Raw genomic sequence first — 182,280 nt, 5'->3', positions numbered from 1 at the left:
AAGAGTGTCTTTTCGCATGTTCGAGGCAAAGTCAGGGAGCCTACCAGCGCGGCAGCCTGCTCATTCGGCTGCAAGGGAATTTATGCAACAACGCCCCAGACGGCATGAAATCCAGCCCTTCACGCCGCCGCCCCGCTGAACCCTGACCCAATGGCTTCAATGCGCTGCCGTGCAAAACACGTCGCCAGGTTCAACCTTGCCAACGATACGGCTCTGGAGGCCAGGCGCGCTGCGCAAATTCGCAATGCGTGCCATCGCGATGACGTGCGGCGTTTTACCCACCGACGGACGGCAGACCCGCTTGCCTGAAAACCTGGAAATACTATATTTTTAATAGCTGCCAGCGCTTGCATTTATTGCGCCAGAGCCTGCTTTGACTGATTATTTTTATGCAAAGCGGCTGGCGATGAAAGCGTGTTCATCGTCGCCAGGCGCAGACCCGGAATTTCTTTACGCTGTGAAAAGACGCTGAAAAATCAGCCGCCGCTTGCGAAACGCCAGCGAATGAAAAGAGATGCGATGACGGGCTCACTGCGCAAGAACTGCAGCGCGATCACCCGCCAAGGTCACATCCATTCAATGCCCGCTGCCAGCTTTACCTTGGCGCGACTGCGACTGGTTGCTGCCGCCAATATGCGCCTCGCGGTCGCTGCGGCTTTCAGGCGTGCGCTGGCCCTGATTCAGCTGCGTGGCCTCTTTGTCGCCCATTTTGTTGGTGTCGTTTTCGACCTTGCCAGCGTGGGCTTCTTGTTTGTCGCGCGGGTTTTGCTTGTTCGTCATGATGGTTTCCTTTTTGCATGTTGATCAATCGCTCGAAGCGCTGTCCCAGCGCAACGCTGGCGCCGGGCACGGTTTCATTCTTCACCTCTTGCGGCGAAAGCTGTGTCGGACAAGGCCTTTTTCGCTGGTATGAGCCGAACGCCGCGTCTTTGCTGGAAGCTAGGAAAAGCTAGCTTGATAGGTCACCGGATCCAGTCTGCAGTGCTGATCAAGCGCGCCGGGCAGCGCGAAAAAGCGTGGGGACTTTCTAAACTCGAACAAACGGTAAAGATGAAATTGATCTCTTGCGCCTTGAGACAGCGCCAACTCACCGCGCGACACAAAAAATGGCGTGTCACGCCCGAAGGTTGTCGTTTTGACTTCAATCAGGCGTTCCTTGCCATCGGATTCGAAGGAAAGAACGTCATAGCCCAGACCATCGCCTCTCGAGACGGAAACATGCTCAACCTGGTCGGCAAGTCGCTGTTTTCCCATCTGGGCAAGACGCCAATGCTCGAACTGAACCACAAATGCCTCGCCAGCCAAACCCAGTGATCGGTTTTGCGCTTCGCGTTCAAGGTAGTCGCGTTTGACGGCCCTGAAATACAAAGGATTCATCGCCTCTTTCACCTGATGCTGTCGTTTGGGGGCATCGGACTTTACATTGCTGAAATCGGTCTGGGTGGGCGCAATGGCGGGCTGCTGCACTGCGGCAAGCGCCGCGTGATCGAGTGTTTCTTTGCTGCTCACTTGCTCTTGGGCAACTTTTACCAAGAGCGCCTGATAGTTGGATCTGGGTTGATAACCTCGGATATAGGGGAAGCCGAGATGAAGCATGACGGCGCTGATATTGCAATGCTTGAACTCGATAGAAGCGTTTGAGCGGCCGCTCAGTTTGACCTGCAGCCGCTGGCGATGCTGGGTCTTGTTGAAACTTTGGCCGGCAAGCTCCAGCGTCAGCATTTGCAGATAGTCGGCAACAATCGCTTCGACTTCTTCTCGTGACCACTCCATCGATGCCCTGAAAAAATTTTGATTGCAAAAACAGCCATCTTAGGACGTGAGACATGACTGGGCAAAAATCAAACCCTTTACAGAAAGAAACTCAATGGGTCAGGAAGATCGTGACTGGTGGCGGGAAGCCCAAAAAGAGCGAGCTAGAAAAGAAAGCAATTCGACGCTATGGACGCCCGCAAGACCGGGCAAAGCAGCCCTGCGGTCTAGCCGCTTGAATTGGGGGTCGGTGGGCATTGCTCTTTTCTGGCTGGCAGTCATCGGGGTGCTGTATGCAGGCATGACGCGCTACCTGCAACCTGCTCCAGTTATTGTCTCCGCCACGGGCGATCTGGTGATTCCCCGGGCAAGAGATGGGCACTTTTATGCAGCTGGCAAGGTCAATGGAAAACCGGTCAATTTCATGGTCGATACCGGTGCCTCCTTGGTGACCGTCAGCGAAAAATTTGCGCGCGAAGCCCAAATTGCAAAGGGCGTTCCCACCGTTTTCAAAACCGCCAATGGCGACTTGCCGGGGCGAATTGTGACCGGAGTTCCCGTCACCCTGGGGCCTGTTAGTGTGTCAGGCGTTCGTGTCGGTGTTGGACTGGTGGGCGACAACGCCAGCGACGCGCTGCTGGGCCAAAGCTTTCTGTCAAAGTTTGAAGTGGTTCTTTCAAAAGAACACATGATCTTGCGCCACAAGTAGCGGCGCAGCGCAGTCAATAGCGAGTTCTTCAATTTACCCGTGCAACCCCATTGCCGCGAATAGCTAGCCGTTGGGGAGCGCGGGGCTATGCCTTGCGCCGCGCCCGCACTGCCGCCGCCAGCGCTTGCAGCACCGGCACCGTCTGCGCAAAGCTGATGCAGGCATCGGTGACCGACACGCCGTGCCTGAGCGGCTGGCCGGCGACGATGTCTTGCCGGCCTTCGTTCAGGTGGCTTTCAATCATCAGGCCCATGATGCGGTGGTCGCCGGCTGCGACTTGCGCGGCCACGTCGGCGGCCACGTCGATCTGGCGGGCATGCTGCTTGCTGCTGTTGGCATGCGAAACGTCGATCATCACCTGCTCGCGCAGGCCGGCCGCCTGGAGCTGCGCGCAGGTGGCGTCCACGTCGGCTTTTGCGTAGTTGGTCTGCTTGCCGCCGCGCAAAATGACGTGGCAGTCGTCGTTGCCACGGGTTTCAAAAATCGCGGCCTGGCCCATCTTGGTCATGCCCATGAAGGCGTGCGGCGCTTGTGCGGCCTGGATGGCGTCTGCCGCCACTTTCACGCCGCCATCGGTGCCGTTCTTGAAACCGACCGGGCACGACAGGCCGCTGACCAGCTGGCGATGGCTCTGGCTTTCGGTGGTGCGCGCGCCAATCGCGCCCCAGCTCACCAGATCGCTGATGAACTGCGGGCTGAGCAGGTCGAGAAACTCGGTGCCGACCGGCATGCCCAGCGCCAGCACGTCGAGCAGCAACTGGCGCGCCATTTCCAGCCCTTCGTTGATGGCAAAGCTGCCGTCCAGATGCGGGTCGTTGATGTAGCCCTTCCAGCCGACGGTGGTGCGCGGTTTTTCAAAATACACGCGCATCACGATGAGCAAATCGTCCTGCAACGCATCGGCCTGCGCCAAAAGCTGGCGGGCGTAGTCCATGGCCTGCGCATGGTCGTGGATGGAACACGGCCCGACCACCACCACCAGCCGGTCGTCAGCGCCGTGCAGGACGCGCGAAATGGCGGCGCGGCTGGCCGCTACCAGCGCCTGTGCGCTGTCGGGCGTGGGCAGCCATTCCTGCAGCAGCGCGGGCGTGATCAGCGGACGCACTGCGCCGATGCGCAGGTCGTCGATGCGGGTGGTGTCGTGGGTCGAAAGCGGCGTAGCAGGGCGGACTCGGTTGTTCATAAGCTCGATTTAGGGTGTTTATGGGCTGTGGCGCATGCTGGATGCGCGCTGGCAGCTATGCAATTAATAGCAAATACAGGATTCAAAATTTCGCGTGTCTGGCCATGAAGCTGCCAACCGCTGCTTTGGTGCAGCGCTGCAAGGCCATCAGCAGGGCGTTGTCGGGCTGCGCGACGCCGTGGCGAGTGCGCAGGTCATGCTGGATCTGGCCCAGCAGGCCGGCGGCCATTTCGGCATCGGCCAGTGCCCGGTGCGCCTGGCCGGTGCGCGGCAAGCGGTGGTAATCAATCAGCGAGCCGAGTTTGTGATTGGGCGCCTGTGGATAGAGCCGGCGGGACAGCAGCAGCGTGCAGATAAAGGGTTGCGGCGCGTCCAGCCCGGCGCGTTCCAGTTCGGCCTGCCAGAACTTGCGGTCAAACGCGGCGTTGTGCGCCACCAGCGGCACCGCGCCGACAAAGCGGCTGGCGTCGCGCATGACCTGCGCCGCATCGGGCGCGCTGGCAACCATGGCGTTGGTGATGCCGGTCAGCTGCGTGATGAAGGACGGAATACGGACGCCGGCATTCATCAGGCTCTGGAAACGGTCAACCACCTGGCCGCTTTCGAGCAACACAATGGCGACTTCGGTGGCGCGGTCGCCGCAGCCGGGCGAAATGCCGGTGGTTTCAAAGTCAATAACGGCGGTAAGGGTCATGGCAAACAGGTCATAAAACGCGGGGCGTCAAGAATGATTAGCGGCTTTTTGCCGCAGGCTCCAGAAAACCTGAAGAATGGCCAGGCCCGGCGGCGTGAACGGCGAAAAGGTCAATTCGCTGTTCAACTGGCTCCACTGCGCGGTCGAGAGCGCCAGCAGCTCGGACGGGTTGGCCATGGCCGAACCCATCGACCAGTCGCTGAAGGTGCGCTTTGGAACGCCGTGGTTCATGAACTCCACCACATCGGTGTGCATGCGGCTGCCCAAGATGCGCTGGTAGACGCGCTGCACCGCGTCCTCCGGCCCTTCAAAGCACTGCATGAAATGGCTGCCACTGTGGAGCAACACGCCCGTCACGGCATGCTGGTGATTGAAATTTCGGGCATCTGCCAGCAGCGCATCCAGGTCATCGGGGGTGATGGGCAGCACAGCACTGCTGGTGTAGACGATGGAATGAAGGGATGGCATGACGGGAAGTGGCGGGTGGGCGTTCAGGGGCGTGCGTCTGTTTTTAAGCCGAATTGGGTATTTTCGCTTCAATGCGTCCGGGTTGGGTCAAGCAGAACGGGTTGAGGCGGCTGCCGACGCTTTTTTCCGGAAATCAAGCTACATCAGGGCCAAGGGTTGCGGATCACCCGGCTTGGCTGGCAGCTCATTAGCCTCGCCGGATGCCGGGCTGTCGAAGCGATAGCTGCTGGCCGCGTGCACCTCCCATGCACCCTGGCCCGTCAGCTGCAGCACATGGGTGTGGTGGCGCAGCACGGCGGCGCGGTGGGCAATGCTGATCAAGGTGGTGCCACTTGCGCGCAGGCGTTCATACAGCGAGTTTTCATTGCTGCTGTCGAGCGCGCTGGTGGCCTCGTCGAGAATGACCATGCGGGGCTGGCGTACCAGCACACGCCCGAAAGCCAGCCGCTGCTGCTCGCCCACGGACAACAGTTTGGCCCAGTCATGCACGGCGTCCATCCCGCCCACGCGGTCGGCCAGCGCGGCCAGGTGGACTTCTTCAAGGATTTGCAGCAGCCGCTCGTCAGCCAGGCTTGACTTGATGCTGGGGTAGATGAGTTGGCTGCGCAGGGTGCCGTACTGCATATACGGCTGCTGCGGCAAAAAGAAAATATCGTCCAGCGGCGGATGATGAATCACGCCGGTGCCGGTGCGCCACAAACCCGCAATGGCGCGTAAAAGGGAGCTTTTGCCACAGCCGCTGTCGCCGGTAATGAGCAGCGCGTCGCCCGGCTTCAGGCTCAAAGTCAGCTCCTTGATGAGCATCCGTTCGTACTGCGGCGTGTAGAGCGTGAGGGCGTCCAGCGCGAGGCGATCGCCCGTCTGGCTCTGAATTTTCGGGTGCTTGGTGTCAGCAACGGGCTTTTCTGCCGGGTCGTCCAGCACCAAGGCAGACAGCGCTTGCAGACGGTCGATGCCGGCCACGAACCGGCTCAGGCTCTCAAAGTTATCCACAATCAGCGCCACCGCGCCCAGCACGGCGGCAAATGCCCCGGCGGCCTGCACAGCGCGGCCCACTTCGAGCTGTCCAGACAACACGCCATCGGCCAGAATCACGCTGGGCAACACCAGCGTGAGCTGATTGAAGCCGCGCTGAAACAAATTGAGCGAGCGCTGCTTTCTGATCAGCCTTGAAAAGTTGGTGTACACCTTGCCAAACTTGCTGTCGATTTGCGCGCGCTCCTGGGCTTCGCCGCGATAAAAAGCAATCGATTCGGCGTTTTCGCGCAGGCGCATCAAACCAAAGCGAAAGTCAGCTTCGCGCCGGAGTTGCCAGAAGTTCAGCTGGATCAGCGGCGCCCCGAAAACGTACAGCGCAACGACGGTGCCGACCAGCGCATACACCGCCAGCACAGCCACCAGCAGATGCGAAATCGACCAAAGCACCGCGCTGAAAGCCACCAGTTGCATGATGGAGCCAATAAAAATCAGCAGGAAATGGATAGACCGGCCGGTAAAGGTATTGATGTCTTCGCTGATGCGCTGGTCGGGGTTGTCAATTTCTCCGCCCGCGCCCAATTCGTAGTATTTGCGGTCATGCAAATAGCCATCCAGAAAGCGCGCCGTGAGCCAGCGCCGCCACTTGTTGGCAAAAGCATCGCGCATGTAGTAATAAAAGGCATAAATCGGCACTGCAAATGCCAGGATACCCAGACACGCACGCACCGAAGTCCAAAAACGGTCGGTATCCCTGCCCGCAAGGGCCGAGGTCATTTCACCGCTCTGGTTGTTCAGCATCACCGCAAACTGGGTTTCAGCCAGCATCAGGACAATCAGCAGGGCCAGAAAAGTCCAGGCCCATTTCCTCTGGTCGCCCAGCCAATAAGGCTTGGCGACCCGGACGAATCGGTTCCACGCAGCCAGAGAAAATGGGGAAGGGCGACGCCGTGATTTGGAGGCAGTCGGCGCGGCATCAGTAAAAGACATGGAATCGTTTTCGGGTAGGTCAAGGTGCTGCCGCAAAGTTATCTTGTCAGCACCCTTCAAGCTATCAGACGAAGCCGAATGCCATTGCCGTACTTTCCCGCGTCATGCGGCTTATGCGCGCAGTGGCATGAATTCTCTGCGCGCATGAACGGGACACTTTGCGGCTACAACGCCTGACGCGCTGAGGAGAGTTGCCGTTGACCGACACATTTTTGCGGGTGCCTGCACCGCCTCAAGTATCGATATTTCCGGCGCGCAGCGCATTTTTCTCAATAAATTCGCGGCGCGGCTCAACCTCGTCGCCCATCAGCATGGTGAACACGCGGTCGGCTTCGATGGCGTCATCAATTTGCACCTTGAGCAGACGGCGTACTGTCGGGTCAAGTGTGGTTTCCCAGAGCTGCGCGGGGTTCATTTCGCCCAGTCCTTTGTAACGCTGGCGCGACGTGCCATTTTCAGCCTGGCCAATCAGCCAGCGCATGGCCTGGCGGAAGTCAGTGATCTTTTCCTCCTTGCGCCGATCACCTTCACCGCGCATGACCTTGGCACCGCTGCCGATCAGGCCCAGGAACGAAGAAGCCGCTTCAGCCAAGGTGGCGTAGTCAGAACCGATCACGAAATCTTGCGTCAGCACGCTGCTTTTGACATTGCCGTGGTGACGGCGGCTGATGCGCAAAATCGGCTTGTCGCTGCGTTCATCAAACTCGCCGGCCACATCGGCGGGCGCGCCGGTGGTGTTGAGTTCACGCAGTTTGGCTTGCAGTGCAACAGCGGACGCTTCAGCCTCAAGCAAGGTGTCGAGGTTGATCGACACGCCGTCGGCAATCGCGCGCAGCGCTTCGGCATCCATGAAACCACTCAGGCGGTTGATGACCGACTCGGCACGCTGGTGTTTGCGCGCCAGTTCGGCCAGCGCTTCGCCGGTCAACACGGCGGTTTCGTCGGCGCTGGTCTGCACATAGGCGTCCCTGAGCGCAATGCGCAGCAGGAAACCGTCGAGGGCGGCAGTGTCTTTGAGGTATTGCTCTTCCTTGCCGGCCTTGACCTTGTACAGCGGCGGCTGGGCAATGTAGATGTGGCCGCGCTCGATCAGCTCGGGCATCTGGCGGTAGAAAAACGTCAGCAGCAGCGTGCGGATGTGCGCGCCGTCCACGTCAGCATCGGTCATGATGATGATGCGGTGGTAACGCAGCTTGGCGACGTTGAAGTCGTCAGCGCCGGGCGTTCCGCCGACGCCGCCACCCTTGCCAATGCCGGTGCCCAAAGCGGTGATCAAGATCAGGATTTCGTTGCTGGTCAGCAGCTTTTCATAGCGCGCTTTTTCAACATTCAGGATCTTGCCCTTGAGCGGCAAAATCGCCTGGAACTTGCGGTCACGGCCCTGCTTGGCCGAACCGCCGGCGGAGTCGCCCTCGACCAGGTAGATTTCGCACAGCGCCGGGTCTTTTTCCTGGCAGTCGGCCAGCTTGCCGGGCAGGCCCATGCCGTCAAGCACGCCCTTGCGGCGCGTCATGTCGCGCGCCTTGCGGGCGGCTTCACGGGCACGGGCCGCTTCAATGATCTTGCCGACGATAATCTTGGCGTCGTTCGGGCGCTCCTGCAGGTAATCGTGCAGCAGGCGGCTGACGATGTCTTCGACCGGGCCGCGCACTTCGCTGGACACCAGCTTGTCCTTGGTCTGGCTGGAGAATTTTGGCTCAGGCACCTTCACGCTGAGCACGCAACACAGGCCTTCGCGCATGTCGTCGCCGGTCACCTCGACCTTGGCTTTTTTCGCCAGCTCGCTGTCGTCAATGTATTTATTGATGACGCGCGTCATCGCGGCGCGCAGGCCGGTCAGGTGGGTGCCGCCGTCACGCTGCGGAATATTGTTGGTAAAGCACAGCACCTGCTCGCTGTAGCCGCTGTTCCACTGCATCGCCACTTCAACGCCAATATTGGTGCCTTGGTCGCTCTGGCGGTCGCCCATGGCGGCAAAGACGTTCGGGTGCAGAACGGTTTTTCCCTTGTTGATGAAGGCGACAAAACCCTTGACGCCGCCGGTGCCAGAGAAATCGTCTTCTTTGCCGGTGCGTTCGTCTTTCAGGCGAATGCGCACGCCGTTGTTCAAAAAGCTCAGTTCACGCAGACGCTTGCTCAGGATTTCGTAATGGAAATCGCTGTTTTCCTTGAAGATGTCGGTGTCGGGCAAGAAGTGGACTTCGGTGCCGCGCTTGTCGGTCGGGCCCACCACCTTCATCGGGGAAACTTCAACGCCATTGACGGATTCAATGAGGCGGTTTTGCACAAAGCCTCTGGAAAATTCCATGACATGCACCTTGCCGTCCCGGCGAATCGTCAGCCGCAGCATTTTTGACAGCGCATTGACGCAACTCACCCCCACGCCGTGCAGGCCACCAGAGACCTTGTAGCTGTTCTGGTTGAACTTGCCGCCGGCATGCAGCTCGGTCAGGGAAATTTCGGCCGCAGAACGCTTGGGTTCGTGCTTGTCGTCCATCTTGATGCCGGTTGGAATGCCCCGGCCGTTGTCCACCACGCTGACCGAGTTGTCGGTGTGGATCGTGACCAGAATGTCATCGCAATGGCCGGCCAGTGACTCGTCAATGGAGTTGTCCACCACCTCGAACACCAAGTGATGCAGTCCGGTACCGTCGGACGTGTCGCCGATGTACATGCCGGGCCGCTTTCGCACGGCTTCCAGGCCTTCGAGGATCTGGATCGAGCCTTCGCCGTAGGCTTCTGAAGCGCCGGCTTGGTTGATATCGATCTTGGGCTGGAAATTGGAGCTTCCTTCGCCCGCCAGTCCCTCAGAGACGTGGACTTGATCAGCTTCGTTCGGTTTGTTTTCTTCAGTCATAACCAGCAGTTCCCAATTTCTTCAATCTCTTGAATGACCAAACCCGCGAGGTTTCGCGGGTCTGTCTGTCGCTTAAGCCGTAGTGCGCTCCAATCGGCCTTAAATCCGCATCGGCATCACCACGTATTTGAACGTGGCGTTGTCGGGAATGGTCAGCAAGGCCGAGCTGTTGGAGTCTGCCAGCTCGATTTTGACCATGTCCTGATTCATGTTGGACAGGGCGTCAATGAGGTACGTGACGTTAAAGCCTATTTCAATTGAATCGCCGCCGTAGTCGATGTCGAGTTCATCGACAGCTTCTTCTTGTTCGGCATTGTTCGAGGCTACACGCAACGTGCCGGGCTCGATGTTCAGCCGCACGCCCTTGAACTTTTCGCTGGTCAAAATCGCGGTGCGTTGCAGGCTGGCCAGCAGCGGCGCACGGCCCAGCGTGATGATGTTCTTGTGGTTCTTCGGAATCACGCGGTTGTAATCGGGAAACTTGCCTTCGACCAGCTTGGTAACGAACTCCATGCCTTCAAAACTGAACTTGGCCTGGTTACCCGCAAACTGCATCTCTATCGCGCCTTCCTTGTCGTTGAGCAGGCGCTGCATTTCCAGCACTGTCTTGCGCGGCAAGATCACTTCTTGTTTGGGCACTTCAACATCGAGCGTCGCCGACGTAAAAGCCAGCCGGTGCCCGTCAGTCGCCACCAGGCTCAACTGCTTGTCTTCGGCGACAAACAAGATGCCGTTGAGGTAGTAGCGAATGTCATGCACCGCCATCGCAAACGACACCTGGTTCAGCAGTTCCTTGAGCACCTTTTGCGGAACCGAAAACACCGGGCCAAAGCTGGCCGCTTCCTGCACCAGCGGAAAGTCTTCTGCGGGCAAGGTCTGCAGCGTGAAGCGGCTTTTTCCGCCTTTGAGAATCAGCTTGTTCTGGCTTGATTCGAGCGATACGGTCTGGTCGCTGGGCATGGAGCGCAGCACATCGATCAGCTTGCGGGCACCCACAGTGGTAGTGAAGTCGCCTTCATCCCCGCCAAGCTCGGCAGTCGTACGAATCTGGATTTCCAGATCACTGGTGGTGAGTTGCAACAGCGGCCCCGTCTTGCGGATGAGCACATTGGCCAGAATGGGCAATGTGTGCCTGCGTTCCACAATGCCGGCGACTGATTGCAGTACGCCTAAAAACTTGTCTTGGGTGGCTTTCAGAACAATCATGTTTTCCTTGTTATCTTTATCTTTAATTCTTAAATATAAGATAGTAGTAGTAGTAGAGAGAGTATCTTTTTGTGGATAACCATCTTTTTATCTTATTAGTCAATCACTTGAGACATTACAAACCCTGTGCATAAGTAGGCTGGAAGCTGTGCATGAAATATGAACAACTTTTCAAATTTCCTTGTGCCTGTGGATAAGTGCTAAGTTGTTAGAGAGTTATCCACAGCTTTTCAGGCGCTATTTTAGCCAGCTTAAAAATGAAAAATCCCCTTGTTTTCAGCCCTTGAGTGTTTGCTCCAGCACATGGAGCTGCTGGTTGAGTTCGGTCATCAACTGGCGTTCTGCCGCCATCTTTCGCACTGCATGCAGCACGGTGGTATGGTCACGTCCACCGAACAGTTCGCCGATTTCTGGCAGGCTCTTTTGGGTCAGCTCCTTGGCGAGATACATGGCAATCTGGCGTGGCCGGGCGATGCTGGCGGGCCGCTTCTTGGAATACATGTCGGCGATCTTGATTTTGTAGTAGTCGGCCACTGTTTTCTGAATGTTTTCCACTGAAATCTGCCGGTTCTGGATTGACAGCAAGTCCCGCAGTGCTTCCCGGGCCAGCTGGATCGAGATTTCCTTGTGGTTGAAGCGTGAATAGGCCAGGATTTTACGCAGCGCACCTTCGAGTTCGCGCACATTGGAGCGAATGTTCTTGGCAACAAAAAACGCCACTTCCTCAGGAAGCGCAGAGCCTTCGACATTCGCTTTACGAATCAGGATGGCGACGCGCATTTCCAGCTCGGGCGGCTCGATCGCCACGGTCAGGCCGGAGTCAAAGCGTGACACCAGGCGCTCGTGGATGTCGCTCAGTCCTTTTGGGTAGGTGTCGCTGGTCATCACAATGTGTGACTTTTTTGTCAGCAGTGCCTCGAAAGCATTGAAGAACTCTTCTTGGGTACGGTCTTTATTGGCCAGAAACTGCACGTCGTCGATCAGCAGCAGATCAAGCGAGTGGTAACGCTCTTTGAAGTCGTCAAATGTCTTGCGCTGGTAAGCCTTGACCACATCCGAGACAAACTGTTCAGCATGGATATACAGCACCTTGGCGGCCGGGTTGTCAACCATCAGTTTGTTGCCAATCGCATGCATCAGGTGGGTTTTCCCCAAACCGACACCGCCGTAGATAAACAAGGGGTTATAAAGCTGCCCAAGACTGCTGGCCACATGCAGCGCTGCCGCACGACCCATGCGGTTGGCTGTACCTTCGATCAGAGTGTCGAATGTCAGCGCGGAATTGAGCCGGTTTTTAAATACTACTCCAGCCGCCTCTTCATGAACGGCGGCAGTCACTGAAAGTTCCGAAACGCCCGAAGCGCCTTCGAGCTTGCGAATCAGGGGTTCTGATTTGGAAGGTGCTTCTCGGGGTGCGAGTACCAACTCAATCGGAATTCGCTGACCTGCTGCTTTTTCAAGCAATGCAGCAATACGGGCTGCGTACTGGGCCCGAACCCAGTCCAGCTTGAAGCGATTACCCACCTGAACCGTCGCTTTGGACAAGTCTGCAGCAACGACAACAACCAGGGGACGAATCCAGGTGTTGAACTGTTGTTCTGGCAATTCCTGAGCCAGATGGTCAATACAGATTTGCCACAAATCGTTGTTCTGACCAGACAAAGAGACGCAGACAGAAACTTCGCTCATGACAATTTTTGCCCGGAATGCGAATGAAAAGCAGCGCCCTGCTGCTTGTAGATAGTGGTATTTTTGAGCACCCGCAATTGTAGTCGTGGGCATAAGTTATCCACAAATTCAGTGACTCTGCGGAGTTTTACAGACCCTGCTAAGGCGGCAGCCTTTATTGCCAGTGGCTTTCTCCCGATGCAAAAAAACTCAAGTTTTAAAAACCCGAGACTCCGGGGAGGCTTGATTTGTCATGCGCATCAACCAAACCAAACACTACCGGCCACACCTTGTGGGTAACTTTTTAACAACTGAAAGTTATCCACAGGTTGAGATGAAAGTTGTTGATGTTTGAGATGTGACTTCCAGCACTTTAAACACAGGGTTAAAAAAACGCCAAGCCGTTGATTAAAAAAACAGCTTAATTTACAGAAAAATACTGCCCTTGCTGTTGCTGATCACTTAATCACGGCAGTAAGAATTTGTGGCTGCGGGATATTTTTTGAACAGCAGCTGGGGTAAAAAATCAGTTTCTGAGTCAGTAATTCGGCCCACCGAAACCAGAACAAATGCTTGCTTTTTTGCCAGCCGTTGGAAATCTGTGATAATCATGGGTTTCCCCGATTCGTAGCGGCTTGAGGCTCCCTGCACGGCTTTGCTTGTGATTTCTTGACGAATTCATGTGGCCAGACCCTGCAGGCGTTTTACTGGTCCTTGAGACTTGCCAGATTGGCTGTAAATTTTTTGCAGCCGCCAAGATCATTCGAATCGCCACATGAAGCTTTACAGCTAACAGCCCAGTAACAGGCCCGCTAGGGCCACCAGGATTTATCATGAAACGCACATACCAACCTTCCAAAGTCAAGCGCGCACGCACCCACGGTTTCCTGACGCGTATGAAGACGCGTGGCGGCCGCGCAGTGATTGCTGCCCGTCGCGCCAAAGGCCGCAAACGCCTGGCTGTCTAAGCTGGCTTTCTGCAGGTAGGCCGGTCATTTTCTGCTGATGTTGGGCGCTAGTGCAGCGGCTTAAAACCCGACCTCAGTTCCAGGCTGTATTGGCCGGAACTATCGTTGCAAAAACACCGCACTTCGTTTTGCATCGCAATGCGCTTGCCGCCAAAGCTGTAACCAGTCACTCCGGAAAACAGGTTGATGCACCGGTATTGTTTCGCGAACAGGACATGTGGGTAGGCGCGATGGTTCCCAAACGCTGGGCTAAAAGTGCTGTGACACGCAACGCCATCAAGAGGCAAATTTACACCGTGAGTGCTGAGTTTTCTCATCTGTATCCGCAAGCTGCTTTTGTTGTTCGCTTGCGCAGCAGCTTTTCCCGAACCGAATTTGTCAGCGCTGTCTCTGATTTGCTCAAGCAGGCAGTCCGGACTGAAGTTCAGGCGCTGATGCAGGCAGGAGTGCTTGCGCCATGATTTCACCCGTTGCCGCTCTAGTACGTTTCCCGCGAATAGTCTTGATCGGCGTAGTGAAAGCTTATCGCCTGTTCATCAGTCCCTGGCTCGGCTCGAATTGCCGGTTTGAGCCCAGTTGCTCTACTTACTCACTGCAAGCTTTGAGTCAGCACGGCGCAACTTTGGGCAGTTACCTCACGCTGCGCCGCCTGGTACGGTGCCAGCCTTGGTGTGAGGGCGGGCATGATCCGGTACCGCCTCCAAACCCTGCTTCTTTTTTCAGCCGCTTGCTTTCGTCGGCGGCCTCCATCCCTTCTAAAAAGACGCCGTCATGAACGACATCCGCCGCACTATCTTGTGGGTGATTTTTGGTTTCTCCATGGTTTTGCTGTGGGACCAGTGGCAGGCCTTCAATGGCCACAAAGCTACCTTCTTCCCTTCCAGTACGCAGACCGAAAAAGCTCCCGTAGCCGGTTCTGCGCCAAGCAGTTCGGTTGCTGCAGTGCCGAATCCCGGGACGATGCCGGGTTCGCCTGCGGCTGTACCCGCAGGTGCGCCATCCACCACATCTTTGGCCGCCAAAGAGCGCGTGGTGGTCGACACCGACGTACTTTCGCTGACTTTTGACAGTGAAGGTGGAACCCTGGTTCACACGGCCTTTAAAAAATACAAGGACATGACGGACAAGGAAAAGGGCTTTGTTCTGCTGGATGAAAGCACCAACCGTGTCTATGTAGCGCAATCCGGCCTGGTTGCTGGCGGCACAGGTGGCGCTTTCCCGACCCACAAAACGCTGATGACCCTGTTGCCTGGCGCGCGCGCGCTGACCGATGGTCAGAACGAGTTACAGGTCAAATTTGAATCGGCTGATATCGGCGGCGTCAAACTGGTAAAAACCTACACGGTCAAGCGCGGCGCTTACGACATGACCGTCCAGCACGAGATCATCAATACCGGCAGTACGCCTGTGTCACCACAGCTTTACCTGCAATTGGTGCGTGACGGGAACAAGCCGCCCGGAGAGTCGTCGTTTTATTCCACTTTTACCGGCCCGGCGATTTACACCGAAGCCAAGAAGTACCAAAAAGTCGAATTCAAGACCATTGAAAGCAACAAGGTCGATGTTGAAAAAGAGGCTACCAACGGCTATGTGGCGATGGTTCAGCATTACTTTGCCTCGGCCTGGATATTGCCCGATGGCCTGAAACGCGACCTGTTTTTGCGCAAGGTCGATACCAACCTGTATGCAGTCGGCATGATCACGCCGCTGGCTCCGATTGCCCCTGGCGCGACCAAAACCATCGATGCGAAGTTTTTCGTCGGCCCGCAAGAAGAAAAAGTGCTCGAAGCCCTTTCCCCTGGTCTGGAACTGGTGAAAGACTACGGCTGGCTCACCATTTTGGCCAAGCCGCTGTACTGGCTGCTCGACAAACTCCACAGTTTTATCCAGAACTGGGGCTGGTCCATCATGGCTTTGGTGCTGCTGCTGAAAATCACGTTCTACTGGCTCAACGCCAAGGCTTACGCCAGCATGGCCAAGATGAAGGCGATCAACCCCAAGATCACCGAAATGCGTGCGCGTTTGAAGGACAAGCCGCAGGAAATGCAGCAAGCGATGATGAAGATCTACCGCGAGGAAAAGGTCAATCCGATGGGCGGCTGCTTTCCGATCATGATCCAGATTCCGGTGTTTATTGCCCTGTACTGGGTGCTGCTGTCGAGTGTCGAAATGCGCGGCGCGCCGTGGATTTTGTGGATCAGGGATCTGTCGTCACCCGATCCTTATTTCATCTTGCCGGTCGTGATGGCGATGACCACCATGCTGCAGACGGCGCTCAACCCCGCACCGCCTGATCCGATGCAGGCCAAGCTGATGTGGTTCATGCCGCTGATCTTCAGTGTGATGTTCTTCTTCTTCCCGGCCGGTCTGGTGCTGTACTGGATCACCAACAACATCTTGTCGATTACCCAGCAATGGGTCATCAATACCCGGATGGGTGTACCGCCGCAGTTCAACCTGCCGAAGTTCAAGTAATCAAAAAGGGCCGCTCAGCGGCCCTTTACCATTGAGGCTTCATGCTGTCTCGTCATCACCATCCCATCGTTGCCATCGCCACAGCACCCGGTCGTGGCGCCGTCGGTATCGTTCGTATTTCAGGGCAGCAGCTGGCGCCGGTCATTGATGCTATTTGCGGCCGTCCGCTGTCACCGCGTCAGGCCACTTATCTGCCTTTTCAGGATGCGCAGGGCCAGGTGATTGATCAGGGACTGGCGATTTTTTTCCCCGCACCGCATTCCTATACGGGCGAAGACGTGCTGGAGTTGCAGGCGCATGGCGGCCCGGTGGTGCTCCAGCTGCTGCTGGCGCGTTGTCTGGAAGCGGGCAGCGAGAAGGATCCCGCCAATGGCCAACCCCGCCTGCCGCAGATACGGGTAGCGCAGCCCGGAGAGTTCACCGAACGGGCCTTTCTGAATGACAAGATCGACCTGGCGCAGGCTGAAGCCATTGCCGACCTGATTGATGCCAGCACCGAAACTGCGGCACGCTCGGCAGCACGTTCGATGTCGGGTGAGTTTTCACAGGCCATCAACACGCTGTTGGCGCAACTGATTCATTTGCGCATGCTGGTCGAGGCAACGCTGGATTTTCCCGAAGAAGACATTGATTTTTTGCAACAAGCCGATGCCCAAGGCCAACTGCAACGCCTGCAGGCGACGCTGGCCAGCGTGATGCAGCGGGCGACCCAGGGCTCGATTTTGCGCGAAGGCATCAAAGTGGTGATTGCCGGTCAGCCCAATGTGGGCAAGAGTTCGCTGCTCAATGCGCTGGCCGGGGCAGAACTGGCCATCGTGACGCCCATCGCCGGCACCACGCGCGACAAGGTGTCGCAGCTGATCCAGATCGAAGGCGTACCGCTGCATGTGGTGGATACGGCGGGTTTGCGCGATGCACTGGATGAAGTTGAAAAAATTGGTGTTGCGCGCGCCTGGACTGAAATAGAAAGCGCCGATGCGGTTCTTTTTCTGCATGATCTGGTTCGCCAAGACCAAACTGAAGCGACACAGGATGCTATTGATTACATAGCTGGTGACGCCCGTCTGGAAAGCGCATTGGCGCTAAAACTCTTAAAAAACACCCCCATTATCAATGTCTGGAACAAATCCGACATGGCCACCCCTGAAGTGTTGAGTCAAGTCAATGGCGGCGTACTGATTTCTGCCAAAACCGGGGCCGGTTTGCAGCTCCTGCGAGAGCAGTTGCTCCAGGTCGTCGGCTGGCAGGCGGCCCCGGAAGGGGTTTTCATGGCGCGTGAGCGTCATGTGCGGGCGCTGCACAGCGTACAAGACCAACTCGTCACGGCGCAGAATCAGTTGAACGCCGCCCAGCCCGCACTCGATTTGCTGGCTGAAGATTTGCGCCAGGCCCAGTTGCATCTGAGTGCCATTACGGGTGCTTTTAGCGCAGATGATTTGCTGGGAGAAATTTTTTCCCGTTTCTGCATAGGAAAGTAGATTTTTCCAGAGAAGAAAACGACTTTTTTTGGAGTGCTGAATTTTTCAGTACCGAAAAAAATCACTTGTCGTTCAAGTTCCGCCATATCGGCTATCACTTGAAGTGTGGCCTCTGCCAAAGCACACGCCCCTTTTTTCTAAATGAGGGGCAGCCGTGCTCAGGTGCTCAATAACTTTTGCTCGGCCATTGAAAGCGCTTCCGGTTTTCCAGACAGCACGAGCGTGTCACTGTCTTCCAGCCGGGTCTCGTCCAGCGCCTTGAGGGTTTTACCATTGCCACGGCGCAGGCTGACAAGGCGTACGCCTAATGCAGGCAGCGCCAGGTCACCCAGCGTCTGACCGACGGAGCTGAGACCGGGGACCAGCGTCACCGTGGACAGTCGTTCTTGTTCCAGCTCATCCGTTGTATCGTCATCAGCACCCCGAAAATAGCCGCGCAACAAGTTGTAGCGTGCATCGCGCTGATCCTGCACCACACGGATCACGCGGCGCATCGGCACGCCGACCAGTGCCAATGCGTGGCTGGCCAGCATGAGGCTGCCTTCAATTGCCTCTGGAACGACTTCTGTCGCGCCTCCTGCCTTGAGCTTTTCCAGATCCCGGTCATCTACCGTGCGCACAATGACCGGCACTGTGGGGGCGTGGGTGTGTGTGTTGGCAAGCACTTTTAGCGCGCTTGCGGTATCCAGATACGTGACTACGACCGCACTGGCCCGCGCCAGACCGGCCGCGATCAGTGCCTGCAGACGCACTGCGTCGCCAAAAACCACTGAATTACCCGCCGCTGCTGCCTGACGCACCCGATCCGGATCCAGGTCCAGCGCGATATAGGGAATACCTTCGTGTTCCAGCAGGCGGGCCAGGTTCTGTCCGCAGCGGCCATAACCGCAAATGATGACGTGTTTATTGACATTCATGGATTTGCTGGCAATCGTCGTCATCTGCAGGGATTGAAGCAGCCATTCGTTCGATACCAGCTTCATGACGATGCGGTTGCTGTACATGATGATGAAGGGCGTGGCCAGCATGGACAACACCATGCTGGCCAGTATCGGATTCATCAGTGTGGGTGGCACCAGCTTGTTGCCTTGTGCGAGCGCCAGCAGCACAAAGCCAAATTCGCCTGCCTGCGCCAGATAAAGACCGGTGCGCAAAGAGACACCCGCTGTCGCTCCCAGCAGGCGTGCCAGTGCGGTGACCATCACCAGCTTGAACAGCACGGGCAGTATCATTAGCAAAAGCACCAGTGCCCAGTGATCTACCACTTCGTGCCAGTCGAGCAGCATGCCGACACTGATGAAAAAAAGCCCCAGCAGTACATCATGAAAAGGCCGGATATCGGTCTCTACCTGATGCTTGTACTGGGTCTCTGAAATCAGCATGCCTGCAATGAAAGCGCCCAGTGCCAGGCTCAAGCCCGCCAGTTCGGTCAGCCAGGCCAACGCCAGCGTGACCAGCAGCAAATTAAGCACAAACAGCTCTTCACTCTTGCGTCTGGCCACAATCGTCAGCCACCAGCGCATGACGCGTTGCCCGCCCGTGAGCAGCAGGCCGAGAAGCACAACGGCTTTCAGCCCGGCAATGCCCAGCGCCATAAAAAGCTTGTCCGGGGAAGAGCCCAAGGCAGGAATCAATACCAGTAGCGGCACCACCGCCAGATCCTGAAACAGCAACACGCCCATCACGCGCTTGCCGTGCTCGGATGCCAGCTCCAGTCGTTCGGACAGGAGCTTGACTACGATGGCTGTGCTGCTCATGGCCATGGCACCCGACAGCGCCAGCGCGGTTTGCCATTCCATTTTCCATAGCGCAGGGGCCATGCTGGCCAGAAAAAGCGAACCCAGGGTCACGAGAATCATGGTGAGCGCCACCTGAAGCAAGCCCAGCCCGAACACATGGCGACGCATGGAGCGCAGCTTGGGTAGGTTGAATTCCAGCCCGATGACGAACATTAAAAAAACCACGCCAAACTCGCCCAGATGGCGCACGCCGTCGGAGTTTTTGGCAACTGCCAGCGCATGCGGGCCAATGATCACGCCAACGGCCAGGTAACCCAGCATGGGTGGCAATTTGAAGGAGCGGCAAACCACCACGCCCAACACTGCCGCCAGCAGGTATAAAAGGGTTAGTTCAAGCGCACTCATGGGTGGATGGTAGCGTATGGATTTTCAGATTCCGGCTGGTTTGGGCTGCGTACGTAGCATGGCGGTAGGCATCGCCTCGATAGAATGCAGGCATGAATTTTGATGCCGCGAAAATTAATGCAGAACAGGTCTTGAGCCTTGCCAGGAAGACTTTTGAAATTGAGGCAGCCGCTGTTCTTGATCTGGCAACCCGCATCGGAGACGAGTTCGTCCAGGCCGTCGGATTGATGATGGCCTGCCCCGGTCGGGTGGTCGTGATGGGTATCGGCAAGAGCGGCCATATTGGTCACAAGATTGCCGCCACACTGGCGTCAACCGGCACCCCCGCCATGTTTGTGCATCCGGCTGAAGCCAGCCACGGCGATTTGGGCATGATCCGGGCCGTTGATGTGGTGCTGGCCATTTCCAACAGCGGCGAAAGCCAGGAACTGATTGCGATTCTTCCGGTGCTAAGCCGCTTGGGGGTGGCGCTCATTGCCATCACGGGCGGCATGCAATCTACTTTGGCCAAACACGCATCCGTCACGCTGGACAGCAGTGTCGCCAGGGAAGCCTGTCCGCTCAACCTTGCGCCGACGGCCAGTACGACGGCGCAGCTTGCCTTGGGCGATGCGTTGGCCGTCGCCTTGCTGGATGCCCGTGGCTTCAAAGAAGAAGATTTTGCCCGTTCGCACCCCGGCGGCGCACTGGGCCGCAAGCTGCTGACTCACGTGAGCGACGTAATGCGCAGCGGCGACGCAGTCCCGCAAGTGCTGCCAGAGTCTTCTTTCACCGATCTCATGCGCGAAATGAGTGCCAAGGGTCTGGGTGCCTCTGCGGTGGTGGATGCGGCTCAGCGGGTTCTGGGTATTTTTACCGATGGCGATTTGCGCCGTCTGGTCGAAAAAGGAGCCGATTTGCGTCATTTGACTGCCGCTGATGTGATGCATGCAGACCCGCGCACTCTGAGCGCCGACGCGCTTGCCGTTGAAGCCGTGGCGCTGATGGAGCAGTACCGTATCAACAGCGTGTTGGTGGTTGACAAGGGCGGAATGCTGTGCGGTGCGCTCAACACAAACGACCTGATGCGTGCCAAAGTCATCTGATATGTCCTTTTTATCTTCGCCGCTTCAAGGCCCTGCGCTTGATTTCTCGCCAGAACTCTTGCTGCGCGCGCAAGGCATCAAGGTCGCTTTTTTTGATGTGGATGGCGTGTTGACCGATGGCGGACTGTATTTTTCAGAATATCCGGACGGTGATGAGCGCGCTGAGACGCTAGGCGGCTTTCGAGCCTCGGGCGAGATCATCAAGCGGTTCAATACGCTTGATGGTCACGGATTGAAACTGCTGCAGAAGGTCGGTATTACCCCTGTCGTCATCACCGGCCGTGACAGCTCGGTACTGCGCGCACGGCTGAAGGCGCTGGGCGTTACGCATTCACACTTTGGCACCGAAGATAAACGTCCTGCTGCAGAACTGACACTGCACGCCTTGGGTCTGGACTGGAATGCCGCTGCCGCGATGGGTGATGACTGGCCTGATTTGCCCGTCATGAGCCGATCGGCGTTGAGTTGTGCGCCTGCCAATGCACACCCGGAAGTCAGGGCCCGAGCCCACCATGTCACGCAAGCAAGCGGAGGTCATGGCGCCGCACGTGAATTTTGTGATTTGTTGCTGATTGCCAGCGGGCGCTACGCCGGGTTGCTGCGCGAGTACACACAATGACGGGAATTCTGCCTGATCAAAGTACAGGCTCAGCCCGCATGTTGCCTCAGCAGAAAAATCAGCCAAGCATGTGGCGAAAATTGTTGCTCCTGTGGGATCGAACCGCAATCTACATGCCGCTCCTGATGATGGGTGCCCTGGCTTTGGGGACTTACTGGATGGTGCGCAATACGCCGATTTTCAGCACCCCCAAGGCGGCCAAAGAAGTCGGCCATGAGGTGGATTACTTTATGCAAAATTTCACCATCAAGACATTCGATGAGAGCGGCAAGCTCAAAAGTGAAATTTCAGGCACAGAAGCACGGCATTTTTCCGATACCGAGATTCTGGAAATCGACCAGGCAAGAATTCGCAGCATTAACATCGAAGGCAAACTCACGACGGCCACCGCCAACCGGGCCTATTCCAATGCAGATGGCTCGGAAGTACAACTGGTCGGAAATGCGGTGGTGATACGTGAAGCCAGCCTGGACGCGAAGGGTAATGTGGCGCAAAAGCTCGAATTTCGCGGCGAATTTCTGCATGCATTTTTGAACGAAGAGCGCGTGCAGTCGCACAAACCGGTGGTCTTGATTCGCGGTGCAGATCAGTTCACCGGAGATGTCTTTTCTTACAACAATCTGGATCAGGTGGCCTTGCTGACGGGGCGTGTCCGAGGTGTGTTGATGCCCAAATCATCGATTCGTCCAGCGGTCTCATCCGGTCGCCCATAGGCCGATTAGCGACTGGGTATAAAAAGTTGTTTTTGTCTCTGCTGAATAGCGAACACATGTCAAAAAGGCTTCAAAACCGAAGTCTTGAAGCCTTTTTAAGCTATCTCAATCCAGGACTGAGAATGCTGTTTTTTGCGGGCCATTGGCCTGCAGTGAAATAGCAGGGCTTAGTAGCCGCCGCGTCCACCGCCACCGCCGCCACCGGAGCGTCCGCCGCCAGCGCCGCCGCCGCCGTACGGGCTACGAAAACCACCGTCGCTGCCGCCGCCGGAAGAGCGTCCACCACCGCCGCCGTATCCGCCACCACCGCCGCCGCCTGCGCCGCCGCCGTATCCACCGCCGCCGCCTGAGCCACCACCGTAGCCGCCACCGCCGCCACCGAAGCCGCCGGTACGTGGAGGACGTGCTTCCATCGGACGGGCTTCATTGACAACGACGCTACGGCCGCCCAAAGGCTGACCGTTCATGCCGTTGATGGCAGCTTGTGCTTCTGCGTCGCTAGCCATTTCAACAAAGCCGAAGCCTTTTGAACGACCGGTATCGCGTTCCATCATGACTTTAGCGCTGGTGACACCGCCAAATTGACCAAAAGATTGTTGCAGATCTTCGTCACGCACCGAGTAAGGCAGGTTGCCGACGTATAGTTTGTTGCCCATTAAGGGACTCCTCTAAAACACATAAATAAAAGCGATGGGGTCTCGAAAGCACAACAAATCTTGAACGTATCGCTGTGGCGCGCGAAACTGACCTATCACCTAACAAGTGCGAGTTTTCAACTCGCACTCGCATATTATGCGCCACCCATTAAAAACGCAAGCAGGCGATTTTTTTGTCCATGACCTCGTTTCTGAAAAGCGTATTCCTTGCTGATGGGTTCAATTCAGACAAGGAAAACGGAAATAAAAAGACATCAAGAGCGCGCTGAATACTCGAATTTAAACAAGAGCTAATCCCTCTGGCGCACAACGGCCAAAGCATCACGGGGGTGGCGCGTGCCTTGGGGCTGGTCGACCCAATGCCGTCCAATCCGGTCAAAGTACATCAGCAATCAAAACTCCAGAGCGGCAATAGCAAGCGCATCGGCATTGGTTCTGCGACTTCGCTGGCCTCTGCGACAAAACCAAGGCGGATCATGCGTTTGCCTTAATGTCTACTCATGGTTTATTCAGTTCCTTGATCTTGCGGTAAAGCGAGCGCTCGCTGATACCCGGCTTGCGTTAAGCGGCTACGCGCTGCAGCGAAGCTCGGTTCGAGCCAGGTTATTGAAGAAAACGCTCTCCAGTTGATTGGATTTTTCAGCCTTCATTCGTGACCGCCATAGCGCCTGACGATCCGGTTTTGCAGTGGCATGGTCAAGAAAGCAATTGATGCAAATAGTAAATGAGCTCTGCAATACAGGCGCAAGCTTCAAAAAACCACGCTTGGAACGCCGTACTCTGTCAGGCAGCCTCCATTTTTGGTAATTTAGCCCATTTTTATATCAAAAAGACCTGTTGTGCATATCCGGCGTGCGTAAGCAGCTATGAATTAAATAGCAAATTTCAGTGAGATTTATGCCCGTCAAAAAATCAGTTGCAGACCCTGCTTTGACCCTTCTTGAATAAGCGAGCCAACATGATGCAAGTCCCGACCATTCAATCGTTTTTTGACCCTGACACGTCCACTGTCACCCACGTCGTGTCCGGCCCGGCGACGGAGCGCGCGGCCATCATCGACAGTGTGCTGGACTACGACCCCAACTCGGGCCGCACTTCGCACACCAGTGCCGACAAGGTAATGGCCTATATCCAGCAAGCCGGACTGACGGTCGACTGGCTGCTGGAAACCCACGCGTGGTTCCGGCCCCTGCGCAAATCATGGCCTGGGACGGTGAGGGGTTGCTTGACCAACGCAGCGGCTATCGGGGGTTGGCTCACCTCACGCCATACTCAACCCGACTTAACGCAACCTTGGAGAACCTATGAAAGCATTTCAGGACTATTACCCCGAAAATCTGGCGCATTGCTACGGCTGCGGCCGGCTGAACGCGCAGGGCCACCAGATCAAGACTTACTGGGACGGCGACGAGACGGTCACGCGGTTTACGCCGGAGGCTTGGCACACCGCCGTTCCGGGTTTTACCTACGGCGGGCTGATTGCTTCGCTGATCGACTGCCACAGCACCGGTACGGCTGCTGCCGCCATGTACCGTGCGCAAGGGCGCGACATGGACACGCTGCCGGCTTTTCGCTTTGTCACCGGCTCGCTCAAGGTGGACTTTCTGAAGCCCACGCCGATTGCAAGTGCGATGGAAATTCGCGGCCGCGTGAAGGAAATCAAGGGCCGCAAAGTCATCGTTGAAACCACCGTGTGGGTCGATGGCGTCGCTACCGCGCGCGGGGACGTGGTAGCGGTGCAAATGCCGGAGAACTTTGGCACATAACGCATTTAAAACGCCGCTTGCTGTATCGGCATCCTGGCGCAAACAGGGCAGCGGCTGCGGGCCGCGTGCGATCAGCTCGCCTGCGCGTGGAATGCCTTGTTGGCGATTTTCCAGCCTTGCGCGGTCTTGAGCAGCAAGAAGTAATCGATAAAAGTGACCGCGCCATGCACCAGCGTAATCTTTGCGCTGGCAGCGGTGCCGCCAATGTCGATGGCGTCAATCGTGCGGCGGCGCGTGGCTTCGTCGGCGGCAGGCGTGCCCTTGAAGCGCAGGCAGTATTCCTCCATCGACCAGGAAGTCAGCGGGCCTTCGCGCACGCTTTCTATGTGGGCCGAAGCCATGAACGCCTGGCGCATGTGGGCGGCGTCATCGGTCGCGTGGCCCAGCATATAGTGTTCGAGCGGCACGCGCACGGCGGCTTCTTCGGGGTGGTGGGTCAAGCAGTGGGGGGCGGTTGTTGTGGTCATGGGTATCCTGGGGTTTGAATGTGGGCCAGTGGCTGCCAGGGTGAATGACAGCCACGGCTGGCGGCGGCTAAATCTGTTGTTTTGCAGATTCTTTTGCAAGCCATGAAATGCGGGTTTATGACGCCAGGCAGGTTGCCGGCATGTGCCTTGAGAGCAGCAGCAAGGTCAGATACCCACCTGCTGAACAATCGCCATGGCGAATTTTCCGCCCCCGACGGACCAGTCGGAGTAGTCGTTTTCGTGCATGAAAATGAACACGTCGCTGGGCGCTATGCCGGCATTTTTTTCCAGATTTTGCGCAACGCTGGCATAAAGCGCGCGCTTCATGGCGTCGCTGCGGCCACGGCGCAGGGTGATGTCAATCACCACCACGCCGTCAGAGCGGGCCACGCCATTAAACGTACGGCTGTAAAAAAACTGCTGCGCATCGTAGTCAGTCACGAGGTTGAACAACTCGTCGGCGGGCATGCCGATGCTGTCCACCAGCGCTTGGTGAATACCGTCGACGATGCTTTGTCGCTGGGCGGCAGGCGTGTCCTTGTGAACACAGGTACGGATGAATGGCATGACTACTTCTTCAGATTGATGTTGAAAAATCGGCCGACACTGGCGCGGTCAGCGAGCCGCCTGTGAGGGCGGCTCCACTGTGCAAATTGCGGCCAGGCCACCGATTCAGTAATGCTTACTTCAGCATTTCAAGCAGCGTGCGCGCAACCACCTTGGTGGCGCGGCGCAGGTCTTCGAGCACCAGATGCTCGTCGGCGCGCTTGGCATTGCTTTCAAACACGGTGCGCGGGCCAGCGCCATAGATGGCCGACGGCACGCCCGCCGCGCCGAACAGGCGCACGTCGGTGTACAGCGGCGTGCCGGAGGTAGGGATCGGCTCGCCCATCACCTGTTCGCCATGCTTTTGCAGCGCTTGCACCAGTTCGGCATTGCGTGCATCAGGCTTCCACGCCTCGGCCATCAACAGGCGCTTGATCTCGACCGTGATGCCGGGCCGGGTGGCGGCGGCCTCGGCGATGACGCGGCGCACGGTGGCTTCGACCTCGACCGGGTTTTCCTCGGGAATCATGCGGCGATCCAGCTTGAACACAACCTTGCCGGGCACCACGTTGGTGTTCGTGCCACCTTCGATGCGGCCGACATTGAGGTAAGGGTGCTCGATGCCGTCGAAGCTGGAGGTGACCGACTGGTACAGCTCGTTTTGCTGATACAGCGCGTTCAGGATGGCGGTCGCGCCCTGCAGCGCGTCAATGCCGGTGTGGGGAATGGCGGCGTGCGCCATCTTGCCGTGGACGGTGACTTCCATTTGCAGGCAGCCGTTGTGGGCCGTGATGACTTCGTAGGAAAAGCCGGCCGCAATCAGGAAATCGGGCTGTGTCAGCTTGTTGCGCAGCAACCAGCCGGGGCCAAGTTCGCCGCCAAATTCCTCGTCATACGTGAACAGCAGCTCGACGCCGCCCTTGAGCGGCACGCTAAGGGCTTCCAAGGCACGAACGGCAAAGGTGTAGCTGGCAAAGTCGCACTTGCTGACTGCCGAGGCGCGGCCATAAAGCTTGCCATCGACGATTTCAGCGCCATACGGGTCGTGCGTCCAGCCGTCGCCGGGCGGCACCACGTCGCCGTGTGCATTCAGGGCGATGGTGCGGCCTTCGCCATACTTTCGCCGAACGACCAGGTTGGTGATCGACTCCATGCCGTAGTCTTTGACTTCCTGGGCCGGCACTGCGTGCTTTTCCACTTCAAAGCCGAAGTCCTGGAGCAGTTCGGCAGTGCGCTCGGCGTGCGGCGCATTGTTGCCGGGTGGCGTGTCGGTGGGCACGCGCACCAGTTGCTGCAGGAACTGCACTTCTTCGTCAAAGTGCGCGTCGATCCAGGCGTCAAGCGCGGTGTTGTGGGTGTTGTCAGTGGCGTTCATGGTTGTTCCGTGGCAAGTTGTTCAAGCAGATTCTGGAAGGCGCGCACACACAGGTCGGTGTCGTCGTTGGTGATGGATTCGAGCGGGTTGTGGCTGATGCCGGCGTTCAGGCCGCGCAAAAACAGCATCGCCTGCGGCATGATTTCGTGCAGCTTCATGGCGTCGTGACCCGCGCCGCTGGGCATGCGAAACACGGGCAGGCCCAGTGTCTCGACAGCGCGTTCCCAGCGGTGCTGCCATTCGGGCGCGCTCGGCGCGGCGGCGGCGCGCATGGTTTCTTCGAGCTTGTAATGCACGCCGCGCCGCTCGCAAAGGGCTTTCAGCGCGTTGCGAATGTCGGCGGCGCAGGCATCGCGCACTTCATTGGTGGTAGCGCGAATGTCCAGGCTGAACTTGCAGCGGCCCGGCACGACGTTGATCGAGCCGTTGGGCACTTCCAGCATGCCGACTGTGCAAACCAGATGCGGCACGCTGGCGCCGCGCTGCTCGACATACAGCGCCAGCTCGGCGGCGGCGGTGGCCGCGTCGCGGCGGCGGTCCATCGGCGTGGTGCCGGCGTGGCTGGCCATGCCGATGATCTCGCCCACGTAGCGCACGCTGCCGTTGATCGAGGTCACGATGCCCAGCGGCAGGTCGACTTCGTTCAGCACCGGGCCTTGCTCTATGTGTACTTCGACAAAGCCAAGGTAGTTGGCGGGGTCGCGCTGTAGTTTGGGAATATCGTCAATGCACAGGCCGGCATGGTTGATGGCCTCGCGCATGGTGATGCCGTTGGCATCTTTCTGGTCTAGCCAGGTCATGTCAAAGTGGCCGGTCAATGCGCCCGAGCCCAGAAACACGGCCTTGTAGCGCTGGCCTTCTTCTTCGGCAAAACCGACGACTTCAAAGCCGAACGGCAGCCGGCGTCCCTGGCGGTGCAACTCGCGCACGCAGGCCATCGGTACAAAAATCCCCAGGCGGCCGTCGTACTTGCCGCCATTGCGCACGGTGTCAAAGTGCGAGCCGGTCAGCAGGCGCTTAGCCTTGGGGTCGGTGCCGTGGTAGACGCCGACCACGTTGCCGACCGCGTCAATCGACACTTCGTCAAAGCCGCAGTCCTCGCGCATCCAGTGCGACAGGCGCTGGGCGCAGGCACGGTGTGCATCGGTCAGGTAAGTCACCGTCAGCTCGCCGCGCTCGGCGTAGCCGGGGTCGCTGTGGGTGCTGAGCCGCTCATGCCAGTCCCACACCAGGTTGCCCAGGTCAGGCGAGTGGCCGAACTTGTCGTTCAGGCGAATTTCGGCAATGCGGTGGATGTTGCGCAGGCACTCGGCCAGCTCAAAATCAGGGTGGTTGTCCAGCCGGCGCGCAAAGGTCGCGATGATCTCGGCCTTGGGCAGGCCCAGGCCGCGCGGACCGCGCACCGCCAGGATGAAGGGAAAGCCAAACCGCGCGTTGTAGTCGGCATTGAGCTGCTGGATTTGCGCAAATTCTTCAGGCGTGCAGTCGGTCAGGCCGGCCTTGCCTTGCTCGTTGGTCGACTCGGCGGTCAGCGTCTTGCTGACCATCGCCTTGCCGGCCAATTCAGGGTGGGCGCGAACCAGCGCCAGCTGGGGTTCCCGTCCGGCATCGCGCACCACTTGAACCAACGCCAGCTTGAGCTGGTCCAAGCCAAGGAAAGGGCGTTGGGCCCAGGCTTGCTCTGCAATCCAGGGCGAATGTTCATAAGTGCCGTCCAGCAACTGGACGAATTCGGCCTGCGAGGCGGCATTGAGTTGAATCAAGGTGATCATTGGGCGGGCCAGATGAAGGCGGTGTCAGGGTTGAAGGGATGCGCCGCTTTCCAGTGGCGCGCAATGTCGATGCGCCGCGTCACCCAGACGCGGTCGTGTTGCTCGATGTGGTCCAAAAAGCGCTGCAGCGCGCGCATCCGGCCCGGGCGGCCCAGGATGCGGCAATGCATGCCGATGCTCAGCATGGCCGGCCGCTCGTCGCCCTCGGCATACAGCACGTCAAAGCTGTCGCGCAGGTAGGTGAAAAAATCATCGCCCTGCGAAAACCCCTGCGGCAGCGCAAAGCGCATGTCGTTGGTGTCCAGCGTGTAGGGCACCACCAGCTGCGGTGCCAGCGCGCCGTCGGTTTTTTCAACCTGCAGCCAGAACGGCAGGTCGTCGCCGTAGTAGTCGCTGTCGTATTCAAAGCCGCCGAAGTCTGCGACCAGGCGGCGCGTGCGCGGGCTGTCGCGCCCGGTGTACCAGCCCAGCGGCCTTTCGCCGGTGATGCGCTCGATGGCGGCCATGCCTTGCGCCATGTGCTCGCGCTCAGTCGCTTCGTCAATGCCCTGGTAGTTGATCCAGCGCCAGCCGTGGCAGGCGATCTCGTGGCCGAGTTCCTGAAAAGCCGCCGTCACTTCGGGGCAGCGCTCCAGCGCCATTCCAACACCGAATACCGTCAGCGGCAAACCGCGCCTTTCAAACTCGCGCAGCAAGCGCCACACGCCGGCGCGCGCGCCGTATTCGTAGATGCCTTCCATGCTCAGGTGGCGCTCGGGGTAGGCCGGCGGGCTGGCCATTTCGGACAAAAACTGCTCGCTGCCGGCGTCGCCATGCAGCACCGAGTTCTCGCCGCCTTCTTCATAGTTCAATACGAACTGCACCGCAATGCGGGCGCGGCCCGGCCAGTTGGCCTGCGGCGGGTTGCGGCCGTAGCCGGCCAGGTCACGCGGGTAAGCGCGAAGAAGGGGGGTGTCAACATTCATGCAAAGGTCAATCAAAGAGGCCGAAGTGCATCGGCAAGGTCTGTGGAATTGGGGTTGAGCCGCAGGTTGCGCTCGACGTTGGCAATGTGGTGCTCCATCAGCCGAACCGCCGTACGCGCATCGTGCTTTTCGAGCGCGTCCACGATGTGCAGGTGCTCGTCCTGGGAATGCACCGCCGAATGGGCGGACTGGTACATCAGCGAAATCAGCGACGAGCGGCTGAGCAGGTCGGCCAGCAACTGGGCCAATACCTCATTGCCCAGCAGGCGCGCCAGCAGCACGTGAAAGTCGGCCAGCAACCGTGTGCGGCCCGACACATCGGTGCGCCTGACGGCTTCCTGCTCGTTACGCAGGTGGGCGCGCAGTTGCGCAATTTGTCCATCGGTGATTTGTGCGCAGAGCTGGCGCACCATCGCTGATTCGATCATGGCGCGCACTTCAAACACCTGGCGGGCTTCCTCGATGCTGGGCATGGCGACGGACGCGCCCCGTGCCGGCTCCAGAACCACCAGATGCTCGCGGCTGAGCTGATTCAATGCCTGGCGCACGATGGTGCGCGAGACGTCAAAAATGTCAGCGATTTTTTGCTCGGTGAGCTTGGTGCCCGGCATCAACCGGCGCTCAACGATGGCGGCCGTGATGGACTCCACGATGCGTTGCGTCGAGCCGGGCCGCGCCGCCTGTTCCTTGGCCCCGACGACCTGAAGATGGTGAAGACGTTTCATAAATGTGTGTGCTTGGCTGTTCGTTGGTGTTTTCAAAGTGTATACAATTTATTTCAGTGAAACAAGTTTTTATCACTTCCACGGCCCTGATGTTCGGGAAGCGTGTCAGTTTCGTTGTGTTTTAAAAAAAGGAGAATTTTTATGGGCCATCTCAGTACCCATGTGCTTGACACCATGAACGGTTGCCCTGCTGCCGGCATGCAGGTGACACTGCAGCGCGTCAAAGGCGAAAGCTTCGAGACCCTCAAAACCCTCACCCTGAATGCCGATGGCCGCAACGCGGGCGGGCCGCTGCTGGACGCCAGCGTCATGGCTGTCGGGCGTTACCGCCTGCAGTTCGAGGTGGCGGCGTACTTTCGCGCCCGTGGCGTCGTGCTGCCAGAGCCGGCCTTTGTCGATGTCGTGCCAATTGATTTCGGCATCTCCGACGCGCAGGGCCATTACCACGTGCCCTTGCTGGTGACGCCCTGGACTTACTCGACGTACCGGGGTTCCTGAGCGTCGGCAGGTGGGCCGGGTTGTTGTTTGTTGTGCGACATGGCAATGTTTTTTACACCACACCGGGAAAACCCTATGAATCTGCGGATTAAAAAGTGTATACATTAATTCCACGTCGCCGCGGAGCCCGAGTCGGTCAGTCTTTTTAAGACTGGTTAACCCGGTTGCGATGTCCACTCCTTAGAGAGCCCGCAGTGGTAAGGAGAAAGCGCAGTGCATGGCGGCTGCGCACTCCTCGACTGTGAGCGTGAAAATGGATACTACCTACCTTCTCGACTGGGCCAACCTGCTGCTGCGCTGGGTCCACGTCATCACGGCGATTGCCTGGATTGGCTCGTCGTTCTACTTTGTCTTTCTGGACAGCAGCCTGACCAAACCCGAAGACCCTGACCTGGTCAAAAAAGGTGTTGACGGCGAACTGTGGGCAGTTCACGGCGGTGGCTTTTACCACCCACAAAAATACCTGGTCGCGCCCAAGCAGATGCCGCAGAACCTGCACTGGTTCTACTGGGAAAGTTATTCCACCTGGCTGACCGGCTTTGCGCTGTTCACGGTGCTCTACCTGTTCAACGCCGCCACTTTTCTGGTCGACAAGAGCGTGTATGACTGGTCTGCCGGCGCGGCCATCGGCGCGGCGCTGGGCTTTCTGGTGGCGGGCTGGGTGGTGTATGACACCATCTGCCGCACCTTTGGCCGGCGCAAGAACGGTGACTTGATCGTTGGCGCCGGGCTGCTGATCTTTGTGATGTTCGCGGCCTGGCTGGCCTGCCACCTGTTTGCAGGCCGTGCGGCCTTCTTGCTGGTCGGCGCCATGCTGGCCACCACCATGAGTGCCAACGTCTTTGTCTGGATCATTCCCGGCCAGCGCAAGGTCGTGGCCCAGCTGAAAGCCGGCCTGCCGGTTGACCCGGTCTATGGCTGGCGCGCCAAGCAGCGCAGCGTACACAACACCTATTTCACGCTGCCAGTGCTGATTGCCATGCTGTCCAACCATTACGGCTGGCTGTATTCGGCCAAGGGCAACTGGCTGGTGCTGGTGGCTTTGATGCTGGCGGGCGCGTTGATTCGCCACAGCTTCGTGGCCCGGCACAAGGCCGGCGTGCAGGGCAAGCGTGCCCCTTGGGAATATGCAGCGCTGGGCGTAGCCATGCTGGTCGGACTGATCGTGTGGATGGCGCCTGCGCCTCCGTCGGCTGCTGCCGTTGCTGCTGCAGGCAAGCCGGTCAGTTTTGCTGAAGTCAAGTCCGTCATCGACCAGCGCTGCGTGTTGTGCCACAACGCACAGCTGCAAAGCAAGGGCGTGGCTCTGCATACCCCCGAGCTGATCAAGCAGCATGCCCAGGCGCTGTACCAGCAGGCGGTCGTGCTCAAGATCATGCCCATGAACAACGCTACGCAGATCACCGACGACGAGCGCGCCGTGCTCAAACGCTGGTTTGAAGCCGGCGCGTCAACCAACTGAGTTCATCCGGTCGTCCGGCGACTCGGCACGCAGCCCTTTGCAGGCTGTGCGCCGGCGGCCCTCTGCATTTCCCGTGCCTGACAAAAATATGAAAAAGGAGACAAACATGAACCCCAATACCGTCCATCCGGTGGACGAAATACTGCCCACCCCACGCCTTGCGGCGCTCGGTCTGCAACATGTGATGGTGATGTATGCAGGCGCCGTCGCGGTGCCGCTGATCGTCGGTCGCGCGCTGAAGCTCTCGCCCGAGCAGGTCACGATGCTGATCTCGGCCGATCTTTTTTGCTGTGGCCTGGTCACGCTGATCCAGTCGTTTGGCCTGACTCGCTGGTTCGGCATCAAGCTGCCGGTGATGATGGGCGTGACCTTCGCCGCCGTCGGGCCAATGGTGGCGATTGCCAATGCCGTGCCCGGCATAGAGGGCGCGCGGGCCATCTTTGGCGCGGGTATCGGCTCGGGGGTTCTTGCGATCTTGATTGCGCCGCTCATGAGCCGGCTGTTGCGCTTTTTTCCGCCTGTGGTCACGGGTGCCATCATTGCCATCATCGGCATCAGCCTGATGCGCGTGGGCGTGGGCTGGGCGTTGGGCGGGCCGGCCAATCTGGCGCAAAGCGTTGACGTTCCCCAACTGGTCGCGATGGTTGACAGTGCCAAGGCCACCGCCGCCGCTGCGGCCAGCGCGCTGCCCGCCGGCGCTGCCACCCCGATGCTCAAACTGGGCCCGATTCCGATGATCGACAGCCTGACCTACGGTGCGCTGGACAATCTGGCGATTGCCGCGTTCGTGATGGTGGTGGTGCTGCTGCTGGTGAAATTCACGCGCGGCTTTATCTCCAACATCTCGGTGCTGCTTGGCATGGCGTCCGGTTGCGCCGTCGCCATTGCCATGGGCAAGATGAATTTCGACAAGGTCGGCAAGGCGCAGTGGTTTGACGTGGTCACGCCCTTCGCCTTTGGCTTTCCGACCTTTGACATCGTCATGATTCTCACCTTCACGGTCGTGATGATCGTGGTGATGATCGAGTCCACCGGCATGTTTTTGGCGCTGTCCGACATGACCGACAAGCCCATCAACCAGGACCAGCTCGCTGCCGGACTGCGCACTGACGGCTTAGGCACGGTGATTGGCGGTATTTTCAATACGTTCCCGCACACCAGCTTCTCGCAGAACGTTGGACTGGTCGCCGTGACCGGCGTGAAGAGCCGCTGGGTTTGTGTGGCCGGCGGCCTGATCATGGTCGTGCTGGGCATGCTGCCAAAAATGGCCGCGTTCGTCGAAGCCATTCCGCTGTTCGTGCTGGGCGGCGCTGGCCTGGTGATGTTCGGCATGGTGGCTGCCACCGGCATCCGCATCCTGTCGACGGTGGACTACAAAACCAATCGCTTCAACCTCTATATCGTGGCGTTGTCCATCGGCTTTGGCCTGGTGCCGCTGGTGGCACCGCGCTGGAGCCAGCAGATGGCGCACAGCCTGCATCCGCTGCTGGAGTCGGGCATCTTGCTGACCGCCATTTCGGCCGTGTTGCTCAATGTGTTTTTCAACGGCAAGGGCGAAGAGTCCGACGGCATGGTGGCGCACTGAGTGCCGGCCATCGCTGCTTCCTGATCATTCAAAAAATTAACCTGAAAACAAAGAGACTCATCATGAAAAATATTTATCGCACTGGCGTAGCCGCCTTGCTCGCCGTTACCGCTTTGGGCGCGCAGGCCCAAAGCTCAGTCACCCTGTTCGGCCTGGTCGACATGAGTGTTGGCTCGAACAAAGCACCAGGCGGCCTGCGCCAGACCGGTGTGGACAACGGCAAGATGACTACCAGTTACTTCGGCATGCGTGGCTCTGAAGACCTGGGCGGCGGTTTGTCTGCCGTGTTCCGTCTTGAAGGTTTCTTGCAGGCCGATACCGGCGCTTCGGGCCGCTTTGCGGGCGACACACTGTTTTCGCGCACTGCCTCGGTGGGCTTGTCGAGTAAAAGCTGGGGCACGTTGACGCTGGGGCGCAACACCACGCCGTTGTTCATCTCCACCGTGTCGTTCAACCCGTTTGGCGACTCTTACGGCTACGCCCCCAGCACCCGTCACTACTTCACCAGCGGCACCGTCACTGGCGACTCGGCCTGGAACAACTCGGCGCTTTACACCAGCCCCGAGTTTGGCGGCTTCAGGTTCGGCGTGATCGGCGCTGCTGCGGCGACCAAGAGCACGGGCGCGGGTTCGAGCAACGGCTCGAACTGGGGCGCGAACGTCGGTTATGCCGGCGGCCCGTTGTCTGCTGCGCTGGTCTACCAGTCGGTCAAGAAAGACGAAACACGGCCCGTGCCTGCAGCAGTGCAGAACGACACGCGCACCTGGCAGCTCAATGGTGCTTATGACTTCACGGTTGCCAAGGCGTTTGCCCAATACGGCGAAGTCAAGAACACGACGACTGACAACAGGTACCGCATTTCCGAACTGGGCGCGCGCGTGCCGGTCGGTGCGGGCGCCGTACTGGCTGCGTGGGGCCGTGTAGCGCCAAAAACCGGCCCTGACCGCAATACGGTTTCCCTGGGCTACGACTACAACCTGTCCAGGCGCACCGATATTTACGCCGTGGCCATGCGCGACAAGCTTGACAACCTTTCTGCGGGCAGCAGCTATTCGGTGGGCGTGCGCCACCGCTTCTGAACCCCCCTAACCGCTGGCCCAAAAAGTGTTGCGTTTGCCTTCAGACCGCGCCCCGCGCACCGAGCAACAGGTGCGCATTGACCTGGCGGCCGCTTACCGGCTGGCCGCGCTGGCAGGTTGGGACGATACCGTCTACACCCATCTCTCGGCCACTGTGCCGGGCGAGCCGGGCGTCTACCTGATCAACGAATTCGGACTGGGTTTTGACGAGATCACCGCTTCCAGTCTGGTCAAGGTCAACCTGCGCGGCGAAGTGGTTGACGGCTCAGGCCGGGCCATCAACCCGACCGGCTTCACCATTCATGGCGCGGTGCATGCGGCCCGGCCAGACGTTGAATGCGTGATTCATCTGCACGCGCCCTGGGGTGTGGCGCTGGCGATGCTGCCCGAGGGCTTGCGGCCCACCTCGCAATGGGCAATGCGGCTGCATGGCCGGCTCGGTCGCCACGCCTATGAAGGGCTGGCGCTGGGCGCTGAAGAACAGCAACGCCTTGTGCTCAATCTGGGCCAGCTTGACGGCTTGATCCTCGAAAACCACGGCACGCTCACCGTAGGCCGCAGCGTGGCCGAAGCCTTCATGCTGATGCATGTGCTTGAGCGGGCAGCGCAGGCGCAATTGCAGGCCATGGCGGCCACCGGCGGGCATATATCAGTGGCCAGCGACGAACTTGCAAACCGCACCTACCGCCAATGGGTGGGCGATGGCAGCGAGTGGGATGGCGACGTGGAATGGCCCGCGCTGCTGCGCCGCACCGACCGCTTGTCGCCGGGCTACCGTGACTGAACCGGGTTTTTGCGCCCCGGGTGGTTTGACCCTGCCCGATTGGCTGGCAATCACCGGACGCAAAAAAGCAATATTTTGCTATTTAATTAATAGCTGATTGCACATATGCAGCGTGCACAACAGACCGTTTTGATATAAAAACTTCGTTTTTTGGGCAGGTTGACCTCGCTCTGATGCGGCAGGGGCTGGTTTTGCGCTGAGCGGGTAATGGGTGTCCGGGCAGCTGTCCGGATTGTGTAATGGGGCGCAAGTTCTGCGCAGGGTTCAACATTCCAGCGAGTAAATCATGAAATCAGCCTTGATCGCCTTCCTCCTGTCCAGCTTCGGTGCCTGCGCTGTGGCGCAATCCGCCAGCGACATTCTCATCGGCGTCAGTTTGCCTTTGTCCGGCCCTGGCGCGGCAGCCGGCAAAGAAGGGCAGACCGTCATGCAGGCTTACATCGACTCAGTCAACAAGGCCGGCGGCATTCAGGGCAAGCGCATCGCGCTGCGGGTGCTGGACGACGAATTCAACCCGAAAAAAGCGGCCGACAACGCACGCCAGCTGGCCAGCGAGAAGGTGGTGGCCTTGTTCAATTGCTGGGGCTCGGCCAGTTGCAACGCGATGCTGGCTGTGGCCAACGAAAAAAGTGTGCCGCTGATTGCGGGCATCGCCGGTTCGGGCTTGATGCGTACCCAGCCGGGTCGTTTTGTGTTCAACGTGCGGCCCACCACGGGCGCAGAAGTTGCGCGCATGGTCGACCAGATGGTCGTGGGCGGCCAGACGCGCATTGCTGTGGTTTACCAAAAGGATGATTTCGGCCAGAGCGCCCTGGCTGCAGCCCAGGAGGTGATGGCCAAGGCCGGCATCAAGCCGACCGTCGAGGTGGCGTTGGCGGCTGACGCATCCGACGTGCCTGCCGTGCTGGGCGCGCTGAAAAAGGCCGCGCCCAATGGCGTCGTGCTGCTGGCCTCGTCCAGCTCCACCGTGGCACTGATTACGCAGGCACGCCGCAGCGGGTTGAGCGTGCCGATCTACAACCTCGCCGCGCAGGCCAACCAGCGGGTCGCGACCGATCTGGGCGAGTACACGGGCAATGTGATTTTCACCACCGTCGTGCCCAGCCCGGTACGCGTCGCCTTGCCGGTGGTTAACGAATACCGCAAGCTCTATGGGGCGGTCAGCGGCAGCAGCGACTTCTCTTACCTCGGACTGGAGGTCTTCATCAACACCAAGATACTGGTCGAAGGGCTGCGAAATGCCGGGCGTGACCCCAGTCGCGAAAGCCTGGTCAGCGGGCTTGAAAGCATGGGCACAAAAACCTTTGGCGATGCCGTCTCGGTCAAATATGCCCCCAACCGCCGGGAAGGCTCGGGCTTCGTGGGGTTGACCATCGTTGACCGGCAAGGACACTTCCGGGAATAGCCCGCGTACAGGCATCGTCTGAAGCGCACGCTTTTTTCGCCATTACAGCGCGCCCGCCGTTCACTATTCCGCCGGATAGTCCGATGAATTTTGCTGCACTGCCTCGCCTGTGCGAGGCGCCTGACGCCACCAGTCGCCCGCCAGCGACTGCTGCAAAAAGGTGCTGAAGCTGGTCACCTTCAGCGGCACCAGCTTGGGCGACGGAAACACGGCATGCACTTCCTGCTCGGGCAGCCCGTGGTCGGCCAGCACGGGCACGACAGCGCCGTCGGCCAGCGACTTGCGCGCCACGTACCAGGGCAGCACGGCCAGGCCCATGCCGGCGCGCGCCGCTGCCAGCACGGCGGATAGATTGTTCGAGCGCATCGGGCCTTTGACGGGCACCGACAGCTTCTGGCCCGCTGGCGTGCGCAGGCTCCAGCGGTCGTCGCCCTGTACGCTGCTGTAGACCACGCAGTCGTGCGCCGCCAGGTCGGCTGCGCTGGCCGGCGTGCCGCGCGCTGCCAAATAAGGCGGCGCTGCCACCATCAGCCAAGGATTGGTGCCCAGGTAACGCGCGCCCAGGGTTGAGTCGGCCATCGGCCCCATGCGGATGGCCAGGTCCACGCCTTGCTCAACCAGATTCACGTAATGGTCATCAAAGGTCAGGTCCAGCGTGATGTCGGGGTGTTGCTGCATGTAGCGCAGCACCAGCGGCACCACCACGCGCCGCCCGAACGCCACCGAAGTGCTGACGCGCAGGTGGCCGCCAACCTTGCTTTGCAGCAGCGTGGCCAGGTTGTCGGCTTCCTCGATCTCGCGGGCGATCAGCTTGCATTTTTCGTAATACAGCGCGCCCACCTCGGTCAGCGTCACGCCGCGTGTCGAACGGTGCAGCAGCCGCGCGCCCAGGCGCTGCTCCATCGCAGCGACGGCCTTGGTGGCTGTGGGCTGGGTGATGCCGGTCTCGATGGCCGCCTTGCTGAAGCTGCCGGTCTCGACGACGCGAATAAAAAGGGCAATGCCGGTGACGCGATCCATGGCCTTGACTGTAAACCCGTTTGGCTTGTCTATTCCACCAGGGAATAGGTCTTATCGACGCAATGGGATTCACAAGTACACCTGCCAAAGGAATGATGGAGCCATCTAAACAAGGAGCAAGCAATGGCAAAAATGAAGGCCGCAATGGCCGCCGTACTGGTGATGGAAAAAGAAGGCGTGACACAGGCTTTTGGCGTGCCCGGCGCAGCCATCAATCCGCTGTATGCAGCGATGCGCGACCACCCGGCAATTGCGCACATTCTGGCGCGCCACGTCGAGGGTGCCTCACACATGGCCGAAGGCTACACCCGCGCCAAAGCGGGCAATATCGGCGTGTGCATCGGCACCTCCGGCCCGGCTGGCACCGACATGATCACCGGCCTGTATTCGGCCCAGGCCGACAGCATTCCTATTTTGTGCATCACCGGCCAGGCACCGCGTGCACGCATGCACAAGGAAGACTTCCAGGCGGTGGACATTGAGTCCATCTCCAAGCCGGTCACCAAGTGGTCGACCCGCGTGATGGAGCCGGCCCAGGTGCCGCGCGCCTTCCAGCAGGCTTTTCATCTGATGCGCTCAGGCCGCCCCGGCCCGGTGCTGATCGACCTGCCGTTTGACGTGCAGATGGCCGAGATCGAATTCGACATCGACACCTACGAGCCGCTGGCCGTTTACAAGCCGACAGCGAGCCGCAAGCAGATCGAAAAAGCGCTTGAAATGCTGATGACCGCCGAGCGCCCGCTGATCGTTTCTGGCGGCGGCGTCATCAACGCCGATGCGTCGGACTTGCTGGTCGAGTTTGCTGAACTGACCGGCGTGCCAGTCATTCCCACGCTGATGGGCTGGGGCACGATTCCCGATGACCATCCGCTGATGGCCGGCATGGTGGGTCTGCAAACCAGCCACCGCTACGGCAACGCCACCATGCTCGCCAGCGATTTTGTGCTGGGCATCGGCAACCGCTGGGCGAACCGCCACACCGGCTCGCCCGAGGTGTATTGCAAGGGCCGAAAGTTCATCCACATCGACATCGAGCCGACACAGATTGGCCGCGTGTTCGCGCCTGACTACGGCATTGTGTCGGACGCCAAAGTTGCGTTGCAGTTGCTTGTTGAAGTTGCCCGCGAGTGGAAGCAGGCCGGCAAGCTGAGCAACTGGTCGGGTTGGGCGAAAGAATGCCTGGCCCGCAAGTCGTCGGTCGACTACCTGCGCAAAACCAATTTCGACACCGTGCCGATGAAGCCGCAGCGCGTCTACCAATGCATGATCAATGCGTTTGGCAAGGATGTCTGCTACATCTCGACCATCGGTTTGTCGCAGATTGCCGGCGCGCAATTCCTGCATGTTTACAAGCCGCGCCACTGGATCAACTGCGGCCAGGCCGGCCCGCTGGGCTGGACGCTGCCCGCCGCGCTGGGTGTGCGCGCCGCCGACCCGACACGCAAGATTGTGGCGCTTTCGGGCGACTACGACTTCCAGTTCATGATCGAAGAGCTGGCCGTCGGTGCGCAGTTCAAGCTGCCCTACATCCACATGGTGGTGAACAACAGCTACCTGGGCCTGATTCGCCAGTCGCAGCGCGGCTTCACGATGGACTACTGCGTGCAGCTGGGCTTTGAGAACATCAATTCGCCCAACCTCGAAAATTACGGCGTCGACCACATGAAGGTCGTCGAAGGCCTGGGCTGCAAGGGCATCCGCGTGTACCGCCAAGAGGAACTGGCGCCCGCCATCAAGCAGGCCGAAGCCTGGATGGCCGAGTTCCAGGTGCCGGTCGTGATCGAGGTCATGCTTGAGCGTGTCACCAACATCTCGATGGGCACCGAAATCGACAACATCAACGAGTTTGAAGAACTCGCCACGGATCGGGTCGATGCGCCCACCGCTGTTTCGATGCTCGACTGAAGGAGATCTTGATGCCCAAGTTTGCCGCCAACCTCACGATGCTTTTCACCGAGCATCCTTTTCTTGACCGTTTCGAGTACGCTGCCAAGGCAGGCTTCAAAGCCGTGGAATTTTTGTTCCCATATGCCTGGCCGGCTGAAGAAATCCGCCAGCGCCTGGATGCCAATAACCTGACCTTGGTGTTGCACAACCTGCCTGCCGGTGACTGGGATGCAGGCGAGCGCGGCATTGCCTGCCTGCCGGAGCGGGTGGCTGAATTCCGCGAAGGCGTGGCCAAGGCCATCGTTTATGCCAAGGCACTGGGCGTGAAGCAGCTCAACTGCCTGGCTGGTAAAGCGCCCGAAGGCGTTGCCGATGATGTGCTGCGCCAGACGTTTGTCGAGAACCTGCGCTTTGCCGCCGCCGAGCTGAAGAAGGCCGGTCTGCGCTTGTTGATCGAGCCGATCAACACCTTCGACATTCCGGGCTTTTACCTCAATCGCACCACCCAGGCGGTGTCGATTCTGGTCGAAGTCGGCGCTGACAACGCCTTCGTGCAGTACGACATCTACCATGCCCAGCGCATGGAAGGCGAGCTGGCCGCGACGATGCAGAAGTACTTGCCGCGCATCGGCCACATCCAGCTGGCCGACAACCCCGGGCGCAACGAGCCGGGCACCGGCGAAATCAACTACGCCTTTCTGTTCGCACACCTGGAACGCATCGGCTACGACGGCTGGATCGGCTGCGAATACAAGCCCGCCACCACGACCGAGGCCGGACTCGGCTGGCGCGATCAGTTTGCCGGTTAATCAATCACCACAAAAAGGAGAACACATCATGACTTCACAACCCCTCAAAATCGGTTTCGTCGGCCTCGGCATCATGGGCGCGCCCATGGCCAGCCACCTGATCCAGGCCGGTCACCAGCTGTTTGTCTACACGCTGGGCAAGATGCCTGAAGCGATTGCCAGCAGCAGCGCGACCCAATGCACCAGCGCACGCGGCGTGGCCGAGCGCGCCGACATCATCATCGTGATGGTGCCCGACACCCCTGACGTAGAGGCAGCGCTGTTCTCGGAAAAAGGCATTGCCGCCGGGCTGACCGCCGGCAAGGTGGTGGTGGACATGAGTTCGATCTCGCCGATTTCAACCAAGACGTTTGCGCAAAAAATTAACGCACTGGGCTGCGATTACCTGGACGCACCCGTGTCCGGCGGCGAAGTCGGTGCCAAGAACGCGACGCTGTCGATCATGGTCGGCGGCCCGGAGGCGACGTTCGAGCGCATCAAGCCTTTGTTCGAGCTGATGGGCAAGAACATCACGCTGGTCGGCGGCAACGGTGACGGCCAGACCGCCAAGGTCGCCAACCAGATCATCGTCGCGCTGAACATTGAAGCAGTAGCCGAAGCGCTGCTGTTTGCAGCTCGTGCCGGTGCCGATCCGGCCCGCGTGCGCCAGGCGCTGATGGGCGGATTCGCTTCCTCCAAAATTCTGGAGGTGCATGGCGACCGCATGGTCAAGCGCACGTTTGATCCGGGCTTTCGCATCGAGCTGCACCAGAAGGACTTGAACCTGGCGCTGTCCAGCGCCCGCGCGCTGGGTGTGGCCCTGCCCAACACCGCGATGGCGCAAGAGTTGTTCAACTCCTGCGTCGCCTATGGCGGCAAGGCCTGGGACCATTCGGCGATGGTCAAGGCGCTGGAGAAGATGTCGAACTTCGAGATTGGCCAGAAGGCTGAATAAAAAAGTGACGAACTGACCGAACCCGCGCCACCATGAAAACCCCCGACGTGTCTTTTGCCAAACAACAGGCGTTGCTGCGCCGCATGTTCGACGCCGCCATTGCCTCGGCCCAGCCGGCGCTTTGCATTCCTGCCCATCTGCCGGATCCGCAAAGCCTTGGGAAAGGCCGATTAATCGTGATTGGCGCCGGCAAAGCGTCGGCGGCGATGGCCCGGGCCGTCGAAGATAATTGGCCGGCTCCGCTGTCTGGTCTGGTGGTGACGCGCTACGGTTATGGCGTGCCGTGCGAACGCATCGAAATCGTCGAAGCCGCTCATCCGGTGCCCGACGCCGCCGGTGAGGTCGCCGCCCAGCGCATGCTGCAACTGGTGCAGGGACTGACGGCTGACGACCTGGTGCTGTGCCTGATTTCCGGCGGCGGCTCCTCGCTGCTGCCGCTGCCGTTGCCCGGCTTGAGCCTGCAACACAAGCAGGACATCAGCCGCGCGCTGCTGAAGTCCGGCGCAACCATCAGCGAGATGAACTGCGTACGCCGCCATCTCTCGGCCATCAAGGGCGGGCGACTGGCTGCGGCCTGCCATCCGGCCAAGGTGCTGACGCTGCTGATTTCCGACGTGCCCGGCGATGACCCGATGGACATTGCCTCGGGCCCGACCGTGGCCGACCCGACCACCTGTGAAGATGCGCTGGCCGTGATTCGCCGCTACAACATTGACGTGCCAGCCAAAGTCATGGCTGTCTTGCAAAGCGGCCGGGGCGAATCCATCAAGCCGGGCGACCCACGCCTGGCGGGCACCGAAGTGCGCATGATTGCTACGCCCCAAATGGCGCTGGAAGCGGCTGCAACCGTCGCTGCCAATGCGGGTTACACCGCCTATATCCTGGGCGATGCACTCGAAGGCGAAGCGCGGGATGTGGGCAAGGTGCTGGCCGGCATGGCGCTGCAGGTGGCCAGTCGCAGCCAGCCGTTTGAAGCGCCTTGTGTGCTGCTGTCGGGCGGCGAGACCACCGTCACCGTGCGCGGCAACGGCCGGGGCGGGCGCAATGTCGAGTGGCTGCTGGCGGCCGGCATCACCCTGAACGGCCATCCGCGCATTCATGCGATGGCGGGCGACACCGACGGCGTTGACGGACAGGAAGAAATCGCTGGCGCTTGCCTGGCACCCGATTCGCTGGATCGCGCCTGGGCGCTGGGCCTGCGGCCCAAAGACAGCCTGGCCAACAACGATGGCCACGGCTTTTTCCAGGCGCTGGGAGACTCGGTCATCACCGGCCCCACGCTGACCAATGTGAATGACTTTCGCGCCCTCCTTATCGACGCACCAACAGAGAACTAAAAAATGCGCAGAACCCGAAATGCCAAAATTGTGGCGACCCTTGGCCCCGCCAGCTCCGACAAAGACATCGTTCGCGGGCTGTTCATGGCCGGCGTCGATGTGTTCCGGCTGAACTTCAGCCACGGCAGCGCCGACGACCACCGCGCCCGCTTTGCGGTGCTGCGCGAACTGGAGCAGGAAACCGGCCGCCCCATCGGCATCCTGGCCGACCTGCAAGGCCCCAAGCTGCGCGTAGGCGTTTTTGCTGACGGCCCGGTCATGCTGGTTGAAGGTCAGCCTTTCCGCCTTGACCTGAATGAAGCGCCAGGCAACGGCCAGCGCGCTCGTTTGCCGCATCCCGAGATTTTTGCCGCCCTCGTGCCTGGCGCCGAGCTGCTGCTTGACGACGGCAAGCTGCGTCTGGAAGTCGTGAGCTGCGGCCCTGACTTTGCCGAAACCCGCGTGATGGTCGGCGGCAAGCTGTCCGAGCGCAAGGGCGTAAACGTTCCTGGCGTGGTGCTGCCCATCACCGCCCTGACCGAAAAAGACCGCCGCGACCTGGCGCTGGCACTGGAGCTGGGTGCTGACTGGATTGCCCTGTCTTTCGTGCAGCGTCCCGAGGACGTGTCCGAGGCGCGTGCGCTGATCGGGGACCGCGCTTCCATCGTCTCCAAGCTGGAAAAGCCATCGGCCATCGAGCGCCTGGACGAAATCGTCGCGCTGTCGGATGCCGTGATGGTGGCGCGCGGCGACCTGGGGGTTGAACTGCCCGCCGAACGCGTGCCGGCTATCCAGAAACGCATCATTCGCAGCGCCCGGCGCTTTGGCAAGCCCGTCATCGTGGCCACGCAGATGCTCGAATCCATGATTGACAGCCCGGTGCCCACCCGCGCCGAAGCGTCTGACGTGGCAACGGCCATTTACGACGGTGCCGACGCCGTCATGCTGTCCGCCGAATCGGCCTCGGGCAAGTTCCCGATTGAGGCGGTCAAGATGATGAACCGCATCATCGAGCAGGTCGAGGGCGACCCGCAATACCGCCAGTTGATTGACGCGTCGCACACCTCGGCCCGTCCGGGCGGCGATGTGGCAGAAGCCGTGTGCTGCGCCATGCGCCGCGCCGTCACCTTGCTGCAAGCGGCGGCCATCGTTTGCTACACCAGCTCGGGCCACACCAGCCTGCGCGCTGCGCGCGAGCGGCCCGAGTCGCCTATCCTGAGCCTGACGCCCGACATCGGCGTGGCGCGCCGCCTGGCGCTGGCCTGGGGCGTGCATTCGGTGCACATCGGCAATGTGTCCGATGTAGACCAGATGACCGAAACCGCCTGTGAAGTGGCGCGCAGCGAGAAGTTTGCTGCGGCTGGCCAGACCATCGTGGCGATTGCCGGCATGCCGTTTGGTACTCCTGGCACCACCAACCTGATCCGCATCGCCACGGTTTAAGCCGATTACCCACTGGAGCCTTTCCCCATGAGCCAGATCATCGGCCTTCGCGGCCTGGAAATCCTCGATTCGCGCGGCAACCCCACGGTTGCCGCTCAAGTCACCCTTGCCTGTGGTGCCACCGGTTATGCCGCAGCCCCGTCGGGCGCGTCCACCGGTTCGCGTGAAGCCATCGAACTGCGCGACGGCGATGCCGCGCGTTACGGCGGCAAAGGCGTTCGCACCGCCGTCAGCCATGTGAATGGCGAGCTTCGCGCCGCACTGCTGGGCCAGGACGCCAGCGACCAGGCCGCGCTGGATGCGCGCCTGATCCAGCTCGATGGCACACCGGGCAAATCCCGCCTGGGCGCCAACGCGCTGCTGGCGGTATCGCTTGCCACGGCGCGGGCTGCCGCTGCCAGCCAGGGTGTGCCGCTGTACCGCTATCTCGGGCGGCAGGACGCCTTCACCTTGCCGGTGCCGATGATGAACATCATCAATGGCGGCGCGCACGCCGACAACAACGTGGACATTCAGGAGTTCATGATCTTGCCCGTGGCCGCGCCCAGTTTTGCCGAAGGACTGCGCTGGGGCGTCGAGGTGTTTCATGCGCTCAAGTCCCAGCTCAAGGCGGCCGGCATGGCGACCTCGGTGGGCGACGAAGGCGGCTTTGCGCCCAACCTGCCGTCCAACACGGCGGCGCTGGACGTGATCTTGCAAGCGATTGAAAGCGCAGGCTTTCGGCCCGGGCGCGATATCTGGCTGGGTCTGGACGCTGCCAGCACCGAGTTTTTCCATGATGGCCAGTACGTTCTGGCGTCGGAAAACAAACGCTTTGACTCCGGCCAGTTTGTTGACTGGCTGGCCGGACTGGTGCGCCAGTACCCCATCGTGTCGATTGAAGACGGCATGGCCGAAGACGACTGGGCGGGCTGGAAGCTGTTGACCGACAAGGTCGGCCAGCAGGTTCAGCTGGTGGGCGACGATTTGTTTGTCACCGACACCGCCACCCTGAGCAAGGGCATTGCAGCCGGCGTGGCGAATGCCATCCTGGTCAAGCCGAACCAGATTGGCACGCTCAGCGAAACGCTGGCGGCGATTGAGCTGGCCACCCGCAGCGGTTACGCCGCCGTGGTGTCGCACCGCTCAGGCGAAACCGAAGACACGACCATTGCCGACATTGCCGTGGGCACGACAGCCACACAAATCAAGACCGGTTCGCTGTGCCGCTCCGACCGCGTCGCCAAGTACAACCGCCTGCTGGTGATTGAAGACGAACTGGGCAGCGCCGCTTCTTATGCCGGACTTGCGGCATTCGAGCGCTTCATCATTCCGGCTTAAATTCAAGTCAACGGTTTGAAGTCACCCTGCGCTGCATGTCGGCGCAGGGTTTTTTTTCGTAGCGGGAGTCATGGCATGTTGTTGGGACTGGTTCTGTTTTATGTGGGGGCGGTGCTCATCCTCAACGGCCTGTGGATGCTGGAGCTCATCAGCGACCGGGAAATCTGGGTCATCAACCTGTTTGTGGGCGTCCTCAGTTTGCTGGCCGCTTTCCGGCAGGCCTTCGGCGCGGATGCGGATGCCACCTCCATCAAGGCGGCTGCGCTGTCGCTGCTGTTTTCCCTGACCTATTTGTGGCTGGCCGCCAATCGCTTTAGCGGTGCTGACGGTCGCGGGCTGGGCTGGTTCAGCCTGTTCGTCGCCATCACCGCAGTGCCTGTGGCCGCCGACACGCTTCTCAATGCACAAAACACCGGGGATGTCTGGCTCGGGTTGTCGTGGGCGGCGTGGGCGGTCTTGTGGCTGCTGTTCTTTTTGCAACTGGTGCTGCGCAAGCCGGTCACGCGTATCGCGGCCTGGCTGGCGATTGGCGAAGGCGTGTTGACGGGCTGGCTGCCGGGTTATTTGCTGTTGACGGGGGTGATTGGGTAACTTTGCCAGCAACGGCAGGGCGCGCCATGCGCCAGCCGCCGATACAATGCCCGCTGTCATTGGGGAGTAGCCGCCCTTCTTTATTGAGAGGGGTTTGCGTCAACAGACTTGTGGGGCCTTGCAACAAGGCCCCGCATGGCGCAAACAGCTTTTTAGCTTGGCGAGACCTTTGACTGCACAGCCTCCAGAACTTTTTTAAAAGCTTCGGGCCGGGGATGTCGTGCAGTCATTGGTTTTTGTTCCGGCCCGAGCTGTTTTTTGTATGGAAGCTTTCCTCGTCTCGACCGGTATCGTCGGCCTCGCTGAAATGGGCGACAAAACCCAGCTTCTTGCGCTGGTGCTGGCGGCAAAATTCCGAAAACCCTGGCCCATTGTTCTGGGCATTTTGGTGGCCACAATCGCCAACCATGCGATGGCGGGCGCACTCGGCGCGTGGGTGACCACCTTCATCGGGCCGCAAACCCTGCGCTGGATACTGGGCGTTTCCTTTCTTGCGATGGCGGCGTGGATGCTGATTCCTGACCAGCTCGATGAAGACGACAGCGCCAGCAAGCCGTTGCGGTTCGGGGTGTTCGGCACCACGGTGTTCGTGTTTTTCCTGGCTGAAATGGGCGACAAGACGCAGATTGCCACCGTCATGCTGGCCGCCCGCTATGACGCCTATGTCTGGGTCGTGGCCGGCACCACGCTGGGCATGATGCTGGCCAACGCGCCGGTGGTCTGGTTGGGCAGTAAATTCATGCATCTGATTCCGCTGCGCGTGGTGCATGTCGTGTCAGCACTGGTTTTTGCCACGCTGGGCGCGCTGGCGCTGCTGGTGCCAGCATAAGCACCCGTCGGATGGCCGGATTGCTATACTGGCAACGCGCCGATTTGCTCAGCTTGCGGGCGCGTAAAAAGTACGGCTAAAGACGATTCTCCCCATTAACCCGGACTCGCCTTGGCGATGCCGGGTTTTGTTTTTTCAGCCGTGCCCCGCTGTTTTTTCTGTCCTGATCTTGAGTCTGTTTTACCGTGGATCCAACAACAGTGCCTATTTCCCCTCTCCTTGTCGCCACGCCCGAGTCGATGCATTTTGCCGACGCCTTGCTGCTGCGCAGCGGTGCCTCGATTCGTGCCTACGACCTGAGTTATGAAACCTACGGCCAGCTCAATGCCGACAAGTCCAACGCCGTGCTGGTCTGCCATGCGCTGAACGCGTCGCACCATGTGGCGGGCGTTTACCTCGACGAAGCCGGGCAGGTCAAGGACAAATCCGAAGGCTGGTGGGACACCATGATCGGGCCGGGCAAGCCGCTCGACACCAACCGGTTTTTTGTCATTGGCGTGAACAACCTGGGCTCGTGCTTTGGCTCCACCGGGCCGAAGCAAATCAACCCCGACACGGGCGAAGTGTATGGCGCTGATTTCCCGGTGGTCACGGTGCAGGACTGGGTGGAAGCACAGGCCAGGCTGCTGGACGCGCTCGGCATCCGGACGCTGGCCGCCGTCATGGGTGGCAGCTTGGGCGGCATGCAGGCACTGGCCTGGACGCTGCAATACCCGGCGCGCGTGCGCCATGCGGTGGTGGTGGCCAGCGCGCCCAACCTGACGGCTGAAAACATTGCCTTCAACGAAGTCGCACGCCGCGCCATCGTCACCGACCCCGACTTTCATGGTGGCCACTTTTACCGCTACGGCGTGCTGCCCAAACGCGGCCTGCGCATCGCCCGCATGATCGGCCACATCACCTACCTGAGCGACGACGTGATGAACGCCAAGTTTGGCCGACAGCTCAGGCGTGCGGTGACCGAGGACGGCCTGGCCGGCGTTTACAACTACAGCACGCAAGACGTTGAATTTGAAATCGAAAGCTACCTGCGCTACCAAGGCGACAAGTTCGCCGAATACTTTGACGCCAACACCTATTTGCTGATCACCCGGGCACTCGACTATTTCGACCCGGGGGCTGAATTCGGCGGCGACCTGAGCCGCGCGCTGGCGCAGGCCCGCGCCAAATTTTTAATCGTGAGCTTCACCACCGACTGGCGCTTTTCCCCGGCGCGCAGCCGCGAAATCGTCAAGGCCCTGCTCGACAACCAGATCGATGTGAGTTATGCCGAGATCGACGCGCCGCACGGGCATGATGCCTTTTTGCTCGATGACGCTCGCTACATGGGCGTCGTACGCTCTTATTTCGAGAGCAAGGTGACGGTATGAACGGAACGACGCAAATCAATCTGCCGCCGTCGCCGGACCAGTTGTCGATTGCCCGGCTGGTGCCTAAGGGTTCGCGCGTGCTCGACTTGGGGTGTGGCAACGGCGCCTTGCTCGACTACCTGATCCGGGAGCGCGGCTGCTCGGGCTACGGCGTCGAGATTGATGACGCCAACGTGCAGGCCTGCGTGGCGCGTGGCGTCAACGTGATCCAGTTCAACCTTGAAGACGGGCTGGCGCTGTTTGGCGACGCGTCGTTTGATGTGGTGCTGCAAATTGACACGCTGCAGCATTTGCGCAATGCCGAAGTCATGCTGCGCGAAACCGCGCGCGTGGGCCGTATCGGCGTCGTGGCGTTTCCCAATTTTGCCCACTGGCCGAACCGGCTGGCGGTGCTGCGCGGGCGCATGCCGGTGACCAAGGTGCTGCCTTACCAGTGGTACGACACGCCCAATATTCGCGTCGGCACGCTGCGCGACTTTGCCGCGCTGGCCCGGCAAAACCAGCTGGAAGTGCTCGATACGTTTGGGTTGCAGGACGGCCAGGAAATCCGTTTCTGGCCGAATGCGCGCGCCAGCCGGGCGGTGTTCAAGCTGCAACGCGCCTGACACTGCGGCAGACGAAATACGACGCCACAGGGCATTGATATTTCGTTTTCAGCGCCCAGCGCGCCGGCCCGCGTTTCCTTGCGCGAGGCCTTGAAATTCTGGCCGCTGCCCGGCTTCATCAGCTTTGGCGGGCTGTGGTCGGAGTGATGGCCAATATTGCTCTGTTTTTCATAGCTGCCAGCGCACGTCCAGCAAGCACAAGACGGGGTTTTGATGCAAAAAACGACATCGCGGCGCTCACGGGGAGGCATGCTGGCGGCGCTGGCCTTGTGCCAGTTCCCGTGAAGCGTCATTTCGGTGATGGCCGCTTTAGCCTTGGCCGGCCTTGCGCTGTGTTGACGCGCTGCGGCTGACCGCATCCCTGCAAACGCCGGGCCTGCCGCGTGCCGCCGACGCGCTCCGCCGGCGGTATGCTCAGGCGCATGCACGTCTCCCCTGAAAGTCCCCGCGCTGCTTCGGCGCGCCGCCTCGCAGGCCGCCTGCTTGAGCGGCTGTTCGGCCCCTGGGTTCACTGGGTCACACCGGCCACGCTGCGGATTGACGCGATGGCCGGCCTGCTGGGCGCGGTGCTGGTGCTGCCGCAAGGCATTGCCTTTGCCACGCTGGCCGGGTTACCGCCCGAATATGGCCTTTACACGGCGGTGGTGCCATGCATCATTGCCGCGCTGTTCGGCTCCAGCTGGCATGTCATGTCGGGGCCGACCAATGCCAATTCACTGGCGCTGTTTGCCATGCTGTCGCCGCTGGCCCTGGCCTTCAGCCCGGCCTACATTCAACTGGCGCTGGCCGTGACCGTGATGGTGGGCGTGCTGCAGTGGCTGATTGGCGCGCTGCGGCTGGGCATGCTGGCCAATTTCATTTCGCCGTCCGTGCTGTTCGGTTTCACCTCCGGGGCGGCGCTGCTGATTGCCGTGCATGCCTTGCCCGATTTTCTGGGCATTGCCGCCTCGCCCGAACACGGCGCGGGCGCGGTGCTGGCGCATGTGTTCACGCAACTGCCGTCGGCGCAACCTGCCGCGTTGGCTGTGGCCGCCATCACGCTGGCCATCGCGCTGGGGCTGCGCCGCTATCGCCGCAACTGGCCCTACATGCTGATCGGGCTGGTGGTGGCAACGACGCTGGCCTGGGTGTGGACGCGCTTTCTGGGTGGCGGCGCAACACCGGCTTCGTCACTGCGCTTGATCGGGCAAATCGCCACGCCTTGGCCGCGTTTCGAGCTGCCGCGCATCAGCTGGGCGCAGGCGTCAGACCTGGTGGGCCTGGCGTTTGCGCTGACCATCGTGGCGCTGGGCCAGGCGATTTCGATTGCCAAGACCGTGGCCATGCACTCGGGCCAGCGCATTGATGCCAACCGTGAATTTCGGGGGCAGGGGCTGTCGAACATCATCGGCGGGTTTTTTTCCAGCTACGTGTCTTGCGGCTCGATGAACCGTTCCATGCCGAATCTGCAAGCCGGTGCCCGAACGCCGCTGGCGTCGGTGTTCTCGGCGCTGCTGCTGCTGGCGCTGGTGGCGGTCAGCTCGCAGTTGCTGGCGCAGATTCCCATGGCCGCGCTGTCGGCGCTGCTGCTGCTGGTGGCGCTGAGCCTGCTGGACTTTGCGCGCTGGCGTCAGTTGTTCAACCTGAGCCGCACCGATTTTGGCGTGGCGCTGGCCACGATGGTGGCGACGGTCACGATCCGGCTGGAAATGGCCATTTTGCTCGGCATGCTGCTGTCGCTGATGTCGTTTTTGTACCGTACCTCGCGGCCCGCGATGCGCAGCATGGGTTTTGACAGCCGCGCGAAGGATCGGCAGTTTGTGGTCATCGACACGCCCGACGACGCCGATGCGCCGCCGCATCCGGTCTTGCCGGAATGTCCGCAACTCAAGTTGCTGCGCATGGAAGGCGAGGTGTATTTCGGCGCGACCCAGCATGTGGCCGACATCCTGCACGCCTTGCGTAGCCAGCCGAATCCGCAAAAGCACCTGCTGGTGATGGCCAAGAGCATGAACTTCATTGATCTGGCGGGGGCCGAACTGTGGGAAGCCGAACTCGCCGCGCGCCGCGCGATGGGTGGCAACCTCTACTTTCACCGGCCACGCCCGGAGGTCATCCGCATGTGGCGCAAGACCGGATTTACCGACGTGCTGGGGCCGGAACACCAGTTTTCCGACAAATTCACCGCCATTGCCACCATTTTCACCAAGCTCGACCCGGAGATTTGCCGGCATTGCAGTGCCCGGATTTTCCGGGAGTGTGCTTCTGTTCCACCACCACCCGATGCTGCAGCTGCAGTTGAGCCAAAAGGCTGAACCCGTCATGAAAGCCAGATCCGGCATACCCGCGCCGCTGCGCCTTCACTTTGACCTGACCACGGTGCGCCTTTTCATCGCCACGGCCGACACCGGCAGCATTACCCGGGCTGCCGAGCGCATTTGCCTGGCGCCTGCGGCAGCTTCTCGCCGGATGAAAGAACTCGAAGCGCAATTCGGTGTCGAGCTGTTCCAGCGACGGCCGCATGGCATGGCGCTGACGGATGCCGGAAGGGCGTTGCTGGCCCATGCGCGCGGCATGGCGCATGCGGTCGCTCGCATGCATGACGATGCCCAGGCGTTTCGGCGCGGCGACAAGGGTGTGGTGCGCATTGCCGCTTGCACGTCGGTGGTGCTGCAGTTTTTGCCGCTGGATCTGCGGCGCTGCCAGATGGATTTTCCGGGCATCAACATTGATTTGCAGGAACTCAATAGCGGCGGTGTGATTCAGGCCGTCAGCCGTGGTGTGGCTGACATTGGTCTGTACGAAAGCACTTTGGGTGCCGTTGCCTTGCCGTCGCTGCCTTATCACGAAGACCGGCTGGTGCTGGTGACGCACCGAGACCATCCACTGGCTGATCGACGGCGCGTACGGCTCGAAGATTTCCTGCCGTATGAAGTGATTGGCCTGGGCGAAGACTCTGCGATTTCCGCCACCCTGGCGCGCGTTGCGGCTGAGGTCAACTGTTCGCTGCACATGCCGATCCGGGTCAGAAGTTTTGAAAGCATGACGGCCATGATTTCCGAGGGCATCGGCATTGGTGTCATGCCCAAGAAGGTGGCCCGAGCTTTTGCGGCAGGCAAGCGGTTTTGCCGTCTTGATATTGAAGGCGACTGGGCCGCGCGGCGCTTTGTGCTGTGCCACCAGCCGGTGCAATCCATGTCTTCTGCGGCGCTCACCGTGGTGCAGGCACTGGCCGGTGTGAATTCGCCAATGGCGAATCCTGCCTGAGCAAATGAATGATGGCGCCTGGTGCGCCGGGCCCCTACAGTGCACAAGGATCGGTGTGGCACTTTGCCCCGCTGCTTCCCACGACAACGGAGACACCTGCCATGACATTCACACGGATGCGCCCTGTCGCTTTCGCCTTTACCCTTGCCGCTGTCACGCTGACGGCTTCATTTTCCAGCCATGCCCAGGCGGTCTTTCCCAGTAAACCGATCCGCATCAACGTAGGCGCGTCAGCCGGTGGTGGCACCGACATCATTGCCCGGCTGTTTGCCGAAAAAATGAGCGGGCCACTGGGTCAGCCCATCCTGGTGGACAACCGGCCGGGCGCTGCCAATACCATCGCCGCCGACCTGACGGCAAAATCACCACCGGATGGCCATACCCTGCTGATGGCCACCAACTCGCCGCAAGTGATTGCGCCCCATCTGATCAAGCTCAATTTTGACCCGCTCAAGCAGCTGACACCGGTCGGCATGGTGGTGGTGGTGCCGCATGTGTTGCTGGTCAGAAGCGACTACGCGGCAAAAAATTTCAAGGAATTGCTGGCCACGATCAAGAGCCAGCCTGACAGCGTTCGCTATGCCTCGTCAGGCATGGGCAGCGTGCAACACATCGCCGGCGAACTCTTCATGGCGGCTACCGACACCCGGATGACCCATATTCCCTACAAAGGCAGTTCCCAGGCGCACCAGGACATCCTGGCCGGTCAGGTTGAGCTGATGCTGGACACCACGTCGTCGGCCATGAACCTGATCAAGTCCGGAAAATTCCGGGCACTTGCCGTGACAACGCCCAAACGCGCCGCCGAGTTGCCCGATGTGCCGACATTGGCTGAGCTCGGTGTCAAGGGCGCTGAGATGAGCACTTGGTACGCCATGTACGCGCCGACCGAGACGCCGCCCGCCGTACTCGACCGTCTGGGTCTTGAGTTCAACAAGGCCTTGCGCCTGCCGGAAGTGCAGACCAAGCTCAAGGGCCTGGGCGGTGAACCCTCGACGTTGACGCGCGAGCAATTTGTGCAGTTGCAGTCCACTGACAACGCACGTTTTGCCGCCCTGATCAAAGAACGCAACATCAAACTGGACTGAATTTCATGCTTCCCCATATTGCATTGACCATTGGCGACCCTGCGGGCATAGGCCCTGAAATCGTCGCCCGCCTGCTGGCCGATCCGGCCACCGCAACCAAAGCCCATATTCACTTGATCGCCAGCCAGGAAGCGCTGCAAGCCGGTGCACGTGCCGCTGGTGTGCCGATGCCGGTGGCAGGACCGAACCTGGAGCTGGTCGATTGGGCTGGCCGCGATGCACGCTTCACCCCGTCGCATGCGGGCGAAGCCAACGGACGCTTCATTCTGGACAGCCTGACGCTGGGCACGCAGATGGTGACCCGCGGGCAGGCCGACGCGCTGTGCTTTGCGCCACTCAACAAAGGCGCGATGCGTCTGGGCGGCATGCACGAAGAAGACGAAATGCGCTGGTTCGCCAAGTTGCTCGACTACAGCGGGCCCTGCGGCGAATTCAATGTACTGGGGCCGATGTGGACGGCGCGCGTGACCTCGCATGTGGCATTGAAGGAAGTTTCGGGCCTGCTCACGCCCGAAGGCGTTGCTGGCGCCATCCGTATGCTGACCGACGCCCTGCGCGCGGCCGGCGTGGCACAACCGCGCGTCGGCGTCTGCGGTCTCAATCCGCACAACGGCGACAACGGCAACTACGGCACGGAAGAAACCGACATCATCGAACCGGGCATCCGGCTGGCTGACGCTCAGGGCTTCCCGGCGCTGGGCCCCTATCCGGCCGACACTATTTTTCTGCGTGCACGCCGGGGTGACCTGGACGGTATCGTCACCATGTACCACGACCAGGGCCAGATCGCCACCAAGCTGCTGGGCTTTGACATCGGTGTCACGGTCGAGGGCGGCTTGCCCATCCCGGTGACTACGCCGGCGCACGGCACCGCCTACGACATCGTCGGTCAGGGCACGGCGCAGGCCACCGCCATGACCAGCGCCTTTGATCTGGCCTGCCGCATGGGCATCAGCCACCGCGCCCGTCGTGATGCACAGCAGACCCTCTTGCCTGCATCTGCGCTTCTGCCCGTTTGACTGGGCGGACGCAAGGTGGCAAAACTCCCCCTGGGTTGACCACAAGCGCAAGGTCAAGTCGAAGGCTGGAGCGATCTGCGAGCCCAGGCTGTACGGACTCTCGGCTGACTGAAATCGCGCTCATTGCCCTAGCGGACTTGCAGCGACAGGCTCTCAAAACCACTGGACGGATAGACCGCCAGCGCAGGCAGCTTGCCGTCGGGCAGGCTGATCATCTCCGTCTGCGCCAGCAATTCCTCCATCACCACGATCAGCTCCATGCGGGCCAGCGGCGCACCGGGGCAGACGTGAATGCCGGCGCCGTACAGCAGGTTGGCGGCCGGATCGCGGTCGAGCCGGAATTCGTCGGGCGCGCTGAAGACTGCCGGGTCGCGGTTGGCGGCAATCCAGTTCAGCGACACGCGATCGCCTGCGCCGATTTGCCTTCCGCCCATTTCCACCGCCCGTGTGGCCACGCGCCGATTTGCCACCAGCGGGCCGTGAATCCGCAGGATTTCCTCAATCGCCGCAGGCAGCAGCGAGGGCTGCGCGCGCAGGCGTTGCTGCAGCGCCGTGTGCTCGGCCAGGTAATGCGCCAGGATGCCGATGGACGCGGCAATCGTGCCAACTTCGCCGACTGTCCAGTTTCGCAAAATGCTGGCAATCTCGTCGTCCCGCAGCGGCCGCCCGTTGACTTGCTGCATCCGCAGGCTGGCGGCAATGTCGTGTTCAGGGTGCGCGCCCGGCGTGTGCCGGCTGCGCAGCAAATCGTCCACATAGCCCTCGAATTCACGCGCGATGCTGGCCATCGCAACCCGGTCACCGGCCAGCGTGGCCTGGTGGTTCTTGCGTGTCCAGAGGCGCAGGGCTTCGTGCATGGGCGCTGGCCAGCCCAGAAATTCACATTGCACCTGCACGGCAAAGGGATGTGCCAGCGCGTCCATCAGTTCGATGTTTTCGTGTGCAAGCAAGGACGCGACGTGTACGGCAGCGATCTGGCGGCAGGCCGGTGCAAACGCCGCCATGCGCCCGGGCGCGAAATAAGGCTCGATCAGGCGGCGATAAGCGGTGTGTTCGGGCGGATCCATGCCGTTGGGCACCGAAACGTGGCTGGAGACGACGCTGCTGAAGGTGGCGGGGTCGTGCAGCGCACGCACCACATCGGCGTGGCGAAACACCGACCAGCCCAGAAAATCACTGTGCGCTACCGGGCAGCGCTCGCGCAGGGTGTCAAAAGCGGCGCGCTGGTCGCGCAGAACTTCGTCGCTGGCCGGATTCCAGTCGTCTTGGGTGAGGTGTTTCATGCCGCTGTCCATGATCTTGAGATGTCGCGCCACCGGCCCGCAAAACGCATGCCCCTTGACCCTGACGCTACCGGGCATTATTGAACTGGTGCTGTTGGCCGATATTGCGCTGGGTCAAGAGGTGCGGCAGGCGACCGCTGCAATGCAAAAAATCGCGGGCCACTCAGCGCAAGCGTAGCGGTGCCTAACCCGCCAGTCCGCTCAAAATCGGACAATCGGGCCGGTCGTCGCCAGCGCAGCAATGCGCCAGTTGCTGCAGCGTTTGCCGCATCGCCTCCATTTCGGCAATGCGGCGTTCCAGATCGGCGACATGCGCCTGCGCGATGCGTTTGACATCGGCGCTGGCACGCTGCTTGTTTTGCCACAGCTTGAGCAGCTCGCCGATCTCGGCCATGCTGAAGCCCAGCAGCCGGGCGCGGCGGATGAAGCGCAGGGTGTGGACTTCCTTTTCGCCATATTGCCGGTAGCCGGCGTCGGTGCGGTGCACCGTGGGCAGCAGGCCCAGCGATTCGTAATGCCGCACCATCTTGGCCGACACGCCCGACTGGCTGGCGGCCTGACCGATATTGAACGGGCCTGCGCTCACAGGCGTTACAGATTTTTCAGGGCTTTTAACGGCCGTCATCATTTCGAGCTTCCTTTCCAGCGCCGCAGCAGCAGCGCATTCATCACCACGCTGAAACTGCTGAAGGCCATCGCCGCACCGGCGATCACCGGGCTGAGCAGTCCGAACGCCGCCAGCGGAATGCCGACCGCATTGTAGAAAAACGCCCAGAACAGGTTTTGCCGGATCTTGGCGTAGGTGCGGCGCGAGATGTCGATGGCGTCGGCCACCAGCGCCGGGTCGCCGCGCATCAGCGTGATGCCGGCGGCCTGCATTGCCACATCGGTGCCGGTGGACATGGCAATGCCCACGTCGGCGGCCGCCAGCGCGGGCGCGTCGTTGATGCCGTCCCCCACCATCGCCACGCGACCGCCGTCTTTCAGTTGATTTTTCAGCTGGCCGATGATGGCGGCCTTGTTTTCAGGCAGGACCTGAAAATGCACGATGTCGATGCCAAGCTGCTTCGCCACCGCCTCGGCGCTGCCCTGGTTGTCGCCGGTGACCAGCGCGGTCTGGATGCCGAGCGCATGCAGGCTGGTGACGGCGGTGGCGGCGCTGGCCTTGACGGTGTCGCCAAAGGCCAGCAGCGCCAGCAGTTGGGGTGCGCCCGTCACATCGGCCAGATAAGACACGGTGCGGCCTTCGGCCTCCAGCGCCTTGGCGCGCGCGGCGAAGGTGCCCAAGTCCACGTTCAACTCCTGCATGAAGCGCGGGCTGCCCAGGCGCAGTTGATGGCCCTCGACCACCGCCGAAACGCCGCGCCCGGCTACCGCGCGGACTTCAGACGCCGCCGGCACGCTGCGTTCTTCCTGCGCGGCCAGTTGCGTGACCGCTTTGGCCAGCGGATGCTCGCTGCCCGACTGGATGGCGGCGGCCCAGCCCAGCGCCTCGTCGCGCGAAATCCCGGCGGGTTCCAGCGCCACCAGTTCGGGCTTGCCTTCGGTCAGCGTGCCGGTCTTGTCGAAGGCGACGATCTTCACCTGGTGCGCCACTTCCAGCGCTTCGGCGTCCTTGATCAAAATGCCGTGCCGCGCCGCCACGCCGGTGCCGGCCATGATGGCGGTCGGCGTCGCCAGCCCGAGCGCACACGGGCAGGCAATCACCAGCACCGCGACGGCGTTCAGGATGGCGGTTTCCCAGTTGCCTGTCGCCAGACCCCAGCCGAGCAGCGTGACGGCGGCGATGCCGATGACCACCGGCACAAACACCGCGCTGACCTGATCGACCAGCCGCTGGATTGGCGCTTTTTTGGCCTGCGCCGATTCGACCATGCGCACGATGCGCGCCAGCGTGGATTCCGCGCCGATGGCTGTGGTGCGCACGATGATCAGCCCTTCGGCATTGACCGCGCCGCCAGTGACATGGTCGCCGGCCTGCTTGCTGACCGGCAGGCTTTCGCCGGTGATCAGCGACTCGTCCACTTCGGTCGTGCCTTCAATGATTTCGCCGTCGACCGCGATGCGTTCGCCCGGCCGCACGACGACCTGATCGCCGACCTTGACCGCGCTGATCGCCACATCCGTGTCCACGCCGTCACGCCGAAGCCGGGCGGTTTCAGGCCGCAGCGCATTGAGTGCGCGAATGGCTTCGGTGGTTTGCCGCTTGGCGCGCGCTTCCATCCATTTGCCCAGCAGCACCAGCGTGATGACGACCGCCGACGCTTCAAAGTAGAGGTGCGGCATGCCGTCAGCGCCCTGCGTGAGCAGCAGGTAAACGCTCAGCCCGTAAGCCGCCGATGTGCCGATGGCCACCAGCAAGTCCATGTTGCCCGCGCCGGCGCGCACCGCCTTCCAGCCCGCCTTGTAAAACCGCGCACCAAGCCAGAACTGCACCGGCGTAGCGAGCAGCCACTGAATCCAGCCGTCCAGCATCCATTCCTTGCCAAACAGCATGCCGACCATCGGCAGCGCCAGCGGCGCCGACAGTGCGGCGGCGACGGCAATCGGCCACCAGGGCGCGCCGGAGGGTGTGGCCGGGCGGGCGCCGGTGGCGGCATCCGGAATCGCCTCCGCGCAGTAGCCGGCTTTTTCCACCGCTGCAATGAGCCGGGGCAGGGCGGCCGCGTTACTCGTCAGCGTGACTTCGGCGGTTTCCGTCGCCAGATTGACTTCGGCTGACAGCACGCCGGGCACCTGTTTGAGTACTTTTTCAACCCGCGCCACGCAGGATGCGCAGGTCATGTCGCCAATCTTCAAGCGTACCGACGCCTCGCCCAATGCGGCACCTGCTGTGTTGCCCACGGCATAACCGGCTTTTTCTACCGCCGCCTTCAGCATGTCCAGCGTGACTTCGCGGCCCGCCTTGACGCTGGCGTGTTCGGTGGCGAAATTGACGCTGGATTCCTTCACGCCCGGCGTAGCGGCCAAGGCTTTTTCAACCCGCGCCACGCACGAGCCGCAGGTCATGCCTTCCACGGGAAAGCGCCATTCCTTCAAGGCGGAGGCGGGGGCTAGCGGGGCTGGCAGGGTGTGGCTGGCGCTCATGCGTGTCTCCTGAAAATGCGACGATGTAGCAAGTCTGAACCTTTCCATCATGGCAGGGTCAAGCCCTGGCTGATAGTAACCCTGACGGGGTTCAGGATTTTCACAAACCCCCATTGACTTTGCCATCGTGGGAAGCTTCAGACTCTCCTTTTGAAACGTGACAAAGCTTCATCCGGCTTTGAGTTGTTCCTGCAAAAACAGGAATGACAGCGTGCATCCTGGCCTTTCAACTTTTACTTCTTAAGGAAACATCATGGAATTCAATGTTCCCAACATGAGCTGCGGTCACTGTGTCGGCGTTATCACCAAGACGCTTCAGCAACTCGATGTCAACGCCAAAATCAGCGTCGACCTGCCGGCCAAAAAAGTCAGCGTCGAGACGGCGCAAGATCGCCAAGCCGTGGCCGATGCACTGGCCGAGGCGGGTTACCCGACGCATTAAAGCTGCCGGGGCGCCGTGATCACCAGCACTTGCACAGTGTGGCGGGGCGTCTCGATAAAATGACGCTTCCCTTCACTTCCGTCAGTGCCTGTGTCAGACCGTTCTGCTGTGTTGCTTCAATACCTGTTGCCTAAACAGGCACTCACCCATTTCGCCGGTTGGGTCGCTTCGCGTGAGCGCGGCTGGGTGACCACCGAAATCATCCGCCGCTTTGTTGCCAAATACCGCGTGAACATGGACGAGGCGCTCGACTCTGACATCAGCGTCTACCGCACCTTCAACGAATTTTTCACCCGCGCCCTGAGGCCCGGCGCGCGGCCTGTTGCGCAGGCTGCGCTGGTTTGTCCGGTCGATGGCGCTATCAGCCAGTTTGGCCCGATTGCAGGCGACCAGCTTTTTCAAGCCAAGGGCCACCACTATTCGACCACCGCGCTGGTCGGCGGCGATGCAGCGCTGGCGGCGCAATACGACGACGGCAGCTTTGCCACGATTTACCTGAGCCCCCGGGACTACCACCGGATTCACATGCCGTGTGCAGGCCGCTTGACGCGCATGATTTATGTGCCGGGCGACTTGTTTTCGGTCAACCCCGTCACAGCGCGCGGCGTGCCAGGCTTGTTTGCGCGCAACGAACGCGTGGTGTGTGTGTTTGAGTCGGCGCGCGGGCCATTTGTGCTGGTGCTGGTTGGCGCGACGATTGTCGGCAGCATGGCGACCGTCTGGCATGGGGTAGTGAATCCGCCGCGCAGCAAGGCGGTGCGCGAATGGCGTTACCCGGCGGCGGGGCAGCCTGAGGTGATGTTGAAGCAAGGCGAGGAAATGGGCCGGTTTTTGCTCGGCTCCACCGTCGTCATGCTGTTTCCCAAAGGGCCGCTACGCTTTAACCCCGACTGGGTGCCAGGTGGTGCGGTGCGGCTGGGTCAGGTCATGGCCGACTGACGCGCGCCCCGGCTTTAAAGCCGGAGCCCTTGGGGCCTTGCCAAGCCCCGCCTCTTTCAGCCTTACATGTTTTTCAGCTTGGTGATCTTGGTGCCTTCCACCGTCAGGTTGGCCATCAGCCCCTTGTTGGTCATGACAAACACATTCACCGGCTGCGTGACCGTGTTCAGGTCGATGTCGCCGTTGACACCGGCCTTGATGACCGCCACTGACCCATCGACGCCGGCCGTCCAGCCTTTGCTGTTCTGGAACTTGTCCAGCGCTTCTTGCGTCATGAACAAAAACACCACAGCCTTTGACTGTGCGCCGATTTGCAAACCGAACGATGCGCTGGCAGTGCTGTAGTAATCGACGCTCCGGCCATTCACGCGCAAGGCGCCTTCGCCGTATTCACCGCCAATGCCCAGGCCGGCTGCCAGCACAGAAGGAAATACCAGCACGCCGCGCGCTTTGCTGACCAGTTCGCGCGAACCGGGAATGGTGGCAGACAGCTTGCTCAGCGTGGCGTCCACACTGGAGTCAATCTCCTGGCGTTTGCCGGTGTGGGTGCCGCCCGACATGGGCGTGGTCGAGCAGCCGGCCAATACCAGCGTCGCAGCACCGAGCAGCATGACAGATTGGGTGAGGAATTTTCTTTTGAGCATTGCAGTTCTCCATGAGGTTGTGGATCAAAGGCCGAATAAACAGTTTTATTGTGGAGGGCGCGTGCGGCTTGTCAATCAGACAGTGGCGTGTCATGCGCAGTGCGGGGCCGAAGTCACATCCGCTGGTTGAAGGGCGACAGCAGGCGTAAAGTCAACCTCTTGCAGCATTGCGCTGAGTTTTCACTTCTGAAAGTCCCGCCATGAACGCCCCTTTGCACCGGGAAATCCCCGCCAGCATCCTCAACGCCGCCCAGGCGCTGTCCCAGGTCACGACCCAGTGGGACGATGACATCGTCCAGCAGCTGACCGACTACATCGCCATTCCCGCCAAGTCGCCGAGCTTTGATGCCGACTGGGCGCAGCACGGCCACATTGACACCGTGATGCGCCATGCTGCCACCTGGGTGGAGGCGCAAAAAGTCGAAGGCTTGACGCTGGAGATCGTCCGGCTCGAAGGCCGCACGCCGGTGTTGTTTTTTGAAATCCCGGCCACCCGCGCCGGCTCGACGCAAACCGTCCTGATGTATGGGCACCTCGACAAGCAGCCTGAGTTCACCGGCTGGCGCAATGACCTGAGCCCTTGGAAAGCCACCTACGAAGACGGCAAGCTCTACGGCCGGGGCGGCGCCGACGACGGTTATGCGGTGTATGCCAGCATCGCCGCCGTGCAGGCGCTAAAAAGCCAGAACGTGCCGCACCCGCGCATCGTCGGCTTGATTGAAACCTGCGAGGAAAGCGGCTCTTATGATCTGCTGCCCTATATCGATGCCTTGAAAGACCGGCTCGGCGAGGTGGCACTGGTGGTCTGCCTGGACTCGGGTGCCGGCAATTACGACCAGCTTTGGCTGACCACCAGCCTGCGCGGCAACGCCGCCGGCGTGCTCAAGGTCGAAGTGCTGACCGAAGGCGTGCATTCGGGCGACGCCAGCGGCCTGGTGCCGTCGAGCTTTCGCATCATGCGCCACGTGCTCGACCGGCTGGAAGACAGCGCCACTGGCCGGCTGTTGCCGCAAAGCTTTCACTGCGAAGTGCCTGCCGACCGCATGGCGCAGGCACAAGCCACCGCGAAAATCCTGGGCGACGAGCTGTACAAACGCTTTCCGTGGGCGCATTACGACTGCGAAGGCGCGACCGCCTTTGCGCTACCGACCACCACCGACCCGGTCGAGGCGCTGCTCAACCGCACCTGGCGGCCCACGCTGAGCGTGACCGGCGCTGAGGGTTTTCCGTCCTTTCGTGACGCGGGCAATGTGCTGCGCCCCTACACCGCCTTCAAGCTGTCGCTGCGCTTTCCGCCGCTGATTGATGCCGGCGTGGCGGTGCAGGAACTCAAAAAGCTGCTCGAAGACAACGCGCCCTACCAGGCGAAAGTCACTTTCGAGGGCGGCGGTGGCGCCTCTGGCTGGAATGCGCCCAGCAGCGCACCGTGGTTTGACACCGCCCTGAACGCCGCATCGCAGAACTTCTTTGGCGCGCCCTGCGGCACGATGGGCCAGGGCGGCACGATTCCGTTGATGGGGATGCTGAGCAAAGGATTCCCGAAAGCGCAAATGATGGTCTGCGGCGTGCTCGGCCCCAAGAGCAATGCGCACGGGCCCAACGAGTTCTTGCATGTGCCGTATGCCAAGAAGCTGACGGCGGCGGTGGCGCAGGTGATGGCCAGCGTGCCGGGCTAAAGCTTGCCTAATAAGGCAAATTTAAGTAAAAAGTGCCTGATGCGCAGGCAGCACGTGCGCAAGCAGCTATAAAAAAAGGAGTGCGTCAGGCTGCGCCTAAGCCTGGCGCAGCTTGCGCTGCGACAGGGCCAGCCAGCCCAGCGCCAGCCCGGTCAGGCTGAGCGGCAGCAGCGAGCCAAGGTTCAGCAGCGTCCAGCCTTGCGTGGTCACCAGCACACCCGACGCCAGCGACGACACCGCCAGCACGGCAAACACGCAAAAATTCAGCGCGCCTTGTGCCTTGTCTTTTTCTTCGGGCCGATACGCTGTCAGCGCCAATGTGGTGGCGCCGGTGAACAGGAAGTTCCAGCCCAAGCCCAGCAAAAACAGCGCCGCCACAAACTGCTGAAATTCGACGCCTGACAGCGCGATTGCCACGCAGGCGATGTTCAGCGCCAGCCCGGTCGCCATGATGGGCAGCGTGCCAAAGCGCTTGATCAGGTGGCCGGTAAAAAAGCCCGGCGCGAACATGCCGATCACATGCCATTCCAGCACCCAGGCCACGTCGGAAAACGGCAGGCCGCAGACCTGCATGGCAATCGGCGTGGCGGCCATCAGCAGGTTCATCACGCCGTAGCCGAGCGCGCCGGCGCTGGCGGCGACGATGAACACCGGCTGGCGCATGATGACGCCCAGCGGCCGGCCACCGCCGCTGGCATGTTTCGGCGGCGGCGGTGGAAACTCGATGAAGGCCAGCAAGACTATCGCCAGCAGCGCCACGCCAGCCAGCGCCAGGTAGGCACCGGCAAACGGCACGTCGGTCAGGCTGCGCGTGCCGGCGGCCAGGTTGGGCCCGGCCACCGCGCCAATCAGGCCGCCGGCCATGACCAGCGAAATGGCTTTTTCACGAAACGCCGGCAGTGCCAGCTCGGCGGCGGCGAAGCGGTAGAGCTGCGCATTGGCGTTGTAGTAGCCGGCCACCAGCGTGGCCGCCACCAGCAGCCAGAAATTGCGGCTGTAGGCCGCGTAGCAGCACAGCAAGGCCGACGCCAGGCCGACGAGCAGCCCGAGCTGGAACGAGGTCTTGCGGCCAAAGCGGCGCTGGGTGTGCGCCACCAGCCCGGTCGACAGCGCCCCGCCGACCACATACGCCATCACCGGCAGCGTGGCCATCCAGCCCAGCGGCGCCAGGCTCAAGCCGACCAGGCCGTTGATGGCGATGAAGGTGACGTTGTTGGTCAGGAACAAGCCCTGGCAAATCGTCAGCAGCCAGAGGTTGCGGTTCATGCGTTTGCGTCCAGGTTCAATCGAGGTTTAGTCGAGGCTTCAGTCGAGATTCAGCAGCGACAGGCAGGCCAGCGGCGCGGTTTCGGCGCGCAGCACACGCGGGCCCAGCGTGACCGGGTTGAAGCCGCAGGCGATGGCGGCGGCTTCTTCGGCTGCGCTCAGCCCGCCCTCGGGGCCGTTCAGAAAGGTCAGGGCGCTGCCTGGCGGGGCGGCGGCGATGGCCTGGCGCAGCGGGCGGCTTCCGTCCTGCAGCGACAGCAGCAGCCGCATGCCAGGTTCCAGAGGCAGGGCGGCAGTCTTTTTCAGCCAGTCGGCCAGCGTCACCACGTCATGCACGCGCAGCAGGCGGTTGCGGCCGCATTGTTCGCTGGCGGCCATGGTGATGCCTTGCCAGTGCGCGACCTTCTTGTCGGCACGCTCGGCTTTCAGGCGCAGCACGCTGCGCTCACTCATTACCGGCTGGATGCTGGCGGCGCCGAGTTCGGTGGCTTTTTCAATCAGCCAGTCCATGCGGTCGTTGGCCGGCATGCCGACCACCAGATGAAGGGCGCGGCTGGCTTCGCGCGCCGTGGCGGTGAACGCGCCGATAGTGACATCCACATCGCTGCGGCCCATGCGCTCGACCGTGGCGTCGAATTCGCCTTCCGCGTCGCCCCGGCCATTGAACAAAGTGATGTGCCCGCCCGGCTGCAGGCGCAGTACCTGCACATGGCGCGCGGTTTGGTCGGGCAGCGTGACGCTCTGGCCGGGAACCAGCGCAATATCGGCGTAAAAACGGGCGCTCATGGCGTGTGGGCTGGTTTGAAAGAAACCTGATTTACTATCAAATCAATAGCTGCTTGCGCCCGTCCAGCCTGCACACAAGGCCGATTTGACCTCAAAACGTGTACCCCACACGGGTTTCGTTGCCCTCGATCTCGTCGAGCAGCACCATCAGCGGCCCGAGCTGGCGGTACCTGGCGCAGGTGGCGCGGGCGTATTTGATGAAGCGCGGGGTATCGGCCAGGTATTTGGGCTTGCCGTCGCGCAGGCTCAGGCGCGCAAAAATGCCCAGTATCTTGAGGTGGCGCTGCAGCCCCATCCATTCAACGGCGCGGTAGAACTCGCCGAAATCGTCGCCCACGGGCAAACCCGCCTTGCGCGCTTTTTGCCAGTAGCGCACGGTGATGTCGAGCACGAATTCTTCTTCCCAACTCAGGAACGCGTCGCGCATCAGGCTGGCGATGTCGTAGGTGACCGGGCCGTAGACCGCGTCCTGGAAGTCCAAAACGCCCAAGTCGCCGTTGGCGTCGACCATCAGGTTGCGCGGCATGAAGTCGCGATGCACATAGACGCGTGCGCCGTCCAGCGAATTGAGGTTGCTGGCCTTGATCTGTGCAAACAGCGGGTCGAGCTTGGCGATGAGCGCGCCATCCAGCGCAAACCCCCGGTGCTTGCCGACATACCACTCGGGGAACAGTGCCAGCTCGCGCGACAGCAGCGCATCGTCGTAAGGCGGAAGCACCCCCGGTTTGGACGCGAGCTGCCACTGCACCAGCACGTCGACGGCCTGCATGTAGAGATCGAAATGCGCCGTCGTTGCCTCAAGGCGGACATCGACGGCGGCGGGCGGCGCAATCACGTCCATCATGGTCTGCGCGCCCAGGTCGGTCAGCAGCATGAAGCCCAGCGGCGCATCCCAGGCCAGCACGCGCGGCGCCTTCAAGCCGGCGCCCGTCATCAGGCTGGCCACCTTGACGAAAGGCGCGCAGTCTTCTAGCGCGGGCGGCGCGTCCATGATGACGAAGCTCTGGCCGCCAGAGGCGTCCACGCGGAAATAGCGGCGAAAGCTGGCATCGGCCGACGCCAGCCGGACGGTATCTGTTTGTAAGTCGTGTTGCGGCGCGACAGCGGCCAGCCACTGTGCAAAAGCGCTGGCGCGGTGGCTGTCGGCCCAGTCCAGGGAGGAGACGGTCATGTTTTCTTTCGGGTCTTTGGACGCTGCGGCAGCCGGGCCAAGCCGGGCAGGAGGGTCATGGATAATCAGGCCTGATTTTACAAACGGGTTTATCTCATACAAACGATGCGCCGCGCATCCTCCTCCTCTTTTATTCTTTCCCCGGTGGCCCATGCGGTCTCCCGACTGGCGCTGCTCGCCACGCTCGGAATCGCCGTGGCCGGGCCCAGCCATGCGCAAACGCGGGTCGAAGCGCAAAACGCTGTTTCAGCACCGCCGCTGACGCTCAAGAGCACGTCGATGCTGGCCGAAAGCGTCTCCAAAGCGCCGGGCGACGAAGGCCCGACGCTGGTGTTCGGCGACCGCGTGTCAGGCCGGCCTGACCTGGAAACGGTAATCGAGGGCAATGCCGAACTGCGACGCGGCGCGACGTCCATGCGCGCCGACCGCATTGAGTATTACCAGCCCGACGACCAGCTCAAAAGTACCGGCAATGTGCGCATCAACAACGCCGGCAACCGCTTTGAAGGCCCCGCGCTGGAGCTCAAGCTGGATCGTTTTGAAGGCTTTTTCATCCAGCCGCGTTACCAGTTTCTGGCCACGGGCGGCAACGGCCAGGCCGAGCGCATCGATTTCATTGACGACAAGCACCTGACTGCGCACCAGGCTACCTACACCACCTGCGAGCGCGGCAACGAAGAGAGCTGGAAGCCGGCCTGGGAGCTGACCGCCCAGCGCGTTGACTTCGACCTGGACAAGGACGTGGGCACAGCCACCAACGCTGTGGTGCGCTTCAAGGAGGTGCCGATTCTGGCCTTTCCCAAGTTCAGCTTTCCCCTGAGCGACAAGCGTAAATCAGGCTTGTTGCCGCCCACGCTGGGCCTGGGTTCAGTCAATGGGTTTGAGTTTCGCCAGCCTTATTATTTTGACATTGCGCCGAACCGGGATGCGACGTTTTCTCCAGCCATCATGACCAAGCGTGGTGTCGACCTGGCGGGTGAATTTCGTTACCTCGAACCCACCTACCAAGGCCAGCTGCGCGCCAACGTCCTGCCGGGCGACAAGCTGCGCGAGCGCGACCGCTGGTCTTATTCGCTGCAGCACGTGGGTGCATTAAACACCGGTATCTCGGCGATTGGCGGACTCGGGTTCAACCTGAATCTGAACAAAGTCAGCGACAACGACTACTGGCGCGATTTTCCGGTGGCCACCGGCCAGGTCACGCAGCGGCTGCTGACGCAGGACGCCTCCTTGACCTGGGCACGTGGATTTTTTTCTTCGTCGGTGCGGGCGCTCAAGTGGCAGACGCTGCAAGATGTGAATTCGCCCATCATTCCGCCTTATGACCGCCTGCCGCAGCTCACCGCCGCCTACACGCGGGTCGACGCGCCGCTGCTGGGCCTGGGAAGCGGGTTTGACTGGTCTGCCGAGGCCGACTTCACGCGTTTTTCTGCCGACCAGAACCTGACGAGGCAGCCCAACGGCAACCGGGCGTTTACCAAGCTGCAGGTCAGCCGTCCGTGGCTGGCGCCCTGGGGCTACGTCACGCCCAAGGTGCAGCTGCATGCCACCAGTTATCAGTTTGAGTCGCCGCTGGCCAATGGCGCCACGACGGCGTCGCGCGTGGTTCCCACCTTCAGCCTGGATTCGGGCCTGCAGTTCGAGCGCGATGCCAGCTATTTTGGCCGCAGCTTTACCCAGACGCTGGAGCCGCGCGCCTTTTACGTGCGAACGCCGTTTCGGGACCAGAGCAATCTGCCCAATTACGACTCGGGTGCCAACAGCTTTAACTTTGCCACCGTGTTCACCGAGAACGCTTTTGTCGGCAACGACCGCATCTCGGACGCCAACCTGCTGACACTGGGCGTGACATCGCGCCTGGTTGATCCGGCCACCGGCGCTGAAGCGGTGCGCCTGGGCGTGGCGCAGCGTCTGCGCTTTGACAATCAGCAGGTCGGCCTGCCCGGCGCGCTGCCGGTGACCGACCGTGTCAGCGACGTGCTGGCGGGCGCATCGATCAACTGGGTGCCGCAGTGGGCATTTGACAGCACGGTGCAGTACAACCCCAAGCTCAGGCAGTCTGAACTGGCGTCTGTCGGCCTGCGCTACAACCCCGGCAACTACCGCACCGTGAGCGCGGCGCTGCGTCGCCAGCGCAACATCAGCGAGCAAGTCGATGTCGGCTGGCAATGGCCCATCAACGACCTGTGGGGCGACAAGGGCAAAGACCTGGGCGCCGGGCGCGGCCAGGGTGGCGGACGCTACTACTCGGTTGGCCGGTTGAACTACAGCACGCTGGATAAGAAACTGGTGGATGCGGTGGTAGGCATTGAGTACGATGGCTGCTGCTGGATTGGCCGCGTCGTGCTGCAGCGGTCACAAAACAGCCTTTCGACGTCAAACACCCGGATTTTGTTCCAGCTTGAAATGGTCGGCTTTTCCCGTATTGGCTCCAGCCCCACGGAAACGCTGAAAACCAACGTGCCACGCTACCAATTCCTTCGTGAAAATGCCAGTCCCCCCAGCCGATTTACCACTTATGACTAAACACCGCTTTCTTACCGGCTCACTTTCGGCCCGGCCACTGGGCGCGCTGGTGCTGTTGCTGGCGCTGCCCCTGACGAGCGTGCAAGCCCAGATGGCCAAGCCCTCCAATACGCCGCGTCTTTTCGCACCGTCAGCGTCCGCTGGCAAAGCTGCGCCACAGCAAGCAGACTTTATCGTCGCCGTGGTCAATTCCGAGCCCATTACCAACAACGAAGTGCGCGCCCGACTGGTTCGCACCGAGGCCTTGCTCAAGCAGCAGGGCACGCCCGTGCCGCCACGCAGCGAACTGTTGCCACCCTTGATTGAGCGCATGATCAGCGACAAGGTGCAGCTGCAGGCGGCGCAGGCGTCGGGCTTGAGAATTGACAACAACGCCATTGACAGCGCCATTGAATCCGTCGCCCGCCAAAACCAGGTCACGGTCGATGAACTGCGCCTGCGTCTGAAGGCCGACGGCATTGGATTTGAAAAGTTTCGCACTGAAATTCACGACGAACTGCTGATCAGCCGCTTGCGCCAGCGCGAAGTCGATTCGCGCGTCAACGTGAGCGAACAAGAAATTGACGAATACCTGCGCAACCAGAGCGGCAAGCCCGGCGCTGCCGGCACCGCCCCTGCAGCGCTGAATCTGGCTGAAATTTTGGTGGCCGTGCCTGAAAACGCCACGCCCGACCAATTGGCTGCTTTGCAGGCCAAGGCCCAGCAAGTGCTGGAACGTGCCCGCGCCGGCGTTAACTTTGCCGTGCTGGCCAATGACTTTTCAACTTCGGCTTCGCGCAGCAATGGCGGCCAGATGGGCTTGCGCAGTGTCGACCGTTATCCACCGCTGTTTGTCGAGGCGACCCAGAACGTGCGCGCAGGCGACTTTGCGGACCTGGTGCGCAGTGGCGCCGGTTTTCACATCCTGAAGGTGATTGAAAAGAAGCAGGGCGGCGGCCTGCCCGATGCCGTGGTCACGCAAACCCACGCCCGGCACATCCTGCTGCGGCTGACGCCCCAGCTCACCGAAGCCGCCGCCGTGGAAAAGCTCGCCAGTTTGAAAAAACGCATCGTGGCCGGCCAGGCCGACTTTGCCACACTGGCCCGCGAAAACAGCCAGGACGCCTCTGCCAAGCAAGGCGGCGATCTGGGCTGGGCCGATCCCGGCATGTTTGTGCCCGAATTTGAAAAAGCCATGAACGCCCTGGCACCCAACCAGATTTCAGACCCCCTGGTGTCACGCTTTGGCGTTCACTTGGTGCAGGTGCTTGAGCGCCGCGAGGCACCTGTTTCTGCGCGTGACCAGCGCGAGATGGTGCGCGGCACGCTGCGTGAGAAAAAGCAGAATGAAGCCTATGTGCGCTGGGCCGAAGACATTCGCGGTCGCGCCTATGTGGAATTCCGGGAAGCACCGCAATGACCCGCGCTTTTCCCGGTGCTTTACTCGTGCAGGACAGGGCGGTATGAAGCATATCGCCCGCAAACGTTTCGGCCAGCATTTCCTGACCGACCGGCTGATCATTCAAGGCATCGTGGACGCGATCGCCCCCTTGCCCGGCCAGCCGATGGTCGAAATCGGGCCCGGTCTGGCGGCGATGACGCGGCCGCTGGTCGAGCGGCTTGGACACCTGACGGTGATCGAGCTGGACCGCGACCTGGCCTCACAGCTGCGCTCCAACCCGAAGCTGACAGTCATCGAATCCGATGTGCTGCGGGTCGATTTCAGGCAGCTGGCTGAGGAAGTCCAGTTGAGGGCTCCAAAATTGGAAAGCGCAGCGGCCCCCTCGGGGGGCAGCGCACCCCACGAAGCGGAAAGCGTGGGAGTTCCCAAGCTCAGGGTCGTCGGCAATCTACCCTACAACATTTCCACGCCGATCCTGTTTCACCTGCTGGACGCGGTCGATGCGATTGAAGACCAGCATTTCATGCTGCAAAAAGAAGTCATTGACCGCATGGTGGCTGCGCCGTCGACCAGCGACTATGGCCGGCTGAGCGTGATGCTGCAGTGGCGTTACGCGATGGAAAACGTGCTGTACGTGCCGCCGCAAAGCTTTGATCCGCCGCCGCGCGTCGACAGCGCCATCGTGCGCATGGTGCCGCACGCCGCGCCGGCAGTGCTGGATGTGAAACTGCTCAGCGAACTGGTGCGGGTGGCCTTCAGCCAGCGGCGCAAACTGCTGCGCCATACGCTGGGCAAATGGCTGGAACAAAAAGAGTTTTCCGGCGACTTCGATGTCAAGCGGCGCGCCGAAGAAGTGCCGGTGGCCGAGTATCTGGCGCTGACGCAGCAGGTAATGGCTGGAACGCCAGCGCCTGAGAAAGCCAATGCACTATAAAAATAATAGCTGTATGCGCACGCCAGGCAAGCGCATCAGCCTGATTTAATCGTAAAAAAGCCCGCAAGATGCGGGCTTTTTCATGGCGGTCTGAACTGTGGGGTTCAGGCCGCTGCGAGCCAGTAACCCGCATTGAATGGACTGCTCATGCGCAGCGCCAGCGGCGACACGTCGAGCAGTTTGTCGGTGGGCATGCGTTCATCGCCTTCCGAAATCACTTGCAGGGCCTCATTCGCCCGATCCCCTTGGCCAATGTCTGGGGAGCGGGCTACAGAAAAGAATAAAAGCATCTGAACGGTATCTTGCGATCCGCCCAGTAGTCGGCTGCATCCCGGAAGATGTCGAGCAGTTGTTCGCGTGCTTCCTTGTCGAACTTGGCATGCGCAGGAATTTGCTCCAGCACCACGATGAAGCCGGGCTGCGGGCCTGATTTGTGAACCAGGTCGGTCATGCAGTCGTACAGGGCATCAAAGTTCTTGCCGAAATGGGCTGGAAAAGTGTACTGCGCCGCGATCATGTCCAAAACGTCCTGTTTGCTCTGGGCGTTGCCCAGGTTGGCATACAGAAAATGCTGGTTCAGTTTCGTGGCGGCGTCCTGCAATTCGGGCACACGGAAGGCGCGTATGGACTGCACAATGTTGGGCCGAATGCCCTTCAATGGGATTTCGTCGTCCTTACGAAGTGGTGTTTCCATCTCCGCTTCTCTTTCTGTTGAGTAAAAAGTCAAAATAACAACCACCGTTCGGGTTAATGAACGATTTTGCGAAAACTCGCATAGTGATCGTCGGTGTAAAAACAGGCCTCGGGTGCGGCGGGCTGCAGTCCGCCGCATACGATGCGCCGGGCGCCACGGCTGCGCTCTCCAGGTGTCCTGACGGTGTATTCACGGTAATAAGTGCGAACACTGGCAGGAAGCAGTCGTTCCCGATTGCCAAATACCACGCCATCCTTGTCATGCCTGAAGGGGCCACCCTGGTAAATCAGTGTCAACATGCTGCGTCCCTGGGGAGGCAATTGGGCGGCGGCCACTGTTTCTGTGGACGCCTGCGTGAACGGGCCTTTGGCTTGCGCCGTGCCGGTGTACAAACCCGCCACACCGATCAAGCTGGCTGAAAATACCAGCAACGCCTTTGCGCCGGCTTGATGCCAGCGACCCCACCTGTTTCGCAACATGAAAAATACCTTTCTTGAATCCAGGATTAACCGGCCAAATTGTCGGGTTAACCCTTAAATTTCAAGAGGGGTAGTTTGCCGCATGTCTAAAAAAAACGCAAGCAATTGCTGAAAGTTTAGGCATCGGAAAGAGGGCTATCAAGCCTTCTTTTCCGTGCCTCTGGCTATTCTGGTAGCAAGTTACCGGGCGGCGTTGGCGTCGGCCACCGTGAGGGCTGTCATGTTGACAATCCGGCGCACCGTTGCGGTGGGCGTGAGGATGTGCATCGGCTTGTTGGCGCCCAGCAGCACCGGGCCAATGGCAATGTTGCCGCCGGCAGCGGTCTTGAGCAGGTTGTAGGAAATATTGGCGGCGTCGATATTGGGCAAGACCAGCAAATTGGCTTCGCCGCTCAGCGTGCTGTTGGGCATGATGAGTGTGCGTGCATCTGCGTCCAGTGCCATGTCGCCATGCATTTCGCCATCGACTTCCAGCCACGGCGTCTGCTCGCGCAGCAGCTCCAGCGTGCGGCGCATTTTCAGCGCGCTCGCATGGTTGGACGAGCCAAAGTTGGAATGCGACAGCAGCGCTGCCTTGGGCTTGATGCCGAAACGCATCATTTCTTCAGCCGCCATGGTGGTGATTTCAGCCAATTGCTCTGCCGTCGGGTCGTAGTTGACGTGGGTATCTAACAGAAACACCTGGCGGCCCGGCAGCATCAGGCCGTTCATGCAGGCATAGGTGTTGACGCCCTGGCGCTTGCCAATCACCTGATCCAGATAGGCCAGGTGATGCGCCGTCGTGCCCCAGGTGCCGCAGATCAGGCCATCGACATCGCCCTTAAGCAGCAGCATGCCGGCAATCAGCGTCAGGCGGCGGCGCATCTCGATTTTCGCCATCTGCACCGTTACGCCGCTGCGCTCGGTCAGGCGGTGGTAGGTTTGCCAGAAGTCGCGGTAGCGGTGGTCTTGCTCGACATTGACGACGTCGTAATCGAGCTCTTCTTTCAGGCGCAGGCCAAACTTTTCGATGCGCTGGGCAATGATGGCCGGGCGGCCAATCAGCGTTGGCCGCGCCAGCCCTTCGTCGACCACGATCTGGCAGGCGCGCAGCACTTTTTCTTCTTCGCCTTCGGCATAGGCCACGCGTTTGCGCGCGGCTGCCTTGGCGGCGGTGAAAATCGGCTTCATGATGGTGCCGGAGGCATACACAAAGCTCTGCAGCCGTTCGCGGTACAGATCCATGTCCTGAATCGGGCGCAGCGCCACGCCGCTGTCGGCAGCAGCTTGCGCCACGGCGGGCGCAATCTTCATCATCAGGCGCGGATCAAAAGGCTTGGGGATCAAATATTCCGGCCCAAAAGACAGCTTTTCGCCGACATAGGCGGCCGCCACCACTTCGCTTTGCTCCGCTTGCGCGAGTTCGGCAATGGCATGCACTGCCGCAATTTCCATCTCGATGGTGATGGTTGACGCACCCGCGTCCAGCGCGCCGCGAAAGATGTACGGGAAGCACAGGACGTTGTTGACCTGGTTCGGGTAATCGGTGCGTCCGGTGGCGATGATGGCGTCATCGCGCACCGACTTGACGTCTTCGGGTGAAATCTCCGGGTTCGGATTGGCCAGCGCAAAAATAATAGGACGCGCCGCCATCTTGGCGACCATGTCTTTTTTCAGTACGCCGCCCGCCGACAGGCCCAGGAAAATGTCTGCGCCTTCAATGATCTCGCCCAGCGTGCGCGCCGTCGTGTTCTGGGCAAACTGGATCTTGTCCTCGTCCATCAGTTCGGTGCGGCCTTCGTAGACCACGCCGGCCAGGTCGGTCACGTAGATGTTTTCGCGTGGAATGCCGAGCTTGAGTAGCAAGCCCAGGCAAGCCAGCGCAGCAGCGCCCGCGCCCGACGTCACCAGCTTGACTTGTTTCGGGTCTTTGCCGGCCACTTTCATGGCGTTGAGCATGGCCGCCCCGACGGTGATGGCCGTGCCATGCTGGTCGTCGTGAAAAACCGGAATCTTCATGCGCTTGCGCAGCTCGCGCTCAACGTAAAAGCAGTCAGGCGCTTTGATGTCTTCGAGGTTGATGGCACCGAAAGTAGGTTCGAGCGAGGCAATGATCTCGACCAGCCGGGCCGGGTCTTTTTCGTCGATTTCGATGTCAAACACATCAACGCCAGCGAACTTTTTGAACAGCACGCCCTTGCCTTCCATCACCGGCTTGGAGGCCAGCGGGCCAATGTCGCCCAGTCCCAGCACGGCGGTGCCGTTGGTGATGACGGCGACCAGGTTGCCCCGGCTGGTGTACTTGAAGGCGGCGTTCGGATCTTTGACGATTTCCTCGCAGGGCGCAGCGACGCCGGGCGAGTAAGCCAGCGCCAGATCGCGCTGGTTGGTCAGTTGCTTGGTGGCGCAAATGGCGATCTTGCCGGGGGTGGGGAACTCGTGGTATTCGAGTGCGGCGCGGCGCAGTTCGGCGCGCTTGTCATTGCGCTCGGTTTCAAGATCCTGGGGCGTCGCAGCGGATGGGATAAGCATCGATAAGTCTCCAACTAGGACGGTCGGTGCGGCCGTCAACTCTTTTTTTGTACGGTTGCCGATTGTAGGCCGCACAAACCAGGGCGCTTGCGTGCAAAGCGCCGTTCCAGGGCGGAGTGCTTTTGACTTATATGCACAGATCAGCGCTTGCCCGCGCCACGCGCCGCCGATTGCGAAAGTGCCCGAAAAAAGGGTTAACCCGTATTTCGTTCGGGTTGTACCTTTCATAAAATCGGTTGCACTTATTTTGCGAAAAAGGTGCAACTCATGTCTACAGTCACACTCGGCCTCAAGGTTGACGAAGCGCTCAGAACCCGCATCCGCGAGGCCGCCGCCCAGCAGGGCCGGGCACCGCACTGGCTCATAAAACAAGCGGTGTTGCAGTATGTCGAAAACATGGAGCGCGGGCTGTCGCCACTGGGTGCAACCCAAGGTGCAACCGGCCTGCCGGATGCGCCTGAAAACGACGAGGGTGACGATGCAACGCTGCCAGCCGGTCTGCTTCCTTCTGCCCAACCCTTCCTCGACTGGGCGCAAAACGTGCTGCCGCAAACCGACCTGCGCGCCGCCATTACCGCCGCCTGGCACCGGCCCGAAGAAGAATGCCTGCCGCTGCTGGTGCAACTGGCGCACACGCCTGATGCTGCGCAGTGCGCCGCCATCGAGACGGTCGCTACCCGGCTGGTGAACGGCTTGCGCGGCAAAAAAGACACCGGCGGCGTTGAAGCGCTGGTGCAGGAGTTTTCGCTCTCCAGCCAGGAAGGCGTGGCGCTGATGTGTCTGGCCGAAGCACTCTTACGCATTCCCGACAACGCCACGCGCGACGCGCTGATCCGCGACAAGATCAGCCGGGGCGACTGGCATGCGCACCTGGGCAACTCGCCGTCGATGTTTGTCAACGCCGCTGTCTGGGGCTTGATGCTGACCGGCAAGCTGACCTCGACCAGCAGCGAGAAAAGCCTGGGCTCGTCGCTGACCCGGTTGATTGGCAAGGGCGGCGAGCCGCTGATCCGCCAGGGCGTACACCGCGCCATGAAGCTGATGGGCGAGCAATTTGTCACCGGCCAGACGATTTCCGAGGCGCTGGCCAACAGCCGGTCGCTGGAAAAAGCCGGCTTTCGCTATTCCTACGACATGCTGGGCGAAGCGGCCACGACCGAGCAAGACGCCGAGCGCTACCTGGCGTCTTACGAGCAGGCGATTCACGCCATCGGCAAGGCCTCGCATGGGCGCGGCATTCATGAAGGGCCGGGCATTTCGGTCAAGCTGTCGGCGCTGCACCCGCGCTACAGCCGCGCCCAGCGCGACCGCGTGATGAGCGAGCTGCTGCCGCGCCTGCTCCAGCTCACGCTGCTGGCGCGCCAGTACGACATCGGCCTGAACATTGACGCCGAAGAATCCGACCGGCTGGAGCTGTCGCTGGACTTGTTGGAGAGCCTGTGTTTTGCGCCGGGACTCAAGGGCTGGAACGGCATTGGCTTTGTGGTGCAGGCCTACCAAAAGCGCTGCCCTTACGTGATTGACCATGTGATTGATCTGGCCCGGCGCAGCAACCACCGGCTGATGATCCGGCTGGTCAAGGGCGCTTACTGGGACAGCGAAATCAAGCGCGCCCAGCTCGATGGCCATGAAGGCTACCCGGTGTACACGCGCAAAGTCCACACCGATGTGTCTTACCTCGCCTGCGCCCGCAAGCTCTTGGGCGCGCCCGACGCGATTTACCCGCAGTTTGCCACCCACAACGCGCAGACCGTGGCCAGCATTTACCACATGGCCGGCAACAACTACTACAGCGGCCAGTACGAATTCCAGTGCCTGCACGGCATGGGCGAGCCGCTGTACGACCAGGTGACGGGCAGCGTCGCCGACGGCAAGCTGGCCCGGCCCTGCCGCATCTATGCGCCGGTTGGCACGCACGAAACGCTGCTGGCTTACCTGGTGCGCCGGCTGCTGGAAAACGGTGCCAACACCTCGTTCGTCAACCGCATTGGCGACGCCAACGTGCCGGTGGCTGAACTGGTGGTGGACCCGGTGGCCGAGGTGCGGCAAATTGCGCAGGAAACCGGGCATCTGGGCGCGCCGCACCCGAAGATTCCGCTGCCGCGCCAGATGTTTGCCGATTTGGGCGCGCAGTCGCGTTTGAACTCGTCGGGCCTGAACCTGGCGCATGAGCAGCAACTGGCGTCGCTGGCCGCTGGCTTGCTGCGCAGTACACAAGGCATTTATGCCGCCAGTGCAGGCGGGACGGGCGCGGGCAGCTTTGATTTTGATAGCGCCGTTGCCGACGGCTGGCAGCCGGTGCTGAACCCGGCTGACACGCGCGACCAAGTCGGCTGGGTGCGCCCGGCGACGGCAGAAGAGGTCGAGCAAGCCGTGGGCCGCTCCGCCCGCGCCGCGCAAATCTGGCACGGCACGCCGCCGCAGGAGCGCGCCGCCTGCTTGAGCCGCGCTGCCGACCTGCTGGAGCAGCGCACGCAAAGCCTGCTGGGCCTGATCGTGCGGGAAGCCGGCAAGTCGCTGCCCAACGCCATCGCTGAAGTCCGCGAGGCGGTGGACTTTTTGCGTTACTACGCCGCGCAAGTGGCCGCTACGTTTGACAACGACTCGCACCGCCCGCTCGGCGTGGTGCTGTGCATCAGCCCGTGGAACTTTCCGCTGGCGATTTTTGCCGGCCAGGTGGCTGCCGCCCTGGCCAGCGGCAACTGTGTGCTGGCCAAGCCCGCCGAGCAAACGCCGCTGGTGGCCGATGTGATGGTCAAAATTTTGCATGAAGCCGGTGTGCCGGTCGATGCCGTGCAACTGGTGCCCGGCACCGGCGAAACCGTCGGCGCGGCACTGGTGGCGCACCGCCACGTGGCCGGCGTGCTGTTCACCGGCTCGACCGAAGTGGCCGGCATCATTGCCAAAACGCTGGCCAAACGCCTCAGCCCGCAGGGCCGCAGCATCCCGCTGATCGCCGAAACCGGCGGCCAGAACGCGCTGGTGGCGGACTCGTCGGCGCTGGCCGAGCAACTGGTGGGCGACGTGTTGTCGTCAGCGTTCGATTCCGCCGGCCAGCGCTGTTCGGCATTGCGCCTGCTGTGCCTGCAGGAAGACGGCGCGGAGCGCGTGGTCGACATGGTCAAGCACGCCATGCGCGAATGGGTCATGGGCAACCCCGACCGCATGCACACCGATGTCGGCCCGGTGATTGACGAAGACGCCCGCGTCCAGATCGAGCAGCACATTACGCGCATGCAGGCCGAAGGGCAACCCGTGACCCGCATGGCGCGCGACGAAAGCAGTGCGCACGGCCATTTCGTGACGCCCGCGCTGATCGAGATTGACAGCATCGAGCGCCTGCAGCGCGAAGTCTTCGGCCCGGTGCTGCATGTGCTGCGCTACCGCCGCGACCAGTTGGGCGACGTGCTTGACGCGCTGAACGCCACCGGCTACGGCCTGACGTTTGGCGTGCACAGCCGGATTGACGAAACCATTGCCCAAGTGACGCAAAAAGTGCAGGCTGGCAACATCTACGTCAACCGCAACGTGATTGGCGCGGTGGTCGGCGTGCAGCCATTCGGCGGCATGGGCTTGTCCGGCACCGGCCCCAAGGCGGGCGGCCCGTTGTACCTGTACCGTTTGCTGCAGGCCGGCCCGGCGCAGGGCAATCAGGCGCTGGCGGCGCTGCCGACCATGCCCGTGAACCGCAACGCTGCGCCGGCCGCCGTGCCGAATCCGGCCGATTTGCCGGCACTGGTGGCCTTGCAAAGCCTGGGCGCTGCGCTGAAAGGCCCGAAATTTCAAGCCCTCGACGGCTGGCAGACCGGCGGTGACGCGGGCCGCGCCCAAACCGCCTACAGCGCCTGCAACGCCTACCGCGCCAGCAGCGTGCTGGGCCAGCTGTTTACCTTGCCCGGCCCGACCGGCGAGTCGAACCGTTACCGGCTGCTGCCACGCGGCGCGGTCTGGGCCGTGCCGCAAACCGCGCTCGGTCTGGTGCATCACGTCGCCGCCGCGCTGGCCAGCGGCAACCCGTGCTGGCTGGAAACGCCTGCGGCCCATAGCGCCGTGGCGCTGGCGCTGGCTGCGCTGCCGCCCGAGGTGAAAGCGTTTGTCCACACCCGCAGTGCCGATCAGCTGCTGGCCGAAACGCACGTGAGCGCGATGCTGTTCGAGGGCGATGGCGATGCCTTGCAGGCTTTGCTGCCGCGCATCACCGGGCGCACTGGCGCGATTGTGCGGGTTGAAAACCTCACCTCGGCGCAACTGGCCGCCGGTGCGGTGTACGACGTGAGCGCGCTGATGCATGAGCAAAGCCTCAGCACCAACACCGCCGCCGCCGGTGGCAACGCGCAACTCATGACGATGGGCTGAGCACTCGGCCTACGGTCAACAATAACTTTCCTGCGTCATACCCGCGAAGGCGGGTATCCAGACTCGTTGGAGCGTATCAAGCCGTGTCGCTGGATTCCCGCCTTCGCGGGAATGACGGACGGGACTTTGTTGATTTCCAAATCCTGATTTCTTCCTTCGTCCTTCACCTGATTTCCTTTCCCCAAGACCGCCACCCTGACATCCCGGGGTGCGCTGCCGCCCTCTGCCTACCCGCAGGGGCCGCGCCTTTTTCGCTGACTCACCCATCCCTTCTGAGGAGACATTGATGAACTTTACCGATCCGACCGTGATCATGTTCGGCCTTTACCTGTTTGCCATGCTGTTCATCGGCTTTCTGGGCTACCGGGGCACCGACAACCTGGACGACTACATCCTGGGCGGGCGCAGCCTGGGCAGTTTTGTCACCGCCTTGTCAGCCGGCGCGTCCGACATGAGCGGCTGGCTGCTGATGGGCTTGCCCGGCGCGATTTACCTGTCGGGCCTGAGCGAAGCCTGGATTGGCGTCGGTTTGGTCATTGGCGCTTACCTTAACTGGCGGTTTGTGGCGGCGCGGCTGCGGCTGTACACCGAGCGGGCCGGCAATGCGTTGACCCTGCCCGACTACTTTGCCAACCGCTTTGAGGACAAGGCCAACTTGCTGCGCATTTTGACCACCGTGGTGATTTTGGTGTTCTTCACCGTTTACTGCGCCTCGGGCGTGGTGGCCGGTGCCAGGTTGTTCGAGAACATGTTCGGCCTGCCTTACCAGACCGCGCTGTGGGTGGGCGCTGCCTGCACCATCGCCTATGTGTTCATCGGCGGCTTTCTGGCTGTGAGCTGGACCGACACGATTCAGGCGTCGCTGATGATTACCGCGCTGATCGTGACGCCGGTGGTGGGTTACTTCGCCGTGACCGGCGGCCTGCAGCCCGCGCAGTCGATTGCCGACCTGATGGAGCCGGCCAAGATGGACATGATGAAAGGCGCTTCCTTTGTCGGCATCATTTCGCTGATGGCCTGGGGCCTGGGTTATTTTGGCCAGCCACATATTTTGGTGCGTTTCATGGCCGCTGAATCGGTGGCGACCATTCCGGCCGCGCGCCGCATCAGCATGACCTGGATGGTGTTGTGCCTGCTGGGCGCGGTGGCCGTCGGTTTTGTCGGCATTCCTTACTTTCTGGCGAATCCGGGCGGCGCGCTGGCGGTGAACGCCAATTCCGAAACCGTGTTCATCGAAATGGCCAAGCAACTGTTCAACCCGTGGATCGCCGGCCTGCTGCTCGCGGCCATTTTGGCGGCCGTGATGAGCACGCTGTCGTGCCAGTTGCTGGTGTGCTCCAGCGCGTTGACCGAAGACATCTACCGCACATTCCTGCGCAAAAACGCCAGCCAGACCGAACTGGTGTGGGTCGGCCGTGCCATGGTGATGGCGATTGCGCTGGTCGCCATCATGATTGCCCGCAACCCCGAAGCCAAGGTGCTGGGCATGGTGAGCTACGCCTGGGCCGGTTTTGGCGCCGCTTTCGGCCCGGTGCTGATCCTGTCGCTGTTCTGGTCACGCATGACGCGCAACGGCGCGCTGGCGGGCATGCTCGTCGGGGCGGTCACCGTGGTGCTGTGGAAGCAGGTCGGCTGGTTTGGGCTGTATGAAATCATTCCCGGCTTTATCCTGGCCTGGCTTGCCACCGTGGTCGTCAGCCGCCTCAGCCAGCCGTCGGCCAGCATGGTGCAAAACCACCAGGCCGTGGAAACGGAAATGCGCGCCATACAGGCTTGAGGCGCGTTACTGACCCGCGCAGTCCGGCGGGTCAGGCTTTCCAGCCGGTTTTTCCGGTTTTAAGGATGAAACAGGCTGCTTGCGCATACTGCACGTGCGCAAGCAGCTATTTAATTCATAGCATTTTCAAGCCCGTGCAGCGCAGCCCTTGCCGGCCCGGCACGCTTCCCCACCACGTTTCAACGCATTGCAAACGTATCCCGCGCAGGTATCATCCGCTGACCTAATCACTCACAGCGAGCGCACGCCATGGCCTTGATGGACTTCATCAGAAAACAATTCATCGACATCATCCAGTGGACTGAAGAAGACCAGGGCACGCTGGCCTGGCGCTTTCCGATGGCCGACATGGAAATCCAGAACGGCGCTTCACTGACGGTGCGCGAATCGCAAGTGGCGGTGTTTGTCAACGAAGGCAAAGTGGCCGACGTGTTTGGCCCCGGCACCTACAAGCTCACCACGCAAACGCTGCCGGTGCTGACCTACCTCAAGAACTGGGACAAGCTGTTTGAGTCGCCGTTCAAGAGTGACGTTTACTTTTTCAGCACCCGCCAGCAGATCGACCAGAAATGGGGCACGCCCCAGCCCATTACCATCCGCGATGCCGACTTCGGCGCGGTGCGGCTGCGGGCGTTCGGCAATTTCAACTTCCGCGTTGCCGACCCGCGCCTGTTCCACACCGAAATCTCGGGCACGCGTGAGCGCTACACCACGCAGGAGCTTGACGGCCAGTTGCGCGGACTGGTGCTGCAGAACATTTCCAATGCCATTGCCGGCAGCGGCATTGCCTTCCTTGACCTGGCCGCCAACCAGCTGATGTTTGCGCAGGCGCTGGTGGCGCAGCTGACGCCCGAGTTTGCCAAGATTGGCCTGAAGCTCGAAGGCATGACGGTGCAAAACGTCTCGCTGCCCGAAGAGCTGCAAAAAATCATGGACCAGAAAATCGGCATGGGCATGGTCGGCAACGACATGGGCAAGTTCATGCAGTACCAGACGGCGCAGGCGATTCCGAAGTTTGCCGAAGGCAGCGGCGGCGGTGGGGGCGGCAGTGGTATTGCGGGCGACGCGATGGGTCTGGGTGCAGGCATGGCGCTCGGCCAGGTGCTGGCGCAAAACCTGCAACAAGGCATGAAGCCGGCAGCGGCAGGCGCAGCGCCTGAAGCGGCGGCTGCCGTCAAAGCCGACGACGTGATCGCCATGCTCGAAAAGCTCGGCGAACTCAAGGGCAAGGGCATCCTGACGCAAGAAGAGTTTGATGCCAAGAAGGCTGAACTGCTTAAAAAACTGGTTTGAGCGCCGCCACGATTCACTTCGTTTTTGATAGCTGCTGGCGCTTGCCAGGCAAGCGCCAGCAGCCCAAAACGGCTTAAAACCCGCTTTTTCCCGACACGCCTACGCCCCGATGGCCGAAGACACTCCCCAACGCGCTTACCGCGCCGCCTGCCCCAGCTGCGGCGCGCCGATTGAATTTCGCAGCGCGCAGTCCAGCTACGCCGTTTGCGCCTATTGCCAAAGCACCGTGGTGCGCAGCGGCGAGACGCTGGCGCGCGTCGGCAAGATGGCCGAGTTGTTCAACGACTTCAGCCCCTTGCAATTGCAGGCCGAAGGCGTGTTCAACGGCCAGCCTTTTACCGTGCTGGGCCGGCTGCAATACCACTATGCCCAGGGCACCTGGACCGAATGGAATGTGCTGCTGGGCGACGGCAGCACCGCTTTCCTGAGCGAAGACAACGGCGCTTACGTCTTCACGCTGCCCACCAGCAGCAGCCGCGAAGTGCCGCCCGCCGAGCAGTTCCGCATTGGTGCCAGCACGGCCATCAACGGCAAGACTTTTTCTGTCGCTTCCAGCGAAACCGTTTCGTTGCTGTCGGCGCAGGGCGAACTGCCGCACCTGCCTGCGCTGGGCCAGCCGTTTGCGATGGTCGAGCTGCGCAGTGCCGACGGCGAAGTGCTCAGCATCGACTACGGCCCCACGCTGGCAGGCGGCGTGCCGGTGCTGTCGCAGGGCCGCGCGGTGCTGCTGGACGACCTCAAACTCACCGGCCTGAAAGACGAATCGGTCAAGGACGAAAAGGGCAGCCAGTCGTTCAATTGCCCGCATTGCGGCGGGCCCGTCACGCTCAAGCTGGCGATGAGCCAAAGCGTGACCTGCCCCTCGTGCGAAAGCCTGATCGACGTGTCGCAGGGCACGGGCGCGGCGCTCAAGTCGGCATTGCAGGAAGAATCCGCCAGCGCCATGATTGCGCTGGGCAGCACCGGCCAGCTGCAAGGCGCGAACTGGCTGGTGGTGGGTTTCCAGCACCGCAGGGGACACGAGCCTGACGACGAAGACGAAGGTTTTGAGTGGGACGAATACCTGCTCTACAACCGCAAGCTGGGCTTCAGTTTCCTGGTCGATTCCGAAGACGGCTGGAGCCTGGTCAAACCCGTGACGGGCGCGCCGGTTTACAAAAAGGGCGGCAACAGCGCCACCTACCTGTCCACCACGTACCCGCTGCTGAGCAGCTACGCGGCCGAAACCACCTACGTGGCGGGCGAGTTTTACTGGCAGGTCACGCGCGGCCAGAAAACCTTCAACCGCGACTTTGCCAGCGGCAAGTCGCTGCTGTCGCAAGAAGAATCGAAAAACGAAATCACCTGGTCCAGTGGCAGCAAGCTCAGTGGCGATGTGGTTGCCAAGGCTTTCAAGCTCGAAGGCAGCTCGGAGATGTTCAAGCGCACCGATGCCGGCCCGCTCAGCAGCGCCTCCGGCACGAGCCTGCGCACCATTGGCATTGTGCTGGTGGTCATCGTGCTGCTCGTCATGCTGATGGGCCGCTGCACGCGCTGCAACCCGGCGCTGGAGAACTGCAGCACGTCCAGCAGTTCGCGCAGCTCGGGCGGCGCGTTCGGCGGCAGCTCGGGCGGCGGTGGACACAAATGAATCTCCGCACGCAAGACAATTCTTTTTTATCGGGAGATTTTTATGGAACTTGAATGGTTCAGACCGGCGGCCTTTTTTGGCTCCATCCTGTTCGCGCTGATCGGCGTCGTCATTTTCTGGCTCAGCTTTGTCATCATTGACAAGATCACGCCGTACGACCTGTGGCAAGAACTGGTTGAAAAGAAGAACCTGGCGCTCGGCGTGGTGGTGGCCGCAACAAGCCTGGGCATCTGCATCATCGTGGCCGCCGCCATCCACGGCTAGTGCAGGGGGCTGAAAGCGCCGCCGCAGAAGCGGGCGGCACGGTGGCGCCGCGTCCGCTCGAAGTCGCGCTGCTGGCCAGCGTGTTTGTGGTCGCCGCCTGCGGGCTGGTCTACGAGTTGGCGGCGGGCGCGATTGCGTCGTATCTGCTGGGCGACTCGGTGCTGCAGTTTTCCACCATCATTGGCAGTTACCTGTTTGCGATGGGCATTGGTTCGTGGCTGTCGCGCTTTTTCGAGCGCCAGCTACCCGCCCATTTCCTGCGCATCGAATTGATGGTGGCGCTGATCGGCGGCGCGCTGCCGGCCATTTTGTTTATCGCCAATGCCTACGTGCCCGGCGCGTTCCGCTTCTTGCTGTATGCGCTGGTGCTGGCCGTGGGCACGCTGGTCGGGCTGGAGATTCCGCTGGTGATGCGGATTTTGCGGCGTAATGTGGCGCTGAAAGAGCTGGTGTCGCAGGTGCTGACCTTCGACTACCTGGGCGCGCTGGCCGTGTCGCTGGCGTTTCCGCTGGTGCTGGTGCCGCAGCTTGGGCTGATCCGCACCGGCATGCTGTTTGGCCTGATGAATGCAGCGGTGGCCGTGTGGGCGCTGTGGCTGTTTCGGCATGAACTGCGGCACTTCAGAGCGCACGCCGTGGCTTGCGCCCTCACACTGGCGGCGCTGGCGGCCGGTTTTGCCGGGGCCAGGCACATCACCACGCTGGCCGAAGACCATTTTTACCAGGACCACATCGTCTTTACTGAAACCACGCCCTACCAGCGCATCGTGGTCACAGCCGGGCGCGGCGGGCACAAATTGTTTTTGAACGGCAACCTGCAGTTTGCCGAGCGCGACGAATACCGCTACCACGAGGCGCTGGTGCATCCGGTCATGCGCGCCCACGGCGCACCCAAAAAAATCGCCGTACTGGGCGGCGGCGACGGCATGGCGGTGCGCGAAATCCTCAAGTACCCAAGCGTCGAAAGCGTCACGCTGGTCGAGCTCGACCCGGCCATGACGCGCCTGTTCAGCCAGCAACCCGCGTTAAAACGCCTGAACGACCACGCGCTGCTGTCGCCCAAAGTCAAAGTCGTCAACGCCGATGCCTTCCAGTGGCTCGACACCAGCCCCGAGGTGTTTGACGTGGTGATTGTCGATTTCCCCGACCCGACCAATTTTTCCATCGGCAAGCTCTACAGCAACTCGTTTTACGCACTGCTTGACCAGCACTTGTCGGCCAGCGGTTACGCCGTGATCCAGACCACGTCGCCGCTGGTGGCGCGGCGCAGTTACTGGACGGTGGTCAGCACGCTCGAATCCGTCGGCCTGCGCACCGCGCCGTACCACACCAACGTGCCCAGCTTTGGCGAATGGGGCTTTGTGGTGGCCAGCCGCCGCCCGTTCAGCCCGCTGACCCAGACCGGGCAGACGGGACAATCCGGGCCATTGCCGACATCCACGTCATTCCCGCCCGGCTTGCGTTACCTGAACCCGCAAACGCTCCCGCTGCTGTTTGACTTTCCGCTCGACATGGGCCGCGTGAGCGCGCCGGTCAACCGCCTGTCAAACCAGGAACTGGTGCACAGCTACGAGCAGGAATGGGGCAAGGTGGCGCATTGAACGCTGCAGCGCTGCCGCAAGCCTTGCGCGGCTGGAAAACTGGGGCAGTTAAGGTTGAGTTCACCGCACAGCGCTGCAATAATTGCTATCAATTAAATAGCTGCTTTCGCCCGTGGGTAGTGCGCTACAGGCACTATTTGCTTGAAATACTCGGCAAAAGCGCCCGTTTCAGAAAATTTCCCGCATGAAGCGCCGCCACTTCCTCGCCGCCTCCGCGCTGCCGCTGCTGGGTTGCCAAGCTGCGCCGCCCATCGAAGGCGGCTTTGTCGGCATCAATGACGAGCGCGGCCACTTGCTGCGTGCGGCCAGCCGCAGCGTGCCGCCGCCGGCCAGCCTGCACACCACCCGCGTGCTGATTCTGGGCGGCGGCGTGGCGGGACTGTCGGCAGCGCGCGCCCTGCGCCTGCGCGGCATGCAGGACTTCGCGCTGCTCGAACTCGAAGACAGCGCCGGCGGCAACAGCCGGGGCAGCCAAATCAACGGCATCGCCTGCCCACTGGGCGCGCACTATTTGCCCGTGCCCGGTGAAGACGCGCACGATCTGCAGGACTTGCTCGAAGAATTCGGCGTGCGCCAGCGCGTTTCAGGCCGCTGGATTTACGACGAGCGCCACCTGTGCCACAGCCCGCAAGAGCGCCTGTTCATCAACGGCCAGTGGCAAGACGGCCTGCTGCCGATGCAGGGCATGGACGCCGCCACGCTGGCCGACTACCAGCGCTTCGCCCGGCTGGTGCAGCAAGCCGATGCGCAAGAAAAATTCACCCTTCCAGTATCAAAAAGCCCGCTTGCGCAAGCGCACCGGGCGCTGGATGCTATGACTTTTGAAGTGTGGCTGAATCAGCACCAACTCGCCAGCCCGGCCTTGCGCTGGTATCTGGACTACTGCTGCCGCGACGACTACGGCGCCGGTCTGGCCAGCGTGTCGGCCTGGGCCGGCCTTCATTACTTTGCCAGCCGCCACGGTTTTCACGCGCCCGGCACCGAATCTTCCGCTGAAGAACGCGAAGCCGGTGTTTTGACCTGGCCCGAAGGCAACGGCTGGCTGACCCAACGGCTGGCCGCGCCGCTGGGCGAGCGCCTGCACACCGGCCGCGTCGTGCTGCGCGTAGCCACCACCAGGCACGGCGTCGAAGTCGATGCCCTGAACACCGCCAGCCAAAAAGTCGAACGCTGGCAAGCTGCGCAATGCATCCTGGCGCTGCCGCTGTTCGTAGCCGCCCGCGTGCTTGAAAACCCGCCCCCCGCATTAGTCCAGGCCGCCAGCACGCTGCGTTACGCACCGTGGCTGGTCGCCAACCTGCACCTCAAAGCTGCCCTGCACGACCGCCCCGGTGCCGCACCCAGCTGGGACAACGTGGTCTACAACGCCGCCCACGACCCGCGCTTTCCCGGCCTGGGCTATGTCGATGCCCGCCACCAGAGCCTGCAATCCGTGCCTGGCGAAACCGTGCTCACCTACTACCGCGCCTTCGGCCTCGACCCGGCGCAGCGCCAGAACCTGTACGACCAGCCGTGGCGGCATTGGCGCGACGCCGTACTGGCTGAACTCAGCGTGCCGCACCCCGACCTGCTTGACAAAGCCACCCGCCTGGACGTGATGCGCTACGGCCACGCCATGAGCGTTCCGGTTCCGGGCATTCGCAGCAGCGCCGCGTTGATGGCACTGCAAAAGCCGCTGCCCGCGCCGTGGCAAAGTCTGCAGTTTGCGCACAGCGATCTGGCGGGCTATTCGGTGTTTGAGGAAGCGTTTGGGCAGGGGGCGCGGTGCGGGGTGAGAAAAGAACTGGGTTGATGAGAATACTGATTGCATGCACTTATGACCAATGATCACAACACGCTTTTGCGCACTGCATTTGATGCCTATCTTGTTCAGTTGGATGGCGGTGGACTTGAGCCTTCAGAAAGCTATCTCCCTTACGATTTTGAGCAAATCAGATGCCACCCGTGGCGCACGCTAGGTGCTGAAATGGTGGAGAATGAATTACGTGAGATGACGAACATCTTGAACTACTGGCTTAAAGCACTTCGACGATGGGGTGCATGGAACAAAGTGATCACTGAGTATGGTGAAGAAGATGCCTGGGACATCCGCAGTGAGTTTTTTGAGGCTCTGGTTCATCAGTGCCTGTTGCAGCCTAGCGCGACACGCGACGCGTTAACGTTTGTTGTCACGAATTCAATGCATCAAGTGCGGCTGATGTTGGGCAACGGCTACCTTGACCACCTCGCAGGCGACCCCGTAACCCACGATCAGAGGCCTATAAATCTGACTCGCCGGGATAAAGAAAAGCGCTTATCTGATCTCATAAAGCCTTGGCGGCAGGCGCAATTCATGACGACGCTTCATCAATTAGATGACACGCCTTATCGAGAGGCTACATCGGACTATCGGAATCGTTCCAGTCATGCAATTGGTCCACGGTTGGCAATTGGTACGACGCGCACAGTTGTTCGATCTGTGGAGCCGTTTACAGAGTTCACGAAGAAAAGTGACGGTACATATGAGCGAACACGAGTAGCTGGACGCATGTCGGTGTGCTACGCCTTTGGTGGCACACCGCCGCTTGATATGGTGGAAGTATTTGCAATCAACCTGAAGCAGTTTCGGTGTGCTCGTGCTTGCTACGAGTCTTATCGTCGCTTGCTTTCAGTCGGCGTAAATGAAGTGTCCAGCGTCCGACCTGCTTTTTAATTGGTCAGTTAATTTGTTTTTGACTGGTGAGTGCCGATGGGTCAAAACCTTAGCATTTCAGTGGCCGAGCGTGTTAAGTGCATGGTTTCCTGACGGGGCTGGAGAAAACAAACTTCCTATCCCTTCGCCTGTAGAGCTGATGGTTTGGGGCAGTTTATTTTTAACAGCGGTTTAAGTAAGCCACTATTGCGCTAGAGCTGGATTCAACTATTTTTTGCTGCTTTTGTTCTGGCAACATCACGCCAAATCAGCAGCGCTTCCAGCTCTTTGGTTTCCACGATTTGCAGCAGTTTGGCGGCAGCGCCGCTGTGGTGTTTATCCGCTGTGGGCGACGCACGCTTAACGGGTGCGACTCCTGACAGTCAGTGCTTGTGAGAGGCGCTGAATTGGTCCTGATCGCCTTCCATTCCAGGCTCCATGACAACCCAAATCTCATTTTCGGATGGGGTCACAAACGTGTCGATCATCACGGCTTCAGTCGTGCCGGTATTCACACCCGACATTCTGTGGAAGGGAGGCATCCAGTAGCAATCACCGGCGCCTGCGCGTTGCGGTGCCGTGCCGCCGTCAAGATACAAAGTCATTTCTCCGGACAGAATGCACGTCTGCCCGCCATAGGGATGCGCATGAATCGGTGAGCGTGTGCCTGCTGCGCGGGTAGTGCGGTGCGAAAGGATTTTCAAACCGGTTGGCTCGCCTTTTTTATTCAACAAATCCGTCGACAGCACACGAACTTCCGAGGTGCTTCTGGCCGGCTGCATGGGTAAAACCTGGCCATCTATCAAATTACTGATTTCCGTCGGGCTCGCGGGCGGCATTTTGTCCTGAGCCCACACACTGCCTTGACACGATAGGACAGCCAATGCAGTGAAAGCCGCCGCCTTGAACTTCGATGCGTGAATTAATCTCATAAAAATATGTCCTTCGTTTGATTGACTACTTCTGACAAAACCAGGGGAAGCTCACGGTTACGTTTCAATCTATGGCGGGCGCTATCAGGAAAATCTTGACGCCCGTCAATCATCACCTCAAAAAATGGCTTGATCTGCTACCAGCAACAGTGCTCGTCCACGTCTGCATGGCCATTCTGTGTACATCAACTCGTCCAACTATTTGATACCTGGCAGTCGAGCGCCGTGACGCTGGCTTCGTTGACACCCTTCGCATTTTTTATGCATGAACGATAGCTAACCCCGCCTCCGCCAGACATCAAACAAAAGGAATCCTAGTTTACTTTAGGAAACAAAATTATTGTTACAAATTCGGGTGTGAAGCTTGGCTGCTGGAAACGGTGGTGGTCAGGTCAGTGGCTATCACAGCGTGCCACTTGGCTACTTTGAGGTCGTTAAAAGGTGCGCGCGTGTCGGTGCCTGGATTTATTGGCACGATGATGAGCCGTCCGGAGCGATCATGATGTGCAGCACCCGCTACCTTGCGTTTTTGGCATTGGGCAGCAGTTGCGTGAAAGCAGGCCAAACGCTGTTAGCGTCAAGCTGACCTGCTGCTGCCCAGGCTTCTGGGTTCCTGACGGCTCTTCGCAGAGCGCCCGGACGCGAGCCATGGCCAGCTTGGGCATGCTGCGATGAGCATTGAGCCCTGCGGGAGTTTCCAGCATTTCGTTGATGCAGGCATGAGTCTTGGCGCATTTGTCTCCGGCCAGACCAGCAAGATGATCGCGTTTGGGCCTTGCTTCGCTACGAGCGCCCGGGTGGAGTCGCTCTTGCTTTATCCGGCTACGGCAATTTTTTTCATGCAGATTCAGCCACCCAAATCTGCTTTATAGCCGTTTTGTTCGATATCGAGTTCTTATGCGCAGTGCGACCCGTTGCACAAAAGCTTTTTGCGCAGCTGTCAAATCTGGTTGCCAGCATGCTGAGCAATAATGAAGCTGGTTTGCCATGACCCATATTCTTGATGGACTGGCAGGCCAGGAATCACCTGGGCGCCTGTTCTTGCAACAGTTCTTTACCCTAAACCTTTTGGAAACTGTTTTGCCGGTCACTTACGACAGTTCACTGGTTCTTGCCTCTTTGGCGGTGGCCATCTTGGCCTCTTATGTTGCGCTGCACCTTGCATCGCGCGTTTGTGTCGCGCGCAGTCGCCCCGCATCGTTTTTCTGGCTGGCGGGCGGCGCAGTGTCCATGGGCATGGGTATCTGGTCAATGCACTTTGTCGGCATGCTGGCGGCCAAAATTGGTATCCAGATGGTCTTTCACTGGGGCTGGACGGCTTTGTCGCTCCTGATCGCTGTGCTGGCTTCTGGCCTTTCGCTGTTCCTGGTCAGCCGCGACAGCCTGCGGCCGTGGATGCTGGTTTTGGGCGGAGTGGTGATGGGAGCAGGGATTGCCGCCATGCACTACATCGGCATGGGCGCCATGCAGATAAGCCCAGGCGTGCGTTATGCGCCCGTGCTGTTCGCGCTCTCGCTGCTGATCGCCGTGGCGGCTTCTTGCGCGGCGCTGTGGCTGTTTTTCAAGCTGCGCGTGTCCGGCGTTGGCAATCCGCTGTGGAAGCGGGCGGGCGGCGCGGTGGTCATGGGGCTGGCGATTGCCGGGATGCACTACACCGGCATGGCGGCCACCCGGTTTGCCCTTGGCAGCGTGTGTACTGCGCCTACGGCGAGTGAACAGAACCATTGGCTTGCGTGGGGCATTGCCGGCTTCACGGTCATGATGCTGGGCATCACATTGCTCATTTCCCTGTTCGACAAGCAGCTGATTGGCCGTGCAGCGCGCCATCAGGCTCATCTCACGCAGGTCAACGAGCGGCTGCGGCAGGAATCCCAAGAACTTGCGTTGGCCAATGCGCAGATCAGCGAGCAATCAAGAGCCCTTGAGCGCCTGAATGTGGAACTGGAAGAGCGGGTTCGGGTGCGCACCGGGCAGCTTCAGGCCGCCAATGGCGAGCTGGAGGCTTTCTCGTATGCGGTTGCCCATGATTTACGGGCACCGCTCAGTGTCATTCAGGGGTTCAGCGTTTTGCTGGCCAAGGGCGCTGCAGACAAGCTCGATGCGCGTTTGCTGCGTTACCTGACGCGGATTCAGGCTGGCGTGACGCAGATGAATGACCTGATTGAAGGCCTGCTGTCGCTGGCCAAGCTTTCGCGCGTGGACATTGCACCCGATCCAGTAGACCTGAGCCGGCTGGCGCGGGAGGTCTTGGAGCTTTGCCAAACAGGCGATGCCGGGCGCGTTGTGCATGCCTATGTGGCGCCAGATATGCACTGTATCGGCGACCCACGCCTGATTCGCCAGGTGCTGGCGAACCTGATTGGCAATGCCTGGAAGTTTTCTTCCAAAACGCCGGACGCGTCGATTGAAGTGGGTGTTATGCCGAAGACAGCAGGAGAATCGGTTTTTTTCGTCAAGGACAACGGCGCGGGCTTTGACATGAAGCTGGCGGCCCAATTGTTTTCACCTTTTCAGCGGCTGCACAGCCTGTCGGAGTTTGAGGGTTCAGGCATCGGTCTGGCCACAGTCCAGCGCATCGTGACGCGCCACGACGGGCGCATCTGGGCCGACGCCAAACCAGGGCAGGGCGCAACCTTTTATTTCACGTTGGGCAAAGCGAAGCCGGAAGGCTTGCCGGATACGTGTACTCAGATGACAGAGACGCCGGTTGCTTGATGGATTCCGGCTGACCTGGTCGGCTTGAAATGCTGGAGGGGCTGCGTTTTTAGGGGCAAATACAGCTTTTCGTTGGTAGCGCAGCGGGTCTCGCCAGGCGTAGCGTGACTGATCTTTTCAGAGCGCCGCAACTTTAAAAGCTTCAGCCGGATTGCCGTCACACACTCGCAAACCGCCCGCGCAAATACGCAATGATTTTTTCCGAATCGTAGAGCCACTGGGTCTTGCCGGCCTTGTCGGTGATTTTGAGGCAAGGCACTTTGGTCTGGCCGCCGCCTTTTAGCAGCGCCTGGCGGTCGGGGCCCTCGTGCTGGGCGTCGATGCGCTGGATGTTCAGCGACAGACGGCTGATTTCCTGGCGCACCTTGATGCAAAAAGGGCAGGTCTGGTATTGGTACAGCACCAGCGACTGGCATTGCTGGTCTACGACTTTTTGCGCCGCCTGCGGGCGGACGATGCCCTTGGGCCGGGTCAGGGATTCCTTGAGCAGCATGACCGGGCCAAGAACGGTGCGCAGGGTTCTGAAGAAGAGGCGGATAAAAGTTTTCATGAGGGATTTTAGGCGTGTGCTGCCCTGGCCCGCTCTTGCCTCGTAGCGCCAGAGGAAAACGGCACGTCCTAAAATCGGCTTCCTCTTATGGGAGTCCTGGTGAAAAAAGATAGAACAAATCCCCTCAGCGCCGCTGCTGAATCGAAACTTCAGCTTGGCAAGGCAATCAAGCCGTGACGCTGTACGCCCAACTGCACACCGCCAAGAGCGAAGAAGACGTTAAAGACGCCTACATCAAAGCCCTCGGCCTCAAGGGTTTCACCAAGGGTCTGATCGACATTCAGACCCGCGAAATCTGGTTCGAGGCCAAAGACACCGGCAAGTGCTCCAGCTATGCCATGTTCACCCAACTGCTGCATTACGTGCAGGTGGCGCTGAACAGGGGCGAAATCGTGCCGCCGTTTCTGGCCGTGATCGACACTGAAAAAGCTGCGCTGATGAAAAGCGCCAACGTGTTGCCATTCCTGGCCAAAAAAACGGTGAAGTGGGGCAAATCCGCCAGCCAGTACACGCAAGAGGCGCTGGACGAAATATCGGCCCACATTGGCGCGCACTTTGTCTCGTTCAAAATTTCGACGCATGAAGACGAATTTTTAAGCACCGTCAAAGCGGCCATTCGCTCCGGCGACCTCATCCGCACGCAAATCACGCCGGACAACCTCAAACAGGTGTTTGACAAGTGGGTAGCCATGATCGGGCGCGAAATTACAGGGGTGACGGAAGACGCCTACGCCCTGCTGTTTTTTGCCGACATCATGCACGACGGCACGGTGTCCACCCACGCCAACCTGCCCGCCGAGTTGCTGCACAAAAACGGTGCGCCGGTGTTCAGTCTGGCCGGAAAAATTTATGAGTTGGGCAACAAGGAAGGCTACCGGCAGTTTTGGGCGATTTACCACAAGCCGCCCAAATCGGAATACCGCGACTACCTGCTGGAACGCCGCGACAGCCTGATTCCGCTCAATGAGCGCAGCTTCAAGGGCGCGTTTTATACGCCGCTGCATGTGGTCGATAAAGCCTATGACAAGCTGGCTGAGACGCTGGGCAAAAACTGGCAAAAGGACTACATCGTCTGGGACATGTGCTGCGGTGTGGGCAACCTCGAAGTCAAGCACAGCAACCCGCGCAACGTCTATATGTCCACGCTCGATCAGCATGACATTGACGTGATGAAAGCCACCAAAACCTGTGTGGCGGCGCAGCGCTTTCAGTACGACTATTTGAACGACGACATTGCCGACGATGGCACGATTGATTACAGCCTAACGAACAAAGTGCCCCTGTCCCTGCGTGCGGCAATAGCTGAGGGCAAAAAGCTATTGGTGCTGATTAATCCGCCGTATGCGGAGGCGACGAATCGGGGCAACACTGCCCTCGAAGAAGATGCGCAAAATAAGTCCGGCGTGGCGAAGACAAAACTCGCGGCCACTGCAATGTCGCAATACGGTAAGGCCAGTAATGAACTTTTTACGCAATTCGTAGCGCGCATTGCACAAGAAATTCCGACTGCCACGCTGGCCATGTTCAGCACCTTGAAATATGTCAATGCGCCTACTCTGGCAAAGTTTCGTCAATCATGGAGTGCCGAATATATCGGTGGTTTTGTCGTACACAACCAAGCGTTTGATGGTCTGAGTGGAAAATTCCCGATTGGCTTTTTGGTATGGAAAACCAACCGAAATGCAGGACACCAAATTACTGAAATCGCTGTTGAGGTCTTCGACAAAGATGCAAATGCGATAGGCGAGAAGACATTCTTTAATCTTCCCAACGAACACTATCTTGGTGAGTGGTTTGTTCGACCCAAGACCAACAAAACTGATGTTGTTCCATTAAAAAATGCAGTCACGCCAGCCACTGCCACAAAAGACCTGCGAGGCACGAAGTGGGCTGACGGTGCCGTTGCCTACATGCTATCTGGCGGAAACGATCTGCAGCACGCAGAGCAACAGACCGTGATCTTCTCGTCCGGTTACAGCAGTGCTCGTGGCTTCTTCATAACGCCTGAAAACCTCTGGCAGGCAGCTGTCGTATTTTCTGTACGGCGCTTGGTCAGGCCCACGTGGCTCAACGACCGAGACCAGTTTCTGCAACCCACCACACCACTCACCGACGATTTCAAAAACGACTGCCTGATTTGGATGCTCTTTAACCGCTGCAACCGAACCGCCAGCGCCAACGACCTCGAATGGAACGGCAAAAAGTGGTCGCTGGTCAATCACTTCATTCCCTTCACCGAAACCGAAGTGGGCGCGCATGACCGTTTTGAGTCCGACTTCATGGTGCAGTACCTGGCCGAAAAAACTTTGTCCGCCGAGGCGCTGGCGGTGCTGGATGCCGGGCGCATGTTGTGGCGGGCCTACTTCGCCTACACCGATGCGCGCACGGTGCGCGACGCCTACAAACTGAACCGCGCCGACGTGGGCTGGTACCAGATTCGCAATGCACTTGCAGCCCGCAACGCCAGCGGCGACACCGTACCTGTCAATTTCGGCCCTTTCGAGCTGGCTTATCAGGCATTGACCGAAAAATTGCGCCCCCAAGTTTTTACATTGGGGTTTTTGCGCTGACCCTCGGCTCTTTGCCCGCAGGGCGACGCAGCCGCTGCTTCACCCCCGCATCAAGGCCTCAATCTCGTCGGCCTTCACCGGCACGCCGCGCGTCAGCAGCTCGCAGCCGTTGGCGGTGACCAGCGCGTCGTCTTCAATGCGGATGCCGATGTCCCAGAACTTCTTGGGCACGCCTTTGGCGGGGCGCACGTAAAGGCCGGGCTCGATGGTCAGCACCATGCCGGGTTTCAGGAGGCGCGACGGTTTGCGCATCACCAACTGGCCGAGCGCGTCTTTTTCTTCTTGCGGCTGGCTGCCGGGTTCGGTGTAGTCGCCGCAGTCGTGCACGTCCATGCCCATCCAGTGGCCGGTGCGGTGCATGTAGAACTGGCGGTAAGCGCCGGATTCGAGCACGTCGTCGACGTTGCCGTGCTTGCCCTTGGCCAGCAGGCCGGTGTCCAGCATGCCTTCGATCAGTACGCGCGTGGCGGCGTTGTGCGGGTCGATGAAGCGCTGGCCGGGCCGGGTGACGGCAATGGCGGCTTCCTGCGCGGCCAGCACGATGTCGTACAGCGTGCGCTGCGCTGGCGTGAACTGGCCGTTGGCCGGAAAAGTGCGGGTGATGTCGCTGGCGTAGCCGTCGAGTTCGCAGCCGGCGTCAATCAGGCAAAGCTGGCCGGCCTTGAGTTCGGTGTTGCCGGCGCGGTAATGCAGCACGCAGGCGTTGGCACCGGCGGCCACGATGCTGGTGTAGGCCGGGAATTGCGCGCCGTGGCGGCGGAACTCGTGCAGCAGTTCGGCTTCGAGGTGGTATTCGCGCAGACCGCCTTCAATACCATTGCGCAACATAGCGCTTGAGATCTGCATGGCGCGCACATGGGCACCGGCTGAAATGCTGCCGGCGCGGCGCAGGATGGCGATTTCATGGCGGTCTTTGATTAGCCGCATTTCATCAAGCGGCTTGCACAGGTCGTGCAGGCTTTGCGGGCATTCAGCACCCAGGCGGATGCGGGCGCGCACCTGGCCGAGCCAGCCGTCGACCTGGGTTTCGAGGCCTTTGTGGGTGGCGAACGGAAACCAGACAGCATTCTGGTTGGCCAGCAGATCGGGCATTTTTTCGTCCAGCGTGTCCACGCTGAAGGCGGCGTCCACGCCGAGTTCTTCAGGCGCGGCCTCGGGGCCGAGTCGAATGCCGTCCCAGATTTCGCGCTCCAGGTCTTTGGGCTGGCAAAACAGCGTGCTTTTGATGGATTTGGCGTTCTTGCCGCTGGCCTCTATGACCAGCCACGCGCCGGGTTCGCTGAAGCCGGTCAGGTAATAAAAATAGCTGTCGTGGCGGTAGGGAAAGTCGCTGTCGCGGTTGCGCGGCGATTCGGGCGCGGTGGGCAGCAGCGCCACGCCGCCGCCAGCGGCTTGCAGGGCGCGGCCAACAACGGCGCGGCGTTGGGCATAGACGGCGGAAGGGGTCAAAAGAGGGCTCATGGCGGCGTGATGCTTTCAGTTCGTGAGAGGTTGATCGAGATGCGCGGCAAAATTTGCCCTTCAGGGCGGAGAGGATAGCGGGGACACCGTAGGTGTCCTGACTTTAGTTTTAGTGCGGTGTTTGCTGTTGTTCGATGTACTGGCGAATCACAGCAATCGGGGCACCGCCGCAACTGCCTGCGAAGTAGCTCGGCGACCAAAGCGCATTACCCCAGAGCTTTTTTTGGATGCTCGGATAGTTCTTCTTGCGCACCAGGCGGCTCGATACACCTTTGAGGCTATTGACCAAGTTCGACACGGCCACTTTGGGCGGGTAGTTCACCAACAAATGCACATGGCCATCCTCACCGTCGAACTCCACCAGCTCAGCTTCAAAGTCCAGGCAGGTTTGCGCGAAGATGACGTGCAAGTCATTCAGGATTTCTTTGGTGAACACCTCGCGTCGATATTTGGTGACGAAGACCAAATGAACGTGCATCAAAAATACACAGTGTCTTCCGTGCCGAATGTCTGTATTATTTCTCATAGACCAAGTCTAATTAAAACATGCAGCGCCTTCAAGCCTATAAATTCGAACTGATGCCCAATGGGGCGCAGCAGCGTGACATGCGCCGGTTTTCTGGTGCGTGCAGATTCGTGTTTAACAAGGCACTGGCGCTACAAAAAGCCAACACGCAAGCGGGCGAGAAGTTCATCGGCTATGTGTCGATGGCAAAGCGTCTGACCGACTGGCGTAATGGGCCTGAGACCCCGTGGCTCAAAGAGGCTCCTTGTCACCCGTTGCAGCACGCCCTTAAAGACCTGGAACGCGCATACAAAAACTTCTTCGCCAAACGCGCCGACTTCCCGCGTTTCAAACGCAAGGGCAGCGGCGAGAGCTTTCGCTACCCCGACGCCAAGCAATTCAAACTGGACGGTGGCAATGGCCGCATCTTCCTGCCCAAGCTGGGCTGGATGCGCTTGCGCCTGTCGCGGGAGGTGATGGGCACGCTCAAGAACGCCACGATCAGCCTGAGCGCTGGCAAGTGGTATGTGAGCATTCAAACTGAGCGTGAAGTCGAGCAGCCGGTGCCAACGGCGAGCACAGCCATTGGTATCGACTTGGGGCTCACTCGCTTTGCCACGCTGTCGGACGGCACGTTCGTTGCCCCGCTCAATAGCTTCAAAAAGCACGAACAACGCTTGGCCCGCTACCAGCGGCGCATGAGCCGCAAAGTCAAATTTAGCAAAAACTGGCACAAGGCCAAAAGGAAGGTGCAAAACACGTACACCCGTATCGGTGACGCCCGCCGAGACTATCTGCACAAGACCTCAACAACGATCAGCCAAAACCACGCGATGGTTTGTATCGAGGATTTGCGGGTACGAAACATGTCCAAGTCGGCGGCAGGCGGTACTGAAAAACCGGGCAAAAACGTTCGGGCCAAGTCCGGTCTGAACAAAGCCATTCTCGATCAAGGCTGGTTCGAGTTTCGCCGCCAGCTGGCGTACAAACTTGGCTGGAATGGCGGGACGCTGGTGGCCGTGCCTGCGCACAACACGAGCAGAACCTGCCCGTGCTGCGAGCATGTCGCCAAAGAGAACCGCTTGAGCCAAGCGAAGTTCTTGTGTGTCGATTGTGGCTATGAAGAAAACGCCGATGTAGTCGGCGCAATGAATGTATTGGCGCGGGGACACCGCGTTGCAGCCTGTGGAGAGGACGGCTCTGGCCGTGGTCGCAAGATCACGACGAAACCAGCCTCAGTGAAGCAGGAACCCACCGAAGCGACTATGCACGAGGTTTCTCATGCGTAGCACCGTAGGAATCCCCGCCGCGCGCGGCGGGGAGGATGTCAATCAGTTCGGCGAGCCGTGCCGGTGTGCCGACATCGGTCCATGCGCCTGCGTACAACTCGGCGCTAACTTGATGCTGATCCATTGCCAGGCGCAGCAGCGGGGCCAGCGCAACGGCGCGGCCTTGCGGATTGCCAAAGGGCAGGGTGTCGAACAATTCGCGCCGATACAGGCCGATGGTGCTGTAGGTGTAGCGCGGCGCGGTGTCGTCAAGCGGCAGGTTCAGCGCCAGGCCGTCAGGGCTCAGGCCGAAGTCGCCGCGCGGGTTGTGTGCCGGATTGGGCACCAGCCACAGGTGGGCCAGCTTGTCGCTGGCCAGAAAGCGGCTGACGGCGGCAGGTGAAAATTCAAAACCGGGCACAAACACATCGCCCGCCAGCAGCCAGAATACGTCGCCCAGCAGCGGCAGCGCGCGCGCAATGCCGCCCGCCGTTTCCAGCGCGTAGCCAAAGTCATCGCCTTCGTGGGAGTATGAAAATGATAGCTGCTCGCGCCCGTGCTGCTTGCGCCAGAGGCCAAAATGGCTTGAAATATGCTCGCCCAGCCAGGCCGTGTTGATCACCAGCCCGGTCACGCCGCCGCGCGCCAGGGCGTCAACATGCCAGTCAATCAGCGCCTGGCCCTGTACTTTCAGCAGCGGCTTGGGGCAGCTGTCGGTCAGCGGGCGCATGCGTTCGCCGCGTCCGGCCGCCAGGATCATGGCCTTGACCACAGTCGAGCCGCTGAAATTTGAAGTGGGTTCGGCCATCGTCAGCCGGCTCATGGGGCGGTGCCCCGGTCGAGCGAGCGCTGCTCGGTCCATTCGGGCGCGAACCGGTCGATCAGCGCCTGCATCAGCTGCTGCGCGCGGCGGGAATGGTCGCCGCCAAAATTGCACACATACACATCAAGCGTCACGGTTTTTTTCTCGGGCCAGGTATGCACGCACAGATGCGATTCGGCCAGCAGCACCGTGGCGGTGACCCCGCCCGGCCCGTGTTCCGTCGCCGGAAATGTATGAAACAGCTGGCCCACCGCCTGCAGCCCGGCGGCTTGCACGGCAGCGACGCACCAGGCGCCCAGCGGGTCTGCATCGGTGAGCCACGCGGATGCGCAGCGGCAGTTGTAAAGATCGGCAGTGAGGTGAAGGCCTTGCATAACCCTGACTTTAGACGATGCCATTACAAAGCATTGCAACGTGTCGCAAAAGGGGAGACAGGCCATCAAACTGTAAAATGCCGCGTTAGCCTTGGACCCGACCCGCGGTCTTTTTGATTTTCCTTCCCGGAGCAGCCTACATGGCCAACACGCAAATGATGGCGAATGCGATACGCGCACTCGCAATGGACGCCGTACAACAAGCCAACTCCGGTCATCCCGGCGCGCCCATGGGCATGGCCGACATGGCTGTCGCCCTCTGGGGTGACCACCTCAAGCACAACCCCGTCAACCCGCACTGGATGAACCGCGACCGCTTCGTGCTGAGCAACGGCCATGCGTCGATGCTGATCTATTCGGTGCTGCACTTGACGGGCTACGCGTTGCCCATCGAAGAACTGAAGAATTTCCGCCAGTTCGGCTCCAAGACGCCCGGCCACCCCGAAGTGGACGTGACGCCCGGCATTGAAACCACCACCGGCCCGCTCGGCCAGGGCCTGACCAACGCGGTCGGCATGGCACTGGCTGAAAAGCTGCTGGCCAGCGAATTCAATCGCACCAACGGCAAGACTGACCTGACCATCGTCGACCACCACACCTATGTCTTCATGGGCGACGGCTGCCTGATGGAAGGCATCAGCCACGAAGCCATCGCGCTGGCCGGCGCCTGGAAGCTAAACAAGCTGATTGCGCTGTACGACGACAACGGCATTTCCATCGACGGCCAGGTCGCGCCCTGGTTCATCGACAACACGCCGATGCGTTTTACGGCCTGCGGCTGGAACGTGATCGACGCGGTAGACGGCCACGACGCCGCCGCCGTGTCGGCTGCCATTGCGCAAGCCAAAAACAACACCGACAAGCCGACGCTGATCGTCTGCAAGACGCACATCGGCAAAGGCTCGCCCAACCGCGCCAACACCTCCAAAGCCCACGGCGAACCGCTGGGCGCCGAGGAAATCGGCCTGACCCGCACCGCCATCAACTGGCCGCACACCGCGTTCGATCTGCCCAAGGAAACCTACGCCGCGTGGGACGCCAAGGTCAAGGGCGGCAAGAACGAAGCCGCCTGGGACAAGAAGTTTGCCGCCTACACCAAGGCGCACCCCGAATTGGCCGCTGAATTCGTGCGCCGCATGCAGGGCGAGTTGCCAAAGAGCTTTGCGCAACTGGCCGTCGATACCGTCGTGGCCGCGCACACCAAGGCCGAAACCGTGGCCTCGCGCAAGGCGTCGCAACTGGCGCTGGAATCGTTCACCGCCGGCTTGCCCGAACTGCTGGGCGGCTCTGCCGACCTGACCGGCTCGAATCTAACCAACACCCAATCAACGCCTGCGCTGCGCTTTGACGCCAACGGCGACGTGGTGCAACTTGATGCGGCCAACGGCAGCCAGATCGGTGGCCGCCATATCAACTACGGCGTGCGCGAATTCGGCATGGCCGCCATCATGAACGGCGTGGCGCTGCATGGCGGCTTCATTCCCTATGGCGGTACGTTCTTGACGTTCAGCGACTACTCGCGCAACGCCATCCGCATGGCCGCGCTGATGAAGCTGCGCGTGGTGCATGTGTTCACCCACGACTCCATCGGCCTGGGCGAAGACGGCCCGACGCACCAGTCAATCGAGCATGCCGCCAGCCTGCGCCTGATTCCGAACCTCGACGTCTGGCGTCCGGGCGACACCGCTGAAACCGCCGTGGCCTGGGCCGTGGCGCTGGAAAACAAGAGCCGCCCGACGGCCTTGCTGCTGAGCCGCCAGAACCTGCCGTACGCGCCGAAAGACGATGTCGGCCAGATCAGCAAGGGCGCTTACGTGCTGGCCGAGCCGGCAGAAGTCGGCCTGAAGAAAAAGGCCCAGGTCGTCATCATTGCCACCGGCTCTGAAGTGCAACTGGCGCTGAAGGCGCAAGAGCAACTTGCTACGCAAAAGATAGCTGCCCGCGTCGTTTCCATGCCCAGCACAACCACATTTGACCGTCAAGACGCAGCCTACAAGTCGAAAATCCTGCAAGAAGGCATTCCGCGTATTGCCGTGGAAATGGGCGTGACCGACGGCTGGTGGAAATACGGCTGCGCCGCCGTCATCGGCATCGACACCTTCGGCGAATCGGCCCCGGCTGGCGTGCTGTTCAAGCATTTCGGCTTCACGCCGGAAAATGTCGTCGCGACCGTGCGCAAGGTGCTGCGCAAGAAGTAAAACCCCGGTTGGCGCTGGCAGGCGCAAGCGCCAACCTTCACGCCATCCGCTCGCCCTTGACCTTGCGCAAAACAGGCTATGGCGATTGAACGGATGATCAAAAGTTAACTACTGGAGCTAAAGCAAGATGACTATCAAGATGGGTATTAACGGCTTCGGCCGCATTGGCCGCAACGTGTTGCGCGCCGCCGTGCAGAACTTCAGCGACATCGAGATCGTCGCCATCAACGACTTGCTCGAGCCCGATTACCTGGCCTACATGCTGCAGTACGACTCGGTGCATGGCCGCTTCAAGGGTGAAGTTTCGGTCGAAGGTAACACTTTGATCGTCAACGGCAAAAAAATCCGCTTGAGCCAAGAGCGCGACCCGGCCAACCTGAAGTGGGACGAAGTCGGCGCCGACGTGGTGCTGGAAGCCACCGGTCTGTTTCTGGACAAAGCCTCGGGTGAAAAGCACTTGGCCGCTGGCGCCAAGAAAGTCATCTTCTCGGCGCCGTCGAAAGACGATACCCCGATGTTCGTTTTCGGCGTGAACGACGCTACCTACGCCGGCCAGGCCATCATCTCCAACGCCAGCTGCACCACCAACTGCCTGGCCCCTGTGGCCAAAGTCTTGAATGACAAATGGGGCATCAAGCGCGGCCTGATGACTACGGTTCACGCGGCCACGGCAACGCAAAAAACCGTTGACGGCCCGAGCAACAAGGACTGGCGCGGCGGTCGCGGTATTCTGGAAAACATCATTCCATCGTCCACCGGCGCAGCCAAGGCCGTCGGCGTGGTGATTCCCGAGCTGAACAAAAAGCTCACCGGCATGTCCTTCCGCGTTCCCACGTCCGACGTGTCGGTGGTGGACCTGACCTGCGAGCTGAACAGCGAAGCGACGCTGAAAGAAATCTGCGCCGAGATGAAAGCGCAGTCCGAAGGCGCCTTGAAGGGCGTACTGGGTTACACCGAAGACAAGGTCGTCGCGACCGACTTCCGTGGCGATACCCGCACCTCGATTTTTGATGCGGACGCCAGCATTGCGCTGGACGCAACCTTCATCAAGATCGTGGCCTGGTACGACAACGAATGGGGTTACTCGAACAAGTGCCTCGAAATGGCGCGGGTCGTGTCGAAGTAAGGATGCGGTCAAAAATAACTTTCCTGTGTCATACCCGCGAAGGCGGGTATCCAGACTCGTTTGAGCGTTTCAGCCCGTGTCGCTGGATTCCCGCCTTCGCGGGAATGACGGACGGGAAGTTATTGATTGCCAAATCCTAAGTCTTCTTCACTTTCGTCAAAAATGCGCCTTCGGGCGCTTTTTTTTGCCCGGAATTTAACCTGTCGTTTTAGAAAGTATCTATTCACTATAATGCGAAAAATCGGAAATCATCCGATGATAATGGCTGAAAGTATCTATTCATAAACCTATTCATCAGGCCCGCCCATGGCAACTCACGCGCTGACTGACGCTCTGCTGTCCGCCCTGCGCGCGCAAGGCGGCGTTGCCACCAGCATTGAATTGCAGACGCGCCTGAGCGTGAGCCAATCGACCGTGTCCCGCGCACTCGCGCCGCTGCTGGCGGCAGGCGACGTGCGCCAGACCGGCGCGGCGCGGGCGCGGCGTTACCTGCTGCCGCGCCACATTCCGGGCGCAGGGCGCGAATTGCCGGTGATGCGCGTCGATGCACGCGGACAGGTCACGGCGTTTGGCTGTATCGTGCCGTTGCCGGGCGGGCGGTTTTGGGTCGATGAGGCGGATGGTGTGAGTGAACTGCACGCCGGCCTGCCCTGGTTTCTGGACGACATGCGCCCGCAAGGATTCATGGGCCGCACCTTTGCCCACGCCCATCCGGCGCTGGAGCTGGCGGCTGATCCGCGCCATTGGAGCGCCGACGACGCGCTCAAGGCGCTGGCCAGCTTTGGCGACGATTTGCCCGGCAATCTGATCGTCGGCGAGCCGGCCTTCGAGCGCTTTCACACGCTGGGCGAGCGCGCCTCGCGGGCGGCCTCCAGCGCCGACTACCCGCGTCTGGCGCAGCAAGCCATGCTGGGCGCGCTGCCCGGCTCGTCAGCCGGTGGCGAGCAGCCCAAGTTCTGCACGCTGACGGATGGCCGCGCGGTGATCGTCAAGTTCTCGCCCGCTGGCGATTCCGACGTGGACCAGCGCACGCGCGACCTGCTGGTGTGCGAGCACCTGGCGCTGCAAACGCTGGCCAGCGCCGGTTTGCCGGCCGCCCGCACGCAGGTGTTTTTGATCGATAACCGGATGTTTCTGGAATCCGAACGCTTTGACCGTACCGCCGCCGGGCGTATCGGCATGGTCTCGCTGCAGGTTTATGACGCACAATACGTCGGCCAGGAAGACAACTGGGCCGCCACCGCCGGTCGTATGGAGGCGCGTTCGCTGCTACGACCGCAGGACGCGGCGCACCTGCGGTTGCTGGAAGCCTACGGCGTGCTGATCGCCAACACCGACCGCCATTACGGCAACATTTCCCTGCTGCTGGATGACGACGACTGGCAGCTGTCGCCCACCTACGACATGCTGCCGATGCTCTACGCGCCGGTGGGCGGCGAGCTGGTGGCGCGCGACTTTGCCGCCCGTCCGCTGCAACCCAGCGCCGCCACGCTCGATCAGTGGACGCAGGCCAAGGAACTGGCCATCGCCTTCTGGCAAACCGCCGCGCAGGACGCACGGATTTCGGCAGGTTTCAGGGCCGTGGCATCAGGCAATCTGCAAACCCTTCGAATGTTGTAACGCTGACTGTCCGTTGTAGCGCATTCGCTCAGAGCAATGCAAGCCTATTTATTCATCAAAAAGGTTATTTGCGCATGGTGGTATTGCGTATTTAGCTATTAATATAGTAGCAAATATGCTGGATTCCTTGCCCGCTGTGATTTCCAGTCAAGCAGATTCCGTTTTAACCGGCTACAGCGCCCACGCAAGGTTCAGCCGGCGCGGCGACTGGCCGCTGCCTGCGCAATCTCGGGCGGCAGGCGCTTGAGCAGCCAGCGAATCGCCAGCGGCACCAGCACCAGGTCGTCGACCAGGCCGATCACCGGCAGCACATCGGGAATCAAATCGATGGGCGAAAAGAGATACAGCGCAATCAGTGCCGTGCCCCATTTCAGCCAGCCTGGCGCGTCCGGGTGGCGCAGCGCAAACCACAACTGTCGCGCGTCCCCGCGCACGACCGTCCAAAGCAGGGTCAAGCGTTTCAACATGACAATCAATCTCCTTACTGATCGGATCCTGATGGACCCGCATTGGCTACAAATGGCGCTGGCCAGGGCGACTGCAAGGCTTTATCACCGGACGTTACATTCGGTGCCTGAGCGTTGCTGGCAACGCTCAGGCGCGTTTAAAAATCGTGGTCATGCATCAACGCAGCCGGCCCTGCACAGGCAAGGGCAGGGCCGTTTTGTAGCGCACCTGCTTGAGCGCAAAACTGGATCGGATCTTTTCGATGCCCGGAATGGGCGTGAGCTGTTCCACGATGAATTTTTCAAGGGCAGCAATGTCGGTGATGGCCACGCGGATCAGGTAGTCGCTGTCGCCGCTCATCAAATAGCATTCCATGACCTCGTCGTGCTCTGCAATGCGCTTTTCAAACTCGGCCAGCGCGGCCTTGCTCTGGCTTTTCAGGCTGATGGAAATAAAAACGTTCAAGCCAATGCCCAGGGCTGCGGCGCTCACCAGTGCTACATAGCGTTCTATAACACCATGCTCCTTCAGCGCCTTGACGCGCGCCAGACAAGGCGAAGGGGACAGGTGGACCTGACGCGCCAGTTCCACGTTGGTCAGTCCACCGTTGTTTTGCAAGGCATCAATAATGCGCAAGTCAACTGAATCTAGCATAAAAATTTGAAAAGTTAATGTAGTGCAGCATATTGTGCTGTGAGTTCGGGTATGTCTTCCCCGAGATCAGCAGCCTGTGCGCACTTTATTTGCGTAAATTCATTCATATGACTTGCTTGTTTTCAACCCATGAACTTTGCACACATGAATGATCCGCTCGATACCGATCCTGAAGAAACCGGCGAATGGCAAGACGCCCTGGCGGTCCTGTTGGCCACGCAGGGACCGGAGCGTGCCCGCTTTGTGCTCGACACCCTGGCGCGCCAGGCGCGCACCGCCCGTGTCGGTTGGCAGCCCGAGTTGTGCACGCCTTACGTGAACACCATCGCAGTGGACCAGCAACCGCCATTTACCGGCGACCTGGCCATTGAAGAGCGGCTTGCCTCGCTGATGCGCTGGAACGCCCTGGCGATGGTGGCGCGGGCCAACCAGGCCTACGGCGACCTGGGCGGCCACATTGCCAGCTATGCCAGTGCTGCTGATCTGTTCGAGGTTGGCTTCAACCACTTTTTTCATGCGCGTGACCAGCGCCCCGAAGGCGGACATCTGGGCGATCTGGTGTTCTTCCAGCCGCACAGCGCCCCGGGCGTGTACGCGCGGGCTTACCTGGAAGGCCGCTTGAGCGAGGCAGACCTGGGCTACTACCGTCAGGAGCTGACCAGCCCTGCCGCGCTGGACGGAACCGGTGCGCGCGGCCTGTGCAGCTATCCGCATCCCTACCTGATGCCTGATTTCTGGCAGTTCCCGACCGGCTCCATGGGCATCGGTCCGATCAGCTCGATCTACCACGCCCGTTTCATGCGCTACCTGAGCCACCGGCAACTGCTGGACTGCGCGAACCGCAAGGTGTGGGGCGTGTTCGGCGACGGTGAAATGGACGAGCCTGAAAGCATGAGCGCGCTGACGCTGGCGGCCCGTGAGGGGCTGGACAACCTGGTCTGGGTCGTCAATTGCAACCTGCAGCGGCTGGACGGGCCGGTGCGCGGCAATGGCCGCATCATCGACGAGCTGGAAAAGCTGTTTTTCGGTGCTGGCTGGAACGTCATCAAGCTGGTCTGGGGCAGCGACTGGGACGGGCTTTTTGCCCGTGATACGGGCGGTGCGCTGACCCGTGCCTTTGCCGGCACCGTCGATGGGCAGATGCAGACGTTTGCCGCCAAGGACGGACGCTACAACCGGGAAACCTTTTTTGGCCAGAACGAAGAACTGGCCCACCTGGCGCAGGGCATGACTGACGAGCAGATCGACCGCCTCAAGCGCGGCGGCCATGACCTGGTGAAGATTCATGCGGCCTATGCCGCCGCTGCCGCGCACCAGGGTCAGCCGACCGTCATCCTGGCGCACACCAAAAAAGGCTACGGCATGGGCAAGGCCGGGCAGGGCAAGATGACCACCCACAGCCAGAAAAAACTCGACGAAAAAGAACTGATCGAATTCAGGAACCGCTTCAACCTGCCATTGAGCGACGCGCAGGCCACGTCGCTGGCGTTTTTCAAACCCGCCGCGGACAGCCCGGAAATCCAGTACCTCCATGCGCGCCGCCAGGCTTTGGGCGGCTACCTGCCGCGCCGTGACACCGCATGCGCAACCCTGCCGGTGCCAGCGCTGGCGCGCTATGCCTCCTTTGCACTGCAGCCGGAAGGCAAGGAAATGAGCACGACCATGGCTTTTGTCCGCATGCTGGGCGGATTGCTGAAAGATGCCGCGCTGGGTCAGCGCATCGTGCCCATCGTGGCCGACGAAGCGCGCACGTTTGGCATGGCCAATCTTTTCAAACAGGTGGGCATCTATTCCAGCCTTGGCCAGCGCTATGCGCCTGAAGACATCGGCTCGGTCCTGAGTTACCGCGAAGCCATCGACGGCCAGATCCTGGAAGAAGGCATCAGCGAAGCCGGCGCCATGGCCAGCTGGACGGCGGCGGCCACCAGCTACAGCGTGCATGGCCTTGCCATGCTGCCGTTTTATATCTATTACTCCATGTTCGGATTCCAGCGGGTGGGCGACCAGATCTGGGCGGCTGCCGACCAGCGCGCCCGGGGTTTCCTGCTGGGCGCGACCTCGGGGCGCACCACCCTGAGCGGGGAAGGGCTGCAGCACCAGGACGGCAGCAGCCACCTGATCGCCGCCACGATTCCGAACTGCAAGGCCTACGACCCGGCCTTTGCCGGTGAACTGGCCGTGATCCTCCAGCATGGCATGCAGGAAATGCTGGTCGAGCAGCAGGACGTGTTTTATTACCTGACGCTGATGAACGAGAACTATGCCCAGCCCAATTTGCCGCCCGAGGTGCACGCTGATGTGATTTCGGGCTGCTACCGCTTCGGCCACTATCCGGCGGCGGATGGTACGCGCGAACCGGGCAGCGCAGCCCTGAAAGTCACGCTGATGGGGTCAGGGGCGATTCTCACCGAGGTGATCAAGGCGGCCCATCTGCTGGCAGCGCAAGGCGTTGACGCCGAGGTGATCAGCGTGACCAGCTGGAGCGAGCTGGCGCGCCAGGCCCAGGCCAGCGCGCCAGGCGGGACCCGCGCCGCCTGCGATACTGATGCGTGCGAAGCGTTTGTTACGGCGAAGCTTCTGCAAACCGAGGGGCCGATCGTGGCAGCGACCGACTACGTGCGTGCCGTGCCTGAAAGCATCCGCGCTTACCTGCCGCCGGGACGTGCCTACACCACGCTGGGCACCGATGGCTTTGGCCGCAGCGACACCCGGACGGCGCTGCGCCGGTATTTTTCGGTGGACGCGGCCAGCATTGAACGCGCTGCATGGCGCGCCCTTCAGGCCAGTCCGTGAGTGCACCCCGAAGAATTCTTGCGGCCGATTGAATAGGATAAAAATGTGATTCACCTGAAAAATGTGCACAAGAGTTATGTGGTCAAGGACAAGCAGATTCCGGCCCTGAGCGGCATTGACCTGTCCATAGTGAGGGGGGAAATATTTGGCGTGATTGGCCATTCGGGGGCGGGCAAATCCACCCTGGTCAGGCTAATCAATTTGCTGGAGCGGCCGTCCGGGGGCGAGATCATCGTCGACGGCGAGGCCATACTGGCCTACGACAACCTGGCGCTGCGGAACTTCAGACGAAACATCGGCATGATCTTTCAGCATTTCAACCTGCTGAGCTCCAAGACGGTGGCTGAAAATGTCGCGTTTCCCATCCGCATTGCCGGTGAACGGGACACTGCAAAAATTGATGCGCGGGTGGACGAGATGCTTGACCTGGTGGGGTTGAGCCGGCACAAGCACAAATATCCCAAACAGCTGTCGGGCGGTGAAAAGCAGCGCGTGGGCATTGCCCGCGCCCTGGCCAACCGGCCCAAAATCCTGCTGTGCGACGAGGCCACCAGTGCCCTTGATCCGCAGACCACCCGGTCCATCCTGCAACTGCTGCGGGAAATCAATGAAAAACTGGACCTGACGATTGTCCTGATCACGCACGAGATGGATGTGATCCGCACGATTTGCGACCGCGTCGCCGTGATCGATGGCGGCAAAATCGTGGAAAGCGGGCCGGTGACGCAGGTGTTTTTGCATCCCCGGCATCCGACGACCCGCAACTTTGTCATGGAGGCAGAAGACTTGTCAGAGGACGAATTCAGCGAAGGCCTCAACCAGACCGGCGAAGGCATGGTGCGGCGCCTGACCTTCATGAACGAATCGATGACGCAACCGGTTTTTACCCGCATTGCTAGGCAATGCGAGGTTGATTTTCTGATTCTCAATGGCCGTTTTGGAAAAATCAAGTCAACGCCCTGTGGGCAACTGACCGTCGCTTTCAAGGGCGACACCGAAAATGCTTTGGCGGCCATCCAACAACTCGCCGAGGCCGGTGTGGTGGTCGAGGAGAGCTTTTAATGACTGAATTTTTTCAAAGCCTGATGTCGAGCGGTGTGGCCTGGGATGACATCGGATGGGCGTCGATTGACACGCTGCTGATGCTGGGCGGCGCCCTGTCGCTGACGCTTTTGCTGGGGTTGCCGCTGGGCATCCTGCTTTTCCTGACGAGTCCAAAAAAACTGCTGGCGTCGCCACGAACCTACGCGTCAGTTTCTTTTGGCGTGAACATCTTGCGGTCGCTGCCGTTTGTCATCTTGCTGATTGCCATGATTCCGGTGACCGTTTTGCTGACGGGCACATCGCTCGGTGTGGCCGGTGCCATTCCACCGCTGGTTGTCGGCGGGACACCGTTTTTTGCACGCCTGGTGGAAACGGCGCTGCGCGAGGTCGATCACGGCATCATTGAAGCCTCCTTGGCGATGGGTGCCAGCGTGCGGCAGATCGTGACCGGTGCGCTGCTGCCCGAAGCCCTGCCCGGCATCATTGCGGCGGCCACGGTCACAGCCATTGCGCTGGTGTCTTACACCGCCTTGTCCGGTGTGGTCGGCGGTGGCGGCCTGGGCGACCTGGCCATTCGTTATGGCTACCAGCGCTTTCAGCTCAATGTGATGTTCATCACCATCATCTTGCTGCTGATTCTGGTCCAGATGCTCCAATGGGCCGGGGACCGGCTGGTCACGCATTTCAGTCGCTGAGGTTTGGTTTTTTTAACGCAAGGAAAATCTATGAAGAAGTTATTGATGGCGCTCGTATTCGGCACTTCCCTGATGGCGCATGCCGCCGACAAGCTGGTGATTGGCGCAAGCCCGACGCCGCATGCCGAGTTGCTCGAACACCTCAAACCCATGCTGTTGCAGCAGGGGGTGGACCTGGACATCAAGGTCTACACCGATTATGTCCAGCCCAATGTCCAGCTGGTCGAGAAACGCATCGATGCCAACTTCTTCCAGCACAAGCCCTACATGGACGAATTCAACCGCAGCCGTGGCGCGTCCATCCAGGCGGTGGCCGATGTGCTGATTGCGCCCTTTGGCGCTTACTCGAAAAAAATCGCCAACATCTCGGAACTGAAGGACGGCGCGGTGGTGGCCATACCGAACGACGCGGTGAATGGTGGCCGCGCCCTGCAGTTGCTCGACCAGGCCAAGGTCATCAAGCTGACCGATCCCAAAAACAACATGTCCACCGAAAGAGACATTGCGCAGAACCTGAAAAACATCAAGATCAAGCAGCTTGAAGCTCCCATGCTGCCGCGCGTGCTTGGCGAAGTCGATCTGGCCATCATCAACACCACCTTTGCGCTGGAAGCCAAGCTCAGCCCGAGCAAGGATGCGCTGATCCTTGAAAGCGGACAGTCCAACTACGTCAACCTGCTCGCGGCCAGGGCCGACAACAAGGACAGCCCTGCCATGAAAAAACTGGTGGCGGCATTGCAGTCGCCGGAGTCGAAAAAGTTCATTCTTGAGCGATTCAAGGGCAATATCGTCCCGGCTTTCTGAAATCCCTTGCCCCTTTTGTCTGTTTGCTCCCTTTAATCCCTACGCTCTGAAAAATCCATGAAACCCGGAAAACAATACAAAATCGAAACCCTGGCGGTGCATGCCGGACACTCTGTCGATGTCGGCACCGGCGCGGTCACCGAAGCCATTCACCTTTCAACCACTTTCGAGCGCGATGCGGACGGGGGTTATTCGCGGGGCTTTCTTTATTCGCGCAACCACAACCCGAACCGCAATGGGCTGGAAGCCGCGCTGGCCGCGCTTGAAGGCGGCGCTGCCAGTGCCGCCTTCGGCTCCGGTCTGGCGGCCGTGACCGCGATTTTCCAGGGCTTGATGCCGGGCAACCATGTGATTGCACCGGTGGACATTTACCACGGCACGGCCAATGTCCTGAAGCATCTTTTCGCCAAATGGGGCGTCACCGCTTCGTTTGTCGACATGACAAATCTGGACAGCGTGCGCCAGGCCTTGACGCCGCAGACCAAAATCATCTGGATCGAAACGCCATCAAATCCGCTGCTGCAATGCGTTGATATCACCGCCATCGCAGCGATTGCCCGCCAGCATGGCGCGCGTGCTATTGCCGACAACACGTTTGCCAGCCCGGTGCTTCAGCAGCCGCTGGCGCTGGGGTGCGACATGGTGATGCACGCCACCACCAAGTACCTGGGCGGGCGCAGCGACGTGCTGGGCGGGGCCGTTGTGTCGCGGCTGGACGACGAGCATTTCGCCCAGTTGCGCACCGCGCAGCTTTATGGCGGCGCTGTGCCTTCGCCGTTCGACTGCTGGCTGGTCATGCGCAGCCTGCCCACCCTGCCGTACCGCATGCAGGCGCACTGCGCCAATGCGCAAAAGGTCGCCGAATTCTTGCAGCAGCATGAAAAAGTCAGTGTGGTGCATTACCCCGGCTTGCCGGACAACGCTTTTCATGCCATTGCCAGCAAGCAGATGTCCGGCTTTGGCGGCATGCTGTCGTTCGAGGTCAAGGGCGGCAAGGACGCAGCGATGGCACTGGCCGCGCATGTGGAAATTTTCACCCGCGCCACCAGCCTGGGTGGGGTCGAAAGCCTGATTGAACACCGCGCATCGATCGAGGGCCCTGAAAGCAAGACACCACAAGGCTTGCTGCGGGTGTCTGTCGGACTTGAAAACGCTGACGACCTGATCGACGACCTGAGCTCGGCGCTGACGCACTGTTCATGAACCAGCGGCGGTGGGCCGTCGCGTTGATCGTGTCGGCCCAGTGGCTGGGCACGTCGCTGTGGTTCAGTCCAAACAGTGCCGCCGATGACCTGATGGCGGCCTGGCATATAGGCCCTGCCCAGTTTTCCTGGCTGATTGCGGCTACCCAGTCAGGCTTCATTGCCGGCACGCTGTGGCTGGCTTACTCTGGCTGGGCCGACCGGTATTCAACCAGCCGGATTTTTGCAATCGCCTGCGTGTCAGGCGCCCTTGTCAACGCAGCGTTTTCAGGCGGCTGGGTTGGTTTCGAGTCGGGGCTGGTGCTGCGCTTTGCGGTGGGCGTGTGCCTGGCGGGAATCTACCCCTTGGGCATGAAGATGATCGTCGGTTGGGTGGGCGGCAAGTCCGGTGCCGCGCTGGGACTGCTGGTGGGCATGTTGACGCTGGGCACTGCGCTGCCCCATGGCGTGCGGGCGCTGGGCGCCACCCTGCCCTGGCAAACCGTGATCCAGGTGTCTTCTGCCCTGGCATTGGCCGGGGCAGTACTGGTGTATTTTCTGGGGGATGGTCCTTACCTGAAAAAGAGCGATGGCCACCGGGGCGCTTCATTGGGCCGGGCGTTTGGCGTCTTCAAAATCCCCGATTTCAGGGCCGCTGCCCTGGGCTACTTTGGCCATATGTGGGAGTTGTATGCATTTTGGGCGGTGTTGCCCTGGCTTGCCGCCCAGTTGCTGCTGGATGCGGGATCAACCACTTGGGGTCTGCCGGGGTCGGTTGCCGCGGTCAGCTTTTTCTGCATTGCAGCAGGTTTTCTCGGCTGTGTTTGCGGTGGGCGTGTCAGCCTCAAGCTGGACAGTGTTTATGTGGCCGCGTTCGCCTTGCTGGCTTCGGGCTTGCTGTGCCTGGCTTATCCCTTGCTGCCCCCCGACTGGCTGCTGCTGCGCTTTGGGGTGCTGCTGGCCTGGGGCTTTTTTGTGGTTGCCGATTCTCCACAGTTCTCGTCCATCTCGGCCCGGAGCTGCCCGCCGCAATCGGTGGGCAGTGCGCTGGCTGTGCAGAACAGCCTAGGATTTTTGATCACCATCGTCAGCATCACCATTTTGTTGAGCGTCATTGAAGGGCTGGGCAGCAAGGCTGTCTGGATCTTGCTGCCAGGACCGCTTTTGGGCCTGGCGGGAATGTGGCCCCTGCTGAAAAAAACCAGAGCCGGCGTCGTCGTTTAAACACACCCACCATGAGGAATCAAGCATGACCGAATCAGTCGCGGATATTTCGAGGCGCTACCAGAGTTACATGGTGGAGCTGCGGCGCAAGATACACAGCCACCCTGAACTTTCGTTCGAGGAACAAAGCACCTCAAAACTGGTGCAGGACGAGCTGAACAGGCTGGGTATTCCCTTTGAGCTTGCAGGCAACTACGGAATTGTTGCGACCATCGAAGGCAAGAACCCGCACCAGATGGTGGCCCTGCGCGCCGACATGGACGCCTTGCCCATCCATGAAGACAACGCGCACCTGCCGTATTGCTCAAAAAACCCTGGTGTCATGCACGCCTGCGGCCATGACGGCCACGTGGCCATGCTGCTGGGCGCCGCACAGGTTTTTCAGCATGTCAAAGACACGATGAATGGCACGGTGAAACTGTGTTTTCAGCAGGCTGAGGAACGCGGCGGCGGCACGGCAGAAATACTCAAACTGCTGGCGCCATTTCCGGTCAAAAGTGCGTTTGCTATTCACCTGTGGTCAGAAATTGAAAGTGGAAAATTTTCCGTGCAGGCCGGGCCGCGCATGGCGGCAGGCGACAACTTTGAAGTTGTCATCCAGGGGGTGGGCTGCCACGGGGCCACGCCGCACCGCGGGGTTGACCCGATCGTGGTGGCGTCGGCCATCGTGATGAACGTGTCGCACCTGATCGCGCGGGAAATTGACCCGACGCATGCGGCAGCGCTCACGTTTGGCAAGCTGCACAGTGGCGAAGCGGGCAATGTTATTCCTGACAAGGCCGTTTTGGCAGGCACCCTCAGAACTACCGACAAGGCGGATCAGGCTCATTTGCAGGCGGCGTTGCGCCGGGTGGTGCAAAGCACGGCAGACGCCTTTCGGGCCACTGCGGAGGTGAGCATCAAGCGCGGCGGCCCCATGCTTTTCAACGAGGCGCGCTGCAGCCAGCTGGCCGAGCAGACTGTTCAGGATCTGTTCGGCGCCAGCGACCTGATTGCATTTCCGCCGCTGATGGTGTCTGAAAACTTCGGTGACTTTCTCGATGTGTACCCGGGCTTGATGGCCTTCATCGGGGTGCGCAACGAAAGCCGGGGTGCCTGCTTTGCGCACCATCATCCCCGGTTCAATATTGACGAGGACACGCTGTACCGGGGCGCGGCGCTGCATGTGGGCTACGTGTTGAAGTGTTTTGAAAGCCTGTAGTTTGGCGTGCACTGTCTCGCGGCCTATCGCTTAAGCCACCTTGAGGCCCAGACCCGGGCCACTGAAGGTGAGCTCCATGAATGCCCTCAAGGCATCAGCGGCGCTTGACAGCGGCTGCTCAATGCCCCAGGCCAAACCGATTTCGATGGATGGCAAGCCGTTCATCAAAGGCCGCGTCTCGATTCGCAGCCCTTCGCTGGAAAACGGCCGGTAAATCACATCCGACAAAATCGTCACGCCCATGCCTTGTGCCACCAGGCTGCGCACCGCTTCAACCGAACTGACGCGGTAGCGAATCTTCGGCTCCAGCCCTGCCTGTTGCCAGAACAACAGCGTGTTGCGCGGCGTTTCGTCGGCGTTGTAAAGCACATAGGGCAGCTCACTGATGTCGCTCAGTGAAACGTTGCGCTTGTTCAGCAGCGGATGCGAAGCGGGCAACCACAACTGCCGGCGCGAACGCGTCAGCGGCACGGTGTTGAAAGCGGCGGGCTGATCCAGGTTGATCAGCCAAAGCACGCCGATATCAACTTCAGTGCGCAGCAAAGCGCTTTCCAGCAGCGGGCGCTCCAGCTCGATCACCTCGACCTCGATCTGCGGGTAAGCGCTTAAAAAACGGGCAATCGCCGGCACCATGTAAGAGCCCAGCATCGAAGGCGTTGCACCAAGCCGAACGCGGCCAGAAATATCCTGCGATATCAGTCCGGGGTCGTGAAGGGCCGAATTAACAGCGGCCACGATGCTGTAGGCGTGGTGCAGAAACTTTTGGCCATCGACCGTCAGCGAAACGCCCGAGGCGTGATGGCGCAAAAACAGCTTCAGGCCCAGGATGGACTCCAGCTCCCTGATGGCCACGGTGATGGTGGTCTGCGTGACGTAAGCCTTGGCAGCGGCCGCCGAGAACTGACCCGTTTCAGCCGCCGCCAGAAAATAGCTTATTTGCTTGAAGCTTATCTGCATTAATAATTTTCATCCAATAGCTGACTATTTTCCATTTTATGAAAATCCTGAGTCTTCATACAGTCGGCTACGGGCATTGCCAAGATGCGCCCACGATTGTATGAATAAAATTCAGCCACTACGGGAAAACCCTAGGAACTTCATGACCACGACCACTTCCCCTGCACTGCTCCAGCCCTCGCCCGACGTTCTTGCCATGATCGAGCGGCTGATTGCGTTTCCGACGGTTTCCCGCGACTCGAACCTCGGCATGATCGAATGGATACGCGACTATCTGGCCGGGCTGGGCGTCACCTCGCGCCTGACCTATGACGCCGCCGGGAAGAAAGCCAATTTGTTTGCCACGCTCGGCGAAGGCAGCAAGCCGGGGCTGATTTTGTCCGGGCACACCGACGTTGTGCCGGTCCAAGGCCAGGCGTGGGACACAGACCCCTTCAAAGCCACCATCAAGGATGGGCTGCTCTATGGCCGTGGGTCTTGCGACATGAAAAGCTACATCGCCACCGCACTGGCACTGGCCCCCCGGTTTTTGGCCGCCAAGATGGACGCGCCGCTGCATCTGGCCTTTTCGTATGACGAGGAAGTCGGCTGCATCGGCGTGAAAAGCCTGATTGCTGACCTGCAGGACATGAACCTGAAAACCGCCGGCTGCATCGTCGGTGAGCCGACTTCGATGCAGCCCGTCATTGCGCACAAGGGAACCCATCGTTTTCGCTGCTGCGTCACGGGCCGGGAAGCCCATTCCAGCTACACCAATCTGGGTGTCAATGCGATTGAATACGCCGCGCGCATCATTGTCTACATCCGGCAAATGGCTGACCGCTTTGCGCAGCTTGAAACCCGCGATTACGGCTTCACCGTGCCGTACACCACGATGCAAACCGGCCTAATTCGTGGTGGTTTGGCGTCCAACATCGTGCCCAAGGAATGCATTTTCGAATTCGAGGCACGCACCATGCCGGGCACCGACGCCACCCATTTGCTGGAAGAAGTCGAAAGTTTTGCCGCCCGGCTGCTGCCTGAAATGCTGCTGGTCGAACCCAACGCAAAAATCGCTTTTGAGCGGCTGGCCTCTGCGCCCGGCCTGAGCACCAAGGAACATGAAGCGATCGTGCAGTTGGCCATTGCCTTGTCGCGCAGCAAGGCCACCGGCGCGGTCTCGTATTGCACCGAAGCCGGGCTGTTTCAGGGCGCTGGCATTCCAACCGTTGTCTGCGGTCCCGGCAGCATTGAGCAAGCCCACCGGCCCAACGAGTTTGTGCCCCTGGAGCAAGTGGCGCAATGCGAGGCTTTTCTGCTTCGCCTGCTCGACCCTGTGCCTGCCTTCTCGCAATAAACGGGCAGCCTGACAGGTTGTCCAACAGTCCGTCTGGCTTTTTTCAGCGTAATTTACGCGTTGGCTGCAATGTTCGCTGACCCAGGCCGACCCATATTCAAAAGGATTTATCCATGAGCCAGACCTTGTCTCCGAACATGCGCGCCAGCCGCACCCACCCAGGTGCCGCTGCCGAAGTGCCCTTCAAACAGCATCCGCAAACCTGGCGAGCGGTGATCTCGTCGTCAATCGGCAATGCGCTGGAATGGTTCGATGTGCTGATTTACAGCGCTATGGCAGTGACCATCGCCAAGCTGTTTTTTCCGACCGAGAACCAGACCGTTTCGCTGATGATCACCTTCGCTACGTTTGGCGTCTCGTTTTTCATGCGTCCGCTGGGTGCCATCGTCATCGGTTCGTATTCTGATCGCGTGGGCCGCAAGGCCGCCCTGACGCTGTCCATTCTGCTGATGATGATCGGCACGCTGCTGATCGCCATCATGCCGACCTACGCGCAAATCGGCTTGTGGGCACCGGCTGGCATCGTTATCGCGCGCTTGCTGCAAGGCTTCTCGGCCGGTGGCGAATTTGGCAGTTCGACCGCGTTTCTGGTAGAGCATGCGCCGCACCGTCGCGGTTTCTTCTCCAGCTGGCAGGTGGCCAGCCAGGGGCTGAGCATCGTCATGGCCGCTGTGTTCGGGGCTCTGCTTTCGTCGCAGCTCAGCACCGACCAGCTCGAATCGTGGGGCTGGCGCATTCCGTTTTTCTTTGGCCTGCTGATCGGACCGGCTGGCTATTACATCCGCAAGAACCTCGAAGAATCGCCAGAGTTTGCCCAGGCCGAAGCCACCAGCACGCCGCTGAGCGACATCATGCGCGACCAGAAAATGCGCTTGTTCATCGGCTCAGGCACAGTCATCATGGCCACCGTTTCGGTCTATCTGGTGGTCTATATGCCGACTTACGCCGTCAAGCAACTGGGCATGACCTCGACCGCCGCCTTCAGCGCCACCATTCTGGCGGGTCTGATGATGATGTTTTTGTCACCACTGGTCGGTCACCTGTCCGACAAATACGGCCGCACCCCCTTCATGCTCTGCAGCAGCGTGTTGTTTGTCTTGCTGACCTACCCGCTGTTTGCCTGGCTCTCGCTCAACCCGAGCTTTGTCAACCTGTTGCTGGTGCAAGGCGTCGTTGGCTTCCTGATGACCATGTATTTCGCCGCCATGCCCGCCTTGCTGTCAGACATCTTTCCAGTGCAGACACGCGGCACCGGCATGTCATTGAGCTACAACATCGGCGTGATGCTTTTTGGCGGCTTTGCGGCCTTGACCATCACCTGGCTGATCGCGGTCACAGGCAACAAACTGGCCGTGACGTTCTATGTGATCTTTGGCGCAGTCCTGAGCGTGATGGCCACCTTGGCTGCACGCTACAAGCTGAACATGCGTTGAGGATTTTTGGCGCCTCGTAGCGCGCTGGAATTTAAAACAGGGGCTCAGGGTTCATTTGAATCCTGAGCCCCTTTTTCTTTTCGGGCCTGCGGGTGAATAACCGCAGCGCAGCCTTGCCGCCACAATGCCGCTCAGTTTCACCCGCCTCCTTATGATCCTTGCGTGAAGGAAAAAACAATGAACAAACTGACCCTGCACCCGGTGAACGACCAGGTGGTGCGTGTGCTGTCCAGCCAGGGTGAATGTGTGGGCAACCTCAAGCTGATTGGCTCGGTGTGGAAGTTCAAGGCCATCGGTTACGACGCCAGCGGTGCGGTGATTCCGGGCGGCGGGCCGCTGACCGACCGGCACAACATGCGCTTTGCGGTGCTGGATGAAGCCGTGGTCAGCGCTGCGTTGACAGGCTTGGGCTAACTGACTGACTGACTGACTGGCTCGCTGGATGGTTTTAGTTTTGTATTTTGTCGTTGCGGGCTTGACCCGCAATCCATGAACCCGCTGGGGGAGAAGACATGGATCCCGGGTCGAGCCCGGGATGACAGAGCAGGCCGGTGTGGCAGATAAAGCCGAGATGACACATCACGCCGGGATGACGCGGAAAGCGAGCATGCCAGAGGTGCCGAAGATAACGGTGACACCCGCCTTGGCGCGGTAACCTGAAAAGCAATCTGGGCAGTTGCGAGTTTTTACCCAAATAGGCTATTAGCGCACTACGGGCGGGCGCAAGCAGCTATGTTTTCAGGAGCGATTTGCCATCAGCGCGGAACCGTGAAGGCCAGCGGCCCGCCGTCGCACAGGCCGTCTGACAACACCAGTAATTTGTAGGCGGTGGCCGTTTCTTCCAGCACGGTGATGGCTTCGGGCTTGAGTTCCTTGTCGCAGTGGCGCAGCTTGACGCCGCTCAGGTCGAGCGCTGCCAGCAGCCGGGGTTGCACGACGCCGGCAGCCGCCTTGCCATCCCACCATGCGACTGTCCAGCCTGCATCTTGACTGGTGCGGCTGTCGTCGGGGCCGGCGAGGAGCAGCAAGCCGGTCTTGACGGCCACCATGTCGCGAATGCCCCGGTGGGGGCCGAGCGCCAGGCTGGTGACCGTGGGTTTGGCGTCGCTGGCCGGCTGGGGGCTGAACAGTGCCTCGGTGTTCACGGCCAGCACGCGGGCCACGCCGTCCCGCACCGGGCCGCGAAAACCGAAATACAGCTGCCCGCCTTGCACCGCCATGCCTTCGATGTTGACGCCTTGCTGGCCGGCCAGTTCGGGCGCTTTCTCAGGCGGCGCGTCGCCCAGGCATTTGCGCTCGCCCACATACGGGGCCAGCTCGGGCAGCGCCTGCATCAGCGGCCAGAGCTTGCCGCTGTCGGCATATCCAACCAGCGCGCCAGTGGGCGTGCGCAAGGCGCGGCCCGTGGCCGGATCCAGCCGGAAGCGAATCACGTGGCGGCTGTCGGGATTGCTGGCGCAGTCGCCGCGCTTGGCCGAATGCGAGCCGGCGACGTAAAAATAATGGCCATCGGTGGCGGCGGATTCGGCGTCCAGCTCATCGGTGGTGTCGCGCAGCACCACGGGCTCGGCGTCAATGCGCAAGGCTTGGCGGTCGAGGGTGGCGTAACGCGCTTCGGCCCCTTCGTCAAACGCCAGCAGGCAGACGCGTTGCTGCGCGGCGTTGAGGTTGCAGGCGATGCCGCTGACCGACTGGCGGGTTTTTTTGCGCTTTTTCTTTTTCAGGTCAAACTGAAAACCGTCGCCGCTGTCCCACAGGCCGCTGTCGGGCTGGACGCTGGGCGGCGCTGGCTGCGCGGCCACGCTGGCGCTCAGGCCCAGGCTCAGGCACGTTGTGAGAAGCAGTTCAAGCCATCGGGCTTTTGATCCTGTCAAGGGCATCGCGGGACTGTAGCGGAGTGCGGTGTGGATTACCGCTTTGTGACGGGTTGGCGGCTCGATGCCGGCGATGGCTTGGCTGCCTTGGCAAAGTCCCTTTGGCCGTCCCTTGTTTTCACCTGCCAGTAAGGTGGCTGGCTTGTCTGTATTCAAAAAAAAGGAAATCACCGTGATGCCTTCCACCATTCCCGCTTTCGGCCTGGGCACGTTTCGCCTGAAAGACCAGGTCGTTATCGACTCCGTCAGCACTGCGCTTGAACTGGGTTACCGCGCCATCGACACTGCGCAGATCTACCGCAACGAGGCCGAAGTCGGCCAGGCGATTGCCGACAGCGGCGTGCCGCGCAGCGACCTGTTCATCACGACCAAGGTGTGGACCGACAACTTTGCGCAAAAGCTCTTGATTCCGAGCCTCAAGGAGAGCCTGGCCAAGCTGCGCATGGCGCAGGTCGACCTGACGCTGATGCACTGGCCGGCCCCCGCGCAGCCCGTGCCGCTGGAAGAAACCCTGGACGCGCTGATGGCGGCCAAGGCGGCGGGTTTGACCCGGCTGATTGGCGTGTCGAACTTCAACATCGACTACCTGCAGCGCGCCATCAAGCAGGTGGGCGCTGACCACATCGCCACCAACCAGATCGAGCTGAGCCCGTACCTGCAAAACCGCAAGGTGGTGGACTTTGCGCGCAGCCAGGGCATTCACATCACTTCTTATATGACGCTGGCCTACGGCAAGGTGCTGGAAGACCCGGTACTGGCGAAAATTGCCAAGCAGCATGGCGCCACCACCGCGCAGGTGGCGCTGGCCTGGGCCATGCAGCTCGGGTTTTCGGTGATTCCCTCGTCCACAAAACGCGCCAACCTGGAAAGCAACCTGCAGGCGCAACAGCTTCAACTCACCGAAGACGACATGGCGCAGATTGCGGCGCTGGAGCGGGGTGGCCGCGAGGTGGATCCGAAAGCGCTGGCCCCTAGCTGGGACTGATGGCGGCGGGGCTGGATGGCGCGTCAGATTGACGCGCGGCGGTTAATTGGCAGCGCCAGCGGCCCTGGCTTCAAAAAATCAAGCCAAACAGGCCGCTAGCGCAGTCTGGACGGGCACCAGCAGCTATTGAAAAAATAGCAGCCAGCGCCACTCAGGACTTGAGCTTCCAGCCGGTGCGGAAAATCCACCAGATCGCGCCCAGGCACAGCGCCAGAAACCCCAAAATGGCAGCCACGCTGACGCCCACGTTGACATCGGCCACGCCGTAAAAGCTCCAGCGAAAGCCGCTGATCAAATACACCACCGGGTTGAACAGCGCGACTTTTTGCCAGATGGACGGCAGCATGTTGATGGAATAAAACGCGCCGCCCAGAAACGTCAGCGGCGTCACCACCATCAGCGGCACGATTTGCAGCTTCTGGAAGTTGTCCGCCCACAGCCCGATGATGAAACCGAACAGGCTGAACGTCACGGCGGTCAGCAGCAAAAAGCACAGCATCCAGAACGGGTGCGCAATGCTGTAGGGCACAAACAGGCGCGCCGTCGCCAAAATCAACAGCCCCAGCAGCACCGACTTGCTCGCCGCCGCACCCACATACCCCATCACCACCTCCATCGCCGATACCGGCGCCGACAGCAATTCGTAAATCGTGCCCGACCACTTGGGCATGTAAATGCCGAACGCCGAGTTGGAGATGCTTTCGTTCAGCAGCGACAGCATCACCAGGCCGGGAATGATGAATGCGCCGTAGCTGATGCCGTCGATGTCGCCCATGCGCGAGCCGATGGCCGCGCCGAACACCACAAAATACAGTGAGGTCGAGATGACCGGCGCAATGATCGACTGCGCCAGCGTGCGCAAGGTGCGCGCCATTTCAAAACGGTAAATGGCCCGGATGGCGTACCAGTTCATGCCGGCTCCTTGGTGTTTTCAGGGTCAATGGCGGGCTTGCCGCCATGCACCAAGCTGACGAAAATGTCTTCCAGCGAACTCTCGCTCGACTGCAAATCCTTGAAATCAATGCTGAGTGCGGCCAGCCGCTGGAGCAAGTCGCCAATGCCGGTTTCCTCTTGCTGTTTGTCAAAGGTATAGACCAGCGTCTGGCCACCTTCGCCCAGCGCCAGCGGCAAGCCGGCCAGTGCAGCAGGCAGGGCGTGCAGCGGCGCGCGCAGTTGCAGCGTGAGCTGCTTCTTGCCAAGTTTGCGCATCAGCACCGCCTTGTCTTCGACCACGATCAGCTCGCCTTTGTTGATGACGCCGATGCGGTCGGCCATTTCCTCGGCTTCCTCGATGTAGTGCGTCGTGAGAATGATGGTGACGCCGTTGTCGCGCAGCGCACGCACCATTTGCCACATGCCCTGGCGCAACTCGACATCAACGCCGGCGGTGGGTTCGTCGAGAAACAAAATCTGTGGCTCGTGCGACAGCGCCTTGGCAATCAGCACCCGGCGCTTCATGCCGCCCGACAGCGTCAGGATCTTGCTGTCCCTCTTGTCCCACAGCGACAGGTCGCGCAGCACCTTTTCAATGTGCGCCGGGTTCGCCGGCTTGCCAAACAGCCCCCGGCTGAAGCTGACGGTGGCCCAGACGGTTTCAAACGAATCGGTGGAAAGCTCCTGCGGCACCAGGCCAATCTTGGCGCGCGCCGCGCGGTAGTCGCGAACAATGTCGTGGCCGTCGGCGGTCACGCTGCCCGAACTCAGGTTGACGATGCCGCAGACGATGTTGATCAGCGTGGTTTTGCCCGCGCCGTTGGGGCCGAGCAGCGCAAAAATCTCGCCGCGCCGGATGTCAAGATCAACCGACTTGAGGGCTTGATACCCCGAGGCGTAGACCTTGCTCAGCTTTTGAATAGAAATAATCGTTTGCACAGGAAATTCTTGTAAAAAAGGCCGCTGGCGCAATACCCACGGGCGCTGGCAGCTATTAAAAATGGAGCATTCTCGGGATGCTTAAAGGACACTTTTTCGACGCGCCGCTAAGTGGTTCGTGGTGATGGAATGTTTTCAGAACTGCATCCGGCTACAGCGTTTTCGAGTGTAGCGGTCGCCCGTTTTTACGCTTGTTCCCAATCGTGATTACCTCTTGAGGGCGGGCTGTTGGGTCTTGGCTGGTGAAGCCCAGGCCCTTCCGTGCTAAGAATGGGGTCAAAAAAATAGCTTTTTTGCGTCATACCCGCGAAGGCGGGTATCCAGACTCGTTGGAGCGTATCAAGCCGTGTCGCTGGATTCCCGCCTTCGCGGGAATGACGGACGGGACGTTATTGATTGCCAAATCCCAAGCATCCGCAGTTTGGCCTGTCGCATGGCGATGGCGCGTCACTGCATCACACATGGCGGTGCGCACGCGCCCTGGCTTCTTCGCGCGGCAGGTGTTTGGCCCGTTCATGCAGCGCTTCCATGATGCGGCACTGCGGTCCGGTGCCGTCGCAGCGGGCGCGCAAATCCTGCAGGTCTTGCTGCAGCGCCTGCAGTTCGGCCAGCCGCTCGCCGACATGCGCAATGTGCGATTCGAGCGTGGCATTGGCGGCGGCGCAGTCGGCTTTTTCGGCCAGGTCCAGGTTCAGCAGCGTGCGCACTTCATCAAGCGACATGTCCATCGCCCGGCACAGCCGGATGAAGCGCAGCTGGTGAATGTCGCCGCTTGAATAGCTGCGGTAGCTGTTGGCCGTGCGCACACCGGGAGCCAGCAGGCCTTCCTTTTCATAAAAGCGGATGTTGGCGGCGCTGACACCGCTCAGGGCGGCGGCTTTTCCGATCAGGTGCAAGGGTTTTTCAGTGGGCATGGCTTGACCTTCAAGTGGCTTCATGGTTTGTAATGGTCGCACACGAAAGAAAACCATGACCGATTGCTGTGATCACACCGAAAAAACCAACCGCCCCACCGCCGGCCCAAGTTCCGACCCGGCGCATGCGCCTCCCGCTGCGGCGGCTGTGCCGGTGCCGACAGGCGCCCAACGCTTTCGCATTCCGGCGATGGACTGCGCGGCGGAAGAGTCCGACATCCGCCGGGCACTGACCGATGTGCCGGGCATTCGTTCGCTCAACTTCCAGCTGGTGGCGCGAACCTTGACGATTGATGCGACCGACGAGGCGCTGGCCGCCGCCGTCGCCGCGATTGCCCAGGCCGGCTACAAGATGCAGCCGGCCAACGCGCCTGCACCCAGCGGTGACACGCACGGCGGGCACGACCATGACCACGACCACACGCACGACCACGGCGACGCCGAAGGCGGCATGCCGGCCGGTTTGCCGCGTCTGGTGGCGGCGCTGGCGCTGGCCGGGCTGGCCGAGGCGGTCAGCTTTTTTGCGCCCGCCGGTTTGCTCTGGACGCTGGTCGGCATGGCAGTGGCGCTGGTCGCCATTTACCTGGCGGGGCTGGACGTTTACAAAAAAGGCTTGACGGCGCTGCTCAAGCGCCGGCTCAACATCAATGCGCTGATGACGGTTGCCGTCACCGGCGCTTTCCTGATCGGCCAGTGGCCCGAGGCGGCGATGGTGATGGCGCTGTATTCGATTGCCGAGCTGATTGAGGCGATGGCGGTAGACCGCGCCCGCAACGCCATCAAGGGCCTGATGGCGCTGGCGCCCGAAGAAGCCGACATGCAAAGCGCCGACGGCAGCTGGACTACGGTGGCGCTGGCCGCCGTGCCGCTGGGCGCCACCGTGCGCGTGCGTCCGGGTGGCCGCATTCCGCTGGACGGCACCATCACCGCCGGCAGCAGCGCGGTCAATCAGGCATCGGTCACCGGCGAAAGTCTGCCGGTGGACAAAACGCCGGGTGACAGCGTGTTTGGCGGCACCATCAGCGAAACCGGCGAGCTGGAACTGAAGGTGACGGCAGCCGCCAACGACAGCACGCTGGCGCGCATCATCCACGCCGTCGAGCAGGCGCAAGGCACGCGCGCCCCGACGCAAACCTTCATCGACCGCTTTGCCGCCGTTTACACGCCGACCGTGTTTGTGCTGGCGCTGGCGGTGGCGGTTTTGACACCGCTATTGCTCGACTGGACCTGGCTGCAGGCGCTGTACAAGGCGCTGGTGCTGCTGGTGATTGCCTGCCCTTGCGCACTCGTGGTGTCCACGCCCGTGACCATCGTCAGCGGGCTGGCGACGGCGGCGCGGCGCGGTATTTTGATCAAGGGCGGCACCTATCTGGAAGAAGCGCGCAGCTTGAAAGCCGTGGCGCTCGACAAGACCGGCACGATCACGCAGGGCAAGCCGTCGCTGGTGGACTGGCAAGTCTGGAACGGCGCTGACGCCGCAGACGTGCGCCGCATCGCCGCCAGCCTGGCCGGCCGCTCTGACCATCCAGTGTCCAAAGCCATCGCACAAGGCTTGGCAGACACGAATCAAGCCCTCGGCACGGTTGACGGCTTTGCGGCGCTGGCCGGGCAGGGCGTGCAGGGCCGCCTTGCAGAAAAAAGCTATGTGCTGGGCAACCACCGCATGATTGAAGCGCGCGGCCAATGTTCGCCTGAACTGGAAGCGGTGCTGGCCGGACACGAGCAACAAGGCCGCACGCTGACGCTGCTGGCCGGCGACAACGGCGTGCTGGGCGTGTTCGCGGTGGCCGACACCATCAAGGAAAGCGCACGCGAAGCCGTGGCCGAACTGAAGGCGCTGGGCGTGACGCCCGTCATGCTGACCGGCGACAACATCACCACCGCCAAGGCGGTTGCGGCGCTGGCCGGCATCATTGACGTGCGCGGCAACCTGATGCCCGAAGAAAAGCTCACGGCGATTGGCGAGCTGCAAATCCGTTACGGCGCGACCGGCATGATTGGCGACGGCATCAACGACGCGCCTGCGCTGGCCAAGGCCGACATCGGTTTTGCGATGGGTGGCGCAGGCACCGACATCGCCATCGAAACCGCCGACGTGGTCATCATGAACGACAACCTGCGGCGCATTGCCGAAACCGTGCGCCTGTCGCGGCGCACGCATGCCGTCCTGTGGCAAAACATCGCGCTGGCGCTGGGCATCAAGGCGGTGTTTTTGGTGCTGGCGGTGTTTGGCAATGCCACGATGTGGATGGCCGTGTTTGCCGACATGGGCGCGAGTTTGCTGGTGGTGGCGAACGGCTTGCGGCTGCTGCGCTCTAGCAAGGTGCCGCCGGCTTCAATGACCTGAATGGCGGATTGAAAGCGGCCTTGGCGCAGGCTGCGTCTGTATTAACAGCTATGAAAACCGCAGCAAGGCGTGAGGGCTTGGCCGCTGGTCGGCCTTGAAAACCCGCACGCCGTGCTGGCCGCTTGCGTGCAGCGCTTTCAGTGAAGCTGCGTGCCGCCGAGGCTTATTGTCTGCTGGATGCAGTAGGCAATCAGCTGGTCAATTTCCGTCGATTTGTCAAACACGTCGTCAGCGCCCAGCGCGGCCGCCCGTTCACGAATTTCCGGCGTGGCGTAGTTGGTCAGGACGACAATTTTTTGATGGTTAGCACGGTTGCGGCAACCGGCCAAAATGCCCAGGCCGCTGCCCTGCTTTAAAAACAGATCGACTATGGCCAAGTCCCACTGTCCGTCGTGCATTTCGAGCCAGCGAATCGCGTCGGCCTGGGTGGCCGAATGCGCCGCGATTTTGACATCGGCCACTTCGTTCAGTGTTTCAACCAGGTTGTCGAGTACCGTGAGGTTGTCTTCAACCAGATAGGTGATAAGTGCTTTTTGCATGGGTGACCTGGGGAGTAGGGTGCCAGCTCGTTGCTGCGCGTTGAGTGACCCTTCCGGTTCTGCCTTGTATGTAAACACTGACAGCGTGAATCAAACGCCATCCGATAACGCCGGCAAGAGTAGGACAAATGCAGGCTTGCCCGAATGCACCGCTGCGCGCGCAATCACGCGCAGGTTTGTTGCGAATTATGAAAATCCCAAGAGCTTCGTATTCAAAGGGTGATGGAATCAGCAGCCATCGATTCAAAGAAAGATACTAATAAAAAAGGCCTCTGGCGCATGCTGGACGGGCGCTGGCAGCTATAAAAAGAGTAGCCTTCAGCGGTTTCTGGCGCTCAGGGGGCGGGCGCTTGACGCACCTCTGTTGCAGTGGGCGCGTCAGTCGCTGGCCGTTCCTCGCGCCCGTCCGGATGCCGGGCAAACCGCGCCGGGTCGCGGCCATGCACCGGCGCGCTGTCGGGCCACGGCCAGCCGCCGAACTGCGTGCGCTGGTAGTCGGCCAGCGTCTGCCGAATTTCCGCCTGGGTGTTCATCACGAACGGGCCGTATTGCGCCACTGGCTCGCCAATCGGCCGGCCTTGCAGCAGCAGGAATTCAGCCTCTGCGCTGCCGCTGTTGACCAGTTCGACGGCGGCACTGGCCTGCAGTTCGATGGCGCTGGTCTGGTTGACGGGCTGCCCGCCCACCGTGACCGACTGGCCTTTGAAGAAATACAGCTGGCGACGCGTGCCGTGGCCGGTCGCGGCAGGCAGCGTCCAGCGCGCGCCGGCGTCCATGCGAATCGTCCAGATCGCCACGTCGGCATCCGGCTGCGCAGCCCACGAATCGGGCGGCGGCGACAGCGGTTCGGCTACATCGGCGTTCGCGTCGCCCAGCCGGCCGGCAATCACCGCCACGTCGGTGCGGCGGCCTTTGTCGTCTTGCGCTGTCAGACGGGGAATGTCCTGCGACCACAGCATGGTGAAATGCGGCGCGGCCATTTTGCTGGCCGCTGGCAGGTTCAGCCAGATCTGGAACAACTCCAGCGGATTGGCCTGGGTTGCGTTAAGCAGCGGAAACATTTCCGAATGCACCACGCCCTGGCCGGCGGTCAGCCACTGCACATCGCCGCGCCCGAAACGCGCCTTCGCGCCCAGCGAATCGGCATGGTCAATCAGCCCCTTGCGCACAATCGTCACGGTTTCAAAACCCCGGTGCGGGTGTGCCGGAAAACCCGGCACCGTGCTGCCGTGGTACATGCTCCAGCCGCCCTGGCGGCTGAAGTCCTGCCCCATGTCGCGCCCCGCCAGCGACGCTGCCGGGCCCATCTGCGCGTTGGCTTTTGGGTAGGCGTCGTCGTGGTAGACGCAAAACAGGAACGGGTCGATGGTTTCCCACGCAAAGCCAAGCGGCTTGATGTGCAAGACGGCGGATGCGGGCGCAAGGGTAGTCATGGCGGCGCTTTCAAAAACAAGCAGTTGAGGCTGTCTGTTTTTGTTTTCAAGCGCAGCCGGCGCGCCCACGCCGGCTGACGGGTCATGCCCGAACACCACAGACAGTTGTGGGGCCGTCCTACAAGGCCGAATGAACTTTCTTGGTAAATTTGGGTTACAGCTTGTCAGTGACTGTGAATGTCGCCGCAAGAAAGAAACTACGCGCACAGTTTCATCGTCACGTGCGTTTTTATCTCATTACATACAAGGTTCTCATGAAATATTCATTACTGCTGGCGGCACTTATCGCAACCCTCGGTCTGGCCGCTTGCGAAAAAACCACCGTTACGCCTCCAGCCTCCGCACCGGTGGTGGTGGTTCCTGGCCCGGCGGGCGCTACCGGTGCGACCGGTGCGACCGGCTCGACCGGCTCGACCGGCTCGACGGTGGCCGTTCCGGGCGCCACGGGTGCCACTGGCGCCACCGGCGCGACCGGTTCTTCAGGCTATGACGGCGCCAAGGGCTCGACAGGTTCAACCGGTGCTACCGGTGCTACGGGCGCTACGGGCGACACTGGTGCTGATGGCAAAAAGGGCGACACCCTGATCGTCGTTCCCGCCAAGTAAATTCCGGGCGTAACCCGACAAGCGCAGGCGGTTTTCCGCCTGGGCTTTTTTTTTGGCCGCGTGGATTAGGTTCTGTTGCAGGCCGTTTTTGATCAATTCAGGCGTTTGCGCAATGTGGACGTGTGCTGAGTGCTATTGAATTTGTAGTGTTTTTACCGCCTCGTTTGCTGGCCGGACCGGGGTTGCCTGCCATTCCAGATCCAAAACGTCAGCCCGTGACCTGCGCTGGCAAGCGCTTGATGGCGGGCGGATTCGCGCAGTGGTGCGGCGGTTGGCGGCACGGCGCAGGCCGCTACCCACCGCGATCATTTCCGGCATTCCTTTTTCAACCCTGCCGCCGAAAGCGTGGTCACGTGCGGTTGTGCAGCCTGGTTCAGTCGTCTGGCTGGCAGCGCACGAGTTGCTGTTCGATATCCGCAAACAGCGGGCGGGTGGCCGGGTCGGGGTGCGCGCAAGCTGCCTGCAAGTCGGCCAGCGCTTGCAGCGTTGTTTGCTGCGCTTGCGCTTGTTGGGCGTCATGCCCATCAGCCGGCGGACGGCAGCGCGCCAGCAGTTCTTCCAGCAGACAGGCAAAGGCCCGCACTTCCAGCCGCTGCAGCGCCAAGGCTAGCGGTCCTGCATCGGGCGTAAAAAATGACGCCGCGCCAAAGTCTCCCAGCAGCGCGTCACCTTCGCCGGTGTGCAGGATGTTGTGCGCATATAAGTCGGCGTGCAGGATGCCGCGTTCATGCAGTTGCCGCGCCGCTGATGCCATGCCCCGCGCCAGCCGGATCAGCGCGTCCAGCGTGAACGCCGTGTCGGCGTCATAGACATCGCGGGTACACGACGCCAGGCTCGGCGGCCCGGCCAGGTTGCGAAAGTGCGGCGGCACCAGCGCCATGACCAAGCCGCTGGCCTGCTGCGGGTGATGGCTGATCTGGCCATGTACGGCAATCAGGTTCGGGTGCGCGCCGGCGCTGCTGCAGGCGGCCATTTCATGGTGCGGCAGGCCGTCGCTGGTCATCGCTCCCTTGAACAGCTTGACGGCCACCGGCTGCGCGGCATCGCCCCGCCACACCGCCTGGTGAATCACGCCCGAAGCACCTTCGCCAAGCAGCTGCTGCAGCCTCAGGCTTTGCCAGTCGATGCGGGGAATCGGCGCGCTGGCTGGCGCTGCGCCCTGGCGCATCGGGTTGCCGGCAAACGCCAGCCACGCCAGGTGCGGCAGTTGCAGCAGCCAGTCGGGCAGGGTGGTCAAGCGGTTGGCCGCGATGCGCAGCAGCTCCAGCCGCGTGCAGCCGGCCATTTCAGGCGGCAGCGCCTGCAGCCGGTTGCCCGCCAGCATGGGTTTTTGCAGCTGGCGGCAGCGGCCGATTTCAGGCGGCAATTCGGTGATCTGGTTGTCGGTCAGCACCAGCCAGCGCAGCGCGGGCGGCAGGGCGGCGGCCGGCACGCTGCAGATCTGGTTGGCCCGAAAGCCGATCATGGTCAATTGCTGGCACTGGCCCAGCACGGCGGGCAGTTCGGTGAACGCGTTGTTTGAGCAAAAAATGATGCGCAGCTGGTGCAGCCGCGCCAGGTCATGGGGCAGGGCGCTGAGTGCATTGCCCGATAGGTCGAGGATTTCCAGCGTGTCGGCGAGGGTGAAAATTTCCTGGGGAAAGGTCGTCAGGCCGCAGGACAACGTCAAGCGACGGCTGCCGGCCAGTGCGCCGCTGCGCAGTTGTTCGAGGGTGTTCATGGGGCGGGGTGGCTTGCGCTCGGGCTGGCTTTGAAGAGGGGGCGTGCTGGGTTCATTGGCTGATTGGACACGACGCTTGGGATTGGCTTTTTTGGGGGATGGATTTTTTTTGAGAGTGCTTGTGTTCTTGGGTTTGTGCGCTTGGCTTTGGCCGGCTTGCCGGGGGTTGCCCGGCGGCAACTCACTTGTCTTTTGCTTCGCCAAAAGAAAGTAAGCAAAGAAAAGGCGACCCGGCTGGCTGGGGCCCTGCGCTTCGCTTCGGGCGACCTGTGCTGAGCGGGAAAAGCGGGGGTCGGCGCAAACTCGCTTCACTGCGTTGCGCTCAAACAGCGCGCCGCCCTGATCCCGCTTTTCCCGCTCATCCCAGGCCCAGCCAGAACGGGGTGGGGAAGGGGTTCGGGAGCGGATTCGGAGTCAAAAGTGCCGCTTGCGCATACCGGACGGGCACGAGCAGCTATTTAATTCGTAGCGTTTTGAATTAATTGGGCGCAATGTCTGATTGAATTTGGCTGTTGGCTGTTGGCTGTTGGCTGTTGGCTGTTGGCTGTTGGCTGTTGGCTGTTGGCTGTTGGCTGTTGGCTGTTGGCTGTTGGCTGTTGGTTTTCGCATTCCATTCCCCAACCCCTTCTGTCTGCGCTGAGGAACGGAGCTTCAGGCGGATCAGGGCCGCGCGCTGTTTGAGCCGAAGGCGAGTTTGCGCGGACCCCGCCTGAAGCGAGTACCGCAGGGTGCCCCGTAGCGAAGCGAAGGGGTCGCAGACAGCAGGGGTCGCCTTTTTTTGCTTACTTTTTTTGGCGAAGTAAAAAAAGTGAGTAGCCGCCGGGCTACCCCCGGCCAGCAAAGCCCCGCAGCGCTAACCAGCGATCAAACAAACAACAACCCACAGCAAAAACGACAAATATCAACTGCCAAAAATGGCAATAGCGCGTCGCTAGAACCCTGACCAAAAAAAGAACAAGGAAAAGCCGCCACGCCCAAACTCCGAATCCCCGTAGATCAAAGCGCCGCGACTGATGCGCCACCGCCCCAAAAGCCAGGCTCAAACCGCCACCACATCCACAAACATGTCATCTATGCGCAACGGCTGCATGCCGTAGTCTGAAATAAAAGCCACATCGGCCGCATCGTGGCCATAGGCCAGCACAATCCGCCCGCCGCGCGGCTCCGCCTGCGTTGCGTCAAACGTGTACCAGCGCCCTCCCACAAAAGCCTCAAACCACGCATGCAAGTCCATCGGCTGCAGCCCGTGCAAATACCCCACCACCATGCGCGCCGGAATCTGCATGCTGCGGCACAGCGTAATACCGACATGCGCAAAGTCCCGGCATACGCCCGCGCCGTGCTCCAGCGTGTCCAGCGCATCCGTGGTGGACGAACTCACGCCGTAGCGATAGTGCAGGTTGTCATGAATCCAGCTGCAGATTTTGGCCACTTGCGGATAGCCCGGCAGTGCGTTGCCGACGATGTCCCATGCCTGCGACTGCATCTTGTCCGACGGGCAATAGCGGCTTTGCAGCAGGTAATGCAGCACGTCGGCAGGCATGTCGGTTACCAGCGTGCGCGGCGCGTAGGTCGCCACTTCAATTTGCGCGGGCACTTTCATCGTCACCTCGACGGCAATGCGCATCCGGCCCTGCGGCACGATCAGGCGCTGGCACAGGTTGCCGTAGCTGTCGACGAACTCGGTCACCGGCACCCACGGCTCCAGGTCGTAGCGGTCGCTGATGATCCACTGCGACTGGCCGCTGCGCGGACGCAGCATGGCCACCAGCGGACAGTCCGAAGCGGCGGTCACGGAAAGGGTGCAGGTGGCTTTGAGCTTCATGGGAAAAAGGGGTGATGAAGAGGCGTGGGCAATGAAAAAAATCGGTCAAAAGGCGGTCAGCGTCCAGCCCGTGCGTTAAAAAAAGTATGTGCTTTTACCGGCCCACCACCGACCAGCCTGCCTTGAGGTTGCTTTTGTCGTTCTCGTATTCCCACGCCGTGCCGCAGCGGTCGCAGCGGTACTGGGTGACGGTGGCCAGGTGGTTGCCGCGTTTTTCGGCGCGGTTGTTGCCCTGCACCAGCTCGGGATGGCCGGGCGCTTTGCGCCAGTTGCGCTGGATGCCGGCGCACGACTCGCACAGCTCCATCTTTTTCAGTTCGTTCTGGCGGTTCGGGTCTTGGGTCATGGTGCGGCTCTTGGGGTAGATGGTTGGCGTTTTGCGCTGGAAACAGGGTTCGATTGTCGCCCTGTTGGTTGCCACACATAGGCCTAAACGACCTGGCACCTGAAAAATCCGCCAGTTTCAAGTCAAATCAGCCTCTGGCGCATGGCCGGCGTGCGCAGGCAGCTATCAATTCAGGAGTTTTTTCTGGATGGCCGGAGGCCAGCAGGCCGACTGTTGAAGGGTTAGCGCGTGGCCCGTTGCTATGGCTGCGCCGGGGTTTCGTTAGCCGCCGCATCCGCCGCAGAACCCAGGCCACGCAAACGCCGATGCACCGCGTCCTCGCTGTCCACCGGCTGCTGCTGCTTGGCCTGCAGGTAATGCGTGGTGAACACGTCCAGATAGGCTTCCAGCGTTTGTGCGGCGAGGGGTTCACCGGCCAGCTCCAGGCACAGCGCCGCCACTTCCGAAGTGCAAAAGTGCGTCTCGCGCTGGGAGCGGCGCAGGCGGTAGCGTGACAGTTGTTCAGACTGCAGGCTCAGCACCGGCAGCGCATTCAGATACGGGCTTTTGCGAAACATCTTGCGCGCCTCGGGCCAGGTGGCATCAAGCAACACAAACAGCGGGCGCTTGGCGAGCTGGCCGTCAGGCGGGCTGGCGGGCAGCAGGTCGGTCACCACCCGCTCGGGCGCGACAAACTCGCCCGGAAACACCAGATAGGGCTGCCACTGCGGGTCGGCCAGCAGCGCCAGCAATTCCGGCTCGACCGCCGTGCGCGCCCAGCCAAAGGCAAAGGTGTCGGCCACCACGTCGGCAATCAGCCAGCCGGTGTTGCTGGGCTTGAGCGGCTCGATGTCGGCCATGATCAGGCACACCCCGGCGCGCGTCGGCAGCACCGGGCGCAAGGCGCACAGGCAGTGGCTGGGCAGCAGGCGGCAACCGGCGCAGCGCTCGCCGCGCGGCCCGCCACGGGCGAGAAAAGGTTTGGAACTGCGCGCCAGACGCGCGGTGCGCAGGCGGGAGACCGCGTGCTGGAGGGCGTGGGGCATGGGCGGAAGTCTAGCCCAGCCGCCTGGCCGGACAGGGCGCATGGCCCCGCTGCGCGCCCCGACCGTCTGGCGCATTTCCATGCCAAAGCGGCTTCGGCGGGAAAAGGCTCGGTAGCCAAACGGGTTGTTGCCGTTTGCCAGGCCACTGCACCGCCCTATTGCGTAAACTGAAAAATCACGACATTTGCGCTGGCTGATGGTTTCTCTCCGGCCCTCATTTCGGCGTCAATCCCCAAAACCGTGAAAAGCCAACTGACGTGACAGGTCTGTTTTTTTAGACAACCCGGTAACTGGCGTCACAGGAGCCCTTATGAAACGTCGAAACATCCTGCATGGCTTTGCCCGGACGTGTCTGGGTTTGGCGGTGCTTCCCTTGAGTCAACTTGCCATGGCCATGACCCCACTCACCAAATCCAAATCCGACTGGCAACAACTATTGCCCGCCGCCAACTACGCCGTGCTGTTCAAGGACAGCACCGAGCGCGCCGGCAGCAGCCCGCTGAACGGTGAAAAGCGCGCCGGAACCTATGCCTGCTTTGCCTGCCATTTGCCCCTGTTCAAGAGCGAACTCAAGTTTGACAGTGGCACCGGCTGGCCGAGCTTTTTCAATGTCATTCCCAACGCCGTCGAGACGCGGCGCGATTTCAGCATGATCTGGCCGCGCACCGAATACCACTGCGCCCGCTGCGGCGGCCACCAGGGCCACCTGTTCAAGGACGGCCCGCAACCCACCGGCCTGCGCTATTGCAATAACGGCGTTGCGCTTCAATTCATTCCCGCTGGCGAAAAACTGCCGGAGTTGCGCGCATGAAAAACTGGCTTCAATCCGTCGCCTTGGCCCTGTCCCTGCTGATCAGCCAGGCCGGCGCGCAGACCCCCTCAACGCCAGCCGCAGCCGGCCAGACTGCCACGGCGATTTTTGCCGGTGGCTGCTTCTGGTGCGTGGAAGCGGACTTTGACAAGGTACCGGGCGTCTTGTCTGCCCAGTCGGGCTACACGGGCGGCAAAACCGCCAATCCGACCTACCAGACCGTGAGCGCCGGCAGCACCGGCCACACCGAAGCGGTTCGGCTGACCTACGACCCCCGCATCGTCAGCTACGCGGTGTTGCTCGATTTCTTCTGGCACCACATTGACCCGACCGTCAAAGACCGGCAATTTTGCGATACCGGCAACCAGTACCGCAGCGCCATCTACTACAACAGCCCGGCCCAAAAAGCCGTCATTGAAGCCAGCAAGGCGGCCATTTTGAAGTCGGGCGTGTTGAAGGAAATCCATACCGAGATCGCCCCGGCATCGACCTTTTACCCGGCCGAGGACTACCACCAGGACTACTACAACAAGAACCCGCTGCGTTACAAGTACTACCGCCTGACCTGCGGCCGCGACAGCCGCGTCGCCGAAGTTTGGGGCACCAAGAACTGAGCGGTTCCGGGTAACCCCATCGCCAGCGCCTACATTCGCCGCAGGGCGGCGGAAATGGGTCGCAGTGTGTATTTGCCTGTGGCCCTGCCGCAGTGCCTGCAAGCGCTGTTTGGCATCGTCAACGGCATGGTGGCCAGGATTTGTGACCCGTTTGGACCGGCCTTTTTCCTGATGGCAACCGGCAGTTACCATGCAACGGGTCACACAAGGTCATCCTTTAGAAAGAACACGGTATGCGCGATAACTTTTGGCTGGGCATCATGCGGGCAGCTCGGGTCGGTTTATTGGCCACGCTGGTGGGCGCGGTGGTGGTGGCCTGTGGCGGCGGCGACGGCGGCGGCTCCACGCCTACGGTCGTGCAGGCCCAGTCCACGACCCCGTGGGAGGTGATGACAGCAGGCGATATTGCGCAGTGTCTTTTGCGGCCTCCGCGCGACACGGCGGCCGAAAAGACAGCCAAGCTGGTCGAGCGGCAACTGGCTGACGCCGGCAGCAATTCCAACGTGCTGACGCTTGGAGACAATGCCTATTTCCTGGCCGGCTCCAACCTGGGCTACACCGATTGCTATGAGAAAACCTGGGGCCGGTTTATCGACAAAACTTTTGCGATTCCGGGGAACCACGACTATGAAGGTGGCGACAGCAATGATTACTTCGGTTATTTTGGTGCCAAGGCCAACCCCGATGGCAAGCGCACCGGCTACTACCGGATTGATCAAAACGGCTGGACCGTGTTTGCGCTGAACAGCAACATCGATGCGACAGCCGCTTCAGTCCAGGCACAGTGGCTCAAGCAGGAACTGGCCACCGCCCAGCCCTGTGTGGCGGCGGCCTGGCACCACGCCCGGTTCACCTCGGCCCCCGATGGCGACAACACCAAGATGACCGCGATGTGGGACATCCTGGACCAAGCCAAGGCCGATGTGGTGCTGCAATCCCACGAGCACCAGTACGAGCGCTTCGCCCCCATGACCGCAGACGGCACGCTGTCCGCCACGGGCGGCATGCGCTCATTTGTCGTGGGCACCGGCGGCGCAGAAACGTACGCGCCCGCCACGGTGCGTGCGGGCAGCGAGAAGCAACTGGAAACCTTTGGCGTGATGCGTTTGTCGCTGTCGGCCGGCAAAGCCAAGTGGCGGTTTATTGACGTTGATAACGCCGTGCTGGACGAAGGCGCGTTTGACTGCCGCAAGAAGCCGTAAAAAGAGCGAGTAGCGGCCTGTGTCCACGGCGCGCCCGGGCTCGTCCCTTCAGGCGGGCCGGTGCAACGCGCAGATCTTTTCGCCGTAGGCTCTCGCTGACAAGCCAGAGACTTCCTTTGCGCCGCGCCTTCCCAAACCCCGGCAGGTTTTCAAAAGTGGTGCCGCCATTGGCGATGCCGACCGCAGGAAAAACGTCACCCTGCTCAGGCAACTGCGCAGCCAACCCGGTTGAACTTGCTGGCAAATGACCCTGTAAGCTAGCCCGAATCCTCCTACTTCTCTTTGACGCATGCGCATCCTCCACACTTCTGACTGGCATCTCGGCCAGCACTTCATGGCCAAGAGCCGCCAGGCCGAACACCAGGCGTTGATCGACTGGTTGCTGCTCCAGGTCGAGGCGCATGCAGTCGATGCGGTGCTGATTGCGGGCGATATTTTCGACACCGGCACGCCGCCCAGCTATGCACGCGAGTTGTACAACCAGCTGGTGGTGCGCCTGCACGGGGCGGGCGTGGCGTTGCTGCTGCTGGCCGGCAACCATGACTCGGTGGCCACGCTGGGCGAAAGCCGCGCGCTGCTGGCCTGCTTGACTTCCACGGTGGTCGCCGCAGCCGGGCAGCCAGAGGCGCAGGTCGTCGTGTTGCCGAAACGCGGCGCGCCGGGCGCGCAAGGCGAAGCCGGCTGCGTGGTCTGCGCCATTCCCTTCATTCGCCCGCGCGATGTGCTGCAAAGCCAGGCCGGGCAAAGCGCCGACGACAAGCAGCACGCCTTGCAACTGGCGATTCAAGGGCATTACCGCGACGTGTTCGACGCCGCCAGCGCCCGCCGCGCCGCGCTGGAACTTGCGCTGGGCCGCAAGCTGCCGCTGATTGCCACTGGCCACCTGACGACCGTCGGCGCCAGCACCAGCGAGTCGGTGCGCGAAATCTATATCGGCGCGTTGAACGCCTTTCCGACCAGCGCCTTTCCGCCGGTCGACTACATCGCCCTGGGCCATATCCACCAGCCGCAAACCGTCGGCGGGCTGGACTATATTCGCTACTGCGGTTCGCCGATTCCGCTCAGTTTTGACGAGGCGCGCCAGCAAAAGCAGGTGCTGCTGGTCGACCTGGACGCCAGCGGCCTGCAAACCATCACGCCCTTGCCCGTGCCGCGTTTTCAGGCGCTGGCCTCGGTTGCGGGCAACCTGGCCGCGCTGGCCGCAGCGATTCGCGCCGCCGCCGTCGATGGCACGCTTGATCGCCCGGTCTGGCTGGACGTGACGGTGGCCGAAGACGACTATCTGGCCGACTTGTCGGTACGCATCGAGGCGCTGACCGCCGGGCTGCCGGTCGAGGTGCTGCGCATGCGCCGTCAGCGCGGCAACGAAGCCGCCCGGCTGGCTGGCCAAGCCAATGAAACCCTGGACGAGTTGACGCCGCACGATGTGTTTGACCGCCGCCTGGCGCAAGAAGAACTGACGCCAGATTTGCAACGCGAGTTGCGCACCCGCTACCGCGCCATCGTCGCCGGTTTGCAAGAAAGCGACGCATGAAAATCCTCAGTCTGCGCCTTAAAAACCTCAATTCGCTCAAGGGCGAATGGAAAATCGATTTCACCCAGGCACCGTTCGTGGACAACGGCCTGTTTGCCATCACCGGCCCGACCGGCGCGGGCAAGTCAACGCTGCTCGACGCCATTTGCCTGGCGCTGTACCACAAGACACCACGCCTCGATAGCATCTCCGCGTCCGTCAACGACCTTATGACGCGCCACACCGCCGACTGTCTGGCCGAGGTGGAGTTTGAGGTCAAGGGCACGGTGTACCGCGCTTTCTGGAGCCAGCGCTGCGCGCATGGCAAAGTGGGCGGCGCGCTGCAAGCACCGAAAGTTGAGTTAGCGACCGGCGACGGCAAAATACTCACCGAAAAAAGCATCGAAAAGCTCAAGCACATTGAGAAAATAACCGGTCTTGATTTTCCGCGCTTCACCAAGTCCATGCTGCTGGCACAAGGCGGCTTTGCAGCGTTCCTGAACGCCAGCGCCAATGAGCGCGCTGAACTGCTGGAAGAGCTGACCGGCACCGAAATCTACGGTGATATTTCCAGAAAAGTGTATGAGCAGGCGAGTCTCGCCCGCAATCAGCTGGCGCAGCTCAAGGCACGCGCGCAAGGCATGGAGTTGTTGTCGGCTGAGGCGCGCGAAGCCATGCAAAACGAAGTGATCCGCCTTGGCACCGAACTGGTTGATGTGCAGCGTCAGCACCAGAACACGCAGGCCCAGCGCCAGTGGCGGCTCGATCTGGCGCAGAGCGAACACGACGCCCAGGCGGCCGAACAAAACCGCATGGCCGCCGACGCCGCGCTGGATGCCGCCGCCCCGCAATTGCGCCGCTTGGCCGACAGCGAACCGGCGCAGGCGCTGCAACCGCTGCATCAGGCGTGGCAACACGCCGAAACCGCCTGCAGCACCAGCGAAAACACGCTGCAGATGCTGCACGGCGAGCACGAAAGCCAGCAGGCCGCGCATTACCAGCAACACCACAGCGCCCACGCTATCGCCGCGCGCATCGCTGAACAGGCGCAATCGCAGTTGCAGCGCACAGAGCAACAACGCCAGCAGCTTGACGACTTTTGCGCCGCCAATTCGCAACGCGCCAGACTGGGCGAACGCCTGGGTGCCTGGCAGCAGCAGTTTGACCAACGCCAAAAGCTGCAGCAGGCCGTGGCGGCGCAGCAAGTGGCTGCGCAAAAACTGGAGGACGAACAAGCCGAACGCAGCCGCCAGCTCGTCACCCACAACGTGGCAGTGGCTACCGCAGAACAAGCCAGTACCGCCGCCGACACCGCGCAGCAGCAGGCCGAAGCCGAACAAACCGGGCGCTTGGCCGGGCAAACGCTGGCCGCCTTGCGCCAGCAGGGGCAATCCGGGCAGAACAGCTTGAGCCACTGGCAGCAGCTCGAAGCGCTGGCGCGGCAACGCCGTGAACTGGCGGGCCAGCAAACTACGCTGGCAGCGCAACTGCAGTCCGGCCAGACCAGCATTGAAGCGCAGGACAAAGCGCTGACCGCCTTGCGCGAACAGCACAAAAATATGAGCGTGCAGGTGCAGGACAAACAAAAGTTGCTCGAACAGGAGCGCCGCATCCAGAGCCTGGAAGCGCATCGCCGGACGCTGCAGCCGGGGCAAGCTTGTTTGCTCTGCGGCTCACTGGCGCATCCCGCCATTGCCGCCTATCAGGCGCTGGACGTTTCATCGACAGAAGCCGCGTTGAAGGAAACGCAGTCAGCGCTGGACGCGCTGGTCAAGCAAGGCCAGGATGCGAGAGATGCACTGGCCACCAGCCGCGCCACCCAAGCCGGATGGCTGACGCAGCAAGAAAAAAATACCCAGCAGATCGCCGACAGCCAGACGGCATGGCACGAACAGGTCGCGCTGATCAGCCCCAGCGCATCCGGCCCGCTGCCCGGTGCAGACGACTGGCAAGATGCCGCCCGCCTGCGTGCCCGACGCGAAGCCATCGAGCAGGCGCTGGCCCATATTGCCCAACAAGTGCAGGCGGCAGAGCAGGGTGAACAAACGCTGCACCGCGCCCGGCAGTCCTGCAACGACCACGCCCAATCGCTGCAAACCGCCCGCAACCAGTTGGCCCTGTTGCAGCAAACCATAACGACCGGACAGGAACGGCAAGCCGAACTGCTGACAAGCGCGCAAGCGCGCCAGCAGGAATTGTTTGAACTGGAAACGCGGTTAAACGCCACGCTGGCAGAAGCCGGTTTCAGCGTGCCGCCGGAATCCGCACCGTGGTTGCAGCAGCGCGAAAACGAATGGCAAGACTGGCAATCCACCCAGACGCAATTGCAAGCCCTTGCGCAAACCCTGACGCGCCAGCAAAGCCAGTGCGAAGCCGCGCAGGAAAAAGCCGGCTTGTGGCAAGTGCAATGGGAAAGTTTGCGCGCCAGCGCTGGCGAACAGGCCGCGCCGTGGGCCGATTTCACGTTCAGTGCCACTGATGACTTGCCCGCCGCCCTCGCACTGTGCGCCCACGAAGCCAGCCGGCTGAAGCAAACCATTGCCGCACTGCAAGGCCAAAAAACCCAGGTTGATGCCGACCTCGTCCGGCAGCGCTTGAGCTTGACCGAAGCCGCCGCGACGTGGCAAAGCGCGCTTGCCGCCAGCCCGTTCGCCGACCTGGCCGCTTACATCGCCGCGTTGTTACCAGCTGAAGAACGCCAGCGGCTGACGCAATTCAAGGAAGCGCTGCATTCTGCCCAGCAGCAAGCCGATGCGCTGTTGCGCGACGCTCAAGGCAAACAAGCGCGGCTGACAGCGCAAGCGCTCACGCCCTTGCTGCTGGAAGACATCGTGACGGCGCTGGCCGCGCTGGAAACGGAGCGCACCACGCTCAGCGAACAAATCGGTGCTCACCGTGAAGGGCTGGCCAGCGACACGAAACGCCGTGAAAGCCAGCAAGCGCTGTACGAAGAAATCAGGTTGCAGACGGCAGAAACCGATATCTGGCAACGGCTGGACGGGCTGATTGGCTCGGCCCGTGGCGACAAATACCGCAAGTTTGCGCAAGGGCTGACGCTGGACCATTTGTTGCTTCTCGCCAATCGCCATCTCGCGCGCCTGCATGGCCGCTACTTGCTGCGCCGCAAAGCCACGGGCGAGCTGGAACTCGACATCGTCGATGCCTGGCAGGGCGAGGTGGCGCGCGACACGCGCACGCTGTCGGGCGGGGAGAGCTTTCTGGTCAGCCTGGCGCTGGCCCTGGCACTGTCGGATCTGGTCAGCAACAAGACCTCGATTGATTCGCTGTTTCTGGATGAAGGCTTCGGCACGCTGGACGGCGATACGCTGGACATCGCGCTCGATGCGCTGGACACGCTGAACGCCAGCGGAAAAATGATTGGCGTCATCAGCCACGTCGAAAGCCTGAAAGAGCGCATTTCCGCGCAAATCCGGGTCGAAAAGGGCGGCGGCGTCGGGTATTCGCGCGTGGTGGTTCGTTAGTTTTGGGAAATGGCTTCATCGCATTTTTTGCGATGAAGCCATGTTCTGACATCGGAAAAAACTTGAGGTGCGTTTGCCCGCTTCACTCCAAGCGCGGCACAACCGCAACCGCCGCGTGGCTTATTTGGCGGGGCGGTGCAGCGCGCAGAGCTTGTTGCCGTCCGGGTCGCGCAGATACGCCAGGTAGATCCGGCCGACCGCGCCATCCCGAAAACCCGGTGCGTCTTCACACGTCGTGCCGCCGTTGGCAACGCCCGCCGCATGAAAAGCATCGCCTTGTTCCGGCGACGTTACGTCAAACCCGATGGTGGTGCCATTGCCGTGCGTTGCCGGTTCGCCATTGATCGGCGTGGTGATGGCAAACGTGCCTTTGGGGCTGCGGTAGAAATAGCGGTTCTTGTTGGCAACGCCGGGGGCAATCCCCAGCGTACCCAGCAACGCATCGTAAAACTTCTTCGAAACTTCCAGGTCATTGACACCCAGCATGACGTGACTGAACATAAATTTCTCCGTTGAAGCCCGGTCAGGGCGAAATGAAACCCTGTGCATCGTACTTGAGGACGGGCCAAGGCAGCGTGGCGTGGCCAAGCGGGCGCGAAGCGGCCCATAACAGTTTTGTGGCGGGTGGCGAGTTAAGGCGGGGCTGCGTCATGGCAAAGCCAAAAACCGTGGCGATTCATCGCGGGTCAAGCACCGCGCCGGATTACCGCGCCTGAACGGCTCAGACGCGTAAATTTAACGCCAAATGACCCGCTTGCGCACTACCAGCGGTCGTAAGCAGCTATTAATTCAGGAGTGATTGTGGGGGGGGTGACTATTGACGCACGCGCCAGCCCCATGCCGCGCACTTCAACCCATCGCCGCACAATTCCGGCTGACTATCTGCTTTTCGGCGAAGCCATTCGCAGTTGTTTGGACATCTTGCAGACGATGCGTTCACGGCGGCGCAGGCGGCGGACTATCTGGAGGTGTCCATGTCCACCTTTCGGCGCTACGTCGCCACCGGGCGGCTCAGCCAAAGCGCAACAGTCGGGCGCACCCAGATGTTCAAGGTGGCGGCGTTGAAAGCTTTCAAGAAGGCCTTGAAAACTGCCAAGGGCTGAATGGCGGCTGCAGGCGTATTTGGCCGCAAGGTTTTAAGCCGAATCAGCCTCTAGCGCACGGCCTGCCTGCGTAAGCAGCTATTAATTAAAGAGTGAGTGCTGGTCAATGCCCTGGATATTCCCCACTTGCCAGCAAAACGCGACGCATCACAGTCTGCTGGTTTTTAATTCATCTAATTCGAATGTTTCGTTTGTTGCGTTTGAGTGATAGGATTTCAGCAAACTTGCTTCACGTCAGATCGTGACAGTCAGCTAAAAGGAAAACGCCATGAAAAACCAAGAAATACTCGACCCCGCCAGCGAAGCTGAAGCTGAAATGGCCAGCGTTGCCCATCAATGCCTTGTTGCTGCGCTCGACCATTCCAACGCTGACCACATCGAGGTGATTCTGGACGTCGGCCTCGACGGCGAAGCCCGGCACGAAACCCCGGTCTTGAAACTCCCGCCGCGCGCCTTGCGCTTCTTTGCCGACGTGCTGCGCCAAATGGCCAAACGCGAGCCCATGCTGCTGGTGCCGCAAAAGCATGAACTGACCACGCAGGAAGCGGCCAACTTTCTCAACGTGTCGCGTCCTTTCGTCATCAAGGAAATCGAGGCGAACCGCCTGAAATGCCGCAAGGTCAACCGCCACCGCCGCATTGAATTTGAAGAACTGCGTCGCTACCAAACCGAGCAGCAGCAAAAATCTGAACAGGCCCTGCAAGACCTGACCCGGCTGTCTGAAGAACTGGGTTTGGAGTTTTAATTGGCCGGTTCGTCGCGGTTTACCGCCATCCTCGATGCCAATGTCCTTTATCCCCAATTGATCCGCGACACCTTGCTGAGCCTGGCCGTGGGGAGCCTCTACCATGCACGATGGAGCCGGACGATTCATGACGAATGGACAAGTAATCTGGCCAAAGACCGGCCCGAACTGGCCGCCCGGTTACCGGCGGTGGTCGAGTTGATGAATGCCAGCGTGCCCGACTGCCTGGTAATCCACTACGAAAAACTCATCCCCAGCATCGAGTTGCCAGACCTCGACGACCGGCATGTCGTAGCCGCCGCCATTGTTGGCCATGCCGATGCCATCGTCACCTTCAACACCAAAGACTTCCCGCCAACTGTGCTGCAACCCTACGGCATTGAAGTGCAGCACCCCGATGAATTTTTGATGAACCAGTTGCAACTGCAGAAAATACCCGCGCTGAGCGCCATCAAGAAAATGCGCGCCCGCTGGACGAATCCCGAACGGCCCGCGCTGGCGTTGATTGCTGCGTTCGAAAAGCGTGGTTTGCCTTTGAGGGCTGACTTGTTGCGTGAGGCGGTGGATTTGATTTAAATTTGCGATGCAAATAGCTTGCTAGCGCAATAAAGACGTGCGCAAGCAGCTATTAAATAAAGAGCAAATACCGGGACAAGTCTTTGGCGGAGAAATACCTGATTCCTGAATTTAATGGGAATCCGACCCCGAATCTTACGAACGCTTGGACGCTATGGCTTGACTTCAGGCTGATGCCAACCCGGCACGTTCACCGCGTAGCGCGTCGCCTTGCCAACGCCCTCCACGCGCAGCAAGCCCTTGGCCAGCAGGTCCGTCAAATCCCGCGTTGCAGTGGCTTTGGATGTGCCGGTGATCTTGGCGTACTTCTCGTTGGTCATGCCGCCCAGGAAACCGCCGCCCAGCGCCACGTGCCCTGCGTCCAGCAAGCGTTCCAGCACCTTGTGCTGCCGCGCATTCAAGCCGCATTGGCCCGCCTTCATGCGAAAAACCGCCTTTTCTGTCGCCTGCCGCACGACCGCCTGGCAGGCCATGCAGCCCTGTGTAAATGCCTGCACAAACCACTGCATCCAGGGCGTCACGTCAATGGCTGCGGCATCAAGCCTGACGCCGTGCAAGCACTGCGCCTGGTTGAGCCCGTCGTAATACGCGGTGCGGGTTTTCAGCATCTGGCGGGCCATGCCAAACACGCGAACCAGGGCGGCATTTGTAGTCGGATCGTGCGCCTGCATGTCTTGCGCCAGCGCCATGTCCACCAAAGCGCGCCCCAGTCGGCCATTGCCATCTTCAAACGGGTGAATCGACTCAAACCAGACATGGACCAGCGCCGCCCGCGCGATGCCATGCAGCGCAGGCGCATTCGCGGTGGGCCGGGTGGCCTCGAACCACGCCAGAAAATGCGCCATTTCCGTCGCCACCTGGTGCGAGGGTGGCGCTTCGTAATGCACCCGCTCGCGCCCAGGCGCGCCGCTGACGATCTGCATCGCGTCGGCATGGTCGCGCAAGCGCCCCACGGCAATGCGCGCAATGCCGGACGTGCCCCCCGGAAACAAGGCCGATTGCCAACGACACAGGCGGTCCAGCGTCAGCGCATCGTGAGGGTTGGCCAGCGCATCCTGCATCACCTGCACCAGCCCGTCTGCAAGGCGGTCATGGCCGGGCGCATCGGCCAGACCCAGCCGGTGCGCCACCGACGAGCGGACCGATGCCAGATTGAGTTGCTCCCCCTCAATGGCCGCCGTGGCCAGCGCCTCTTGCACCCACAACTCGCGCTGCACTTCTTGCGCCTGGTCCAGGCCAATCGCCTCCAGCAAACCCAGCAACTTGCCTTGTTCGAGCCGGGCCTGGTCCAGCGCTGGCGCCAGCGCCAAAGCGTCAAACGTCAGCTTGGGCCAGGCGGCGTGCTGCCAGATGTAGCGTGGTGCGGGGGGCGGCGTTTGCTGGGGCATGAGCCGCATTGTAGGTAATGCGGCTCAAAAGTTGAGGCGTATTTTAGGAAATGCGCCTCAGCGTGCTGCGGGAATATTCAAGTTTGGCTGTTGACGACAAAAAATTGCCAGTTCGAATCCACCGCGCATCCGGTGTTCCAGCGCCGTTTCAAAGCACAGGTACCAAATACAAGTGTGTTTTATTGCAAGACCCGACCCCAAGGCCGTGATGAATGCCAGCGTGCCCGACTGCCTGGTGAGCCACTACGAAAAACTCATCCCCAGCATCGAGTTGCCAGACCCTCACGACCGGCATGTCGTGGCCGCCGCCATTGTTGGCCATGCCGACGCCATCGTCACCTTCAACACCAAAGATTTTCCGCCGGCTGTGCTGCAACCCTACGGCATTGAAGTGCAGCACCCCGATGAGTTTTTGATGAACCAGTTGCAACTGCAGAAAATACCTGCGCTGAGTGCCATCAAGAAAATGCGCGCCCGCTGGACGAATCCCGAACGGCCCGCGCTGGCGTTGATTGCTGCGTTTGAAAAGCGTGGATTGCCTTTGACAGCTGACTTGTTGCGCGAGGCGGTGGATTTGATTTGAATTTGCGATGCAAATAGCTTGCTAGCGCAATAAAGACGTGCGCAAGCAGCTATTAAATAAAGAGCAAATACCGGAACAAGTCTTCAGCTGAGAAAGGCCTGATTCCTGAATTTAATGGGAATCTGACACCGAATCTTTTACGTCATCAAAAGGAAGCAACGTTCTTCGTCGCAACTCCACGATTACCGCTTCCTCGGCAGCAGTCAGTACGGTGCTTTTAGGCACTGCTGGACTCATGCGTGCGTCTGCAGTCGTAGTGCGGGAGCGCCACTTTGTGACTGTGGTGCGGCTTAGCCCATATCGTTGGGCAAGGGTGCTGGTCTTTTCTTTCGACCTTTGGAGTTCGGCTCGAATTCGCGGTGTCGTACGGGCGCTGCCGTGAAGCATGTTTGCCATAGCGCTTTTTCCTCCTCAGCGGACAGAATAACGTCACGACTCTCCGAGACCATACAACTAATCCGGGACGATCGAAACTTTCGTCGCACGGTCACTCAACCCACGGCGGAACACTGAACGTGGAACCGTGGCGGGGCTGGTTTTTGCCTCCGGCTGGACGCAGTGCAGAGTGTCCACGAAATGCTGTCGGATGCTTTTAACTAATCCAGTTTTGGTGGCGCTGGGCGAGCACCTCATCAACGCGCGGCAAACGCTAGTGCTGAACCGCGGAATGGATGGCAATCAACCTCGATTGCATTCGCGCATCTCATGCGTCACTAATCAGCCCTTTTTCAAACTCTCCACCCTGCTTGCTAAAACGCTTAACAAGATGGAAATTTACCCCCTCAATGAGGGATTCAGGCATATCGTTATCAACAATTATGACTTGGCACTTTCGACCTTTTTCTCGTGCGTGTTCCGTCACCTCTACGATTTGTTTGAAGATATTTTCATAGATTTTTGGGTCAGAAACTTCGGAATCATCGTCATTTGCACGGTACCTACCGATATTCTGCCCCGGCGTGTCTATCATCAAAAAACTTGGCAGGTTAGAGGGTGTAACTAATAGATACTTTAGGCGACTGACAAAGGTGGCAATGGAAGTAATTGTTCTAACACCACCAGAAGATGTGTTGTAGTAGGAAATTCCTCGAAAGTGCGCGATAAATTTTTTATCGAAATACACGTTGCTGACTTTTTGAAGGCCGCTTTTTTGCATATGTATATTTAGCAGCTTTGTTAGGGCCTCAATAACTTCATCAAGCCCGACTAACCCATCTTGGATAGCCTTTATCGCTCGTCGGAGATTTGAAATCAATGAAGTTTTTATGTCTAGCTTTAAACCAATATCTTTAAATTTATGGGCTATAGCGCTATTTCGTTCTGCTTGGGCTAACTCAACCTTTAAGGCCGTTTTAGATGTTTCAAGTGCCTGAATGGCAGAGATCAATGGAGAAATGTTTGTGATGTTATTTTCATCAAATCCCCTTGTTGCCTCTTTAAGCATGGATGTAAGCTGACCTTTTTTTGTTAAACTTTCTTGTTGCTGCTCTCGTAGTCGCGTTAAGGTAGTTTGAATACCCGCATCTCTATTCTTGAGTGACTTAATTTGATGATCTAGATCATCGTCTTCAACCACCGCAGATGACAGAGTCAATTCAGTTGCACACAATGGGCACGGAACCGTTCTATTTTCACTTTCCGATATCTGCATCACTGATCTAGATAGCTTGGAAAGATTAATGGCATCCAAATCAAACCTATATGTATTACTTAGTTTTACATAATTCTCATATTTTATTTCTATCGATACAAGAGTCTGATCAAGTATATCTATTTCATTACGGATTCTACCGACAGAGTTTGAGATCTCTAGACCAACATCAGTAGATAACGCAAAATCTCTCTTTACAGCCTCAACGGCCTCGTCTATCTCATTTATTCGAGACTCCTGTCTTTCTACCTCATCATGCGTTTGCTCAAGCTTATCAACGGAAATGGCGACATCCTGCAAGAATTTACGAATAAATAATTCGCTTCGCCCTAATTCTTTTTGCTCATTAAGTTCGGCGGCTAAATCGGATTGCAAGGTAGCTAGGTTGTCGTCATGAATATTAAATACGAATTTTTGAATTTCCACATTTTTATTGAAAACACTAGGATTTGTATAGTCTAATAATGCATCGGACCCAACCCTCGTTTGCTTGAGGTACAAAAGCTTCATCAAATCACGGAAACTCAAACGATCAGAATCAGAATCCTCTCGTAACCTAGATTCTTTGATCTTCACCTTTGGTATTCCAAGAGTATCTAAGATGAAATCGGAAATCCAGCCGTCTGGCATCTCTTTTGCTGAGGATGCTGACATTAGCATTGGGAATGTCGTAAAACGACCGTCGAATGCGCCGGTGTGAACCTTTATCGGACTATCTTCGTTCAAGATGTCTCGTTCTAATGTAAAAACACTCCCATTTAGATCGACTTCTAACAAGGCTATACGGCCATGAGAGGCCATCTCTTCGTATAGAAGGTGCTTATTTCCCCCTCCCATGCAATAGTCAATCAAATTCAAAATGCTAGATTTCCCGGAGTCGAGGTCGCCCCAGATTAAGTTCAGTCCCTCTTCAAACTTTGAGATATAAAGTTTTGATTTGCCGTGAACGATTAGTTGCTGCACTATAAGATACGGGCTAGTTTCCATTTGAGACTTTCAGAATACTGTTGTGCAGAACGTTGAGTGACTTCCCCATTAAAGGGAGGACTTGCTTTATTTCTAATCGCCATCTTTGCGTTAGTCCGATGTCGTCAATAGTTGGCGATATCAAGCATTGCAAGACTAATTCTCCATCGATTCGTGCAAATGAGGCATATTTATTTTTAATTAGTAAGCTGCATGTTTTTGAGAAATCCGCTACATCTTGGAGGCTGCCAAACTCAATATTGTCTTGATACAAAAAATCATCTATATTTAGAACTAACTGTGCTTTGCCGAACGACGCGAGAAACTTTTGTTGAACGGTAGGGTTGCATAGAAGAAAATCAACGAATGCAGCTTTCCCAATAGAAACGCGGTCTTTTAACTTTGTATTTTTTGTTAGAAGCGATATCACCAACCATCTTCTAAAAAGCTTGACATAAAACTCATCACGGAAATCGATTAACCCGAATTTATTCATACCAGAGCCTTTTTTATCTTTGTAAAGTAGTCAGCGTCGTCTGACCAGACCACGGTTTCCCCCATGTTATTTGCCAGCTGATGCAACAACCCCTTTTTATGTAAAAAATTGAGTGAGACTAAGCTGGACTTTAAAGCGAGGCTATCTTGGGCAGTTATTTCCGAATGGATTTGTGCGAATACGTGATTCGGTGTACTTTTCGTTCCAACGAATGCGTTATATTTTTGGTTGTAGATGCTCAGCACTTTTTGCTGCAATTGGAGCATCTCTTTGGCATCATTTTTATTCGCCGCTTTTGAAATAATTTCTGCGTTGAAGAAGCATTCTTTTGCATCGTCCACACCTTTTGGCCCAATGTCACAAATGATCATTTTCAATACAAATATTTCTTTATCATAGTCTGGCGTTACGGTGGTTGCCGCAGTATTAGCAGTATTTGCCATGTTTTGTGCATGTGCGATATTTTTCAGGAATTGCCTTACAGCTTTATAAGACAAATCTTCGCGAGATGGTGGTTTGCAAATTGAGCAGTGATCGTGATCCACTACTGCTTTTTGTTGTGCGGTGACAGTGAAAGGAATAGCACTTGTCTTGGGTACGCATTCGTCATGCTGTGCAATGAGGTACAAGCTCGATGGAAGGTGGTCTCGATGTAGAGTCCATTTGTTATTCAGCTCATCTGAGTATTCGGATAGTGGAACAAGTTCCTTTGCATTTATATTGCTAGTGGGGGCGAGTAAAAGTGCGCTTAGCGAACCCTTATGTGGTACGGCCAAAGATACGTATCCAACGACCTTCGGACCATTTCCTTCTTCATAATTTAGTATTTGGTCTTTAGCAATAAGTCCGCCCAAACTGTGAGCAATCACCACAACGGATGAATAGTCACCCAGTATGTAACGTAGATGCGTTGAGAATCCCTGACTGAGGTTGGCGATAGTCTGATTTTTCTTTATCTTTCCTCCAATTTTCGGAAGACCTGGGATGAAAGAAATTAAAGCCAGTAGTTTTTGTACCACTGCGGAGTGTTGAATTGCTGTTATTTTTGTGAAATATTCATACTCAAAGAAGTCAAACTCCTGATTAAGTTGAGAATCAGCTTCTAACATTTCCTTAAAGCTTGTTCCTGCCACATTTCGCCAAGTGCCTGTACCGCCGGTAAATCCGTGAATAAAAATCACCGCTGTCTTCATTGAGATGCCCCTAATTTAGTTAAGTATCTGGTTGGATGGTAGTTACCTCAACAAGCTTGGTCGTTGTATGAATGTTCGTCATAGTCCCAGTCGTTTGCCAAAACTACGGTTTCCATCCACCCCCATCACCAACCTCTGGGTAACCCGCGTAGCCGCCACATAAAACACCCGCGCCGCTTCCGTCTCGTCCTCCCCCGGCGCAGGCATGTGCCCCACGCAGGGTAGCGCCACCACAGGGAACTCAAGGCCTTTGCTGACCTTCATGGTCATCAACTGAATGGCGTATGCGCCGGGGTTGTGGTCGCAGCTGCGTTTGCGCACGCGGTGCGGCAGCTTGCGTTGGGCCAGGGTGCTGGCGCACAGGTCTATAGTGGCCCAGTCCGCGCCCAGCACGGCCATGTCGCCCCAGGCAAAGCCTTCTTTATGCGCGCTGGCCAGGTCGTCCGCAATGGCGAAAGCCTCGTCGCGCAGGCTGGGCAGGCGGATGATGAGCGGCGCTTGTCCGTCGCGGCCGCAGCTGATGGGTTTGAGCAGCGGAATGCCGTCGTCGTCTTTGTCGTCCGCCGTCAGCAGGTCGGCGGCAATCAAGCTGGCGGTTTGCAGAATCTGGCGGGTGTTGCGGTAGTTGATTTTTAGCACGGTGGTGCGACCCTGCGCCTGCACGCCGACGCTTTTGAAGCTGAAATTTTTGGTGCAGCTGCGTTCGCCGTTGGTCATGCGGGGCACGCAGGTGCCGATTGCGGGGATAAGGGTTGCCATCAGGGGGTTACATCTATCAACAATTTGTGACATGCATCATGCACTTAAACCGTGCGGTTTGGCTGACGCACGCGGTTGCGCGTCAGCAAACAAAATCCGGACGCAAGAAAGTTGAGGCGGGGTGCGCAAGGCGTGCCGCCGGGTTGCGGTGGCGGGTTCGGGCCTTGCGCCGGGGTATGGCGGGTGCAGCGCCTGCAGAGGAATTGTGCTTTTGACGGGCGCTGGCCAGAAAGCACAAGAGGCGAAAGGCGCGCCATAAGCGCAGCAGGCGGGCTGTGCGGCGCTGGGGCCGGGCCCGCCTTATGACGATGAAGCGGTCAGCTGACGTCTTGCAGGGCGGACGAGGCGGCGGTGAAGTTGCGCTGCACTTCTTGCAGCACCAAAAACTCTTGCTTGATGGTTTTGGCCAGGCTTTGCAGTTCGAGCACTTCAGCTTCAAGCACGGGCAGTTGCGACGCCTGCATTTCGGGCTTGATGGCGGGGCGCGCGTTCAGCGCTTCGAGCGTGGCGGAAACGTCGGCCAGGCTGCGCTTGAGCGTTGCGTTTTCGCCTTCGACTTGCGCTAGTTGCTCAGACGCACGTTTGAGCGACTGGTTGCTGTCGGCGTCGTTGGTTTTCAAGCGCTGCAGGGTCAGCTGACTGGCTTTTTCTTGCGTCTGCAGGGCCAGCAACTCGGCTTCGAGCTTGGCGACCTGGGCGGCCCGCTCGGTCAGCTGGCCTTGCTCTTTGCGCGCCTGCGCCAGTGCTTCACGCGATTGCGCTGCTTGCGCTGTCAGGGCTTCGCTGGCGGTGGTGGCGGCCTGGCGGGCGTCAGTGAGAGCCCGGATGTGTTCTTTGGCCTTGACCAGTTCGGCCTCGGTTTTGGAATTTCCCTGGGTGGCTGCGCCAGCGATGCGACCCCGCATGACCAGCCAGCAAGCCAGCACGCCTACGACGAGACTGGCCGCGCCGGTCAACACGGTAAGAGTTTGGGAATCCATAGTAAATGCCTTGGGTTTTTGAATGTCGAAAAATCAGGTACATATTATTTGTCAGAAACCGTTACGCGGTTCATGGCTTGTCGCATCGTATCAACAGGCAATGCGATGAAATCGCAAATTTAGGCGTCATGGCGACGTTTGGCGTTAGCGCAAGGGCTTGTTGACGAAGCTGATCGCCAGGCCTTGGTGCGTGACGGTGATGCTTTCGGGTTGCAGCCCCATGGCGTCGGGCAGGGCCAGGTCTTGCGGGCGCAGCTGGTGCAGCACCACGTTTTGCAGCGTTTGCTCGGCCAGTGCGGGGCCGTAGGCATTGAGCAGCTCGGCCGGGCCGGGCGGCAGGTCGGGAAAGCGCAGGGCGCTGACGCGCAACTGCTGGGCGCGGATGGTCTGGTCGCTGGCTTCGTAGCGCAGCCCGAAGTCGACCTCGAACGTGCCGTTGTAGCTGCGCCCCAGAACCGGGCCGGCGGCCTGCACGGCCATGTCGGTGGCCAGGCGGTTGATGTCGGGCAGCAGGCGCAGACGCGGTGCTTGCACATTCAAATCGAGCAGCCCGCCGACCGGGTAACGCAGCGGAAAACGCTTGGCCACGGCTTGCTGCAACTGGTCGGCAGACACGGTGTAGCCGGGCGATTTGCCGGCGTTGGCCAGGGCTGAACCGGCGCTGCCCAAAGACAGCCAGAGCGGCATCGTCAACAACAGTCTGCGTTTCATTTTTTCCTTTCAGGGCTTTCAGGGAACCCTGGATTGTGCGCCCTGGGGTTTGGCCGTGCTGGCGCGGTGCCGGCGGGCTGCCGTGTGCTGTTTTTAAGCAAATAGTGCCTGTTGCGCAGGCTGCACATGCGCTGGCAGCTATGCTTTAAGGAGCGCTTGAGTGTACCCATGCCAGCACATCTAGTAACCCGCAGACATACTTGCGCCACATGCCGACACAGCGGCGATACCTGCGTGTTGTCCACTATATTTCCCGGCTGCTCTATGGGCGGGTTTCAGGAGTCATGATGAAAACGCTATTTCTTGTTTTGAGCGCTGCGGGTTTGACGGGCTGCGCGGTCTACCCGGAACCCGCGTATGGGCCTTATGGCTATGGTGGTTACGGCAATGTCGCGCCCGCGCCCGTGGTGGTGGCACCGCCACCGGTCTACATCTACGGCAGCGGCGTGTACCGCTCGGGCGGTTATCCGAACGCCTACCCGCGCCGCTACGCGCCGCCGCCCGTGGTGGTGGTGCCGCAGGGGCCACGGCCCGGTATGCACGGGCCGCGTCCGTGGCATGGCGCGCGCGACCGCGACCGCGACGGCATTCCAGACCGCTTTGACCGCGACCGGGACGGCGATGGCGTTCGCAACCGCATTGACCGCCGGCCCGGCAACCCGAACCGCCAGTAAAAAAAGCCGGGGCAAGCCCTGCGCGCGGGTAGCGCTGTCGGGTATCGTCTGGGCCGGCCTTGCCCATTCAATTTTTCCCGGAGCATCTTTTGTCAGACGCCATTCATTTTTACGAACCCCGCGACGGCCACCGCCTGCCGCACGACCCGTTCAACGCCATAGTCGGACCACGCCCCATTGGCTGGATTTCATCGCGCAGCGCTGGCGGATCTTTGAACCTGGCGCCCTACAGCTTTTTCAACGCATTCAACTACACGCCCCCCATCGTCGGTTTTGCCAGCAACGGCTACAAGGATACGTTGCGCAACATTGAGGAAACGCGTGAATTCGTCTGGAACCTGGCGACGCGCCCGCTGGCGGAAGCCATGAACCAGACCTGTGCCGCTGTGCCGCCCGAAGTCAACGAGTTTGAACTGGCCGGCTTGACGCCTGCGGCATCGCGGTTGGTTGCCGTGCCCCACGTGCTGGAAAGTCCCGTGGCGTTTGAATGCCGCTGCACGCAGATTTTGCAGCTTCAGGCCGTCGATGGCACCAAGGTGCAGACCTGGATGATCTTGGGGGAGGTCGTGGCGGTGCACATTGCGAAAAGTCTGCTGAAAGACGGCGTTTACGACACCGCCGCCGCCGGCCACATCCTGCGCGCCGGTGGGCCAGCTGACTATTTCACGGTCGGCCCCGAGCAGCTGTTTCGCATGCGTCGCCCGGCTTGAAGAGCTGCGCGGCTGCAGCTTTGCGTGGTTTGACGCTGGCGCTGCCGCAAGCGTAGCGTCAAGGCAGAATTCAACGGCGCGGTTGCGGCGCGTCACGGCTTTTCGAGCGGCGGCGGCCCCGGCAACACGGTAAACGCCAGCGCCCCGGCCACCAGCAGCGCGGCAATGCTCGCCATCACCGCCGTGAACGGCTCCATGCCGTGGGCCGACGCCATTGACGCGACGATGCCGGTCAGCCACTGCATCAGCGCCACGCCCAAAAACATCGCCATCGTAAAAACTGCCATTGCGCGCCCGGTGATGGCCGCCGGGTAGGCGCTGCGCACGTCGGCGTACTGCAGCACCATGTAGCCCGACAGCAGGCCGATGGCCATCGGCGCGAGCACATCAATGCGCGTGTCGTGCGCCAGCGCAAACACCGTAAACAGGCTGGCCAGCAGCAGCGTAAAGCCGACAATCCAGCGCCGCCGGTGCGCTGGGCCGGGGTCAAAACGGCCAAACAATGGCGGGCTGATCAGCGACGCCAGCGACATCACCAGCGCCACGTTGCCGCTTTGTACCAGCGAAAAGCCGTGTCGCTCAATCAACAGCGGCCCCAGCCACAAACCCCGCAGCGAAATAAACGATGCATAGCCCACCGCCGCCAGCAGCACGATGCCGAGCGTATGCGGCAGCAAAAACAGCGCGCCAAATTTGCCGATGGCCTGGCGCAGCGTTTCTTTTGGCTGGGCCAGCCGGGTCTGCGCCAGCGCTGCGGGCGGCGGCGGTTCATGCACCAGCGCGTAAATCAGGCCCCAGGCCAGCGCGCCCGCCGCCCCCAGCACCCAAAACCCCATGCGCCACGAAGTCGCTTCAATCAGCCAGGCCAGCGGTGTGCCGGTCAGCAGCATGCCAATGCCGCCCAGACTCAGCGTCAGCCCAGAAATGGCGGCAAAACGGTGGCTGGGCAAATGCCGCGCAATGAACACGGTACACACCAGAAACGCCGGCGCGCAGCCAATGCCGATCAGCACCTGCCCAAGCACCAGCGCGCCATAGCTGGTCGCCAGCGCCGACAGCGCCGAGCCGGCAATCGCAATCGGAAACGCCGTCAGCACCGTGCGCCGGATGCCGTGCAAATCAATGCCGATGCCCATGAACAATTGCATCGCCCCAAAGGCAAAGTGAAAAGCGCCGGCAAACAGCCCCAGCGCCTGCGCGCTCAAGTGAAAGTCAGCCTGCAGCGGTGCGGCCATGAGCGTGGCAACAGTGCGATACGCCTGGCTGAGCGCAAAAGCGGTGGTCAGTGCAAACAGCATGACAAACACCGGCCGCAGAGACGGCGCGGCAAGCGGGGCGGGCGGTGGCTCGGTAGGTTGCATGGCGGTCTTGAGGGTACACCGGCGCGCATCGTGGCGCTGCTGCGTTTGGCCGCCAGCGCCAAAGGGTTGGTGCTGGGGCTGCGCGCATGGCTTCAAACCATCATCCAGTGCCTGATTTCAGCTAAAACAGCCGCTGGCGCATGCTGCACGGGCGCATGCAGCTATTAAAAAAGGAGTGGTTGCCCATTGTTTCAAGAGGCAACCAAGACAAAAACCAGATGATTTGCGTGCAGAGTTCGCCACTGTCTGCCATGCACGCAAGCCCGCTTCAGCCAAGCCTTGGGCGCTCAGCCCGGCTTGCCATCCGCCCGGATGCGCGTCAGCACCGGCCAGTAAGCGACTGCATACAGCGCAAAGGCGGCAGACCACAGGGCGGCTGACCAGAGCACCGCATGAATCAGTTGCGACGGCATGAACAGCGGCACAAACACGCGGATCAAGGCAGAAGCCAGCACCAGCAAATAACAAACCGTATCTGTGCGGCTGGCCTTGAGCTTTCGGCCCGTGTGGCCTAGGGCCGTGCGCGTGATCATGCCGATGATCAGCCCGCCGATGGCACCCACCGTCAGCGCATGAACCGCTGCCGAGGACGAAACCAGCCCCATCTCGGCCAGCCCGCGCAGCAGCAAATGCACCGGAATCCAGACATACGCCACATGCAGCACCCAGACCAGCGGCGTGCGCAGGGTTTTCCACGGCTGCCAAAGCACCCAGCGCGCCAGATGCGCGGCGGCGCACAAGCCGACCAGCGCCACCAGCGCTGCGCCATGCAGTTGCAGCACGTCAGCCAGCAGCACCGCCAGGGTCGAGCCCAGCGCGGCTTTTTCCAGCCACGGGCGCTTGCTGGCGTTGGCACCGGCAATGGCATTGGTGAACATCGGCACCACGCGCCCGGCCATCACCGCCATGATGAACAACACGACGTCCAGCGCGACCTGGATGCCAAGCCAGCCGGGCAACTGCGTCACGCCCAATTGCGCCAGATGCACACCCAGCACGGCCAGCGCCATCATCAGCAGCAGCGCAACAAAAAAATAGTTGCGTTTGTTGCGCGCCGCAATGAAGGGAATCGCCAGCCCGATGGCCGCCGCCAGCGGAAAAGCCACATTGACGATGGCCGCCGCCCAGCCAAACGGCGTCAGCACCAGCACCCGCCCGGCCACCCAGAGCGCAGCCAGCGCCATCAGCGGCACGCCGGTCGGCGTGGGCTGGCCCGACCAGCTGCGCCCCGCCGTGAACAAAAAGCCCACGATGACGGCCAGCGCGAAGCCGAACAGCATTTCATGCGCATGCCACATCGGCCCCGCCAGGTAAGGCGTGCCCAGCCAGCCCGAAAACTGCAGCGCCCACAAGCCAATGGACAGCGCCGCGAACATGCTGGCGAGCAGGTAAAACGGCCTGAACCCGAGTTGCCAGAGGGCAAAATCGGGCGGCGGCGCAGCCGGTGCGGCGGACGGATTTTTGAGGGAAATTACGGGGGACATCAGGGCTTCTTTCTGGCGGGCGTGGCGCGCCATGCGCAGCAGCGCGTCATGTTGAGCGCGACTTTTTCGGATCAGCCCGTCGCTTCAGCGTGTTGAAAAGGAGCTGGCGCAGGCGCTGGGGCCGAGTGTAGGGGCAAGAAAATTGGCGTGGCCTGGGTGCGATGCGCGCTGCAAGGCCGTCAACTTTTCAAGCGCCGCCGCATCCCCCGCAGCAGCCGCCGCTTTCGTGGGCCGACACCACGCGCGTGATGGCGGCGCGCCAGAGCGTCGGGCCTTTTTCAAAGAAATCCCAGGAAAACTTGCCCGGCAGATCGCACATGAATCTAGCGTGCAGGGCCTTCAGGTCGTGGCTATCGACCAGTTCCATGATGTCGCCGTCGTTCAGCTGGCTGAAGGTGGAAAACACCTGCAGCATCCAGTCTTGCGGTGCCATCGTGCGGGCGTCAAGTGTCAGGGGAAGGGCGGTCGTGGTCATGAAAATACTCCGGTCAATAACACCAGAAAGAAAGGATCTGGCGGGTGGATGAATAAAAGATGTATTTTTTATGTATCTATTATAAACCGCGAATAATTTCTGTTGCAATGCCTGCATTCACCCCGACGCATGGGGCGTATTGCGGGGTAAAGCAAGCGCTGGCTACAGCGGCACGGCGGTGGTGGATTTGACCCGGTCCAGCACGAAGCTGGTCTTGCAGTCCTGCACGCTCGGGTGCTTGAGCAGCGTGTCCATGATGAAGGTGCTGTAGTGGGCCATGTCGCGCACCAGCAGGCGCAGCAAATAGTCCATCTCGCCGGTCAGCGCGGCGCATTCGACCACCTCGGGCCAGCTTTGCACGCTGGCGCGGAACAGATCCATCGGGTTGCGCTTGTGGCTTTCGGTGTTTTTCTCTAACCGCACGTTGATATAGGCCGTCAGCCCCAGCCCCACGCTTTCGGGCTTTACCAGCGCCACATAACGGTCAATCACGCCCGACTCTTCGAGCCGCTTGACCCGGCGCAGCACGGTGCTGGGCGACAGGCTGACCTGCTCGGCCAACTGGTCGTAAGTGGCCCGGCCATCGGCCTGGAGCGTGCGCAGGAGTTGCCGGTCAATCTTGTCCAGAGGATGCATGGCGTCAAATTCGCAGTTATATTGCAAAAAATCGCACTATAGCGCCAGATGTTGCATGAATCCTGCGCGCTGACTGCGGGATGATTCATCCGTTCAGCGCACGTTGCCGCCAGCGCGCACGCATTTGCCAAATCTACAAGGAGCCAGTCATGACCGACCTGTTTGACAACCCGATGGGCCTGATGGGCTTTGAATTCGTCGAGTTCGCTTCGCCCGTGCCCGGCCTGCTGGAGCCGGTGTTCGAGCGCATGGGCTTTACGCTGGTCGCCCGCCACCGATCCAAAGACGTGCTGCTGTACCGCCAGGGCGCCATCAATTTCATCGTCAACCGCGAACCCAAAAGCGTCGCCGGCTACTTTGCCGCCGAGCATGGCCCCAGCGCCTGCGGCATGGCGTTTCGGGTGAAGGATTCGCACCTGGCCTACCAGCGTGCGCTCGAACTCGGCGCGCAGCCGATTGAAATCAAGACCGGCCCGATGGAGCTGAACCTGCCCGCCATCAAGGGCATCGGCGGCGCGCCACTGTACCTGATTGACCGCTTTGAAGAAGGCAAGTCCATTTACGACATTGATTTCGTGTTTCTCGACGGCGTGGACCGCCACCCGGTGGGCCACGGTTTGAAGCTCATCGACCACCTGACGCACAACGTGTACCGGGGCCGCATGGCGTTTTGGGGTGGTTTTTATGAAAAGCTGTTCAATTTCCGCGAGATTCGCTACTTCGACATTCAGGGCGAATACACCGGCCTGACTTCGCGCGCCATGACCGCGCCCGACGGCAAGATACGCATTCCGCTGAACGAAGAATCAAAGCAGGGCGGCGGCCAGATCGAGGAATTTTTGCTCAAGTTCAACGGCGAAGGCATCCAGCACATTGCGCTGATTTGCGACGACCTGCTGGCCACGGTAGACCAACTCGCGCTGGCCGGCGTGCCGCTGATGACCGCGCCCAGCGACAGCTATTACGAGATGATCGAAGGCCGCTTGCCCGGCCACGGCCAGCCGGTCGCTGAGCTGCAAACGCGCGGCTTGCTGCTCGATGGCTCCACGGAAAACGGCACGCCGCGCCTGCTGCTGCAGATTTTTTCGCAGCCGCAGCTCGGGCCGGTGTTCTTCGAGTTCATCCAGCGCAAGGGCGATGAAGGCTTTGGCGAAGGCAATTTCAAAGCCCTGTTCGAGTCGCTGGAGCGTGACCAGATCGAGCGCGGCGCGCTGACCGTGGCGGCCTGAACCGAAAGCGGTTGATACGGTTCTTGCATTTTCTAACCGGCCTTTGAGGAACTCACCATGCAGCCTTCTTCAACCGTTACCGCCAAGCACGGTCTGGCCGCCGGCCCGACCAGCGCGCCCGCCCGCGCCGACTGGACTATTGACCAGGGCTGGGACGCCTACAGCCCTGAAGAACACGCCACCTGGCGCACGCTGTTCGAGCGCCAGACGCGGTTGCTGCCGGGGCGCGCCTGCGACGAATTTGTGCAGGGCATGCGCGACCTACCGATGGGGCCGGACGAGATTCCCGACTTTCGCCGCCTGTCCGACATCCTGATGCAGCGCACCGGCTGGCAGGTGGTGGCCGTGCCCGGCCTGGTGCCCGACGAGGTGTTTTTCGAGCATCTGGCGAACCGGCGCTTTCCGGCTGGCCACTTCATCCGCAAGCCCCACGAGCTGGACTACATCGAAGAGCCCGATGTGTTCCACGACGTGTTCGGCCATGTCCCGATGCTGATGAACCCGGCGATTGCCGACTACATCCAGGCCTATGGCGTGGGCGGGCTGCGGGCGCAACAACTGGGCGTGCTGGACAAGCTGGCGCGGGTGTACTGGTACACCGTCGAGTTCGGCCTGGTGCAGCAAAAAGACGGCCTGCGCATCTACGGCGCGGGCATTGCGTCGTCGGCTTCCGAAAGCGTGTTTGCACTGGACGATGCGTCGCCCAACCGCCTGCGCTTTGACTTGGCGCGCGTCATGCGCACGAACTACCGGATTGACGATTTTCAGGAAAGCTATTTCGTGATTGACAGCCTGGACGCGTTGCTGAATCTGGCGCAGATTGACTTCCATCCGCTGTACGCACGCGTGCAGGGCCAGCCCGATATCGCGCCCGGTACGCTGCTGGCCGGTGACACGGTCATCAGTCACGGCACGGGCCGCTATCACCACGAAAAACGCCAAGGAGTTTCCGCATGAACTTTGAAAACAAAACCGTGCTCGTGACCGGCGCCGCCGGCAACCTGGGCCAGGCGGTGGCGGCTGCCTTTGCCGCGCAGGGCGCACGCCTGGTGCTGCTCGGGCGCTCGGTCGATTCGCTGCAGGCGGCGTTTGGCGAAGCGGGCGACCAGCGGCTGTACGTGGCGGCCGATCTGCTGGACGGCCCGCAAGTGGCGGCAGCGCTGAAGGCGGCGGTGCAGCGCTTTGGCCGCATCGACGTGCTGTGCAATTTGGCCGGCGGCTTTCGCATGGGCGACGCGGTGCATGAAACCGCCGACAGCACCTGGGACTTTTTGATGGACATCAACGCCCGCACGCTGCTGAACATGGCCAAAACCGTGGTGCCGCACCTGCTGGCGCATGGCGGCGGAAAAATCGTCAATGTCGGCGCTTTCGGCGCGCAGCGCGGCGCGGCAAAAATGGGCGCTTACTGCGCCGCCAAAAGCAGCGTCATCCGCCTGACCGAAGCCATGGCGGCCGAACTGCGCGAAAAAAATATCAACGTCAACTGCGTGCTGCCAACCGTCATCGACACGCCAGAAAACCGCGCCGCCATGCCGGAAGCCGACCCGTCGCGCTGGGTAGCGCCGGCCGACCTGGCGAATGTGGTGGTGTTTCTGGCGTCAGACGCGGCCAAAGCAGTGCATGGCGCGGCTTTGCCGGTGACGGGCTTGAGTTGACGGGCGCTGGCCGGGTCAAAAGCACCGATTTTCAGCGTTTTATGAAGAAAACCAGCGCTTGCGCACTATGGACGGGCGCAAGCAGCTATAAAAAACGTAGCGATTAGCGGCCTGGACGTTCCCGCCGTTGCCGCGTCAAGTGGCTGTCAATGTCTCAATGGTGATGGCCGTGCTCGCCATGCACATGCTGGTGTGCGATTTCTTCTTCGGACGCCAGGCGCACGTCGGTGACTTTCAGCGTAAAGCGCAGCGCCTTGCCCGCCAGCGGATGGTTGGCGTCCAGGATCACCGTGTCGCCCTTGATCTTGACGACGTTGAACACTTGCTTGCGGCCATCGCTGCCTTGCCCTTCGAGCTGTCCGCCGACCTTCACGCCGGGCGGAAACTGGCTGCGCGGAATGGTGCGCATCAGTTCTTCATCGCGCAGGCCAAAGGCGTCTTCGGCGGCCAGCGCCAGCGTGGTCTGGTAGCCCGGCTCCTGACCTTCTAGCGCTTCCTCGATCTTGGCCAGCGTGTTGCCGTAGCCACCGTGCAGGTAAACCATCGGGTCTTTGTTTTCTTCAATCAGCTTGCCCTGGGCATCAGCAAGTTTGAAGCGCAGGGTGACGGCGGTGTTTTTTTCAATTTTCATGGAGTGGGCTTTCAGGAATGCAGGCAATCAAGCTGCCCGTTTCGGGAGGACGATCTTAGCAACGCCGGTTGCCAAACCCGCGTGACGGTGCAAACCATCGCGCGTCCAGCCGGCAAGATGCGCCCGCTGTCAGTACGATCATGGCCAGCCTCCGGCCTTTTCCCCTTACTTTTTTACTGCCATGACTTCTTCCGATACGCCCATGATTGAAACCCTCGAACTGCTCTCAGACGCCGCCCAGCCCAAGCCTTTATTCGTGCTGCTGCACGACGCGGGTGGCGCGGCGCTGGACATGCTGGCGCTGGGCACGGTGCTGGGCGACGCGTTTGCACAAGCCGCCGTGGTGATTCCCGAAGGCTTGGTCGGCCCGGCCAGCGAAGCCGGCGACACCGCCGCGCTGGCCAAAAGGGTGGAAAAGCTGGTTACTTTTTTGTGGGAACAGCAGCAGCGCTTCGGCGCTTTGCAGTCGGACACGGCGCTGGTCGGTTTTGGTGCCGGGGCCACGCTGGCGCTGGCGTTGAGCAACGCGCATGACGGGTTGGTGGGCCGGGTGCTGGCGTTTGGCGGCGGCTATGCGGTGTTGCCGGCTGCTGCGCCAGAGTTGATTACGCTGCATTTGCTGCATGGGCAGCTTGATACGGTCATGCCAGCGGAACGGATTCGCCAGGATTATGCGCATTTGATGGAATTGGGCGCAGACGCGACGCTGGATGTGGCCAGCGGCTTGGGGCATGAATTGCATCCGGCGCTGATGGATCAGGCGGTGACACGGCTGCAGACTTGCGTGCCGTTGCGGTTCTGGAAGGCGCTTTAAGGCGCTCAGCCCTGAAAATAAGCCTTAAAAGTGTCTCTGGCGCATGAAGAGCGGGCGCTAACAGCTATAAAAAAAGTAGCAAAAACCAGTGGCATTAGTCAGACCTGCAGTCGCCTGGACATGCCTGGCGACAGCCACAGGCGCTCGTCAGCCTCGACGATGAGGGTGTCCACGCCTTGCAGAGGCTCAAGCAGGCGGCGACCTGCAGAAGCGCCTGCCACCATGATGGCTGCGCCCAGTCCGTTGATGTCCTCAAGTTTGCGCGACACCAGGGTCACGCCATGCGGGCCGCGTGTCGGTTGGCCGGTCTTGGGATTCAGGATGTGGTGGTAGCGCTGGCCATTTCGCAGAAAACTGCGCTCATAGTCGCCCGAAGCGGCCACAAAGCCTTCGCTCAACGCCACGACACCCAGAATCCGCTCGGGCGCACGCGGATCGCGCAGGCCGACGCGCCAGTCATGCCCTTGCAGCTGCCCGTTGACCAGCACATCGCCGCCGCCATTGAGCATGGCGTTGTGAATGCCGTGGCGTTTGAGCACCGCCATGCCGGCCTGCAATATGGGGAGTTTGGCAATGCCGCCCAGATCGACGCGCATGCCGCGTCGGCGCAAATAGGCGGTGCCGGATTTTTCGTCGAGAACCAGGTCGCGGTAGTTCACCAGCGGCAATTCGCGTGCGATTTCGGCAGCGTCCGGAATCACAGCCTGGGCCGGATCGAAGTTCCAGCCGTTGAAGGCTCCGACCGTGATGTCAAAAGCACCCTGGCTGCGCTCGGACATGTGCCTGGCCATTTTCAGGGCCTGCATTGTCTCGGGTGCCACCACGACGGGTTGCAGCCCTGAGGCCAGGTGGAGTGCACTGACCTGGCTGTCGATGCGGTAGCGGCTCATCATGTCGCTCAGTCGTGCCATTTCGACGAACGCCGCTGCCATAGCCTGGTCTGACACGTCAGCGCGCTCGCCCTGCACGGTCATGTCCACGCGCGTACCCATCAGGGTACGCGAGGCTTGGCGCACGCGCGGGTCGGCCAGTGCCGGCTTGAGGAACAGCGCGGTGGCCAGCAGAGGCAAGCTGGCAAGCAGGCGTCTGCGCCCCAGGTTCAGGCGTGGCTTGAGCGTCATGGCAAGAGCTCCTTAACTCGACCGGCCGACCATGTAGTCCACTGCCGCCTTGACCTGGTCATCAGACAGCGTGGTGCTGCCGCCGCGCGCCGGCATGACGCCCTTGGCGCCGGTGTAGCCTTCAAGCGCATGCTTGTAAAGCGTGTCCTTGCCCTGGGCAATGCGGGGGCCCCAGTCCGCCTTGTCGCCCGGCTTGGGCGCGCCTGCCGCGCCGGAGGCATGGCACAGGGCGCAGGTGTTGTTGAACGTGCTCTTGCCGACTTCGTTCTCGGCGACGGGCACGGGTTCTGCTGGTGCAGGGGCGGCTGCCACCACAGCTGGGGGCGCAGATGCCGCCGGAGTCGCTGGGTTCTTATCGCCGCAGGCGGTCAGGAAAAGGGCCAGCGCCGCGATGGCCAGGACGTTGAGTGGTTTGTGCATGAAAGTCTCCGTTGGAAAGTGACTAAATTTTAGACAACAAGGAAGAGATACACCATGCTTTGAAGGCCGTTGCTGCGTTAAAAATCACATTTCAAATGTATCTTTGATCTATATCAATATCTTTCAAACGTCTTGAATCGAACATAGGCGCTGTGATTGCACAAACGCCGGCCGCAGGGCAGCTGGTATGTATTTATTCAGGAACTTCATCATGAGCCAAAAGCCAGACATTTCGTCCAACCAACCCGGCATGATTGGTCGCCGCAGGTTCATCAACACCGCTGCGCTGGCCGGACTGACGGTGGGCGTTGCCGCCTGCAACGACAAGCCCGCCACCAGCGCCGCACCCACAGCGGCGGCCTCGGCGCCTGCCGCAGCGCACGCCGCGTCGGACTTGAGCAAATACGAGGTGCCGCCTGGTCAGCTCGACGAGTACTACTCTTTTTCTTCAGGCGGCCACTCGGGCGAGTGCCGGATCTATGGCTTGCCGTCAGGTCGGCTGTTCAAGCGCATTCCGGTTTTCAACATGGACTGCCTGGTCGGCTGGGGCATCACCAACGAATCGAAAAAGATTCTGGGTACCAAGCCTGATGGCAGCCTCAAGTACCACACCGGTGACACGCACCACATACACCCGTCGTACAAGGATGGCACCTACGACGGCAAGTACATGTTCGTGAACGACAAAATTCATGGTCGCCTGGCGCGCATCCGCATGGATACGATGGAAACCGACAAAATCACCGAGATTCCGCTGGTGCAGGGTTTCCACGGCACTTTCCCTGACAAGCGCGACCCGGTGGACCCGGCCATCAACCACACGACGCGTGTGTTCTGCGGTAGTGAATTCGCCATCCCCTTGGTCAACGATGGCAAGAACATGGATGACACCAAGAACTACCGCTCCATCTTCAGCTGCGTGGACGCCGAAACCATGGACGTGCGCTGGCAGGTGCTGATCGACGGCAACTGCGATCTGGTTGCGAGTTCTTATGACGGCAAGCTGGCCTGCACGAATCAGTACAACACCGAAAAGGGCGTGCACTACGAGGACATGATGTCCGCCGAGCGCGATGGCTGCCTCTTCTTCAACATCGCCCGCATCGAAGAAGCCGTCAAGGCCGGAAAATCCAAGACCTACGGCGACTCCAAAGTGCCGGTGGTCGATGGCACCAAAGAAGGCAACCCAGACCCCAAGACCGCGCTGGTCTGCTACGTGCCGGTATCCAAAAACCCGCACGGCGTCAACGCCAGCCCGGACGGCAAATACTACGCCTGCTCCGGCAAGCTCTCGCCCACGGCCACGCTGATCGAGCACGCGCTGGTGCTCAAGTGGTTCGATGGCGAACTCAAGGAAGCCCGCGATGCCGTGGTGGCAGAGCCCGAAATCGGTCTGGGCCCGCTGCATACCGGCTTTGACGGACGCGGCAACGCCTACACCACGCTGTTTCTGGACAGCCAGATCGTCAAGTGGAACGTGGAAGCCGCCATCAAGTCCTTCAAGGGCGACAAGACGGCGAAGGTCGTCGTGGACCGCCTTGATGTGCAGTACCAGCCCGGTCACGGTTTTACCTCCATGGGTGAAACCAAGGACGCTGACGGCAAGTACTTCCTGTCGGACAACAAGTTCTCCAAAGACCGCTTCCTGCCTGTCGATCAGCTGCACCCCGAGACGGCGCAGCTGATCGACATCAGCGGCGACAAGATGAAGCTGGTGGCCGACCATGCGGTGTATTCCGAGCCGCACGACTCCATCATCATCCCGCGCAACATGATCCGCACGCGCCAGGTGTACGACATCAACGAGTTCCCGAACGCCGTCAAGGACGCCAAGGACTGCCGTGTGGAGCGCAAGGGCAAGAAGGTCACGGTGTACCTCACTTCCCAGGCACCCACGTTCGGCCTGCGCGAATGGACTGTCAAGCGCGGCGACGAGGTGACCATCATCCTGACCAACCTGGACAAGGTGGAAGACCTGACGCACGGTCTGGCGATTCCGAAATACGACATCAACTTCATCGTCAATCCGCAGGAGACCAAGTCGGTCACTTTCATTGCCGACAAGCCGGGCGTGTACTGGGCTTACTGCACCAATTTCTGCCACGCGCTGCACCTTGAAATGCGCTCGCGCATGTTGGTCGAGGCCTGAAAAGCCCCGTCCGGGGCAGCGCAGCCACCGTGATTCGCTGCCCCTTTTTGTCGTCTGGATACCCGATGCTTTTGACTCCATCCCGCTTTCTGGCGACCCTGTGGATTGCGCTCATTGTTGCGCTGACAGCCATTTCCCCAAGCGTCCAAGCTGCGGGGTCAGGCACCTACGAAGCCGAACTTCCGGCCAACCTGGCGACGGCCAAAGACATGTGTGCCTTGCTGCCATGCAAGGACGTGTTTCCGGGCGCCACCCATTTTTCAGAACGCAAGGGCCAGCCGCCCTACGTTGAAGCCTACGACAAGGCCGGTGAAGGCCGCCAGTTGCTGGGCTACGTGATGCTCTCGACCGACATCACCGACACACCTGCCTACTCGGGCAAGCCCGTGGTCACGCTGATCGGCATGGACAAGACGGGGCATTTTGTCGGCGTCAAGGTGCTCAAGCATTCCGAACCCATCTTGTTGCTGGGCATTCCCGAATCCGCACTGCTCAAATTCAACGATCAATACCTCGGCAAGTCGGTCACTGACAAGATCGAGATCGGCCAGTCGCGGCCCGACGAAGGCATCATCGGACTGGACGCCATCTCTGGCGCCACCGTCACCGTCATCGCACAAAACCAGGTCATGATGACTTCGGGCACCAGCGTGGCCCGCCAGGTCGGCATTCTGGCGCCCACGGTGCGCGAGCCCGCGCGCTACAAGGTGACGGGCAATGCGCTCACCTGGGACGAGCTGGTGGGGCGCGGCGCTGTGCAGCACCTGTTGGTAATGCCCGAGCAGCTCGGCCAGGAGCGCAGCGCAGACCCTTTCATCGAGTTGTGGTTTGGTAACCTCAGCCAGCCCGACATTGGCAAAAGTGTGCTCGGCGCCACCGGCTGGGCTAGTCTCAAGCAGCAACTCAAGGACGGCGAGCACGCCATTTTTGTGATCCGCACACGCGGGCGCGAATCGTTCAAGGGATCGGGCTTTGTGCGCGGCGGACTGTACGACCGGGTGCAGGTCAAGCAGGGCGCTGATTCGTTCACCTTTCGCGATCTGGATTACTTGAACCTGTATGGGGTGCAAGCTGCGGGTGCGCCCCGCTTCAACGAATCGGCCATCTTCATCATCCGCTCCAAGGCGTTTTCGGACGCCTACCCGTGGAAGCTGAGCCTGCTGGGCAACGGCATTGACCGCACCACTGGTGCCAAAAGTTTCACCAGCTTTGATACGCCCTATTGGCTGCCCGCCTCCATGCTCGAAGGCGGCCGCCCCAAGGTGATCGAGCCCGACGCGCCCTGGGTGCGCATCTGGAAATCGCGCGCGGTCGAAATCGTGCTGTTTGTCATTTTGCTGGTCACTGTCGCGGTGGTCTATGCCTTTCGTGAAACGCTCACACGCCGGTCTACGCACAAGAACAAGTGGCCGGTCAACGCCTTCAAGTACACGGCCTGGACGCTGTCCATCGTGTTTGTGGGTTTTGGCGCCATGGCGCAGCCGTCCATCACGCAGGTGTTGACCTGGTTTCATGCGCTGCTGTTTCAGTGGACCTGGGCGCTGTTTCTGTCGGATCCGTTCATCTTCCTGTTCTGGGTCTTCATCATCATCACCGTGTTTTTGTTCGGGCGCGGGCTGTTCTGCGGCTGGATGTGCCCGTTCGGCTCGCTGTCAGAAGCCATCTTCAAGGTGGCGCGCAAGGTGGGCTTCAAGCGCTTTCAGGGGCAGGTGCCGCAGCGCTGGCACGACCGGTTGAAATGGCTCAAGTACATCGTCTTTTTTGGCCTCATCGCGGTGTCGATGTTCTCGATGGGCCTGGCCGAGAAGCTATCCGAGGTCGAACCCTTCAAGACCACCTTTCTGGTCGGCATCTTTAACCGCCCCTGGCCTTACGGTCTGTTTGTGGCCGCCATCCTGGGCCTGTCGATCTTCATCGAACGGCCTTACTGCAAATATATTTGCCCCCTGGGTGCGTCGCTGGCCATGCCGAGCACTTTCCGCTGGTTCGGCCTCAAGCGCAAGCAGGACTGCAACAGCTGCAAGGCCTGCGCCGTGGGCTGCGGCGCACAGGCGATTGACGCCGATGGCCGCATCGACCACCGCGAATGCCTGCATTGCCTGGACTGCATGATTTTGTACACCGACACCAAGGGCTGCCCGCCGCTGGCCAAGGAACGCAAGCGGCGAGAAAAGGATGGTCTGGAAATGACGCCGATCGGCAAGAACGGCTATTTCATCCCGATTTACCCCGCCACCAGCTTCACGGATCAAATCAGCGCCAAGGCCGTGAATGGCCCCGACCCGCGCATGCCCACGCCGCCTGTGTTGCCTGCGCACAAAAACGGCGCGCACGGCCTGCAGTGGCTGTGGCTTGAAGTGCGCGACCATCTGTGGCCCTGGAGCGCCGATGGCTGGCGCTCGCAGCGCGCCTTGCAGATTGCCGGCATCTCGCTGGCCATCGCGGCCAGCGTGGCCTGGGTGATGACCGCCATGGGCAGCTTGTCTTCTGGCGCCATCATCGGCTGGTGGTTTGGCTGGAGCGTGTACGAGGTGTTGATTCGCCTGTCGGGCAAGCGCTACGTCAAGGACGGCGTGTGGTGGCGTGACCACTACCGTGTGGCCGGCGTGATGGACATGGTGAGCTATGTGGGCTTCAAGAACCTGATGATTGGCGCGGCGCTGTTCCTGGTGTTCAAGTCGCTCGGCTGGCTGGTGTTATGAAGTCTGCCTTGCTGCGTCTGACCTGTGCCGCGCTGCTGGCCCTGGCGGGTCTGCCCATGCTGCATGCCGCCACGGTGGCGGTGCGGCCAGGGCAAGACCTGCAGGCCGCCATTGCTGCTGCTGCGCCAGGCGATGTGATCGAGGTGCAGCGCGGCCACTACCGCGCCAATCTCCGGATCGACAAGCCGCTGACGCTGCGCGGCATCGACCGCCCGACCATCAGTGGCGGCAACCAGGGCGACACCATCCGCGTCACCGCAACCGATGTCACGATCGAAGGCCTGATCGTTCGCGACTCGGGCAGCAGCCTGCAAGACCAGAACGCCGGCATCTATCTCTTTCCCGGCTCCGACCGTGCCGTGGTGCAGCGCTGCGACCTGACCTACAACCTGTTCGGACTGTGGGTCGAAAAAGTGAACGACGTGCGCATTGAGGGCAATACCATTACCGGCAAGCGTGACTACGACTCGGCGCGGCGCGGCAACGGCATCCAGCTCTACAACACGCAGCGCGCACAGATTATCAACAACAACATCAGCTTCGTGCGCGACGCGCTGTATGTCGACGTGACCCACCATGCGGTGTTCCGGGGCAACAACCTGCACCACAGCCGCTACGGCACGCACTACATGACGTCCTACTACAACCTGTGGGAAAACAACGATACCTACTACAACCGGGGCGGTCTGGCGCTGATGGAAGTGCGCGAGCAGACCGTGCGCGGCAACCGCGCCTGGGGCAACGCCGACCACGGCATCATGCTGCGCTCGGTGCAGGATTCGGTGGTCGAAGACAACGTGGTCGCCGGCAACCGGCGCGGCTTTTTCATCTACGACGTCGAATACGTCACCCTGCGGCGCAACCTGGTGGTCGACAACTTCGTCGGCGCGCACCTCTCGGCGGGCGTGAAGAACAACATCGTCGAGCAGAACGATTTCATTGCCAACCGCCAGCAGATTCGCTACGTGGGCACCAAGGACGAAGCCTGGGGCGGCAAGGTGGGCAACCACTGGAGCAACTACGTCGGCTGGGACCGCGACGGCAACGGCATTGGCGACGTGCCTTACACGGCCAACGACATGGTCGACCGCCTGAGCTGGCGCTACCCGAGCATGAAGTTGCTGCTGGCCAGCCCGGCAGTGCAAGCGCTGCGCCTGGTTGGCCAACAGTTTCCCGTACTGCGCGTTCCCTCAGTGGTCGACGCGAACCCGCGCATGCATCCTGAACATCCCAACTGGAGTCCCTGGCGTGGCAAGTACTTCCCCGGTTGACGCACAAGCGGCGGTTTCGCTGCGCGGCGTGACCAAATATTACGGCGCGGTGCACGCGGTGGATGGCGTCGACCTTGACATCGCGCGTGGCGAGATTTTTGGCCTCATCGGCCACAACGGCGCGGGCAAGAGCACGCTGTTCAAGATGATGCTCGGGCTGGAGGCCGCCACTGCGGGCGACATCGTGCTGGGTGGCGCGCCGGTGCGCGGTCGGGGCTTTCGGGCCGCACGCCGGCACATCGGTTACCTGCCGGAAAACGTCGTGCTCTACGACAACCTGAGCGGGCTGGAAACCCTGAACTTCTTTGCCCGCCTCAAGCACGCGCCGCTGGCGCAGTGCCCCGGGCTGCTCGAACGCGTGGGCCTGGCGCACGCCGGCAAGCGTGCGGTGCGCGAGTATTCCAAGGGCATGCGCCAGCGCCTCGGGTTTGCGCAGGCGCTGCTGGGCACGCCGCAGGTGCTGTTCCTCGACGAACCCACCAACGGCCTCGATCCGCAAGCCATCCGCGACTTCTACGCCACGCTGCGCACGCTGCAGACCAGCGGCGTCACCGTCGTGATCACTTCGCACATCCTGGCCGAGTTGCAGGAGCGCGTAGACCGGCTTGCCATCATGGCCAATGGCCGCATCCAGGCGCTGGGCAGCGTACAGGCGCTGCGCGATCAGGCGCAGATACCGCTGGTGTTTGAGTTGGCACTCGATGCTGCGTGTGTGAATGCGGTGGCGCAGGCGCTGCACGCGGCGACGGGCAGCACCGCCGAACCCCTGCCGGGCGGCCTGCGTCTGGCCTGTCCGCGCGAGCACAAGATGACGGTGTTGGCCGCGCTGGCCCCCTTTGGCAACCAGGTGCGCGACCTGGCGTTGCGCGAACCCTCGCTTGAAGACCTGTTCTTCGGCTTTTCCGACTGAGACCGCCATGGAACTGACGCAAATTTTTACCCTGGCCGCCAAGGAGTTCCGCGACCGCATCCGCAACCGCTGGGTGCTGGCGGTGGCGCTGGTGTTCACGGTGTTCTCGCTGGTGATCGCCTATTTTGGCGGCGCGCAGCAGGGCGCCGTTGGCTTTCGCTCCATTGAGGTGACCATTGCCAGCCTGGTCAGCCTGGTGATCTACCTGATCCCGCTGATCGCCTTGCTGCTGGGTTTTGACGCCATCGTGGGCGAGCGCGAGCGCGGCTCGCTCGACCTGCTGCTGTCGCTGCCCATTACACGGCTGGAGCTGCTGCTGGGCAAATACCTCGGGCTTGCGGCAGCGCTCACACTCTCAACACTGGCAGGCTTCGGCCTGGTCGCCGTGCTGCTGTACCAGCAGCTGAGCTGGGCCGGGCTGTACCACTACTTTGGCTTCATGGTCAGCTCGGTACTGCTGGGCCTGGCGTTCCTGAGCCTGGCTGTGCTGCTGTCGGTGCTGGCGCGCGAGCGCACGCGGGCTTCCGGCATGGCGATTGCGCTGTGGTTCTTCTTTGTGCTGGTGTTTGACCTGCTGCTGCTGGGCGTGCTGGTCGCCACAGGCGGGCGCTTTGGCGGCGACGTTTTTGCCTGGCTGCTGCTGCTCAATCCGGCGGATGTGTTTCGTATCCTGAATGTGTTTTCGCTCGACGACGTGCGTACGCTGTATGGCCTTTCGACCATCGTCCCGGTCTCGATGGGCAGCCAGGCGCTGCTGGGCAGCGTCATGCTGGCATGGATTGTTTTGCCGCTTCTGGTGGCGCGTTGGAGATTCAAATGACCCGTGGAAAATTTTCAGACTGGTCTGTGCGCTCATTGGCGCAGACATTCGCGCTCAGCGCCATTTTGGGCCTGGGATTGTCAGCCTGCGACAAAGCGCCCCAGGCCACAGCCCTGGCGCCGGTCGAGATCGACCGCTCGACCAGTTGCGAGCTTGACGGCATGCTGCTGGCCGATTACCCCGGTCCCAAGGCGCAGGTGCATTACGCCGGGCAGGCGCAGCCGAGCTTTTTTTGCGACACGGTGGAGCTGTTCAGTACGTTGCTGGCCGGCGAGCAGGTGCGCCACGCCAGCGCCATTTATGTGCAGGACATGGGCCAGACCGAGTGGGAACACCCCAGCGGTCACTGGATTGACGCCAAGACCGCCGTCTATGTACTGGGCAGCAAGCGCCACGGCTCCATGGGGCCGACGATTGCCAGCTTTGCCCAGCAAACCGACGCCAACAAATTTGCTGTCGAATACGGCGGCAAAGTAATGCGCTTTGCCGATATCAAGCCCGACATGGTCGACCTGAGCGGTGGGGCTTCGCACGACACGCGGATGTAAGCACGCCATGAGGCTGTTGTCCCGACACAGGCCCGTGAAGGCGCTTGGGGCACTGGTGCTGACCGCCATACTCCTGGGCGCCCTGCTGGCCGCGTGGAACGTGCCTGTCCTGCACAACGCGCTGGCAGGCACATCAACCCGGCATGGCAGCTGATGTCTGTGTGGTGGCATCTCCCACGCCTTACGATCCTGCGTCGGGGCTGTCGCTCGCCGCGCCACGCGTAGTGCCTGCCGATGCGCGCTGTCCGGTCTGCGGCATGTACCCGGCGCGTTCGCGGGACTGGGCTGCGCAGGTTATTTTCGGCAATGGCGATGCCCAGTTTTTTGACTCGCCCCCGAGTTTGTTCGTGTACTTGCACAATGTGGCGCGCTACAACCAAGGCCATCACGCGGACGATATCGTCGCCAGCTATGTAAGCGATGCCGACAATGGCCATTGGGTGCCTGCCCGCAGCGCCACTTATGTAAACGGCTCTTCGGCCCGGGGCCCGATGCGCACCGGGAACCTGCCGGCATTTGCCGAAGTCACTGCGGCGCAGCGGTTTGTGCGTGTGCATGGCGGAGAATTGCTCAGCGCCTCAGACGTCACCCCTGAGCTGTTGCAGGGCCTCCGGGCTACAGCAGCGGTGCACGCACACTAGCGCAGAGTCGCCCTGACCGGCAAACGACAGGTTTAGCATCAAACAGGCCGCTTGCGCAAGCTGCGTAATCACAAGAAGCTATTAATTCAGTAGCAAAAATACTGGATTTCTTGCACGCTGTGGTTGCCAATCCAACGGGTTGCGCTCTAAAGCCCTCAGCTGCAGGCCTGGACCGCCTTGTCCAACAGGTAAGGCTTGAGCGCGTCAAGTTTGGCGCGTATTGACGCATCGGCCGCAGGCAGCCTGAGCCACAGGCTGGGCAATTCGGGCCGTTCCAGAATCACTTTGGCGCTGCGCAGACCGCGTTGCTCCATTTGCGCCAGGACGTTTTCAGCATCGGCTTTGGATGCAAAGCTCCCCAGCGACAAACCGGGATTCAGCAGCGGGCTGATGGGCGGCTCGAAGGTGAGGCCCAGCTGCTCCAGTTTGACGCGCTTGCGGTTCATGGCGTCTTTGCTGATGTACTTGCCCATGTAGATAATCCAGCGCGCCGAATCGCCGCTGCTCTCGAACGACCAGCTGTTCGCCGGCAGGCCGTTGTGCAGCCGCAGCCGCAAGGCACGCGCCTGGTGCTCGGTAAACATCCCCACCTGCAGGCACTGCGTCGCGCCGGGCGGCAGCGGCGCTGGCGGTGTGAGGGGCGTTCCAGCGGTCGCTACCCTTGGCGTTTTGCCCGCCGGAGCGGGCTGTGAAGGCGGGGCCTGTGGGCTGTCCGTGGCCAGCTGCATGGCTTCGGGCCGGATCTGCTGCGCCAGCCGTTCGGGCTCAGCCACCCGTTCCCGCACGAAACCATAGGCCCCCAGCCAGCCGTGTCCCAACGCAAAATACGCCCCATTGGCCAGCAGCAGGACGAGCACCAGTATTTTCAGCACGGGTGCGCGCCTTTCGCGCCATCGGCTTGCACCGGCCGAACGCTGACTTCAGAACTCGTGACTTCGCGCATGCCATCTGCCGTATGCACCAGCAGCGCGCCGCTTTCGGTCACGCCGTGCGCCGTGCCCTGCGTGCCGTCCGACAAGCGCACGCCACGGCCGCAGAGCACGTCGCGCAGTGCAAAACGGGCCTGAAAAGGCGCAAAACCGAACTGCTCGAACGCCTGCACCGTCTGCACCAGCGCCGGCACGATGCGCAGCAAGGCATGCGCTGCGTCCAGGTCGGGGTCGAGTTCCTGCAGGCCGCCGGGGGCGACTGCCGCCGCCAGCGCAGGGTCAGCCGGTGGCAGGGGCACGGGCCGGATATTGATGCCCACGCCGATGACGACCTGACGCACGCCGTCGCCCAGGGCGGTTTCCACCAGAATGCCGGCCAGCTTGCGCTCGCCTTGAGGGGTCGACAGCCACAAATCGTTCGGCCATTTCAAACCGATCCGGGGCGGGGCGGCAGGGCGAGTTTGGCCGGCGGTGGGCGGCTCCAGGCTTTCGGCCACGCTGATGCCCACGGCCAGCGACAGGCCGGACCAGTCAGCCGGCTGCAGCGGCAGGCTGAGCGAAAACATCAAGCTGTCGCCGCGCCGGCTTTGCCAACTGCGGCCCAGTCGGCCACGTCCGGCGCTTTGCTGTTCGGCCACCAGCAGCGTGGGTTCGGGCTGGGGCGGCTGGCTGGGGCGGCCTTTGAAGCGGCGCATCAGCTCGCTGTTGGTCGAATCGATCTCGGGCAGCACTTCCACCGTAAAGCCGGGCAGGGTGGGCGCCACGGCTTCCCAGAGGGCCTCGGCAGGCCAGCGGATGGGGGATGTCAGAGGAGCGTTCACGAGGGGCTTCGGCGAAAAGTGTTTAAAGGCGTTTTGATGGAATGAATGAAATGGCCAAGGCAATGAAGGCGTGCCAGGCAGGCTCAGCCTTTCTTGGCGACTGCCCTTTTGGCCGGTTTCTTTTTTTCCTTGGGTGCCAGCAGTGTGCCCCGGCAGTCGGGCGCGCCGCACCAGCAAGGGTAATCGGCCAGCAGCTTTTTCGTGTATTTGGCGTCAATCACCAGGCCGTAGTCATAAAACAGCTCGTCGCCCGCCGCGATGTTGCGCAGCGCTTTGATGAACACGCGTTCGCCGATTTCGTCGGCTTCGCAGTTGGGCTGGCAGCTGTGGTTGATCCAGCGCGACGAGTTGCCGCCCACGTTGGCATCAATCACGTGGGTTTCGTTGATGTGAAAGTAAAACGTGTGGTTGGGTTGCGCCGGGTCGTGCGGGTGGCGACGCAGTGCCTCGGGCCAGCTGATGACTTCGCCCACGTATTCAATCAGCGTTTCGCCTTCCGCCAGATCTTGCAATGCAAACACGCCCTTGCCATGCACGCCAGAGCGGCGCGTCTGAATCCGGCGGCTGTCGCTGCGCGTCGCGGGCGGTGAAGAAGGCGAGAGGGAAGCCCGGTTTTTTGGCACGGCAGATTTTTTGGTATGGTTAATTCATGTGTGTGCGTGCGCCCCGGCGCGCGTACATGCGCGAGACAGCGGTATTGTAATGACGCCCCTTGGCTGAACCTGACAGCCGCTTTCTGGCCCACACACTCGACAAAAGCCGCGTTGGCGCAAAGCGGGGAAATTTTTCCCCGAAGATGAAAAATAGTAGAAACGTATTTATGAAAACACTGGTAATTGCCGAAAAACCTTCGGTCGCGCAAGACATCGTTCGGGCGCTGACGCCCACGGCAGGCAAGTTCGACAAGCACGACGAGTATTTTGAAAGCGACGACTGGGTCATCACCTCAGCCGTCGGCCACCTGGTCGAAATCCAGGCGCCTGAAGAGTTCGACGTGAAGCGCGGCAAGTGGAGTTTTGCCAACCTGCCGGTGATTCCGCCGTACTTTGACCTCAAGCCGATGGACAAGACCAAGACGCGGCTCAACGCCATCGTCAAGCTGACCAAGCGCAAAGACGTGGTCGCGCTGGTCAATGCCTGCGACGCGGGCCGTGAGGGCGAGCTGATCTTCCGGCTGATCCAGCAATACGCCAAGAGCAAACACCCGGTGAGGCGGCTGTGGCTGCAGTCGATGACGCCGGCCGCCATTCGTGACGGTTTTGCCGCGCTGCGCAGTGACGCGCAGATGCTGCCGCTGGCCGACGCGGCGCGTTGCCGCTCCGAGGCCGACTGGCTGGTCGGGATTAACGGCACGCGTGCCATGACGGCCTTCAATTCACGCGACGGCGGTTTCTTTTTGACCACGGTAGGCCGGGTGCAAACGCCGACGCTGTCGGTGGTGGTCGAGCGCGAGGAAAAAATCCGCAAGTTCGTTTCTAGAGACTACTGGGAAATTCATGCCACGTTTGGCGCTGAAGCCGGCGAGTACCCCGGCAAGTGGTTTGACCCGAAATGGAAGCGCGCCACCGCCAACGCCGCCACCGGCGAAGGCGCAGAGCCGGACGCCGAACTGAAAGCCGACCGGCTCTGGACCGAGCGCGAAGCCAAAGCCATTGCCGACGCCGTGCGCGGCCAGACCGCCACCGTGACCGAGGAATCGCGGCCCACCACGCAAGGGCCGGGATTGCTGTTTGATTTGACCTCCCTGCAGCGCGAAGCCAACGGCAAGTTCGGCTTTTCAGCCAAGACCACGCTGCAAATCGCCCAGAGCCTGTACGAGCGCCACAAGGCGCTGACCTATCCGCGTACCGACTCGCGCGCGCTGCCCGAAGACTATGTGCCGGTGGTCAAACAGACCTTCGAGATGCTGGCGAACAGCGACATGCGCCACTTGGCACCGCACGCCGCCACGGCGCTGCAGGGCAACTATGTCAAGCCGACCAAGCGCATTTTTGACAATGCCAAGGTCAGCGACCACTTTGCCATCATCCCGACGCTGCAAGCGCCCAGCGGCTTGTCAGAAGCCGAGCAAAAGCTCTATGACCTGGTGGTGCGCCGCTTCATGGCGGTGTTTTTCCCGAATGCCGAATACCTCGTCACGACGCGTATTTCGCTGTCAGTCGGCCACAGCTTCAAGACCGAAGGCAAGGTGCTGGTCAAGCCGGGCTGGCTGGCGATTTACGGCAAGGAAGCCGCCGGTGAAGTGGCGGACGCCAAAGAAGGCGACAAGGGCCAAAATCTGGTGCCGGTCAACCCCGGCGAACGTGTCGGCCTTGAAGCGGTCGATGTCAAGGGCCTGAAAACCCGACCACCGGCTAGATACAGCGAAGCGACGCTGCTGGGCGCAATGGAAGGCGCGGGCAAGACGATTGACGACGAAGAGCTGCGCGCGGCCATGCAGGAAAAAGGCCTCGGCACGCCCGCGACCCGCGCTGCAACGATTGAAGGCCTGATCGCCGAAAAGTACATGCTGCGTGAAGGCCGCGAGCTGATTCCGACGGCCAAGGCGTTCCAGCTGATGACGCTGCTGCGCGGCCTGGATGTGCAGGAGTTGTCCAAAGCCGCGCTGACCGGCGAGTGGGAATACAAGCTGGCGCAGATGGAGCAGGGCAAGCTCAGCCGGGAAACCTTCATGGCAGAGATTGCCGCCATGACGAAAAACCTGGTCGAAAAAGCCAAGGGCTACAGCCGCGACAGCGTTCCCGGCGACTACGCCACGCTGCAGGCGCGCTGCCCGAACTGCGGCGGCGTGATGAAGGAAAACTACCGCCGCTACGCCTGCGTCGGCAACACCGACAGCTTTGAGGGCTGCGGCTTCAGCTTCGGCAAAACCCCGGCCGGCCGCACCTTTGAAACCGCTGAAGTCGAAAAATTCCTGACCGACCACAAAATCGGCCCACTTGAAGGTTTTCGCTCCAAAGCAGGCTGGCCTTTCACCGCCGAAATGGTCTTGAAGTTCGACGAGGAAACGAAAAACTACAAGCTCGAATTCGATTTTGGCGACGACAAGAACGCAGATAGCGGCGAGATCGTAGAGTTTGGCAATCAGGCGTCTTTGGGCGCTTGCCCGAAATGTGCCAGTGCCGTGTACGAGCTGGGCAAAAATTACGTCTGTGAAAAGTCGGTGCCCACGCTGGCGCAGCCCACGCCGAGTTGCGATTTCAAGACCGGCCAGGTCATCCTGCAGCAGCCCATCGAGCGCGAACAGATGGTCAAACTCTTGAGCACCGGAAAGACCGATTTGCTCGACAAGTTCGTCTCGATGCGCACGCGCCGTGCCTTCAAGGCGCATCTGGCGTGGGACAAGGAAGCCGGCAAGGTGAATTTTGAATTCGCGCCGTCCAAATTTCCGCCCAAGCCGGGCGCAGCGGCAAGAGCAGACCGGCCCGTAAAAACGCCGTTCGGCAAGACGGTGGCCGCCAAATCAGCCCCCAAGGGCGCAGCGCCAGCGGCGAAAAAAGTCGCCGTCAAAAAGGTCGCGGCCAAGAAAGTCGCCGTCAAGACCGACAAACCGAAGGTCGCCCGCAGGACGACGCCGGGCGCGGGGCTCAAACCCAGCGACGCACTGGCCGCCGTGATTGGCACCGAGCAAGTCGCGCGTCCGCAGGTCATCAAGAAGCTGTGGGACTACATCAAGGCCGAGAACCTGCAAGACCCGGCCAACAAGCGCGCCATCAACGCTGACGCCAAGCTGCTGCCGGTGTTCGGCAAGCCGCAAGTGACGATGTTCGAGCTGGCCGGCATTGTGGGCAAGCATTTGAGCTGAGGCCGGCGGCAGGCTATTGCGCGGTTGCTATTTTTTTAATAGCTGCCAGCGCACGTCCTGCTTGCGCAACAGGCCTGTTTGATGCTTATTTTGTCGCCAGCGGCTTGCTTTCGCTCTTCAAACCGCCGTAAATGCCCGGCACACGCGCGGCGCTGCCGCAACTGGCGCGGCGCTGCCGCAACTGGCGCGGCGGTGTCGGCGACCCTTTGCGTGAGGCGCGCGCAGGCGGCGGATTCAGGGTTGCGGCGGAAGCGCGGGTTCGTGCAGGGCTTTGGCGACTTTGGCCGCAGTGACCGCGCCCAGGAAGTCTTTCAGCACCGCGCCGTCATCAATCGTGTCGGAGCCGGGCTTGTGAAACTCGGGGTGCCACTGCAGCGCGGCGATGTAACTTTTGGAGCGGTCTTTGCGGCGTATCGCTTCCACGATGCCGTCGGTCACGCTGTAGGCTTCGGCTTCAAACTCGGGCGACAAGTCTTTGATGGCCTGGTGGTGAATGCTGTTGACGCGAACCCGCTCCACGCCCGGGTACAGGCTTGACAGCCGGGTGCCGGGCACGATATCGACGCTGTGAAAGTTCAGGTCGTAGGTGTCGGCGTCGCGGTGAACGAAGGAGTCGGGCACCTGGGTGTTGATGTCCTGGTAAAGCGTTCCGCCATAGGCCACATTGAGCAACTGAAGCCCCCGGCAGACGCCGAACACCGGCTTGCCAACGGCTACAAAAGCGGCCACCAGCGCCTTGTCGTAGTCGTCGCGCACATGGTCGCCCGACCATCTTTCTTCCAGCGGGACTTCGCCATAGCTGCCCGGCCAGACATCGGCGCCGCCGTGCAGCACCAGTCCGTCCAGCCACTGGGCGTAATGCGCATAGGTCACGTCGCCGCGCTGGGTGCTGCCGGTGGGGCACGGCACCATCACCACCATCGCACCCGAGGACATGAGCCAGTGCGCAATCGATTGCTCGACATATTGCAGGGTCTTGCCGGAAAACATGGAGCGTGTCGGGTCGGCGTGCGAGAAGCAGGCGGAAAGACCAATTTTCAAACGGCTGGAGGAGGGCATGATTTTTGGAGGAGTAAGAGGATGAAGACAGACCAGGATGGTTGACAGAAGTTTCAAAAAACCGAATCTGCTATGGGGCTATTCAAACATCACGCCTGAGTTTTCTGCTGCCCAAGCCTAGCTCATGCCGACAAAACGCAAGGTGACGCGGGTGCCTGGCGAGTTTGAGTGGCCCGGCAGGCTGGCGTCTTCTACCGTGATGGAGGCACCGTGCTGCTGCGCTATTTCCTGCACGATGGCCAAGCCCAGGCCGGAGCCATCGACATTGGTGCCTAACGCACGGTAAAACGGCTGGAAAACCAGCTCGCGTTCCGACTCCGGAATGCCCGGCCCCGAATCCTCGACGATCAGCACCAGCACGCCGCTGAACCTGTCGACCATCAGCCGCAGCGTGACATGGCCTTGCGCGGGCGTGTAGTTGATGGCGTTGTCGAGCAGGTTGCGAACCAGCTCCTTGAGCAGCGTCGGGTTGCCTTCGAGAAAGGTCGTTTGGCTGCCAGCCACCGGGCCGTCATAGCCGAGGTCGATGTTCTTGTCGAGCGCGCGCGGCACCGAGTCGCCGATGACTTCAGACACCAGGCTGACCATGTCTACATGCTGTTTGGCCAGCGCGCGGCCCGTGGTTTCGGCGCGCGCCAGCGCCAGCAACTGGTTGACGGTGTGGGTGGCGCGGATGCTGGACTGGCCAATGTGCTTGAGCGATTTTTTAAGATCGTCGGCGTTGGTTTCGCGCTGCGCCAGGTCGGCCTGCATGCGCAGCCCGGCCAGCGGCGTCTTGAGCTGGTGGGCGGCATCGGCCAGAAAGCGCTTCTGGGTCGACAGCGAGACCTTGAGCCGGCTCAGCAAGTCGTTGACAGAATCGACCAGCGGCACCACTTCTTCGGGCACGCCGGTTTCATCAAGCGGGCTCATGTCGTCGGGTTTTCGGGCGCGAATGCGTTTTTCGAGTTGCGCCAGCGGCTTGATGCCGCGCACCAGCGCCAGCCACACCAGCAGCACTGCCAGCGGCAGCGTGACGAACTGCGGCACCATCGTGCCCTTGACGATCTCGGTCGCCAGCGTCTTGCGTTTTTCCAGCGTTTCCGCCACCTGCACCAGCACCGGAGCGGAGGCCGGCGTGGCGCCTTTGATGTCCACCTTGATCCAGGTGTAGGCGACGCGAACTTCCTCGCCCAGAATGAAGTCCTGGCGCAGCCGGACTTCTTCGTTCTCGGGTTTTTCCTCGTCAGGCGGCGCGGGCATGTCACGCTCACCGCTCAAAAATTCGCCGTGCGTGCCCATGACCTGGTAATAGATCAGGTCGGTGTCATCAGCACGCAAAATTTCGCGCGCGGGCGCCGTCAGGTTGAACTGAACCTGGTTGCTCTTGACCACCAACAGCTTGGCCAGCGCCTGCACGTTGTATTCAAGCGCCCGGTCAAAGGGTTTGCCGGCAATGTTTTGCGCCACCAGCCAGGTCAGCACCAGGCTAATGGGCCACAGCAGCAGCAGCGGCGTCAGCATCCAGTCGAGGATTTCACCAAACAGGCTGCGCCGCTCGCGCTGAAAAATCCTCAAAACGGCCCCCTCGGGGGGCAGCGAACCACACGCAGTGGGGAGCGTGGGGGCATCAGCTTGGGATCTTTTCTAGGAAGTAGCCAAGCCCGCGCACGGTGGCGATGCGGATCGGGCCTTTTTCGATCTTTTTGCGCAGCCGGTGGATGTACACCTCGATGGCGTTGTTGCTGACTTCCTCGCCCCATTCGCACAGGCGTTCGACCAGCTGGTCTTTGCTGACCAGTCGGCCTGCGCGCTGCAGCAGCACTTCGAGCAGCCCCAGCTCGCGCGCCGACAGCTCCAGCATCTGGCCATCAATCGTGGCGACGCGGCCTGCCTGGTCGTAGATCAGCGGGCCGTGCTTGATGGTGCTGCTGGCGCCGCCCATGCCGCGCCGCACCAGCGCGCGCACCCGCGCCTCCAACTCCTGCAACGAAAACGGTTTGGCCATGTAATCGTCAGCGCCGTAGTCCAGCCCCTTGACGCGCTCTTCCACGCTGTCGGCGGCGGTCAGAATCAGCACCGGCAATGTGGAGCCGCGTGCGCGCAGACGCTTGAGCACTTCCAGCCCGTGCATTTTCGGCAGGCCCAGGTCCAGGATCAGCAGATCGAACTCAGTGTTGGTGAGCAGTGCGGCGTCGGCTTCGGTGCCGCTGGCTACATGGTCGGCCGCTGCGCCGGAGGCACGCAGGGTGCGCAACAGGCCGTCGGCCAGAACCTGGTCGTCTTCGGCAATCAAGATACGCATGGTTTGTCTCTCCTGGAATTGCGACCGCATCGAGACGTGCGGAATGCATGTTGTCTAGCATTCAAATTCTAGGCGCTTACGTTCCCGGCAAGTCAGGGAAATACACGGGTCGGCGCAGATCGCTGGCCGGGGCGCAGGGGCGGCTCAATGCAGCGCATAGGCTTCCAGCCCCAGCGCCACCACGGTGGCTACATCGTCGCCCACCGCCTGCCGGAACTCCGCTTCGGCCTGTGCCACGGCGCACCGGAAAGCCTCCAGCCACAGCAGGCCGGATTCGGTGAACACCACGCGCCGGGCGCGCTTGTCGTGGGGGTCGGCTTCGCGCAGAACCAGGCCCCAGGCTTCGCACTGGTTGACCAGGTCGCCCATTGCCTGCTTGCTCATGCCGGCGCTGGCGGCCAGCTCGGTCAGGCGCGAACCGCCCACTGCCAAATGCCGCGTGATGTGGATGTGCGCCGCCCCGACCTGATCGCGCGCGGCCAGGTTCGACAGCGCCAGCGGCACCTCGACCGTGCGGGCCATCAGCACCAGCACGCGTTCGTCAAACCGGCGCAGGGCGTGGCCCATCAGGCGGCCCAGATGGGTGAGCCGCCAGGTGGTGTCGTAGGCGGCATGGGCGCTTGAAACAGGGTTTTGTTGCATGCAGGCGATGCTACTTTATTTTGCTGTTTATGGTCAGGCAAACTGACTAAAAATAGGGTTTACTTTGATCTATAACGCCCATAAAGTACTGTCCATGCACCCAGTACCGGCTTCAAAGGCCGGGCTGAAGTTCCGGTGAAAAGTACGTGCAAAAACTTTTTACCCCGTTGATTTTTAAGGAAATTTGTCATGGACGCACCGAACAAGACCGCCCCCGGCCTGAACACCGAAAAAGCCAAGGCGCTGGCCGCCGCGCTGGCCCAGATTGAAAAGCAATTTGGCAAAGGCACCATCATGAAGCTGGGCGCCGGCGAAGTGATTGAAGACATCCAGGTGGTGTCCACCGGCTCGCTGGGCCTG

At 60.7% G+C, this 182,280-nt stretch carries 155 protein-coding genes, 2 pseudogenes and 1 riboswitch (1 of these 158 running past the window's edge); of the genes and pseudogenes, 87 read left to right on the top strand and 70 right to left on the bottom strand.

Translation table 11 applies throughout. The annotated features are described in order from the left end of the window. Window positions 1-576 precede the first annotated feature (576 nt). Complete coding sequence (locus tag RCH06_RS05080) at window positions 577-780, bottom strand: hypothetical protein (protein WP_327080346.1); 204 nt, start codon at window positions 778-780, stop codon at window positions 577-579. 159 nt (window positions 781-939) lie between these two features. After that, the gene (locus tag RCH06_RS05075) at window positions 940-1,773 is read right to left on the bottom strand and encodes a DUF3883 domain-containing protein (protein WP_327080345.1); all 834 of its coding nucleotides are present in this window, start codon (window positions 1,771-1,773) and stop codon (window positions 940-942) included. A gap of 94 nt (window positions 1,774-1,867) precedes the next feature. Here RCH06_RS05075 and RCH06_RS05070 point away from each other — a divergent pair, with 94 nt between their 5' ends. Beyond that, the gene (locus tag RCH06_RS05070) at window positions 1,868-2,461 is read left to right on the top strand and encodes a retropepsin-like aspartic protease family protein (RefSeq protein WP_327080344.1); all 594 of its coding nucleotides are present in this window, start codon (window positions 1,868-1,870) and stop codon (window positions 2,459-2,461) included. A gap of 85 nt (window positions 2,462-2,546) precedes the next feature. On the opposite strand, the gene RCH06_RS05065 is transcribed toward RCH06_RS05070, so the two are convergent. The 7 genes from RCH06_RS05065 to dnaA all read right to left on the bottom strand — a co-directional run bounded on the left by RCH06_RS05065 (window position 2,547) and on the right by dnaA (window position 12,523). Further along, on the bottom strand, window positions 2,547-3,644 hold the full coding sequence (locus tag RCH06_RS05065; protein ID WP_327080343.1) for a 3-deoxy-7-phosphoheptulonate synthase: 1,098 nt from the start codon (window positions 3,642-3,644) through the stop codon (window positions 2,547-2,549). Between the two features lie 82 nt (window positions 3,645-3,726). Continuing rightward, the gene (locus RCH06_RS05060) at window positions 3,727-4,338 is read right to left on the bottom strand and encodes a 3'-5' exonuclease (protein ID WP_327080342.1); all 612 of its coding nucleotides are present in this window, start codon (window positions 4,336-4,338) and stop codon (window positions 3,727-3,729) included. 27 nt (window positions 4,339-4,365) lie between these two features. Continuing rightward, the gene (locus RCH06_RS05055) at window positions 4,366-4,806 is read right to left on the bottom strand and encodes a BLUF domain-containing protein (protein ID WP_327080341.1); all 441 of its coding nucleotides are present in this window, start codon (window positions 4,804-4,806) and stop codon (window positions 4,366-4,368) included. 138 nt (window positions 4,807-4,944) lie between these two features. Further along, window positions 4,945-6,771 carry an ABC transporter ATP-binding protein/permease gene (locus tag RCH06_RS05050; protein WP_327080340.1) on the bottom strand — a complete coding sequence of 609 codons (1,827 nt, stop codon included), beginning with the start codon at window positions 6,769-6,771 and terminating at the stop codon, window positions 4,945-4,947. Window positions 6,772-7,003: 232 nt separating this feature from the next. Next, the gene (gene gyrB, locus RCH06_RS05045) at window positions 7,004-9,628 is read right to left on the bottom strand and encodes a DNA topoisomerase (ATP-hydrolyzing) subunit B (protein WP_327080339.1); all 2,625 of its coding nucleotides are present in this window, start codon (window positions 9,626-9,628) and stop codon (window positions 7,004-7,006) included. Window positions 9,629-9,727: 99 nt separating this feature from the next. Then, window positions 9,728-10,834: a DNA polymerase III subunit beta gene (gene dnaN, locus RCH06_RS05040; protein WP_327080338.1), complete on the bottom strand. Its 1,107-nt coding sequence runs from the start codon at window positions 10,832-10,834 to the stop codon at window positions 9,728-9,730. A gap of 276 nt (window positions 10,835-11,110) precedes the next feature. Then, a complete protein-coding gene (dnaA, locus tag RCH06_RS05035; protein WP_327080337.1) occupies window positions 11,111-12,523 on the bottom strand; it encodes a chromosomal replication initiator protein DnaA in 1,413 nt (470 codons plus the stop codon). 812 nt (window positions 12,524-13,335) lie between these two features. On the opposite strand from dnaA, the gene rpmH reads away from it, so the two are divergent. The 5 genes from rpmH to mnmE are packed head-to-tail and all read left to right on the top strand — an operon-like array spanning window position 13,336 to window position 17,423. Beyond that, entirely contained in the window at window positions 13,336-13,470 is a 135-nt protein-coding gene (gene rpmH, locus RCH06_RS05030; RefSeq protein ID WP_007862708.1) for a 50S ribosomal protein L34, read from the top strand. Window positions 13,471-13,520: 50 nt separating this feature from the next. Then, window positions 13,521-13,931 (top strand): ribonuclease P protein component, encoded by a 411-nt coding sequence (locus RCH06_RS05025; protein ID WP_327080336.1) that lies wholly within the window; start codon window positions 13,521-13,523, stop codon window positions 13,929-13,931. Next, complete coding sequence (gene yidD / locus RCH06_RS05020) at window positions 13,928-14,245, top strand: membrane protein insertion efficiency factor YidD (protein ID WP_327080335.1); 318 nt, start codon at window positions 13,928-13,930, stop codon at window positions 14,243-14,245. The genes RCH06_RS05025 and yidD overlap by 4 nt, the downstream gene beginning before the upstream one ends. After that, window positions 14,242-15,945, top strand: a complete 1,704-nt coding sequence (yidC, locus tag RCH06_RS05015; RefSeq protein ID WP_327080334.1) for a membrane protein insertase YidC — start codon at window positions 14,242-14,244, stop codon at window positions 15,943-15,945. Before yidD ends, yidC begins: the two co-directional genes overlap by 4 nt. A 41-nt stretch (window positions 15,946-15,986) precedes the next feature. Next, window positions 15,987-17,423 (top strand): tRNA uridine-5-carboxymethylaminomethyl(34) synthesis GTPase MnmE, encoded by a 1,437-nt coding sequence (gene mnmE, locus RCH06_RS05010; protein ID WP_327080333.1) that lies wholly within the window; start codon window positions 15,987-15,989, stop codon window positions 17,421-17,423. A gap of 158 nt (window positions 17,424-17,581) precedes the next feature. Here mnmE and RCH06_RS05005 read toward each other — a convergent pair whose 3' ends face one another. Continuing rightward, the gene (locus RCH06_RS05005; RefSeq protein ID WP_327080332.1) at window positions 17,582-19,567 is read right to left on the bottom strand and encodes a monovalent cation:proton antiporter-2 (CPA2) family protein; all 1,986 of its coding nucleotides are present in this window, start codon (window positions 19,565-19,567) and stop codon (window positions 17,582-17,584) included. 92 nt (window positions 19,568-19,659) lie between these two features. On the opposite strand from RCH06_RS05005, the gene RCH06_RS05000 reads away from it, so the two are divergent. Genes RCH06_RS05000 through lptC form a run of 3 tightly spaced genes read left to right on the top strand, consistent with a single transcriptional unit; the run spans window position 19,660 to window position 21,984 of the window. Then, window positions 19,660-20,652 carry a KpsF/GutQ family sugar-phosphate isomerase gene (locus RCH06_RS05000; protein WP_327080331.1) on the top strand — a complete coding sequence of 331 codons (993 nt, stop codon included), beginning with the start codon at window positions 19,660-19,662 and terminating at the stop codon, window positions 20,650-20,652. Window position 20,653: 1 nt separating this feature from the next. Next, window positions 20,654-21,271, top strand: a complete 618-nt coding sequence (locus tag RCH06_RS04995) for a KdsC family phosphatase (RefSeq protein ID WP_327080330.1) — start codon at window positions 20,654-20,656, stop codon at window positions 21,269-21,271. After that, complete coding sequence (lptC, locus tag RCH06_RS04990) at window positions 21,268-21,984, top strand: LPS export ABC transporter periplasmic protein LptC (RefSeq protein WP_442799597.1); 717 nt, start codon at window positions 21,268-21,270, stop codon at window positions 21,982-21,984. The genes RCH06_RS04995 and lptC overlap by 4 nt, the downstream gene beginning before the upstream one ends. A 167-nt stretch (window positions 21,985-22,151) precedes the next feature. Here lptC and RCH06_RS04985 read toward each other — a convergent pair whose 3' ends face one another. Next, the gene (locus RCH06_RS04985; RefSeq protein WP_327080329.1) at window positions 22,152-22,640 is read right to left on the bottom strand and encodes an RNA recognition motif domain-containing protein; all 489 of its coding nucleotides are present in this window, start codon (window positions 22,638-22,640) and stop codon (window positions 22,152-22,154) included. A gap of 1,304 nt (window positions 22,641-23,944) precedes the next feature. Between RCH06_RS04985 and RCH06_RS04980 the strand changes: the two genes are divergently transcribed. Continuing rightward, window positions 23,945-24,406: a PaaI family thioesterase gene (locus RCH06_RS04980; RefSeq protein WP_327080328.1), complete on the top strand. Its 462-nt coding sequence runs from the start codon at window positions 23,945-23,947 to the stop codon at window positions 24,404-24,406. Window positions 24,407-24,477: 71 nt separating this feature from the next. Here RCH06_RS04980 and RCH06_RS04975 read toward each other — a convergent pair whose 3' ends face one another. The 6 genes from RCH06_RS04975 to RCH06_RS04950 all read right to left on the bottom strand — a co-directional run bounded on the left by RCH06_RS04975 (window position 24,478) and on the right by RCH06_RS04950 (window position 30,256). Then, window positions 24,478-24,873, bottom strand: a complete 396-nt coding sequence (locus RCH06_RS04975) for a nuclear transport factor 2 family protein (protein WP_327080327.1) — start codon at window positions 24,871-24,873, stop codon at window positions 24,478-24,480. Window positions 24,874-25,038: 165 nt separating this feature from the next. Continuing rightward, window positions 25,039-25,440 carry a tautomerase family protein gene (locus tag RCH06_RS04970; protein ID WP_327080326.1) on the bottom strand — a complete coding sequence of 134 codons (402 nt, stop codon included), beginning with the start codon at window positions 25,438-25,440 and terminating at the stop codon, window positions 25,039-25,041. 115 nt (window positions 25,441-25,555) lie between these two features. Beyond that, a complete protein-coding gene (locus RCH06_RS04965) occupies window positions 25,556-26,794 on the bottom strand; it encodes a M20 family metallopeptidase (RefSeq protein WP_327080325.1) in 1,239 nt (412 codons plus the stop codon). Continuing rightward, window positions 26,791-28,566, bottom strand: coding sequence for a 2-oxo-4-hydroxy-4-carboxy-5-ureidoimidazoline decarboxylase (uraD, locus tag RCH06_RS04960; protein ID WP_327080324.1), 1,776 nt, complete (start codon window positions 28,564-28,566; stop codon window positions 26,791-26,793). The genes RCH06_RS04965 and uraD overlap by 4 nt, the downstream gene beginning before the upstream one ends. Further along, the gene (gene puuE / locus RCH06_RS04955) at window positions 28,563-29,531 is read right to left on the bottom strand and encodes an allantoinase PuuE (protein ID WP_327080323.1); all 969 of its coding nucleotides are present in this window, start codon (window positions 29,529-29,531) and stop codon (window positions 28,563-28,565) included. The genes uraD and puuE overlap by 4 nt, the downstream gene beginning before the upstream one ends. A gap of 11 nt (window positions 29,532-29,542) precedes the next feature. Next, window positions 29,543-30,256, bottom strand: coding sequence for a GntR family transcriptional regulator (locus RCH06_RS04950; RefSeq protein ID WP_327080322.1), 714 nt, complete (start codon window positions 30,254-30,256; stop codon window positions 29,543-29,545). 141 nt (window positions 30,257-30,397) lie between these two features. On the opposite strand from RCH06_RS04950, the gene uraH reads away from it, so the two are divergent. The 6 genes from uraH to RCH06_RS04920 all read left to right on the top strand — a co-directional run bounded on the left by uraH (window position 30,398) and on the right by RCH06_RS04920 (window position 37,069). Next, a complete protein-coding gene (uraH, locus tag RCH06_RS04945; protein WP_327080321.1) occupies window positions 30,398-30,754 on the top strand; it encodes a hydroxyisourate hydrolase in 357 nt (118 codons plus the stop codon). Between the two features lie 253 nt (window positions 30,755-31,007). Beyond that, window positions 31,008-32,216, top strand: a complete 1,209-nt coding sequence (locus tag RCH06_RS04940; protein WP_327080320.1) for a urate hydroxylase PuuD — start codon at window positions 31,008-31,010, stop codon at window positions 32,214-32,216. 106 nt (window positions 32,217-32,322) lie between these two features. Next, window positions 32,323-33,801, top strand: a complete 1,479-nt coding sequence (locus tag RCH06_RS04935; RefSeq protein ID WP_327080319.1) for a nucleobase:cation symporter-2 family protein — start codon at window positions 32,323-32,325, stop codon at window positions 33,799-33,801. Between the two features lie 62 nt (window positions 33,802-33,863). Continuing rightward, window positions 33,864-34,880 carry a porin gene (locus tag RCH06_RS04930; RefSeq protein WP_327080318.1) on the top strand — a complete coding sequence of 339 codons (1,017 nt, stop codon included), beginning with the start codon at window positions 33,864-33,866 and terminating at the stop codon, window positions 34,878-34,880. Window positions 34,881-34,908: 28 nt separating this feature from the next. Next, on the top strand, window positions 34,909-35,664 hold the full coding sequence (locus RCH06_RS04925) for a class II aldolase/adducin family protein (RefSeq protein WP_327080317.1): 756 nt from the start codon (window positions 34,909-34,911) through the stop codon (window positions 35,662-35,664). Between the two features lie 286 nt (window positions 35,665-35,950). Next, entirely contained in the window at window positions 35,951-37,069 is a 1,119-nt protein-coding gene (locus tag RCH06_RS04920; RefSeq protein WP_327080316.1) for an ABC transporter substrate-binding protein, read from the top strand. Between the two features lie 63 nt (window positions 37,070-37,132). Here the strand turns inward: RCH06_RS04920 and RCH06_RS04915 are convergent, their stop codons facing one another. After that, entirely contained in the window at window positions 37,133-38,089 is a 957-nt protein-coding gene (locus tag RCH06_RS04915) for a LysR family transcriptional regulator (RefSeq protein ID WP_327080315.1), read from the bottom strand. Between the two features lie 123 nt (window positions 38,090-38,212). Here RCH06_RS04915 and gcl point away from each other — a divergent pair, with 123 nt between their 5' ends. From gcl to RCH06_RS04845, 14 genes are all read left to right on the top strand, one after another. Beyond that, window positions 38,213-39,994 (top strand): glyoxylate carboligase, encoded by a 1,782-nt coding sequence (gene gcl / locus RCH06_RS04910; RefSeq protein ID WP_327080314.1) that lies wholly within the window; start codon window positions 38,213-38,215, stop codon window positions 39,992-39,994. An 11-nt stretch (window positions 39,995-40,005) separates the two neighbouring features. After that, a complete protein-coding gene (gene hyi / locus RCH06_RS04905) occupies window positions 40,006-40,785 on the top strand; it encodes a hydroxypyruvate isomerase (RefSeq protein WP_327080313.1) in 780 nt (259 codons plus the stop codon). A gap of 28 nt (window positions 40,786-40,813) precedes the next feature. Continuing rightward, window positions 40,814-41,719 carry a 2-hydroxy-3-oxopropionate reductase gene (gene glxR, locus RCH06_RS04900; protein WP_327080312.1) on the top strand — a complete coding sequence of 302 codons (906 nt, stop codon included), beginning with the start codon at window positions 40,814-40,816 and terminating at the stop codon, window positions 41,717-41,719. 32 nt (window positions 41,720-41,751) lie between these two features. Next, entirely contained in the window at window positions 41,752-43,056 is a 1,305-nt protein-coding gene (locus RCH06_RS04895; protein ID WP_327080311.1) for a glycerate kinase type-2 family protein, read from the top strand. A 3-nt stretch (window positions 43,057-43,059) separates the two neighbouring features. Next, window positions 43,060-44,478, top strand: coding sequence for a pyruvate kinase (pyk, locus tag RCH06_RS04890; protein WP_327080310.1), 1,419 nt, complete (start codon window positions 43,060-43,062; stop codon window positions 44,476-44,478). A gap of 27 nt (window positions 44,479-44,505) precedes the next feature. After that, the gene (gene eno / locus RCH06_RS04885) at window positions 44,506-45,798 is read left to right on the top strand and encodes a phosphopyruvate hydratase (protein WP_327080309.1); all 1,293 of its coding nucleotides are present in this window, start codon (window positions 44,506-44,508) and stop codon (window positions 45,796-45,798) included. A 75-nt stretch (window positions 45,799-45,873) separates the two neighbouring features. Further along, the gene (locus tag RCH06_RS04880) at window positions 45,874-46,389 is read left to right on the top strand and encodes an AmiS/UreI family transporter (RefSeq protein ID WP_327080308.1); all 516 of its coding nucleotides are present in this window, start codon (window positions 45,874-45,876) and stop codon (window positions 46,387-46,389) included. Between the two features lie 49 nt (window positions 46,390-46,438). Further along, window positions 46,439-46,594: riboswitch (yybP-ykoY riboswitch) on the top strand. A 57-nt stretch (window positions 46,595-46,651) separates the two neighbouring features. Continuing rightward, window positions 46,652-47,218 (top strand): TMEM165/GDT1 family protein, encoded by a 567-nt coding sequence (locus RCH06_RS04875; RefSeq protein ID WP_327080307.1) that lies wholly within the window; start codon window positions 46,652-46,654, stop codon window positions 47,216-47,218. A 185-nt stretch (window positions 47,219-47,403) separates the two neighbouring features. Beyond that, window positions 47,404-48,588, top strand: a complete 1,185-nt coding sequence (metX, locus tag RCH06_RS04870; protein WP_442799596.1) for a homoserine O-succinyltransferase MetX — start codon at window positions 47,404-47,406, stop codon at window positions 48,586-48,588. Beyond that, window positions 48,585-49,193, top strand: a complete 609-nt coding sequence (gene metW, locus RCH06_RS04865) for a methionine biosynthesis protein MetW (protein ID WP_327080306.1) — start codon at window positions 48,585-48,587, stop codon at window positions 49,191-49,193. The genes metX and metW overlap by 4 nt, the downstream gene beginning before the upstream one ends. Window positions 49,194-49,615: 422 nt before the next feature. Beyond that, window positions 49,616-51,487: a SulP family inorganic anion transporter gene (locus RCH06_RS04860; RefSeq protein WP_327080305.1), complete on the top strand. Its 1,872-nt coding sequence runs from the start codon at window positions 49,616-49,618 to the stop codon at window positions 51,485-51,487. Window positions 51,488-51,494: 7 nt separating this feature from the next. After that, entirely contained in the window at window positions 51,495-52,439 is a 945-nt protein-coding gene (locus tag RCH06_RS04855; protein WP_327080304.1) for a LysR family transcriptional regulator, read from the top strand. Between the two features lie 101 nt (window positions 52,440-52,540). Beyond that, complete coding sequence (locus RCH06_RS04850) at window positions 52,541-53,527, top strand: Bug family tripartite tricarboxylate transporter substrate binding protein (protein ID WP_327080303.1); 987 nt, start codon at window positions 52,541-52,543, stop codon at window positions 53,525-53,527. A gap of 5 nt (window positions 53,528-53,532) precedes the next feature. Continuing rightward, window positions 53,533-54,546: a 4-hydroxythreonine-4-phosphate dehydrogenase PdxA gene (locus RCH06_RS04845; protein ID WP_327080302.1), complete on the top strand. Its 1,014-nt coding sequence runs from the start codon at window positions 53,533-53,535 to the stop codon at window positions 54,544-54,546. A gap of 128 nt (window positions 54,547-54,674) precedes the next feature. On the opposite strand, the gene RCH06_RS04840 is transcribed toward RCH06_RS04845, so the two are convergent. From RCH06_RS04840 to RCH06_RS04830, 3 genes are all read right to left on the bottom strand, one after another. Beyond that, window positions 54,675-55,829: a cytochrome P450 gene (locus RCH06_RS04840; protein ID WP_327080301.1), complete on the bottom strand. Its 1,155-nt coding sequence runs from the start codon at window positions 55,827-55,829 to the stop codon at window positions 54,675-54,677. A 184-nt stretch (window positions 55,830-56,013) separates the two neighbouring features. Further along, a complete protein-coding gene (gene cueR / locus RCH06_RS04835) occupies window positions 56,014-56,457 on the bottom strand; it encodes a Cu(I)-responsive transcriptional regulator (RefSeq protein WP_442799595.1) in 444 nt (147 codons plus the stop codon). Next, entirely contained in the window at window positions 56,454-58,916 is a 2,463-nt protein-coding gene (locus RCH06_RS04830) for a heavy metal translocating P-type ATPase (protein ID WP_327080300.1), read from the bottom strand. The genes cueR and RCH06_RS04830 overlap by 4 nt, the downstream gene beginning before the upstream one ends. Window positions 58,917-59,169: 253 nt before the next feature. Here RCH06_RS04830 and RCH06_RS04825 point away from each other — a divergent pair, with 253 nt between their 5' ends. Next, entirely contained in the window at window positions 59,170-59,358 is a 189-nt protein-coding gene (locus RCH06_RS04825) for a heavy-metal-associated domain-containing protein (RefSeq protein ID WP_327080299.1), read from the top strand. 90 nt (window positions 59,359-59,448) lie between these two features. After that, window positions 59,449-60,297, top strand: a complete 849-nt coding sequence (gene asd, locus RCH06_RS04820; RefSeq protein ID WP_327080298.1) for an archaetidylserine decarboxylase — start codon at window positions 59,449-59,451, stop codon at window positions 60,295-60,297. Between the two features lie 62 nt (window positions 60,298-60,359). Here the strand turns inward: asd and RCH06_RS04815 are convergent, their stop codons facing one another. After that, window positions 60,360-60,941 carry a BPSL1445 family SYLF domain-containing lipoprotein gene (locus RCH06_RS04815; RefSeq protein ID WP_327080297.1) on the bottom strand — a complete coding sequence of 194 codons (582 nt, stop codon included), beginning with the start codon at window positions 60,939-60,941 and terminating at the stop codon, window positions 60,360-60,362. 200 nt (window positions 60,942-61,141) lie between these two features. Between RCH06_RS04815 and RCH06_RS04810 the strand changes: the two genes are divergently transcribed. Next, a complete protein-coding gene (locus RCH06_RS04810; RefSeq protein WP_327080296.1) occupies window positions 61,142-62,617 on the top strand; it encodes a M20 family metallopeptidase in 1,476 nt (491 codons plus the stop codon). 96 nt (window positions 62,618-62,713) lie between these two features. Here RCH06_RS04810 and RCH06_RS04805 read toward each other — a convergent pair whose 3' ends face one another. The 3 genes from RCH06_RS04805 to RCH06_RS04795 form a co-directional block, all read right to left on the bottom strand. Then, on the bottom strand, window positions 62,714-63,883 hold the full coding sequence (locus RCH06_RS04805) for an MFS transporter (RefSeq protein ID WP_327080295.1): 1,170 nt from the start codon (window positions 63,881-63,883) through the stop codon (window positions 62,714-62,716). A 39-nt stretch (window positions 63,884-63,922) separates the two neighbouring features. Further along, window positions 63,923-64,669, bottom strand: a complete 747-nt coding sequence (locus tag RCH06_RS04800) for a 16S rRNA (uracil(1498)-N(3))-methyltransferase (RefSeq protein ID WP_327080294.1) — start codon at window positions 64,667-64,669, stop codon at window positions 63,923-63,925. Window positions 64,670-64,760: 91 nt separating this feature from the next. Then, window positions 64,761-65,840: an aminoglycoside phosphotransferase family protein gene (locus tag RCH06_RS04795; protein WP_327080293.1), complete on the bottom strand. Its 1,080-nt coding sequence runs from the start codon at window positions 65,838-65,840 to the stop codon at window positions 64,761-64,763. 105 nt (window positions 65,841-65,945) lie between these two features. On the opposite strand from RCH06_RS04795, the gene RCH06_RS04790 reads away from it, so the two are divergent. Genes RCH06_RS04790 through rsmA form a run of 3 tightly spaced genes read left to right on the top strand, consistent with a single transcriptional unit; the run spans window position 65,946 to window position 70,681 of the window. Then, window positions 65,946-68,366: an LPS-assembly protein LptD gene (locus RCH06_RS04790; protein WP_327080292.1), complete on the top strand. Its 2,421-nt coding sequence runs from the start codon at window positions 65,946-65,948 to the stop codon at window positions 68,364-68,366. After that, entirely contained in the window at window positions 68,359-69,765 is a 1,407-nt protein-coding gene (locus RCH06_RS04785; RefSeq protein ID WP_327080291.1) for a peptidylprolyl isomerase, read from the top strand. Before RCH06_RS04790 ends, RCH06_RS04785 begins: the two co-directional genes overlap by 8 nt. 43 nt (window positions 69,766-69,808) lie before the next feature. Continuing rightward, complete coding sequence (gene rsmA / locus RCH06_RS04780) at window positions 69,809-70,681, top strand: 16S rRNA (adenine(1518)-N(6)/adenine(1519)-N(6))-dimethyltransferase RsmA (protein ID WP_327080290.1); 873 nt, start codon at window positions 69,809-69,811, stop codon at window positions 70,679-70,681. Between the two features lie 268 nt (window positions 70,682-70,949). Here rsmA and RCH06_RS04775 read toward each other — a convergent pair whose 3' ends face one another. The 3 genes from RCH06_RS04775 to RCH06_RS04765 all read right to left on the bottom strand — a co-directional run bounded on the left by RCH06_RS04775 (window position 70,950) and on the right by RCH06_RS04765 (window position 74,365). Beyond that, window positions 70,950-71,375, bottom strand: coding sequence for a barstar family protein (locus RCH06_RS04775; RefSeq protein WP_327080289.1), 426 nt, complete (start codon window positions 71,373-71,375; stop codon window positions 70,950-70,952). A 53-nt stretch (window positions 71,376-71,428) separates the two neighbouring features. Continuing rightward, window positions 71,429-71,854, bottom strand: a complete 426-nt coding sequence (locus tag RCH06_RS04770; protein ID WP_327080288.1) for a ribonuclease domain-containing protein — start codon at window positions 71,852-71,854, stop codon at window positions 71,429-71,431. A gap of 180 nt (window positions 71,855-72,034) precedes the next feature. After that, the gene (locus RCH06_RS04765) at window positions 72,035-74,365 is read right to left on the bottom strand and encodes an NADP-dependent malic enzyme (protein WP_327080287.1); all 2,331 of its coding nucleotides are present in this window, start codon (window positions 74,363-74,365) and stop codon (window positions 72,035-72,037) included. 267 nt (window positions 74,366-74,632) lie between these two features. Here RCH06_RS04765 and putA point away from each other — a divergent pair, with 267 nt between their 5' ends. The 8 genes from putA to RCH06_RS04725 all read left to right on the top strand — a co-directional run bounded on the left by putA (window position 74,633) and on the right by RCH06_RS04725 (window position 87,978). Beyond that, the gene (putA, locus tag RCH06_RS04760) at window positions 74,633-78,721 is read left to right on the top strand and encodes a trifunctional transcriptional regulator/proline dehydrogenase/L-glutamate gamma-semialdehyde dehydrogenase (RefSeq protein ID WP_327080286.1); all 4,089 of its coding nucleotides are present in this window, start codon (window positions 74,633-74,635) and stop codon (window positions 78,719-78,721) included. 286 nt (window positions 78,722-79,007) lie between these two features. After that, a complete protein-coding gene (gene putP, locus RCH06_RS04755) occupies window positions 79,008-80,498 on the top strand; it encodes a sodium/proline symporter PutP (RefSeq protein WP_327080285.1) in 1,491 nt (496 codons plus the stop codon). A 249-nt stretch (window positions 80,499-80,747) separates the two neighbouring features. After that, window positions 80,748-81,791 (top strand): SPFH domain-containing protein, encoded by a 1,044-nt coding sequence (locus RCH06_RS04750; RefSeq protein WP_327080284.1) that lies wholly within the window; start codon window positions 80,748-80,750, stop codon window positions 81,789-81,791. Between the two features lie 109 nt (window positions 81,792-81,900). Next, entirely contained in the window at window positions 81,901-83,421 is a 1,521-nt protein-coding gene (locus RCH06_RS04745) for a DUF4178 domain-containing protein (RefSeq protein WP_327080283.1), read from the top strand. A gap of 42 nt (window positions 83,422-83,463) precedes the next feature. Next, a complete protein-coding gene (locus RCH06_RS04740; RefSeq protein WP_327080282.1) occupies window positions 83,464-83,685 on the top strand; it encodes a DUF350 domain-containing protein in 222 nt (73 codons plus the stop codon). Continuing rightward, complete coding sequence (locus RCH06_RS04735) at window positions 83,685-85,286, top strand: polyamine aminopropyltransferase (protein ID WP_327080281.1); 1,602 nt, start codon at window positions 83,685-83,687, stop codon at window positions 85,284-85,286. The genes RCH06_RS04740 and RCH06_RS04735 overlap by 1 nt, the downstream gene beginning before the upstream one ends. A gap of 184 nt (window positions 85,287-85,470) precedes the next feature. Beyond that, window positions 85,471-87,078: a flavin monoamine oxidase family protein gene (locus tag RCH06_RS04730; RefSeq protein WP_327080280.1), complete on the top strand. Its 1,608-nt coding sequence runs from the start codon at window positions 85,471-85,473 to the stop codon at window positions 87,076-87,078. A 24-nt stretch (window positions 87,079-87,102) separates the two neighbouring features. Further along, on the top strand, window positions 87,103-87,978 hold the full coding sequence (locus RCH06_RS04725) for a hypothetical protein (protein ID WP_327080279.1): 876 nt from the start codon (window positions 87,103-87,105) through the stop codon (window positions 87,976-87,978). A gap of 362 nt (window positions 87,979-88,340) precedes the next feature. Here RCH06_RS04725 and RCH06_RS04720 read toward each other — a convergent pair whose 3' ends face one another. Next, window positions 88,341-88,889 (bottom strand): cupin domain-containing protein, encoded by a 549-nt coding sequence (locus RCH06_RS04720; RefSeq protein WP_327080278.1) that lies wholly within the window; start codon window positions 88,887-88,889, stop codon window positions 88,341-88,343. 1,068 nt (window positions 88,890-89,957) lie between these two features. On the opposite strand from RCH06_RS04720, the gene RCH06_RS04715 reads away from it, so the two are divergent. After that, window positions 89,958-91,604 carry an MHYT domain-containing protein gene (locus RCH06_RS04715; RefSeq protein WP_327080277.1) on the top strand — a complete coding sequence of 549 codons (1,647 nt, stop codon included), beginning with the start codon at window positions 89,958-89,960 and terminating at the stop codon, window positions 91,602-91,604. Window positions 91,605-91,761: 157 nt separating this feature from the next. Here RCH06_RS04715 and RCH06_RS04710 read toward each other — a convergent pair whose 3' ends face one another. Beyond that, window positions 91,762-92,154: a glutaredoxin family protein gene (locus RCH06_RS04710; RefSeq protein ID WP_327080276.1), complete on the bottom strand. Its 393-nt coding sequence runs from the start codon at window positions 92,152-92,154 to the stop codon at window positions 91,762-91,764. A 173-nt stretch (window positions 92,155-92,327) separates the two neighbouring features. Here RCH06_RS04710 and RCH06_RS04705 point away from each other — a divergent pair, with 173 nt between their 5' ends. Further along, window positions 92,328-94,724, top strand: a complete 2,397-nt coding sequence (locus RCH06_RS04705; RefSeq protein ID WP_327080275.1) for a hypothetical protein — start codon at window positions 92,328-92,330, stop codon at window positions 94,722-94,724. 39 nt (window positions 94,725-94,763) lie between these two features. Here the strand turns inward: RCH06_RS04705 and RCH06_RS04700 are convergent, their stop codons facing one another. Together RCH06_RS04700 and tnpA are read right to left on the bottom strand one after the other, a co-directional pair. Then, the gene (locus RCH06_RS04700) at window positions 94,764-96,185 is read right to left on the bottom strand and encodes an aminopeptidase P N-terminal domain-containing protein (RefSeq protein WP_327080274.1); all 1,422 of its coding nucleotides are present in this window, start codon (window positions 96,183-96,185) and stop codon (window positions 94,764-94,766) included. 109 nt (window positions 96,186-96,294) lie between these two features. After that, window positions 96,295-96,711 (bottom strand): IS200/IS605 family transposase, encoded by a 417-nt coding sequence (gene tnpA / locus RCH06_RS04695; RefSeq protein ID WP_327080273.1) that lies wholly within the window; start codon window positions 96,709-96,711, stop codon window positions 96,295-96,297. A 20-nt stretch (window positions 96,712-96,731) separates the two neighbouring features. Between tnpA and RCH06_RS04690 the strand changes: the two genes are divergently transcribed. After that, window positions 96,732-97,979: an RNA-guided endonuclease InsQ/TnpB family protein gene (locus tag RCH06_RS04690; RefSeq protein ID WP_327080272.1), complete on the top strand. Its 1,248-nt coding sequence runs from the start codon at window positions 96,732-96,734 to the stop codon at window positions 97,977-97,979. Here RCH06_RS04690 and RCH06_RS04685 read toward each other — a convergent pair. Continuing rightward, window positions 97,954-98,781 carry a nucleotidyltransferase family protein gene (locus RCH06_RS04685; RefSeq protein WP_327080271.1) on the bottom strand — a complete coding sequence of 276 codons (828 nt, stop codon included), beginning with the start codon at window positions 98,779-98,781 and terminating at the stop codon, window positions 97,954-97,956. The two genes, RCH06_RS04690 and RCH06_RS04685, sit on opposite strands and share 26 nt — an antisense overlap. Then, window positions 98,778-99,155 carry an adenosylmethionine decarboxylase gene (gene speD, locus RCH06_RS04680; protein ID WP_327080270.1) on the bottom strand — a complete coding sequence of 126 codons (378 nt, stop codon included), beginning with the start codon at window positions 99,153-99,155 and terminating at the stop codon, window positions 98,778-98,780. The genes RCH06_RS04685 and speD overlap by 4 nt, the downstream gene beginning before the upstream one ends. 140 nt (window positions 99,156-99,295) lie before the next feature. On the opposite strand from speD, the gene tkt reads away from it, so the two are divergent. The 3 genes from tkt to yjjJ all read left to right on the top strand — a co-directional run bounded on the left by tkt (window position 99,296) and on the right by yjjJ (window position 104,099). Beyond that, window positions 99,296-101,353: a transketolase gene (gene tkt, locus RCH06_RS04675; protein ID WP_327080269.1), complete on the top strand. Its 2,058-nt coding sequence runs from the start codon at window positions 99,296-99,298 to the stop codon at window positions 101,351-101,353. Between the two features lie 127 nt (window positions 101,354-101,480). Further along, complete coding sequence (gene gap / locus RCH06_RS04670; RefSeq protein WP_327080268.1) at window positions 101,481-102,479, top strand: type I glyceraldehyde-3-phosphate dehydrogenase; 999 nt, start codon at window positions 101,481-101,483, stop codon at window positions 102,477-102,479. Between the two features lie 306 nt (window positions 102,480-102,785). Beyond that, entirely contained in the window at window positions 102,786-104,099 is a 1,314-nt protein-coding gene (yjjJ, locus tag RCH06_RS04665; protein ID WP_327080267.1) for a type II toxin-antitoxin system HipA family toxin YjjJ, read from the top strand. A 191-nt stretch (window positions 104,100-104,290) separates the two neighbouring features. On the opposite strand, the gene RCH06_RS04660 is transcribed toward yjjJ, so the two are convergent. Next, complete coding sequence (locus tag RCH06_RS04660; protein ID WP_327080266.1) at window positions 104,291-104,566, bottom strand: YkvA family protein; 276 nt, start codon at window positions 104,564-104,566, stop codon at window positions 104,291-104,293. A 157-nt stretch (window positions 104,567-104,723) separates the two neighbouring features. Then, complete coding sequence (locus tag RCH06_RS04655; RefSeq protein ID WP_327080265.1) at window positions 104,724-105,200, bottom strand: Lrp/AsnC family transcriptional regulator; 477 nt, start codon at window positions 105,198-105,200, stop codon at window positions 104,724-104,726. 129 nt (window positions 105,201-105,329) lie between these two features. Between RCH06_RS04655 and mdeB the strand changes: the two genes are divergently transcribed. Genes mdeB through RCH06_RS04620 form a run of 7 tightly spaced genes read left to right on the top strand, consistent with a single transcriptional unit; the run spans window position 105,330 to window position 114,142 of the window. Then, complete coding sequence (gene mdeB / locus RCH06_RS04650) at window positions 105,330-107,993, top strand: alpha-ketoglutarate dehydrogenase (RefSeq protein ID WP_327080264.1); 2,664 nt, start codon at window positions 105,330-105,332, stop codon at window positions 107,991-107,993. 45 nt (window positions 107,994-108,038) lie between these two features. After that, window positions 108,039-109,055 (top strand): methionine ABC transporter ATP-binding protein, encoded by a 1,017-nt coding sequence (locus tag RCH06_RS04645; protein WP_327080263.1) that lies wholly within the window; start codon window positions 108,039-108,041, stop codon window positions 109,053-109,055. Continuing rightward, complete coding sequence (locus tag RCH06_RS04640) at window positions 109,055-109,732, top strand: methionine ABC transporter permease (RefSeq protein ID WP_327080262.1); 678 nt, start codon at window positions 109,055-109,057, stop codon at window positions 109,730-109,732. Before RCH06_RS04645 ends, RCH06_RS04640 begins: the two co-directional genes overlap by 1 nt. A gap of 30 nt (window positions 109,733-109,762) precedes the next feature. Continuing rightward, window positions 109,763-110,536: a MetQ/NlpA family ABC transporter substrate-binding protein gene (locus RCH06_RS04635; RefSeq protein WP_327080261.1), complete on the top strand. Its 774-nt coding sequence runs from the start codon at window positions 109,763-109,765 to the stop codon at window positions 110,534-110,536. A gap of 57 nt (window positions 110,537-110,593) precedes the next feature. Beyond that, a complete protein-coding gene (locus RCH06_RS04630) occupies window positions 110,594-111,739 on the top strand; it encodes a trans-sulfuration enzyme family protein (RefSeq protein WP_327080260.1) in 1,146 nt (381 codons plus the stop codon). Continuing rightward, window positions 111,736-112,941, top strand: coding sequence for an MFS transporter (locus tag RCH06_RS04625; RefSeq protein WP_327080259.1), 1,206 nt, complete (start codon window positions 111,736-111,738; stop codon window positions 112,939-112,941). Before RCH06_RS04630 ends, RCH06_RS04625 begins: the two co-directional genes overlap by 4 nt. Window positions 112,942-112,966: 25 nt before the next feature. Continuing rightward, entirely contained in the window at window positions 112,967-114,142 is a 1,176-nt protein-coding gene (locus RCH06_RS04620) for a M20 metallopeptidase family protein (RefSeq protein ID WP_327080258.1), read from the top strand. 30 nt (window positions 114,143-114,172) lie between these two features. Here RCH06_RS04620 and RCH06_RS04615 read toward each other — a convergent pair whose 3' ends face one another. Then, window positions 114,173-115,099, bottom strand: a complete 927-nt coding sequence (locus RCH06_RS04615) for a LysR substrate-binding domain-containing protein (protein WP_327080257.1) — start codon at window positions 115,097-115,099, stop codon at window positions 114,173-114,175. Between the two features lie 142 nt (window positions 115,100-115,241). Between RCH06_RS04615 and argE the strand changes: the two genes are divergently transcribed. The 3 genes from argE to RCH06_RS04600 all read left to right on the top strand — a co-directional run bounded on the left by argE (window position 115,242) and on the right by RCH06_RS04600 (window position 118,282). Next, complete coding sequence (gene argE, locus RCH06_RS04610) at window positions 115,242-116,435, top strand: acetylornithine deacetylase (protein WP_327080256.1); 1,194 nt, start codon at window positions 115,242-115,244, stop codon at window positions 116,433-116,435. Window positions 116,436-116,572: 137 nt separating this feature from the next. After that, window positions 116,573-117,868, top strand: coding sequence for an MFS transporter (locus RCH06_RS04605; protein ID WP_327080353.1), 1,296 nt, complete (start codon window positions 116,573-116,575; stop codon window positions 117,866-117,868). Between the two features lie 177 nt (window positions 117,869-118,045). Beyond that, entirely contained in the window at window positions 118,046-118,282 is a 237-nt protein-coding gene (locus RCH06_RS04600) for a hypothetical protein (RefSeq protein ID WP_327080255.1), read from the top strand. A gap of 341 nt (window positions 118,283-118,623) precedes the next feature. On the opposite strand, the gene RCH06_RS04595 is transcribed toward RCH06_RS04600, so the two are convergent. Beyond that, window positions 118,624-119,748, bottom strand: a complete 1,125-nt coding sequence (locus RCH06_RS04595; protein WP_327080254.1) for a DUF3616 domain-containing protein — start codon at window positions 119,746-119,748, stop codon at window positions 118,624-118,626. A gap of 169 nt (window positions 119,749-119,917) precedes the next feature. On the opposite strand from RCH06_RS04595, the gene dkgB reads away from it, so the two are divergent. Next, on the top strand, window positions 119,918-120,727 hold the full coding sequence (gene dkgB / locus RCH06_RS04590; protein ID WP_327080352.1) for a 2,5-didehydrogluconate reductase DkgB: 810 nt from the start codon (window positions 119,918-119,920) through the stop codon (window positions 120,725-120,727). 151 nt (window positions 120,728-120,878) lie between these two features. Here the strand turns inward: dkgB and RCH06_RS04585 are convergent, their stop codons facing one another. From RCH06_RS04585 to RCH06_RS04575, 3 genes are all read right to left on the bottom strand, one after another. After that, entirely contained in the window at window positions 120,879-121,640 is a 762-nt protein-coding gene (locus RCH06_RS04585; RefSeq protein WP_327080253.1) for an ABC transporter permease, read from the bottom strand. After that, window positions 121,637-122,599: an ABC transporter ATP-binding protein gene (locus tag RCH06_RS04580; protein ID WP_327080252.1), complete on the bottom strand. Its 963-nt coding sequence runs from the start codon at window positions 122,597-122,599 to the stop codon at window positions 121,637-121,639. Before RCH06_RS04580 ends, RCH06_RS04585 begins: the two co-directional genes overlap by 4 nt. A gap of 455 nt (window positions 122,600-123,054) precedes the next feature. Next, entirely contained in the window at window positions 123,055-123,537 is a 483-nt protein-coding gene (locus RCH06_RS04575; protein WP_442799594.1) for a Cd(II)/Pb(II)-responsive transcriptional regulator, read from the bottom strand. A 31-nt stretch (window positions 123,538-123,568) separates the two neighbouring features. Between RCH06_RS04575 and RCH06_RS04570 the strand changes: the two genes are divergently transcribed. Next, window positions 123,569-125,860 carry a heavy metal translocating P-type ATPase gene (locus RCH06_RS04570; protein ID WP_327080251.1) on the top strand — a complete coding sequence of 764 codons (2,292 nt, stop codon included), beginning with the start codon at window positions 123,569-123,571 and terminating at the stop codon, window positions 125,858-125,860. Between the two features lie 137 nt (window positions 125,861-125,997). Here the strand turns inward: RCH06_RS04570 and RCH06_RS04565 are convergent, their stop codons facing one another. Continuing rightward, window positions 125,998-126,399, bottom strand: a complete 402-nt coding sequence (locus RCH06_RS04565; protein ID WP_327080250.1) for a response regulator — start codon at window positions 126,397-126,399, stop codon at window positions 125,998-126,000. A 335-nt stretch (window positions 126,400-126,734) separates the two neighbouring features. Continuing rightward, window positions 126,735-127,832 carry a pirin family protein gene (locus RCH06_RS04560; protein WP_327080249.1) on the bottom strand — a complete coding sequence of 366 codons (1,098 nt, stop codon included), beginning with the start codon at window positions 127,830-127,832 and terminating at the stop codon, window positions 126,735-126,737. Window positions 127,833-128,086: 254 nt separating this feature from the next. Here RCH06_RS04560 and RCH06_RS04555 point away from each other — a divergent pair, with 254 nt between their 5' ends. Beyond that, window positions 128,087-128,437, top strand: a complete 351-nt coding sequence (locus RCH06_RS04555; RefSeq protein WP_327080248.1) for a collagen-like protein — start codon at window positions 128,087-128,089, stop codon at window positions 128,435-128,437. A gap of 373 nt (window positions 128,438-128,810) precedes the next feature. On the opposite strand, the gene RCH06_RS04550 is transcribed toward RCH06_RS04555, so the two are convergent. From RCH06_RS04550 to RCH06_RS04535, 4 genes are all read right to left on the bottom strand, one after another. Continuing rightward, entirely contained in the window at window positions 128,811-130,157 is a 1,347-nt protein-coding gene (locus RCH06_RS04550; protein WP_327080247.1) for a leucine-rich repeat-containing protein kinase family protein, read from the bottom strand. Window positions 130,158-131,196: 1,039 nt separating this feature from the next. Continuing rightward, a complete protein-coding gene (locus tag RCH06_RS04545) occupies window positions 131,197-131,982 on the bottom strand; it encodes a transglutaminase-like domain-containing protein (RefSeq protein ID WP_327080246.1) in 786 nt (261 codons plus the stop codon). A 94-nt stretch (window positions 131,983-132,076) separates the two neighbouring features. After that, the gene (locus RCH06_RS04540; RefSeq protein ID WP_327080245.1) at window positions 132,077-132,328 is read right to left on the bottom strand and encodes a hypothetical protein; all 252 of its coding nucleotides are present in this window, start codon (window positions 132,326-132,328) and stop codon (window positions 132,077-132,079) included. A 239-nt stretch (window positions 132,329-132,567) separates the two neighbouring features. Next, window positions 132,568-133,353, bottom strand: a complete 786-nt coding sequence (locus RCH06_RS04535) for a tRNA-uridine aminocarboxypropyltransferase (RefSeq protein WP_327080244.1) — start codon at window positions 133,351-133,353, stop codon at window positions 132,568-132,570. A gap of 310 nt (window positions 133,354-133,663) precedes the next feature. Between RCH06_RS04535 and msrB the strand changes: the two genes are divergently transcribed. The 5 genes from msrB (at window position 133,664) to RCH06_RS04510 (ending at window position 140,975) form a co-directional block, all read left to right on the top strand. Beyond that, window positions 133,664-134,164, top strand: a complete 501-nt coding sequence (gene msrB / locus RCH06_RS04530) for a peptide-methionine (R)-S-oxide reductase MsrB (RefSeq protein ID WP_327080243.1) — start codon at window positions 133,664-133,666, stop codon at window positions 134,162-134,164. Beyond that, window positions 134,161-134,778 (top strand): peptide-methionine (S)-S-oxide reductase MsrA, encoded by a 618-nt coding sequence (msrA, locus tag RCH06_RS04525; protein WP_327080242.1) that lies wholly within the window; start codon window positions 134,161-134,163, stop codon window positions 134,776-134,778. The genes msrB and msrA overlap by 4 nt, the downstream gene beginning before the upstream one ends. A 233-nt stretch (window positions 134,779-135,011) precedes the next feature. Beyond that, entirely contained in the window at window positions 135,012-135,980 is a 969-nt protein-coding gene (locus RCH06_RS04520) for a metallophosphoesterase family protein (RefSeq protein WP_327080241.1), read from the top strand. A gap of 289 nt (window positions 135,981-136,269) precedes the next feature. Further along, window positions 136,270-137,514: an exonuclease subunit SbcD gene (gene sbcD / locus RCH06_RS04515; protein ID WP_327080240.1), complete on the top strand. Its 1,245-nt coding sequence runs from the start codon at window positions 136,270-136,272 to the stop codon at window positions 137,512-137,514. Beyond that, entirely contained in the window at window positions 137,511-140,975 is a 3,465-nt protein-coding gene (locus RCH06_RS04510) for an AAA family ATPase (protein ID WP_327080239.1), read from the top strand. The genes sbcD and RCH06_RS04510 overlap by 4 nt, the downstream gene beginning before the upstream one ends. Window positions 140,976-141,095: 120 nt before the next feature. Here RCH06_RS04510 and RCH06_RS04505 read toward each other — a convergent pair whose 3' ends face one another. Beyond that, the gene (locus tag RCH06_RS04505) at window positions 141,096-141,476 is read right to left on the bottom strand and encodes a VOC family protein (protein WP_327080238.1); all 381 of its coding nucleotides are present in this window, start codon (window positions 141,474-141,476) and stop codon (window positions 141,096-141,098) included. A 407-nt stretch (window positions 141,477-141,883) separates the two neighbouring features. Between RCH06_RS04505 and RCH06_RS04500 the strand changes: the two genes are divergently transcribed. The 3 genes from RCH06_RS04500 to RCH06_RS04490 all read left to right on the top strand — a co-directional run bounded on the left by RCH06_RS04500 (window position 141,884) and on the right by RCH06_RS04490 (window position 143,399). Further along, window positions 141,884-142,078 carry a helix-turn-helix domain-containing protein gene (locus tag RCH06_RS04500; protein ID WP_327080237.1) on the top strand — a complete coding sequence of 65 codons (195 nt, stop codon included), beginning with the start codon at window positions 141,884-141,886 and terminating at the stop codon, window positions 142,076-142,078. Window positions 142,079-142,346: 268 nt separating this feature from the next. After that, window positions 142,347-142,823 (top strand): helix-turn-helix domain-containing protein, encoded by a 477-nt coding sequence (locus RCH06_RS04495; protein WP_327080236.1) that lies wholly within the window; start codon window positions 142,347-142,349, stop codon window positions 142,821-142,823. Further along, window positions 142,824-143,399 carry a PIN domain-containing protein gene (locus RCH06_RS04490; protein WP_327080235.1) on the top strand — a complete coding sequence of 192 codons (576 nt, stop codon included), beginning with the start codon at window positions 142,824-142,826 and terminating at the stop codon, window positions 143,397-143,399. It abuts the gene before it with no gap. Between the two features lie 152 nt (window positions 143,400-143,551). Here RCH06_RS04490 and RCH06_RS04485 read toward each other — a convergent pair whose 3' ends face one another. Next, entirely contained in the window at window positions 143,552-144,787 is a 1,236-nt protein-coding gene (locus RCH06_RS04485) for a Fic family protein (RefSeq protein WP_327080234.1), read from the bottom strand. A 208-nt stretch (window positions 144,788-144,995) separates the two neighbouring features. On the opposite strand from RCH06_RS04485, the gene RCH06_RS04480 reads away from it, so the two are divergent. Beyond that, on the top strand, window positions 144,996-145,370 hold the full coding sequence (locus RCH06_RS04480; protein WP_327080233.1) for a hypothetical protein: 375 nt from the start codon (window positions 144,996-144,998) through the stop codon (window positions 145,368-145,370). A gap of 138 nt (window positions 145,371-145,508) precedes the next feature. Here RCH06_RS04480 and RCH06_RS04475 read toward each other — a convergent pair. The 7 genes and pseudogenes from RCH06_RS04475 to RCH06_RS04445 all read right to left on the bottom strand — a co-directional run. Further along, window positions 145,509-145,766: pseudogene (locus RCH06_RS04475) on the bottom strand (IS481 family transposase); the annotation flags it as partial. Between the two features lie 307 nt (window positions 145,767-146,073). Continuing rightward, window positions 146,074-148,008 (bottom strand): AAA family ATPase, encoded by a 1,935-nt coding sequence (locus RCH06_RS04470; RefSeq protein ID WP_327080232.1) that lies wholly within the window; start codon window positions 148,006-148,008, stop codon window positions 146,074-146,076. Continuing rightward, complete coding sequence (locus RCH06_RS04465; protein ID WP_327080231.1) at window positions 147,998-148,483, bottom strand: hypothetical protein; 486 nt, start codon at window positions 148,481-148,483, stop codon at window positions 147,998-148,000. The genes RCH06_RS04470 and RCH06_RS04465 overlap by 11 nt, the downstream gene beginning before the upstream one ends. Continuing rightward, window positions 148,480-149,664 (bottom strand): ABC-three component system protein, encoded by a 1,185-nt coding sequence (locus RCH06_RS04460; protein WP_327080230.1) that lies wholly within the window; start codon window positions 149,662-149,664, stop codon window positions 148,480-148,482. The genes RCH06_RS04465 and RCH06_RS04460 overlap by 4 nt, the downstream gene beginning before the upstream one ends. Window positions 149,665-149,754: 90 nt before the next feature. Continuing rightward, a pseudogene (locus tag RCH06_RS04455) lies at window positions 149,755-150,378 on the bottom strand (3'-5' exonuclease); the annotation flags it as partial. 374 nt (window positions 150,379-150,752) lie between these two features. Then, window positions 150,753-151,415 carry a hypothetical protein gene (locus tag RCH06_RS04450; protein ID WP_327080229.1) on the bottom strand — a complete coding sequence of 221 codons (663 nt, stop codon included), beginning with the start codon at window positions 151,413-151,415 and terminating at the stop codon, window positions 150,753-150,755. 144 nt (window positions 151,416-151,559) lie between these two features. After that, window positions 151,560-152,126 (bottom strand): DUF1439 domain-containing protein, encoded by a 567-nt coding sequence (locus tag RCH06_RS04445; protein WP_327080228.1) that lies wholly within the window; start codon window positions 152,124-152,126, stop codon window positions 151,560-151,562. A 287-nt stretch (window positions 152,127-152,413) separates the two neighbouring features. Here RCH06_RS04445 and RCH06_RS04440 point away from each other — a divergent pair, with 287 nt between their 5' ends. Beyond that, window positions 152,414-152,800 carry a hypothetical protein gene (locus RCH06_RS04440; protein ID WP_327080227.1) on the top strand — a complete coding sequence of 129 codons (387 nt, stop codon included), beginning with the start codon at window positions 152,414-152,416 and terminating at the stop codon, window positions 152,798-152,800. 89 nt (window positions 152,801-152,889) lie between these two features. Beyond that, complete coding sequence (locus tag RCH06_RS04435) at window positions 152,890-153,510, top strand: flavin reductase family protein (protein WP_327080226.1); 621 nt, start codon at window positions 152,890-152,892, stop codon at window positions 153,508-153,510. A gap of 92 nt (window positions 153,511-153,602) precedes the next feature. Here RCH06_RS04435 and RCH06_RS04430 read toward each other — a convergent pair whose 3' ends face one another. From RCH06_RS04430 to RCH06_RS04415, 4 genes are all read right to left on the bottom strand, one after another. Continuing rightward, window positions 153,603-154,871, bottom strand: coding sequence for an MFS transporter (locus RCH06_RS04430; RefSeq protein WP_327080225.1), 1,269 nt, complete (start codon window positions 154,869-154,871; stop codon window positions 153,603-153,605). A gap of 287 nt (window positions 154,872-155,158) precedes the next feature. Continuing rightward, entirely contained in the window at window positions 155,159-156,355 is a 1,197-nt protein-coding gene (locus tag RCH06_RS04425; protein ID WP_327080224.1) for an NnrS family protein, read from the bottom strand. Window positions 156,356-156,542: 187 nt separating this feature from the next. Next, a complete protein-coding gene (locus RCH06_RS04420; protein ID WP_327080223.1) occupies window positions 156,543-156,830 on the bottom strand; it encodes a DUF2249 domain-containing protein in 288 nt (95 codons plus the stop codon). Window positions 156,831-156,992: 162 nt separating this feature from the next. Further along, the gene (locus RCH06_RS04415; RefSeq protein WP_327080222.1) at window positions 156,993-157,466 is read right to left on the bottom strand and encodes an Lrp/AsnC family transcriptional regulator; all 474 of its coding nucleotides are present in this window, start codon (window positions 157,464-157,466) and stop codon (window positions 156,993-156,995) included. A 149-nt stretch (window positions 157,467-157,615) separates the two neighbouring features. On the opposite strand from RCH06_RS04415, the gene hppD reads away from it, so the two are divergent. Genes hppD through RCH06_RS04400 form a run of 3 tightly spaced genes read left to right on the top strand, consistent with a single transcriptional unit; the run spans window position 157,616 to window position 160,353 of the window. Beyond that, the gene (hppD, locus tag RCH06_RS04410) at window positions 157,616-158,695 is read left to right on the top strand and encodes a 4-hydroxyphenylpyruvate dioxygenase (protein ID WP_327080221.1); all 1,080 of its coding nucleotides are present in this window, start codon (window positions 157,616-157,618) and stop codon (window positions 158,693-158,695) included. Between the two features lie 57 nt (window positions 158,696-158,752). Continuing rightward, window positions 158,753-159,652, top strand: a complete 900-nt coding sequence (phhA, locus tag RCH06_RS04405; protein ID WP_327080220.1) for a phenylalanine 4-monooxygenase — start codon at window positions 158,753-158,755, stop codon at window positions 159,650-159,652. Next, a complete protein-coding gene (locus RCH06_RS04400; protein ID WP_327080219.1) occupies window positions 159,649-160,353 on the top strand; it encodes an SDR family NAD(P)-dependent oxidoreductase in 705 nt (234 codons plus the stop codon). Before phhA ends, RCH06_RS04400 begins: the two co-directional genes overlap by 4 nt. A gap of 154 nt (window positions 160,354-160,507) precedes the next feature. Here the strand turns inward: RCH06_RS04400 and RCH06_RS04395 are convergent, their stop codons facing one another. After that, window positions 160,508-160,984, bottom strand: coding sequence for an FKBP-type peptidyl-prolyl cis-trans isomerase (locus RCH06_RS04395; protein ID WP_327080218.1), 477 nt, complete (start codon window positions 160,982-160,984; stop codon window positions 160,508-160,510). A gap of 181 nt (window positions 160,985-161,165) precedes the next feature. Between RCH06_RS04395 and ypfH the strand changes: the two genes are divergently transcribed. Beyond that, window positions 161,166-161,798 carry an esterase gene (ypfH, locus tag RCH06_RS04390; RefSeq protein ID WP_327080217.1) on the top strand — a complete coding sequence of 211 codons (633 nt, stop codon included), beginning with the start codon at window positions 161,166-161,168 and terminating at the stop codon, window positions 161,796-161,798. A 98-nt stretch (window positions 161,799-161,896) separates the two neighbouring features. On the opposite strand, the gene RCH06_RS04385 is transcribed toward ypfH, so the two are convergent. Both RCH06_RS04385 and RCH06_RS04380 read right to left on the bottom strand, forming a co-directional pair. Continuing rightward, the gene (locus RCH06_RS04385) at window positions 161,897-162,919 is read right to left on the bottom strand and encodes an FAD:protein FMN transferase (RefSeq protein WP_327080216.1); all 1,023 of its coding nucleotides are present in this window, start codon (window positions 162,917-162,919) and stop codon (window positions 161,897-161,899) included. Between the two features lie 12 nt (window positions 162,920-162,931). Further along, on the bottom strand, window positions 162,932-163,339 hold the full coding sequence (locus RCH06_RS04380) for a c-type cytochrome (protein ID WP_327080215.1): 408 nt from the start codon (window positions 163,337-163,339) through the stop codon (window positions 162,932-162,934). A 211-nt stretch (window positions 163,340-163,550) separates the two neighbouring features. Here RCH06_RS04380 and nosZ point away from each other — a divergent pair, with 211 nt between their 5' ends. From nosZ to RCH06_RS04345, 7 genes are all read left to right on the top strand, one after another. Next, window positions 163,551-165,488, top strand: coding sequence for a TAT-dependent nitrous-oxide reductase (nosZ, locus tag RCH06_RS04375; protein ID WP_327080214.1), 1,938 nt, complete (start codon window positions 163,551-163,553; stop codon window positions 165,486-165,488). Between the two features lie 65 nt (window positions 165,489-165,553). Then, a complete protein-coding gene (locus tag RCH06_RS04370) occupies window positions 165,554-168,190 on the top strand; it encodes a 4Fe-4S binding protein (RefSeq protein ID WP_327080213.1) in 2,637 nt (878 codons plus the stop codon). Next, window positions 168,187-169,461 (top strand): nitrous oxide reductase family maturation protein NosD, encoded by a 1,275-nt coding sequence (locus RCH06_RS04365; protein ID WP_442799593.1) that lies wholly within the window; start codon window positions 168,187-168,189, stop codon window positions 169,459-169,461. The genes RCH06_RS04370 and RCH06_RS04365 overlap by 4 nt, the downstream gene beginning before the upstream one ends. Next, a complete protein-coding gene (locus RCH06_RS04360; protein ID WP_327080212.1) occupies window positions 169,439-170,371 on the top strand; it encodes an ABC transporter ATP-binding protein in 933 nt (310 codons plus the stop codon). The genes RCH06_RS04365 and RCH06_RS04360 overlap by 23 nt, the downstream gene beginning before the upstream one ends. Window positions 170,372-170,378: 7 nt before the next feature. Beyond that, window positions 170,379-171,191 (top strand): ABC transporter permease, encoded by an 813-nt coding sequence (locus RCH06_RS04355; protein ID WP_327080211.1) that lies wholly within the window; start codon window positions 170,379-170,381, stop codon window positions 171,189-171,191. Beyond that, a complete protein-coding gene (locus RCH06_RS04350; RefSeq protein ID WP_327080210.1) occupies window positions 171,188-171,739 on the top strand; it encodes a nitrous oxide reductase accessory protein NosL in 552 nt (183 codons plus the stop codon). Before RCH06_RS04355 ends, RCH06_RS04350 begins: the two co-directional genes overlap by 4 nt. 143 nt (window positions 171,740-171,882) lie before the next feature. Next, the gene (locus RCH06_RS04345; protein WP_327080209.1) at window positions 171,883-172,380 is read left to right on the top strand and encodes a nitrous oxide reductase accessory protein NosL; all 498 of its coding nucleotides are present in this window, start codon (window positions 171,883-171,885) and stop codon (window positions 172,378-172,380) included. 155 nt (window positions 172,381-172,535) lie between these two features. Here the strand turns inward: RCH06_RS04345 and RCH06_RS04340 are convergent, their stop codons facing one another. From RCH06_RS04340 to RCH06_RS04330, 3 genes are all read right to left on the bottom strand, one after another. Further along, window positions 172,536-173,252 (bottom strand): SPOR domain-containing protein, encoded by a 717-nt coding sequence (locus RCH06_RS04340; protein WP_327080208.1) that lies wholly within the window; start codon window positions 173,250-173,252, stop codon window positions 172,536-172,538. Further along, window positions 173,246-174,130: a biotin--[acetyl-CoA-carboxylase] ligase gene (locus RCH06_RS04335; RefSeq protein ID WP_327080207.1), complete on the bottom strand. Its 885-nt coding sequence runs from the start codon at window positions 174,128-174,130 to the stop codon at window positions 173,246-173,248. The genes RCH06_RS04340 and RCH06_RS04335 overlap by 7 nt, the downstream gene beginning before the upstream one ends. A gap of 83 nt (window positions 174,131-174,213) precedes the next feature. Further along, complete coding sequence (locus RCH06_RS04330) at window positions 174,214-174,753, bottom strand: SET domain-containing protein (protein WP_442799592.1); 540 nt, start codon at window positions 174,751-174,753, stop codon at window positions 174,214-174,216. Between the two features lie 197 nt (window positions 174,754-174,950). Between RCH06_RS04330 and RCH06_RS04325 the strand changes: the two genes are divergently transcribed. Beyond that, window positions 174,951-177,935, top strand: coding sequence for a DNA topoisomerase III (locus tag RCH06_RS04325; RefSeq protein WP_327080206.1), 2,985 nt, complete (start codon window positions 174,951-174,953; stop codon window positions 177,933-177,935). A 234-nt stretch (window positions 177,936-178,169) separates the two neighbouring features. On the opposite strand, the gene RCH06_RS04320 is transcribed toward RCH06_RS04325, so the two are convergent. From RCH06_RS04320 to RCH06_RS04305, 4 genes are all read right to left on the bottom strand, one after another. Further along, window positions 178,170-178,994, bottom strand: coding sequence for a gamma-glutamyl-gamma-aminobutyrate hydrolase family protein (locus RCH06_RS04320; RefSeq protein WP_327080205.1), 825 nt, complete (start codon window positions 178,992-178,994; stop codon window positions 178,170-178,172). Between the two features lie 117 nt (window positions 178,995-179,111). Then, the gene (locus RCH06_RS04315; RefSeq protein ID WP_327080204.1) at window positions 179,112-180,551 is read right to left on the bottom strand and encodes a sensor histidine kinase; all 1,440 of its coding nucleotides are present in this window, start codon (window positions 180,549-180,551) and stop codon (window positions 179,112-179,114) included. Window positions 180,552-180,603: 52 nt separating this feature from the next. Then, complete coding sequence (locus tag RCH06_RS04310; protein ID WP_327080203.1) at window positions 180,604-181,278, bottom strand: response regulator transcription factor; 675 nt, start codon at window positions 181,276-181,278, stop codon at window positions 180,604-180,606. A gap of 144 nt (window positions 181,279-181,422) precedes the next feature. Continuing rightward, the gene (locus RCH06_RS04305; RefSeq protein WP_327080202.1) at window positions 181,423-181,920 is read right to left on the bottom strand and encodes a MarR family winged helix-turn-helix transcriptional regulator; all 498 of its coding nucleotides are present in this window, start codon (window positions 181,918-181,920) and stop codon (window positions 181,423-181,425) included. A 189-nt stretch (window positions 181,921-182,109) separates the two neighbouring features. Between RCH06_RS04305 and recA the strand changes: the two genes are divergently transcribed. Next, on the top strand, window positions 182,110-182,280 hold the 5' end (the start) of the coding sequence (recA, locus tag RCH06_RS04300; RefSeq protein ID WP_327080201.1) for a recombinase RecA. 993 nt of this gene lie beyond the right edge of the window; only the first 171 of its 1,164 coding nucleotides appear in the window; the start codon lies at window positions 182,110-182,112; the stop codon falls past the right edge of the window.

Origin of the sequence: Polaromonas sp. CG_9.5 (assembly GCF_035984465.1) — a bacterium.
Taxonomy (GTDB): Bacteria; Pseudomonadota; Gammaproteobacteria; order Burkholderiales; family Burkholderiaceae_C; genus Polaromonas.
This window is presented reverse-complemented; position numbering and strand designations above follow the sequence as displayed.

What these genes read in the sequence shown, in the direction of transcription:
- RCH06_RS04630 (WP_327080260.1), top strand. Translation starts at nt 110,594, where the DNA reads ATGAAACCCGGAAAACAATACAAAATCGAAACCCTGGCGGTGCATGCC.
- gap (WP_327080268.1), top strand. Translation starts at nt 101,481, where the DNA reads ATGACTATCAAGATGGGTATTAACGGCTTCGGCCGCATTGGCCGCAAC.
- RCH06_RS05075 (WP_327080345.1), bottom strand. Translation starts at nt 1,773, where the DNA reads ATGGAGTGGTCACGAGAAGAAGTCGAAGCGATTGTTGCCGACTATCTG.
- tkt (WP_327080269.1), top strand. Translation starts at nt 99,296, where the DNA reads ATGGCCAACACGCAAATGATGGCGAATGCGATACGCGCACTCGCAATG.
- RCH06_RS04345 (WP_327080209.1), top strand. Translation starts at nt 171,883, where the DNA reads ATGGCAGCTGATGTCTGTGTGGTGGCATCTCCCACGCCTTACGATCCT.
- msrB (WP_327080243.1), top strand. Translation starts at nt 133,664, where the DNA reads ATGAAACGTCGAAACATCCTGCATGGCTTTGCCCGGACGTGTCTGGGT.
- glxR (WP_327080312.1), top strand. Translation starts at nt 40,814, where the DNA reads ATGACTTCACAACCCCTCAAAATCGGTTTCGTCGGCCTCGGCATCATG.
- RCH06_RS04660 (WP_327080266.1), bottom strand. Translation starts at nt 104,566, where the DNA reads ATGTTGAAACGCTTGACCCTGCTTTGGACGGTCGTGCGCGGGGACGCG.
- RCH06_RS04920 (WP_327080316.1), top strand. Translation starts at nt 35,951, where the DNA reads ATGAAATCAGCCTTGATCGCCTTCCTCCTGTCCAGCTTCGGTGCCTGC.
- tnpA (WP_327080273.1), bottom strand. Translation starts at nt 96,711, where the DNA reads ATGAGAAATAATACAGACATTCGGCACGGAAGACACTGTGTATTTTTG.
- RCH06_RS04355 (WP_327080211.1), top strand. Translation starts at nt 170,379, where the DNA reads ATGGAACTGACGCAAATTTTTACCCTGGCCGCCAAGGAGTTCCGCGAC.
- mnmE (WP_327080333.1), top strand. Translation starts at nt 15,987, where the DNA reads ATGCTGTCTCGTCATCACCATCCCATCGTTGCCATCGCCACAGCACCC.
- uraH (WP_327080321.1), top strand. Translation starts at nt 30,398, where the DNA reads ATGGGCCATCTCAGTACCCATGTGCTTGACACCATGAACGGTTGCCCT.
- dkgB (WP_327080352.1), top strand. Translation starts at nt 119,918, where the DNA reads ATGCCTTCCACCATTCCCGCTTTCGGCCTGGGCACGTTTCGCCTGAAA.
- RCH06_RS04845 (WP_327080302.1), top strand. Translation starts at nt 53,533, where the DNA reads ATGCTTCCCCATATTGCATTGACCATTGGCGACCCTGCGGGCATAGGC.
- RCH06_RS04400 (WP_327080219.1), top strand. Translation starts at nt 159,649, where the DNA reads ATGAACTTTGAAAACAAAACCGTGCTCGTGACCGGCGCCGCCGGCAAC.
- RCH06_RS05065 (WP_327080343.1), bottom strand. Translation starts at nt 3,644, where the DNA reads ATGAACAACCGAGTCCGCCCTGCTACGCCGCTTTCGACCCACGACACC.
- RCH06_RS04765 (WP_327080287.1), bottom strand. Translation starts at nt 74,365, where the DNA reads ATGCTTATCCCATCCGCTGCGACGCCCCAGGATCTTGAAACCGAGCGC.
- RCH06_RS04825 (WP_327080299.1), top strand. Translation starts at nt 59,170, where the DNA reads ATGGAATTCAATGTTCCCAACATGAGCTGCGGTCACTGTGTCGGCGTT.
- RCH06_RS04810 (WP_327080296.1), top strand. Translation starts at nt 61,142, where the DNA reads ATGAACGCCCCTTTGCACCGGGAAATCCCCGCCAGCATCCTCAACGCC.
- RCH06_RS04895 (WP_327080311.1), top strand. Translation starts at nt 41,752, where the DNA reads ATGAAAACCCCCGACGTGTCTTTTGCCAAACAACAGGCGTTGCTGCGC.
- RCH06_RS05000 (WP_327080331.1), top strand. Translation starts at nt 19,660, where the DNA reads ATGAATTTTGATGCCGCGAAAATTAATGCAGAACAGGTCTTGAGCCTT.
- RCH06_RS04915 (WP_327080315.1), bottom strand. Translation starts at nt 38,089, where the DNA reads ATGGATCGCGTCACCGGCATTGCCCTTTTTATTCGCGTCGTCGAGACC.
- speD (WP_327080270.1), bottom strand. Translation starts at nt 99,155, where the DNA reads ATGCAAGGCCTTCACCTCACTGCCGATCTTTACAACTGCCGCTGCGCA.
- argE (WP_327080256.1), top strand. Translation starts at nt 115,242, where the DNA reads ATGACCACGACCACTTCCCCTGCACTGCTCCAGCCCTCGCCCGACGTT.
- rsmA (WP_327080290.1), top strand. Translation starts at nt 69,809, where the DNA reads ATGAAGCATATCGCCCGCAAACGTTTCGGCCAGCATTTCCTGACCGAC.
- cueR (WP_442799595.1), bottom strand. Translation starts at nt 56,457, where the DNA reads ATGATGACGGCCGTTAAAAGCCCTGAAAAATCTGTAACGCCTGTGAGC.
- RCH06_RS04965 (WP_327080325.1), bottom strand. Translation starts at nt 26,794, where the DNA reads ATGAACGCCACTGACAACACCCACAACACCGCGCTTGACGCCTGGATC.
- RCH06_RS05060 (WP_327080342.1), bottom strand. Translation starts at nt 4,338, where the DNA reads ATGACCCTTACCGCCGTTATTGACTTTGAAACCACCGGCATTTCGCCC.
- RCH06_RS04625 (WP_327080259.1), top strand. Translation starts at nt 111,736, where the DNA reads ATGAACCAGCGGCGGTGGGCCGTCGCGTTGATCGTGTCGGCCCAGTGG.
- RCH06_RS04415 (WP_327080222.1), bottom strand. Translation starts at nt 157,466, where the DNA reads ATGCATCCTCTGGACAAGATTGACCGGCAACTCCTGCGCACGCTCCAG.
- pyk (WP_327080310.1), top strand. Translation starts at nt 43,060, where the DNA reads ATGCGCAGAACCCGAAATGCCAAAATTGTGGCGACCCTTGGCCCCGCC.
- RCH06_RS04855 (WP_327080304.1), top strand. Translation starts at nt 51,495, where the DNA reads ATGAAAGCCAGATCCGGCATACCCGCGCCGCTGCGCCTTCACTTTGAC.
- RCH06_RS04425 (WP_327080224.1), bottom strand. Translation starts at nt 156,355, where the DNA reads ATGTCCCCCGTAATTTCCCTCAAAAATCCGTCCGCCGCACCGGCTGCG.
- RCH06_RS04850 (WP_327080303.1), top strand. Translation starts at nt 52,541, where the DNA reads ATGACATTCACACGGATGCGCCCTGTCGCTTTCGCCTTTACCCTTGCC.
- RCH06_RS04950 (WP_327080322.1), bottom strand. Translation starts at nt 30,256, where the DNA reads ATGAAACGTCTTCACCATCTTCAGGTCGTCGGGGCCAAGGAACAGGCG.
- RCH06_RS04545 (WP_327080246.1), bottom strand. Translation starts at nt 131,982, where the DNA reads ATGAAGCTCAAAGCCACCTGCACCCTTTCCGTGACCGCCGCTTCGGAC.
- uraD (WP_327080324.1), bottom strand. Translation starts at nt 28,566, where the DNA reads ATGATCACCTTGATTCAACTCAATGCCGCCTCGCAGGCCGAATTCGTC.
- RCH06_RS04940 (WP_327080320.1), top strand. Translation starts at nt 31,008, where the DNA reads ATGGATACTACCTACCTTCTCGACTGGGCCAACCTGCTGCTGCGCTGG.
- RCH06_RS04575 (WP_442799594.1), bottom strand. Translation starts at nt 123,537, where the DNA reads ATGAAGCCACTTGAAGGTCAAGCCATGCCCACTGAAAAACCCTTGCAC.
- RCH06_RS04465 (WP_327080231.1), bottom strand. Translation starts at nt 148,483, where the DNA reads ATGAATAAATTCGGGTTAATCGATTTCCGTGATGAGTTTTATGTCAAG.
- RCH06_RS04985 (WP_327080329.1), bottom strand. Translation starts at nt 22,640, where the DNA reads ATGGGCAACAAACTATACGTCGGCAACCTGCCTTACTCGGTGCGTGAC.
- RCH06_RS04740 (WP_327080282.1), top strand. Translation starts at nt 83,464, where the DNA reads ATGGAACTTGAATGGTTCAGACCGGCGGCCTTTTTTGGCTCCATCCTG.
- RCH06_RS04770 (WP_327080288.1), bottom strand. Translation starts at nt 71,854, where the DNA reads ATGTTGCGAAACAGGTGGGGTCGCTGGCATCAAGCCGGCGCAAAGGCG.
- RCH06_RS04720 (WP_327080278.1), bottom strand. Translation starts at nt 88,889, where the DNA reads ATGAGATTAATTCACGCATCGAAGTTCAAGGCGGCGGCTTTCACTGCA.
- RCH06_RS04445 (WP_327080228.1), bottom strand. Translation starts at nt 152,126, where the DNA reads ATGAAACGCAGACTGTTGTTGACGATGCCGCTCTGGCTGTCTTTGGGC.
- RCH06_RS04750 (WP_327080284.1), top strand. Translation starts at nt 80,748, where the DNA reads ATGGCCTTGATGGACTTCATCAGAAAACAATTCATCGACATCATCCAG.
- RCH06_RS04365 (WP_442799593.1), top strand. Translation starts at nt 168,187, where the DNA reads ATGAAGTCTGCCTTGCTGCGTCTGACCTGTGCCGCGCTGCTGGCCCTG.
- rpmH (WP_007862708.1), top strand. Translation starts at nt 13,336, where the DNA reads ATGAAACGCACATACCAACCTTCCAAAGTCAAGCGCGCACGCACCCAC.
- RCH06_RS04555 (WP_327080248.1), top strand. Translation starts at nt 128,087, where the DNA reads ATGAAATATTCATTACTGCTGGCGGCACTTATCGCAACCCTCGGTCTG.
- RCH06_RS04725 (WP_327080279.1), top strand. Translation starts at nt 87,103, where the DNA reads ATGACCAATGATCACAACACGCTTTTGCGCACTGCATTTGATGCCTAT.
- RCH06_RS04430 (WP_327080225.1), bottom strand. Translation starts at nt 154,871, where the DNA reads ATGCAACCTACCGAGCCACCGCCCGCCCCGCTTGCCGCGCCGTCTCTG.
- hyi (WP_327080313.1), top strand. Translation starts at nt 40,006, where the DNA reads ATGCCCAAGTTTGCCGCCAACCTCACGATGCTTTTCACCGAGCATCCT.
- metW (WP_327080306.1), top strand. Translation starts at nt 48,585, where the DNA reads ATGAACGGAACGACGCAAATCAATCTGCCGCCGTCGCCGGACCAGTTG.
- RCH06_RS04565 (WP_327080250.1), bottom strand. Translation starts at nt 126,399, where the DNA reads ATGCAAAAAGCACTTATCACCTATCTGGTTGAAGACAACCTCACGGTA.
- RCH06_RS05050 (WP_327080340.1), bottom strand. Translation starts at nt 6,771, where the DNA reads ATGTCTTTTACTGATGCCGCGCCGACTGCCTCCAAATCACGGCGTCGC.
- yidD (WP_327080335.1), top strand. Translation starts at nt 13,928, where the DNA reads ATGATTTCACCCGTTGCCGCTCTAGTACGTTTCCCGCGAATAGTCTTG.
- RCH06_RS04535 (WP_327080244.1), bottom strand. Translation starts at nt 133,353, where the DNA reads ATGCCCCACGCCCTCCAGCACGCGGTCTCCCGCCTGCGCACCGCGCGT.
- RCH06_RS04585 (WP_327080253.1), bottom strand. Translation starts at nt 121,640, where the DNA reads ATGAACTGGTACGCCATCCGGGCCATTTACCGTTTTGAAATGGCGCGC.
- RCH06_RS04795 (WP_327080293.1), bottom strand. Translation starts at nt 65,840, where the DNA reads ATGACCGTCTCCTCCCTGGACTGGGCCGACAGCCACCGCGCCAGCGCT.
- RCH06_RS04605 (WP_327080353.1), top strand. Translation starts at nt 116,573, where the DNA reads ATGCGCGCCAGCCGCACCCACCCAGGTGCCGCTGCCGAAGTGCCCTTC.
- sbcD (WP_327080240.1), top strand. Translation starts at nt 136,270, where the DNA reads ATGCGCATCCTCCACACTTCTGACTGGCATCTCGGCCAGCACTTCATG.
- lptC (WP_442799597.1), top strand. Translation starts at nt 21,268, where the DNA reads ATGACGGGAATTCTGCCTGATCAAAGTACAGGCTCAGCCCGCATGTTG.
- RCH06_RS04745 (WP_327080283.1), top strand. Translation starts at nt 81,901, where the DNA reads ATGGCCGAAGACACTCCCCAACGCGCTTACCGCGCCGCCTGCCCCAGC.
- RCH06_RS04450 (WP_327080229.1), bottom strand. Translation starts at nt 151,415, where the DNA reads ATGGATTCCCAAACTCTTACCGTGTTGACCGGCGCGGCCAGTCTCGTC.
- RCH06_RS04975 (WP_327080327.1), bottom strand. Translation starts at nt 24,873, where the DNA reads ATGACCACAACAACCGCCCCCCACTGCTTGACCCACCACCCCGAAGAA.
- RCH06_RS04485 (WP_327080234.1), bottom strand. Translation starts at nt 144,787, where the DNA reads ATGCCCCAGCAAACGCCGCCCCCCGCACCACGCTACATCTGGCAGCAC.
- RCH06_RS04875 (WP_327080307.1), top strand. Translation starts at nt 46,652, where the DNA reads ATGGAAGCTTTCCTCGTCTCGACCGGTATCGTCGGCCTCGCTGAAATG.
- RCH06_RS04615 (WP_327080257.1), bottom strand. Translation starts at nt 115,099, where the DNA reads ATGCAGATAAGCTTCAAGCAAATAAGCTATTTTCTGGCGGCGGCTGAA.
- RCH06_RS04995 (WP_327080330.1), top strand. Translation starts at nt 20,654, where the DNA reads ATGTCCTTTTTATCTTCGCCGCTTCAAGGCCCTGCGCTTGATTTCTCG.
- RCH06_RS04505 (WP_327080238.1), bottom strand. Translation starts at nt 141,476, where the DNA reads ATGTTCAGTCACGTCATGCTGGGTGTCAATGACCTGGAAGTTTCGAAG.
- gyrB (WP_327080339.1), bottom strand. Translation starts at nt 9,628, where the DNA reads ATGACTGAAGAAAACAAACCGAACGAAGCTGATCAAGTCCACGTCTCT.
- RCH06_RS04805 (WP_327080295.1), bottom strand. Translation starts at nt 63,883, where the DNA reads ATGAACCGCAACCTCTGGCTGCTGACGATTTGCCAGGGCTTGTTCCTG.
- RCH06_RS04385 (WP_327080216.1), bottom strand. Translation starts at nt 162,919, where the DNA reads ATGACGCTCAAGCCACGCCTGAACCTGGGGCGCAGACGCCTGCTTGCC.
- RCH06_RS05005 (WP_327080332.1), bottom strand. Translation starts at nt 19,567, where the DNA reads ATGAGTGCGCTTGAACTAACCCTTTTATACCTGCTGGCGGCAGTGTTG.
- RCH06_RS04620 (WP_327080258.1), top strand. Translation starts at nt 112,967, where the DNA reads ATGACCGAATCAGTCGCGGATATTTCGAGGCGCTACCAGAGTTACATG.
- RCH06_RS04800 (WP_327080294.1), bottom strand. Translation starts at nt 64,669, where the DNA reads ATGAGCGCCCGTTTTTACGCCGATATTGCGCTGGTTCCCGGCCAGAGC.
- RCH06_RS04790 (WP_327080292.1), top strand. Translation starts at nt 65,946, where the DNA reads ATGCGCCGCGCATCCTCCTCCTCTTTTATTCTTTCCCCGGTGGCCCAT.
- nosZ (WP_327080214.1), top strand. Translation starts at nt 163,551, where the DNA reads ATGAGCCAAAAGCCAGACATTTCGTCCAACCAACCCGGCATGATTGGT.
- RCH06_RS04350 (WP_327080210.1), top strand. Translation starts at nt 171,188, where the DNA reads ATGACCCGTGGAAAATTTTCAGACTGGTCTGTGCGCTCATTGGCGCAG.
- RCH06_RS04395 (WP_327080218.1), bottom strand. Translation starts at nt 160,984, where the DNA reads ATGAAAATTGAAAAAAACACCGCCGTCACCCTGCGCTTCAAACTTGCT.
- RCH06_RS04540 (WP_327080245.1), bottom strand. Translation starts at nt 132,328, where the DNA reads ATGACCCAAGACCCGAACCGCCAGAACGAACTGAAAAAGATGGAGCTG.
- RCH06_RS04930 (WP_327080318.1), top strand. Translation starts at nt 33,864, where the DNA reads ATGAAAAATATTTATCGCACTGGCGTAGCCGCCTTGCTCGCCGTTACC.
- dnaA (WP_327080337.1), bottom strand. Translation starts at nt 12,523, where the DNA reads ATGAGCGAAGTTTCTGTCTGCGTCTCTTTGTCTGGTCAGAACAACGAT.
- RCH06_RS04560 (WP_327080249.1), bottom strand. Translation starts at nt 127,832, where the DNA reads ATGACTACCCTTGCGCCCGCATCCGCCGTCTTGCACATCAAGCCGCTT.
- hppD (WP_327080221.1), top strand. Translation starts at nt 157,616, where the DNA reads ATGACCGACCTGTTTGACAACCCGATGGGCCTGATGGGCTTTGAATTC.
- RCH06_RS05070 (WP_327080344.1), top strand. Translation starts at nt 1,868, where the DNA reads ATGGGTCAGGAAGATCGTGACTGGTGGCGGGAAGCCCAAAAAGAGCGA.
- RCH06_RS04320 (WP_327080205.1), bottom strand. Translation starts at nt 178,994, where the DNA reads ATGCCCTCCTCCAGCCGTTTGAAAATTGGTCTTTCCGCCTGCTTCTCG.
- RCH06_RS04860 (WP_327080305.1), top strand. Translation starts at nt 49,616, where the DNA reads ATGCACGTCTCCCCTGAAAGTCCCCGCGCTGCTTCGGCGCGCCGCCTC.
- yidC (WP_327080334.1), top strand. Translation starts at nt 14,242, where the DNA reads ATGAACGACATCCGCCGCACTATCTTGTGGGTGATTTTTGGTTTCTCC.
- RCH06_RS04325 (WP_327080206.1), top strand. Translation starts at nt 174,951, where the DNA reads ATGAAAACACTGGTAATTGCCGAAAAACCTTCGGTCGCGCAAGACATC.
- putP (WP_327080285.1), top strand. Translation starts at nt 79,008, where the DNA reads ATGAACTTTACCGATCCGACCGTGATCATGTTCGGCCTTTACCTGTTT.
- RCH06_RS04700 (WP_327080274.1), bottom strand. Translation starts at nt 96,185, where the DNA reads ATGAGCCCTCTTTTGACCCCTTCCGCCGTCTATGCCCAACGCCGCGCC.
- RCH06_RS04785 (WP_327080291.1), top strand. Translation starts at nt 68,359, where the DNA reads ATGACTAAACACCGCTTTCTTACCGGCTCACTTTCGGCCCGGCCACTG.
- RCH06_RS04480 (WP_327080233.1), top strand. Translation starts at nt 144,996, where the DNA reads ATGAATGCCAGCGTGCCCGACTGCCTGGTGAGCCACTACGAAAAACTC.
- RCH06_RS04935 (WP_327080319.1), top strand. Translation starts at nt 32,323, where the DNA reads ATGAACCCCAATACCGTCCATCCGGTGGACGAAATACTGCCCACCCCA.
- RCH06_RS04880 (WP_327080308.1), top strand. Translation starts at nt 45,874, where the DNA reads ATGTTGTTGGGACTGGTTCTGTTTTATGTGGGGGCGGTGCTCATCCTC.
- RCH06_RS04640 (WP_327080262.1), top strand. Translation starts at nt 109,055, where the DNA reads ATGACTGAATTTTTTCAAAGCCTGATGTCGAGCGGTGTGGCCTGGGAT.
- RCH06_RS04710 (WP_327080276.1), bottom strand. Translation starts at nt 92,154, where the DNA reads ATGAAAACTTTTATCCGCCTCTTCTTCAGAACCCTGCGCACCGTTCTT.
- RCH06_RS04370 (WP_327080213.1), top strand. Translation starts at nt 165,554, where the DNA reads ATGCTTTTGACTCCATCCCGCTTTCTGGCGACCCTGTGGATTGCGCTC.
- gcl (WP_327080314.1), top strand. Translation starts at nt 38,213, where the DNA reads ATGGCAAAAATGAAGGCCGCAATGGCCGCCGTACTGGTGATGGAAAAA.
- RCH06_RS04730 (WP_327080280.1), top strand. Translation starts at nt 85,471, where the DNA reads ATGAAGCGCCGCCACTTCCTCGCCGCCTCCGCGCTGCCGCTGCTGGGT.
- RCH06_RS04550 (WP_327080247.1), bottom strand. Translation starts at nt 130,157, where the DNA reads ATGAACACCCTCGAACAACTGCGCAGCGGCGCACTGGCCGGCAGCCGT.
- ypfH (WP_327080217.1), top strand. Translation starts at nt 161,166, where the DNA reads ATGACTTCTTCCGATACGCCCATGATTGAAACCCTCGAACTGCTCTCA.
- RCH06_RS04690 (WP_327080272.1), top strand. Translation starts at nt 96,732, where the DNA reads ATGCAGCGCCTTCAAGCCTATAAATTCGAACTGATGCCCAATGGGGCG.
- phhA (WP_327080220.1), top strand. Translation starts at nt 158,753, where the DNA reads ATGCAGCCTTCTTCAACCGTTACCGCCAAGCACGGTCTGGCCGCCGGC.
- RCH06_RS04520 (WP_327080241.1), top strand. Translation starts at nt 135,012, where the DNA reads ATGCGCGATAACTTTTGGCTGGGCATCATGCGGGCAGCTCGGGTCGGT.
- RCH06_RS04380 (WP_327080215.1), bottom strand. Translation starts at nt 163,339, where the DNA reads ATGCACAAACCACTCAACGTCCTGGCCATCGCGGCGCTGGCCCTTTTC.
- RCH06_RS04655 (WP_327080265.1), bottom strand. Translation starts at nt 105,200, where the DNA reads ATGCTAGATTCAGTTGACTTGCGCATTATTGATGCCTTGCAAAACAAC.
- RCH06_RS04570 (WP_327080251.1), top strand. Translation starts at nt 123,569, where the DNA reads ATGACCGATTGCTGTGATCACACCGAAAAAACCAACCGCCCCACCGCC.
- putA (WP_327080286.1), top strand. Translation starts at nt 74,633, where the DNA reads ATGTCTACAGTCACACTCGGCCTCAAGGTTGACGAAGCGCTCAGAACC.
- RCH06_RS04830 (WP_327080300.1), bottom strand. Translation starts at nt 58,916, where the DNA reads ATGAGCGCCAGCCACACCCTGCCAGCCCCGCTAGCCCCCGCCTCCGCC.
- puuE (WP_327080323.1), bottom strand. Translation starts at nt 29,531, where the DNA reads ATGAATGTTGACACCCCCCTTCTTCGCGCTTACCCGCGTGACCTGGCC.
- RCH06_RS04470 (WP_327080232.1), bottom strand. Translation starts at nt 148,008, where the DNA reads ATGGAAACTAGCCCGTATCTTATAGTGCAGCAACTAATCGTTCACGGC.
- msrA (WP_327080242.1), top strand. Translation starts at nt 134,161, where the DNA reads ATGAAAAACTGGCTTCAATCCGTCGCCTTGGCCCTGTCCCTGCTGATC.
- RCH06_RS04970 (WP_327080326.1), bottom strand. Translation starts at nt 25,440, where the DNA reads ATGCCATTCATCCGTACCTGTGTTCACAAGGACACGCCTGCCGCCCAG.
- RCH06_RS04840 (WP_327080301.1), bottom strand. Translation starts at nt 55,829, where the DNA reads ATGAAACACCTCACCCAAGACGACTGGAATCCGGCCAGCGACGAAGTT.
- RCH06_RS04495 (WP_327080236.1), top strand. Translation starts at nt 142,347, where the DNA reads ATGAAAAACCAAGAAATACTCGACCCCGCCAGCGAAGCTGAAGCTGAA.
- RCH06_RS04815 (WP_327080297.1), bottom strand. Translation starts at nt 60,941, where the DNA reads ATGCTCAAAAGAAAATTCCTCACCCAATCTGTCATGCTGCTCGGTGCT.
- RCH06_RS04310 (WP_327080203.1), bottom strand. Translation starts at nt 181,278, where the DNA reads ATGCGTATCTTGATTGCCGAAGACGACCAGGTTCTGGCCGACGGCCTG.
- RCH06_RS04305 (WP_327080202.1), bottom strand. Translation starts at nt 181,920, where the DNA reads ATGCAACAAAACCCTGTTTCAAGCGCCCATGCCGCCTACGACACCACC.
- RCH06_RS05055 (WP_327080341.1), bottom strand. Translation starts at nt 4,806, where the DNA reads ATGCCATCCCTTCATTCCATCGTCTACACCAGCAGTGCTGTGCTGCCC.
- RCH06_RS05080 (WP_327080346.1), bottom strand. Translation starts at nt 780, where the DNA reads ATGACGAACAAGCAAAACCCGCGCGACAAACAAGAAGCCCACGCTGGC.
- RCH06_RS04510 (WP_327080239.1), top strand. Translation starts at nt 137,511, where the DNA reads ATGAAAATCCTCAGTCTGCGCCTTAAAAACCTCAATTCGCTCAAGGGC.
- eno (WP_327080309.1), top strand. Translation starts at nt 44,506, where the DNA reads ATGAGCCAGATCATCGGCCTTCGCGGCCTGGAAATCCTCGATTCGCGC.
- RCH06_RS04595 (WP_327080254.1), bottom strand. Translation starts at nt 119,748, where the DNA reads ATGCCCTTGACAGGATCAAAAGCCCGATGGCTTGAACTGCTTCTCACA.
- RCH06_RS04775 (WP_327080289.1), bottom strand. Translation starts at nt 71,375, where the DNA reads ATGGAAACACCACTTCGTAAGGACGACGAAATCCCATTGAAGGGCATT.
- RCH06_RS04685 (WP_327080271.1), bottom strand. Translation starts at nt 98,781, where the DNA reads ATGAGCCGGCTGACGATGGCCGAACCCACTTCAAATTTCAGCGGCTCG.
- RCH06_RS04980 (WP_327080328.1), top strand. Translation starts at nt 23,945, where the DNA reads ATGAAAGCATTTCAGGACTATTACCCCGAAAATCTGGCGCATTGCTAC.
- RCH06_RS04600 (WP_327080255.1), top strand. Translation starts at nt 118,046, where the DNA reads ATGAACAAACTGACCCTGCACCCGGTGAACGACCAGGTGGTGCGTGTG.
- RCH06_RS04635 (WP_327080261.1), top strand. Translation starts at nt 109,763, where the DNA reads ATGAAGAAGTTATTGATGGCGCTCGTATTCGGCACTTCCCTGATGGCG.
- mdeB (WP_327080264.1), top strand. Translation starts at nt 105,330, where the DNA reads ATGAACTTTGCACACATGAATGATCCGCTCGATACCGATCCTGAAGAA.
- dnaN (WP_327080338.1), bottom strand. Translation starts at nt 10,834, where the DNA reads ATGATTGTTCTGAAAGCCACCCAAGACAAGTTTTTAGGCGTACTGCAA.
- RCH06_RS04420 (WP_327080223.1), bottom strand. Translation starts at nt 156,830, where the DNA reads ATGACCACGACCGCCCTTCCCCTGACACTTGACGCCCGCACGATGGCA.
- RCH06_RS04440 (WP_327080227.1), top strand. Translation starts at nt 152,414, where the DNA reads ATGAAAACGCTATTTCTTGTTTTGAGCGCTGCGGGTTTGACGGGCTGC.
- yjjJ (WP_327080267.1), top strand. Translation starts at nt 102,786, where the DNA reads ATGGCAACTCACGCGCTGACTGACGCTCTGCTGTCCGCCCTGCGCGCG.